Annotated in this window: 167 protein-coding genes, 1 tRNA gene, 4 pseudogenes and 1 riboswitch (1 of these 173 cut by a window edge); of the genes and pseudogenes, 69 read left to right on the forward strand and 103 right to left on the reverse strand. The window is 71.5% G+C overall.

Annotation, left to right across the window (positions count from 1 at the left end):
* The 5 genes from Q5762_RS15525 to Q5762_RS15545 form a co-directional block, all read right to left on the reverse strand.
* On the reverse strand, positions 1-62 hold the beginning of the coding sequence (locus Q5762_RS15525; protein WP_315892677.1) for an ABC transporter substrate-binding protein. Its footprint begins 1,702 nt before the window's first position; only the first 62 of its 1,764 coding nucleotides appear in the window; its start codon is at positions 60-62; its stop codon lies off the left edge, out of view.
* Between the two features lie 132 nt (positions 63-194).
* Positions 195-1,199, reverse strand: coding sequence for an ABC transporter permease (locus Q5762_RS15530; RefSeq protein ID WP_315892678.1), 1,005 nt, complete (start codon positions 1,197-1,199; stop codon positions 195-197).
* 310 nt (positions 1,200-1,509) lie between these two features.
* A complete protein-coding gene (locus Q5762_RS15535; protein ID WP_315892679.1) occupies positions 1,510-2,304 on the reverse strand; it encodes an enhanced serine sensitivity protein SseB C-terminal domain-containing protein in 795 nt (264 codons plus the stop codon).
* A 44-nt stretch (positions 2,305-2,348) separates the two neighbouring features.
* Positions 2,349-3,089, reverse strand: coding sequence for an enhanced serine sensitivity protein SseB (locus Q5762_RS15540; protein ID WP_315892680.1), 741 nt, complete (start codon positions 3,087-3,089; stop codon positions 2,349-2,351).
* A 126-nt stretch (positions 3,090-3,215) separates the two neighbouring features.
* Positions 3,216-3,887, reverse strand: coding sequence for an AAA family ATPase (locus Q5762_RS15545; RefSeq protein WP_315892681.1), 672 nt, complete (start codon positions 3,885-3,887; stop codon positions 3,216-3,218).
* A 141-nt stretch (positions 3,888-4,028) separates the two neighbouring features.
* Positions 4,029-4,132: riboswitch (glycine riboswitch) on the forward strand.
* A 162-nt stretch (positions 4,133-4,294) separates the two neighbouring features.
* On the opposite strand from Q5762_RS15545, the gene gcvT reads away from it, so the two are divergent.
* The 4 genes from gcvT (at position 4,295) to Q5762_RS15565 (ending at position 8,766) form a co-directional block, all read left to right on the forward strand.
* On the forward strand, positions 4,295-5,488 hold the full coding sequence (gene gcvT / locus Q5762_RS15550; protein ID WP_315892682.1) for a glycine cleavage system aminomethyltransferase GcvT: 1,194 nt from the start codon (positions 4,295-4,297) through the stop codon (positions 5,486-5,488).
* 88 nt (positions 5,489-5,576) lie between these two features.
* Positions 5,577-5,954 carry a glycine cleavage system protein GcvH gene (gcvH, locus tag Q5762_RS15555; protein WP_315892683.1) on the forward strand — a complete coding sequence of 126 codons (378 nt, stop codon included), beginning with the start codon at positions 5,577-5,579 and terminating at the stop codon, positions 5,952-5,954.
* 22 nt (positions 5,955-5,976) lie between these two features.
* Entirely contained in the window at positions 5,977-7,236 is a 1,260-nt protein-coding gene (glyA, locus tag Q5762_RS15560; protein WP_315892684.1) for a serine hydroxymethyltransferase, read from the forward strand.
* Between the two features lie 159 nt (positions 7,237-7,395).
* Complete coding sequence (locus Q5762_RS15565; protein ID WP_315892685.1) at positions 7,396-8,766, forward strand: L-serine ammonia-lyase; 1,371 nt, start codon at positions 7,396-7,398, stop codon at positions 8,764-8,766.
* Between the two features lie 14 nt (positions 8,767-8,780).
* Here Q5762_RS15565 and Q5762_RS15570 read toward each other — a convergent pair whose 3' ends face one another.
* From Q5762_RS15570 to Q5762_RS15585, 4 genes are all read right to left on the reverse strand, one after another.
* Positions 8,781-9,419, reverse strand: a complete 639-nt coding sequence (locus tag Q5762_RS15570; protein WP_315892686.1) for a hypothetical protein — start codon at positions 9,417-9,419, stop codon at positions 8,781-8,783.
* Positions 9,416-10,510: a hypothetical protein gene (locus Q5762_RS15575; RefSeq protein ID WP_315892687.1), complete on the reverse strand. Its 1,095-nt coding sequence runs from the start codon at positions 10,508-10,510 to the stop codon at positions 9,416-9,418. Before Q5762_RS15575 ends, Q5762_RS15570 begins: the two co-directional genes overlap by 4 nt.
* Before the next feature lie 158 nt (positions 10,511-10,668).
* The gene (locus tag Q5762_RS15580) at positions 10,669-11,595 is read right to left on the reverse strand and encodes a CopD family protein (protein WP_315892688.1); all 927 of its coding nucleotides are present in this window, start codon (positions 11,593-11,595) and stop codon (positions 10,669-10,671) included.
* A gap of 85 nt (positions 11,596-11,680) precedes the next feature.
* Positions 11,681-11,896 carry an EF-hand domain-containing protein gene (locus Q5762_RS15585; protein WP_315892689.1) on the reverse strand — a complete coding sequence of 72 codons (216 nt, stop codon included), beginning with the start codon at positions 11,894-11,896 and terminating at the stop codon, positions 11,681-11,683.
* A gap of 94 nt (positions 11,897-11,990) precedes the next feature.
* On the opposite strand from Q5762_RS15585, the gene Q5762_RS15590 reads away from it, so the two are divergent.
* Positions 11,991-12,629: a GNAT family N-acetyltransferase gene (locus Q5762_RS15590; protein ID WP_315892690.1), complete on the forward strand. Its 639-nt coding sequence runs from the start codon at positions 11,991-11,993 to the stop codon at positions 12,627-12,629.
* A 1-nt stretch (position 12,630) separates the two neighbouring features.
* Here Q5762_RS15590 and Q5762_RS15595 read toward each other — a convergent pair whose 3' ends face one another.
* From Q5762_RS15595 to Q5762_RS15620, 6 genes and pseudogenes are all read right to left on the reverse strand, one after another.
* Positions 12,631-13,854, reverse strand: a complete 1,224-nt coding sequence (locus Q5762_RS15595) for a beta-propeller fold lactonase family protein (RefSeq protein WP_315892691.1) — start codon at positions 13,852-13,854, stop codon at positions 12,631-12,633.
* Positions 13,854-14,629, reverse strand: a pseudogene (locus Q5762_RS15600) (polysaccharide deacetylase family protein). The gene Q5762_RS15595 and the pseudogene Q5762_RS15600 overlap by 1 nt, the downstream one beginning before the upstream one ends.
* Positions 14,630-14,994: 365 nt before the next feature.
* Complete coding sequence (locus tag Q5762_RS15605; protein ID WP_315892692.1) at positions 14,995-15,498, reverse strand: ATP-binding protein; 504 nt, start codon at positions 15,496-15,498, stop codon at positions 14,995-14,997.
* 171 nt (positions 15,499-15,669) lie between these two features.
* Entirely contained in the window at positions 15,670-16,437 is a 768-nt protein-coding gene (locus tag Q5762_RS15610) for an enoyl-CoA hydratase-related protein (RefSeq protein ID WP_315892693.1), read from the reverse strand.
* Positions 16,438-16,513: 76 nt separating this feature from the next.
* Positions 16,514-17,758, reverse strand: a complete 1,245-nt coding sequence (locus Q5762_RS15615) for an Ig-like domain-containing protein (protein ID WP_315892694.1) — start codon at positions 17,756-17,758, stop codon at positions 16,514-16,516.
* 177 nt (positions 17,759-17,935) lie between these two features.
* On the reverse strand, positions 17,936-19,162 hold the full coding sequence (locus tag Q5762_RS15620; RefSeq protein ID WP_315892695.1) for an Ig-like domain-containing protein: 1,227 nt from the start codon (positions 19,160-19,162) through the stop codon (positions 17,936-17,938).
* Positions 19,163-19,328: 166 nt separating this feature from the next.
* Between Q5762_RS15620 and glgX the strand changes: the two genes are divergently transcribed.
* Positions 19,329-21,560 (forward strand): glycogen debranching protein GlgX, encoded by a 2,232-nt coding sequence (gene glgX / locus Q5762_RS15625; RefSeq protein WP_399495171.1) that lies wholly within the window; start codon positions 19,329-19,331, stop codon positions 21,558-21,560.
* Positions 21,561-21,596: 36 nt separating this feature from the next.
* On the opposite strand, the gene Q5762_RS15630 is transcribed toward glgX, so the two are convergent.
* From Q5762_RS15630 to Q5762_RS15645, 4 genes are read right to left on the reverse strand one after another with little or no spacing between them, the layout of a single operon-like run.
* Positions 21,597-22,247, reverse strand: coding sequence for a response regulator transcription factor (locus Q5762_RS15630; RefSeq protein WP_315892696.1), 651 nt, complete (start codon positions 22,245-22,247; stop codon positions 21,597-21,599).
* Complete coding sequence (locus Q5762_RS15635; RefSeq protein ID WP_315892697.1) at positions 22,240-23,532, reverse strand: sensor histidine kinase; 1,293 nt, start codon at positions 23,530-23,532, stop codon at positions 22,240-22,242. The genes Q5762_RS15630 and Q5762_RS15635 overlap by 8 nt, the downstream gene beginning before the upstream one ends.
* A 19-nt stretch (positions 23,533-23,551) precedes the next feature.
* A complete protein-coding gene (locus tag Q5762_RS15640) occupies positions 23,552-24,295 on the reverse strand; it encodes an ABC transporter permease (RefSeq protein WP_315892698.1) in 744 nt (247 codons plus the stop codon).
* The gene (locus Q5762_RS15645) at positions 24,292-25,197 is read right to left on the reverse strand and encodes an ABC transporter ATP-binding protein (protein ID WP_315892699.1); all 906 of its coding nucleotides are present in this window, start codon (positions 25,195-25,197) and stop codon (positions 24,292-24,294) included. Before Q5762_RS15645 ends, Q5762_RS15640 begins: the two co-directional genes overlap by 4 nt.
* Positions 25,198-25,352: 155 nt before the next feature.
* Here Q5762_RS15645 and Q5762_RS15650 point away from each other — a divergent pair, with 155 nt between their 5' ends.
* From Q5762_RS15650 to Q5762_RS15675, 6 genes are all read left to right on the forward strand, one after another.
* A complete protein-coding gene (locus Q5762_RS15650) occupies positions 25,353-27,155 on the forward strand; it encodes an ABC transporter ATP-binding protein (protein WP_315892700.1) in 1,803 nt (600 codons plus the stop codon).
* Positions 27,152-29,032 (forward strand): ABC transporter ATP-binding protein, encoded by a 1,881-nt coding sequence (locus Q5762_RS15655; protein WP_315892701.1) that lies wholly within the window; start codon positions 27,152-27,154, stop codon positions 29,030-29,032. The genes Q5762_RS15650 and Q5762_RS15655 overlap by 4 nt, the downstream gene beginning before the upstream one ends.
* Positions 29,033-29,160: 128 nt before the next feature.
* A complete protein-coding gene (locus tag Q5762_RS15660; RefSeq protein ID WP_315892702.1) occupies positions 29,161-29,391 on the forward strand; it encodes a hypothetical protein in 231 nt (76 codons plus the stop codon).
* Between the two features lie 183 nt (positions 29,392-29,574).
* Entirely contained in the window at positions 29,575-31,608 is a 2,034-nt protein-coding gene (locus tag Q5762_RS15665) for a M4 family metallopeptidase (RefSeq protein ID WP_315892703.1), read from the forward strand.
* A gap of 77 nt (positions 31,609-31,685) precedes the next feature.
* A complete protein-coding gene (locus Q5762_RS15670; RefSeq protein ID WP_315892704.1) occupies positions 31,686-32,339 on the forward strand; it encodes a response regulator transcription factor in 654 nt (217 codons plus the stop codon).
* A 127-nt stretch (positions 32,340-32,466) separates the two neighbouring features.
* Complete coding sequence (locus tag Q5762_RS15675; RefSeq protein ID WP_315892705.1) at positions 32,467-34,065, forward strand: histidine kinase; 1,599 nt, start codon at positions 32,467-32,469, stop codon at positions 34,063-34,065.
* A 7-nt stretch (positions 34,066-34,072) separates the two neighbouring features.
* Here the strand turns inward: Q5762_RS15675 and Q5762_RS15680 are convergent, their stop codons facing one another.
* The 7 genes from Q5762_RS15680 to Q5762_RS15710 all read right to left on the reverse strand — a co-directional run bounded on the left by Q5762_RS15680 (position 34,073) and on the right by Q5762_RS15710 (position 45,066).
* Entirely contained in the window at positions 34,073-35,278 is a 1,206-nt protein-coding gene (locus Q5762_RS15680) for an alginate lyase family protein (RefSeq protein ID WP_315892706.1), read from the reverse strand.
* Between the two features lie 115 nt (positions 35,279-35,393).
* Positions 35,394-38,027: an alpha-glucan family phosphorylase gene (gene glgP / locus Q5762_RS15685; protein ID WP_315892707.1), complete on the reverse strand. Its 2,634-nt coding sequence runs from the start codon at positions 38,025-38,027 to the stop codon at positions 35,394-35,396.
* 237 nt (positions 38,028-38,264) lie between these two features.
* Entirely contained in the window at positions 38,265-39,599 is a 1,335-nt protein-coding gene (locus Q5762_RS15690; protein ID WP_315892708.1) for an FAD-dependent monooxygenase, read from the reverse strand.
* Positions 39,596-40,789, reverse strand: a complete 1,194-nt coding sequence (locus tag Q5762_RS15695; RefSeq protein ID WP_315892709.1) for a monodechloroaminopyrrolnitrin synthase PrnB family protein — start codon at positions 40,787-40,789, stop codon at positions 39,596-39,598. Before Q5762_RS15695 ends, Q5762_RS15690 begins: the two co-directional genes overlap by 4 nt.
* Before the next feature lie 170 nt (positions 40,790-40,959).
* On the reverse strand, positions 40,960-42,384 hold the full coding sequence (locus tag Q5762_RS15700) for an MFS transporter (protein WP_315892710.1): 1,425 nt from the start codon (positions 42,382-42,384) through the stop codon (positions 40,960-40,962).
* A 26-nt stretch (positions 42,385-42,410) separates the two neighbouring features.
* The gene (locus tag Q5762_RS15705) at positions 42,411-43,823 is read right to left on the reverse strand and encodes a 4-hydroxyphenylacetate 3-hydroxylase N-terminal domain-containing protein (protein ID WP_315892711.1); all 1,413 of its coding nucleotides are present in this window, start codon (positions 43,821-43,823) and stop codon (positions 42,411-42,413) included.
* Between the two features lie 262 nt (positions 43,824-44,085).
* A complete protein-coding gene (locus Q5762_RS15710; RefSeq protein ID WP_315892712.1) occupies positions 44,086-45,066 on the reverse strand; it encodes an AraC family transcriptional regulator in 981 nt (326 codons plus the stop codon).
* 116 nt (positions 45,067-45,182) lie between these two features.
* Here Q5762_RS15710 and Q5762_RS15715 point away from each other — a divergent pair, with 116 nt between their 5' ends.
* The 5 genes from Q5762_RS15715 to glgB all read left to right on the forward strand — a co-directional run bounded on the left by Q5762_RS15715 (position 45,183) and on the right by glgB (position 54,294).
* On the forward strand, positions 45,183-46,136 hold the full coding sequence (locus Q5762_RS15715) for an NmrA family NAD(P)-binding protein (RefSeq protein WP_315892713.1): 954 nt from the start codon (positions 45,183-45,185) through the stop codon (positions 46,134-46,136).
* A 379-nt stretch (positions 46,137-46,515) separates the two neighbouring features.
* Positions 46,516-48,501 (forward strand): alpha-1,4-glucan--maltose-1-phosphate maltosyltransferase, encoded by a 1,986-nt coding sequence (locus Q5762_RS15720; protein ID WP_315892714.1) that lies wholly within the window; start codon positions 46,516-46,518, stop codon positions 48,499-48,501.
* Positions 48,498-50,207, forward strand: coding sequence for a maltose alpha-D-glucosyltransferase (gene treS, locus Q5762_RS15725; protein ID WP_315892715.1), 1,710 nt, complete (start codon positions 48,498-48,500; stop codon positions 50,205-50,207). The genes Q5762_RS15720 and treS overlap by 4 nt, the downstream gene beginning before the upstream one ends.
* A gap of 241 nt (positions 50,208-50,448) precedes the next feature.
* The gene (locus Q5762_RS15730) at positions 50,449-51,792 is read left to right on the forward strand and encodes a maltokinase N-terminal cap-like domain-containing protein (protein ID WP_315892716.1); all 1,344 of its coding nucleotides are present in this window, start codon (positions 50,449-50,451) and stop codon (positions 51,790-51,792) included.
* Positions 51,793-52,023: 231 nt separating this feature from the next.
* Positions 52,024-54,294, forward strand: a complete 2,271-nt coding sequence (gene glgB / locus Q5762_RS15735; RefSeq protein WP_399495173.1) for a 1,4-alpha-glucan branching enzyme — start codon at positions 52,024-52,026, stop codon at positions 54,292-54,294.
* Here the strand turns inward: glgB and Q5762_RS15740 are convergent.
* Complete coding sequence (locus tag Q5762_RS15740; RefSeq protein ID WP_315892717.1) at positions 54,281-56,512, reverse strand: UvrD-helicase domain-containing protein; 2,232 nt, start codon at positions 56,510-56,512, stop codon at positions 54,281-54,283. The genes glgB and Q5762_RS15740 overlap by 14 nt on opposite strands.
* Positions 56,513-56,644: 132 nt before the next feature.
* Between Q5762_RS15740 and Q5762_RS15745 the strand changes: the two genes are divergently transcribed.
* Positions 56,645-57,688, forward strand: coding sequence for a DUF6817 domain-containing protein (locus tag Q5762_RS15745; RefSeq protein ID WP_399495174.1), 1,044 nt, complete (start codon positions 56,645-56,647; stop codon positions 57,686-57,688).
* Here the strand turns inward: Q5762_RS15745 and Q5762_RS15750 are convergent.
* Both Q5762_RS15750 and Q5762_RS15755 read right to left on the reverse strand, forming a co-directional pair.
* Positions 57,689-57,784: pseudogene (locus tag Q5762_RS15750) on the reverse strand (MerR family DNA-binding transcriptional regulator); the annotation flags it as partial.
* 29 nt (positions 57,785-57,813) lie between these two features.
* On the reverse strand, positions 57,814-58,377 hold the full coding sequence (locus Q5762_RS15755) for a GNAT family protein (RefSeq protein ID WP_315892834.1): 564 nt from the start codon (positions 58,375-58,377) through the stop codon (positions 57,814-57,816).
* 51 nt (positions 58,378-58,428) lie between these two features.
* Between Q5762_RS15755 and Q5762_RS15760 the strand changes: the two genes are divergently transcribed.
* Complete coding sequence (locus Q5762_RS15760) at positions 58,429-59,019, forward strand: TetR/AcrR family transcriptional regulator (RefSeq protein WP_315892719.1); 591 nt, start codon at positions 58,429-58,431, stop codon at positions 59,017-59,019.
* Between the two features lie 131 nt (positions 59,020-59,150).
* On the opposite strand, the gene Q5762_RS15765 is transcribed toward Q5762_RS15760, so the two are convergent.
* Positions 59,151-59,684, reverse strand: coding sequence for an Lrp/AsnC family transcriptional regulator (locus Q5762_RS15765; protein ID WP_315892720.1), 534 nt, complete (start codon positions 59,682-59,684; stop codon positions 59,151-59,153).
* Between the two features lie 44 nt (positions 59,685-59,728).
* Here Q5762_RS15765 and Q5762_RS15770 point away from each other — a divergent pair, with 44 nt between their 5' ends.
* From Q5762_RS15770 to Q5762_RS15780, 3 genes are all read left to right on the forward strand, one after another.
* Positions 59,729-60,622 (forward strand): NAD-dependent epimerase/dehydratase family protein, encoded by an 894-nt coding sequence (locus Q5762_RS15770; protein WP_315892721.1) that lies wholly within the window; start codon positions 59,729-59,731, stop codon positions 60,620-60,622.
* Complete coding sequence (locus tag Q5762_RS15775; RefSeq protein WP_315892722.1) at positions 60,622-61,521, forward strand: aldo/keto reductase; 900 nt, start codon at positions 60,622-60,624, stop codon at positions 61,519-61,521. Before Q5762_RS15770 ends, Q5762_RS15775 begins: the two co-directional genes overlap by 1 nt.
* Positions 61,522-61,686: 165 nt before the next feature.
* Entirely contained in the window at positions 61,687-63,147 is a 1,461-nt protein-coding gene (locus Q5762_RS15780; RefSeq protein ID WP_315892723.1) for a glycoside hydrolase family 16 protein, read from the forward strand.
* Between the two features lie 268 nt (positions 63,148-63,415).
* Here Q5762_RS15780 and Q5762_RS15785 read toward each other — a convergent pair whose 3' ends face one another.
* A complete protein-coding gene (locus Q5762_RS15785) occupies positions 63,416-64,789 on the reverse strand; it encodes a cation:dicarboxylate symporter family transporter (protein WP_315892724.1) in 1,374 nt (457 codons plus the stop codon).
* 124 nt (positions 64,790-64,913) lie between these two features.
* Here Q5762_RS15785 and Q5762_RS15790 point away from each other — a divergent pair, with 124 nt between their 5' ends.
* The 4 genes from Q5762_RS15790 to Q5762_RS15805 all read left to right on the forward strand — a co-directional run bounded on the left by Q5762_RS15790 (position 64,914) and on the right by Q5762_RS15805 (position 68,942).
* On the forward strand, positions 64,914-66,560 hold the full coding sequence (locus Q5762_RS15790) for a sensor histidine kinase (RefSeq protein WP_315892725.1): 1,647 nt from the start codon (positions 64,914-64,916) through the stop codon (positions 66,558-66,560).
* Entirely contained in the window at positions 66,557-67,261 is a 705-nt protein-coding gene (locus Q5762_RS15795) for a response regulator (protein WP_315892726.1), read from the forward strand. The genes Q5762_RS15790 and Q5762_RS15795 overlap by 4 nt, the downstream gene beginning before the upstream one ends.
* Positions 67,262-67,477: 216 nt before the next feature.
* The gene (locus Q5762_RS15800; protein WP_315892727.1) at positions 67,478-68,086 is read left to right on the forward strand and encodes a helix-turn-helix transcriptional regulator; all 609 of its coding nucleotides are present in this window, start codon (positions 67,478-67,480) and stop codon (positions 68,084-68,086) included.
* A 58-nt stretch (positions 68,087-68,144) separates the two neighbouring features.
* Complete coding sequence (locus Q5762_RS15805; RefSeq protein ID WP_315892835.1) at positions 68,145-68,942, forward strand: inositol monophosphatase family protein; 798 nt, start codon at positions 68,145-68,147, stop codon at positions 68,940-68,942.
* A gap of 12 nt (positions 68,943-68,954) precedes the next feature.
* Here the strand turns inward: Q5762_RS15805 and Q5762_RS15810 are convergent, their stop codons facing one another.
* Together Q5762_RS15810 and Q5762_RS15815 are read right to left on the reverse strand one after the other, a co-directional pair.
* Positions 68,955-70,085: a helix-turn-helix transcriptional regulator gene (locus Q5762_RS15810; RefSeq protein WP_315892728.1), complete on the reverse strand. Its 1,131-nt coding sequence runs from the start codon at positions 70,083-70,085 to the stop codon at positions 68,955-68,957.
* A gap of 314 nt (positions 70,086-70,399) precedes the next feature.
* Positions 70,400-71,425, reverse strand: coding sequence for an ATP-dependent 6-phosphofructokinase (locus Q5762_RS15815; RefSeq protein ID WP_315892729.1), 1,026 nt, complete (start codon positions 71,423-71,425; stop codon positions 70,400-70,402).
* A 268-nt stretch (positions 71,426-71,693) separates the two neighbouring features.
* Here Q5762_RS15815 and pta point away from each other — a divergent pair, with 268 nt between their 5' ends.
* From pta to pyk, 3 genes are all read left to right on the forward strand, one after another.
* A complete protein-coding gene (gene pta / locus Q5762_RS15820) occupies positions 71,694-73,793 on the forward strand; it encodes a phosphate acetyltransferase (protein ID WP_315892730.1) in 2,100 nt (699 codons plus the stop codon).
* A complete protein-coding gene (locus Q5762_RS15825; RefSeq protein ID WP_315892731.1) occupies positions 73,790-75,025 on the forward strand; it encodes an acetate kinase in 1,236 nt (411 codons plus the stop codon). The genes pta and Q5762_RS15825 overlap by 4 nt, the downstream gene beginning before the upstream one ends.
* Positions 75,026-75,099: 74 nt before the next feature.
* Positions 75,100-76,530 carry a pyruvate kinase gene (gene pyk, locus Q5762_RS15830; RefSeq protein ID WP_315892732.1) on the forward strand — a complete coding sequence of 477 codons (1,431 nt, stop codon included), beginning with the start codon at positions 75,100-75,102 and terminating at the stop codon, positions 76,528-76,530.
* A 143-nt stretch (positions 76,531-76,673) separates the two neighbouring features.
* Here the strand turns inward: pyk and Q5762_RS15835 are convergent, their stop codons facing one another.
* The 4 genes from Q5762_RS15835 to Q5762_RS15850 all read right to left on the reverse strand — a co-directional run bounded on the left by Q5762_RS15835 (position 76,674) and on the right by Q5762_RS15850 (position 80,984).
* Positions 76,674-77,966 (reverse strand): hypothetical protein, encoded by a 1,293-nt coding sequence (locus tag Q5762_RS15835; protein ID WP_315892733.1) that lies wholly within the window; start codon positions 77,964-77,966, stop codon positions 76,674-76,676.
* Complete coding sequence (locus tag Q5762_RS15840; RefSeq protein ID WP_315892734.1) at positions 77,956-78,612, reverse strand: DUF6114 domain-containing protein; 657 nt, start codon at positions 78,610-78,612, stop codon at positions 77,956-77,958. The genes Q5762_RS15835 and Q5762_RS15840 overlap by 11 nt, the downstream gene beginning before the upstream one ends.
* Positions 78,613-78,750: 138 nt before the next feature.
* Entirely contained in the window at positions 78,751-79,401 is a 651-nt protein-coding gene (locus tag Q5762_RS15845) for a DUF6230 family protein (protein WP_315892735.1), read from the reverse strand.
* 602 nt (positions 79,402-80,003) lie between these two features.
* On the reverse strand, positions 80,004-80,984 hold the full coding sequence (locus tag Q5762_RS15850; protein ID WP_315892736.1) for a tetratricopeptide repeat protein: 981 nt from the start codon (positions 80,982-80,984) through the stop codon (positions 80,004-80,006).
* Positions 80,985-81,246: 262 nt separating this feature from the next.
* Between Q5762_RS15850 and Q5762_RS15855 the strand changes: the two genes are divergently transcribed.
* On the forward strand, positions 81,247-81,876 hold the full coding sequence (locus Q5762_RS15855) for a TetR/AcrR family transcriptional regulator (protein ID WP_315892737.1): 630 nt from the start codon (positions 81,247-81,249) through the stop codon (positions 81,874-81,876).
* A gap of 41 nt (positions 81,877-81,917) precedes the next feature.
* On the forward strand, positions 81,918-82,331 hold the full coding sequence (locus Q5762_RS15860; protein WP_315892738.1) for a PPOX class F420-dependent oxidoreductase: 414 nt from the start codon (positions 81,918-81,920) through the stop codon (positions 82,329-82,331).
* 66 nt (positions 82,332-82,397) lie between these two features.
* On the opposite strand, the gene Q5762_RS15865 is transcribed toward Q5762_RS15860, so the two are convergent.
* From Q5762_RS15865 to Q5762_RS15880, 4 genes are all read right to left on the reverse strand, one after another.
* Positions 82,398-84,098, reverse strand: a complete 1,701-nt coding sequence (locus tag Q5762_RS15865) for a methylmalonyl-CoA mutase family protein (RefSeq protein ID WP_315892739.1) — start codon at positions 84,096-84,098, stop codon at positions 82,398-82,400.
* Between the two features lie 84 nt (positions 84,099-84,182).
* Positions 84,183-84,515: a DUF3817 domain-containing protein gene (locus Q5762_RS15870; protein WP_315892740.1), complete on the reverse strand. Its 333-nt coding sequence runs from the start codon at positions 84,513-84,515 to the stop codon at positions 84,183-84,185.
* A gap of 43 nt (positions 84,516-84,558) precedes the next feature.
* Entirely contained in the window at positions 84,559-85,068 is a 510-nt protein-coding gene (locus Q5762_RS15875) for a MarR family transcriptional regulator (protein WP_315892741.1), read from the reverse strand.
* Positions 85,069-85,077: 9 nt separating this feature from the next.
* The gene (locus tag Q5762_RS15880) at positions 85,078-86,496 is read right to left on the reverse strand and encodes an MFS transporter (RefSeq protein ID WP_399495178.1); all 1,419 of its coding nucleotides are present in this window, start codon (positions 86,494-86,496) and stop codon (positions 85,078-85,080) included.
* 188 nt (positions 86,497-86,684) lie between these two features.
* Between Q5762_RS15880 and Q5762_RS15885 the strand changes: the two genes are divergently transcribed.
* Positions 86,685-87,695 (forward strand): DUF5937 family protein, encoded by a 1,011-nt coding sequence (locus tag Q5762_RS15885; RefSeq protein WP_315892743.1) that lies wholly within the window; start codon positions 86,685-86,687, stop codon positions 87,693-87,695.
* 21 nt (positions 87,696-87,716) lie between these two features.
* On the forward strand, positions 87,717-88,736 hold the full coding sequence (locus tag Q5762_RS15890; protein ID WP_315892744.1) for a glycoside hydrolase family 6 protein: 1,020 nt from the start codon (positions 87,717-87,719) through the stop codon (positions 88,734-88,736).
* A gap of 10 nt (positions 88,737-88,746) precedes the next feature.
* Here Q5762_RS15890 and Q5762_RS15895 read toward each other — a convergent pair whose 3' ends face one another.
* The 4 genes and pseudogenes from Q5762_RS15895 to Q5762_RS15910 form a co-directional block, all read right to left on the reverse strand.
* The gene (locus Q5762_RS15895) at positions 88,747-90,702 is read right to left on the reverse strand and encodes a kelch motif-containing protein (protein WP_315892745.1); all 1,956 of its coding nucleotides are present in this window, start codon (positions 90,700-90,702) and stop codon (positions 88,747-88,749) included.
* 3 nt (positions 90,703-90,705) lie between these two features.
* Positions 90,706-92,526, reverse strand: a pseudogene (locus Q5762_RS15900) (glycosyltransferase family 2 protein).
* Between the two features lie 169 nt (positions 92,527-92,695).
* On the reverse strand, positions 92,696-92,989 hold the full coding sequence (locus Q5762_RS15905) for an MTH1187 family thiamine-binding protein (protein WP_315892747.1): 294 nt from the start codon (positions 92,987-92,989) through the stop codon (positions 92,696-92,698).
* Positions 92,986-93,327 carry a DUF3817 domain-containing protein gene (locus Q5762_RS15910; RefSeq protein ID WP_315892748.1) on the reverse strand — a complete coding sequence of 114 codons (342 nt, stop codon included), beginning with the start codon at positions 93,325-93,327 and terminating at the stop codon, positions 92,986-92,988. Before Q5762_RS15910 ends, Q5762_RS15905 begins: the two co-directional genes overlap by 4 nt.
* 150 nt (positions 93,328-93,477) lie before the next feature.
* Between Q5762_RS15910 and Q5762_RS15915 the strand changes: the two are divergent.
* From Q5762_RS15915 to Q5762_RS15935, 5 genes and pseudogenes are all read left to right on the forward strand, one after another.
* A pseudogene (locus Q5762_RS15915) lies at positions 93,478-94,683 on the forward strand (RNA-guided endonuclease InsQ/TnpB family protein); the annotation flags it as partial.
* Between the two features lie 106 nt (positions 94,684-94,789).
* Entirely contained in the window at positions 94,790-95,422 is a 633-nt protein-coding gene (locus tag Q5762_RS15920; RefSeq protein WP_315892836.1) for an AIM24 family protein, read from the forward strand.
* Positions 95,422-96,072: an AIM24 family protein gene (locus Q5762_RS15925; RefSeq protein ID WP_315892749.1), complete on the forward strand. Its 651-nt coding sequence runs from the start codon at positions 95,422-95,424 to the stop codon at positions 96,070-96,072. Before Q5762_RS15920 ends, Q5762_RS15925 begins: the two co-directional genes overlap by 1 nt.
* Complete coding sequence (locus tag Q5762_RS15930; protein WP_315892750.1) at positions 96,069-96,857, forward strand: AIM24 family protein; 789 nt, start codon at positions 96,069-96,071, stop codon at positions 96,855-96,857. Before Q5762_RS15925 ends, Q5762_RS15930 begins: the two co-directional genes overlap by 4 nt.
* 119 nt (positions 96,858-96,976) lie before the next feature.
* Positions 96,977-97,453 (forward strand): MarR family transcriptional regulator, encoded by a 477-nt coding sequence (locus Q5762_RS15935; RefSeq protein ID WP_315892751.1) that lies wholly within the window; start codon positions 96,977-96,979, stop codon positions 97,451-97,453.
* Between the two features lie 61 nt (positions 97,454-97,514).
* Here the strand turns inward: Q5762_RS15935 and meaB are convergent, their stop codons facing one another.
* Together meaB and Q5762_RS15945 are read right to left on the reverse strand one after the other, a co-directional pair.
* Positions 97,515-98,474 carry a methylmalonyl Co-A mutase-associated GTPase MeaB gene (gene meaB / locus Q5762_RS15940; protein ID WP_315892752.1) on the reverse strand — a complete coding sequence of 320 codons (960 nt, stop codon included), beginning with the start codon at positions 98,472-98,474 and terminating at the stop codon, positions 97,515-97,517.
* 46 nt (positions 98,475-98,520) lie between these two features.
* Positions 98,521-99,720: an acetyl-CoA C-acetyltransferase gene (locus Q5762_RS15945; RefSeq protein ID WP_315892753.1), complete on the reverse strand. Its 1,200-nt coding sequence runs from the start codon at positions 99,718-99,720 to the stop codon at positions 98,521-98,523.
* A gap of 137 nt (positions 99,721-99,857) precedes the next feature.
* On the opposite strand from Q5762_RS15945, the gene mce reads away from it, so the two are divergent.
* The 7 genes from mce (at position 99,858) to Q5762_RS15980 (ending at position 109,760) form a co-directional block, all read left to right on the forward strand.
* Positions 99,858-100,310 carry a methylmalonyl-CoA epimerase gene (gene mce / locus Q5762_RS15950; protein WP_315892754.1) on the forward strand — a complete coding sequence of 151 codons (453 nt, stop codon included), beginning with the start codon at positions 99,858-99,860 and terminating at the stop codon, positions 100,308-100,310.
* Positions 100,311-100,484: 174 nt separating this feature from the next.
* Positions 100,485-104,807 carry a polarized growth protein Scy gene (scy, locus tag Q5762_RS15955; protein ID WP_399495179.1) on the forward strand — a complete coding sequence of 1,441 codons (4,323 nt, stop codon included), beginning with the start codon at positions 100,485-100,487 and terminating at the stop codon, positions 104,805-104,807.
* A gap of 114 nt (positions 104,808-104,921) precedes the next feature.
* Complete coding sequence (locus tag Q5762_RS15960) at positions 104,922-105,860, forward strand: cellulose-binding protein (RefSeq protein ID WP_315892756.1); 939 nt, start codon at positions 104,922-104,924, stop codon at positions 105,858-105,860.
* An 88-nt stretch (positions 105,861-105,948) separates the two neighbouring features.
* On the forward strand, positions 105,949-106,914 hold the full coding sequence (locus tag Q5762_RS15965) for an ATP-binding cassette domain-containing protein (protein ID WP_315892757.1): 966 nt from the start codon (positions 105,949-105,951) through the stop codon (positions 106,912-106,914).
* Positions 106,915-106,917: 3 nt separating this feature from the next.
* Complete coding sequence (locus tag Q5762_RS15970) at positions 106,918-107,697, forward strand: ABC transporter permease (protein ID WP_315892758.1); 780 nt, start codon at positions 106,918-106,920, stop codon at positions 107,695-107,697.
* A gap of 123 nt (positions 107,698-107,820) precedes the next feature.
* Positions 107,821-108,906, forward strand: coding sequence for an ABC transporter ATP-binding protein (locus Q5762_RS15975; RefSeq protein WP_315892759.1), 1,086 nt, complete (start codon positions 107,821-107,823; stop codon positions 108,904-108,906).
* Positions 108,903-109,760 carry an ABC transporter permease gene (locus Q5762_RS15980; RefSeq protein WP_315892760.1) on the forward strand — a complete coding sequence of 286 codons (858 nt, stop codon included), beginning with the start codon at positions 108,903-108,905 and terminating at the stop codon, positions 109,758-109,760. Before Q5762_RS15975 ends, Q5762_RS15980 begins: the two co-directional genes overlap by 4 nt.
* Before the next feature lie 129 nt (positions 109,761-109,889).
* Here the strand turns inward: Q5762_RS15980 and Q5762_RS15985 are convergent, their stop codons facing one another.
* On the reverse strand, positions 109,890-110,216 hold the full coding sequence (locus Q5762_RS15985; protein WP_315892761.1) for an ATP/GTP-binding protein: 327 nt from the start codon (positions 110,214-110,216) through the stop codon (positions 109,890-109,892).
* A 196-nt stretch (positions 110,217-110,412) separates the two neighbouring features.
* On the opposite strand from Q5762_RS15985, the gene Q5762_RS15990 reads away from it, so the two are divergent.
* The gene (locus tag Q5762_RS15990; protein ID WP_315892762.1) at positions 110,413-111,447 is read left to right on the forward strand and encodes an LLM class flavin-dependent oxidoreductase; all 1,035 of its coding nucleotides are present in this window, start codon (positions 110,413-110,415) and stop codon (positions 111,445-111,447) included.
* A 113-nt stretch (positions 111,448-111,560) separates the two neighbouring features.
* Here the strand turns inward: Q5762_RS15990 and Q5762_RS15995 are convergent, their stop codons facing one another.
* Positions 111,561-111,953, reverse strand: coding sequence for an SCO5389 family protein (locus Q5762_RS15995; RefSeq protein ID WP_315892763.1), 393 nt, complete (start codon positions 111,951-111,953; stop codon positions 111,561-111,563).
* Positions 111,954-112,183: 230 nt separating this feature from the next.
* On the opposite strand from Q5762_RS15995, the gene nucS reads away from it, so the two are divergent.
* Complete coding sequence (nucS, locus tag Q5762_RS16000) at positions 112,184-112,855, forward strand: endonuclease NucS (protein ID WP_315892764.1); 672 nt, start codon at positions 112,184-112,186, stop codon at positions 112,853-112,855.
* A 67-nt stretch (positions 112,856-112,922) separates the two neighbouring features.
* Here the strand turns inward: nucS and Q5762_RS16005 are convergent, their stop codons facing one another.
* From Q5762_RS16005 to Q5762_RS16015, 3 genes are all read right to left on the reverse strand, one after another.
* Positions 112,923-115,502: an ATP-binding protein gene (locus Q5762_RS16005; protein WP_315892765.1), complete on the reverse strand. Its 2,580-nt coding sequence runs from the start codon at positions 115,500-115,502 to the stop codon at positions 112,923-112,925.
* A 324-nt stretch (positions 115,503-115,826) separates the two neighbouring features.
* The gene (locus Q5762_RS16010) at positions 115,827-116,150 is read right to left on the reverse strand and encodes an STAS domain-containing protein (RefSeq protein ID WP_030210572.1); all 324 of its coding nucleotides are present in this window, start codon (positions 116,148-116,150) and stop codon (positions 115,827-115,829) included.
* 126 nt (positions 116,151-116,276) lie between these two features.
* A complete protein-coding gene (locus Q5762_RS16015; RefSeq protein ID WP_315892766.1) occupies positions 116,277-117,125 on the reverse strand; it encodes a 3-hydroxyacyl-CoA dehydrogenase family protein in 849 nt (282 codons plus the stop codon).
* A gap of 620 nt (positions 117,126-117,745) precedes the next feature.
* On the opposite strand from Q5762_RS16015, the gene Q5762_RS16020 reads away from it, so the two are divergent.
* Positions 117,746-118,333: a thermonuclease family protein gene (locus Q5762_RS16020; RefSeq protein WP_315892767.1), complete on the forward strand. Its 588-nt coding sequence runs from the start codon at positions 117,746-117,748 to the stop codon at positions 118,331-118,333.
* Positions 118,334-118,758: 425 nt separating this feature from the next.
* Here the strand turns inward: Q5762_RS16020 and Q5762_RS16025 are convergent, their stop codons facing one another.
* The 3 genes from Q5762_RS16025 to Q5762_RS16035 all read right to left on the reverse strand — a co-directional run bounded on the left by Q5762_RS16025 (position 118,759) and on the right by Q5762_RS16035 (position 120,323).
* The gene (locus tag Q5762_RS16025; protein WP_315892768.1) at positions 118,759-119,142 is read right to left on the reverse strand and encodes a hypothetical protein; all 384 of its coding nucleotides are present in this window, start codon (positions 119,140-119,142) and stop codon (positions 118,759-118,761) included.
* Entirely contained in the window at positions 119,139-119,561 is a 423-nt protein-coding gene (locus Q5762_RS16030; RefSeq protein WP_315892769.1) for a transposase, read from the reverse strand. Before Q5762_RS16030 ends, Q5762_RS16025 begins: the two co-directional genes overlap by 4 nt.
* Before the next feature lie 264 nt (positions 119,562-119,825).
* Positions 119,826-120,323 (reverse strand): ATP-binding protein, encoded by a 498-nt coding sequence (locus Q5762_RS16035; protein WP_315892770.1) that lies wholly within the window; start codon positions 120,321-120,323, stop codon positions 119,826-119,828.
* A 180-nt stretch (positions 120,324-120,503) separates the two neighbouring features.
* Here Q5762_RS16035 and Q5762_RS16040 point away from each other — a divergent pair, with 180 nt between their 5' ends.
* The 3 genes from Q5762_RS16040 to Q5762_RS16050 all read left to right on the forward strand — a co-directional run bounded on the left by Q5762_RS16040 (position 120,504) and on the right by Q5762_RS16050 (position 122,356).
* Positions 120,504-121,382, forward strand: coding sequence for a helix-turn-helix transcriptional regulator (locus Q5762_RS16040; protein ID WP_315892837.1), 879 nt, complete (start codon positions 120,504-120,506; stop codon positions 121,380-121,382).
* Positions 121,379-121,564 (forward strand): DUF397 domain-containing protein, encoded by a 186-nt coding sequence (locus Q5762_RS16045; protein WP_315892771.1) that lies wholly within the window; start codon positions 121,379-121,381, stop codon positions 121,562-121,564. Before Q5762_RS16040 ends, Q5762_RS16045 begins: the two co-directional genes overlap by 4 nt.
* Before the next feature lie 219 nt (positions 121,565-121,783).
* Positions 121,784-122,356 carry a cob(I)yrinic acid a,c-diamide adenosyltransferase gene (locus Q5762_RS16050; protein ID WP_315892772.1) on the forward strand — a complete coding sequence of 191 codons (573 nt, stop codon included), beginning with the start codon at positions 121,784-121,786 and terminating at the stop codon, positions 122,354-122,356.
* Here the strand turns inward: Q5762_RS16050 and Q5762_RS16055 are convergent.
* The gene (locus Q5762_RS16055; protein WP_315892773.1) at positions 122,273-122,905 is read right to left on the reverse strand and encodes a hypothetical protein; all 633 of its coding nucleotides are present in this window, start codon (positions 122,903-122,905) and stop codon (positions 122,273-122,275) included. The genes Q5762_RS16050 and Q5762_RS16055 overlap by 84 nt on opposite strands.
* A 155-nt stretch (positions 122,906-123,060) precedes the next feature.
* Between Q5762_RS16055 and Q5762_RS16060 the strand changes: the two genes are divergently transcribed.
* The 3 genes from Q5762_RS16060 (at position 123,061) to Q5762_RS16070 (ending at position 126,888) form a co-directional block, all read left to right on the forward strand.
* The gene (locus Q5762_RS16060) at positions 123,061-124,278 is read left to right on the forward strand and encodes a histidine kinase (RefSeq protein WP_315892774.1); all 1,218 of its coding nucleotides are present in this window, start codon (positions 123,061-123,063) and stop codon (positions 124,276-124,278) included.
* Positions 124,266-124,916: a response regulator transcription factor gene (locus Q5762_RS16065; RefSeq protein ID WP_315892775.1), complete on the forward strand. Its 651-nt coding sequence runs from the start codon at positions 124,266-124,268 to the stop codon at positions 124,914-124,916. The genes Q5762_RS16060 and Q5762_RS16065 overlap by 13 nt, the downstream gene beginning before the upstream one ends.
* Before the next feature lie 211 nt (positions 124,917-125,127).
* Positions 125,128-126,888, forward strand: coding sequence for a glycoside hydrolase family 18 chitinase (locus tag Q5762_RS16070; RefSeq protein ID WP_315892838.1), 1,761 nt, complete (start codon positions 125,128-125,130; stop codon positions 126,886-126,888).
* Positions 126,889-127,028: 140 nt separating this feature from the next.
* On the opposite strand, the gene Q5762_RS16075 is transcribed toward Q5762_RS16070, so the two are convergent.
* From Q5762_RS16075 to Q5762_RS16195, 25 genes are all read right to left on the reverse strand, one after another.
* Positions 127,029-127,475 carry a DUF2550 domain-containing protein gene (locus Q5762_RS16075; RefSeq protein WP_315892776.1) on the reverse strand — a complete coding sequence of 149 codons (447 nt, stop codon included), beginning with the start codon at positions 127,473-127,475 and terminating at the stop codon, positions 127,029-127,031.
* Between the two features lie 144 nt (positions 127,476-127,619).
* Complete coding sequence (locus Q5762_RS16080; RefSeq protein ID WP_315892777.1) at positions 127,620-127,994, reverse strand: F0F1 ATP synthase subunit epsilon; 375 nt, start codon at positions 127,992-127,994, stop codon at positions 127,620-127,622.
* 123 nt (positions 127,995-128,117) lie between these two features.
* Entirely contained in the window at positions 128,118-129,560 is a 1,443-nt protein-coding gene (atpD, locus tag Q5762_RS16085) for a F0F1 ATP synthase subunit beta (RefSeq protein WP_315892778.1), read from the reverse strand.
* Positions 129,560-130,477 (reverse strand): F0F1 ATP synthase subunit gamma, encoded by a 918-nt coding sequence (locus tag Q5762_RS16090; protein WP_315892779.1) that lies wholly within the window; start codon positions 130,475-130,477, stop codon positions 129,560-129,562. The genes atpD and Q5762_RS16090 overlap by 1 nt, the downstream gene beginning before the upstream one ends.
* Positions 130,478-130,497: 20 nt before the next feature.
* Positions 130,498-132,096 (reverse strand): F0F1 ATP synthase subunit alpha, encoded by a 1,599-nt coding sequence (gene atpA, locus Q5762_RS16095; RefSeq protein ID WP_315892780.1) that lies wholly within the window; start codon positions 132,094-132,096, stop codon positions 130,498-130,500.
* A 132-nt stretch (positions 132,097-132,228) separates the two neighbouring features.
* The gene (locus tag Q5762_RS16100; RefSeq protein WP_315892781.1) at positions 132,229-133,044 is read right to left on the reverse strand and encodes a F0F1 ATP synthase subunit delta; all 816 of its coding nucleotides are present in this window, start codon (positions 133,042-133,044) and stop codon (positions 132,229-132,231) included.
* Entirely contained in the window at positions 133,041-133,583 is a 543-nt protein-coding gene (locus tag Q5762_RS16105; RefSeq protein ID WP_315892782.1) for a F0F1 ATP synthase subunit B, read from the reverse strand. Before Q5762_RS16105 ends, Q5762_RS16100 begins: the two co-directional genes overlap by 4 nt.
* A gap of 41 nt (positions 133,584-133,624) precedes the next feature.
* The gene (gene atpE, locus Q5762_RS16110) at positions 133,625-133,891 is read right to left on the reverse strand and encodes an ATP synthase F0 subunit C (RefSeq protein WP_024761915.1); all 267 of its coding nucleotides are present in this window, start codon (positions 133,889-133,891) and stop codon (positions 133,625-133,627) included.
* A 95-nt stretch (positions 133,892-133,986) separates the two neighbouring features.
* The gene (atpB, locus tag Q5762_RS16115; RefSeq protein WP_315892783.1) at positions 133,987-134,796 is read right to left on the reverse strand and encodes a F0F1 ATP synthase subunit A; all 810 of its coding nucleotides are present in this window, start codon (positions 134,794-134,796) and stop codon (positions 133,987-133,989) included.
* Positions 134,797-135,021: 225 nt separating this feature from the next.
* Positions 135,022-135,438 (reverse strand): hypothetical protein, encoded by a 417-nt coding sequence (locus Q5762_RS16120; protein ID WP_315892784.1) that lies wholly within the window; start codon positions 135,436-135,438, stop codon positions 135,022-135,024.
* A 265-nt stretch (positions 135,439-135,703) separates the two neighbouring features.
* Positions 135,704-136,999: an MraY family glycosyltransferase gene (locus Q5762_RS16125; protein ID WP_315892785.1), complete on the reverse strand. Its 1,296-nt coding sequence runs from the start codon at positions 136,997-136,999 to the stop codon at positions 135,704-135,706.
* A gap of 106 nt (positions 137,000-137,105) precedes the next feature.
* Complete coding sequence (glyA, locus tag Q5762_RS16130) at positions 137,106-138,353, reverse strand: serine hydroxymethyltransferase (protein ID WP_315892786.1); 1,248 nt, start codon at positions 138,351-138,353, stop codon at positions 137,106-137,108.
* 248 nt (positions 138,354-138,601) lie between these two features.
* Positions 138,602-139,246 (reverse strand): protein-tyrosine-phosphatase, encoded by a 645-nt coding sequence (locus Q5762_RS16135; protein WP_315892787.1) that lies wholly within the window; start codon positions 139,244-139,246, stop codon positions 138,602-138,604.
* Positions 139,243-139,890 carry an L-threonylcarbamoyladenylate synthase gene (locus Q5762_RS16140; protein WP_315892788.1) on the reverse strand — a complete coding sequence of 216 codons (648 nt, stop codon included), beginning with the start codon at positions 139,888-139,890 and terminating at the stop codon, positions 139,243-139,245. The genes Q5762_RS16135 and Q5762_RS16140 overlap by 4 nt, the downstream gene beginning before the upstream one ends.
* Before the next feature lie 44 nt (positions 139,891-139,934).
* Entirely contained in the window at positions 139,935-140,792 is an 858-nt protein-coding gene (gene prmC / locus Q5762_RS16145; protein ID WP_315892789.1) for a peptide chain release factor N(5)-glutamine methyltransferase, read from the reverse strand.
* Positions 140,793-140,829: 37 nt separating this feature from the next.
* The gene (gene prfA, locus Q5762_RS16150) at positions 140,830-141,906 is read right to left on the reverse strand and encodes a peptide chain release factor 1 (RefSeq protein ID WP_315892790.1); all 1,077 of its coding nucleotides are present in this window, start codon (positions 141,904-141,906) and stop codon (positions 140,830-140,832) included.
* Between the two features lie 99 nt (positions 141,907-142,005).
* Positions 142,006-142,224, reverse strand: a complete 219-nt coding sequence (rpmE, locus tag Q5762_RS16155) for a 50S ribosomal protein L31 (protein ID WP_315892791.1) — start codon at positions 142,222-142,224, stop codon at positions 142,006-142,008.
* A gap of 131 nt (positions 142,225-142,355) precedes the next feature.
* Entirely contained in the window at positions 142,356-143,447 is a 1,092-nt protein-coding gene (locus tag Q5762_RS16160; RefSeq protein ID WP_315892792.1) for an LCP family protein, read from the reverse strand.
* Between the two features lie 203 nt (positions 143,448-143,650).
* Positions 143,651-145,705: a transcription termination factor Rho gene (gene rho / locus Q5762_RS16165; RefSeq protein WP_315892793.1), complete on the reverse strand. Its 2,055-nt coding sequence runs from the start codon at positions 145,703-145,705 to the stop codon at positions 143,651-143,653.
* A gap of 383 nt (positions 145,706-146,088) precedes the next feature.
* On the reverse strand, positions 146,089-147,006 hold the full coding sequence (gene thrB / locus Q5762_RS16170; protein ID WP_315892794.1) for a homoserine kinase: 918 nt from the start codon (positions 147,004-147,006) through the stop codon (positions 146,089-146,091).
* A gap of 270 nt (positions 147,007-147,276) precedes the next feature.
* Entirely contained in the window at positions 147,277-148,347 is a 1,071-nt protein-coding gene (gene thrC / locus Q5762_RS16175) for a threonine synthase (protein ID WP_315892795.1), read from the reverse strand.
* Positions 148,348-148,353: 6 nt separating this feature from the next.
* Positions 148,354-149,652 carry a homoserine dehydrogenase gene (locus Q5762_RS16180; protein WP_315892839.1) on the reverse strand — a complete coding sequence of 433 codons (1,299 nt, stop codon included), beginning with the start codon at positions 149,650-149,652 and terminating at the stop codon, positions 148,354-148,356.
* A gap of 107 nt (positions 149,653-149,759) precedes the next feature.
* Entirely contained in the window at positions 149,760-151,151 is a 1,392-nt protein-coding gene (gene lysA / locus Q5762_RS16185) for a diaminopimelate decarboxylase (protein WP_315892796.1), read from the reverse strand.
* Positions 151,152-151,162: 11 nt separating this feature from the next.
* Positions 151,163-152,215 carry an ArgS-related anticodon-binding protein NrtL gene (gene nrtL / locus Q5762_RS16190; protein ID WP_315892797.1) on the reverse strand — a complete coding sequence of 351 codons (1,053 nt, stop codon included), beginning with the start codon at positions 152,213-152,215 and terminating at the stop codon, positions 151,163-151,165.
* A 67-nt stretch (positions 152,216-152,282) separates the two neighbouring features.
* Complete coding sequence (locus Q5762_RS16195) at positions 152,283-152,873, reverse strand: response regulator (protein WP_399495175.1); 591 nt, start codon at positions 152,871-152,873, stop codon at positions 152,283-152,285.
* A gap of 159 nt (positions 152,874-153,032) precedes the next feature.
* Here Q5762_RS16195 and Q5762_RS16200 point away from each other — a divergent pair.
* From Q5762_RS16200 to Q5762_RS16210, 3 genes are all read left to right on the forward strand, one after another.
* Positions 153,033-153,104, forward strand: a tRNA-Arg gene (locus tag Q5762_RS16200).
* Between the two features lie 109 nt (positions 153,105-153,213).
* Entirely contained in the window at positions 153,214-153,780 is a 567-nt protein-coding gene (locus Q5762_RS16205) for a GNAT family protein (RefSeq protein ID WP_315892798.1), read from the forward strand.
* A 108-nt stretch (positions 153,781-153,888) separates the two neighbouring features.
* Positions 153,889-154,965: a site-specific DNA-methyltransferase gene (locus Q5762_RS16210; RefSeq protein ID WP_315892799.1), complete on the forward strand. Its 1,077-nt coding sequence runs from the start codon at positions 153,889-153,891 to the stop codon at positions 154,963-154,965.
* Positions 154,966-155,023: 58 nt separating this feature from the next.
* On the opposite strand, the gene Q5762_RS16215 is transcribed toward Q5762_RS16210, so the two are convergent.
* The 18 genes from Q5762_RS16215 to Q5762_RS16300 all read right to left on the reverse strand — a co-directional run bounded on the left by Q5762_RS16215 (position 155,024) and on the right by Q5762_RS16300 (position 176,739).
* Positions 155,024-155,704, reverse strand: coding sequence for a hypothetical protein (locus Q5762_RS16215; RefSeq protein WP_315892800.1), 681 nt, complete (start codon positions 155,702-155,704; stop codon positions 155,024-155,026).
* Positions 155,705-155,765: 61 nt separating this feature from the next.
* Positions 155,766-157,130, reverse strand: coding sequence for an NADase-type glycan-binding domain-containing protein (locus Q5762_RS16220; RefSeq protein WP_315892801.1), 1,365 nt, complete (start codon positions 157,128-157,130; stop codon positions 155,766-155,768).
* A gap of 2 nt (positions 157,131-157,132) precedes the next feature.
* Positions 157,133-157,696 (reverse strand): phage tail protein I, encoded by a 564-nt coding sequence (locus Q5762_RS16225; protein ID WP_315892802.1) that lies wholly within the window; start codon positions 157,694-157,696, stop codon positions 157,133-157,135.
* Positions 157,693-159,657, reverse strand: coding sequence for a putative baseplate assembly protein (locus Q5762_RS16230; protein ID WP_315892803.1), 1,965 nt, complete (start codon positions 159,655-159,657; stop codon positions 157,693-157,695). The genes Q5762_RS16225 and Q5762_RS16230 overlap by 4 nt, the downstream gene beginning before the upstream one ends.
* Positions 159,657-160,079 (reverse strand): GPW/gp25 family protein, encoded by a 423-nt coding sequence (locus Q5762_RS16235; RefSeq protein ID WP_315892804.1) that lies wholly within the window; start codon positions 160,077-160,079, stop codon positions 159,657-159,659. The genes Q5762_RS16230 and Q5762_RS16235 overlap by 1 nt, the downstream gene beginning before the upstream one ends.
* Positions 160,076-160,390 (reverse strand): PAAR domain-containing protein, encoded by a 315-nt coding sequence (locus Q5762_RS16240; protein ID WP_315892805.1) that lies wholly within the window; start codon positions 160,388-160,390, stop codon positions 160,076-160,078. Before Q5762_RS16240 ends, Q5762_RS16235 begins: the two co-directional genes overlap by 4 nt.
* 62 nt (positions 160,391-160,452) lie before the next feature.
* A complete protein-coding gene (locus Q5762_RS16245) occupies positions 160,453-162,276 on the reverse strand; it encodes a VgrG-related protein (protein WP_315892806.1) in 1,824 nt (607 codons plus the stop codon).
* Entirely contained in the window at positions 162,273-162,992 is a 720-nt protein-coding gene (locus tag Q5762_RS16250) for a LysM peptidoglycan-binding domain-containing protein (RefSeq protein WP_315892807.1), read from the reverse strand. The genes Q5762_RS16245 and Q5762_RS16250 overlap by 4 nt, the downstream gene beginning before the upstream one ends.
* Before the next feature lie 39 nt (positions 162,993-163,031).
* Positions 163,032-163,457 carry a phage tail protein gene (locus Q5762_RS16255; protein WP_315892808.1) on the reverse strand — a complete coding sequence of 142 codons (426 nt, stop codon included), beginning with the start codon at positions 163,455-163,457 and terminating at the stop codon, positions 163,032-163,034.
* A gap of 52 nt (positions 163,458-163,509) precedes the next feature.
* The gene (locus tag Q5762_RS16260; protein WP_315892809.1) at positions 163,510-166,962 is read right to left on the reverse strand and encodes a hypothetical protein; all 3,453 of its coding nucleotides are present in this window, start codon (positions 166,960-166,962) and stop codon (positions 163,510-163,512) included.
* A 9-nt stretch (positions 166,963-166,971) separates the two neighbouring features.
* Positions 166,972-167,130 (reverse strand): DUF6760 family protein, encoded by a 159-nt coding sequence (locus Q5762_RS16265; protein WP_018492281.1) that lies wholly within the window; start codon positions 167,128-167,130, stop codon positions 166,972-166,974.
* The gene (locus tag Q5762_RS16270; RefSeq protein WP_315892810.1) at positions 167,127-167,633 is read right to left on the reverse strand and encodes a hypothetical protein; all 507 of its coding nucleotides are present in this window, start codon (positions 167,631-167,633) and stop codon (positions 167,127-167,129) included. The genes Q5762_RS16265 and Q5762_RS16270 overlap by 4 nt, the downstream gene beginning before the upstream one ends.
* Positions 167,630-168,070, reverse strand: a complete 441-nt coding sequence (locus tag Q5762_RS16275; RefSeq protein ID WP_315892811.1) for a phage tail protein — start codon at positions 168,068-168,070, stop codon at positions 167,630-167,632. The genes Q5762_RS16270 and Q5762_RS16275 overlap by 4 nt, the downstream gene beginning before the upstream one ends.
* Before the next feature lie 22 nt (positions 168,071-168,092).
* Entirely contained in the window at positions 168,093-169,649 is a 1,557-nt protein-coding gene (locus tag Q5762_RS16280) for a phage tail sheath family protein (RefSeq protein ID WP_315892812.1), read from the reverse strand.
* Positions 169,650-169,837: 188 nt separating this feature from the next.
* Positions 169,838-171,961, reverse strand: coding sequence for an ATP-binding protein (locus Q5762_RS16285; protein WP_315892841.1), 2,124 nt, complete (start codon positions 171,959-171,961; stop codon positions 169,838-169,840).
* A 32-nt stretch (positions 171,962-171,993) separates the two neighbouring features.
* Positions 171,994-172,746 (reverse strand): DUF4255 domain-containing protein, encoded by a 753-nt coding sequence (locus tag Q5762_RS16290; protein ID WP_315892813.1) that lies wholly within the window; start codon positions 172,744-172,746, stop codon positions 171,994-171,996.
* Positions 172,743-175,925 carry a hypothetical protein gene (locus tag Q5762_RS16295; RefSeq protein ID WP_399495176.1) on the reverse strand — a complete coding sequence of 1,061 codons (3,183 nt, stop codon included), beginning with the start codon at positions 175,923-175,925 and terminating at the stop codon, positions 172,743-172,745. The genes Q5762_RS16290 and Q5762_RS16295 overlap by 4 nt, the downstream gene beginning before the upstream one ends.
* A gap of 169 nt (positions 175,926-176,094) precedes the next feature.
* Positions 176,095-176,739 carry a LuxR C-terminal-related transcriptional regulator gene (locus Q5762_RS16300; protein WP_315892814.1) on the reverse strand — a complete coding sequence of 215 codons (645 nt, stop codon included), beginning with the start codon at positions 176,737-176,739 and terminating at the stop codon, positions 176,095-176,097.
* Between the two features lie 169 nt (positions 176,740-176,908).
* Between Q5762_RS16300 and Q5762_RS16305 the strand changes: the two genes are divergently transcribed.
* Positions 176,909-178,264, forward strand: a complete 1,356-nt coding sequence (locus Q5762_RS16305) for a hydrolytic protein (protein ID WP_315892815.1) — start codon at positions 176,909-176,911, stop codon at positions 178,262-178,264.
* Positions 178,265-178,551: 287 nt separating this feature from the next.
* On the opposite strand, the gene Q5762_RS16310 is transcribed toward Q5762_RS16305, so the two are convergent.
* The gene (locus tag Q5762_RS16310) at positions 178,552-181,542 is read right to left on the reverse strand and encodes a BTAD domain-containing putative transcriptional regulator (RefSeq protein ID WP_315892816.1); all 2,991 of its coding nucleotides are present in this window, start codon (positions 181,540-181,542) and stop codon (positions 178,552-178,554) included.
* A gap of 244 nt (positions 181,543-181,786) precedes the next feature.
* On the opposite strand from Q5762_RS16310, the gene Q5762_RS16315 reads away from it, so the two are divergent.
* Complete coding sequence (locus Q5762_RS16315; RefSeq protein WP_315892817.1) at positions 181,787-182,602, forward strand: hypothetical protein; 816 nt, start codon at positions 181,787-181,789, stop codon at positions 182,600-182,602.
* Positions 182,603-182,617: 15 nt separating this feature from the next.
* Here the strand turns inward: Q5762_RS16315 and Q5762_RS16320 are convergent, their stop codons facing one another.
* Positions 182,618-183,688: a Ku protein gene (locus Q5762_RS16320; protein ID WP_315892818.1), complete on the reverse strand. Its 1,071-nt coding sequence runs from the start codon at positions 183,686-183,688 to the stop codon at positions 182,618-182,620.
* Between the two features lie 49 nt (positions 183,689-183,737).
* Here Q5762_RS16320 and ligD point away from each other — a divergent pair, with 49 nt between their 5' ends.
* From ligD to Q5762_RS16365, 9 genes are all read left to right on the forward strand, one after another.
* Positions 183,738-184,622 (forward strand): non-homologous end-joining DNA ligase, encoded by an 885-nt coding sequence (ligD, locus tag Q5762_RS16325; protein ID WP_315892819.1) that lies wholly within the window; start codon positions 183,738-183,740, stop codon positions 184,620-184,622.
* Complete coding sequence (locus tag Q5762_RS16330; protein ID WP_315892820.1) at positions 184,619-185,545, forward strand: DNA ligase; 927 nt, start codon at positions 184,619-184,621, stop codon at positions 185,543-185,545. The genes ligD and Q5762_RS16330 overlap by 4 nt, the downstream gene beginning before the upstream one ends.
* A gap of 195 nt (positions 185,546-185,740) precedes the next feature.
* Positions 185,741-187,834, forward strand: coding sequence for a PBS lyase (locus Q5762_RS16335; RefSeq protein ID WP_315892821.1), 2,094 nt, complete (start codon positions 185,741-185,743; stop codon positions 187,832-187,834).
* Between the two features lie 174 nt (positions 187,835-188,008).
* Positions 188,009-188,215: a class F sortase gene (locus Q5762_RS16340; RefSeq protein ID WP_315892822.1), complete on the forward strand. Its 207-nt coding sequence runs from the start codon at positions 188,009-188,011 to the stop codon at positions 188,213-188,215.
* Positions 188,215-188,415 (forward strand): sortase domain-bontaining protein, encoded by a 201-nt coding sequence (locus Q5762_RS16345; protein ID WP_315892843.1) that lies wholly within the window; start codon positions 188,215-188,217, stop codon positions 188,413-188,415. The genes Q5762_RS16340 and Q5762_RS16345 overlap by 1 nt, the downstream gene beginning before the upstream one ends.
* 28 nt (positions 188,416-188,443) lie before the next feature.
* Positions 188,444-189,247: a hypothetical protein gene (locus Q5762_RS16350; protein ID WP_315892823.1), complete on the forward strand. Its 804-nt coding sequence runs from the start codon at positions 188,444-188,446 to the stop codon at positions 189,245-189,247.
* Positions 189,244-190,530 (forward strand): HAMP domain-containing sensor histidine kinase, encoded by a 1,287-nt coding sequence (locus Q5762_RS16355; protein ID WP_315892824.1) that lies wholly within the window; start codon positions 189,244-189,246, stop codon positions 190,528-190,530. Before Q5762_RS16350 ends, Q5762_RS16355 begins: the two co-directional genes overlap by 4 nt.
* Positions 190,531-190,650: 120 nt before the next feature.
* Positions 190,651-192,030 carry an FtsW/RodA/SpoVE family cell cycle protein gene (locus tag Q5762_RS16360; RefSeq protein WP_315892825.1) on the forward strand — a complete coding sequence of 460 codons (1,380 nt, stop codon included), beginning with the start codon at positions 190,651-190,653 and terminating at the stop codon, positions 192,028-192,030.
* Entirely contained in the window at positions 192,027-193,496 is a 1,470-nt protein-coding gene (locus tag Q5762_RS16365; protein ID WP_315892826.1) for a penicillin-binding transpeptidase domain-containing protein, read from the forward strand. The genes Q5762_RS16360 and Q5762_RS16365 overlap by 4 nt, the downstream gene beginning before the upstream one ends.
* Before the next feature lie 56 nt (positions 193,497-193,552).
* On the opposite strand, the gene Q5762_RS16370 is transcribed toward Q5762_RS16365, so the two are convergent.
* A complete protein-coding gene (locus Q5762_RS16370; protein ID WP_315892827.1) occupies positions 193,553-194,392 on the reverse strand; it encodes a hypothetical protein in 840 nt (279 codons plus the stop codon).
* A gap of 86 nt (positions 194,393-194,478) precedes the next feature.
* Positions 194,479-195,588, reverse strand: coding sequence for a ferritin-like domain-containing protein (locus tag Q5762_RS16375; protein ID WP_315892828.1), 1,110 nt, complete (start codon positions 195,586-195,588; stop codon positions 194,479-194,481).
* A 181-nt stretch (positions 195,589-195,769) separates the two neighbouring features.
* On the opposite strand from Q5762_RS16375, the gene Q5762_RS16380 reads away from it, so the two are divergent.
* Entirely contained in the window at positions 195,770-196,705 is a 936-nt protein-coding gene (locus tag Q5762_RS16380; protein WP_315892829.1) for a diiron oxygenase, read from the forward strand.
* Positions 196,706-196,845: the final 140 nt, after the last annotated feature.

The raw sequence follows: 196,845 nt of genomic DNA on the forward strand, positions 1-196,845 counted from the left end.
GTGGCCGCGGCGAGGAGAGCGCCGGCGGCGATTCTGCGCCGCGAAGAGCTGTTCAGAGTCATGGTCTCGCAACCTCCGGAATAGTGGCGGCCGCCGTTGTCACGGCGGTCCGCCGGTGTTGATTGCCTCCTGTCAACAGCGGCAGGGGCGGGTCTGTAGGGCGTGCGGGCGATCGGGGACGTGGCTGAGGGTGGTCAGCGAGCGGCCTTCGGGTCGAGCGCGTCACGCACGCCGTCGCCGAAGAGGTTGAACGCCAGAACGGTGATGAAGATCGCGAGGCCGGGGATCACCATGAACAGGGGGTCCGATTCATAGGTGGAGATGGCCGTCGACAGCATCTGGCCCCAGGAGGCGGTGGGCGGCTTCACACCCGCGCCGAGGAAGCTGAGGGCCGCTTCGGTGAGGATGTTGGTGGGGATCATGAGGGTCGCGTAGACCATGATCGGGGCGATCAGGTTGGGCAGCAGCTCCCGGCGCAGGATGTAGAGGCGGCCGGCGCCCAGGCTGCGGGCGGCGTCCACGTACTCGCGCTCGCGCAGCGAGAGGGTCTGGCCGCGGACGATCCGGCCGACGTAGGGCCAGCCGAAGAAGCCGATCACGACCACCAGCGCGCCGATGCGGACCCCGGAACCGGAGAAGCCGAGCAGCTCGTTGGGGAGCACGGAGACCAGGGCGATGGTGAAGAGCAGCTGCGGGAAGGCGAGCATGACGTCCATGACGCGGCTGAGCGCCGCGTCGACCCAGCCGCCGAAGTAGCCGGCGACGATGCCGAGGATCGTGCCGAGGACGACCGCGAACATCGCCGCGAGGAAGGCGACGAGCAGCGAGATCCGGGCCCCGTAGACGATGCGGCTGAAGACGTCGCGGCCGTTGACCGGCTCGACGCCGAGCAGGAAGTCGGAGCTGATGCCGCCGTAGGAGCCGATCGGCGTGCCGAAGAGCGGGTCGATCTGGTCCTCGTGGAACTCGTCCGGCGGGTGTCCGAGCAGGCCCACGATGACGGGCGCGAGGAGCGCGACGACGACCAGGAAGATCACGATCGCGCCGCCGGCCAGCGCGAGCTTGTCACGCTTGAGCCTGGTCCAGGCGATCTGCCAGGGGGAACGTCCCTCGATCGCCGTGCCCGGCGGCGCCGGGGGCACGGCATCGACGGCGGCGGTCGACTCGGCCGCACTCGTCTCGTGCAGTGGTGCCGTCATCGTGGTGAGGACCCCTCTCGGCCGCCGGTAGCCGGCCCTTGCCCGCCGCGGGTAGCGGCTCGGTGGAACAACTGCGGGGCACCGGCCAGGAGGCCGAACGCCCGGTGTTCCGGGGAGTCTTCAATGTGTTCGCGATCACCCGCCAGCCCTCACGGTGAATGTTTGCTCAACCGTGATGCGGTTCGTTGCCTTCCGTTATCCGGACTCTGTGATCCTTTCAGCGGACCATCTCACCCACTATTCGGCCAGAACGGACATCTCCCCCAACTCCTGCATGGCAGGAGTGAATTGGGGTGACGGAAGGGACGTATCAGTACGTCCGGGGCACGGCCGGCGGATAGCCGTAGCCGGAGGCGGGCGGGGCCGCGTGCGGGGCGGCGTGCGCGTCGCGGTCGTAGAAGGGCCGCGCGTTGGCCCGCAGCCACATCGCGACCGGGTCGTACGTGTCCGCCATCGCGACCGTCGAGACGGGCAGGCCGTCGGGGACGGCGGACACCGACTGGCGCATCATCGCGCGCACCGACTCGACCGAGGCGGCGGAGGTGTCGTACAGGTCGAGACCGATGGCGAGGTACGGGGAGCCGAGCGCGGGCTGCACCCAGGCCCGGCGCAGCGCCCGTACGGCCGGGGTGCGATGGGCGTTCTGGGTCAGCAGGGCGTAGAACTGGGGGATTTCCAGGGCCGGCTCGGAGAGCCGCAGGGGTCCGGCCGGCATCCGGTCGAGACCGGTGGCGATCCGGCGGAGGTCGGCCCAGGGGATGCCGACGCCACCGTTCGCGTCGTGCGGGTTGAGCCAGACGCCCACCCGGTCGGGGTAGAGCGAGCGGGCGATCTCACGGCCGGTGACCAGCTCGTGGGCGCGGTTCCAGCCGGATACGGCGAGCTCCTGGGCGGAGGTGACGCACGGGGCGTACCCGAAGCCGTCGATCTCCATGTGGCCGTACTGGGCGTCGGGCGATCCGGGCGTGCCCTGCCAGAGCAGCATCCAGAGGCTGCCGTCGCCGAGGGCGTGCAGCAGCTGCTCGTACGCGTCGTAGCGTCCGGGTGCCACCTGGCGCAGCATGTGCTCGACCTGTCCGGTCGCAGCGGTGCCTGACGCGCTCACCCTGGTTCCCGCCCCTCTTCCGTCCACCGACCGCACCAGCTTAGTTACAGGGAGGCCCGCTGAAAGAAGGGGCGCACCCGCTCCAGCATCCACTCGCCCACCGGGTCCTGTGCGACGTCGAGCAGGATGAGGTTGACCGGCCAGGCCACCTCGACCCGGCCGAGCGCGCGGCCGAGGGCGTCGAGCGGGGCGTTCCGGTCGACGCCGTCCCAGGCGACGAGCTCGACGCCGACGAACAGGGCGGGTTCGGTGCCCTCGACGCTGGCCAGGGCGCGCCGGGCGGAGCGGACGACGCCGGTGGCCTCGAACTCGGCGGAGGCGGCGGAGAGGAAGTCGACGGGGTCGTCCTGCCAGTCGGGCTCGAAGAGCCGGACCCGGCCGCCGGTCGCGGGGCCGTCCAGCGGAGTGCGGCCGACGCGGCAGAGCTCGGCGACGGCGGGCGGGGGCAGCGGGGCGCCGACGGTGCCGCCGGGGTTGACGGCGATGCCGAGCTGCGGCGGCAGGCCGCGGGCGAAGTCACGGGCGGGGGCCACGGTGAACGACATGTGGCTGCCGACGCAGGCCAGGAACTGCTGCTCGGAGCTGAAGACGGGGACGTACGGCAGGCCGTCGATCTCCATCGTCGGCAGATCGAGGTCCCGGCTCTCCGGGCTGCCGCCGTTGGGCAGCGGCACCCAGACGGGGCTGCGGCCGAGGACCTCGACGAGGCGGCCTCCGGCGGAGGGGTTGCCGAGCGAGGCCGCCAGGACCTCTTCGAGCTCGTTGCCCGGCCACGTAACGTCCACGGTTCCCGTTTCCCCTTCTCGCGCGCCCTGGTCACGACGCCCTCGGGGCAGAACCCTAACGCCGCCCTGGCACCCCCGTGGCCAAAAGGGCTCAGTGAAGGGCTCGTGAGGGGCTCGGTGAAGGGTTCAGTGAGCGGAGCGGAAGGCGATCGTCCGCAGGGCGCCGGCGGCGTCCCGGTCGAGCAGGGTCGCCGAGGCACAGCCTCGGGGCAGGCGGCCTGACTCGACCGAGCCGAGGAGCCGGCCGACGGCCCGGCGGTGGCGGGCGAAGGCGTACCCCGAGACGCCCCGGCCCCGCGCGTGCTGGCCCGCGCGGGCCGTGTCGGGCGTGACGTCGAGCAGGATCAGATGGAGCGCGCGGCCCCGGCGGCGGGCCTCGCGGGCCAGCCAGTTCCGCACCCAGGACTGCGTGCCGCAGTCGTGGACGACGACGCTCCGCCCGGCGCGCAGGGCGCGGCGCAGCCCGGCGTAGTGGGCGATCCGGGCCAGCGGGCGGTAGACGGCGTACGGCAGGAAGGCGGGCAGCCGGCCCTCCCAGCGCTCGCGGGCGTCCTGGGAGTCGATGCCGAGGCCGTCGGCGGCGCGGCGCATCAGCGTCGACTTGCCGCTTCCGGGCAGCCCGGAGACCACCACGAGGTCGCCCGCGGTGAAGGCGAGCGTCCGGGGGCCGCGGCCGCCGCGCTCGCGCAGGTCTCGGAGCAGGGGCACGGCCGAGCGACGCCTTCGGGTCCGGGCGCGGGCGCGCTGGGCCGGTATCCCCGCACCCGTGGCGTAGGCGCCGCTGTGCTGGAACGTCATCGTCTCTCCCCCTGTCGGGTCCCTGGGACCCCCCTGCCCACAAAGTGTAAAGAAGGGGTAATCAGTGACAAGCGATTTGCCGATCGGACACCGCATGCAATGATGTGCGCGCCAAGCGCACACAACCTCATACCGGCCGCTCGAATCCGCGCGGGAGAGTCCCGGAACCCACCACGGTGGGCCCCGGGCGCCGAAGGAGCAAGACCCTCCCTTGAATCTCTCAGGCCCCGTACCGCGTGGATGAGGCAGATCTGAAAAGCGGGACGCCTCCGTGGCGTTCCCACCCAAGGTGCAAGCCGACCTCTCGGTGACGAGATGCTCTCGGTGAACCTCTCAGGTTCCATGACAGATGGGGAGGACGTCCTCGCCCGTCATGTTTTCCGCCCTTGGGATCCGGGAGCCACACCATGAGCACGTCTGCCCCCCGTCCGACCGCCCACCCGTCGCCCGCCACCGCCCCAGACGAAGGCGCTGCGCGCCGCACTCCCCTCCTGGCCCTGCATCGTTCCCTGGGCGCGACCATGACCGACTTCGCCGGCTGGGACATGCCGCTGCGCTACGCCAGCGAGCGCGACGAGCACAACGCCGTCCGCACCAAGGCCGGCCTCTTCGACCTCTCCCACATGGGCGAGATCACCGTCACCGGGCCGCAGGCCGTCGAGCTGCTCGACTTCGCGCTGGTGGGCAACATCTCCACGGTGGGTGTGGGCCGCGCGCGCTACACGCACATCTGCCAGGAGGACGGCGGCATCCTCGACGACCTGATCGTGTACCGGCTCCAGGAGCGCGAGGCTGAGTCTTTTCACTACATGGTGGTCGCCAACGCCTCCAACGCGCAGATCGTCCTCGACGCGCTCGTGGCGCGCTCCGAGGGCTTCGACGCCGAGGTCCGCGACGACCGCGACGCGTACGCCCTGATCGCCGTCCAGGGACCGGAGTCCCCCGGCATCCTGAAGTCCCTCACCGACGCCGACCTGGACGGGCTGAAGTACTACGCCGGCCTCCCGGGCACGGTCGCCGGGGTGCCCGCGCTGATCGCCCGTACCGGCTACACCGGCGAGGACGGCTTCGAGCTGTTCCTGAAGCCCGAGCACGCCGAGGGCGTCTGGCGGGCGCTGACCGAGGCGGGCGCGCCGGTCGGTCTGATCCCCTGCGGCCTGTCCTGCCGTGACACGCTCCGCCTGGAGGCGGGCATGCCGCTGTACGGGCACGAGCTGACGACCTCGCTCACCCCGTTCGACGCGGGCCTCGGCCGGGTCGTGAAGTTCGAGAAGACGACGAACGAGGGCCGCTTCGTCGGGCGCGATGCCCTGGAGAAGGCCGCCGAGCGCGCCGAGACCGCCCCGCCGCGCAAGCTCGTCGGGCTGATCGCCGAGGGCCGCCGCGTCCCGCGCGCCGGCATGGCGGTCGTCGCCGGCGGCGAGGTCATCGGCGAGGTCACCTCGGGCGCCCCGTCGCCCACCCTCGGTAAGCCGATCGCGATGGCATACGTGGACGCGGCGCACGCCGAGCCCGGTACGCAGGGTGTAGGTGTGGACATCCGCGGCACCCACGAGCCGTACGAGGTCGTGGCGCTGCCGTTCTACAAGCGCCAGAAGTGACGTTTCCCACGCCGGAACGTCTCGCCCCGCGTCTCATCCCGTAAGACCCGCGTACACCAGCACTCCCTCGATCCAGGAGAATCACGACATGAGCACCCCCCAGCAGCTGCGCTACACCAAGGAGCACGAGTGGCTGTCGGTCGCCGAGGACGGCGTCGCGACGGTCGGCATCACGGAGTTCGCGGCCAACGCGCTCGGTGACGTCGTCTTCGCCCAGCTCCCCGCGGTCGGCGACACCATCACCGCGGGCGAGTCCTGCGGCGAGCTGGAGTCGACCAAGTCCGTGAGCGACCTGTACGCGCCGGTGACCGGCGAGGTCGTGGCCGCCAACCAGGACGTGGTGGACGACCCGTCGCTGGTGAACAGCGCTCCGTTCGAGGGCGGCTGGCTGTTCAAGGTGCGCGTCACCGGTGAGCCGGACGACCTGCTCACCGCGGACGAGTACTCCGCGTTCTCCGCCGGCTAACGAGACCCCAGGGATCCGATTCATGTCGCTTCTGAACACCCCTCTCCACGAGCTGGACCCGGACGTCGCCGCCGCCGTCGACGCCGAGCTCCACCGCCAGCAGTCCACCCTCGAGATGATCGCCTCGGAGAACTTCGCTCCGGTCGCGGTCATGGAGGCCCAGGGCTCGGTCCTCACCAACAAGTACGCCGAGGGCTACCCGGGCCGCCGCTACTACGGCGGCTGCGAGCACGTCGACGTGGCCGAGCAGATCGCCATCGACCGGATCAAGGACCTGTTCGGCGCCGAGTACGCCAACGTCCAGCCGCACTCCGGCGCCTCCGCGAACCAGGCCGCGCTCTTCGCGATCGCCCAGCCCGGCGACACGATCCTGGGCCTGGACCTGGCGCACGGCGGTCACCTGACCCACGGCATGCGCCTGAACTTCTCGGGCAAGCAGTTCAACGTGGTCGCGTACCACGTGGACGAGGCCGGTCTGGTCGACATGGCGGAGGTCGAGCGCCTCGCCAAGGAGCACCGCCCCAAGGTCATCATCGCGGGCTGGTCCGCCTACCCGCGTCAGCTGGACTTCGCCGAGTTCCGCCGGATCGCCGACGAGGTCGAGGCGTACCTGTGGGTCGACATGGCCCACTTCGCGGGTCTGGTCGCGGCCGGCCTGCACCCGAACCCGGTCGAGCACGCGGACGTGGTCACCTCGACCACGCACAAGACGCTCGGCGGCCCGCGCGGCGGCGTCATCCTCGCGAAGAAGGAGTTCGCGAAGAAGCTGAACTCCTCGGTCTTCCCCGGTTTCCAGGGTGGCCCGCTGGAGCACGTGATCGCGGCCAAGGCCGTCTCCTTCAAGATCGCGGCCTCGGAGGAGTTCAAGGAGCGCCAGCAGCGCACGCTGGACGGCGCCCGGATCCTCGCCGAGCGCCTGGTCCAGGACGACGTCACCGCGCACGGCGTCTCGGTCCTGTCCGGCGGCACGGACGTGCACCTGGTCCTGGTCGACCTGCGGAACTCCGAGCTGGACGGCCAGCAGGCCGAGGACCGGCTCCACGAGGTCGGCATCACGGTCAACCGGAACGCGATCCCGAACGACCCGCGGCCGCCGATGGTCACCTCGGGTCTGCGCATCGGTACGCCGGCGCTCGCCACCCGCGGTTTCGGCACCGAGGACTTCACCGAGGTCGCCGACATCATCGCGGAGACCCTGAAGCCCGGCTCCGACGTGGACGCCCTGAAGGCCCGGGTCGTCGCGCTGGCGGAGAAGCACCCGCTGTACCCCGGCCTGAAGTAATTTCGTACCCTTTTGTTCGTACGAAGCTCCGGGGCACCGCGCACACTGGACAGTGAGCGCGGTGCCCCACCCCTTTCCGCCCTTCCCGCTCTGTTTCCTGCTCCGTTCTGCACCACCCCGGCAGACAACGGCGTCAGCCACCCCCACAAGGAGTTCCCCGTGGCCATCTCGGTCTTCGACCTGTTCTCGATCGGCATCGGCCCGTCCAGCTCCCACACGGTGGGCCCGATGCGCGCGGCCCGGATGTTCGCCCGCCGGCTGAAGAACGAGGGACTCCTCGCGCACACGGCGTCGATACGGGCCGAGCTGTACGGCTCGCTCGGCGCGACGGGCCACGGCCACGGCACGCCGAAGGCGGTCCTGCTCGGCCTGGAGGGCAACTCTCCGCGCACGGTGAACGTGGAGACGGCGGACGAGGAGTTCGAGCGGATCAAGTCGAGTGCCCGGATCAATCTGCTCGGCGCGCACGAGATCCCGTTCGACTTCGACAAGGACCTGATCCTGCACCGCCGTAAGGCGCTGCCGTACCACGCCAACGGCATGACGGTCTTCGCGTACGACGCCGAGGGCGCGCTCGTCCTGGAGAAGACGTACTACTCGGTAGGCGGCGGCTTCGTGGTGGACGAGGACGCGGTGGCGGGCGAGAACCCGATCGTCCCGGACGACACGGTCCTGAAGTACCCCTTCCGCACGGGCGACGAGCTGCTGCGCCTGGCGAAGGAGACCGGCCTGTCGATCTCCGCGATGATGCTGGAGAACGAGAAGGCCTGGCGCACGGAGGAGGAGATCCGCGAGGGTCTCCTGGAAATCTGGCGCGTCATGCAGGCGTGCGTCTCGCGCGGCATGTCCCGCGAGGGCATCCTGCCCGGCGGCCTGAAGGTCCGCCGCCGCGCCGCGAACACGGCCCGCAAGCTGCGCTCCGAGGGTGAGCCGGCGGCGCTGGCGATGGAGTGGATCACGCTCTACGCGATGGCCGTGAACGAGGAGAACGCGGCGGGCGGCCGGGTGGTCACCGCCCCGACGAACGGCGCGGCGGGCATCATCCCGGCGGTCCTGCACTACTACATGAACTTTGTGCCGGGCGCGGACGACGAGGGCGTGGTCCGCTTCATGCTGGCGGCGGGCGCGGTCGGCATGCTCTTCAAGGAGAACGCCTCGATCTCCGGCGCCGAGGTCGGCTGCCAGGGCGAGGTCGGCTCGGCCTGCTCGATGGCGGCGGGCGCGCTGGCGGAGGTCATGGGCGGCTCCCCGGAGCAGGTCGAGAACGCGGCCGAGATCGGCATGGAGCACAACCTGGGCCTGACCTGCGACCCGGTCGGCGGCCTGGTCCAGATCCCGTGCATCGAGCGCAACGGCATGGCGGCGGTCAAGGCGGTCACGGCCGCGAAGATGGCCCTCCGCGGCGACGGCAGCCACCTGGTCTCCCTGGACAAGGTCATCAAGACGATGAAGGAGACCGGCGCGGACATGTCGGTCAAGTACAAGGAGACGGCGCGGGGCGGGCTCGCGGTGAACATCATCGAGTGCTGATCACCGCGGGCTGATCACCGCCTACTGGTTCCCGGGGCGGTCCGGGCCTCGTGCCGGTTCGGCTCGTCCCGCAGCAGCGGCACCGGGGCCCGCAGCGCGAATCCGCCGGGGAGGTCCAGCCGACCGCCCCGGCGCTCGGCGATCACCGCCCCCTGCGCCCCCAGGCTCACGTCGACCGCGCACTCCCCTGACCGCACGCCGGTCAGGTGGGCGTCGCGGACCACACAGACGAGCCCGGAGATCCAGAAGACCACGCTCAGCTGCACGTCCAGTGTGCCGATCTTCGCGCCGTCCACGTAGACGTCGACGTAGGGCCGGTGCGTGGAGGTGACCCGGTGGGTCGCGAGCGCGACGACCTCCTCGCTGCCGGGCAGGTCCCGGGTACGGCGCGCGGCGGACTGCAGGGCGGAGTGGCCGCGCCAGCCGGCGGCGGCCAGGTCGAGCACGTCGAGGCCGAGGAAGTCGTCCACGACGGTGGCCAGCTCGTGCTCGACCGCCCGGTCGGCGGCGGGCGTCCGGCCCCGTACGGGCGCAAGCAGCGGCCCGGCCGTGCCATGGGCGCGCAGCGGGCCCTCGAGGCCTTCACGGTCGCCGAGCAGGAACGAGCGGACGGGCGTCGGGGTCGTGGCCCTCAAGGGCGCGGTCGTGGTCATCGGTCCTCCTCGTCGAGGGTCTGCCGGCCGGGGTCCGGGTGCGGGTCGAGCCGGGTGGTGCGGGTGGGCGGCTCGCCGGGGGGCCGGTACTCGATCAGCGCCGTGTCGCCGGTGGCGGGCCGCAGGGTCGCCCGTACGTGGTTGCGCACCCAGCGGGGGCCCCGGTGCAGCCGCCCGAAGTAGACGGCCGCCGCGGCGGCGAGGGCGAGCGCGCCGCCGAGGGAGGCGGGGCCGACGACCCACACGACGGGGGTGGAGCCGCCGCCGTCGCCTCCGGTGGTGCCGGGCGGGGCGGTCGGATTCGGGTCCGTCTGGTTGGGGTCGGTCGGGTTCGGATCCGTCGGGTTGGGGTTCGTCGGGCCCGGCTCGTCCGTGACCTCGTACGAAGCCTCGCCGTACTGCTCCGGATAGTCCTGGCAGACCGCCCGCACCGTGTGCGCGCCCGGCTCCGCGTCGCTCGGTACGGGGATCTCCGTGGCGAAGGTGGCCTGCTCCGTGACGGGGGCGGTGGCCAGCGACGGCTCGGCGCCGTCCCACAGAAGGTCGACGTTCGAGCACCGGAAGCCCGTGCCCTCCGCCTGTACGGTGCTCCCCTTCGCGCCCTCCTCCTCGGCGAGGGTGAGGAGCGGGTCCCCCGGGCTTTCGACGACGAGGGCGGCGTCCGCGTAGAGGGACGGCTCATCGGTGCACTCGGCCCGGAAGGTGTACGTGTCCGGGTCCGTCTCGGCCGGGATGGGCTCCGTGTACGAGAAGTCGCCGTTCTCCGCCACGGGGATGCCGGACGCGATCTCGGGCCCGTCGACCACGTGGAGGTACACGGTGCCGGCGGAGCACACGTCGAAGCCCGTGCCCCGGACGTCGATCGGGTCCCCGACGGAGCCGTGGTCCGGGTCCAGTGTGAGGGAGGCCGCGGCAGTCGGCGGTTCCGACGTCGTCGGCGGTGGTTCCGAGGTCGTCGGCGGCGGTTCCGACGTCGTCGGCGGCGGTTCCGAGGTCGTCGGCGGCGGCGGTTCCGACGTGGCCGCCGGCGGTTCCGACGTCGTCGGAGGCGGCGGCAGTTCCGCCGGCGCCGGGATAGCGACGGGTCCCACGCTGATCGCTACGCTCAGAAGCACAGCCATCAGCAATCGACGCACCAACCGCGCGGCAGTCAACATAGGGGTGAGGGATTGGGGGAACACCCCTATATTCCCACCCGGTTCACACCCGCGCGCGTCGGGTCGGCCGAGTTCACCGCCCTCCCGGCGGCTCAGCCGCGGCTCCACTCCAGCCAGTGCGGGTCGGGCACCACGGTCAGCAGGGCCGAGATCACCATGACCGCCGCGAGGACGCCCAGCTCGATCCGGGCCGGCGCCTCGGCCTCCCCGCCCCTCAGCATCCGGTACCGGGCGGTCAGCGCGAGCAGGCTCGCCACCCCGACGAGGGCGAGCTTGGCCAGCAGGACCCTGCCGTACGCCGTGGTGAGGACGGCCTCCAGGGGGAGTCGGCGCAGGGTGGAACAGGTGCCCGTGACCACGAGCGCGGCGAAGATCCAGGCCGCCGTGCGGGCGTAGCGGACGAGGACGTCCCGCCCGCCGCCGCGCAGCCGCATGGTCCGCAGAACGTACAGCAGGGAGCCGAACCAGAGGGATGCCGCCGTCAGGTGGACGACGGTGAGGGTGACGCCGACCGCGGGGCTGTAGGTCTCCGGGTGCGCGCGCAGGGCCTCCGCGCCGACCACGACGGCCAGCGGGGCCAGGGCGAGCCCGGGACGGCGGCTCGCGGCGCACAGGGCGGCGAAGGCGAAGGCGTTCGCGGTGACGAGGAGCAGCTTGCCCTCGCGGGTGGCGTACACGGTGGTGAGGCCGAGGCCGCTGACGGCGGCGAAGAGCAGGATGAGGCCGGCGGTCGCGGCCGCTCCGGTGACGGAGGCGGGCGCCGACCAGGTGCGCGGGAGCGGGCCGTCCCGGGCGAGCCGGACGCCGGCGAGTTCGCCCAGATGGACGGCGAGCGCGACGAGGACGAGGAGCCTCAGGAGACTGGTGGTACCGGCGGCCGGGATACGGAGTTCCCCGGTGCCCGTCTGGGCGACGCCGACGCCTATCAGGGCGAGCAGGACGGCGGCCACGACGGCGATGACGGCGAGCGCGGCGGCCGTGGGACGTATCGGAGTACGTGCGGATCCGGGGGGCGTCACCGCTCGATCGTCACCGGCGCCCGGACGGGCGGCAACTCGCGTGCGTACGCACGGAGTACCTGCCGCCCGCCCTGCTCCGGAGGGGTCAGGCCTTGCTGAGGTGCGCCCAGAACTCGTCCCACGACAGCTTGCCGTCGTTGTTCGTGTCCCGCTGGTTGATGAGTGCCTCGGCGACCGTCTCGGTGACGTTGAAGTCACCCAGCTGGGCCATGACGCTCTTGTACTCGGCGGCGGTGATGAGGCCGTCCCCGTCCACGTCGAACCGCTCGAACGCCGTGCGTGCCGACTCGATGTCCGCCACTGTTTCCGCCCCTTCTCGATGCTGGAATGACGGGGGTCAGATTATCGGGCCGCCCGGCCGGGCCGGGCGCCGGGCCTTGATGGATCATGGAGGGATGAGCGACGACATGGCACGGATCCTGGCGGCGGCGGCACACGGCGAGTTCCCGCCGCCGGACGGTTCGACGACGATCGTCCCGCAACCGAGCCCACGGGACGCCGGGGTCCTCGCCTTCACCGCGCACTCGGTCGTCTTCACGGACGAGGATCCGGCCTGGGTACGGAAGCAACTGGCCGCCGTGGACAGCGATCCGCTGGCCGCCTCCATGAACCCGGAGTTCCTCATCGCCCTCATGCGCCGCACGGGCCTGCGGATGAACACCGTCGACCTGCTGACGGTCGCACCCGCCCTGCCCGGGGCCCCCGAGCTGACCCTGCGGGAGATCGAGGACCCGGACCATCCCCGGGTGGCGCGGGCGATGAAGTACCGCGACGACGTCCGGGTGTGGGCCGCCGCGGGCGGCGTGGTGATCCTCGGCCGCGGCGTCGCGGGCCGCTGGGAGGCCGCGATCGAGGTGGACGAGCGGGTCAGGCACCGCGGCATCGGCCGGGCCCTCGCCCTCGCCGCCCGGCATCTGACGCCGGGCGACGTGGTCTGGGCGCAGCAGTCCCCGGGCAACGCCCGCAGCGTCCGCGTCTTCCAGGCGGCCGGCTACCGGCCGATCGCCTCGGAGGCCCTGCTCGTGGCCGGCTGACTCAGCGGAAGATGCCCGTGTGGCCCAGCGAGTACCGGCCCGGCTGCGGGTAGACCGCCAGGCCGTGCGGGCCGCCGCCGACCGGGATGCGGGCCAGCTGCTTGCCGGTCGTGGTGTCGATCGCGTAGACCTCGGAGTCGTAACGTCCGGACAGCCACAGCACCTTGCCGTCGGCCGAGACGCCGCCCATGTCCGGTGAGCCGCCGTCCGGCAGCCACCACTTCTTCGTCAGCCGGTCCTGGGCGAAGTCGAAGACCGAGATCGAGCCCTCGCCGCGGTTGGGGACGTACATCTCCTTGGAGTCCCGGCTGATGTAGAGGCCGTGGCAGCCCTTGCCGGTGGGCAGCAGCTGCGGGGTGGTGAACTTCTCGCCGTCCAGGACCCACATGCCGTGGGCCATCATGTCGGCGATGTAGAAGGTCTTGCCGTCCGGCGAGATTTTCACGTCCTGCGGCATGGCGCCCTCGAAGGGCAGCCTCTGCTGCCCGATGACCTCCATCTTCTCCGTGTCGACCTTCAGGAGCTCCCCGGAGAACTCGCAGGAGACGACGAAGTACCGGCCGTCGGCGGAGAAGTCGGCGTGGTTGACGCCGTAGCAGGAGACCGGGACGGTCTTCTTCCGCTCCATGGTGTGCGGGTCGCGGAAGACCAGCTCGCGGTCGAGGGAGGCCATGACGACCGCGTACTTCCCGTTGGGCGTGAAGTAGAGGTTGTACGGGTCGTGGACCTCGACGGGCTTGCCTGCCACGCCGGTGGACGGGTCGATGGGGGTGAGCGTGTGGCCGCGGTTGTTGTTGACCCAGAGGGTCTTCATGTCCCAGGAGGGCACGACGTGCTGCGGCTGGATGCCGACCGGGATCGTCTCGATGACCTGGTACGTCGCCGGGTCGATGACCGAGACCGTGTTGGAGTTGGTGTTGGGGACGTAGACCCGGCTGGGGAAGCCCTTGACCACGGGTGAGAGCTTGTTCGGGCGGTCGGCCGCGTAGACGTCCTTCGGGTCGAGGACGGGCGGCATACCGGGCAGCCCGGCGGGGGCGGCCTTCTTCGGTACGGCGGGGAGCGCGGCGGCCTCCTTCTTGGCGCCGCCCCTGGGTTCGGGGGCCGGGTCGGCGATGCCGCACCCGGCGAGCGCGGCGAGCAGCGCGGCGGCGAGGAGGCTCTTCGTGCGCGTGGTGAGACGCGTGGTGCGAGTCGCGTCGAGACGCGTGGTGAGAGGCGGCATCAGGTCAGCAGCTCCGTGGTCGTCACCGCGCGCAGGCCGCGACGGTCGAGGTCGGCGAGGAGGGGCGGCAGCGCGGCGAGGGTGTCCGGGTAGCCGAGGTGGAGGCTCACCACGGATCCGCCCCGGACCTGCCCGGTGACGTTGCGGACGACGGCCGGGGCACCGGGCGAGGTGTGGTCGAGGGAGTCGACGTCGTACGAGAGGACGTGCGGGTACCCGACGCGGTGGGCGGCCCGCCGTACGGCCTCCGTCGCGTGCCGGGTCCTGGAGGGCCGGAACCAGGTGCCGATGGAGCCGGTGAGCCGGCGCAGCCGGGTGGCGCAGGCGGCGATCTCGGCGTGCGCCTCGTCCTCGGTCATGGCGTTGACGTCGAGGTGGCGCTGGGTGTGGTTGCCGAGGTCGTGGCCGCCGTCGAGGACCCGGCGGGCCAGCCCGGGGTACCGGTCGAGCCACTCCCCCACGGCGAGGACGGTGACCCGGGCCCCGCCCTTCTCGGCCGCGGCGAGCACGGCGCGGGCGAGGTCGGGGTCGCCCTGGCCGTGGAAGGTGAGGGCGACCCGGGGGCGGTCGGGCGGACCGCCGGCGATCTCGCCGGGGAGGCCGGGGAAGCGACGGGGCGCGGGGCGGCGGCGGGCCTCCGGGCGGGCGCGGGGCCCCGGGGCGGCGCGGGCCGGGTCTCGGTGTCGCAGCCGGTGGTGAGGGCTCCCGCGGCGGCTCCCGCGAGGGCGGCCGCCGCACCTGCCCGGAGTGCGCCACGACGGTCGGTGTGGGTCACGCGCCCATTAAAGGGGTGAGATGCCTGGAAAATAACGATTGAGCCAATTCAGGACGTTTACAGGTCCGGACCAAGCGTCCGCCATGCGGACATGACGAGCAAACAACCGGTGAACGCCATACTTATTCACCATTTACAAGGCTGGTGCTCTAGGTCACCAACGATTCATTGGCGACATGTGATGGTTTGATCGATTTTGACCCGATGGGGACTTTTGGCGGCAAGGCCACCTGTCTGCCATAGTCGGACCCACGACCCCCATTGACCCGGGCCAGGTCGTCTTCGGGCACCGTGGATACACCCCCCCGATCCACGGCGCTCCATACACAGAAGCCCCCCATGCGGGGGCTTTTGTGCATCCACGGTCAGCGGTCCGACACCCGCATCTCGAACCAGGTGGTCTTGCCGCGCGGCTGCAGATCCACGCCCCAGCGGTCGGAGAGCTTGTCGACGAGGAAGAGCCCGCGTCCGCTGATGTCCAGCTCCTGTACGGGCATCAGACAGGGCAGACCTCGGGACGGGTCACGGACCTCGATCCGGATCCAGCCCCGGCGGCGCAGCAGCCGTAGGGCGAAGACGCGCGCACCCGTATGCCGGACGGCGTTCCCGACGAGTTCCGAGACGAGTAAGACCGCGTGCTCCGCGATCTGCGGCGTCAGGGCCCACTGGCGCAGGACGACGCACTGGGTGAGCCGGCGGGCGACGGCGGCGGACTCGGGACGGGACGGCAGCCGGACGTCGTCCTCGGCCGGGTTCCCGTACAACTCCAGTGTTTTGAGGGCCTGTTCGTCCTCGGCGGTCGGTACCCACCGTGCGGCGGTCGCACCGCCGTGCTGCCGCGGTTGCTCCACACCCTCCAGGCCCGCCATGCCCCCATCATGGCCGCACGGACGGGGCCGCGTGGCCGTTCCGGAGGAATCCGTACCCCGGAATCGTCAATTCCGGGAGATTCCTCCGGCATATGCCAGCGGCGAGCGAGGGTACCGACGGGTACGGGGCGAAGGTACCGACGGGTACGGGTCGGGTCGGGTCGGGTCGGGTCAGACGAACTTCGCCTTGCCCGGGCCCTCCTCGACGAAGCTGCGCATCCCGCGCTCCCGGTCCTCGGTGGCGAACAGGCCCGCGAACCAGGTGCGTTCGATGGCGAGGCCGGTGTCGATGTCGGTCTCCAGACCCTGGTCGATCGCCTCCTTCGCGGCGCGCAGCGCGATGGCGGGTCCCTGGGCGAGCTTCGCGGCCCAGGCGTGCGCCTGCTCGTAGACCTCGGCGGCCGGGACGACCCGGTCCACCAGACCGAGCGACAGGGCCTCCTCCGCCTTGACCATCCGGCCGGTGAAGATGAGGTCCTTCGCCTTGGAGGGGCCCACCAGGCGGGAGAGCCGCTGGGTGCCGCCGGCGCCCGGGATGAGCCCGAGCAGGATCTCGGGCTGGCCGAGCTTGGCGTTGTCGGCGGCGATCCGGTAGTCGGCGCAGAGCGCGAGCTCGCAGCCGCCGCCGAGGGCGTAGCCGGTGACCGCGGCGACGACCGGCTTGGGGATCCGGGCGACGGCGGTGAAGGAGTCCTGGAGCGCGCGCGACCGCTTCACCATGGCCGCGTGGTCCATGGCCTGCATCTCCTTGATGTCCGCGCCGGCCGCGAAGACCTTCTCGCCGCCGTACAGGATCACCGCCCGCACGTCGTCGCGGTCGGTCGCCTCCTGGGCCAGCTCGCGCAGCCGGTCCTGGATGGCGATGTCGAGGGCGTTCATCGGGGGGCGGTCGAGGCGGATCGTGCCGACGCCTTCGGCGACTTCGAGGTTCACAGTCATGAGGGAAGGTTAGTAGGCGTTAACGACAAGGGGCCCGGTGCCGTTGGTCACAGCACCGGGCCCCTGTCGAGGAGTTCTACTTGATCCACTCCGACCAGGACATGTTCCAGCCGTTGAGGCCGTTGTCCGGCTGGATCTGCTTGTCCTTCGAGTTCTTCACGACGACCACGTCACCGATGAGCGAGCGGTCGTAGAACCACGCCGCCGGGGTGGAGGCGTCGCCCGCGCCGCGCATGTCCCGCAGGCCGACGCAGCCGTGACTGACGTTGGCGGAGCCGAAGGTCCCGGGCGGGGACCAGTAGTTGCCGTGGATGAAGGTGCCCGAGGTGGACAGACGCATCGCGTGCGGCACGTCCTTGATGTCGTACTCGCCACCGAAGCCGACCGTGGCGCCGTTCATCCGGGTCACCTTGTACTTCTCGCTGATGACCATCTGCCCGTTGTACGTGGTCGTGGCCGGCGCGCCCGCGCTGATCGGGATCGTCCTGATGATCTTGCCGTCGCGCTCGACCTTCATGGTCTTGGCGCTGGCGTCGACCGTGGAGACCTGGCGGCGGCCGATGGTGAAGGAGACCTTCTTCTTCTGCTTGCCGTAGACGCCGGGGCGGCCCTCGACGCCGTCGAGGTTCAGCTCGACGGTCACCTTGGTGCCGGCGGCCCAGTAGTTCTCCGGGCGGAAGTCGAGCCGGTCGTTGCCGAACCAGTGGCCCTCGACCTGCACGGCGGGCGTCGCGGTGACCTTGATGGCCTTCTCCACGGCCTCCGGGTCGGTGATGCCCCGGGTGAAGCGGATCGAGACCGGCATGCCGACGCCGACGGTCGAACCTTCCTCGGGCGTGTAGTGCCCGAGGAAGGTGTTCTTCGGGACCAGCGTGGTGAAGGTGGTGTCCCTGGCCGACTCACGGCCCTCGGAGTCCTTCGCGATCGCGTGGACCTTGTACTCCGTACCGGCGGCCAGGTGTCCGACGGGCTGCCAGCTGGCGCCGTCCGCCGCCATCTTGCCCTCGATCGCGGTGCCCTTGCTGTCGGCGACCGTGACCGTGGTCAGCTTGCCCTGCTCGGCCGTCACCTTCAGCGCGCCGCTGGTGGCGACCGAGACGGCGCCGTCCTTCGGGGCGATCGTGACGACCGCCTGCGACGCCGCGATCTCCTGCTTGCCCCCGCCGGTCCGCGCCGGATCGTCGCCGCCCTTGCCGCCGGCGGCGTCACCGCCGCCGCACGCGGTCAGTACGAGGAGCAGCGCTCCCGTCGCCAGCGCACCGAGGCGGGTGCCGCGGCGCCTTCGTCCGGTGGTCGTTCCGGATATCGGCTGCCTGTCCACTATGGTGTTCTCCCCTCGCACGACCCCGGCATCGCCTGGGCCCCACCCCCGTGCGCATCCTCTCGCGCACACGGCGTTAGATAATCACACCGGAAGACACGAAAGTTCCACGCGCATGTCACCGTTCAGTCCCAGTTCGCGCGGGGTTCGGGTCGCTGCCCAGGGTCGCTGCGCACGTCAGCGCAGGGCCGAACCCGCCTTCCACTCCTCCCATGCCATGTTCCAGCCTCCGAGGCCGTTGTCGGGAGCGACCTTTCGGTCAGGGGAGTTGACCACCTCGACCACGTCGCCGACGAGCGTACGGTCGAAGAACCAGCCCGCCGGGGAGTCGGAGCTGCCGCCCTTCTCGTCCCGCAGACCCACGCAGCCGTGGCTGACGTTGGCCGAGCCGAAGGTGGCGGGCGCGGCCCAGTAGTTGCCGTGCAGGAAGGTCCCGGACTCGGTCAGCCGGATCGCGTGCGGCACGTCCTTGATGTCGTACTCCCCGCCGAAGCCGACCGTGGCACCGTTCATCCGCGTCACGTCGTACAGCTCCGTGACGACCATCTTCCCGTTGTACGTCGTGGTCTTCGGCGCCCCGGCCGTGATCGGCAGCGTCGCGAGCAGCTCGCCGTCCCGGCGCACCTCCATGGTGTGCTCGGCCGCGTCGACCACGGAGACCTGGGAACGCCCGACGGTGAACCCGACCCGCTTGCTCTGGATCCCGTACACGCCCGGCGCGCCCTCGACGTCGCGCAGCGCCAGGTCGACGGTCACCTTGGTGCCGGGCCGCCAGTACTCGGCGGGGCGGAAGTCGAGCCGCTCCTTGCCGAACCAGTGGCCGACGACCTCGACCGGCGGGTCGGAGGTGACCTTGATGGCCCGTTGGACGGCCTCGCGGTTCTCGACGGCCCGGTTGAAGGCGAAGGAGACGATCATGCCGGTGCCGACCGTGGAACGGTTCTCCGGCTTGAAGTAGCCGATGAAGCGGTGCTCGGGCACGACGGTCGTGAACGTGGTGTGCCGGGCGGAGCGCCGGCCGTGCCCGTCGAGCGCCACCGCGTCCACGCTGTACTTGGCCGCGAGCGCGAGCCGGGAGCCCTCCTTCGGCCGCCAGCGCAGCCCGTCCTCGCTGATCTCGCCGGGCACCTCGGCCCGCTGGGCGTCCTCGACCTGGACGACGGTGACCCGTTCGAGCCGTCCGCTGTCGACCCGGACCTCGACCGGCCCCTCGGCCGGCACGCCCTTGCCGCCGTCGTCCGGGCTGACCCGGATGACGTCGCCCGGTGCCCGCGCCTTTCCGGGCAGCGAGAGGTCGATCCCGCCGCCACCCCGGCCGTCGCCCGTGCCGGTGCAGCCCGCAAGGCCCGCCATAAGTGCCGCCACCGCGAGGGCGTGGCCGGTCCGCTTCCATACGTGTCTCACGACCGGCCCAACGAGAGGCACCCTCCAGGGGAAACGTGCGTGCGGGTCATGTTGGGAGTACGGCGGTACGGGCAGAACAGGTGGGAGGACTACGCGCGGGGACTCGCGGCCGGGACGCCGCGGGTCCGTGCCGTGCGGGGCCCGACGAGCCGCGGGAGGCCGACAGGTGTCGAGCGCAGCCGAGCAGGAGGCGGAGGCGGTACGGGACGGAGGGGTGTTCCCCCCTGCCCCGGAACGGGCCCGGCCGGTGGTGTGGCCGGGTGCGCCCACGCCGTTGGGGGCGCGCTGCCGGGTCGGGCCGGACGGGGTGGCGGGCACGAACTTCGCGCTCTGGGCGGGCGGGGCGGAGGCCGTCGAGCTCTGCCTCTTCGACGCCGACGGGGCGGGCGGGGCCGAACGACGGCTTCCGCTGACCGAGCTGACCCACGAGATCTGGCACGGCTTCGTGCCCGGGGTGGGCGCCGGGCAGCGGTACGGATTCCGGGTGCACGGCCGCTGGGACCCGTGGACGGGCGCCCGCTGGAACCCGGCGAAACTGCTCCTGGACCCGTACGCGCGGGCGGTCGACGGCGACTTCGGGCTGCCGCCCGAGGTGTACGGGCACGTACGGGACTGGCCGCAGCAGCATGTGGCCGACACCGTACGGGACGACCGGGACTCGGCTCCGTACGTACCGAAGGGGGTCGTCGTCCTGGACGACGACGACTGGTCGGACGACCGCAGGCCGAAGACGCCCTGGCCGGACTCGGTCATCTACGAGCTGCACGTGAAGGGCTTCACCCGACGCCACCCGGGCATCCCCGAAGAGCTGCGCGGCACCTACGCGGGGCTCGCGCACCCGGCGGCGATCGACCATCTCGTACGGCTCGGGGTGACGGCGGTGGAGCTGCTGCCGGTGCACCAGTTCGCGCACGAGGACCACCTTCTGCGGCGGGGGCTGCGCAACTACTGGGGGTACAACTCCATCGGCTACTTCGCCCCGCACGCCGGCTACTCCTCCTCGGGGACCACCGGGCAGCAGGTCGGCGAGTTCAAGCGGATGGTGCGGGCGCTGCACGCGGCCGGGATCGAGGTCATCCTCGACGTCGTCTACAACCACACGGCGGAGGCGGGCGAGCTGGGCCCGACGCTGTCGCTGAAGGGCATCGACAACCGGGGCTATTACCGCCTGCAGTCCGACGCCCGCCGGTACGCCGACTACACCGGCTGCGGCAACACCCTGCACGTGGTCCAGCCGCAGGTGCTGCGGCTGATCACCGACTCGCTGCGGTACTGGGTGACGGAGATGGGGGTCGACGGCTTCCGGTTCGACCTGGCGGCGGCGCTCGCCCGCTCGATGCACGACGTCGACATGCTCTCCCCGTTCCTCGCGGTCATCGCCCAGGACCCGGTGCTGCGGCGGGTGAAGCTGATCGCCGAGCCGTGGGACGTCGGGAACGGCGGGTACCAGGTGGGCGCGTTCCCGCCGCTGTGGACGGAGTGGAACGACCGCTACCGGGACGCGGTACGGGACTTCTGGCGCGGCGCGCTGCCCGACGTACGGGATCTCGGCTACCGGCTCTCCGGTTCGAGCGACCTCTACGCGTGGGGCGGGCGGCGGCCGTACGCCTCGGTCAACTTCGTCACCGCGCACGACGGCTTCACGCTGCGGGACCTCGTCACGTACGAGCGGAAGCACAACGAGGCCAACGGGGAGGGCAATCGGGACGGCACGAACGACAACCGGGCCTGGAACTGCGGGGCGGAGGGCGAGAGCGAGGACCCGGCCGTCCAGGAGCTGCGGCTGCGGCAGCTGCGGAACCTGCTGACCACCCTGCTCCTTTCGACCGGGGTGCCGATGCTGGTCGCGGGCGACGAGATGGGGCGCACGCAGGGCGGCAACAACAACGCGTACTGCCAGGACAACGAGGTGAGCTGGCTGGACTGGTCGCTGCCCGAGGACCCGGGGCGGCGGGAGCTGCTCGCCCTGACCCGGCGGCTGCTCACGCTGCGCCACCGCCATCCGGTGCTGCGCCGCCGCGCGTTCTTCTCGGGCCGCCCGCAGGGGGCGGACGGGCTGCGGGACCTGGCGTGGTTCACGGCGGACGGCACGGAGATGACCGAGCCCGACTGGTACGCCCCGGCGGCCACGCTGGGCCTCTACCTCTCGGGCCGGGACATCCCGGGCCGGGACGAGCGGGGCGAGCAGGTCACCGACGACAGCTTCCTGGCGATCCTGCACGCGGGCCCGCGGCCGTTGGAGTACCGGCTGCCTGGACCGCCGTGGGCGGAGTCGTACGAACTGGTCCTGGACACGGCCCTGGAGGACCAGAGCCGGGCCCCGGGGACGCTGCACGCGGGCGGGTCGACGGTGACGGTGGGGGCCCGGTCGGTGTGGCTGCTGCGGGTCGGGGGGTGACGTTTCCGGGTCCGGGCGTCAGGTGCGGGCCCTCGGTCAGGTGCGGCCCAGGATGCCGCGCTCGTACGCCACCGCTACCGCCGCCGCCCGGTCCTTGACACCCAACTTGCCGTAGATATGGGTCAGATGGGTCTTCACGGTCGCCTCGCTGATGAACAGCTCGGCGGCGATGGCGCGGTTCGCGGTGCCCTTGGCGACGAGTTCGAGTACCTCGCGTTCGCGGGCGGAGAGCGACTCGTCCACCGGCGCGGCGGGGGCGCGGACCCGGGAGACGAGCCGGGAGGCGACGGCCGGGGACAGGACCGTACGGCCCTCGGCGGCGGCCCGGACCGCGGCGAACAGCTCCTCGCGGGGCGCGTCCTTGAGGAGGTAGCCGGTGGCGCCCGCCTCGATCGCGGGGAGGGTGTCCGTGTCGGTGTCGTACGTGGTGAGGACCAGGACCCGGGAGCGGGCGCCGCGCCGGGTCAGTTCGGCGATGGCGTCGACGCCGTTGCCGCCGGGCATCCGCAGGTCCATGAGGACGACGTCCGGGTCGAGGCGCTGGGCGAGTTCGACGCCCTCGACGCCGTCGGACGCCTCGCCGAGGACGGCGAAGCCGGGGTCGGCGGTGAACATGCCGCGCAGTCCGTCCCGTACGACGGGATGGTCGTCGACGATCAGCAGGGTGATGCTCGTACGGTCAGCCATGGTGGACCAACGGTACGCGGGCGGAGATCGCCGTGCCCTCGCCGGGGGCGGCCTCCACCGTGACGCAGCCGGCGAGGCGTTCGGCCCGCGCGCGCATGCCGTCGAGGCCGAACCCGCCGGTCGCGGCGGCGGGGCGGACGGGCGCGCCGTGCGGGTCGAAGCCCCGGCCGTCGTCGCGTACGTCGAGGGTGATCTCGTCGCCCATGTACGAGAGGGTGACGCCGGCCCGGGTCGCGCCGGAGTGCCGTTCGGCGTTGGCGAGCGCCTCCTGGGCGATCCGGAGCAGGGTGGCGGCGACCTCGTCGTGGAGGGGTTCCTCGGTGCCGGTGACGGTGAACCGGGCGGGGATGCGGGTCCGTTCGGACCAGGTGGCGACGGTCTTCTTCAGCGCCTCGGGGAGCGCGTCGTGCTCCAGGGCGACCGGGCTCAGGTTCTGCACGGAGCGGCGGGCCTCGCCGAGGCTGTGCCGGGCGAGTTCGGCGGCGCGCTGGACGTGGACGCCGGCGACGGCGGGGTCGGGGGTGGCCGTGACGACCTGGAGCTGGGCGATGATCCCGGTCAGCCCCTGGGCGATGGTGTCGTGGATCTCGGCGGCGAGCCTGCGGCGCTCGTCGGCGACGCCCGCCTCACGGGCCTGGAGCAGGAGTTGGGCCTGGAGGGCGGCGTTCTCGGCGAGGGCCTGCTCCAGGCGGGCGTTGGTGCGGGCGAGTTCGGCGATGGTGGCGGCGCGCTCGGCGGCCTTCTCGACCTCCTTCCCGCTGAGGTGGGCGAAGACGACGGCGAGGCCGGCGTTGAGGGCGAACAGGCCGCCGAAGGCGACCCAGGTGACGAGCGAGCGGGGCGGGAGTCCGCCGGCCTGGGCCCCGGCCATGATGACGGCGGTGACGAGGAGCCCGCCCCGGGCGAACCGGCGCGGCACCAGGTGGACGGCGTCGAAGTAGCCGATGGAGGCGAAGACGGAGAAGAACGGGTTGAGCCAGCTGAGCGCGAAGGCGAGGGCGGTACGGACGGTGAAGTAGACGGCGGACGCCGGGCCCGGGTCGCCGAGGACCGGGCCCGGCTCCCCGTCGGACGCCGGGAGCGGGATCACGCGGCGCCGGTAGGTGTTCCAGCCGATCTGGAGGGCGAGCGCGGCGACCGCGAGGGCCGCGGCGACCACCCTCTCCGTACCGTCCATGGCGACGGCGTCCGCCGCCGTCGCCGCCAGGACCGTCGCGATGGCCAGCAGGCCGTACGGACCCCAGCGGAAGAACTGGCGCCACCGCTCCTCGACCGTCGTCACCATCTCTCCCCCTGCACGTCCGTCACTCCCAGCGGAACCAGCGCGCCGCCGTGGCGGTCAGGACCACCGTCCACAGGGCCATCACACCCAGCGCGGCCCAGGCCGTCCCGGCGCCGGCCGTCGCGGTGTCGAGGGCCTGCGAGGCCGCGCCGGACGGCGTGAACTGCACGATGGTGCGCAGCGTATCCGGCATGGCCTGGACCGGGACCCAGACCCCGGCGGTGAACATCGTCGGGAAGAACACGGCCGTCCCGACGGCGGTGGCGATCTTCTGCGTACGGGAGACGGCGCAGACGGCGGTTCCGAGGGCGAGGCCGCCGGCGGCGGCGAGCAGCAGCGCGAGGGCGTAGCCGGCCAGGTGCGCCGGCAGCCGGACGCCGAAGGCGAGGCGGCCGACGGCGATGACGAGGGCGGCCGAGACGAGCGCGGCGGCCCCGTGCAGCACGATCTGGGCCGTGAGGAGGGCGGCCGGGCGGACCGGGGTGGTCGACAACCGGCGCAGGATGCCCCGTTCGCGATAGCCGGCCAGGACGGGCGGCATCGCCTGGAGGCCGGCCATGATCACGGCGAAGAGGACCGAGACGGGGACGTACAGGTCGATGACGCGGCGGCCGCCGAGGTCGGCGGAGGCCTCGCGGAAGGACGGGATCAGGCCGAGGATCACGAGCAGGACGGTCGGCGAGGCCATCACCCAGAACAGGGAGCCCGGTTCGCGGGTGAAGAGTCGGACCTCGGTCTTCAGGACCATGGTGGTGGCGGTGCTCATCGCTGGTCGGCTCCCGTCAGGTCGAGGAAGGCGTCGTCGAGGGTGGCGTCGGCGACGCGGAGTTGGTGGGCGGTGGCGCCGCGGCGGGCGAGGAGGGCGATGAAGGCGTCGACGGTCACGTCCGTGCCCTCGACCACGGTCCGTCCGTCCTTGGTCTGCACCGCGGCCGCCTGCGGCAGGGCGCGCAGTTCGGCCGGGTCCAGCGGGGTGGTGGCCGCGAAGGAGATGACCTTGGAGGCGGTGGCGCGGCCGATCAGCCCGGCGGGGGTGTCGAGCGCGGCGATCCGGCCCTTGTCGATGACGGCGATCCGGTCGCAGAGGCGCTGGGCCTCCTCCATGAAGTGGGTGACGAGCAGGACGGTCACGCCGGCGGCCCGGATGTCCTCGATGAGGTCCCAGGTGTCGCGCCGGGCGCGCGGGTCGAGCCCGGTGGTGAGCTCGTCGAGGACGACGGCGCGCGGGTCGCCGACGAGGGCGAGCGCGATGAAGAGCCGCTGCTTCTGCCCGCCGGACAGCTTCGCGAACCGGGTCCTCAGCTGCTCTTCGAGCCCGAGGCGTTCGACGAGTCCGCGCCAGTCGGCGGGCCGCTCGTAGAAGGAGGAGTACAGCTCCAGGGCCTCGCGGACGGTCAGTTTGGGCTGGAGCTCGCTCTCCTGGAGCTGGACGCCGAGGACGCGGGTGAGGTCGGCGTGCTGTGCGACGGGGTCGAGCCCGCCGACGCGCACGGTCCCGGCGTCCGGCGTCCGCAGCCCCTCGACGCATTCGACGGTGGTGGTCTTGCCGGCCCCGTTGGGCCCCAGGATGCCGAAAATCTCGCCTTCGGCGACCTCGAAGGAGAGCCCGTCGACGACGACCTTGTCTCCGTAGGCCTTGCGCAGGCCCTTCACCTCGATCATTGCCATGACTCAAGGCTGTCGCGAGCCGGCTCGGTGCGGCATCGGCCATCGCGCTCGACCTCCGGTCAACCGATCGGTTGACGGCGGGTACGACCCCGGGGTTCCCGGCGGCCGGAAAATCGCGTGAGCGGTGTCAGTGGTGAACCGTAGGCTCGGGCCTGATGCCCGGAGAAGATGCAGTCGCCAAGAAGTCCACCGTACGGAACCTGCTGCGCCTCTGGCCCTATGTGCGGCCGGTGCGGGGGCGGTTGGTCTCGGCCGCCGTCGTCGCGATCGTCGCCTCGTGCCTGTCGCTCGTCATCCCGCTCGTCCTGAAGTGGATGGTGGACGGGCCCGTCGCCGGGAGCGATCCGGGCGGCGTGTGGCTCGGGGCCCTGTACCTGATGCTGCTCGGGATCGCGGAGGCCGTGCTCTTCGGGCTCCGGCGTTGGCTGGTGGCGCGGCCGCTGGCCGGCGTCGAGGCGCGGATGCGGGCCGATCTGTTCGGGCGGCTGCAGCGGCTGCCGATCGCCTTCCACGACCGGTGGGCGTCGGGTCAGCTGCTCTCGCGCGGCACGACCGATCTGATGCTGGTCCGGCTCTTCCTCGCCTTCCCGTTGACGTTCCTGGTGGTCAACGGCGTGACGATCCTCGCCGGTTACGTCCTGCTGCTCGGCCAGGACTGGTCGCTCGGACTCGTGCTGCTCACGCCCGTGATCCCGCTGGTGGTCCTCTGCTCGCTCTTCGAGGCGAAGTACGCGATCGTCGCGCGCCGCGCCCAGGACCAGGTCGGCGATCTGACGACGGTGGTCGAGGAGAGTGTCCTCGGCATCCGGATCGTGAAGGGCTTCGGACGGCACCGCAGCCAGGCCCTCGCCTTCCGCGCGCTGGCCGAGCGGCTGCGCGGGACGGAGCTGGTCAAGGCGCGGCTGCTGGCCGGGATCTGGGCGTTCATCACGATCGTTCCCGAGCTGGCGATCGGCGCGGCGCTGGTGCTCGGCACCGTCGAGGTGGCCGACGGGCAGCTGTCGGCGGGCACGCTCGTCGCCTTTCTGTCGACGGCGCTCGCGCTGCGCTGGCCGGTGGAGTCGATCGGCTTTCTGCTCGCGATGAGCCAGGAGGCCGCGACGGCGACGGAACGCTACTTCGAGGTGATGGACGAGCCCGAGGAGACGCCCGGCCCGCGGGGGACGGCGGCGGGGGTTGGGGACGCCGGGGCCGCCCGGCCGGGGTCCCCGGACGGGGTGCGGTTCGAGAACGTCTCCTTCCGCTACCCGGACGGGCCCCCGGACACCCCGCCCGTGCTCGACCGCGTCGATCTGCACATCCGGCCCGGCGAGACCCTCGCCCTGGTCGGCGGGACCGGTTCCGGCAAGACGACGCTCACCGCCCTCGTACCCCGACTGCACGAGGCGACCGGCGGGCGGATCCTGCTCGACGGCGAGGACATCACGCTCATGGAGCGCGAACGGCTGCGCGGGCTCGTCGCGGTGGCCTTCGAGGAGCCCACCCTCTTCTCGGCGAGCGTCGGCGAGAACGTCCTGATGGGCGCTACGGAAGGGGCCGGCGAGCCCGAACTGTGGCGCGCGCTCGGGGTGGCCCAGGCGGACGGCTTCGTCGGGGCGCTGCCCGAGGGGGCGGCCACCCAGGTCGGCGAGCAGGGGCTGAGCCTCTCCGGCGGCCAGCGCCAGCGCCTCGCCCTGGCCCGCGCGGTCGTCGGCCGGCCGCGCTTCCTGGTCCTCGACGACCCGCTCTCCGCGCTCGACGTCCACACCGAGGCCCTGGTGGAGGCCGCCCTCCGCGAGGTCCTGCGCGACACGACGGCCCTGGTGGTGGCCCACCGGCCGTCGACGGTCCTGCTCGCGGACCGGGTGGCGCTCCTGTCGAACGGCCGGATCGCGGCGGTGGGCACCCACCACGAACTGCTCCGGAGCAACGCCGAGTACGCCTGGCTGATGTCGGGCGAGGGGGCTGAGGCACGATGACGGATCCGACGACTGATACGACGACTGACACGAAGAAGGCCGCTAAGGCTGTCGGCGGTGACCCGAGGACCGGCAGCCCCGGCGGCGACCCCTTCGACCAGGACGACCTGCCCACCGCCCCCGGGGCCACCGGTGCCCTGCTGCGGTCGCTGCTCGCCGCGCACCGGGCGCGCGTCGCCGTCGCCGCGCTCGTCCTGCTGCTCCAGCAAGGCGCCCTGCAGGCCGGTCCGTTGCTCGTCGCGTACGCCATCGACCGGGGCGTGCCGGCCGTCCGGGACGGCGACTACGGGCCGGTCGTGGCCGTCGCCGTCGGGTACCTGATCTGCGCCGGGGCCGGCGGGCTCCTCCAGTACGCCTTCCTGCGCGGCGCCGCCCGCGTCAACCAGGACGTGCTGCTCGATCTGCGGGGGCGGATCTTCCGTCACGGGCAGGTGCTCTCGATCGACTTCCACGAGCGGTACACGTCGGGCCGGCTCATCTCCCGGGCCACCACCGACGTGGAGTCACTGCGGGAACTGCTCTCCGAGGGGCTCCAGGAGCTGATCGGCGTCGTCCTCGCGTTCCTCTCCATCTCGGCGATGCTGCTCTGGCTGGACCTGGGCATCGGCGCGGTCGCGGTGGCCTCCTTCGTACCGCTGTATCTGCTCGTACGGCTCTACCAGCGGCGGGCGGCCGTCGTATTCGGCGAGCGGTCCACCGCCATCGCGGGCGTGATCGTGAAGTTCGCGGAGACGATGAACGGGATCCGGCCGGTACGGGCGTTCCGCCGGGAGCGGGCCAGCGACGCCGAGTTCGCCGAGCTCAACCGGCGGCACGAGCGCTCCAACGGCGACGCCCTGCTTGAGATGGCCCGGTATGTCGTCGGCTCCCGGCTCCTCGCGAACACGGCGGTGACCGGAATGTGTCTGTGGGGCGCGTACCGGGTGGCGGGCGGGACGCTGGCGCTCGGCGTGCTCGCGGCGGCGGTGCTGTACATGCGGCGGCTGTACGACCCGATCGACCGGCTCGGCATGTTCCTCAACTCGTACCAGTCCGCCGCCGCGTCCCTCGGCAAGATCGCGGGCCTCCTCGCGCAGGAGCCCGGGGTCCCGGAGGCCGCCGAGCCGAGGGAACTGCCGGCGCGCCGGGGCGGACAGCCCGGCCGGGAGGTCGTCTTCGAGGGTGTGCGGTTCGCGTACCGGACCGGTGGCGAGGTCCTGCCCCGCTTCGGTCTGACGATCCCGGCCGGGCAGACGGTCGCGGTGGTCGGCTCCACGGGCGCGGGCAAGTCGACGCTCGCGAAGCTCCTTGCCCGGTTCTACGACCCGACGGAGGGGCGGGTGCTGCTCGACGGCGTCGACGTCCGCGAGCTGGCGACGCCCGAACTGCGGCGGGGCGTGGTGATGGTGACGCAGGAGGCGTTCCTGTTCTCCGGGACCGTCGCGGAGAACATCGCCATCGGGCGGCCGGACGCGCCCCGGGAGGAGATCGAGCGGGCGGCGAAGGCGATCGGCGCGCACGACTTCATCGCGGCGCTGCCGGACGGGTACGACACGGACGTACGGAAGCGGGGCGGCCGGATCTCGGCGGGCCAGCGGCAGTTGGTGGCCTTCGCCCGCGCGCTGCTCGCGGACCCGGCGGTGCTTATCCTGGACGAGGCGACCAGCTCGCTGGACGTACCGGGGGAACGGGCGGTGCAGCGGGCGATGGACACGGTGCTCGCGGGCCGGACGGCGGTGGTGATCGCCCACCGCCTCTCGACGGTGGAGATCGCGGACCGGGTCCTGGTGATGGAGGGCGGCCGGATCGTCGAGGACGGCCTCCCGACGGACCTGATCCACGACGACGGCCGCTTCGCGACCCTCCACCGGGCGTGGCGGGACAGTCTGGTGGGCTGACCGCCGTTGTCCGTTGTGGGCAATCGTCCCGCAGGGCGGGACGATTGGGCACGACCCACGGAGGACGGCGCCCGTTCGAGAAGATCCACACGCGTCAGGTCGTCTTCGCCCATGTCCAAGGGGTGGCCATGGCCGACGACTTGGAGGAGCGGTCGGGAAGGACTCGGGATTTCGGACGGCGAGTGGATGGAACGGAACGAGCCACGCTACGGCGCGAACCAGGATGGGGCTCCTATCCCCTGCTCAGCCGTCCGGGCGAGGGCGGGGAGTTCGAGCTCGACCGGGAGACCCTCTTCGAATTCTGGCTCCGGAGAACGCTGGACGGCGTGGCCGTCGTGATCGACGAAACGTCCGGTTAACGAACCTCACCGTTCGGGCTCCGGACGATTTCCGGCCAACTTGTTGACGCGCTCCTGACAGATGACCGTCACGGCTGCCACTCTCTCCCCGACTCGTAAGAGAGTTCGTGCTCCACAGCTCTGTTTGCACTGCCCGGACGACCCACCCAGCCGTCCGGTACCCCCCTCGCAAAAGGAGTCTGCGTGAGATCCACGCCCAGCCGTCGCGCCACCGCGACCGGCGCTCTGATCGCCGCCGCCGCCATGATCGCGGTCGGCATCCAGTCCGGTTCCGCCGTCGCGGACGACCCCCGGACCGTCGCCCCGAAGTCCCAGGCCGCGGGCAAGGCCAACCCCGGCAAGCTGCCGGCCGACCTTTCCCCGGCCCAGCGCGCCGCGCTGATATCCGCGGCCGACGCGGACAAGGCGGCCACCGCCAAGTCCCTCGGCCTCGGCACCCAGGAGAAGCTCGTCGTCCGCGACGTGGTCCAGGACCGCGACGGCACGACCCACACGCGCTACGAGCGCACCTACGCCGGGCTGCCGGTCCTCGGCGGCGACCTGGTCGTCCAGGAGACCAAGGCCGGCGTGACGCAGGGCGTCACCAAGGCGTCCCGCGCGGAGCTGAAGAACGTCGACATGACCGCCGACGTCGCCCCGGCCGCCGCCGAGAGGCAGGCGCTCGGCGCCGCCGCCGCGGAGGGCTCGAAGAAGACCGCCGCCGAGCGCGCCCCGCGCAAGGTCCTCTGGATGGCGCAGGGTTCGCCCGTCCTCGCGTACGAGACCGTCGTGGGTGGCCTCCAGAAGGACGGCACGCCCAACGAACTGCATGTCGTCACCGACGCGAAGAGCGGCAAGAAGCTGTACGAGTGGCAGGCCGTCGCGACCGGCACCGGTAACACGATGTACAGCGGTCAGGTCACTCTCGGTACCAGCGGCACCGGCCCCTACACGCTGACCGACGCCGGCCGCGGTGGCCACAAGACGAACAACCTCAACGGCGGCACGTCCGGCACCGGGACCCTGTTCTCCGGCCCGGACGACGTCTGGGGCAACGGCACCCCGCAGAACGCCGAGACCGCGGGTGCGGACGCCGCCTACGGTGCCGGGGTCACCTGGGACTACTACAAGAACGTGCAGGGCCGCTCAGGCATCCGCGGTGACGGCGTCGGCGCGTCCTCCCGGGTCCACTACGGCAACGCGTACGTCAACGCCTTCTGGCAGGACTCCTGCTTCTGCATGACGTACGGGGACGGCGCCGGCAACACCAAGCCGCTGACGTCGATCGACGTGGCAGCGCACGAGATGACGCACGGCGTCACCTCGAACACCGCCGGCCTCATCTACAGCGGTGAGTCGGGCGGCCTGAACGAGGCCACCTCCGACATCTTCGCGGCGGCCGTCGAGTTCTACACCAACAACCCGCAGGACCCGGGCGACTACCTGGTCGGCGAGAAGATCGACATCCGCGGCAACGGCACTCCGCTGCGCTACATGGACAAGCCGAGCAAGGACGGCGCGTCCAAGGACGCGTGGTACTCCGGCATCGGATCGATCGGCGTCCACAACTCCTCGGGCGTGGCGAACCACTGGTTCTACCTGCTCTCCGAGGGCAGCGGCGCCAAGACCGTCAACGGCGTGAACTACGACTCGCCGACCTCCGACGGCCTGCCCGTCACCGGCATCGGCCGGGACAAGGCCGCGCTGATCTGGTTCAAGGCGCTCACCACCAAGTTCAACTCGAACACCAACTACGCCGGTGCCCGTACGGGTACGGTCGCGGTGGCCACCGAGCTGTACGGCGCCGGCAGCGCCGAGGTGAAGGCCGTCGAAAACGCCTGGGCCGGCGTCAACGTGGGTGCCCGTCCCGGTGGCGGCGACCCCGGTACCGGCAAGGTCTTCGAGAACACCGCGGACGTCTCCATCCCGGACAACGGCGCCGCGGTGACCTCCACGGTCAACGTCACCGGCGTCACCGGCAACGCGCCGGCCACGCTCAAGGTGGACGTGAACATCGTCCACACCTATCGCGGTGACCTCGTCGTCGACCTCGTCGCCCCCGACGGCTCGGTCTACAACCTGCACAACCGGTCCGGCGGCAGCGCCGACAACCTCGTCCAGACCTACACCGTGAACGCCTCCTCGGAGGTCGCCAACGGCGCCTGGAAGCTCCGCGTCCAGGACACGGCCGCGATCGACACCGGCTACATCAACAGCTTCAAGCTGACCTTCCCGTAAGACCGGCAGGTCATCACGGCGGCCCGGACGGACTCGTTCCGTCCGGGCCGCCGCACGTCGTGCTTAGGCTGGTGGGCATGATCAGGGTGCTGCTCGCGGACGACGAGACGATGATCCGGGCCGGGGTGAAGGCGATCCTCGCCGCCGATCCGGGGATCGAGGTGGTCGCCGAGGCGGGCGACGGGCGGGAGGCCGTCGAGCTGGCGCGGCGCCATCTGCCGGACGTGGTCCTGCTCGACATCCGGATGCCGCGCCTGGACGGGCTCGGGGCGGCGGAGGAGCTGCGGCGGGTGGTGCCGGACGCGGCGGTGGTGATGCTGACGACGTTCTCGGAGGACGCGTACATCGCCCAGGCGCTCGGTTCGGGCGCCGCGGGCTTCCTCCTCAAGTCCGGCGATCCGCGGGAGCTGCTCGCGGGGGTACGGGCGGTGGCGGGCGGCGCCGCGTTCCTCTCCCCCGAGGTCACCCGTCGGGTCATCGCCCACCTCCCCACCGGCCGGCTCTCCCGCGCGGCCGAGGCCCGCGAGCGGCTCGCCCCGCTGACGCTCCGCGAGCGCGAGGTCGTGGCACTGGTCGGCGCGGGCCTGTCGAACGCCGAGATCGCGACCCGGCTGTACGTCGTCGAGGGCACCGTGAAGGCCCACGTGAGCGCGGTCCTCTCCCGCCTCGGCCTGAAGAACCGGGTGCAGCTGGCGATCCTGGCGTACGAGGCGGGGCTGGTCGAGGACTGACGGCGCCGCCGGGCCTCTGCGGCTCGGGCTCCAGCGCCGGGTCGGAGGTCGACAGGGCGGGCGCGCGTGCCGCGGGGCATGACTTTCGTCGGGGGCCCGGCCCGCGCGCGTCCGGCAAGCTGGTCGGATGCGTCGTGAACGACTTCGGGATCTGCTGCTCGACCTGGGCCTCTGGGGGCTGCTCTGCACCCCCGTACTGCTGCGGCTCGACCCGAACGACGGCGGCTCGTGGGGGCAGGTCGCCGTCGGGATCGCCGTTCTCGGCGCGGCCGTCGCGTGCTGCCGGGTCCAGCCGCTGGTCTCGCTCGCCCTCGCCGTCGCGCTGAGCCTCGCCACCTCGCCCGAGCTGTTCACCCCGGCGTACGCGCTCTCGCTCGTCGCCTTCGGCTATCTCGCCGGGCGGCGGCAGCGGCACACCCGGGCCGCGCTTGCGCTCTTCGCCGCCGTCGCGGCGCTCGGCTTCGCGCTCGTCCCGCTCTCCGACGGGAACGTCTCCCAGGGCTTCACCGTCGTTCTCGTCCTCGCGCTGGCGATCGTCGCGCCCTGGCTGACGGGCCGGTACGTCCGCCAGTACGCCCGGCTCGTCCGGGCGGGCTGGGAGCTGGCCGCGCGCATGGAGCGCGAGCAGGCGGCGGTCGCGGACCGGGAGCGGCTGCGCGAACGGTCCCGGATCGCGGGCGACATGCACGACTCGCTCGGTCACGACCTCGCGCTGATCGCGCTGCGCGCCGCCGCGCTCGAAGTCGACCCGGGGCTCGGCGGCCGGCAGCAGGCCGCCGCCGGGGAGTTGCGGGTCGCGGCCGCCAACGCCACCGGCCGGCTGCGGGACATCATCGGCGTGCTGCGCACGGACGAGGACGCCGACGGGGAGCGGGACGCCCCCACGACCCCGGTCGGGGAGACGGTCGAGGAGGTCGTGGAGCGCGCCCGCGCGTCCGGGCTGAGCGTGGAGCTGACGGTACGGGGGCCGGCCGGGGAGACCCCGCCGATGGTCGACCGCGCGGTCCACCGGCTCGTGGTGGAGTCCCTCACCAACGCGGCCAAGCACGCCCCGGGAGCCCCGGTCCGGGTGGCGGTGGAACGGACGGCGGTGGACGGGACGGCGGTGGAACGGACGGCGGTGGAGGGGACGGCGGCCACGGTGTCGGCGGCCACCGTGACCGTGGCCGTCTCCAACGGCCCGGGGGAGCACCGCCCCGCCCCGCCCGCGTCCGGCGGCACCGGGCTCGTCGGGCTCGACGAGCGGGTGCGGCTCGCCGGGGGGCGGCTGACGCACGGGGCGCGGGCGGACGGCGGGTTCGCCGTGCGGGCGGTGCTGCCGCTGGAGCGGGGAGCCTCGCCGGTGCCGCCCGCGGCGCCCACCTCCGTACGGGAACGGGACCGGGCGCGGCGCGAGGTGCGGCGCGGGCTCGCGCAGGCGATCTGGATCCCGCTCGCGCTGGTCGCCGCGCTCGGGCTCGTCATGCTGGCGTTCGGGCTGTGGACCCAGTCCCGGTCGTTCCTGGACCGGGACGACTACGTCGAGCTCCGCGTCGGCGATCCGCTCTCCGCCGACGCCGAACGGCTCCCGCCGCACCCCCTGGACGGGCCGCCGGCCGACGTCCCGCCCGAGCCGCCCGGCATGGACGCCTGCCTGTACTACCGGGCGACGATGACGGCCTCGGTCCCCGTCTACCGCCTCTGCCTCGTCGACGGGCACCTCGCCGACAAGGCCGTCGTCGGGTGAACCGGCGTCAGTTCGGGTTGCCCGCGTGGGTCAGGGTCTCCCAGGAGACGAAGTAGTTGTCGGTGCCGGAGGGCCGGTGGCTCTCGGTGTAGATCCCGGTGTTGGTCATCGAGATCCCCATGCGGCCGTTGAGGGCGTTGTAGCCGACCTCCGTCACCCGCCCGAGGCCCTTCGTCACCGTGCCGCCGCAGAGCCAGGACGGGACCGCCGTGCCGTTCTCGTACTTGGTGTGGAAGCCCATGGCGTGCCGCAGCCGCTCGGAGACCTGCGGGTAGAGGTCCTGGCCCTGGATCCGGCTGGTCTCGGCCGTGTGGACGGCCGCCGCGAGGCCCCAGCCGGTGTGGCCGAAGTCCCGGCAGGTCTCCTGGGAGATGCCGTCGGCGAAGGTCGACTGTCCCTGCCAGTACTTCACGATCTCGTCGCGGGTGTCGATGCCGCTGTTCGGCGGCGGCTTCGGCGTGGCGCCGTCCGAGGCCAGGTAGATGTACGCGGGGACCCGGCCGAGGTAGGTCGTGACGGCCTTGTCGTAGGCCGCGCGGTCCTCCAGGTGGACCGCGATGCCGATCGCGGCCTCGGTCATGATGAGTTCCCAGTTGCCGTTCTTCGTCGCGGCCCCGTTGATGACCTCGGGCAGGTAGACGTTCCGCAACATGGTGGCGAAGCGGCCCGAGTTGGTCCAGCCGCCGGTGTACGTGTGCTTGATGATCTCGGCGGCCCGGGGCCAGGAGGAGCCCGCCCAGCCGGTCTGGAGCGGGGCGTTGGAGTTGGTGTGGTCCGTGATCACGGCCGACCAGGCGTCCATGATCTCGATCGCCTTCTGGGCGTGCCGGGTGTCCCGGGTGATGTACCAGGCGAGGGCCTGGGTGTACGCGGCGACCGCGTCCTGCCGCTCGTCCGTGCAGCCGTAGTTGGGGTTGGAGGACGAGCCGCACTCGACGATCGCGCGGGGCTTGGGCACACGGGTCAGAGAGGCGTAGGAGCTCGCCATCATCTGGTCGTACGCGGCCTTCCAGGGCTGCGCGCCCGCCTGCACCTTCCCCCGTACGAAGTCGAGTTGGGGCCGGGAGACGACGACGCCGGGATGGGTGAAGGTCGCCGGGGCCGCCACCTGGAGCGGGGCGGACCGCTCCGGAGCGGGCGCGGCGACCGTCGAGACCGGGACGGAGACGGCGACAGCCGCCGTGAGGGCGAGGACCAAGGCTCTGAGGCGCATGTGGGGGGTGCCTTTCGTTCCTGTATGTGAACGTCGGGCGGAGGATTGAACTCCGCGTCGAGCGAGGAACCTAGGGGCACCCCATGGACACGTCAACACCCTGGTCCAGACCACCTCACCTCAGGAGCACCCCGGCCCCCTCCCCCGTCGCCTCCGTCGGCAGCGTGACCAGGCCCGGTTCCGCCGCCGACGCGAGCAGCGGGTGGGTCGGCAGCACCCGGACCGTACAGCCGAACGGGCCCGTACGGTCCAGGACGAGGGAGCCCTCGTAGGGCAGCCTGCCCTCCAGGTCCGGGCCGGCCGCGGGCTTCAGCACGCAGACCCGGGTCTCCACCAGCGCGTCGTCCGGGGTGACCCGGCCCGCCACCGCCTGCACCTCCACGTCGTCCGGCCGCAGTTCGCCGAGCGCCACCCGGACCCGTACCGCCGTCGTCGCGCCCAGCTCCGCGTCGGCCAGGTCCTCGCCGAGCTCGCCCACCTCGATGTGGTCGATGACCAGCTTCGGCCAGGCCTCCCGTACCCGGGACTTCCACGCCGCCAGTTCCCGCGCGGCCGCCGGTCCCATCGCCCGGTGGGCCAGCGCCGCCGGGGCGTACAGCCCCTCGACGTACTCCCGCACCATGCGGTCGGCGAGCACCTTCGGGCCGAGCTCGGCGAGTGTCCTGCGGACCATCGCCGTCCAGCGGACCGGCACCCCGTCCGCGCCCCGGTCGTAGAAGCGGGGCGCGACCCGGCGCTCGATCAGCTCGTAGAGCGCGGCCGCCTCCAGGTCGTCGCGGCGGTCCTCGTCCGTCGCCGCAGCCCCGTCGGCCGTGGGGATGGCCCAGCCGAAGTCCGGCTCGAACCACTCGTCCCACCAGCCGTCCAGGACCGAGAGGTTGAGGCAGCCGTTGAGGGCGGCCTTCATCCCGCTCGTGCCGCAGGCCTCCAGCGGGCGCAGCGGGTTGTTCAGCCAGACGTCGCAGCCGGGGTAGAGCTTGCGCGCCATCGCCATCCCGTAGTCGGGCAGGAAGACGATCCGGTGCCGCACGCGCGGGTCGTCGGCGAACCGCACCAGCTCCTGCACGAGCCGCTTCCCGCCGTGGTCGGCCGGGTGCGCCTTGCCCGCCACGACGAGCTGCACGGGCCGCTCGGGGTGCAGCAGCAGCGCCCGCAGCCGGTCGGGGTCACGCAGCATCAGGGTGAGCCGCTTGTACGAGGGGACCCGGCGGGCGAACCCGATGGTGAGCACGTCCGGGTCCAGGACGGAGTCGGTCCAGCCGAGTTCGGCCGTCCCGGCGCCGCGCTGCCGCCAGGAGTCCCGGACCCGTTCCCGTACCTCGGTCACCAGCTGTTCGCGCAGGGTCCGGCGCAGCTCCCACAGCTCGCGGTCGTCGGTCTCGGCGGCGTACGGGCCGACCTCGGGCGCGGTCCAGGTCGGTGCGTGGACGCCGTTGGTGACGGAGGTGATCGGCACCTCCTCGGAGTCGAAGCCCGGCCAGAGTCCGCCGAACATCTCGCGGCTGACCTGGCCGTGGAGGGTGGAGACGCCGTTGGCGCGCTGGGCGAGGCGCAGGCCCATGGCGGCCATGTTGAAGAGCCCGGGCTCGCCGCCGAGCGGGGTCTCGTCGCCGAGGGCGAGGATCCGGCCGACCTCGACGCCGGGCAGCTCGCCGTCCTCGCCGAGGTGGCGGGCGACGAGGCTCCGCTCGAAGCGGTCGATGCCGGCGGGGACGGGCGTGTGGGTGGTGAACACGGTCCCGGCGCGGACGGTCTCCAGGGCGGCGTCGAAGTCGAGCCCCTCCCCGCGCGCGCCCTCCCCGCGCGCCGCCTCCTCGGCGAGTTCCCTGATCCGTTCGAGGCCGAGGAGGCCCGCGTGGCCCTCGTTGGTGTGGAAGACCTCGGGCGCGGGGGTGCCGGTGAGCCGGCAGTACGTGCGGACGGCGCGGACGCCGCCGATGCCGAGGAGCATCTCCTGGAGCAGCCGGTGCTCGCTGCCGCCGCCGTACAGCCGGTCGGTGACCTCGCGTTCGGCGGGCGCGTTCCCCTCGACGTCGGAGTCGAGCATCAGCAGCGGTACGCGGCCGACCTGGGCGGTCCAGATGTGGGCGTGCAGGCCGCGGCCGCCGGGCAGCGCGAGGGTGACCCGGGCGGGGGTGCCGTCGCTCTCGCGGAGCAGGGTGACGGGCAGCTCGCCTGGGTCGAGGACGGGGTAGTGCTCCTGCTGCCAGCCCTCGCGGGAGAGCGACTGGCGGAAGTAGCCGTGCCGGTAGAGCAGTCCGACGCCGACGAGCGGGACGCCGAGGTCGCTGGCGGCCTTCAGGTGGTCGCCGGCCAGGATGCCGAGGCCGCCGGAGTACTGCGGCAGGGCCGCGGCGACCCCGAACTCGGGCGAGAAGTACGCGATACGGGCGGGCAGCTTCGCGTTGCCGCCCCGCTGCTCCTGCTGCTCCTGCTGTTCCTGGTACCAGCGGGGGGCGTGCAGATAGTGGTCGAGGTCCGCGGCCGCGGCGCCGAGCCGGGCCAGGAAGGCCTGGTCGGCGGCGAGCGCGGTGAGCCGGGCGGCGGAGACGGAGCCGAGCAGCCGGACCGGGTCGAGGTCGTCGGAGCGGCGGCCCCCCGCGCGGCCTGCGTGGTCGGGGTCGACGGAGCGGAAGAGCTCACGGGTCGGGTCGTGCCAGGACCAGCGCAGGTTCCGCGCGAGGTCGGTGAGGGGTCGAAGGGTGTCGGGGAGGACGGGACGCACGGTGAATCGACGGATTGCCTTCACGTTGTCCACCTTCGCAGGCGAGTACGGAGCGGAGCCGACGCACCACGCTGTGCAGCCGGGCTGTGCATCCACCGACCGTAGGGCACTCCGCTCTTCCGGGCCACGGCGCGCGGGGGTGGTGCCGTGGCCCGGAAGGGGCGCCGACGCGGCGCGCCGACGGCCCGGAAGAGACGCCGACGCAGCACGCCGACGGCCCGGGGAGGCGTCAGCGCGGCGCGCGGAGGCCCGGGAGGAGCGTCAGCGCTGCGCGGCGACCGGCAGCTCCCCGGGCCGCACCTCGTACGGCGAGCCCAGGTTGACGGTGGTCGGGTCGGCGGCGCCGGTGGCGGCGTAGCGCGCGGCGACGGCGGCCAGTTCGGCGGCGGGGATCACCTGGTGGATGTCGGTGAAGCCGTGCGGAGCCCGCTGGTGCGCCAGGTTGATGACGACCTCGGGGCCGAACCGCCGGTTGGCGCACTGGAGTTCGGTGGTGACGGGCCTGCGGGCCGCTTCGTAGGCGGCGAGCGCTTCGGCCGGGTCGCGGTGGAGCGCGAGGGAGTGCGCGAGGGCGCGCGCGTCGAGGATGGACTGCGAGGCGCCGTTGGAGCCGATCGGGTACATGGCGTGGGCCGCGTCGCCGATGAGGGTGGTCCGGCCGTGGGTCCAGCGCGCCAGCGGCTCGCGGTCGACCATCGGGTACTCGTGGGCGGTGGGGGCGGCGCGGAGGATCTCGGGGACGCTGACGCCCGCGAACTCCCAGCCCTCGTAGTGGTGCAGGAACGTTTCGACAGGGACGGGCCGGTTCCAGTCGCCGAGGTACCGCTCGTCCGCCGTGTCGGCGGGCCGGGCGAGGGCCCAGTTGACCAGCACCTCGCGGAAGGGCCCGGAGGGCCGGCTCATCGGGTAGACGACGGCCTTCTGCCGGTCGTCGCCCGCGATGAGCATGAAGGTGCCGACGGACCGGGCCGGCATCCGGGAGACCCCGCGCCACACCAGGGTCCCGTTCCACGGCGGGGCGCCCTCGCCCGGGTTGAGCGCGGCCCGGACCGCCGAGCGGATGCCGTCGGCGCCGACGAGTACGTCCGGTTCGAGGGAGGCCCGGCCCCGGACGGCGCCGTCGCGGTGGACCAGCTGGATGCGGGGGCGGCCGTCGGGCAGCGGCTCCACGCCGGTCACCCGGACGCCGGTCACCAGGGCGGCGGCGCCGAGCCGTTCCCGTACCGCCTCGGCCAGGACCTGCTGGAGGTGGGCGCGGTGGATGGAGAGCTGGGGCCAGCGGTAGCCGGCGCCGAGGCCGCGGGGTTCGCGCGAGATCAGGCCCCCCGAGCGGTGGTAGTACCGCAGTTCGCGGGTGCGCAGCGCGCCGGCTTCGAGGCTCGGCAGCAGGCCGAGCGCGTCGAGTTCGCGGACCGCGGGCGGCATCAGGTTGAGGCCGGCGCCGACCGGACGGCTCTCCCGGGCGGACTCGACGACGGTGACCCGGTCGAACCCGGCGGCGTGCAGGGCGAGCGCGGCGGTGAGACCCGCGATGCCGCCGCCCGCGACGACGATGTGGAGCGGCCCGGCACCGGGGTACGGGAGTGGGTTCGTCATCGCGCTCCCCCTCGGGGCGCGGAGGCGGAGGCAACTGGTGCGGGGGCATGCGCCGGAGTGTGGAAGCCGGTACGAGCCGCTCCCGACACGCCCTGCGCCGCGCGCCGCACCAGCGTGTCGTTGTCCCTGGTCAGGTCCAGGATCGAGCGCAGCAGGGCGACGGGCGCGCCGCCGCTGCCCTCCTCGTAGAGCCGTACGTCGTCCGCGTAGGCCTTGCGCGCGATGCCGATGTGCCGGGCGCGGAAGGTCTTGAGGATCTTCAGGACCCGGCCGAGCGCGTGGGCGGAGGCGGCCAGTTGCGGGGGCAGCCGGTCGCCGCTCTCCCAGCTGACGGCGGCCGAGAGCTTGCTGACGGCGGAGACCCGGCCCGCGTACCGGGCGTGGAAGTCCCGCCAGGACGGCAGGCTGTACTGGACGGATTCGGCCAGGAACCCGTCGTAGGCCGGGTCGGAGCGGTCGCACTGCCAGAGCGTCAGGTCGACCAGCCAGAGCGGGACCTGCGCGGCGGCCGGGCCGAGGTAGTCGCGTCCGGCGACGTCGACCTCCTCGAAGTACGGGCGCAGGGTGAGCGCGAAGTACTCCGGGCTGACCTCGGCGACCGTGAGGTCGATGGCGTCGACCATCGACTGGACGTGGTGGGCGATCCGGTCGAGGGCGACCACGAAGCCGGGGTCGTACGGTTCGAGCGTGGCGAGCCGCCCGCAGCTGTCGAGGGCGGCGACGAGGCCGGGAAAGGCCATCCGTACGGCGTCCTGGAGCCGGGCCTCCATGGCGTCGCCGGTGTACATCCGCTGGCGCGGCCCGAGCGGGTTCCAGGTCGTGTAGTGGTGCACGGTGTCGCGGGGCACCATGTCGGTGCGGCGGCCGAGGAGTTCGAGGACCGGGAGGACCTCGGGGACGGCGGCCGTCGGCTGGATGCCGTGGCGTTTCAGCGAGCCGAGCAGGATGCCGAGGTCGCGCATCGCGGCGAGCGCGTCGACCACGCTCCACTCGGCGGCCAGCTCGCGTTCCGGGACGAGGGCCCGCAGGGCGACGGTCAGCGCGGCCGCGTCGCCGCGCTCGTTCATGCCCGGCACCGCCGCCAGCAGTGCGTCGGCGCCGAGCGGGTCGGCGGCGCGGATGTCGGCTATGCGGTAGCGCGGGTCGCCGCGCTCCTCCAGCCTTGGCGCGACAAGGTCGTACAGGGCCAACGGAATGCCCCCTCTGTTTTGGGGCTCGTTCACCTCCGGGCGCCTCGCGCGGGGCGTCGACGGTCGCTCGTGCTGGGGCCCCTACGTTCCTCGGGACCTGCGCGCGATCTTCCCGTACGACTCCCGCGACGCCCTTCGGCTCACTCGCCGGGTCTACGTGGTCACCGTGCTCACCGTGGTTCGGTCACGCGGCCCCGGCGTGGCGGCGCCGGGGTGGGCGTGGGCAGGCGCAAGCGTAGGGAGATCACCGCGGCGACGGCGGCGAAGGCCCCGCCGACGAGCAGAGCGGCCCGGAAGCCATCGGTCTGAGCGACCGCGGTGGCTGATTCGGTACGGGTGGTGGCGACGGCCACCAGGACCGCGAGGCCGAGTACCGAGCCGAACTGCTGGGCGGTGTTGACCAGTCCGGACGCGAGCCCGGTCTCCTCGGGAGCGGCGTCGGCGGTGGCGGCCACGTTGGTGGTGACCATGACCAGCGGCAGCGCGGCGCCGAGGAGCAGGCTGGGCGTGAGGACGGTGGTGGCGAAAGTGCCGTCGGAGCGGAGCGCGAGGGCGAGCCAGACCGTGCCCGCGCAGAGCAGCGCGAAGCCGAGGGTCATGGCCCGGGTCAGCCCGATCCGGAAGATGAGCCGGCCGGTCTGCGGGGCGACCGCGACGACGACCAGGGAGAGCGGCAGAAGCCCGAGGCCGCCGCCGAGGGGCGCGTACCCGAGCACGCTCTGCAGATAGAGGCTGACCAGGAAGAACATCGGGAACAGCGTCATCTGGGCCAGCGCGCTGAGGACGTTGGCGCGGCGGAGCGCGGGGCGGGCGAGGACGGCGGGCGGCACGAGGGGCCGCGCGGTACGGGTCTCGACGACGGCGAACACGGCGAGGAGGAGGAGTCCGGCGCAGCCCGTCCCGAGGGTGGGGGCGGACAGCCAGCCGTGTGCCTCCGCCCCGACGAGGGCGTACGCGACGAGGGCGAGGCCGGCGGTGACGGTGAGGGCGCCGACGAGGTCGAAGCGGTGCCTCTTGTCCGCCGGAAGGGTCTTCGTGCCGAGGACGCGCAGGGCGAGGGCGCCGAGCAGCAGCGCGGCGAGGACGTTGAGCCAGAGGGTGGAGCGCCAGCCGAGCAGGTCGGTGAGGACACCGCCGAGCACGGTGCCGAGGACACCGCCCAGGCCGCCCATCGCGGCGAACGCACCGAGCGCCCTGTGCCGCGCGGGCCCGTCGGGGAAGAGGACGAGCAGCAGGGCGAAGGCCGCGGCCGCGGCGAACGCGGCACCGACGCCCTGCGCGGCCCGGGCGGCGACCAGAACACCCGCGTCCGGCGCGAGCCCGCCGAGCGCGGAGGCGAGGGCGAGCAGTCCGAGCCCGCCGAGGAACACCCTGCGGTGCCCGAGCAGGTCGGCGGCGCGTCCGCCGAGCAGCAACAGCCCGCCGAAGGCGATCAGATACGCGTTGGCGACCCACGAAAGCCCGGCCGAGCCGGCCCCGAGGTCCGCCCCGATGGAGGGCAGGGCGACGTTGACGATCGCGGTGTCGAGGATGAGCAGCAACTGCGTGGCGGCGAGGAGCGGGAGAGCGCCACGGGGGCCGCGGGCACCGGTCACGGCCGCCTCCGCCTCCCCGGCCGCGGTCACTTCTTCGTACCCAGGTCGTAGCCGTCCAGGCAGGTCCGGGCGAGGGCCTCGCAGTCGTCCGCGGCGCCGGCCCAGGTCTGCATCGTGAGGTAGACGTGCGGGGCGCCCTGATAGAAGCGTTCGTACTGTTCGTGGCGGCCGGCGAACTCCGAACCGAGGGCGTCCCAGGCGAGTTTGAGCAGCTTGAGCCGGTCCTCGGCGGGGTGGCCAGGTGTGCGGAGGTACTTTCCGATCACCGGTCCCAGCTCGGGATGGAGCAGATCGCGGGCGCTGGCGGGGGTCTGCACGATGGCCCCACCGGCGAGCAGCTTGATGTCGGCCACCGCACGCGGATACAGCTCGCCGGCCATGATGCGCTGCGCGAAGGAGATGTCCTGCCCGGGCCGCACGCCGCCGCGTCCGCCCGCGACCGGCTCCCAGGACGCCTCGGCCCCGAGGACGAACGCCTTGGCCTGGGCGACCATCCCGAGCAGCCGTCCGATGGCCTGGGTGACGGCCGGCAGCGTGTCGGTTCCGTTGGACCGAACAAGGAGGATCGCAAGCCCGGTGAGAAACTCCAGCTTGGTCCAGAACCGGGTAGCCGACTGGTGGACGAAGTTCAGATAGGCCGGCGTCTCCCACCAGATCGCGCCCGTCGCGGCCACGTCCCGGTAGGTCAGCACCCGTTCCCACGGCACGAACACGTCCTCGCAGACGAGCAGCGCGTCGTTCTCGTCGTACCGCGAGGAGAGCGGCTGGTCGAAGACGGACCGGGCGTTGCCTTCGTACGAGGTCCGGGAGACGAGCTTGAGGCCGGGCGTGTCGACCCGTACGGAGAAGGTCACCGCGCGGTCCACGGCCTCCGGCGCGAGCGGCTCGATGGTCCCGACGAGGATCTCGTCGGCGAAGACGGCCCCGGTGCCGATGGTCTTGGCCCCGCGCACGAGGATCCCGCCGTCACGCTCCTCGACGACCCGCAGGCCCTCGCAGGCCGGGTCGGTGATGGTGAACGCGCCGTACAGCCCGCCCTCGGCGAGCCGCCGGTGGTAGGCGAGGGCGTTCTCGCCGCCCTTGAAGGCCCCGCTGTCGAACACCTCGGGAGCGGCGGCGAACCCGGCGGCCCCGGACGCCATGTAGTCGGGCGTCCGTCCGAGGAACCCGTAACTCGCCTCGGCCCACACCTTGTACGCCCGCCGCCGGGCGACCAGGTCCTCGTACGACCGGGGCACGGCGTACGCCCGGTGCACCCCGCCCGACATGAGCTCGGAGGTGTGCGGGGACTCATGGGCGAGGTCGAAGAGCCCGGCGAAGGAGGCCGCGGTGGCCCGGAAGGCGGGATGCGCGGAGACGTCCTTGACCCGCTCCCCGTCGAGCCAGACCTCGCGCCCGTCGCGCAGCGCCTCCAGATACTCCTGCCCGGACCTCGTCACGGTGATATCGCCTCTCCTCGCACGTCACGGCTGTCTGCCGGTCCCGAGCCTTCACGGCCCAGGACGCACGAGGCAATGAACGTCCGTCCACCGGTTCTTAAGAACCGGCCAGCCCCCGCCCGTTCACGCGGCTTTTGCGCAGATAGCGCACGGTGAGGAACCGATTACCGAACTACTCGGCACCAGGGCACCCCAGTTGGTCGAGGGGCGGAAGACCGCGCGCGTACCCCTCGACCTCGCGGGAGGGCGAGGCGCCGCGCCCTCACGCGGCGCTGCAGACCCCCGACCGGTACTCCCCCGGTGTCATCCCGAACCACTTGCGGAACGCGAGGTGGAAGCCGACCGCGCTCTGGTAGCCGACGCGGGAGGGGACGGCGGACTGGGGGAGGGTGGTCTCGGCGAGGAGGCGGGCGGCCTCCTGCATGCGGCGGGAGGTCAGGTGGCGGGCCGGGGACTCGCCGACCAGGTCGCGGAACGCGGCGGTGAACGCCGAGCGGGACATCCCGACCTCGCGGGCGAGGGAGTCGATGGTCCAGGGCTGCGCGAACCGGGTGGCGATCATCACCACCGCCTGGCTTATGCCGGGATGGCGCAGCAGCGGCAGCGAGGTCGGGTTGTCGGCGAGGTCGCGCAGCAGCGGTCGGAGCGCGAGGACCAGGGCCATCTCGAAGGCACGCAGGGTGATCAATCGGTCCCCGGGGCCCACCGGGCGGTCCGGCGAGGCGAGCAGCCGCAGGGTGTCGCGGAGCAGCGGCTCGCGGTCGACCTGGGCGCCGTCGAGGACGAGCGCCCAGGGCAGTGAGGTGTAGAGCCCACTGGCGGCGCTGGCGTCGTAGTGGAGTCCGGCGCACAGCAGCCGGCTCTCGGCGCCGGTGCCGTCGATACGGATCTCCCCCGACGTCCCGGGCCTGCGCTCGGGCAGCACCGCCCGGAGCGGTACGCCCTGCCGGTCGGGCCGGTCGGAGAGCCGGTGGGCGATGCCGGTGGGGAAGACGATGAGGTCGCCGGCGGCCAGCTCCAGGGGGGTCTGGCCGTCGCCGGTGATCCAGCAGCCGCCCTCGACGATGTAGTGGAGCACGGCGCAGCTCTGTTCGGCGTCGCCCTCGATGGCCCAGGGCGCGCGAACGTGCCAGCGGCTGTCGAAGACGCCGGTGAGACGGAGCGGTTTGAGCAGTTCGCTCAGGAGGTCCTCGGCCTCGTCTTCATCACGCCGGTCGTCACGGTCGGTTGCCACGGTGTCCATGGACGATCCTTCAACTTCCGCCCCGGTTTGTTAATTGAACGGTGTGAGCCGCCGCCGCCAGCCTGAGAACGACGTCACGGCAGCCACCACACCCTATCGAAGGGCCTCCACCACACATGTCCAGTCAGATTCCGATGCGGGTAGCGGTCGTGGGAGCGACCGGATTCCAGGGTGGCGCGATCGCGCGCCTGCTCGTCGAGCGGCACCACCGGGTGCGCACGCTCACCCGGCGCCCGGCGGGCGACCGGCCGCCGCTGCCCGGCGCGATGTTCGTCGCCGGTGACCTGGCCAGACCGGCCGACGTGCGGCGGCTGTTCGAGGGGACGACGCACGGGGTGGTGACGATGCCACTGGTGTACGACCCGGAGCGGATCCGCCGTTACGCGCGGAACGTGGCGCTCGCGGCGCTCGCGGCCGGAACCGTACGCCTGGTCCTCAACGCGAACACCCGGGTGCCGCAGGGTGCGACCTCGGTGGCGGCGTTCGAGACCCGGCGGATCGCCGAGGAGGAGCTGCGGAACTGCGGCGTCCCGCTGGTCGTCGTACGGCCGCCGGTCTATCTGGACAACCTGTTCTCGCCCTGGAACGGCCCGGCCCTGGTGAACGAGGGCGTCCTCGCCTATCCGCTGCCGGCGTCCACGCCGACGGCCTGGCTGTCGCACCGGGACCTGGCGGAGGCGGTGCACGCGGCGCTGACCGGGGAGGGCCTGGAGGGCCGGACCTTCGACATCGGCGGGGCGCGGTCGCTGACCGGCGAGGACCTCGCGGCCGCGTTCAGCCGCGGGCTCGGCCGTACGGTGCGGTATCTGCAGCTGCCGCCCGAGGTGTTCGAGCGGGGGCTCGCCCAGCTGCTCGGCCCGGAGACGGCGGCCGGTGTCGCCGGGATCTACCACTACATGGCGACCGGCGAGGACCCGCTGCTGCTCGCCGCCGACGACGGGGTGTCGGCGGAGGTGCTCGGGCTGCGGACGGCTCCGGTGGAGGAGTGGGTGACGCGTCAGCCGTGGCAGATGTGGTCCGGCGACACGTCCGGCGACACGGAGGAGCAGTCACCCTCCGCCCAGGGCTGACATTCCGCCAGAAGACGAGAACCGGTCTCGCCCCGAGAGGGACGGGGCCGGTTTCCTGTGTCCCGGCACCTGCCCGCGCGCGCCGGATTCCTGTGTCCCGGCGCTTGCCCGCGCGACTACGCCCGAGTAGTTAACAAAGCGCCGGATTGCCCACCCGGAACGAGTGGAAGGCTCCCCCGGTACAACCCCGTGTCACCCCCGTACGGATGTCCCGTACGACACCCGTAGACCCACCGTACGTACACCCGTAGACCCGCCATCCGAGTGAACGCGGACAGGAGCGGCCATGCCCGCAACCCGCCAGCCGTCGACGGAGCTACAAAGAGCGCACCACCACCCGCACCCCCGTACCCCCTCAGGTGATGCTGTGAATCCGCTCATGGGACGCATTCCCGTACTGGACGTCCGCCCCCTGGTCGACTGCGGTCGCCGCCCCGCGAAGGCGGTGGCCGGGGAGACCTTCGAGGTCACCGCCACCGTCTTCCGCGAAGGCCATGACGCCGTCGCCGCCAACGTCGTGCTGCGCGGCCCGTCCGGCCGCCCCGGCCCCTGGCTCCCGATGCGTGAACTCGCCCCCGGTACCGACCGGTGGGGCGCCGAGGTCACCCCGGACGCCGAGGGCCGGTGGACGTACACGGTCGAGGCCTGGAGCGACCCGCTGGCGACCTGGCGACATACCGCGAAGATCAAGATCCCGGCGGGGATCGACTCCGAGCTGGTCCTCGCCGAGGGCGCCGTGCTGCACGAGCGCGCCGCGAAGGGCGTCCCGAAGAAGGGCGGCGGCCGGGAGGCCGTGCTCGCGGCCGCCGACGCGCTGCGGAACGAGTCCCGGCCCGCCGCCGCAAGGCTCGCGGCGGCGCTCGCCCCGCAGGTGACCGAGGCCCTCGACCGGCACCCGCTGCGCGAACTGGTCAGCTCCTCCCCCACGTTGCCGCTCCAGGTGGAGCGGGAGCGGGCGCTGTTCGGCTCCTGGTACGAGTTCTTCCCGCGCTCGGAGGGCGTGAAGAAGGTACGGGGACGGACCAGGCCAGGCACGTTCCGTACCGCCGCCGAGCGGCTTCCGGCCATCGCCGCGATGGGCTTCGACGTCGTCTACCTCCCGCCGATCCACCCCATCGGCACCACGCACCGCAAGGGCCCCAACAACGCCCTGGCGGCGAGCCCGAACGACGTCGGTGTGCCGTGGGCGATCGGCTCCCCGGAGGGCGGCCACGACGCGGTCCACCCGGACCTGGGCACGATCGAGGACTTCGACGCCTTCGTGGCGCGGGCCCGCGAGCTGCGCCTGGAGGTCGCGCTCGACTTCGCGCTCCAGTGCTCGCCCGACCACCCGTGGGTGGAGAAGCACCCGGAGTGGTTCCACCACCGCCCGGACGGCTCGATCGCCTACGCCGAGAACCCGCCCAAGAAGTACCAGGACATCTATCCCGTAGCGTTCGACCAGGACATGAAGGGCATCGTCGCCGAGACGGTCCGGGTGCTGCGGCACTGGATGGACCACGGCGTACGGATCTTCCGGGTCGACAACCCGCACACCAAGCCGGTGGTGTTCTGGGAGCGGGTGATCGGCGAGATCAACGGCACCGACCCGGACGTGATCTTCCTGGCGGAGGCGTTCACCCGGCCCGCGATGATGCGCACCCTCGGCGCGATCGGCTTCCAGCAGTCGTACACGTACTTCACCTGGCGCAACACCAAGGACGAGCTGACGGAGTACGTCACCGAGCTGTCCGGGGACGCGGCGGCCTACATGCGGCCGAACTTCTTCGTGAACACCCCGGACATCCTGCACGCCTACCTCCAGCAGGGCGGCCGGCCCGCGTTCGAGGTGCGGGCGGTGCTCGCCGCGACGCTCTCGCCGACCTGGGGCATGTACGCCGGCTACGAGCTGTGCGAGGGCACCGCGCTACGGGACGGCAGCGAGGAGTACATCGACTCGGAGAAGTACCAACTCCGGCCCAGGGACTGGGAGTCGGCGGAGCGCACGGGCGCCTCGATCACGCCCCTGATCACCACGCTCAACCGGCTCAGGCGCCGCCACCCGGCCCTGCGCCGGCTGCGGAACGTGCGCTTCCACCCGACCGACAACGACGCGGTGATCGCGTACAGCAAGCGGTCCGGCTCGAACACCGTTCTCGTCGTCGCCAACCTCGATCCGCACCACACCCAGGAGGCCACGGTCTCGTTGGACATGCCGGAACTCGGCCTCGACTGGCACGAGACCGTACCGGTGCGCGACGAGCTCACCGGCGAGACCTATCACTGGGGCAAGGCCAACTACGTGCGCCTAGAGCCGGGCGTCACGCCCGCGCACGTCTTCGCCTTGCGACCGTCCCCGCCGATCGGAGGGTCACCCACATCATGACCGTCAACGAACCCGTCCCCGACACCTTCGAGGACACGCCCGCCAAGGACCGTGACCCGGACTGGTTCAAGAGGGCCGTCTTCTACGAAGTGCTCGTGCGCTCCTTCCAGGACAGCAACGGGGACGGCGTAGGCGACCTCAAGGGCATCACGTCCCGCCTGGACTACCTGCAGTGGCTGGGCGTCGACTGCCTCTGGCTGCCGCCGTTCTTCAAGTCCCCGCTGCGGGACGGCGGCTACGACGTCGCCGACTACACCTCCGTGCTGCCGGAGTTCGGCGATCTCGCCGACTTCGTGGAGTTCGTGGACGCGGCGCACCAGCGCGGGATGCGCGTGATCATCGACTTCGTCATGAACCACACGAGCGACGCGCACCCGTGGTTCCAGGACTCGCGCGCCAATCCGGACGGGCCGTACGGCGACTACTACGTCTGGGCCGACGACGACAAGCAGTTCCAGGACGCCCGGATCATCTTCGTCGACACGGAGACCTCGAACTGGACCTTCGACCCGGTGCGCAAGCAGTACTACTGGCACCGGTTCTTCTCGCACCAGCCGGACCTCAACTACGAGAACCCGGCCGTGCAGGAGGAGATCCTCTCGGCGCTGAAGTTCTGGCTGGACCTCGGCATCGACGGCTTCCGGCTCGACGCGGTGCCGTACCTGTACCAGACGGAGGGGACCAACTGCGAGAACCTCCCGGCCACCCACTCCTTCCTGAAGCGGGTCCGCAAGGAGATCGACGACCACTACCCGGACACGGTGCTGCTCGCCGAGGCGAACCAGTGGCCGGAGGACGTGGTCGACTACTTCGGGGACTTCGCCTCGGGCGGCGACGAGTGCCACATGGCGTTCCACTTCCCGGTGATGCCCCGGATCTTCATGGCCGTACGGCGCGAGTCGCGCACTCCGGTCTCCGAGATCCTGGCCAAGACCCCGGCGATCCCGGACGGCTGCCAGTGGGGCATCTTCCTGCGCAACCACGACGAGCTGACGCTCGAGATGGTCACGGACGAAGAGCGTGACTACATGTACGCGGAGTACGCCAAGGATCCCCGGATGCGGGCCAACATCGGCATCCGGCGGCGGCTCGCCCCGCTCCTGGACAACGACCGCAAGCAGATGGAGCTGTTCACCGCGCTGCTCTTCTCGCTGCCGGGCTCGCCGGTGCTGTACTACGGCGACGAGATCGGGATGGGCGACAACATCTGGCTCGGCGACCGGGACGGGGTACGGACCCCGATGCAGTGGACGCCGGACCGGAACGCGGGCTTCTCGTCCTGCGATCCGGGCCGGCTCACGCTGCCGGCCATCATGGACCCGGTCCACGGCTTCCAGGTGACCAACGTGGAGTCGGGGATGGCCTCGCCGTCGTCGCTGCTGCACTGGACGAAGCGGATGATCGAGATCCGTAAGCAGAACCGGGCCTTCGGGCTCGGCTCGTACACGGAACTCCCGTCCTCCAACCCGGCGGTGCTGGCCTTCCTCCGGGAGTCCGACGACGACCTGGTGCTCTGCGTGAACAACTTCTCGCGGTTCGCGCAGCCGACGGAGCTGGACCTGCGGCAGTTCGACGGGATGAGCCCGGTGGAGCTGATCGGCCAGGTGCGGTTCCCGGCGATCGGGCAGTGGCCGTACCTGCTGACCCTGGCCGGTCACGGCTTCTACTGGTTCCGCCTGAAGAAGAGCCGGTTGACGATTTCCTGACGGATCGTCAGTCAACTGCCCGGGGTGGGGCGGGTTTCCCCCGCGCCACCCTGGGCACTGTGTCCCACACACAGTCGATTCAGGTCCATACGGGCCTTCTTGTCGGGCCCATACGGATCTTCCCCATCCGACACGTCCCGCACATCCGGACAGCCGAAGCCGCCATCCGGGACACTCTGCGCATTTGAACTCGATTCCTGCGAACTCGAATGTGCGCCCCCCGGGGAAAGGACGCGTTGCCATGCCGGAGACCGCATCCACCACCCGGGCCCCGGCCGCCCTCCTCCCGTCACTCGCTCCCCTGCTCCATGAATGGCTGCCCCGGCAGCGCTGGTTCGCGGGCAAGGGCCGCCGGGTCATCGGATTCACGCTGGAAGCGGCCACCGAGCTGCTGCCGCTGGACGGCACGGGACCCGGGCTGCTGCACCTCCTGGTACGGGTGGAACAACCGGCCCGCCCGGCGGGCACGCCCGCCGACTGTTACCAACTCCTGCTGGGCGTACGCACCCAGCTGCCGCCGCGCCTCGCCCCGGCCCTGATCGGGCGGATCCGGCAGGGGCCGCTGGCCGGCCGGGCGGTCTACGAGGGGCTGCGGGACCCGCGGCTCGCCGGACTGCTCTACGAACGGCTGCGCACGCCGGGCCGGATCGGCGGCCTGACGTTCCACGGCGCGGCCTCGCTGCCCGCGTCGCTCGCGCCCCGGGTCCTGGACGCCGAGCAGTCCAACTCCTCCCTCGTGTACGGCGATACGTACATCCTGAAAATCTTCCGGCGGGTCAGCCCCGGGGTGAACCCGGACCTGGAGCTGCCGCTCGCGCTCGCCCGGGCCGGGTGCGCGCGGGTGCCGGCGCCGGTGGCCTGGTTCGAGTCCGGCGCGAGCACGCTGGGCGTCCTCCAGCCGTATCTGCGGGACTCGCGCGACGGGTGGCGGCTCGCGCTCGACGCGCTCGCGGCGGGCCGGGAGTTCACGGTCGAGGCGCACGCGCTCGGCCGGGCGACGGCCGAGGTGCACCTCGCGCTGGCGACGGCGCTGCCGACGGAGCGGCTGCGGCGGACGGAGACGGAGCACCTGGCCGCCGAGATGGACCAGCGGCTGCACGCGGCCGCGCAGGCGGTGCCGGCGCTGCTGCCGTACGTGCCGGGGCTGCGGGCGGTCTTCGCGGCGGCGGGGGCGGGCTCCGGGCACCTCCAGCGCATCCATGGGGACCTCCACCTCGGGCAGACGCTGCGGGCCGCGGACGGCGGCTGGGCGGTGATCGACTTCGAGGGCGAGCCCGCGAAGCCCCTCGCCGAACGGTGCCGAACGCAGCCGGCGGTCCGCGACGTGGCGGGCATGCTCCGCTCCTTCGACTACGCGGCCCGCACGCACCGGCCGTGGAACGCGGAGTGGGCGACGCGGTGCCGCGACGCGTACTGCCAGGGCTACGCGGAGGTGTCGGGCACGGACCCACGCTCGGACCCGGCACTGCTCCGCGCCTACGAAACGGACAAGGCGGTCTACGAGGTCCTCTACGAAGCCCGCCACCGCCCGGACTGGCTCCCGGTCCCCATGGCCGCAATCGAACGCCTGTCGGGCAAGACATGACCCCCGCCACCCCGTCGCGGGCGCCGCTTCCGCCGGGGCTGCCCCCGCCACCGGCGTTGTGGGCAATCGTTCCGCTGGGGCGATGGGGGACCCCCATCGCCCCCGCGGGACGATTGCCCACACGGGGCGCGCAGCCCGTTCGGCCGAGTGTCCTGTGCGGGGGCAGCCGCGTTGCGGTTGCGTGGGAACCGGCGCTTCTTCCCTCACCAACACCTTCCAGGAGGCATCCCCGTGACCGCCCGATCCGCTCGCAAGACGGCAGCGCCCAAGGCCAAGACGCCCGCCCCCCGCGCCGCCCAGGAGGCCGTACGGAAGGTGCCGCCGCTCGACCCCGGGGACCGGGCCCGGCTGCTCGCCGGCGAGCACCACGACCCGCACGCCCTCCTCGGCGCGCACCCGGTCCGCGGCGGCGTCGCGATCCGGGTCCTGCGCCCGTTCGCCCGTGAGGTCGCCGTCCTCGCCAAGGGCAAGCGCGTCGTCCTGCACGACGACGGCGACGGCTTCTTCTCCGGACTGCTGCCGCTGCTGCGCAAGATCCCCCCGTACGAGCTCCGCGTCCGCTACGACGCCGACGAGCTGCCCGTGGACGACCCGTACCGCTTCCTGCCCGCCCTCGGCGATCTCGACCTGCACCTCATCGGCGAGGGCCGGCACGAGGAGCTGTGGAAGGCGCTCGGCGCCCGGCCGATGGTCCACCAGGGCGTCGCGGGCACCCGGTTCACGGTCTGGGCCCCCAACGCCCGCGGCGTCCGCGTCACCGGCGACTTCACCCACTGGGACGGCACCGCGCTGCCGATGCGCTCCCTCGGCGCCACCGGCGTCTGGGAGCTGTTCGTGCCGGGCATCGGCGAGGGCGCGGTCTACAAGTTCGACATCACCCGCCCCGACGGCTCCCACACCCTGCGCGCCGACCCGATGGCCCGCCGCGCCGAGTGCCCGCCGAACACCGCCTCCGTCGTCACCGACTCGTACCACCAGTGGGACGACGAGACGTGGATGGCCGGCCGCGGCGCCCGCCCGCATCACGAGGCGCCCCTCTCCGTCTACGAGCTCCATCTCCCCTCCTGGCGGCCCGGCCTGACGTACCGCCAGCTCGCCGAGCAGCTCCCCGCCTACGTCCGCGATCTCGGCTTCACCCACGTGGAGTTCATGGCCGTCGCCGAGCACCCCTTCAGCGGCTCCTGGGGCTACCAGGTCACCGGCTACTACGCCCCGACCTCCCGCCTCGGCACCCCCGACGACTTCAAGCACCTCGTCGACGCCCTGCACCGGGCCGGGATCGGCGTCCTGATGGACTGGGTCCCCGCGCACTTCCCGCGGGACGACTGGGCCCTCGCGGAGTTCGACGGCCGGCCGCTGTACGAGCACGAGGACCCGCGCCGCTCCGCCCACCCCGACTGGGGCACGCTGGAGTTCGACTACGGCCGCAAGGAGGTGCGGAACTTCCTGGTCGCCAACGCGGTGTACTGGTGCGAGGAGTTCCACATCGACGGCCTGCGCGTGGACGCCGTCGCCTCGATGCTCTACCTCGACTACTCGCGCGAGCACGGCGAGTGGCTGCCGAACGAGTTCGGCGGCCGGGAGAACCTGGACGCGGTCGCCTTCCTCCAGGAGATGAACGCGACGGTCTACCGGCGCTGCCCCGGCGTCATCACCTTCGCCGAGGAGTCGACCGCCTGGGACGGCGTGACCCGGGCCACCGACCAGGTCGGCCCCGGCGGCTTCGGCGGGCTCGGCTTCGGCATGAAGTGGAACATGGGCTGGATGCACGACTCCCTCGGCTACGTCTCCAAGGAGCCCGTGCACCGCAAGTACCACCACAACGAGATGACGTTCTCCATGGTGTACGCCTACAGCGAGAACTACATCCTGCCGATCTCCCACGACGAGGTCGTCCACGGCAAGCAGGCGCTGGTCTCGAAGATGCCCGGCGACTGGTGGCAGCGGCGCGCCAACCACCGCGCGTACCTCGGCTTCATGTGGGCCCACCCGGGCAAGCAACTCCTCTTCATGGGGCAGGAGTTCGCCCAGGGCGCGGAGTGGTCCGCCGAGCACGGTCCCGAGTGGTGGCTGATGGACGAGACGTACCACTCGGCCGGTGACCACCGGGGCGTACGGGATCTGGTGCGCGACCTGAACACGGTGTACGGGGCGACCCCGGCGCTGTGGGAGCGGGACACCGCGCCCGAGGGCTTCCAGTGGGTGGTGGGCGACGCTGCCGAGGACAACGTCTTCGCCTTCCTCCGCTACGACGCCGAGGGCTCGCCGCTGCTCGCGGTCTGCAACTTCTCGCCCGTCGTCCGGCACGACTTCCGCCTCGGCGTACCGGACACGTGCGCGGCCTGGGCAGAGGTTCTGAACACGGACGCGGGCCGGTACGGCGGTGGTGACGTGGTGAACACCGACCCGGTGAAGACCGAGTCGGTGCCCTCCCACGGCCGTTCGGCGAGCGTACGGATGACGCTGCCGCCGCTGGCGACGGTCTGGCTCAGGCCTGCTTGATGATTCCGAGGCGCTGAGTAGCTCGGGTCAGCGCCACGTACAGGTCGTTGATGCCGTGCGTGGCGCCGGCCCGGATGCCGTCCGGGTCGACGACCAGGACCGTGTCGAACTCCAGGCCCTTGGCCTGCCGGGGGTCGAGCAGGACGACACGGCGGGTCAGATCGGGCGTCGGGCCGTACGAGGCCTCCGGCAGGGCCGCGATCAGCTCCTGGTGCAGGACGGGCGGGGCGATCACGGCGAGCCGGCCCTCCTCGCGCGCCTCGGCGGCGACCGCGTCCGCGGTCTCCTTCACCGGGTCCTCGACGGTCCGCTCCCAGGGCTCGACGCCCGTGGAGCGGACCGAGCGGGGCGGCTCGAAGCCCGGGTCGGCCGCGCGCCGGACGTCGGCGGCGACCGCCATGATCTCGGCGGGGGTGCGGTAGTTGACCCCGAGCCGTACGAGCTCCCAGCGGTCCGCCACGTACGGCGTGAGGATCTCGTCCCACGCGCCGACGCCCGCCGCGTCACCGGTCTGCGCGGGGTCGCCGACCAGGGTCATCGAGCGGGTCGGGCTGCGGCGCATCAGCAGTCGCCAGGTCATCGCCGAGAGCTCCTGCGCCTCGTCGACGATGATGTGGCCGAAGGCCCAGGTCCGGTCGGCGGCGGCGCGTTCGGCGGCGCTGCGGTGGTCGGCCTCCTCGTGCCGCTCGGCGAACCGCTCGGCGTCGATGATGTCGTGCGCGGCGAGGACCTCGGCGGCGTCCTTGTCCAGCTCCTCCTTGTCCTCGAACTCGTAGGTCCGCGAGGCGTACGAGACGTCGAGGACGCCCTGCGCGTACTGGATCTGCTTCTCCCGCTCGGCCTCCTCGGCGGCGCGGGCTGCCGAGTCGTCCACGCCGAGGAGTTCGGCGGCCTCGTCGAGCAGCGGTACGTCGGCGGGGGTCCAGGGGCCGTCCTCGCGCCGGATCGCGGCGGCGTCCTCGTCGCTGAGGTGGGTCGGCTCGGCGAGGTAGCCGGCGAGGAAGGACTCGGGGGTGAGCGCGGGCCAGAGCGTCTCGATGGCCGAGTACACGTCCGGGTTGCCGGCGATGCCCTTGGCGAGCAGGGCGATGTCGTCGGGCCCGAGGAAGTTGGGGCCGCCGTACGGGTCGGCGCCGATGCGGTCGGCGAGCTGGGCGGCGAGCGCGTCGAGGATGTTGAAGACGAAGTAGGGGCGGGCGAGGTTGTGCGGCAGGGCCGTCTCGCGGGCCTTGTGGCGGGCCTCCAGGGCCATGTCCCAGTCGATGATCAGGTCGCCGTCGTCGTGCGGGACGATCAGCGGCTCGCCGCGCTCGGGGACCTGCTGCCGGTCGCGCACGGCGTGGGCGAGCGCGTCGGCCATGGTGGCGGCGCCCTTGACTGCGGCGGCGCGCGGGGTGTCCGTACCGGTGGCGCGGACGCCGGGGAAGAGTTCGCCGGGGGTGGCGAGCAGGACGCCGGTCTCGCCGAGGGAGGGCAGGACGTTGCCGATGTAGCCGAGGAAGGCGGGGTTGGGGCCGACGATCAGGACGGCGCGCTTGGCGAGCTGCTCGCGGTGGGCGTAGAGGAGGTAGGCGGCGCGGTGCAGGGCCACGGCGGTCTTGCCGGTGCCGGGGCCGCCCTCGACGACGAGGACGCCGCGGTGCGGGGAGCGGATGATGCGGTCCTGCTCGGCCTGGATGGTCTGCACGATGTCGTGCATGCGGCCGGTGCGGGCGGCGTCGAGCGCGGCGAGGAGGACCTCGTCGGCGTCCCGGTTCTCGTGGCCGGTACGGGTCCGGTCCCGGAGGTCGAGCACCTCGTCGTGGAGGGCGGTCACCTCGCGGCCCTGGGTGGTGATGTGCCGGCGGCGGCTGAGGCCCATCGGCTCGTATCCGGTGGCGAGGTAGAAGGGGCGCGCGATCTCGGCGCGCCAGTCGACGACGAGCGGGGTGCGGTTCGGGTCGTCCTCACGGATGCCGATCCGGCCGATGTGGTGGTCTCGGCCGTCCCGGAAGACGAGCCGGCCGAAGCAGAGCCCGGTCTCCCCCGCGTCGAGCGCGGAGAGCAGCCCGGACTGCTCGGCCACCTGCACATCCCGCTCCAGGCGTCCCTGATTGCCGACCCAGGGCGCCTTGAGGGCCTCTCCCACGGCCGCCTCGGCCTGGCCCCTGAGGTCGTCGAGTCGTGCGTAGAGCTCTGTGATGAATTGCTGCTCTTTCCGAAATTCCTCGGTTGACAATTCGACTCCCGGCGCGATACAGTGCGTTTATTGAATTTCTCCGCGTCTTGTTTTGTACCCAGACACGGAATCCAAGAATATACGCGAGAAACAACCCCGGCTGCAATTCTAGTCGGGGTATTTTCATGTCTCATGGGGAGAGAGACAGCACGCGCAGCACACGATCTGCTGATCGCACAGGGCGCCGACAGGATGGACCACCCGGGGGGCAGCCTGCTCGCCCACCTGGACCGGGTCGAGGCCCGGCTGGCCGCCTGGGGTGCCCGGGACGCACTCCGCCTCGCCGGCCTGTGCCACGCCTTCTACGGTACGGACGGCTTCGCCGAACATCTGCTGCCGCTGGCGGGGCGGGACGTCCTGGCGGCGGCGATCGGCGAAGAGGCGGAGGAGCTCGTGTACTTCTACGCGAGCTGCGACCGCGATGTCTCGTACCCGGAGCTCGGGAACGAGAACGGCCTCTTCCGGGACCGGTTCACGGGCGGGACGTTCACGCCGACGGAACAGCAGCGGAGGGATTTCGCGGAGCTGACGGCGGCGAACGAGCTGGACGTGCTGCAGCACAACCGGGATCTGCTGTCCCGGCATGGTGGCGCGCTGCTGAAGCTGTTCACGCGATGGCGGTCGCTGCTGAGCGAGGCGGCCTTCGCGGCGGCCCTGGAGCTGCTGAGACTGAAGGGCGCGGAACGCGAGGCGTTCCTGACCGGGCTGGAGCGGGGCGACGTCGTCACCGGTGTCGTCTCGGTGATCGCGAGCTTCGGCGTGACCTTCGTGGAGCTGGGCGGGGTGGAGGCGATGATGAACATCCCGGAGGTGTCCTGGCACCACATCGGCACCCCCGCCGACGTCATCGCCGAGGGCGAGGAACACGTCTTCGAGGTGCTCGGTGTGGACATGACTCGGGAGCGGGTCTTCCTCTCGCACAAGGCCCTCGAACCCGACCCGCTGGCCGCGTTCGCCCGCGAGGGGTTCACCGGGATCCACGCCGGGAGGGTCACCAAGGTCGTGTCCATCGGGGTCTTCGTCAAGGTGGCGCCGGGCGTCGAGGGGCTGGTCCACGAGCAGGACCTCGCGGGCCTCGCACCGCGCGAGGGCGACGAGCTCACCGTCGAGGTCGCCTCCGTCAACCTCGTCACGCGCCGCGTGGGGCTGAGCCTCCGGGCGAAGCGCGGCGCATAGTCCCGTGCGCCGGGCGGCCAGGAGGCCACGGGACTCGTAGTAGCGCAGAGTCCGCGTGGTCGTTCCGGCCCGCTCGGCCAGCTCGCCGATTCGCATGGACCCGAACGTACGCCTTGACGCCGACGTCAAGGCAAGAGCGACCGTGACGCCGCCCGCCACTCGCGGGCCAGGACGGCCCAGCACTGCGTGTCGTGACGGACGCCTTCGTACGGCCAGGACTCCCGCTCCACGCCCTCCAGCGTCATGCCCAGCCGCTCGGCCACGGCGGCGCTGCGCGCGTTGTCGGCGCGGCAGTGCCAGGCGGCACGGTGCAGGCCGCGGGTGAGGAAGGCCCAGTCGAGCACGGCGCCGCACGCGGCGGTGACCAGCCCGTGCCCCTCGCCGGCCGGTTCCAGCCAGCAGCCGACCTCGCAGGCGCCCGAGGCCGCGTCGAAGGAGGTGAACATGACGCCGCCGACCAGCGTGCCGTCGTGCCAGATGCCATAGAGGCGGGCGCCGTCGGCGGCCGACCGGTCGGCGTAGCCGCGGAGGGTGGCGCGGGCCCCGTCGAGGCTGTCGGTGACGAAGGACTGCCCGACCCACGGCCTGATGTGGTCGCGCGCCCGGTCCATGTGGGCGGCGAACTCCTCGGCATGCCAGCTCTCCAGTGGGCGCAGCAGCGCGTTGTCCCGGAGGGGGAGGGAGAACATGGCGACGACCCCATTCACATAACAAGTGTTACGGCTATGTACAGTAACAGCATGCCGCGCGCCAAGGGGGACCACGAGGCCCGCCGACTCGAAGTCTCGGAGGCGGTCTGGCGAGTGCTGGCCACGCGTGGGTTCGGCGGGCTGACGCTGCGGGCCGTCGCCACCGAGCTCGGCGCGACCACCGGGCTGCTGACCCACTACTTCCCCGCCAAGAGCGACCTGGTCGCGTACGCTCTCGATCTGCTCGACCGGCGTACCGCCGCGCGCTCGCGGCGCACCGAGGGGACGGGCCTGGCGGCGGTACGGAACGCCCTGCTCGACATCCTGCCGCTGACCCCCGAGGCCACGGACTCCAACCGGATCCGGGTCTCCTCCTGGGACACGGCCCTCGCGGACCCGGCGCTGCGCGCGGAGTACGCCGGGAAGTACGCGCGCGGTCGCGATCGGCTCCGGGACGCGGTCGCCGCCGCGCAGGAGGGCGGCGCACTGCCGGCCGGCGATCCGGCGCGGATCGCGGCGGGCGCCCAGTCCTTCGCCCTCGGCCTGGTCGTCCAGGCCCTGCTCGACCCCGACTCGTTCCCGCCGGACCGCCAGGTCGAGCTGCTGGACGACTATGTGGCGGCGCTCGGGGGGCGGGGCTGAGGGTTGGGGGTGCGGGGCGGGGGCGAGCACCATCCCGTACTCGGAGGACGCCTTGCCCCACCAGCGCATCCGCACCCGCAGCGGAGGCGGTCGTGGATCTCGACCAGCCAGTCGGCGAGGGCGTCGAGATGTCAGGAGGCGTTTCCGGCGCCGGGCGGGAGGAGGGGTTTGCGCTCCACCGGGGAGGACAGGACGATCGACGTCGTCGTCCGGCCGAGCGCGGAGGTCTGTTCCAGGATCTCTTCGAGATGGATGGTGTCGGTGACGGCGACCTTGAGGATCCAGCAGTCCTCGCCGACGACGTGGTGGACCTCCAGGATCTCCGGGCGGGCGGTCAGCTCCAGGGTCCTGGGGTGCTTGAGGGTGTAGCCGCCGTGCGGGTTGACCCGGATGAAGGCCTGGATCCCGTACCCGAGCCGCGCCGGGGAGACATGGGCGCCGTAACCGGTGATCGCCCCGCAGGCCTCCAGCCTGCGCACCCGCTCGGTGACGGCGGCGGGACTCAGCCGGACGCGCCGACCGAGCTCGCTGAGCTTGATCCGGCCGTCCTCCTGGACGAGCTCCAGGATCTGCCGGTCGATGGGGTCGAAGGCCCCGACCGAGGTTTCGTTGGCGGCGGGACGCAGATGCCGAGGTTCCTTCGGTGCGGCGGCCTGGACTCCCATGTTTCCCCCTTCAGCTGGCGAGCGCCCAACGTAACACTTGTCGTATGAACATTCTGATCATCGGCGGAAACCGCTATTTCGGAAAGCGGTTGACGTCCCGTCTGCTGAATTCCGGGCATACGGTGGCGCTCCTCAACCGGGGTTCTTCCGGCACACCGGAGGGGACCATTCATCTCGTCGCCGACCGGAACGACGAGGCCTCTCTGGAAAGCTCGCTGGGCGACCGGACGTTCGACGTCGTCGTCGACCAGGTCTGCTACACCCCACGCCAGGCGGAAATCGCGCGGCGCGTTCTCGGACCGCGTACACGGCGTTATGTGATGACGTCGACGGTGGAGGTGTACGAGTACGAGAACACGGCCGTACCCGTACGGGAGGAGGCGGTCGATCCGCGTACCGTCGCCGTCGATCTCGATCTTCCCTGGGACGACGCGGAGTTCCTCGACGCGCACTACGGGGAGGGAAAGCGGCAGGCGGAGGCGGTCTTCGCGGCCGAGCCGGCGTTCCCGTACACGGCGGTGCGGGTGGCCCATGTGCTGGGCGGCGCGGACGACTTCACCGGCCGGGTCCAGCACTACGCGGACCGTATCCGGGCGGGCGAACCGATCGCCGTTCCCGCCGTGAACCATCCGGCCACCTACATATACGTCGAGGAGATCGCGGAATTCCTGGCGTGGGCGGCCGAGGCCGACTTCACCGGGCCGGTCAACGCGCATTCCCACGGCCCGCTCTCCACTGCCGAAATATGCGCGGAGATCGAACATCGGGTGGGCGGCCGGACCGTGTTGCGGGAGGTGGAGGTCGGCAAGGTGTCGCCGTTCTCCTTCGCCCGCTCGTACGCAATGGACAACTCCCGCGCGACGGGCCTCGGATTCCGGTTCCGGGATTCCGGGGAGTGGCTCACGCAGGCTCTTTCCGAGACGCTGGGGGCGCGCTGATGCGGTACCGCATGCTCGGAGACGTACGGGTCGGGGCGATCGGACTCGGCGCCATGCCGCTCTCCATCGAGGGGCACCCGGACGAGGCCCGCGCCCTGGCCACCGTCCACGCGGCGCTCGACGCGGGCGTGACGCTGCTCGACACGGCGGACTCCTACCACCCGCCCGGCGGTGCGCCGGGAGCCGGCGAGCTGCTGGTGGCGCGGGCGCTGGCCACGTACGGGGGTCGTGGCCGGACCGACGGCGTACTGGACGGCGTACTGGTGGCGACGAAGGGCGGGCGCGGACGGACGGCCGACGGCGGCTGGACGGTGGACGGGCGTCCGGAGCACCTGCGGCGGGCGGCCGAGGCGTCGGCGCGGCGGCTCGGCGTCGAGGCGATCGGGCTGTACCAGCTGCACAAGCCGGACCCGGCCGTGCCGTACGCCGAATCGCTGGGCGCGATACGGGAGTTGCTGGACGCGGGCACGATCCGGCTGGCCGGGATCTCGAACGTGGACGTGGACCAGATCCGGCTCGCCCGAGAGGTGCTGGGCGAGCGGCTCGTCTCCGTACAGAACCGTTACTCCCCCGCCGTGCGCACCGCCGAGCCCGAACTGCGACTCTGCGCCGAACTCGGCCTCGCGTTCATGCCGTGGAGCCCGCTCGGCGGCATCTCCCGAAGCTCGCTGGACGGGGCGTCGGATCTGACTGCGGACCCGGAGTTCGGGGCGTTCCACCGGGTGGCGCGGGCGCGCGGGGTCAGCCCGCAGCGGGTGGCGCTGGCATGGCTGCTCGCACGCTCGGAGACGGTGCTCCCGATCCCGGGAGCGAGTCGACCGGAGACGGTACGGGATTCGGCGGGCGCCGCCGAACTGGTGCTGGATACACAGGACTTGGCGGAACTGGGCGTTCGGTAGGCGTTCGGTACGCAAGGGGCGGGCGTTGGGCGGGCGCTGGGCGGGCGTTCCGTGAGGCGTTCGGTAGTCGAAGGCACCGAACCCATTGACGGGGTCGGTGTCTCCATCTACAAAAGCTTGCTGAGAGCGCTCTCAGGCGCTCGTCCCCCAGCGGAGGTGTTCTCCTTGAGCCGCGTCCGACGCACCCCTCTCCTCGCCTCACTCCTCGCCGCCGCCCTCGCCGCGGGCGCTCTGCTCGGCCTCGGCGGGGCCGGCACCGCCAGCGGCGCCGTACCGCCGGCGCCCGGCTGGTCGCTCCAGTGGAGCGACGACTTCAACGGCCCCGACCGCGCCCTGCCGAACGCAGCCGACTGGCAGATCGACACCGGCTACGGCTATCCGGGCGGCCCCGGCAACTGGGGCACCGGAGAGATACAGAACTACACGTCGAGCCCCGACAACCTGCGCCTCGACGGCACCGGGAACCTCCGCATCACCCCGCTCAAGGACGGCGCGGGCAACTGGACCTCGGCCCGCGTCGAGACCAAGCGCGCCGACTTCAAGGCCCCCGCGGGCGGCACGCTGCGCATCGAGGGCCGGATTCAGATGCCGAACGTGACCGGGGCCGAGGCCGCCGGCTACTGGCCCGCCTTCTGGGCGCTCGGCGCGCCCTACCGCGGCAACTACTGGAACTGGCCGGGCATCGGCGAGTTCGACATCATGGAGAACGTCAACGGCATCAACTCGGTCTGGGGCGTGCTGCACTGCGGCGTGAACCCGGGCGGGCCGTGCGGCGAGACCACCGGCATCGGCGCCAGCCGGACCTGCCCTGGCGCGAGCTGCCAGTCGGCCTTCCACACGTACCGCTTCGAGTGGGACCGCTCGACCTCCCCCAACGAGCTGCGCTGGTACGTGGACGGCCAGCTCTTCCACAGCGTGAACGAGACCCGGGTGGGCGCCCAGGCCTGGGCCGACATGACCAGCCACGCGGGCTACTTCCTGCTGCTCAACGTGGCGATGGGCGGCGCCTTCCCGGACGCCCTTGGCGGCCCGACGCCGACCGCCGCGACGGTGTCCGGCCGGCCGATGCTCGTCGACTACGTGGCGGTGTGGACGAAGGGCGGCGGCACGACGACGCCGCCGACGACTCCCCCGCCGACCACCCCGCCGCCTTCGGGCTCCTCGCAGCTGTACCTGCGGACCGGCGCCGGCGCGGGTGACGCCCAGGCGGCCGCCTCGACGGTCTCGCTCGCCTCGGCGGGCGGCGCCAACCACGACGGCGCCCCGTCGAACCCGCAGGTCTTCACCTCGGGCCCGATCACGCGGACGTACAACGGCGGCGCGACCCAGTTCGACCTGTTCGTGGACGCCGGATCGGTGATCGCCAACGGTCAGCAGGTGCGGGTGAGTTACGACCGTACGGGCGACGGGAGCTGGGAGCGCGTGGAGACGTACGCGTACTTCGCCACCGATCCGGTGCCGGGTTACGAGCACTACACGCAGGCACGCGGCCTGCAGTCGGCGACCGGCAGCCACGGGAACATGTCGAACGGCCGGGTCCGGGTCGAGGTGTGGAACGCGATCGGCAACGGGCCGAGCACGCTCGGCGTCGGCAACCAGTCGGTGGTCCGGATCCCGTTCTCCTGATCCCGCTCTCCTGATCCGTGTGCCGTGAAGAAGGGGTGCCCCCGCCGCGTGTGCGGCGGGGGCCACCCCCGTACCCCGGAGCCCGGATCCGGCTCAAGGCCCGGGAGCCGGGGCAGTCTTCGGATCCGATGCATTGGATCCAATATCCATGATCCAGGATCCAATACATCGGATCCCAGACCCAGTGCATAGGGCCCCGTACCTAAGACCCCGTATCCGAGATATCGGATCCACGATCATGGATCCGATATCCGAAATCCGATATGGCTCAGACGCCCGCGCGGGCCTTCTCCTCGCCGCCGTCCGACCGCTGGTCCGGTACGGACGACTCCTCGTCCGACGCGTCCAGCGGCGCGTGGTCGTCGACCAGGGTCTTCTCGTCGAAGGGGACCCGTCCGGCCAGCACCTCGGCGACCCGCTCCTTGTCGATCTCCTTGGTCCAGGTGCCGACGAGGACGGTGGCGACCGCGTTGCCCGCGAAGTTCGTCAGGGCGCGGGCCTCGCTCATGAAGCGGTCGATGCCGACGATCAGGCCGACGCCGTCGACCAGTTCGGGCCGGTGGGACTGCAGGCCGCCCGCGAGGGTCGCCAGGCCGGCGCCGGTGACACCGGCCGCACCCTTCGACGCGATGATCATGAAGACGAGAAGCGAAATCTGCTCGCCGACCGAGAGCGGGTTGCCCATCGCCTCGGCGACGAAGAGCGAGGCCATCGTCAGGTAGATCGCGGTGCCGTCGAGGTTGAAGGAGTAGCCGGTCGGGACGGTGATGCCGACGACGGGCTTGCTGACGCCCAGGTGCTCCATCTTCGCGATGAGCCGCGGCAGCGCGGACTCGGACGACGAGGTGGAGAGGATCAGCAGGAACTCACGGCCCAGGTACTTCAGCAGCGCGAGGATGTTGACGCCCGCGACCAGCCGCAGCAGCGCGCCGAGCACCACGAAGACGAACAGGGCACAGGTCACGTAGAAGCCGATCATGATGACCGCGAGCGACTTCAGCGCGTCGATGCCGGTCGCGCCGACGACCGCCGCCATGGCGCCGAACGCGCCCACCGGCGCCACCCACATGATCATGGCGAGGATCCGGAAGACGAGCCGCTGGATGTGCCCGATCCCACGCAGCACCGGCTCCCCGGCCCGGCCCATGGCCTGCAGCGCGAAGCCCGCGAGGAGGGCGACGAGCAGGGTCTGCAGGACCTCGCCCTCGGTGAACGCCGAGACCAGTGTCTTGGGGATGATCCCGAGCAGGAAGTCCGCCGTGGACTCGCTCGTCCCCTCGGCCTGCTGGGCGCCCGCCTCGGCGACCTCCTTGGTCAGGTGGAGGCTGGAGCCGGGCTCCAGGATGTTGCCGACGACCAGACCGATCGCGAGGGCGACGGTCGACATGACGAGGAAGTACCCGAGCGCGAGACCGCCGACCGCGCCGACCTTCGCCGCCTTGCGGACCGAACCGACGCCGAGAACGATCGTGCAGAAGATGATCGGCGAGATCATCATCTTGATCAGGTTCACGAAGCCGGTGCCCAGCGGCTTGAGCTCGACGGCGAAGTCCGGCGCCACGAAGCCGACCGTGACACCGAGGATCACGGCGCCGATGACGGCGATGTACAGATAATGGGTGCGGTCCCGCTGTGCGGCCACGGGGTCCTCCTCGTGCTGATGGGTGGTCCACGTCCCGGTGGATCCCCGCGACTATCCATCAGCCTGTGACCCGGGTCACGCTTACGTTCGTTTCGTTCACGACCGAACTGTCACACTTACCGGCATGCGCATACCCCTCCCCCGGCCCCGCAGCCTCGCCGGCCAGCTCTTCGCGATGCAGGTCGTGCTGGTGGCGGCGGTCGTGGCCGGGTGCGCGGTCTTCGCGTACGTCACGGACCGCGCGCAGACCGAGGAGACCGCGCGCCGCCAGTCCACCGCGACCGCGACGGCCGTCGCGGCCTCCCCCTCCGTCCCGCAGGCCCTGCACTCCCCGGACCCGACCGCGGCGCTCCAGCCGTACGCGGAATCGGTACGGCAGCGCACCGGCGTCGCCTTCGTGGTGATCATGTCCCCCGACGGCACCCGCTGGACACATCCGGAGCCGGCGGAGATCGGCCGCACGTACCGGGGCCACACCGAGCCGGCGCTCCAGGGGCGGACCTTCTCCGAGACGCACATGGGCGTGCTCGGGCGTTCGGTCCGTACGGTCGCGCCGGTGTACGAGAACGGCCAGGTCGTCGCCCTCGTCAGCTCGGGCATCACCATCGAGAAGATCAGCGAGCAGGTACGGGAGCAGGTCACGGCCCTGCTCGGGATGGCCGGGGCGGCGCTCGCGCTCGGCGGCGCCGGTACGTACGTCATCAACGCGCGGCTGCGGCGCCACACCCACGGGATGAACGCGACCGAGCTGAGCCGGATGCACGACTACCACGAGGCCGCGCTGCACGCGGTGAGCGAGGGTCTGGTGATGCTGGACGGGCAGCGGCGGATCGCGCTGATCAACGACGGGGCGCGCGAGCTGCTCGGTCTGGACGCGGAGGTCGTGGGCCGGTCGGCGGCCGATCTCGGTCTGCCGGTCTCGCTCACCAGCGCGCTCCTCGCCTCCGAGCCCCGGGTGGACGAGCTGCATCTGACGGCGGAGCGGGTGCTCGTGGTCAACACCCGGCCGGTGGTCGGCGGGGAGCGCCGGGGGACGGTCGTGACGCTCCGGGACCGTACGGAACTCCAGGCGCTGTCGGGCGAGTTGACCTCGGAACGAGGCTTCACACAGGCGCTCCGCTCGCAGGCGCACGAGGCGGCGAACCGGCTGCACACGGTCGTCTCGCTGATCGAGCTGGGCCGGGTGACGGAGGCGGTCGACTTCGCGACGGCGGAGCTGGAGCTGGCCCAGGCGCTCACCGACCGGGTCGTCGACGCGGTCGGCGAACCGGTGCTCGCGGCGCTGCTGCTCGGCAAGGCGGCGCAGGCCAACGAGCGGGGGGTGGAGCTGGTCCTGACCGAGGACAGCCGGATCGACGACGGGCTGCTGCCGCCCGAGATCCCGTCGCGGGACCTGGTGACGATCCTCGGCAACCTGATCGACAACGCGGTGGAGGCGGCGAGCGGCACCCCGCACGCGCGCGTGCGGGTCACCGCCCGCAGCGGCGACGGCGAACTCCTCCTCCGGGTCTCCGACACCGGACCCGGTGTCGAGGCGGGCGACCGGGACGCCGTGTTCGACCGCGGCTGGTCGACCCGCGGCCCGGCCCGCGGCCTCGGCCTGGCCCTGGTCCGCCAGGCGACCACCCGCGCGGCGGGCACGGTGACCCTGACGGACACCCCGGAGGGCGGCGCGGAGTTCACCGTACGACTGCCCCTGACTCCGCCGGCCGAGCCCGCCGCCCGGCCGCCCGCACCCCGCACCGCGCCCGCCCCGGAGGTGTCCGCATGAGTCAGACCCCAGGCCGCAGTCAGGACATCCGGGTGCTGGTGGTCGAGGACGACCCCGTCGCCGCCGACGCGCACGCGCTCTACGCCGGGCGCGTGCCCGGCTTCCGCGTCATCGGGGTCGCGCATTCGCGGGCCGCCGCCGTGCGCGTCCTCGACCGGACGCCCGTCGACCTCATCCTGCTCGACCTCTATCTGCCCGACGGGCACGGCCTCCAGCTGCTCCGCGCACTGCGCGCCGGCGGGCACTCCGCCGACGTGATCGCGGTGACGTCGGCCCGCGATCTGGCGATCGTGCGCGAGGGGGTGTCGCTGGGGGTCGTGCAGTACGTGCTGAAGCCGTTCACGTTCGCGACGCTGCGGGACCGGCTCTGCCGGTACGCCGAGTTCCGGGCCGCCGCCGGGGAGGCGTCCGGCCAGGACGAGGTGGACCGCGCCCTGGGCGCCCTGCGCGCCCCGCAGCCAGCATCGCTCCCCAAGGGTCTGAGCGCTCCGACCCTGGAGGCCGTCACCCGTACCCTCCGTGACGCCCCGGGCGGCCTGACGGCCACCGAGGCGGCGGCGGCCGTCGGCATCTCCCGGATCACGGCGCGCCGCTATCTGGAACACCTGGTCACCGACGGCCGGGCCGCGCGGGCGCCGCAGTATGGTCAGATCGGGCGGCCCGAGCTCCAGTACCGCTGGATCACGACGATCGTCCGCTGAGCGGACCGTGGCGTCCGGTTACCGATCTACGGGTGATCACTACGGATGGTTACCGCCGGGTTCCCACGTTTCTACGACATCTGGCCTTGGGTGAACGCACCGTAGCCAATTGTCACATTCCGCTTCTACGGTGTGGGCGTGCACCACACCCCGCCCTCCCCTCCTCCCCCTCCCTTCAACGCGGTCGCCGCACGCCGCCTCCGTGAGGGTCTCGGAATGGCTCCGGGCCATGTCGCCTACGGCCTCCGCGCGCAGTACGGTCTCGCCGTCACCCCCGAGACGGTCATCGCCTGGGAGCGCGGCCGCCTCGCTCCCAGCGCCCAGGAACTCACCGCGCTCGCGGGCGTCCTCTGGTGCGCCCCCGGCGAGCTGATCGCCGATGCCACCACCCTGCGCGAGCACCGGATGGCCCGCGGTCTCGCGGCCGACGAACTCGCCCGGCGGGTGGGACTCGACGCGCCCGGCTACCTGCGGATGGAGGAGTCGGGCCGCTGGCGCGGCACCGAGCGCCAGACCGCCGCCCTCGCCGAGACGTTCGGCCTCGGGCCCCGCGAGCTGATCCAGGTCACCGGCCGGACCGAGGAGCTGGCGGCGCTGCTGCGGGACGCGGCCACGACGCGCTGGCAGGCGTACGTACGTCCGGCGGTGAAGCTGCTCCCGCTGCCCAAGCGGGTCCTGGAGTCCGCGCTCCAGCGGCTGCACACCGACTACCACGCGAAGATGGCGGCCACGAGCAGCTGGGGCGCCTCGGGCGACAGCGGAGCCGCGGGCCGCGAGTACCTGGACGGCATCGTCGCCCACTTCTGGGACGCGGTCGGCCCGTAGGGCAGGGGGCGGGCAGCGGCTCGCGTCGGCTCGCATCGGTATTCTGCGCGCCATGGACATGATCAACTCCCCTGCGGGACCCGACGATACGGGTGTGGCGGTGGCAGCGGTGACCGCGGGCGCGGAGGTCGTACGCGCCCTGTACGGCCGGCGGCTGGCCCGTATCGACAAGGGCGCCGGGGACTTCGCCACCGCCGCCGACGTGGCGGCCGAGCAGGCGATCCTCGACGTCATCCGTGCCGCCCGGCCCGATGACGCGGTGCTCGGCGAGGAGGGCGGGCAGCGGGGCGCAGCCGATGCCGCGCGCCAGTGGCTGGTGGATCCCTTGTGCGGCACGCTGAACTACGCCACCGGCAGCATGCTGGTGGCCGTCAACGTGGCGCTGCGCACGGGGCCGGCCGCGGTCGCCGACCCGTTCGGCGGCGAGGTCTTCTTCACCGACGGTGCAGCCGCCTGGGCTCGGCAGGACGGCGCCGTGGCTCCGCTCGCGCCCACGTCCGCCGGCCGGCTGGTGGACGTCAACCTCGATCCGCCGTTCCCGGGCGCACCCGGATTCCGGGCGGTGGAGCTGCTGGCCCACCCCGGATTCGTCGAGCGGTTCCGGCCGCGGGTCGTGTCCACGACGCTGGCCCTCGCCTGGGTCGCGGCCGGCAGGCGGGCCGCCTACGTCACCGATGGCGGCGACCTGTCGGGGAGTGTGCATTTCGCCGCCGGTATCGCTCTGTGCCGGGCCGCCGGCTGTGTCGTCACCGGGATCGACGGGGCCCCGATCGGGCCGGCCGGCGGCGGCCGGGGGCTCGTCGCGGCCGCCGATGCCGAGACCCACGAGCAGCTGATGTCGATGATCCGGGGCTGACCCGGACACGACCTAGCGGCGGTCGAAGCTGAAGAGCTGGCCGCGGGCGTCCGCGCGACAGGGCGCCTGCGCCAGCCTCGCCCACTCGGCGGTCCGGTCGCCGACGACGCTCACGCAGGAGTCCGGGGTCGCCGAGTCCACGGGGACGATCCGGTAACCGGTGACCGGGGTGCCGAAGGGCTCAAGGCGGAACGTTTCGACGCGGGTCGGGTCCGCGCACTCCGAGTCCTCGAACGCGGCGTCCGGGATACGCCCGCCGGACGGGATGCCGGAGCAGCCGGGGCCGTAGTCCGGGTGGTCCGAAACGATCCGCCACCGGCCGGAGCCGAGGCCCTTGAGGGAGTAGCGGGGAACGCCCGCGCCCTCGCACGCGCGCTGGTAGATCTGACCGCTGCTACCGCCGCGCCGCTCGTTGAGGCAGAGGTCCGAGCCGATCACCCGGATCTGTACGTCACCGGCGGCGGGCGCGGTGAGCGCGACGCTCTTCGGGCGGGCGGCGCCGTCGTCCCGGACGAGTGCCATGACCACGCTGACGGCGGCGAGGACGAGCCCGGCGACGGCGACGAGGGCGACGAGCGTCCGGACCGCACGGGAGCGGGGGCCGGGGGCGGGCCCAGCAGAAGGGTCCGGGAATCCGGGTTCGGCCCCGAGCTCGGCCCCGAGCCCGCTTCCGGGTTCGACCCCGAGCCCGGTCCCGGGTTCGACCCCGAGCCCGGTCCCGGGTTCGGCCCCGAGCCAGGTCCCGGGTTCCGTTCCCGGTACGGAATCGCCTTGCGGCCCCGTCGGCCACGCGGTCTCCACGCCCGCGCCCGTCCCGGCCCCCGCTCCCGTCCCCGCGTACACCCCTCGTACCGCCAGCTCCTTGCGGACCGCCTGCCAGGTCTCCAGCTCCCCGGGGCTCACGCCGCAGGCGCGGACGAAGGAGGTCAGCAGCTCCTCGCGGGGGACGGTCGAGCGGGCGAGCATGTTCGCCACCGTCGAGCGGGGCAGGACGTCGCCGAGCGCCTCGGCGCGGGCCGACAGTTCGCGGTAGGTGAGTCCGGACCAGTCCTTGAGCTGCTGCAGCCGCGCGAGGAAGGAGGCGGCGTCGGTGGCCTCGCGTGGGTCGGGTGCGCCGCCCCCGTCGGCGTATCCCTCGGTCATGCGTACTCCCCGCCCCTCCCCCGGACGGGGTTGGGACATGTCCGGGACAGGCCCAAGCCTTGTTGATCTGGCTGTTCAACTCAAGAGTGGAATTCAGCAATTCCGGTCAGGGGCCGGAATCGTCACGGGGGAAGTATCGGGGGAAGTACGGGGGAATCCGGGGAAAGTACGGGGGAACCCCGGAGGCCGACGGCGGCCCACCGGGAACGAGAAGGCCCCGATCGTCCACGGGGGGACGATCGGGGCCTTCTCGCATTCGGGAATTCTTCAGGACCCTTGAGGACCCTTGAGGACCTCGGTCCCGCACCGCCAGGTCAGAAGACCGACTCCGCCTCCGACATCCGGCTCACCGGCACGGTCTTCAGCCGCGTCACGGCCTCCGCCAGCGGCACCATGTGGATGTCCGTGCCGCGCAGCGCCGTCATCCGCCCGAACTCGCCCCGGTGCGCGGCCTCCACCGCGTGCCAGCCGAAGCGGGTCGCGAGCACCCGGTCGTACGCCGTCGGCGTGCCGCCGCGCTGGACGTGACCGAGGATGACCGGCCGGGCCTCCTTGCCGAGGCGCCGCTCCAGTTCGACCGCGAGCCGGTTGCCGATGCCCTGGAAGCGCTCGTGACCGAACTGGTCGATCTCGCCCTTCTTGTACTCCATCGAGCCCTCGGCCGGGTGCGCGCCCTCGGCGACGCAGACGACGGCGAACTTCTTGCCGCGCGCGAAGCGCTCCTCGACCATCTTGACGAGGTCGTCGACCTGGAAGGGGCGTTCGGGCAGGCAGATGCCGTGGGCGCCGCCGGCCATGCCGGACTCCAGGGCGATCCAGCCGGCGTGCCGGCCCATCACCTCGACGACCATCACGCGCTGGTGGGACTCGGCGGTGGTCTTGAGGCGGTCTATGGCCTCCGTCGCGACGCCGACGGCGGTGTCGAAGCCGAAGGTGCGGTCGGTGGAGGAGATGTCGTTGTCGATCGTCTTCGGTACGCCGACCACGGGCATCCCGGCGTCGGCGAGCATCCGGGCGGCGGTCAGGGTGCCCTCGCCGCCGATCGGGATGAGGACGTCGATGCCGTACTTCTTCGCCAACTCCGGGGCGGACTCGGCGGCTTCGGAGAGCCGGTTGCGCTCCAGGCGGGCGGAGCCGAGGATGGTGCCGCCGCGGGCCAGGATGCCGCTGACCGCGTCGAGGTCGAGCGGCCGGTAGTGCCCGTCGAGGAGACCCTTGAACCCGTCCTCGAAGCCGATGACTTCGTCGTCGTGGCCGGTGAGCGCCCGGTGCACGACCGACCGGATCACTGCGTTCAGGCCAGGACAGTCGCCGCCTGCGGTGAGAACTCCGATGCGCATCGTGCTGTGTCTCCTGCTCGGTAGTGGTACATGTGAGCTCTGTCGATTCTCCCACGCCCGGCGCGGCCCCCGCGCTCCCGGCTACTCCGCCCGCCGCGCTTATGGGGCCTTTCGTCCCGCTATTTCGGGCCGTTCGTCCGCCCTGCGTCCTACCCACCCCCAGAGGTATTGTCAAGGGGGTATTCCCACCCCTGCGGGGTTTTTTGAACACACTCGGTTGACGTGACGAGCGCGGCCGGGGCGGACAGACTTGGACAGGAGCCACGGCGTGACGCGCAGCGTGTACGTGACCGGGATCGACCGCGGAGACGGCCGGCAGGTGGTCGAGCTGGGAGTCATGGAGCTCCTGACCCGCCAGGTGGACCGGGTGGGGGTGTTCCGGCCGCTCGTGCACCACCGCCCCGACCGTCTGTTCGATCTTCTGCGGGCCCGCTACCGGCTCTCCCAGGACCCGTCGACCGTCTACGGCATGGACTACCACGAGGCCTCCGCGCTCCAGGCCGAACAGGGCACCGACGAGCTGGTCTCCCGGCTCGTCGACCGTTTCCACGCGGTGGCCCGCGACTACGAGGTCGTCCTCGTCCTCGGTACGGACTTCGCCGCCACCCAGCTCCCCGACGAGCTGGCGCTCAACGCGCGGCTGGCCAACGAGTTCGGCGCCTCGGTCATACCGGTGGTCGGCGGCAAGAACCAGACCGCCGAGTCCGTACGCGCCGAGGCCCGCAACGCCTTCCGGGCGTACGAAGGGCTCGGCTGCGACGTCCTCGCGATGGTGGTCAACCGGGCGGCCGGCGAGGACCGGGCGATGATCGCCGAACGGCTCTCGGCCCGGCTCCCGGTGCCCTGCTACGTCCTCCCCGACGAGCCGGCGCTCGCCGCGCCGACGGTCGCCCAGATCACCCACCACCTCGGGGCGTCGGTGGTCCTCGGCGACGACGCGGGCCTGGCCCGGGACGCCCTGGGCTTCGTCTTCGGCGGCGCGATGCTGCCGAACTTCCTCAACGCGCTGACCCCCGGCTGTCTGGTGGTCACCCCCGGAGACCGCGCCGACCTCGTCGTGGGCGCGCTGGCGGCCCACTCGGCCGGCACCCCGCCCATCGCCGGCGTACTGCTCACCCTGAACGAGCGGCCGACCGACGAGATCCTGACCCTGGCCGCCCGCCTCGCGCCCGGCACGCCGGTCATCTCCGTCCCCGGGACCAGCTTCCCCACGGCCGCCGAACTCTTCTCCCTCGAGGGCAAGTTGAGCGCGGCCACGCCCCGCAAGGCGGAGACCGCCCTCGGCCTCTTCGAGCGGCACGTGGACACCGCCGATCTGCTGAAGCGGATGTCGGTGGCGCGCACCGGCCGGGTCACGCCGATGATGTTCGAGCACGATCTGCTGGAGCAGGCCCGCGCCGACCGCCGTCGCGTGGTCCTCCCGGAGGGCACCGAGGAGCGGGTGCTGCGCGCCGCCGACGTGTTGCTGCGCCGGGACGTCTGCGACCTGACGCTGCTCGGCGACGTCGAGATCATCCGTAAGAAGGCCGCCGACCTCGGCATCGACCTCTCCGCGCCGTCGACCCAGCTGATCGACCCGCAGACCTCCGAGCTGCGCGACGGCTTCGCCACGAAGTACGCCGAGCTGCGCGCCCACAAGGGCGTGACGGTGGAGCTGGCGTACGACGTCGTCTCGGACGTCAACTACTTCGGCACGCTGATGGTCGAGGAGGGGCTGGCCGACGGCATGGTCTCGGGCTCCGTGCACTCCACGGCCGCGACGATCCGCCCCGCCTTCGAGATCATCAAGACCAAGCCGGACGCGTCGATCGTCTCGTCCGTCTTCTTCATGTGCCTCGCCGACAAGGTGCTCGTCTACGGCGACTGCGCGGTCAACCCGGACCCGAACGCGGTGCAACTCGCGGACATAGCCGTGCAGTCGGCGTCCACCGCGGCCCGGTTCGGGGTCGAGCCGCGGATCGCGATGCTCTCGTACTCCACCGGCACCTCGGGTTCCGGCGCGGACGTCGACAAGGTCCGCGAGGCGACGAAGCGGGTACGGGAGTCCCACCCGGAGCTGCGGATCGAGGGGCCCATCCAGTACGACGCGGCGGTCGAGCCGTCCGTCGCCGCGACCAAGCTGCCGGGCTCCGAGGTGGCCGGCCAGGCGACCGTGCTGATCTTCCCGGACCTCAACACCGGCAACAACACCTACAAGGCCGTGCAGCGTTCGGCCGGCGCCGTGGCGGTCGGCCCGGTCCTGCAGGGCCTGCGCAAGCCGGTGAACGACCTCTCGCGCGGCGCGCTCGTCAGCGACATCGTCAACACGGTCGCCATCACGGCGATCCAGTCCCAGGTCCCGTCCCAGGGTCAGGAGCCCACCGCATGACCACCCCCACCCCCACGCGTGTCCTCGTCCTCAACTCCGGTTCCTCGTCGGTCAAGTACCAGCTCCTGGACATGAGGGACAGCTCCCGCCTGGCCCTCGGTCTGGTCGAGCGGATCGGCGAGGAGACCTCGCGTCTCGTCCACACCCCGCTCCAGGGCGGCGGCGAGAAGCGCGAGAAGAACGGGCCGATCTCCGACCACGCGGCGGCGCTGAAGGCGGTGGCCGAGGAGCTGGCGGCGGACGGCCTCGGCATGGACTCCCCCGAGCTGGCGGCGATCGGCCACCGGGTGGTGCACGGCGGGCTCCGCTTCACCGCGCCGACCGTGATCGACGAGGACGTACTCGCCGAGATCGAGCGGCTCGTACCGGTGGCGCCGCTGCACAACCCGGCGAACCTCACCGGCATCCGTACGGCGATGTCGCTCCGCCCCGACCTGCCGCAGGTCGCGGTCTTCGACACCGCCTTCCACACGACGATGCCGGAGTCCGCGGCCCGGTACGCGATCGACGTGGAGACCGCGGACGCGCACCGGATCCGCCGCTATGGCTTCCACGGCACCTCGCACGCCTATGTGTCGCGCGAGACGGCGAGGCTGCTCGGGAAGGAGCCCGCGGAGGTGAACGTGATCGTGCTGCACCTGGGCAACGGAGCCTCGGCCTCCGCCGTCCGGGGCGGCCGGTGCGTGGACACCTCGATGGGGCTCACGCCGCTGGAGGGCCTGGTCATGGGCACCCGCTCGGGCGACATCGATCCGGCGGTCACCTTCCACCTCAAGCGGGTGGCGGGGATGTCGGCGGACGAGATCGACACGCTGCTGAACAAGAGGTCGGGGCTCGTCGGGCTCTGCGGCGACAACGACATGCGGGAGATCCGGCGCCGGATCGACGAGGGCGACGAGCGGGCGGCGCTCGCCTTCGACATCTACATCCACCGGCTGAAGAAGTACATCGGGGCGTACTACGCGGTACTCGGGCGGGTGGACGCGGTCGCGTTCACGGCGGGTGTCGGGGAGAACGCGGCCCCGGTGCGGGAAGCTGCCATCGCGGGCCTGGAGGAGCTGGGCCTGGCGGTGGACGCCGACCTCAACGCCGTACGGTCCGACGAGGCCCGGATCATCTCGCCGGAGTACGCGCGGGTGGCGGTCGCCGTGGTGCCGACGGACGAGGAGCTGGAGATCGCGCGCCAGAGCTTCGCCCTCGTCGCGACGGCGCCTGGAGATGTGAACGCTTGAGCGACCCTGCGCCCATTTGTACTTTCCACCAGACGGAATATTCCGCAGTGAAACAAACCGATAGGATCCGCCTCATGCGCCGTTCCAAAATCGTCTGCACGCTGGGCCCCGCCGTCGACTCGTACGAGCAGCTGAAAGCGCTCATCGAGGCCGGTATGAACGTGGCCCGATTCAACATGAGCCACGGGACCCAGGCCGAGCACCAGGAGCGGTACGACCGTCTCCGCAGGGCGGTGGCGGACACCGGCCGCGCCGTCGGTGTGCTCGCCGACCTCCAGGGCCCCAAGATCCGTCTGGAGACCTTCGCCGAGGGTCCCGTCGAGCTGGTGCGCGGTGACGAGTTCACCATCACCACCGAGGACGTCCCGGGTGACAAGTCCATCTGCGGGACCACGTACAAGGGCCTGCCCGGGGACGTCTCCAAGGGCGACCAGGTCCTGATCAACGACGGCAACGTCGAGCTGCGGGTGGTCGAGGTCGAGGGCCAGCGGGTCAAGACCGTGGTCATCGAGGGCGGTGTCATCTCCGACCACAAGGGCATCAACCTGCCCGGCGCGGCGGTCAACGTCCCGGCCCTGTCCGGGAAGGACGTCGAGGACCTGCGGTTCGCGCTCCGGATGGGCTGCGACATGGTCGCGCTCTCCTTCGTCCGTAACGCCGACGACGTCAAGGACGTCCACAAGGTGATGGACGAGGAGGGCCGCCGGGTCCCCGTCATCGCCAAGGTGGAGAAGCCGCAGGCGGTCGAGAACATGGTGGACGTGGTCGCCGCCTTCGACGCCGTCATGGTGGCCCGTGGCGACCTCGCGGTGGAGTACCCGCTGGAGAAGGTCCCGATGGTGCAGAAGCGCCTCGTGGAGATGTGCCGCCGCAACGCCAAGCCGGTCATCGTCGCCACCCAGATGATGGAGTCGATGATCACCAACTCGCGGCCCACGCGCGCCGAGGCCTCCGACGTGGCCAACGCGATCCTGGACGGCGCGGACGCGGTCATGCTGTCGGCGGAGTCGTCCGTCGGCGCGTACCCGATCGAGACCGTGAAGACGATGTCGAAGATCGTCGCCGCGGCCGAGGAGGAGCTGCTCGCCAAGGGCCTGCAGCCGCTCGTGCCCGGCAAGAAGCCGCGTACGCAGGGCGGTTCGGTGGCCCGCGCGGCCTGCGAGATCGCGGACTTCCTGGGCGGCAAGGCGCTGATCGCCTTCACCCAGTCCGGCGACACCGCGCGCCGCCTGTCCCGCTACCGGACGATCCAGCCGATCCTGGCCTTCACCACGGACGAGTCCACCCGCAACCAGCTCACCCTGAGCTGGGGCGTGGAGTCCTTCCTGGTCCCGTTCGTGGAGACCACGGACGCGATGGTCGACATCGTCGACGCGGAGCTGGCGAAGCTCAAGCGCTACAACGCGGGCGACACCATGGTCATCACGGCCGGCTCACCCCCCGGCGTCCCCGGCACCACGAACATGGTCCGGGTCCACCACCTGGGCGGCACCGACAACGCCTGACGCGCACCGAAGCGAGAGCATGACGAGGGCCCCCGTCCGGATCGGACGGGGGCCCTCGTCACATTGAAGGGGGCCGGCGCGCAGCGCCGTCGTTGAGGGGCGGTGGTCGGGCGACGGGTGGGATCCGTCAAGGGCTACAGGGGTCAGTTGGGCTCGACCGTGTTGCGGAGGCCCGGGACCGTGAGTGTGCCGCCGAACTGGCCCGCCTGGATGACCTCGACGTTCGTGAAGAACGCGAAGGGTACGTCGAGCGGCGGCGGCGTCTCCGGGTTGAAGGTGATCGGGATCAGGCCGAAGAGGTTGCCCTTCAGCTGCTCCGTGTACATGGTCACCGTGCCGTTGGTCATGGTCGACGTCGAGCCCTTGTTCGAGCGGACGTGTCCCGTGAGGCCGTCGGAGTGGACGGTGCGCTGGTGCAGGTCCTTGATGTCCACGCCGTCCTTCGCGGTGAACTTCAGGACCTTCTTGATCTTCCCGCTGCCGGTCTTCACCTCGACGATGCCGTGGTACTTGAGCCCCTTCAGCGTGAGCAGCGTGCTGTTGAGGATCCACGGCTCGTCCGGCAGGAGCGGGAGGCCCGGCTCCAGGTCGGCCGCCGCGAGCGCCTCGGGGTCGGGCTCGGGGCACGGGAAGCGCGGCTTGGCGCCCTCGGGTATGTCCCCGTCCTTCTTGGCGTCGAGACCCTTGGCGCTCTCCGGCAGCTCCTCGACCTCGGCGCCGACCTTGCCGGCGGCCTTCTCGATCGCGGCCTTGGTCTTGTCGACCGGGCCGTCGGACGAGGTCCCGTCGCCCGGCTTGGGAGCCGTCGTCGCCGGCTTCTCCGCGGGCTTCTCGGGCGCCTTGGTGGGCGCCGTCGCGGTCGGCGTCGGGGTCGGCGTGGCCGTCGGCGTCGGGGTCGCGTTCGGACCGTCGAAGAAGTCCTTGATCTTGTCGCCGACGCCCAGCGGGTCGAGCGGGTTGACGCTCTTCGTCGCCGTCGGCGTGGGCGTGGGCGTCGGTGCCGGGGACTCCTGCGGGGTGCCCGCGCGCTGCTCCGTCGTGGCCGTCGCCGAGGGGCTGGCGGTCGGCTTGGGCGACTCCTGTCCCTCCGTCGGCTCCGGCTTGGGCGAGGCTGTCGCGCTCGCGCTCGCCGTCGGCTTCGGCGTCTCCGCGGGCTTCGTCGGCTCCTCGGTCACCGGCTCGTCCGAGCGGGTCACGCACGGACCGGGCGCGAAGGGGATGTCCTTCTCGTCGGCGACGGCGAGCCTGGGCGCCATGCCCATGCCCATCAGGACCGCGGTCGGCATGGCGGCCAGGGCCATCGCCTTGCCCGCCGGCCCCTGGATCTTGTTCAGCAGCGACTTGCGCGGGGCCGCGTGCCGCGGACCCCTGCGAGCCAGAGTGGCGTCGTCCGCAGCCGTCGCCGACTGCGCCGACTGTGTTTCGTCACCCCGCACTGTTCCTCCCGCCGTTGGCGTCGATCGTCGTTTCGGTCGCCTGCGCACCGGGACCCGCCTGCGGGTCCGGCTCCTCACCGGCGCGCTGCTCCGGGACCGGGGCCTTCGCGAAGTCGACCGCGTGGGTCTCCTCCACCGCCTCGGTGCCGTGCTGCTGACCGTCGTACTCGTGCTCGCCCGCTACGGCCTCCGTCTCGGCCTCCGCACGCTCGCCGACCGGCTCGGCCGACGGCTGCTTGGTCCCGTCCTCCGGCGTGCCCGGGGCCCACGCGACGGAGAGACCGCCGCCCACCAGGGCGAGCAGGAAGCCCATGAAGAAGCCGCCGAGGTTGGAGACCGGGATGGAGACGAGTGCAAGCACGATCGCCGCGACGCCCGCGAACACCCGGACGATGGGCTGGAACCACATCGTCAGTCCGAGCGTCACCAGGAGCACGCCGATGATCAGCGCTCCGGCGCCACCCGTCGTCGCCATGGCGATCGTCATGTTGCCGAGTCGCAGGTCGGCGTACGGGAAGTAGGCGATCGGTACGCCGCCGATCATGGTGAACAGACCGGCCCAGAAGGGCCGGCCGCCCCGCCAGTGATGGAAGCGGCGCTCGCGCTGGTTCGGGACTCCGCGGGAAGCAGTGGACTCGGCGCTCATGGAAAACAGCTCCCTGGAAGCGGTGTTGCGATGAGAAGTGGAGAAGGTGGCTCTGTGGCCGGGAACGGGCGGGGCCGTACGGAACGAACGACGGCCCGCGCCCGCCGGGCGGTTACTGCCGGATGCAGCACCGAGTGACTACTCGGTGAAGCACTCCTTGGTGCCCTTGTGCAGCTTCAGGCTCAGGTTGCTGAGCTTGAACGTTCCGGCAGTGGTCGCCCACGCCTTCTGCTCCACGTTGGTCAGCTTCGCCGTCTCGGCGCGCTGCGAGAAGCCGTACGGGTTGGCCTTCGTACCCGGCTGGATGCCCGGCTTGCCCTCGGACTTCGGGAGCGAACCCGCGGCCACACCGATGTCGATGTTGCCGAACTCGGCGTCGGCCTTCAGCGAGGAGATATCCAGGTAGATATCCTTCGCGTAGACCGGCTTGTTCTTCTCCGTACCGGCGCGCAGCTCCAGCGAGACGTTGCCGATGAACGGCACGTTGGGCGTCACCACGGACTGGCACATGTTGGTGATCCAGGCCTCGGAGAAGCCTGAGACACCGACCGGCTCCGCGAAGGGCTTGCCTTCGAGGTCCTTGCCGGACGCCACGCTGCCGTACTGGACGAAGTCCTTGCCGACAAGACTGTCGGCCTTCACCTTGAACTCCTGGCCGGAGATGCTGAAGGACGCGGCGAGCGCGCCCTGAGCCAGGCCGACACCGATCGCGGCCGTCGCGGCCACACTCGGCACCATGACGACGGCGAACCGCTTCCATCTGGTCCCGCCACGAACCTGGGACTTCATGAGAATCCTCCTTCTCGGACGTACATCTCCGGATGGGCCCAGGGCCCGTCCTGGGATGGGAGAAGTGCTACGTCCTCGGGAAGGAGCGCCGAACACCGGGCGCGGAGCGTCCGACTTCACCGGCGATCACCCCCGAGCGACAACCACTGGCCACGCCTTGCGCGCAACCTCTTGGACAGGCCCTGCCGATGAGCAGGAACCCCCCTGTCCACGGCCGGCGCCACTGTCGCCGGCCCGCTCGGTGGGGACCCTCGCCGCGGACCCGGTTGGTTGCCGGGGTGGTGCGGTGGAGGACCGAGCGTCGCCGATCGTGGTCCATTCCTGGCGCCCGCACAAGGGGGTTCGTTACTCGCTAGTAACGGCTGGATAACCTCGCCACGACAGCGCGATGCCGCGCGGCCACACAGGGTGCAGCCCGCGGCAGCGGCAAAGCAGGATGAGCGAGAAGAAACCCGGACACAATCACGGGTTCGATTTACTGCAAGTAACAGCGGCCGCGATTACCAAGTTTTGGTAAAGCGCGGCCGCGTTCTATCGCCGTGTCGCCAAATCGGCGCCGTTCCCGGCGAGCCGGGAACGGCGTCGGATCAGCACTCGTACGGTCAGAACAGCACCCGCGCGAGGGCCTGACGGGCCGCCACCACCCGCGGGTCCTCCGGCCCGATCACCTCGAACAGCTCCAGGAGCCGGAGCCGCGCCGCGTCCCGCTCCTCACCGACCGTCCGACGCACCGCGTCCACCAGCCGGCTGAAGGCGTCCTCGACATGGCCGCCCACCAGATCGAGATCGGCGGCGGCGATCTGCGCGCCGGCGTCGGCCGGGTTGTCGGCCGCGTTCTTCCGCACCGCCGCCGGGTCCATGTCCTGGACGCGGGCGAGCAGTTCCGCCTGGGCCAGACCGAGCTTCGCCTCCGGGTGACCGGGGTCGTCGGCCAGCACGTTCTTGTACGCCTGGACCGCGCCGGCCAGGTCACCGGCGTCCAGCGCCGACATGGCCGCTTCGAGCAGCGCGTCGTACGGGCCGGCCGGCACCGGGGCCTGGGCGGCGGCCGCACCGTCGGACGACTCGGCGTCCGGGTCGACGGCGATGCCCGTGAGGCCGAAGCGCTCCTCGCCGACCTGGATCAGCTGGTCCAGGGTCTGCCGGATCTGGGCCTCGGGCGCCGCGCCCTGGAAGAGCGGCAGCGCCTGGCCGGCGACCACCGCGAAAACGGCCGGAATTCCCTGGATGCCGAACTGCTGCATCAGCATCTGGTTGGCGTCGACGTCGACCTTGGCCAGCAGGAAGCGGCCGTCGTACTCGACGGCGAGCCGCTCGAGGAGGGGGCCGAGCTGCTTGCACGGCTCACACCACTCGGCCCAGAAGTCGATGACGACCGGAACCTCGGCGGAGCGCTGCAGGACATCGCGCTCGAAGCCGGCCTCGTCGACATCGATCACCAGGGCAGAGGGGGCGACGGCCGCCGCGCCACCCTGCCGGGCGGCCTCGGCACGCGCCTGCTCCGCCTTCGCCTTGGCCTCACCGGCCGCCTTCACCGCGGCGAGGTCGACGACGCCGCTCATGGACATGTTTCTGGGCTGCATGAGTACATCCTCCCCCTTCCGCGCGCGTAACCGGTACGTCATGGCTGAACCGTGCACCTCGGTGCACGGTTCTCGTTCTGTTCGTCTGCGTTCGCGCCGGGTCCCCACCTGGCGCATGTGGTTGTCGCTCAGGCCGGTCAGGCCTTTCGCTACGGGTCGTAGCGTAACTGTCTCCGTCGGCCCAGGGGAAGGGATCTTCGGTGAACTGGCTCACATCACGGGCCTCTGGCGCAATACCTACCGGCGGGTATGGTCGATCCCCATGTGTAGCCGCACCAGCCCCCGAAGCCGTACCGGACGCCCGCGCAGTGTCGAGGCCGATGCCGCGATCCTCGACGCCACCCGGGCCGCGCTGGTCGAACTGGGCTGGTCGAAGCTGACGATGGGCGATGTGGCGGGCCGCGCGGGGGTCGCCAAGACCACCCTGTACCGGCGCTGGGCGAGCAAGAACGAACTCGTCGTGGACGCCGTGGCCGTCCTCTTCGACGAACTCGAACTCCCCGACCTCGGTTCCCTCCAGGCCGACATCGAGAACGTGGTCCTCCAGTTCGCGGCGCTGCTCCAGCGGCCGGAGACCAAGACCGCGCTGATGGCGGTGGTCGCGGAGTCCACCCGGGACGAGCCGCTCCGTGAACGCATCCGCACCTCCATCGTCGACCGGCAGAAGCGGCTGGTCCTCGAAGGCCGCCAGCGCGCCCAGGAGCGCGGCGAACTCCCCGCGGACCGGGATCCGGCGTCCGTCGACCGCACCGACGACCTGATCTTCGACGTGATCGCCGGCGCGGTGGTCCACCGCGCCCTGGTGAGCGCCGAGCCCGTCGACGAGGCCTGGGTCAAGCGCTTCACGGCCCTGCTCCTCGGCGGGCTGAGCGCGGCGGCGGCCACGCCCTGAGGGCTGGGCGCGGCGGCGGCCACCCCCTAGGGTGACCGGTCGTGACGATCACTCTGAACAGCGCCGTGCGCGCGCTCCTGGACGACACCAACCCGGCGATCCTGGGCACCGTCCACCCCGACGGCTCTCCGCAGACCTCGGTGGTCTGGGTGGGCAGGGACGGCGACGACCTGCTGATCTCGTCCCAGGCCGGCCGCCGCAAGGTACGGAACATCGAGGCCGACCCCCGGGTCAGCCTGATCCTGTACGACCGTAAGGACCCGCAGCTGTACGCCGAGATACGGGGCACGGCCACGGTCACCGAGGACGTCGGCCGCGCGCTCGCGGTCGCGCTGGACGAGCACTACGAGGGCCCGGGCGCGGGCCAGGACTACCTCGAACTGCCGCCGGAGGTGGTGCGGGTGGTCATCCGCCTCACGCCGACGAAGGTGGCCGGGACGGCCGCGCAGCAGTAGCCCGAGCGGAAGGGGCGGTACGGGAGTTCCCGTACCGCCCCTTTCCCATCTGTGGAGACCGTAGGGCTAGAAGCCCGGGGGCTCCGTGTAGATGCCCCACTCCTCGCGGAGGACGTCGCAGATCTCGCCGAGCGTGGCCTCCGCCCGTACCGCGTCGAGCATCGGGCCGATCATGTTCGAGCCGTCCCGGGCCGCCGCCAGCATCGAGTCGAGCGCGGCGCGCACCCGGGCGTCGTCGCGGCGGCCCTTGCGCTCGCCGAGGACCCGGACCTGCTCCCACTCGACCTCGTGGCTGACCCGCAGGATCTCCAGGTCGCCGGTGACCGAGCCGTGGTGCACGTTGACGCCGACGACCCGCTTGTCGCCCTTCTCCAGGGACTGCTGGTACTGGAAGGCGGACTCGGCGATCTCGCCGGTGAACCAGCCGTCCTCGATGCCGCGCAGGATGCCGGAGGTGATCGGCCCGATCGGGTGCTGCCCGTCCGGGTGGGCCCGGCGCCCGCGCTCCCTGATCTGGTCGAAAATCTTCTCCGCGTCGGCCTCGATGCGGTCGGTGAGCTGCTCGATGAACCAGGAGCCGCCGAGCGGGTCGGCCACGTTGGCCACGCCCGTCTCCTCCATCAGCACCTGCTGCGTGCGCAGCGCGATCTCGGCGGCCTGCTCGCTGGGGAGCGCGAGGGTCTCGTCGAGGGCGTTGGTGTGCAGCGAGTTCGTGCCGCCGAGGACGGCCGCGAGCGCCTCGACCGCGGTCCGTACGACGTTGTTGTACGGCTGCTGGGCGGTGAGGGAGACACCGGCGGTCTGGGTGTGGAAGCGGAGCCACTGCGCCTTGTCGGTCTTGGCGCCGTACACCTCCTTCATCCAGCGCGCCCAGATCCGGCGGGCGGCGCGGAACTTGGCGATCTCCTCGAAGAAGTCGAGGTGCGCGTCGAAGAAGAAGGAGAGGCCGGGGGCGAAGACGTCGACGTCGAGCCCGCGGCTGAGCCCGAGTTCGACGTAGCCGAAGCCGTCGGCGAGGGTGTACGCGAGCTCCTGCGCGGCCGTCGCCCCGGCCTCGCGGATGTGGTAGCCGGAGACGGAGAGCGGCTTGTAGTCCGGGATGCCCTGGGCGCAGTGCTCCATCAGGTCGCCGATGAGGCGGAGGTGCGGCTCGGGCTGGAAGAGCCACTCCTTCTGCGCGATGTACTCCTTGAAGATGTCGGTCTGGAGCGTCCCGTTGAGGACGGCCGGGTCGACACCCTGGCGCTCGGCGGCGACCAGGTACATGCAGAAGACGGGCACGGCGGGCCCGGAGATGGTCATCGAGGTGGTGACGTCGCCGAGCGGGATGTCCTTGAAGAGGACCTCCATGTCGGCGGCGGAGTCGATGGCGACGCCGCAGTGGCCGACCTCGCCGAGCGCGCGCGGGTCGTCGGAGTCGCGGCCCATGAGGGTGGGCATGTCGAAGGCGACCGAGAGCCCGCCGCCGCCGGCGGCCAGGATCATCTTGTACCGCTCGTTGGTCTGCTCGGCGTTGCCGAAGCCGGCGAACTGGCGGATGGTCCAGGTCCGGCCACGGTAGCCGGTGGGGTGCAGGCCGCGGGTGAACGGGTACTCCCCGGGCCAGCCGATGCGCTCGAAGCCCGCGTAGGTGTCGCCGGGCCGGGGCCCGTAGACGGGCTCGACCGTGTCACCGGAGAGCGTGGTGAAGTCGGCGTCGCGCTTGCGGGCCTTGTCGTACCGGGCCTGCCAGCGGAGGCGGCCTTCTTCGATGGCGTCAGCGTCCATGCTTCGAATTTACTAGGACGTCCTAGTAAATGTCGATGGCAAACCCCCACGGGGATCCCGTGGGGGTGCGGGTCAGGCGTGGGGTCAGACGTTGACGGGAGCCGGCTGCGCGCCGCTGACCAGCGGAAGCGTCTCGCGGACGATCTTGCGCTCGACGAAGAAGGCGGCCAACGGAATCGTCCCGGACAGCAGCACCCAGAGGAGCTTGCCGAACGGCCACTTCGCCTTGGAGCCGAGATCGAAGGCGAAGATCAGGTAGATGATGTAGAGGACACCGTGGGCCTGGGAGACCGCGAAGGTCACGTCCTCGCCCATGTCGAACCCGTACTTGAAGACCATGCAGGTGCACAGCACGAGCAGCATGACGGCGGTCACGTACGCCATGACGCGGTAACGGGTCAGCACGCTGGATTTCATGCCGTCGAGCGTAACGGCACGTTCCGGGCGATCTTCGGGCGGGTCAGCTCTCGTCGAAGTCCTCGGCCGAGACCCGCAGCGGGCGGAGCATCGCGAAAATCTCGGCGCACTCCTCGGCGTCGTAGACCCCGAGCCCGAAGTCCATCGCCATCAGGTCCCGGGTGGCGGCCTCGACCACCTCGCGGCCCTTCTCGGTGATGGAGGCGAGGGTGCCGCGGCCGTCGTTGGGGTTCGGCCGCTTGTCGACGAGGCCGGACTTCACCAGCCGGTCGACGGTGTTGGTGACCGAGGTCGGGTGCACCATCAGCCGCTCGCCGATCTTGGACATCGGCAGCTCACCGGCCTTGGAGAAGGTGAGCAGCACCAGCGCCTCGTACCGCGCGAAGGTCAGTCCGTACGGCTTGACGACGGCGTCGACCTCCGCGAGGAGGATCTGGTGGGCGCGCATGATCGAGGTGATCGCGGCCATCGAGGGGACCGGGCCCCAGCGCTTCTGCCAGAGTTCGTCGGCGCGGGCGATGGGGTCGAAGGGGAGACTGAGCGGCTTCGGCACGCGTCGACCTTACCGACTGGTCACATGCCGGTCAGCCCCGTCTCGCACTTCGGTCGCCCGTACTTCCAGGACCACGGCCACCAGGCAGAGGGTGCCCAGGACTCCCGTGGCGGCGACCACGAGGTGGACCGGGAGGAACTCGGCGGCGAGGCCGGCGGCGGCCATGCCGACGCCCTGCGCGGTCATCATCCCGGCGGTCATCAGGGTCATGGCCCGGCCCCGCTGCTCCTCGGGGACGGCGGCGACGAACCAGGCGTCGAGTCCGAGGGTGTACGCGCCGGTGGCACCGGCCAGCAGGAGAGCGAGGCCCGCGAGGACGGCGGCGGGCTCGACGGCGTAGAGGAGATAGGGCAGGACGCCGGCCAGCACGAGCGGGTACACGATCCGGGAGCGGGTGGCGGCGCCGAGGGCGGACCCGGCGAACAGCTCGCCCGCGATGGTGCCGACGGGCAGGGCGCACATCAGCAGCCCGAGCGCGGCGGTGGAGACGCCGGCCTGGTCCGCGTAGGGGGCGGCGAGGGCCTCGGGGACGACGGCGAAGAGCGGCGGCACCCAGAAAAGCAGCATGAGGGCGCGGACGCGGCGGTCACGGAGGAGGGCGAGGTTGCCCCGCTGCCGCTCGGTGGCGCCCCGGGCGGGCCGCTTCCGCGTCCCGAGGCGGAGGAGGGCGGCGGAGGCGAGGAAGGTCACGGCGGTGATGGCGATGGCGCCGCGCGGCGGGACGGCGGTGAGGAGCAGGCCGCCGACGGCGAAGCCGGTGAGGAGGGCGCTCTGGGAGACGATCCGGAGGAGGGAGCGGCCGAGGACGAAGAGGTCGCCGTCGCCGAGGATGTCGGCGAGGGTCGCCATCCGGGTCCCGTTGAAGACCGGCGCGACGGCGGCGACGGCACACCGGAGCAGGAGCAGCCCGGCGACGGGGGTGGCGGGCACCACCATGAGCGCGACGCAGCCGGCGCAGACGAGATCGCAGACGACGAGCACCCGGCGGGGCGGGTACCGGTCGGCGACCCCGGCGAGGAGGGTGCCGCCGATGAGGTAGGGCAGGAAGCCGAGGGCGAAGGTGAGCGCGGAGAGCAGGGGCGAGCGCGTGAGGTCGTAGACGAGCACGGTGAGCGCGATCTCGCTGACGACGACGCCGAGCAGCGAGAGCAGATGCGCGACGAACACGACCCGGAACTCCGGCACGGCGAAGACGGCCCGGTAGCCCGGGCCGCCCGCGGCCACCGGGCACGGGTCGGCACCCGCGGGCACCTCGGACGGCAGGCCCGACCCGGGCCCGGCGGCGGGGTTCGCCACGGCCGACCCGGGCCCGGCGGCGGGGTCCGCCACGGCCGACGCGGGCCCGGCGGCGGGGCGGGGGGCCGCCGCGCCGACGCCCTGCTCGGGCCCCAGGCCCGCCCCCGGGCCGGCCGTCGCCGGGCCGGCCATCCCCGCGACGGAGTCGCCGCGCGGGCGCGGCTCGGGGGCGGTGGGGTCGCCGGGCTCTGGCGGGCGGACGGACGACCGGGGTCCGGGGGTGTGCTTCGGCATGGCGGGAAGACTGCCGGTCCCGGCCTCCGCCACCTAGACTTTCGGCTCCAGCCGAATCTTTCACCGAAGGCGCCGGAGGGCGACCCGTGCCGTACCACCTTCAGTTCGGCGAGGCCGATCCCCTTCGGATCCGGTTCGCGCTCTCGCCGCTCTGGGAGACGCACTCCGCCGTGCGGGTGCTCGCGCGGCCCCGGCAGCAGGGGTACCACCTGCCGTGGCTGCGGCGGATCCGGGGCGCTGCCGAGGGGCTCGAACTAGGGCCGCTGCACCTGCTGATGCCCCGGCGCGGGCACAGCCCCGACTTCCTCTATCCGCCGCCGCGGGGGCCCGCCGCCTCGTTCGACGAGGAGATCGCGGCCGTACGGGAGACCGATCCGGCCCTCGCCCACGACGACTTCGCGCGGGCCCTCGCCGAGACGCCCGGCGCCACCGCGAGCGACGAGGGTCAGCGGATGCTGGCCGATCCGGCGGGTGCCGTCCAGCGGCTCGCGGATCTGCTCCAGGCGGCCTGGGAGGCCCTCATCGCGCCCGACTGGCCCCGGCTGCGGGCCCTCCTGGAGGCCGATGTCGCCCACCACTCCCGCAGGCTCGCGGAAGGCGGGCTTGAGCGGCTGCTCGGTGAGATCCATCCCGGCTTCGGGTGGGGCGCCGACAGCGCCACGCTCACGGTCGCCTACCAGGGCGAGCACGTCCGCGCGCTCGACGGCCAAGGGCTGGTCCTGATGCCTTCCGTCTTCACCTGGCCCGACGTGATCAGCGGTTTCGACCCTCCCTGGCAGCCGACCATCGCGTACCCCGCGCGCGGGATCGGCGGCCTGTGGACCGAGGCCACCGCCGACCGGACGCCCGACGCCCTCGCCCGCCTCCTCGGCCGGGCCCGCGCGGACGTGCTGTGCGCGCTCGACGAGCCGGCCGGCACCACCGCACTCGCGCACCGCCTCGGCCTCGCCCCCTCCTCCGTCTCGGCTCACCTGTCCGTCCTGACGGAGGCCGGCCTGCTGACCTCCCGCCGCTACGGCCACCAGGTGCTCTACGAACGCACCCCGATCGGCATAGCCCTGACCGGCTCCCCGGTGTCGCATCCACGCCCCGAGTGACCGTTATGTCACGATGACGCCGTGTCCCGCCGCACCTCCACCACAGCCGTCCTGACCCTCGTCACCGCGCTGCTCCTGACCGGATGCGGCGGTACGGACGAGCCCGCCCGCACCCCCGTCGGCCCGCCCTCCGCACGCGGCGAGGCGGTGGCCCCCGCCAGCGGCTCCCCCTTCTGGGTCGACCCGGACAGCGACGCGGCCCGGCAGGTTCGGCAGTACGAGGCGGAGGGCCGCACCGAGGACGCGCGGCTGCTCAAGCGGATCGCGGAGCGGCCGGTCGCCGACTGGCCGGCCGGCGACGATCCCGTACCGGACATCAGCAAGGCCGTGCGCGGGGCCGCCGCCGACAAGCGGACCGTGGTCCTCGTCGCGTACAACATCCCGCACAGGGACTGCGGGATGTACTCGGCCGGCGGCTCGCAGGACGCGCAGGCGTACCGCACCTGGGTCGACTCCTTCGCCGCCGCCATCGGGGACGCGCCCGCGATCGTCGTCCTGGAGCCGGACGCCGTTCCGCACGCCGTGGACGGCTGCACGCCCGCCCAGTACCACGACGAGCGCTACCAGCTGCTCTCCGAGGCGGTCGACCGGCTGAAGCGCCAGCCGAACACCCGGGTCTATCTGGACGCGGGCAATCCGCGGTGGATCGACGATCCGGGCAAGCTGGTGGAGCCCTTGCGGCGCGCGGGCATCGCCCAGGCCGACGGCTTCTCGCTGAACGTCTCCAACTTCGAGACCAACGACCGCGTGAAGGGCTTCGGCGCCAAGCTCTCCGGGCTGCTCGGCGGCGCCCACTTCACCGTCGACACCAGCCGCAACGGCGACGGCCCCGCCCCGGGAAACGGCGAGGACGCCTGGTGCAATCCGCCGGGGCGGGCGCTCGGCGTGCCGCCGACCGACCGCACCGGCGACAAGCTGGTGGACGCCTATCTGTGGATCAAGCGGCCGGGCGAATCGGACGGCACGTGCCGGGGCGGGCCGTCCGCCGGCACCTGGTGGCCGGACTACGCCCTGGGGCTGGCCAGAAGGGCCAAAGCGTAGGGGCGCGCGCTCACCCCACCTGCACCCACTTCGCCTCCGACGAGATCCCGTCCTGGTCCGTGACGAAGAGCATGTACCAGCCCGGCGGGACGAGCGTCCGGTCGAGCGGTACGTCCACCGTCACCGAGTCCTTCGTCTTCGTCAGGCCCAGCTCCACCGACCGCTGTTCGACGTCCGTGGAGTGGGTGACGGCACTGGGCCGCATCAGCCGGGCCTTGGTGATCCGGGCCGCGTCCTTGGTCCGGAACGTGACCCGGCCGTTCTGGTCCAGTTCCTGCGGGCCCTCGCCCACGACCGGCCGGTTCCCGCCGGCCCGGTGCAGGGAGGGCGGGGTGAAGACCTCGATCCGCTGCTCGAAGCTGCCGAGCTTGGTGTTGCCCTTGTTGCCGTAGAGCGGGTCGGAGCCGAAGGTGGCGACCCGGCCGTCGGGCAGCAGCAGCGCCTCGGAGTGGTAGTTCCGGCCGACCGTCGGATCGGCGGCGGCCGAGAAGGCGTTGGCCCGGGGGTCGTAGAACTGCGCCTTCAGGATGTCGCTGCCGCTGCTGCCCCTGTACTGCTCCGAGCCGCCGGTGGTGAAGACGGTGTCATCGGGCATGAGCACGCTGTTGAGGTAGCGGGTGCCCTGCGGGAGCGCGGGCCCGTCCTGGAAGGCCGGGGTCTCCTTGGACAGGTCGATGATCGAGGTACGGGCGGTGGACTTCGGGGACTCGCCGACCCCACCGCCGCCGAGCACCATGACCTTCTGGTCCTGGACGGGCGGCAGCATCAGGGAGGAGGAGGTCTCCATCTGGTCGGTGTCGGTGAGCCCGCCCAGCTTGGTGAAGGCGTTCTTCTTCAGGTCCCAGAGCCCCGGCTCGCGGCCCTTGTCGGCGGGGCCGTACCCCGCGTTGGAGCCGGTGTAGAGCAGCTTGCCGCCCTTGGTCAGGAAGAGGGCCGGGTAGGTGGGGAAGTAGCGGAAGGGGCCCTTGGACCACTTCTTGGTCTTGGGGTCGTAGATCTCGTTGTCGCCGGGGACGACGTCGCCGACGTCGTTGAGCCCGGAGACGGCGAGGACCTTGCCGTCCTGGAGGGAGACGAGCGTCGGGTACCAGCGGGCGTCCTTCATCGGCGCGACGGGGATGTACTTCTCCGCCCTGGGGTCGAACTCGTACGCGCCCTTGATGCCCTGGAAGTCCTGCTTCTCGGTGGTGAGCCGCTGGGCGAGGCCGTACACGTTGGCGGCGTCGTCGCCCTTGAGCCCGACGACCTCGTACTGCGCGGCCTGGGTGGTGAGCGCCTGCGCGCCCTCCTTCCTCGCCTCCACGAATACCCGCGCCTCGGCGGCGGTGACCTTGGTCTTCCAGGGCTTCATCTGGCCGCTGTTGAAGTACGAGACCTCGAACTCGCGCTTGGCCTTGGGGACGGTGACGTCGACCTTCGACACGTACTCGACCCCGGACGGGGAGCGGAAGACCGTGCCCTTCTTGAGGGTGATCGCCCTGTCGGGGCTCTCGTTCTTGACCCGCATCCCGCCGCCGGCCCGCTTGACCTCGCCGTCGAGGATCTCGTAGCGGGCGGTGCCGCCGGCCACCAGCAGGCGGCCGTCGGCGAGTTGGGTGTGGCCGGAGCAGAAGAAGTCCTCGGGGGTGGGGATCTTCTTGAAGGTGTTCTTCTTCGGGTCCCACAGGATGGTGTCGAAGGTGCCGGCGTCGAACTTCTTCTGGTCGTTGCCGGAGCCGGCGATGAGCAGCACCTTGCCGGTGTGCAGCAGCGCCGCGTGGATGGCGTTGACGCGGTACGCGGAGGGGACGTCGACCCCCGACCAGGAGCCGAACCGCTTCATGTAGCCGGGCTGGGCGATCTTGTACGCGTGGTACTTCTCCCCGACGAAGGTGACCGCGGCGGGCGCGTTCAGCGCCGCGAGGACCACGACGGCGCCGCTGCCGAACAGCGTCTTCTTGAACTTCTTCGACGGCTGGTAGGCCATGGGTCAGTTCCCTCCTGTCGTCGTGGGCGCGGGGGTGGTGGCCGCGGGGGGATGCGGAGTTGCGGCGGCGCGGACCTCGACGCCCTCGCGAGCGTGGGTGAGGCCGCGGGCGCGGGTACGGGCCCTGGCGCGGGCCCGCAGCTGCCGGCTGCGCTGGTCGCGCAGGACGGTCCAGCTCCAGACGGCGACCGGGGAGAGGGCGATGACCAGGGCGAGTACGGCCCAGGTGCGCATGGCCGCGTGGGTGTGCCGGAAGTGGACGGAGGCGAGCAGCGAGGCGATCAGGACCGCCGCCCAGTAGAGGTGGATCCGGAAGGTGGCGATCCGGTCGGGGCTGGCCTGGCCGCCCTTGGGGGTGACGACGAAGCGGCCGCGGGTGCGGAGCACCGCGGACCCGAGCGACCGCAGGTAGATCGGCGCGGAGAGCGCGGACATCGCCATGCCGGCCAGGCCGCCGGAGCCCTCGGGTTCGTGCGGCGAGACGTTGTGGCGCCGGTTCCAGAGGTAGAGGCCGATCTGGAGGGCGGCGGCGTCGCTGTAGATCATCAGCCAGATCGAGGAGGAGACCTGGGTTCCGGACGCGCCGAGCCAGAGGAAGAGGACGCAGCTCAGGATGCCGAGGAACCAGTTGATCGCCGTCATCGGGTAGTAGACGAGCATCAGCGTGTAGTTGAGGAAGCGGCCCGGCGGGACCCGGAACGGGGTCTTCCAGTACTGCTTGATCAGCGTCTCGTACGTGCCCCGGGACCAGCGCAGCTGCTGGGTGAAGAAGTCGGTCCAGGAGGCCGGGCCCTCGCCGACGGCGAGCACGTCGGGGGTGTAGACGGAGCGCCAGAAGTGGCCGGTGCGCGGGTTCTTCTTCCGGTGCAGCTCGAAGCCGGTGGCCATGTCCTCGGTGATGGAGTCGTAGAGCCCGCCGACCTGCTTGACGGCGGAGATCCGTACGACGTTGTTGGTGCCGACGAACATGGGCGCGTGGTAGCGGTTGCCGGCCCGCTGGATCAGCGCGTGGAAGAGGAACTGCTGGGACTCGGCGGCCTTGGTGACGGGCGAGGTGTAGTTGCCGTAGACCTGCGGTCCGACGACGAAGGCGATGTCCGGGTCGCGGAAGAAGCCGAGCATCCGCTCCAGGAAGTTGGGGAGCGGTATGTGGTCGGTGTCGACGGAGGCGAAGAATTCGTACGCGTCCCCGTGCATCGCGAGCCAGGCGTTGTAGTTGCCGTGCTTGGTGCGGGCCTTGTGGACGCCCTTCTTACGGTTCCACTCGGGAACGCCGGCCCGGGTGAAGTGCTTGACTCCCAGTTCGGCGCAGAGCGCCTTGGCGCCTTCGTCGTCGCCCTCGTCGAGGAGCCAGACGTCGAGCGTGCCGTCGTGCCGGAGTCGCACGGCCCCTTCGAGGGTGCCGCGGACCATGGTGAGCGGTTCCTTGCCCGGGACGTACGTGGTGAGGAAGGCGACCCGGGTGCCCTTCTGCGGGTACACGGGTATGGGGTCGCGGGCGACCATCGTGGCGTGGGCGATCGAGGTGACGTTCACCAGCATGAAGAAGCAGATCAGCCCGATCGACACGAGCATCACGGCGTCGAACCTGATGAGCCATCGGTCGCCGCCCTCCCGGACGGTCCAGTGGCTGGGCCAGACGAGGTAGACGAGCAGCAGCGCGGAGAGTACCGGCGCGAGGCTCATGAGGAGGACGGCGCGTATTCGGTGCGGCTCCTTCGAGAGCAGACTTCGGTACCGCACCGTGTAGGCCGCCGTGTCCGGTTCCGTGAGCGGACCGGCGAGTCGGCTGTAGGTGTCGTAGTCGTAGCCTCTCGGCCGCACGGTGCCTCCAGCTGTCGTCGGACAGGTCGATACCCCCACAGAAGTGGACAAGCATCGGCGTGTCGACTGGAGTCGTCCGAGCGAGTTGTTCTCGCCGCGCGTACGGGTGAGCCCCCGGCCCAGAGGGGTCGGGGGCTCGATGACGCGGTAGGGCGCGACGGAGCGGCGTTCAGCCGTTCAAGTGACGCTCGACGGTGGCGACTTTCGCGGTCAGACCGTCGGTGACACCGGGCCGGACGTCGGCCTTCAGCACCAGCGACACCCGCGGGGCGCGCGCCTCCACGGCGGCGACGGCGCGCTTGACGACGTCCATGACCTCGTCCCAGTCACCCTCGATCGAGGTGAACATGGCGTCGGTACGGTTCGGGAGCCCGGACTCGCGGACGACCCGGACGGCGTCGGCGACGTACTCGCCGACCTCCTCCCCCACACCCAGCGGAGTCACCGAGAAGGCGACGATCACGCCTTCACGCCCTCGGCGCGGGCGCGGGAGGCGATGACGGCGTCGGCGGCCTCGCGCTTCAGCTTCCGCTCGGCGAAGAAGCCGCCGAACGGCAGCACCGAGAGGACGAAGTAGAGCGCGGCCGTGCCGAAGCTCCACTTGGTGCGGTTCCAGGCGTCCAGCCAGAAGAGGACGTAGAGGATGAACAGGATGCCGTGAATCGCGCCCATCACCGGCACCGCGTTGAAGTCCGTCGTCCGCTTGAGCACCGAGCAGACGAGCAGCAGCAGGAACGACACCGCCTCCGGCGCGGAGACGAGCCGAAGCCGGTGCAGGGAGGATGCAGTCTTGATGTCCACGACAGGGGTCACCTTCGTTCGATCTTGTGAACGGATACACAAGGGCCCGTCCATCATGACCCAGCCGGGCAACGACCAACGCTGGCGGGGTGGGGTTCACCTGGACACCCAGTGGACGCGCTCCCGACAGAAGAACCGGGAGGCGGGGGATTGATACGTGTCTACAAGTTCCGCCTTCGCCCCACCACCCGGCAGGCCCGGGCCCTGTACGAGATGCTGCGGGACCACTGCTCGCTCTACAACGGCGCGTTACAGGAGCGTCGGGACGCCTACCGGCACGCCTCGAAAGCGGGCATCAGGTACGCCGACCAGTCCGCCCAGCTCAAGGAGATCCGGGCGTTCGACCCGGATCGTCAGGGCCGATGGTCGTTCAGCTCCCAGCAGGCCACGCTGCGCCGCCTGGACAAGGCATTCGATGCGTTCTTCCGCCGGGTGAAGGCGGGTCTCACCCCCGGCTATCCCAGATTCAAGGGCGTGGGGCACTTCGACACCGTCCTGTTCCCGAAGGACGGGGACGGCTGCCGCTGGGACCCCACGCCGGATGACCGGCAGACCCGCGTGCGCTTGCAAGGCGTTGGGCACGTGCGGACGCACCAGCACCGGCCGGTACGCGGGCGGGTCAAGACGATCAGCGTGAAGCGTGAGGGCAAACACTGGTACGTGGTCCTCGCCTGCGATGAAGTGCCGACCGAGCCGCTTCCCGCCACCGGGTCGATCATCGGTATCGACATGGGCGTGACGCACTTTCTCACCACATCGAACGGCGAGCATTTCAAGAATCCGCGCTACCTCGAAGCATCCGCTGAAGCGTTGACCGTCGCGCAGCAGCACCTCTCGACGTTCCCCAAGCGCACCAGGCTGAGGTCGAAGAAGCACCGCGCCGCAGTCCGCAAGATCGCCAAGCTGCACGGCAAAATTCGGCGTCAGCGACGTGACCATCACCACAAGACCGCGAAGGGGCTGATCTGCGGCCACGATGTTATCGCTCACGAGCGGCTGAACATCGCGGGTATGACCCGCGCTCCAAAGGCCAAGCCCGATCCTGATCAGCCCGGCGCGTTCTTGCCGAACGGCGCCGCCGCGAAAGCGGGCTTGAACCGCAGCATCCTCGACGCGGGTTGGGGACAGTTCCTGTCGATCCTGGCGCAGAAGGCTGAGAGTGCCGCTCGCCGCGTGATCGCAGTGGACGCCCGCAACACCTCCCGTACCTGCCCACGCTGTGGGCAGGTCGCCATAGAGAACCGCGTCACCCAAGCGACGTTCGAGTGCGCGGCGTGCGGCTTCCTCGCGAACGCCGACCACGTCGGCGCGCTGAACGTGCTCAGCAGGGCCGGGCTGGTCCTCTGTGTGGAGGCACAGCCTCCACACAGGAAGCCCGCCGCCGTAGCGGCGGGTGGAGTCACTGTGCACGCCGACTTTGCAGTCTCTTTATCCGGGTCCCCAGTACCTTCTACCGGTGGCAATGTTCCGACTCCAAGGCAGCAAGGTGCTCGCCGTCTCCATGACGGGCGACGCCGTCAAGGCCAAGAACGGCTCGATGGTCGCGTACGACGGTCAGATGGCGTTCAAGAAGATGAGTGGCGGTGGTGAGGGCCTGCGGGGCATGGTCACCCGCCGGCTCACGGGTGAGCAGATGGAGGTGATGGAGGTGAAGGGCCAGGGGACCTGCTGGTTCGCCGACCGCGCCTCCGAGATCAACCTCGTCCAGTTGCACGGCGACAAGCTCTACGTCGAGTCGAGCAATCTGCTCTGCACGGACGCGGGGCTGCGCACCGGCACCAGCTTCACCGGTCTGCGCGGCGGCGCGACCGGCAACGGTCTCTTCACGACGACCGTCGAGGGCACCGGCCAGGCGGCGATCATGTCCGACGGCCCGGCGGTGGTGCTGCGCGTGACCCCGCAGTACCCGCTCTCCGTCGACCCCGGCGCGTACGTCGCCCACCAGGGCAACCTCCAGCAGAGCTTCCAGTCCGGTGTGACGTTCCGCACGTTCCTCGGCGAGGGCGGCGGCGAGGCGTTCCAGATCCGCTTCGAGGGCGACGGACTCGTGTACGTCCAGCCCAGCGAGCGGAACACGATCGGGGGCGACGTCTGATGCCGTTCCGTGAGGTCAACTCCAAGATGGTCGAGGCCCAGCTCGTCCCCGGACAGCGCATGTTCAGCCAGCGCGGCGCGATGCTGGCGTACCGCGGCGAGGTCACTTTCACGCCGAACATGGCCGGCGGCCAGGGCGGCGTGATGTCGATGATCGGCCGCCGGGTGGCCGGCGAGGCGACGCCGCTGATGACGGTCGAGGGCAACGGCACGGTGATGTTCGGGCACGGCGGCCACCACATCCAGGTGATCCAGCTGACCGGCGACACCCTGTACGTCGAGGCCGACAGGCTGCTCGCCTTCGACGGCACCCTGGAGCAGGGCACGATGTTCATGGGCTCGCAGGGCGGGGTCATGGGCATGGTGCGCGGCCAGGTGACCGGCCAGGGGCTCTTCACCACGACGCTCAAAGGTCACGGCGCGGTCGCCGTGATGGCGCACGGCGGCATGATCGAGCTGCCGATCGCCCCGGGCCGCGCGGTCCATGTGGACCCGCAGGCCTACGTCGCCCACCACGGCGACGTACGGAACAAGCTCTCGACCGCGCTCGGCTGGCGCGACATGGTGGGCCGCGGCTCGGGCGAGGCGTTCCAGCTGGAGCTGAGCGGCAGCGGTGCGGTGTACGTGCAGGCGTCGGAGGAGAAGCTGTGAGCGCGCCCGTGATCTACGACCCGATGACGCTGCCGTCGGACGACAACGTCAATCCGTACACCTTCTGCGTGGAGCTCAAGGGCTCCCAGTGGTTCCTGCAGAAGGGCAAGATGATCGCCTACTACGGGCGGATCGACTTCAACGGCATCGGCCACGGGCGCCTCGACCGGCTGGTCCGTACGTCCTTCCACTCGCCGCTGCACGCGAGCGACTGGGTGGTGGCGGAGGGCAGCGGCAAGATGCTGCTCGCCGACCGGGCCTTCGACGTGAACTCGTTCGACCTGGACCAGGGCAATCTGACGATCCGCTCGGGCAATCTGCTGGCGTACCAGCCGACGCTGGCGCTCAAGCAGTCGATCGTGCCGGGGTTCGTGACGCTGATCGGCACCGGCAAGTTCGTGGCGGCGTCGAACGGTCCGGTGGTCTTCATGGAGCCGCCGATGCGGGTGGACCCGCAGGCGCTGGTCGGCTGGGCGGACTGCCCGTCCCCGTGCCACCACTACGACCACGGCTACATGACGGGCGTGATGGGCGGTGTCCGGGCGCTGACGGGGATCGGCGGGGTCTCCGGCGAGGAGCACCAGTTCGAGTTCGTCGGAGCCGGTACGGTACTGCTCCAGTCGACGGAGATGCTGTTGCCCGAGCGGGCGACCGGTACGGCGGGCGCGGGGCCGGGCGTCCCGGGCGGGGTGCCTGGAGGACACGGTTCCGGCCAGGGCGGGCAGGGTTCCGCACCGCGCCTTCCCGGACAGCTGGGGGACCTCCAGCGTCGCTTCGGGCTGTAGCCGGTAGTCTGCGGAGTGTGACGCCTCGAACGTCTGCACCCCGCACGTCGGGCCCCCGGTGCACGGCGTCGCACTCCCCGACTTCGTCCAGTATTCAACTTCTTAGGTAGAATCCATATATGGAGACCGAGACGGCCACCCCCTGGCTCACCGACGCCGAACAGTGTGCGTGGCGCACATACCTGGACGTCAACCGGATGCTGACGTACCAGCTGGAGAAGGACCTCCAGCCCTTCGGCCTGACCATGAACGACTACGAGATCCTGGTGAACCTCTCGGAGTCGGCGGAACGGCGCCTGCGGATGAGCGACCTGGCGACGGCCACGCTGCAGTCCAAGAGCCGGCTCTCGCACCAGATCACCCGCATGGAGAACGCGGGGCTCGTGACCCGCACCAGCTGCGAGTCGGACCGGCGCGGGCTGTACGCGGTCCTGACGGAGCAGGGCATGGACACGATGCGCAAGGTGGCACCCCACCACGTCGAGTCCGTACGCAAGCACTTCATCGACCAGCTCACCCCGGAGGCCCTCGGCGACCTCCACGAGTCCCTGAAGCCGGTCGCGGCCGAACTCCGGGGCCGACGCGGCAAGCCATAGCAAGCCGTAAAGGAGAAGGCCCGGTGCGCCGTGCGCACCGGGCCTTCCTCCGCCTGACCGGCTAGTTGTTGTTCGTCAGGCTCGCGATGAGTTCGTCGCTCGCCGCGTACGGGTCCAGCTCGCCCGCGACGACGCGTTCCGCAAGGGCGTCCAGGTGGCGGTCGCCGTGCAGGTCGCCGATCCGCGCGCGCAGCGCGGTGACCGCGATCGTCTCGACCTCCCGCGCCGACCGCGCCCGGCGGCGGTCCGCCAGGACCCCGTGCTCCTCCATCCACGCGCGGTGCTTCTCAAGGGCTTCGACGACCTCGTCGATGCCCTCGCCCCGCGCCGCGACCGTCTTGACGATCGGCGGCCGCCAGTCGCCAGGACCGCGCGCCTCGCCCAGGCCCAGCATGTGGTTCAGCTCGCGGGCCGTCGCGTCCGCGCCGTCCCGGTCCGCCTTGTTCACCACGTACACGTCGCCGATCTCCAGGATGCCCGCCTTCGCGGCCTGGATCCCGTCGCCCATGCCCGGCGCGAGCAGCACCACCGACGTGTCGGCCTGGGAGGCGATCTCCACCTCCGACTGACCGACGCCGACGGTCTCCACGAGGATCACCTCGCAGCCCGCCGCGTCCAGCACCCGGATCGCCTGCGGCGCCGACCAGGCGAGCCCGCCGAGGTGCCCGCGGGTGGCCATCGAGCGGATGTAGACGCCCGGGTCCGAGGCGTGCTCCGACATCCGGACCCGGTCACCGAGCAGCGCTCCCCCGCTGAACGGGGACGAGGGGTCGACGGCCAGGACGCCGACCCGCTTCCCCGCCCTGCGGTACGCCGCGACCAGCCCCGACGTCGAGGTGGACTTGCCGACGCCGGGCGAACCCGTCAGACCCACCACGTACGCGCCACCGGTCAGCGGCGCCAGCGCCGCCATCACCTCGCGCAGCTGCGGGGACGCCCCCTCCACGAGGGAGATCAGCCGGGCCACGGCGCGCGGCCGGCCCTCCCGTGCCTGGGCGACGAGTTCGGGGACGTCCACCATGTGCAACCGCTCCTTGCTTGCCGGGATCTACTTGCCGGGGCTGCGTCTACTCAGGAACGCGAACGACGAGAGCGTCGCCCTGACCGCCGCCGCCGCACAGCGCCGCCACGCCGACCCCGCCGCCGCGCCGCTTCAGCTCCAGGGCCAGGTGCAGCACCACCCGCGCGCCGGACATGCCGATGGGGTGGCCCAGCGCGATCGCGCCACCGTTGACGTTCACCTTTTCCGGGGTGACGCCGAGGTCCTTCATTGACTGGACGGCGACCGCCGCGAAGGCCTCGTTGATCTCGATCAGGTCGACCTTCTCCAGGCCCAGGCCCTCCTTCTTCAGGGCGTGCCGGATCGCGTTCGACGGCTGCGACTGCAGCGAGTTGTCCGGGCCGGCCACGTTGCCGTGGGCGCCGATCTCGGCGAGCCACTCCAGGCCCAGCTCCTCGGCCTTCGCCTTGCTCATCACGACCACGGCCGCGGCGCCGTCGGAAATCTGCGAGGAGGTGCCGGCGGTGATCGTGCCGTCCTTGGCGAAGGCCGGACGCAGCCTGCCGAGCGACTCGACGGTGGTCTCCGCGCGGATGCCCTCGTCCTTGGCGAAGACGACCGGGTCGCCCTTGCGCTGCGGGATCTCGATCGGGGTGATCTCGGCCTCGAAGATGCCGTTCTTCTGCGCGGCGGCCGCGCGCTGGTGCGACAGCGCGGCGATCTCGTCCTGCTCGGGGCGCTGGATGCCCAGACGGGTGTTGTGCTTCTCCGTGGACTCGCCCATGGCGATCTTCTCGAAGGGGTCGGTCAGACCGTCGTACGCCATCGCGTCGAGCATCTCGATCGCGCCGTACTTGTAGCCCTCGCGGGACTTCGGCAGCAGGTGCGGGGCGTTGGTCATCGACTCCTGGCCGCCGGCCACGACGATGTCGAACTCGCCCGCGCGGATCAGCTGGTCGGCGAGCGCGATGGCGTCCAGACCGGACAGACACACCTTGTTGATGGTCAGGGCCGGCACGTTCATCGGGATGCCGGCCTTGACGGCGGCCTGGCGAGCGGGGATCTGCCCGGCGCCCGCCTGGAGCACCTGCCCCATGATCACGTACTGCACCTGGTCACCGGCGATGCCGGCCCGGTCGAGCGCGGCCTTGATGGCGAAACCGCCCAGGTCGGCTCCGGAGAAGGACGCGAGGGAGCCGAGCAGTCGGCCCATGGGCGTGCGGGCGCCCGCGACGATCACTGAGGTGGTACCGGTCGTTCCAGACATGAGGCACAGCCCCTTGGGATGAGGAGTGAACGAGGGTTTACCTTCAATGTACTGAGCGGTACCGCGCATGGTCACCGGCCAGTCGGTGTGACGGCGCGCACGTTGCGTAACCATCCTCCTGGCGCTGCACTGGATCCATGCTGACGCGAATCGACCACATCGGGATCGCCTGCTTCGACCTCGACAAGACGGTGGAGTTCTACCGCGCGACCTACGGTTTCGAGGTGTTCCACTCCGAGGTCAACGAGGAGCAGGGCGTCCGCGAGGCCATGCTCAAGATCAACGAGACCTCCGACGGCGGCGCCTCGTACCTCCAGCTCCTGGAGCCCACCCGGGAGGACTCCGCGGTGGGCAAGTGGCTGGCCAAGAACGGTGAGGGCGTCCACCACATCGCCTTCGGCACCGCCGACGTCGACGGCGACGCCGAGGCCATCCGCGGGAAGGGCGTCCGGGTCCTCTACGACGAGCCGAGGACCGGCTCCATGGGCTCTCGTATCACCTTCCTCCACCCCAAGGACTGCCACGGCGTACTGACCGAACTGGTCACGTCCGCCGAGCCGTCGGGCGACCACTCCTCGGCGGAGCACTGACCTCCGGATTCCTGGCCCGGTAGAGTGGGCGGCTCCGGGCCGGGGCCGGTCGGGGCCGCATGCCATGCGGCGTCGAAGTCGGGGTATCCGATCTGCCACGATTCCCGGGGGGGCCGTTCTCCGGGGAACGGTGCTCGTCGGAGTATTGCGACCAGGGGACGGATGGACCGCGCAGTGCGGGGCTACGAACGCCAGGAGAGCCACCGAGCTGAAGACGACCATCTTTCGCGGTTCGAAGCCGAGATGGACCGGCTGAAGACCGAGCGGGAGAAGGCCGTCCAGCACGCCGAGGACCTCGGTTACCAGGTCGAGGTGTTGCGCGCCAAGCTCCACGAGGCGCGCCGCACCATCGCGTCCCGTCCCGCGTACGACAGCGCGGACATCGGCTACCAGGCCGAGCAGATGCTGCGCAACGCGCAGACCCAGGCCGACCAGCTGCGCCAGGACGCCGAGCGCGAGCTGCGCGACGCCCGCGCCCAGACCCAGCGCATCCTGCAGGAGCACGCCGAGCACCAGGCCCGGCTCCAGGCCGAGCTGCACGCCGAGGCCGTCCAGCGCCGCCAGCGCCTGGACCAGGAGTTGTCGGAGCGCCGCCAGACCGTCGAGGCGCACGTCAACGAGAACGTGGCCTGGGCCGAGCAGCTGCGCGCCCGTACGGAGTCCCAGGCCCGCCGCCTCATGGAGGAGTCCCGCGCCGAGGCCGAGCAGTCGCTGGCCGGCGCCCGCGCGGAGGCCACCCGGCTCGCCGAGGAGACCCGTCAGCGGGTGGGCTCGGAGGCCGAAGCGGCCCGTGCCGAGGCGGAAGCGATTCTGCTGCGCGCCCGCAAGGACGCCGAGCGGCTCCTGAACGCTGCGTCCACGCAGGCGCACGAGGCCACCAGCCACGCCGAGCAGCTGCGTTCCTCCACCAGCGCCGAGACCGAGCAGGCCCGTCAGCAGGCCACCGAGCTGTCCCGTGCCGCCGAGCAGCGGATGCAGGAGGCCGAGGTCCGGCTCCGCGAGGCCCGCACGGAGGCCGAGAAGGCGCTCACCGAGGCCAAGGAGGCGGCGGCCAGGCAGCTGTCCTCCGCGGAGTCCGTCAACGAGCAGCGGACCCGTACCGCGAAGGCGGAGATCGCCCGGCTTGTCGCCGAGGCGACCAAGGAGGCCGAGACCCTCAAGGCGGAGGCCGACGAGAAGCTCCGCGAGGCCACCGCCGAGGCCGAGAAGCTGCTCTCGGAGGCCTCCGACAAGGCCCGTACGGTCGCGGCCGAGGACTCCGCCGCCGCGCTCGCCAAGGCGGCCCGTACCGCCGAGGAGGTCCTGACCAAGGCGTCCGAGGACGCCCAGGAGACCACCCGCAAGGCCTCCGAGGAGGCCGAGCGCATCCGGCGCGAGGCCGAGACCGAGGCCGACCGGCTGCGTACCCAGGCCGAGGAGCGGGCCGACGAGTTCCTGGGCACGGCGAAGAACGACACCAAGGAGTACCGCGCCAAGACCGTCGAGCTGCAGGAGGAGGCGCGCAGGCTGCGCGGCGAGGCCGAGCAGCTGCGGGCCGAGGCGATCGCCGAGGGCGAGAAGATCCGCGGCGAGGCCCGGCGCGAGGCCGTCGGCCAGATCGAGGAGGCGGCCAGCACCGCCGAGGAGCTGCTGACCAAGGCCCGTACCGACGCCGACGAGCTGCGCGCGAGCGCGGGCGCCGAGGGCGAGCGGGTCCGCTCGGAGGCCATGGAGCGCGCGCAGACGCTGCGTACGCAGGCCGAGGAGACGCTGGAGCGCACCCGCGCCGAGGCCGAGCGGATGCGGGCGGAGGCCGAGGAGCAGGCCGAGTCGGTCACGGCCGCGGCCGAGCGGGCCGCGGCCGAGCTGCGTGAGGACGCCGAGCGGGCCGCCGCCGCCCGTCGCGAGGAGGCGGCCGGCGAACTGACCCGGCTGCACACCGAGGCCGAGACGCGGGTCGAGAGCGCCGAGCAGGCGCTGACCGACGCCCGCGCCGAGAGCGAGCGGCTGCGGCGCGAGGCGGCCGAGGAGACCGAGCGGCTGCGCACGGAGGCCGCCGAGCGGATCCGAACGCTCCAGGCGCAGGCCGAGCAGGAGGCCGAGCGGCTGCGCACGGAGGCGTCGTCGGACGCGTCGACCGCGCGCGCCGAGGCGGAGGCGTCGGCCGTACGGCTGCGTACGGAGGCGTCGACGGAGGCCGAGCGACTGAAGTCGGAGGCCCAGGAGACCGCCGACCGGGTACGGGCCGAGGCCGCGGCCGCCGCCGAGCGGGTGGCCGCCGAGGCCGCCGAGGCGCTGGCCGCCGCCCAGGAGGAGGCCAACCGGCGGCGCCGGGAGGCCGAGGAGACGCTGGAGTCGGCCCGCTCCGAGGCGGACCGGGAGCGCGAGAACGCCCGCGAACAGTCCGAGGAGCTGCTCGCCTCCGCCCGTAAGCGGGTGGAGGAGGCGCAGACCGAGGCGCAGCGCCTGGTCGAGGAGGCGGACCGGCGGGCCACGGAGATGGTCTCCGCCGCCGAGCAGACCGCGCAGACCGTACGGGACTCGGTGGCCGGCCTCCAGGAGCAGGCCGAGGAGGAGATCGCCGGGCTGCGGAGCGCGGCCGAGCACGCGGCGGAGCGCACCCGTACCGAGGCGCAGGAGGAGGCGGACCGGGTCCGCGCCGACGCGTACGAGGAGCGGGAGCGGGCCACCGGGGACGCGAACCGGGTCCGGGCGCGCGCCCAGGAGGAGACCGAGGCCGCGAAGGCGCTGGCCGAGCGGACGGTCGCGGACGCGATCGCCGATGCGGAGAAGCTGCGCGCGGACACCGCCGAGTACGACCGGCGGGTGCGGACGGAGGCGACGGACGCGCTGGCGTCGGCCGAGCAGGACGCGGCCCGCACCCGTGCGGACGCCCGCGAGGACGCCAACCGGATCCGTTCCGAGGCGGCCGCGGAGTCCGAGCGGCTCACCACCGAGGCGGAGGAGCTGGTCACGCTCGCCCGCACGGAGGGCGACCAGATCCTGGACGAGGCCCGCAAGGCGGCCGACAAGCGGCGCTCCGACGCCGCCCAGCAGGCGGACACGCTCATCACGGAGGCCGCGGGCGAGGCCGAGCGGCTGACGGCCGAGGCGGAGACGCTGCGGGCCGAGGCCGCGCAGCTGAAGACGGACGGCGAGGCGCACGCGGAGGCGCTGCGGGCGGCCGCGCTCGCCGACGGCGAGCAGGTCCTGGACGAGGCCCGCAAGGCGGCCGACAAGCGGCGCTCCGACGCCGCCGAGCAGGCCGACGCGCTCATCGGCGAGGCGACCGGCGAGGCCGAGCGGATCACCGCCGAGGCGGCGGCGCTCCTGGAGTCGACCGAGCAGGACGCGCTGCGGCTGCGTACCGAGGCCGAGCAGGTCAAGGCGGACGGCGAGGCCCAGGCGGAGGCGCTGCGGGCCGCCGCCCGGGCGGACGGCGAGCGGGTCCTGGACGAGGCCCGCAAGGCCGCCGACAAGCGGCGTGCGGACGCCGCCGAGCAGGCGGACTCGCTCATCGGCGAGGCCCGGAGCGAGGCCGAGCGGGTCACCACCGAGGCGGCGGACGAGGCGGAGCGGCTGCGGGCCGAGGGCGCGGAGAACGTGGGGCAGGCCCAGCAGGCCGCCGAGCGGATCCGGGTGGAGGCCGAGCGGGTCAAGGCGGACGCCGAGGCCGCGGCGGAGCAGATGCGTTCCGAGGCGCGCGAGGAGGCGGACCGTACGCTCGACGAGGCGCGGGAGGCCGGCGCCAAGCGCCGTTCGGACGCGGCCGAGCAGGCCGACCAGTTGATGGCGAAGGCGCAGGAGGAGGCGCTGCGCGCCACCACCGAGGCCGAGTCGCAGGCGGACACGATGGTCGGCGCGGCCCGTCAGGAGGCCGAGCGGCTCGTGTCGGAGGCGACGGTCGAGGGCAACTCCCTGGTGGAGAAGGCCCGTACGGACGCGGACGAACTCCTGGTGGGCGCGCGCAGGGACGCGACGGCCATAAGGGAGCGGGCGGAGGAGCTGCGGGCCCGCGTCGAGGGCGAGATCGAGGAGCTGCACGAGCGGGCGCGGCGCGAGACGTCCGAGCAGATGAAGACGGCCGGCGAGCGGGTCGACAAGCTGGTGAAGGCGGCCGAGGAGCAGCGGGCCGAGGCCGAGGAGAAGGCCAAGGAGATGGTCTCCGAGGCGAGTTCGGAGGCGAGCAAGGTCCGGATCGCCGCGGTGCGGAAGGCGGAGGGGCTGCTCAAGGAGGCCGAGCAGAAGAAGGCCTCGCTCGTCGCGGAGGCGGAGAAGATCAAGGCGGAGGCCGAGCACGAGGCCGAGACGATGATCTCCGAGGGCAAGCGCGACCTGGATGTACTGGTGCGCCGCCGCGAGGACATCAATGCCGAGATCTCCCGTGTCCAGGACGTTCTGGAAGCGTTGGAGTCTTTCGAGGCGCCGACCGCCGGGACCAAGTCCGCCGGGGCGGACGCCAAGGCGGGTGTTCCCGCGGGGGTGACACGTTCGAGTGGCAAGTCCTCCGAGGGCTAGCCACTCAAAAGGCTGGACATTCTCCAGATCAAACCGGCATCCGCTCGATGACACGCCGCTTCGGCCCCTAGGATTCCCCCTAACACCTCACCGGTCTCATTCGACAGGAACCCCATGAGCGACACTTCCTCCCCCTTCGGCTTCGAGCTCGTGCGGCGTGGTTACGACCGCGGTCAGGTGGATGACCGCATTACCAAGCTCGTCGCCGACCGTGACAGTGCTCTAGGACGAATCACCTCTCTGGAAAAGCGCATCGAGGAACTCCACCTCGAGACGCAGAACGCCCAGGCCCAGGTCACCGACGCCGAGCCGTCGTACGCCGGGCTCGGTGCGCGCGTCGAGAAGATCCTCCGCCTCGCCGAGGAGGAGGCGAAGGACCTGCGCGAGGAGGCCCGTCGCGCCGCCGAGCAGCACCGCGAGCTGGCCGAGTCGGCCGCCCAGCAGGTGCGCAACGACGCCGAGTCCTTCGCCGCGGAGCGCAAGTCCAAGGCCGAGGACGAGGGCGTTCGGATCGTCGAGAAGGCGCAGGGCGAGGCCAACTCGCTGCGTGCCGAGGCGCAGAAGGACGCGCAGTCCAAGCGCGAGGAGGCGGACGCCCTCTTCGAGGAGACCCGCGCCAAGGCCGCCCAGGCCGCCGCGGACTTCGAGACCAACCTGGCCAAGCGCCGGGAGCAGTCGGAGCGCGACCTGGCCTCGCGTCAGGCCAAGGCCGAGAAGCGTCTCGCCGAGATCGAGCACCGCGCCGAGCAGCTCCGCCTGGAGGCCGAGAAGCTGCGTACGGACGCGGAGCGCCGGGCCCGTCAGACGGTGGAGACCGCGCAGCGCCAGGCCGAGGACATCGTGGCCGACGCGAACGCCAAGGCCGACCGGATCCGTTCGGAATCGGAGCGCGAGCTGGCGGCGCTGACGAACCGCCGCGACTCGATCAACGCCCAGCTGACCAACGTCCGCGAGATGCTGGCCACGCTGACCGGTGCGGCTGTCGCGGCCGCCGGTTCCCCGATCGACGACGAGCCGGCCACCCGCGGTGTCCCGGCCCAGCAGACCCGCTGAGCGTCTTCCTGTAACGAGTGGGCGAAGCGCCGCAGAACCCTCCGTCATTCAGGTGGCGGAGGGTTTTTCGCGCCCTTAGGTTGTACGCATGATCGAGCTCGAGGCCCTGACGAAACGGTTCGGATCGAAGACGGCCGTCGACCATCTCTCCTTCCAGGTGCGCCCTGGCATGATCACCGGCTTCCTGGGGCCGAACGGCGCGGGCAAGTCGACGACCATGCGGATGATGCTCGATCTGGACAATCCGACCAGCGGCACGGTCCGGATCGACGGCAAGCACTACCGCGAGCTCCAGGAGCCGCTGAAGTACATCGGTGCGCTCCTCGACGCCAAGGCGATGCACGGCGGCCGCTCCGCGTACAACAATCTGCTCTGCCTCGCCCAGTCGAACCGCATTCCGCAGAGCCGGGTCGGCGAGGTCCTGGATCTGGTCGGTCTGACGTCGGTCGCGCGGAAGAAGTCGAAGGGCTTCTCGCTCGGCATGGGCCAGCGGCTCGGAATCGCCTCGGCGCTGCTCGGTGATCCCGAGATCCTGATGTTCGACGAGCCCGTCAATGGTCTGGACCCCGAGGGAATTCACTGGATCCGCAATCTGATGAAGGCGCTCGCCGCCGAGGGCCGGACGATCTTCGTTTCCAGTCATCTGATGAGTGAAATGGCCCTGACGGCCGATCATCTCATCGTGATCGGACAGGGAAAGCTGCTGGCCGACACGTCGATGGCGGATTTCATCCACCAGAATTCGCGGAGCTACGTACGGCTGCGCTCGCCGCAGCAGGAGCGGCTGCGGGACGTCCTGCACGAGAGCGGCTTCACGCCCGTCGAGTCGGGCAACGGGACGATGGAGGTGGACGGCGCCACGACGGAGAAGATCGGTGAGCTGGCGGCCGAGCACCGGCTCGTGCTGCACGAGCTGAGTTCGCAGCGCGCCTCCCTCGAAGAAGCGTTCATGCAGATGACCGCGGGTGCGGTGGAGTACCACGCGCACGGCACGGACGTACACGGGGCGGTCGCGCCCGGCCCCCAGTGGGGCGACACCACCAAGGGAGCCTGAGCGATGGCAGCGGTATCGGCGGTCCTCCAGTCGGAGTGGACCAAGATCCGGACGGTCTCGTCGACGGTCTGGACCCTGGCGAGCGCGCTCCTGGTGACGGTGGCGATGGGCGCGGCGCTGAGCGCGCTGCTGAAGTCGACCTTCTCCGATCTCTCGGAGGCCGAGCAGGCGACGTTCGACCCGACGTTCGTCAGCTTCTCCGGGATGGTCCTCGGCCAGCTGGCGATGGTGGTCTTCGGGGTGCTCGTGGTCGGCACGGAGTACAGCTCGGGCATGATCCGCACCTCGCTCGCGGCCGTCCCACAGCGGGCGACCTTCATCTTCTCCAAGATCGCGGTGGCCGGGGCGCTGGCCCTGGGCGTCGGCCTGGTGACCAGCTTCCTGTCGTTCTTCCTGGGGCAGGCCCTGCTCGGTGAGCACCGGACGACGCTCGGCGCGGACAACGTGCTGCGGGCGGTGGTCGGCGGCGGGCTCTACATGGGGCTGATCGCGATCTTCTCGATGGGTGTGGCGACGATGCTGCGCTCCTCGATGCTGTCGCTGGGCATCCTGGTGCCGTTCTTCTTCCTGGTCTCGCAGATCCTCTCGGCGGTGCCGAAGGCCAAGGAGGTCGCGCTGTACTTCCCCGACCAGGCCGGATCCAAGATCATGCAGGTCCTGCCGGACGCGCTGAACACCGAGGAGGCGCCGTACGGGCCCTGGGGCGGTCTAGGGATCATGCTCGCCTGGGTGGCGGCCGCGTTGCTGGGCGGCTACCTGGTGATGAAGAAGCGGGACGCCTAGCACGTTGGTCACGTTTTCGGCTTGGTCGGAACCGTCAACGCCTCGATAAGCTCCTACCTCACACGGGGGTCTGCGGCCAACGGCCACGGCCCCGACGACCTGACCTGTCGATGGGGCTGGAGAATGATCGAGGCAGTCGGCCTGACGAAGCGCTACGGCGCCAAGACGGCCGTGTACAACCTTTCCTTCCAGGTGCGGCCGGGTGTGGTGACCGGCTTCCTCGGCCCCAACGGCTCCGGCAAGTCGACGACGATGCGCATGATCCTCGGGCTCGACCGGCCGACCTCCGGACATGTCACCATCGGCGGCCACCCCTTCCGGCAGCTGCCGAACGCGCCCCGCCAGGTGGGCGCGCTGCTCGACGCCAAGGCCGTGCACGGGGGGCGGAGCGCCCGGAGCCATCTGCTTTCGCTCGCCCAGCTGGCCGGGATCCCGGCGCAGCGGGTGGACGAGGTCCTCGGGGTCGTCGGCCTCCAGGACGTCGCCAAGCGCCGCTCCAAGGGCTTCTCGCTGGGCATGGGGCAGCGGCTGGGGATCGCCGCGGCACTGCTCGGCGACCCGCAGGTGCTGCTCTTCGACGAGCCGGTCAACGGTCTCGACCCCGAGGGCATCCTCTGGGTCCGCAATCTGATGAAGAAGCTCGCCTCCGAAGGCCGGACCGTCTTCGTCTCCAGCCACCTCATGAGCGAGATGGCGCTGACCGCCGACCACCTGATCGTGATCGGCCGGGGCCAGCTGCTCTCGGACATGAGCATCAAGGACTTCATCTCGGCGAACTCCGCGGACTTCGCCCGGGTCCGCACCCCGCAGGGGGAGCCGCAGCACCGGGAGAAGCTGACGGCGACGCTGATCGAGGCCGGCGGCCAGGTGCTGTCCGAGCCGGACGGCGCGCTGCGGGTGACCGGTCTGCCGCTGCCCCGGATCAGCGATCTGGCGCACGGCGCGGACGTACGGCTCTGGGAGCTGTCCCCGCACCAGGCCTCGCTGGAGGAGGCGTACATGCGGATGACGCAGGGCGCCGTGGACTACCGCTCCACCGACGACCAGCTGGCGCACCTCCAGGCGCCCCGGCCGGCCCACCTCAAGGAGACGGCCGAGCCGGTCGTGCAGGACGTACCGCAGCAGGGCTGGTACGCCCCGCCGCCGCCCGGAGAGAACCCGTACGCGACGCAGAGCGAGCCCGCCAAGAACGCCGAGGACGCCCGATGACCGCCCCCGCCCCGAACTCGTACGCCGCTCCGAACTCGTACGCCTCCCCGACGAACTCGTACGTCTCCCCGATCCCGGTGCGCCGCGCGCACCTCGGGGACGCGCTCGCCTCGGAGTGGACCAAGATCCGTTCCGTGCGCTCCACGATGTGGACGCTCGGTGTGATGGTGCTGCTGATGCTGGTCATCGGTATCGGCGTCGCCGCGATCGTGTCCAGGTCCGACGTGCCCACCGAGGAGGAGTCGGCGCTCGCGCTCGGCTTCTTCGGTGTGCTCCTCGGCTCGATCTGTGTGATCACGCTCGGCGTGCTGACGATCGCCTCCGAGTACGGCACGGGCATGATCCGCACCACGCTGACCGCCTGCCCGACCCGTGCCCGGGTGCTGACGGCCAAGGCGCTCGTCTTCTTCCTGCTCGTCTTCACGATCACGACGATCACGGCGACGGTGGTGGCCATGGCGCAGGTGGCGATGGTGACCACCGCGGCCGAGCCCACCTCGGGCGAGTGGCTGCGGGCGACGGTCGGTATCGGCCTGTTCATGGCGCTGCTCGGGCTGGTCTCGCTGGCCATCGGCGCGATCATCCGGCACTCGGCGGGCGCGATCACGATCATGATCGGCATCCTGCTGCTGCCCCTGGTGGCGGCCATGTTCATGTTCTCGGAGTCGCTGGCGAAGGTGCAGGAGTGGCTGCTCGACTACGCCATCCCGAGCCAGCTGATCGCGCTGTACGCGGGCAAGTCGGCGCTGGGTGAGTCCGGGCCGTCGGGCTGGGACCCGGTGTGGATCATGGCGGTCATCGTGGCGGCGGCGATGGGCGGCGCGTACGCCCTGCTGAACAGCCGCGACGTCTGACGGATCGCGGGCGGGTCGGACATCCGATACCGGATCCGGGATACCGGATCACGGATATTGGATCTTGGATATCGGATATCGGATATCGGATCCAAGATCCTGGACATTGGATCCAGGATCCGGCCCGGCTCAGTACTTCGGCGCGTTACGGGACCGCTGCACCCGCGTGGTGCGGCGGTCCTTCGCGTTCCAGCAGGCCTTGTGCCAGTGGCGGCGGTCGTCCACTCCCCCGTACTCGGGCCAGGCCACCACGTGCGGTGCGCCGCCCGGGATCTCCTGGTCGCAGCCGGGGCAGCGGTAGCGCTTGCCCGGGGTGCTCGCGCCGGCCACGTGCCGGACGAACCACTCTTCGCCCTGCCAGGTCTCGCTTCGCTGTGATCCGCCGTACCGGTCGCCCGACTCACCCTGAGGATCGGGCTTCTCGCCGCCATGGGGGCGGTTGCGACGCGGGGACACCTGATCACCTCACGGGGCCGGGGGCACGGAACATTCCGTCCAGCCTACGGGCCGCGACGGAGTGACCTTTCCACCCGCCGGGCCGAGTTAGCGGAAAATCGCAACAACTTCATGCCAGGCCGTGCCTTTGGCACGTGTCAGACGTTGTTGCCAGTACGAGGGGGAGATCCGCGTCGGCCGCAAGGAGGCAGAAGCGATGCGCGTGGGTACGTTTGTTCTGGCCGCCCAGTTCCCGGGACAGGGTCAGGGCGAGGCGCTGCACCGGGCGGTGCGGACGGCCGAGGTCACCGAGGAGTCGGGGCTCGACTCCGTCTGGCTGGCCGAGCACCACTTCGTCCCGTACGGAGTCTGTCCGTCGGCCGTGACGCTGGCGGCGCTGCTCCTCGGCCGGACGCGCCGGATCCGGGTCGGTACGGCGGTGAGTGTGCTGCCGACGGTCCATCCGGTGGCCCTCGGCGAGCAGGCCGCCCTGCTCCATCTGACCTCCGGCGGCCGGTTCACGCTCGGCGTGGGCAGGGGCGGGCCGTGGGTCGACCTGGAGGTGTTCGGCGCGGGTCTCAAGGCGTACGAGCAGGGCTTCCCCGAATCGCTCGACCTGCTGCTGCGCTGGCTGTCCGAGCCCCGGGTCGCCGCCGAGGGAGAACGATTCGCCTTCCGCGAGGTGGCCGTCGTCCCGCGTCCCGGCGAGCTGATCGGCGGGGACGCGTCGCCCGAGGTGGTGGTCGCCTGCACCTCCCCCAAGAGCGTCGAGCTGGCCGCCCGGCGGGGGCTGCCGATGCTGCTCGGGATGCACTGCGGCGACACGGAGAAGGCCGAGATGGTGGCCGCGTGGGAACGTTTCTCCAGAGACGCGGGCCGCACCCCGGACGAGATCGCCCGGATCGGCGCCGGCCATGTGTCGGCGGGCGTCGCCCAGCTCGCGGACCGTGCCGGCGACGCGGCCGAGGCGCTCGTGAAGGCGATGCCGGGCTGGCTGAAGCAGGGGCTCGACGCGCATGTGACCGTGGACGGCCGGTACCGCTCGATGCGGGACCCCGTCGCGTACACGGAGCTGCTCTGCTCGCTGCACCCCGTGGGCACACCCCGGCTCGCGGCGGATCGGCTCGCGGCGACCTCGGAGCGTACGGGCATCACGCGCTTCGCGCTGCTCGCCGAGGGCACGGGCGATCTCGCGGCCACCGAGGAGAACGTACGGCGCCTGGGGGCCGAGGTGCTCCCCCAGCTGGTCTGAGTCCATGGAATCGGGTCGGGTGCGTGCTCGGAGGCTGGTGCGGATGCCGCCGCTCCGGCACCTCTCGCATCGTTCGCGTCTCCCGCGATGCGGAGCGGCGGCACCACCGTGCCTCAGCAGTCGCGCAGTTCCGGCGACTGGTTGAGCAGCTGACCCCGTACGGAAGTGAAGCGGGCGAGCCGCTCGTCGACCGCGGAGTCCAGCGGGAACACCGCGACGCGGTGGCAGTTCTGGAAGGCCAGACGCACCCCGAAGTGCCGCTGCAGCGCACCACGGATGGCATCACTCGCGAGTGCACGCAACAGCTGACCACGTGCCTGCTCGTTCGGCGGCGGCGTCTGGTTGTCGGCGAACTCGCCGCCGTCGACCTTCAGCTGAGCCACCAGAGAACTGATCATCTCCCATGCGTAGGGCAGGGAGGTCCGGACGCAGTCGACGAAGTCGGCTTCGTCGACCTCGCCTCGCTCGGCCTGTTCCAACAGCGCCGGTGAGACGTCGAGCGACATGGGTTCTCCTCTCGCGACCCCGACGGGCGGGGTCTTACGGGCAGGGATGAAGGACCCCCCTGTGCGCCACGCTGTGTGCACGGACGGCGACCTCCTGCTTCCACGGTAAGCGCGCAGTCCGGAGCGCACCAGGAGATTGGGAACACAACCGGCCAATAAGTGACCCTCGTCCAGCGGGCGTTAAGAGCCGAATCGCGCGGAAGAGCGTGTGTCTTGTAGCGTTGCCGACCATGCGTCTCGTCATCGCCCGCTGCTCCGTGGACTACGCCGGCCGGCTCACCGCCCACCTGCCCTCCGCTCCCCGTCTCATCCTGGTCAAGGCAGACGGCAGCGTCTCCATCCACGCGGACGACCGGGCGTACAAACCGCTCAACTGGATGTCGCCGCCGTGCACCCTCAAGGAAGGTGTCGACGGGGAGGCCGGCATCTGGACGGTGGTGAACAAAGCGGGCGAGAAACTGATCATCACGATGGAGGAGGTCCTCCACGACTCCTCGCACGAGCTCGGTGTGGACCCGGGGCTCATCAAGGACGGCGTGGAAGCGCACCTCCAGGAGCTGCTCGCCGACCGCATCGAGACCCTCGGCGAGGGCCACACGCTGATCCGCCGCGAGTACCCGACCGCGATCGGCCCGGTGGACATCCTCTGCCGGAACGCCGACGGGGCGACGATCGCGGTGGAGATCAAGCGGCGCGGTGAGATCGACGGCGTGGAGCAGCTGACCCGCTATCTGGAGCTGCTGAACCGGGACCCGCATCTCGCGCCGGTGAAGGGCGTCTTCGCCGCCCAGGAGATCAAGCCGCAGGCGCGGGTGCTCGCGACGGACCGCGGCATCGACTGCGTGGTGCTCGACTACGACGCGCTGCGCGGCATCGAGGACGACAAGCTGCGGCTGTTCTGACCTCTCCTCCTACGTGTACGGCCCCGGGCGCGCTGAGCGCCCGGGGCCGTCGTACGTTCCGCGCCGGTCAGGCGGGGTTGCCGGTCGGGGTGGTGTCGCCCGAGGCGGAGTTGCTGGCGGGCGGGGTCGTCTCCGTCGGCGTAGGCGGCGGCGTGGTCGTCGGCGGGGTCGTCGGTGGTGTGGTCGACGGCGTCGGCTTGGGCGAGGTCGTCGGCGGCTTCGTCGTCCGCGTCGGGGTCGTCGTCGGGCGCGGCGGAGGCGTAGTCGTCGGGGAGCCCGTCGTGTGCGCCGTCGTCGTCGGGGAGCCGGACGGCGTCGTGGTCGGGGTGCCCGAGGTGGTGGGCGTGCCCGAGCTCGGCGAGCCGGTCGGTGTGGGCGAGGCGCTGTCCGTGGGGCGGTCGGTCGCGCCCTCGGTCGGCTCGTCGGCGTCCAGGACGGCGTCGCCGGTGTCCTCGTCGGCCGTGCGGTCGGAGGTGACGCGGCCGGTGCCGGGGTCCCCGGCGTCGCCCGAGGTGGCCCCGATGGTCACGACCGTACCGAGGACGGCGGCGAGGAGTGCTCCCGTACCGACGGCGACGATGTTGCGGCGAGCCCCGGCGACGAGGCCGGCGGCGCCGCGCCCCCGCTTCGTACCGTTCCCGCTCCCGCTCGCGTGGGTGTCGGGGCGGGTGATGAGCGTCGGGCCCTCGTCGGCGAAGTCCGGGAAGGCGGGGATCGGCGCGGCCGTGGCGGCGGCGGGCCGGGAGAGCGGTACGACGGCCTTCGGGATCCCGCGCGGCGGGGAGACGGGCTCCTCGGGGCGGGCGCCGGCAGCCGGCTCGTCGTCGGCGTGCGGCGGCACGCCGGCGCGGTCGGAGACCAGGGCGAGCGCCCGGCGGCCGGCGACGGTGCCGCGCTTGTCGGCGAGGACGCCGCGCATGCCGATCGACGCCTCCAGTTCGGCGCGGGCCCGCTCCAGGTTGCCGGCGCAGAGCGCGAGGACACCCAACTCGTGGTGGAAGTACGCCTCTTCGGCGACCTCGCCGGCCAGCCGGGCGGCCTCCTGGCCGCCGCGCAGGACCCGCTCCCAGGCGCCCCAGTGGAGCCCGGCGGCGAAGGCGGGGGCGGCGCTGCGGGCAAGTTGGACGGCGGTGGCGGGGTGTTCGGGGCTCGTGCCGGGCACGATCGCGGCCAGCGCGGCGAGTACGGCGTCGGCCTCGGCGACCGCCCGGGCCGGGGTGACGGAGGGGTGCCCGGCCCACCAGGCGTAGTGCTGGGCGACGGTGTGGGCGCGGGCGGCTGTGTCCTCGTCGGCCCCGCCGTATCCGTGGGCGAGGAGCTGGGTGAGGATGCCGGCGGCGAGGCGGTAGCGGGTGCCGACCGGGGAGAGCAGCCCGCAGGCCATGAGCTCGCCGAGGGCGGCGTCCGCGTGGGTGTCGCCGACGAGTGCGGGCAGATGCGCCTGGTGCGGCACCTCGCCGCCGAGGGCGACGGCGAACCGCAGGGTTTCCTGCGCGGAGCGGCTGAGCCGGGAGGCGAGCAGGGCGGCGGGGGCGGCGCCGTCGCCGAGGCTCGGGAGCGGTATCTCGCGCAGTTCGACATCGGCGTGGTCGGGCTGGGGCGCGGGGACCGCGGCGTTCGGGCCGAAGGCGTCGTCGAGGGCGCCGAAGGCGTCGAACTCGGCGGGGACGGTGTCCTCCTGGGCGGCCGCCCCGAACGCGTCGAACTCGGCCGGGGTGACCCGGAGCCGGTCGCGCTGTCGGAGCAGGGCGCCGGCCTGGACGAAGCGGAGCGGCAGGCCCTCGGACTCGAACCAGAGGTCGCCCGCCCAGTTCGCCTCGTCGTCGGTGAGCGGCCGATCGACGGCGCGCTCCAGAAGGTCGAGGGAGGCGGCGCGGCCGAGTCCGGCGAGCGCGACCTCGTCGAGGTGGGCGTCGGCCGAGGGGGCCGGGACGTCGGTGGTGGCGGCGAGCAGGAAGGCGCACTCGGGCGCCGCGGTGAGCAGCTCGTCCAGGGTCGGGCCGCCGAACTCCAGGTCGTCCACGACGACGACGGCGCCGATGTCGCGGACCTGGGCGAGCAGGCCGGGGCGGTCGGGCCGGTGGTCGGGGGCGTGCTGGACGGTGGCGAGGAGTTCGTACAGCAGCTCGGTGGGGGTGCGGTGGTGCCCGGAGAGGCGGACCACGCCGTCGGGCGCGAGGCCGGTGCAGTCGGCGGCGACCGCGTCGAGGAGGGCCGTGCGGCCGGATCCGGCCGGGCCGGTGACGCGGACGGAGCGGCCGCGCGCGAGGAGCTGGACGAGCCGCTCGTGCTCCTCCTGCCGTTCGAGCAGCGGGAGCCGGGGAGCGGCGGGTCCTGGCGGTACGGGCGGGGCGGCCGCGCGGGCCGCCTCGGCGCGCTCCTGGGGCGTGCGGCGGCCCCGCGGCGCGGGCTGCTCTCCCCCGAAGCCTTCGGCAGCGGCGGGGCCGCCGGGCGGGCAGGCCTCGATCTCGCTGCCGTCGACGGCGTTGACGGTGAGCAGGAGGTCGCCCGAGACGACGCGGGCGGTGCGGACGCGGGCGGCGGCGGCCGGTACGAGGTCGGCGGTGGGGCCGCCGCGTCCGTCGCGGACGTCGTCGCCGTCGGTGTCGTGGCCGAGTTCTTCCGGCCCCCGGTTCATCGGGTCCATGGTCAAAGCCCCCAAAAGCGGTGTGTGCGGAAGCCCCTCCGGCCGATCTGCACGCTCGCTGTCGCTTCTGGTCCGGTGCCCGCCGGGTGGGTTCGTCAATGGGCGGGCGACCGAACCCTAGACCTTCCGCGGGATTCCCGGAACAGCCGGGGTGCCGACCCGACCAAGACGTCACGGTCCGTCGAGGATTGGGGCGGGACGCCGGTTTCGCACAGCAGCTTCACAACCGGGACGACCGGGATTCATACGGCGGGATCCATTCGGCTGGTTTCCTACCACCGGCCGGTCGGGCGCGTCAGGAGTGCCGCGACCGTACGTCCGGGTTCACACCCGGGGCAGCGACTCCAGCGCCAGACCGCCCTCGATGGCGAGGATCCGGTGCAGCCGGGTCGCCACGAGCAGCCGCTGCATCTGCGGCGGCACCCCGCGCAGCACGAGCCGCCGTCCGCAGCGGCCCGCGCGCCGGTGTGCGCCCATGATGACCCCGAGCCCGGTGGCGTCCCAGGAGTCGAGACCGGTCAGGTCGAGCACGAGGTCGCCGACTCCGTCGTCGACGGCCGAGTGCAGGACCGTACGGGCGTCCGCCGCGCTCCGGACGTCGAGGCGGCCCCCGACGACCAGCTCGACATGGTCGCCCCTGATGTGCATATACGCTCCCCGGGAGTGCTCCGTCTTTTCAACAACTGACTGCCGTTGGCGCAGAAGCGTTGCGCCTTGTAAGCGAACTGATACCGAATTCACCCGGTGGGGTGATGGCCGAACGGCCGTCCGGAGTCAGTGCTTGTAGAAGCCCTGCCCGCTCTTGCGGCCGATGTCACCGGCGTCCACCATCCGGCGCATCAGCTCCGGCGGCGCGAACTTCTCGTCCTGGGACTCGGTGTAGATGTTGGAGGTGGCGTTCACCAGGATGTCGATGCCGGTGAGGTCGGCGGTGGCGAGCGGGCCCATGGCGTGGCCGAAGCCCAACTTGCAGGCCACGTCGATGTCCTCGGCGGTGGCGACGCCCGACTCGTAGAGCTTGGCGGCCTCGACGACCAGCGCGGAGATGAGCCGGGTGGTGACGAAGCCGGCCACGTCGCGGTTGACGACGATGCAGGTCTTGCCGACCGACTCGGCGAACTCCCGCGCGGCAGCGAGGGTGGCGTCGCTGGTCTTGTAGCCGCGGACGAGCTCGCAGAGCTGCATCATCGGGACCGGCGAGAAGAAGTGGGCGCCGACGACCGCCTCGGGGCGCTCCGTCACCGCGGCGATCTTGGTGATCGGGATGGCGGAGGTGTTGGAGGCGAGGACCGCGCCGTCCTTGGCGATCTTGTCGAGCGAGCGGAAGATCTCGTGCTTGACCTCCAGCTTCTCGAAGACCGCCTCGACCACGACGTCCGCGTCGGCGACCGCGTCGAGTTCGGTGGTGGCGGTGATCCGGCCGAGGGCGGCCTCGGCGTCGGCCGCGGCCAGCTTGCCCTTGGCGACGAAGCGGTCGTACGACGCCTTGATGCCGTCGGTGCCGCGGGTCAGTGCCGCGTCGGTGACGTCCCGCAGGACGACGTCCCAGCCCGCCTGGGCCGAGACCTGCGCGATGCCCGAACCCATGAGTCCGGCTCCGATGACGGCGAGCTTCCTGGCCACGTCTTCCACCCCTTAACGCCTGTTCACTACTGGCTCCTCGGCGGAGATTAGCGGTCGGGGAGCGCGAAGTGACCGTGAAGTAACGCGCGTCACGCCCGGTTTGACGGACGTCACACTGACGCCACCTCTTACCGACCTCTCGGAGTACGGGGCCGTATCCACGCGTGACCGACAGGGGGGCGTGATCCGGGCCACCCGCACCGACAGAAGGGGGCAGACACCTCGGTCCGGTAGTGCTGTACTGGAAGGACCCGCTGAGAGGGGGCGACATGTGCCCCTCCCCTTCACCCGATCCTGATGCCTGGCGCCGTCAGCCCCGGCAGGCACCCCCTCGGCGGCTCCGCCGCCCGAAGCATCCCTGGGTCGCGGCCGTACTTCTCTCGATTGCCGTTCTCCTCGGCCTTGGAGGGCTTGCAGCACTCCTGGGAGAAGACAACGAACCTGCCTCCCAGTCGCCACCGGCCGCCGTGGACACGACGGAGCCCCCGGCTGAACCCGAGCCCCCGGCCACGCCCACCACCGAGTCCCCCGCAGCGCCCACGACCGAGCCCCCGGCAAAGCCTCCCGCGGAGCGGACCGAACCCGCCCAGCCGACCGCACCCGCGCCCCGCGTCGTGGTCGTGACGCGGGTGATCGACGGCGACACGATCGAAGTACGTGGGGACGGCACGATCATCCCCGCCGGGACAACGGCCAGGGTTCGCCTGGTGGAGATCGACGCTCCGGAGAAGGGCGCCTGCTTCAGCAACGAGGCCACCGGGCAGACCCGGACACTGCTGCCCCCGGGGAGCAGCGTCCGGGTGGAGCGTGACGACGAGCTCAGGGACCAGTACCGCCGCTACCTGCTCTACGTCTGGAACGACGACGGCCTCTTCGTCAATGAGGCTCTGGTCCGCAGCGGGCACGCCAAGAGCGTGCTGTACCAGCCCAACGACAAATACTGGCCCAGGATCTCCGAGGCACAGCGTGATGCCAGAAACGACGGCGCCGGCCTGTGGTCTGCCTGCGACGCCACCCCTACACCTCGGCAAACGCCGGCACCCCCGCCCCCGCAGCCGGACAGCCCGCCCACGGGGCTGCCGCCAGGCCCCCCGGCAGGCATCCCCGATGTGGACTGCTCGGATCTCTCCGGTCCCGTCTGGGTCGGGTCCAGCGATCCGCATCGCCTCGACCGCGACGGCGACGGCATTGGCTGCGAAGCGTCCTGACCCCTGCTCGACGGACGGCGTCCAGGACAAGCGGCATCGCCACGGTGACGCGGAGGGCCGTCCAGGCGCAGGACGCCAGGCGGCGGAGCGCGCCGGCGGGACAACAGGAGCTGCCCCCCGAGTAGGGGCGGGCTAGGGGCGTCGCCTGTTCGCGGGCGTACGGGGATCACCGGAAGGGGATTCGTTCAGCCCGAGGAGCGCCCCCTCTACGTCTAGCCGCAATGCCGTTGATTTGCGGCGGTTGGATCACGATGGCCTTGTGCGGAGGCCGGGTCGGCTGGGACCAGTGGCGGTGGTGGCTGGTCCTGGCCCGGTAGCTGGACATCTTGCGTTTGACGACGCTGGGCTGGCTGCGTGGTCGTCTTGGAGGCAGGAGCCGTTCGAGGGCCTCGGTGCGGAAGTGCTGCCAGGCCCGTTCCAGCAGGTCAGGGGAGAAAATGTGCCGGGGGTGCAGGTGACGTGCGGCGGGCTGCCCGCAGGGCGGTGGTGAAGGACAGCCGGTCGCTGTCGACCGACGGTGCGGCGTCTGCCGCGGCCTGGGCCATCAGCGCGCGTAAGGCATGGTGGACCAGCAGGTCGGCGTATATCTCCTGGCGGATGCCGTCGGGGGTCTTGCTGGCCAGGACCACGCTCTTCGCGCCGCGCTGGTGGGTCTTGAGCTCGTCGAGGACGGTCTCGCGCTCCCACCGCTGGGGGTAGAGGGCGGCGAGTTCGGCGGCGGGGGCCCGGCCGGGGTCCAGGACAGTGGTGATCAGCCAGTAGTCGTCCCCACCGGGCCGGCCGGGGTCGTCCAGCCGGTAGCGGATCACCCGGACCACCACCGGCCCCAGCCCGTTCTTCTTGTCGTCGTCGGCCAGGAGCCGTCCGGCAGCATCCGGTCCACCGGCAGGCGCCGGTTGGCCTTGACCCTCAGACACACGTCGGCGCCGGTGGCCGTCCATGCGCGGACCAGGCGGGTGGAGGCGAAATCACGGTCCCCCAGGACGAGCATGCCCGGCGTGAGCGAGCGGTCCAGGCCCTCGGCCAGGCGGACCTCCGCGTCGTGCCAGCCGCCGAGTGCGGCGTCGATGACGGCATGGGTGCCGCACTCCACCAGAGCGACGACGTGGGCCTGCGGATAGCCACCGACGCCCTCGCCCCGGCCGCTGCCGGGACGGCCGAACGCATCCGCGTTGGCCTGGCTGTCGGCGACATCCAGCCGGTACCGTCGATGGCCATCAGCCGCCATCCCCGCCAGAACGCTCCCGGCGTGGCCGGCGTGGCCAGCGCGCGGGCGCACCGGGTGAACAGGGCGGCCATCGGCTCGGCCCCCAGCCTCCCGCGTCCAGCCGGCCAACGCCATCGCACAGCGGGTCGCCTCGGGCGCACTCGCCCCCGATCGCCCCATCCCCTCCGAGGCGCATTGCTGAGGAGTACGGCGTCGTCCCACTCCCGCCGGGTCGCGCAGGGACTGCGCGAGCGGACTGGTCGTGACGGTGCGGGGCAAGGGCTCCTACGTCATCCCGCCCATGGACGCGTCAGGCAAGGCGTAACCGGGCTTCGGTTGGGCACCCCGCAACCCGATCTCCGCCCAGACGGTCTTGCCGCTCGGCGGATACGGCTCCGCACCCCAGCGGTCGGCGAGGGCTGCGACCAGGAGAAGTCCGCGGCCCGACTCGCCGTCCGGCCGGGATGCTTCGGAGTCCGTCCGTACGACGGGGAGCCGTTCGCCGCGAGCATCCGTGACCGCGAGACGGAGGGCCCCGGTCACGGGAGTGAAGGAGACGGCGACCTGGAAGTCGCGGCCCTGGACGCGGCCGTGCAGGATGGCGTTGGCGGCGAGTTCGGCGACGATCTGCTCCGTCCGTTCGGCCACACCGGGTGACACCTCCCAGGCCGTCAGCCGCTCCGCGACGAGCAGGCGGGCCAGGCGGGCCCCGCGACGGGTGGAGGACAGCCGCTGGGTGAACGCGCGTACGGCGGTGAGCTGGTGGGGCGTGGTCGTGTGCATGGGGCCACCGTGACGGGCGCGCGGGGGCGCGTTCCAGGGGTGAGGCCCGTACGGTGCGTCAGCGTACGGGCACATTCGGTGGACGGTACGGGGTCGTACGCGTCACGCTGAGTGCTGTCGACCGTGGGAGCAGCGGTCGGCGTAGTACGCGTCGGGAGGTGGCCGCGTATGGCGGATGACATGAAGGTCCATGCGGACGGGGTGGCGGGCGAGGCGGACGCACCGGAGGCGGTGCCCGAGCAGGAACGGGAACCCGATCCCTCGGACAGTCTGCGGACCTTCGGGGCCGTCGTCCAGGCACTGCGGGAGCACGCGGGGCTCAGCAGGGCCGACCTCGGGGATCTGGTCGGTTTCTCCAAGCACACCGTGGAGTCGGTGGAGTTGGGGCGGCGGATGCCGGACGAGGTGTTCGTCGACCGGGCGGACCCGGCCCTGGGGAACACGGGGGCGCTGCGGAGGTCGGCCCCGTTCCTCTCCAGGGCCGAGGCGGGTCTGGCGGTCTGGTTCCGGCGATGGGCACGCCTGGAGAAGGTGGCGGTGAGCCTGTGTACGTACGAGTGCCGGCTGGTGCCGGGGCTGTTGCAGTCGGAGGCGTACGCGAGGGCGGTGTTCGACAACAGCATCCCGCTGCTGACAGAGCGGCAGTTGGAGACCCAGCTCGCCGCGCGGCTGAAGCGGCAGAAGATGCTCTACGAGCGGCCGACGGTCCCCTTCGGCTTCATCGTGGAGGAGCACGTCTTCCGGCGCAGGCTGGGCGGCGCGGAGGTGCAGCGGAGCATGCTGGACCTGGTGCTGGAGCTGAGCACCCCGCGCAACGTGACGCTTCAAGTGGTGCCGATGGAGGCCGAGTTCCACGGGTGCCTGGACGGGCCGGTGCGGCTCCTTGAGACCCCAGACCGGAGGCGGCTCGGATACTCCGAGGGGCAGCAGAACGGACGGTTGATCTCCGACCCGAAAGAGGTGAGCCTCCTCCACCAACGCTATGACACACTGCGCTCACAGGCCCTGAACCCCAAGGAGTCGCGGGGCCTGCTGGAGCGACTGCGAGGAGAGCTATGAGCACGACCGAACTCGCCTGGTTCAAGTCCAGCTACAGCGGAACCCAGGGCGACGACTGCGTGGAGGTGGCCGTCACCGCGCAGGCCGTCCACGTCCGGGACTCCAAGGACGTGGAGCGCCTGCCCTTCGCGGTCGGGCGCGAGGGCTGGTCCCGGTTCCTGTCCTTCGCGGCGGACGCCTGAGCGGTACACGTACGCGGGTCGGCGGCGGTGCGGCGATGACGTCCGCCGCCGACGGCATCGGCCGCCCCCGGAGAGCATGACGACGGCTACGCCTGTGTGCCTGTGTGGCTGTACGCCTCGAAAAGAAGCGCATGCTCGCGCTTCACCGCCTGACGACGCTCGCCGTGACGGTGGGCACACGGTCGTTCCTGAAGGCCGGTGCGTAGCTACGCTGGACCCATGGTCAATCTGACGCGCATCTACACCCGTACCGGCGACCAGGGCACCACCTCGCTGGGCGACATGAGCCGGACCGCCAAGACCGATCTGCGGATCTCGGCGTACGCCGACACGAACGAGGCCAACGCCGTCATCGGTACGGCCATCGCCCTCGGGCAGCTCGACGAGGAGGTCGTGTCGGTCCTCGTCCGGGTCCAGAACGACCTGTTCGACGTGGGCGCCGACCTCTCCACCCCCGTCGTCGAGGACCCGAAGTACCCGCCGCTGCGGGTCGAGCAGAACTACGTCGACAAGCTGGAGGCGGACTGCGACCGCTTCCTGGAGGAGCTGGAGAAGCTGCGCTCCTTCATCCTGCCCGGCGGCACGCCCGGTGCGGCCCTGCTGCACCAGGCGTGCACGGTGGTCCGTCGTGCGGAGCGCTCCACGTGGGCGGCCCTGGAGGTCCACGGCGAGACCATGAACCCGCTGACGGCGACGTACCTCAACCGGCTATCGGATCTGCTCTTCATCCTTGCGCGGTCGGCGAACAAGGACGTCGGCGACGTGCTCTGGGTTCCGGGCGGCGAGCGCTGAGTCCTTGCCCTCGCCCTCCGGGGCCTTCTTCGGCCAGATCGTGTAGCTGAGCGCGATCAGGCCGTGGATGCCGACGCCCCGCCAGGCGATGTAGATCCAGCTCCGCAGCGAGTCGGTGTTCCCGTCGTCGCCGACGTACCAGGTCGCGAGGAGCAGCAGCCCGGAGGCCACGGCCGCCGCCGTCACCGAGCCCAGCCAGACCGTGCCCTCGTGGCGGGCGCGCGCCATGCCGTAGCGCGGCGGCTTCACCGGCGGCGGCCCGCCGCCGAGGCGGTGGGCGGCGTGGCCGTCGAGCCACTTCACGGTGCGGTGACCGTGGCCGACGGTGTAGCCGATGTACACCGCGGCGAGCCCGTGCCGCCAGCTCGGTTCGGCGCCGTTCTTGAGGTCGATGGCGCTGACGACGAGCAGCAGGACCTCCAGGAGCGGCTCGCAGAGCAGCAGGGCGAGGCCCGCCCTGGGCATCTTCAGCAGATAGCGGGTGGCGAGACCGGCGGCCAGCAACACCCAGAAGCCGACTTCGCAGATCACGATCAGGGTGACGATCACGGCGGTACTCCCTTTCGTACGTCCCTCTCAGCGTCGCGCGGGGCCGGGCGCGGATCGTCGTCGCCAGTGACGAAGTACGACTACATCCTTCGACGGAGGGGCGGATCGGCCCGGACGTCGAGGCCCGGGGGCCGGGCTGCGTGTTGGATGGACACGTGACACTCCCCCGCCCCCACCGTGACGACCTGCTGATCGCCGCCGGTGGCCTCGCCATAGGCCTGCTGATGTGGTCCTTCGGTCTGCACATCCAGACCGGCCGCCTGATCGAGGCGCGGTGGGCGACGCTGATCCCGCTCTTCGTCATGGCGGCCATGGCGACCCTGCGCCGCTCGATGCCGCAGACCGCGCTGACGGTCGGCACGCTCGCGCTGATCGCGGACCAGTTCACGTACGGCAGTCTCGTCACCGCGCTGATGTTCACGGACCTTGTCTACGCGGGGGTGGTCTACGGCTCACCCGCCGCCGCGCGGCGCATCCCGTACACGACCGGGCTCATCACCATCGGCGTGACGATCGGCTTCCTCGTCTGGTGGCAGAACGCGATCGCGCTGCTCGTCGGCGTGATCACGGGCATGGTGTCGTTCCTGCCCGCGATGACCGGCGCGGTCGTACGCAACCACCGGCAGGCCGCCGACGCCGCGCGGCTGCGCGCCGAACAGACCGCGCTGCTCGCCGAGATGGACCGTACGCACGCGGTGGTGGCCGAGCGCGCCCGGATGGCTCGGGAGCTGCACGACATGGTCGCCAACCACCTCTCCGCCATCGCGATCCACTCCACGGCCGCGCTCTCCCTGGACGACGCGGCCACCACCCGGCAGGCGCTGACGGTGATCCGGGAGAACAGCGTGGCGGGCCTCGCGGAGATGCGGCGGCTGATCGGGCTGCTCCGGGACAGCAGCGGGGATGCCGAGCCGGCCGCGGCGCCGACCCTCGACGGCCTGGACGCGCTGGTCGGCCAGGCCCGGGCGAGCGGGGAGCGGAGCGGTCTTACGTTCACCCTGGCGGACGCCAGGCCGCCGGAGGGCGGGCCGCTGCCGGCTCCGGTGGAGCTCGCCGCGTACCGGATCGTGCAGGAGTCGCTGACCAACGCCCTCAAGCACGCGGGCCCCGGTGAGGTACGGGTGGAGCTGGGCCGGCGGGCGGACGGCGCCCTCACGGTCGGGGTGACCAGCGCGCTCGGCGGGGAGCAGCCCGGGCCGCGCGCACCCGGCTCGGGGGCGGGTCTGGTGGGGATGAAGGAGCGGGTGGCGCTGCTCGACGGGGAGTTCGAGGCCGGTCCGGTGACCGCGGAGGACGGTCGGAAACAATGGCGGGTGCGGGCGGTCCTGCCCGTGGGGACGAGCGACAAGGAGCCACCCGCATGGTTCGGGTGATCGTGGCGGAGGACCAGAGCGCGGTACGGGCGGGGCTCGTCCTGATCCTGGGCAGCGCGCCGGACATCGAGGTGGTCGGGGAGGCCGCGGACGGCGAGCGCGCGGTGGAACTGGCCCGGGAGCTGCGCCCGGACCTGGTCCTGATGGACATCCAGATGCCGCGGATGGACGGCGTGACGGCGACCCGGCACGTGGTGTCCGAGGGCCTCGCGGATGTGCTCGTACTGACCACCTTCGATCTGGACGAGTATGTCTTCGGCGCGCTGCGGGCGGGCGCCGCGGGGTTCCTGCTGAAGAACACCGACGCGAAGGACCTGATCGAGGCGGTACGGACGGTGGCGCGCGGCGAGGGCCTGATCGCGCCGGCGGTGACCCGGCGGCTGATCGCCGAGTTCGCGTCCCCGCGCGGCCCGGTGCGCACAGCGAGCGGCGCGGACCCGTCCGTACTGGACGCGTTGACGCGCCGGGAGCGGGAGGTGCTCGGGGCGTTGGCGCAGGGTCTGTCGAACGCGGAGATCGCGTCCCGGCTCGACATGGCCGAGGCGACGGTCAAGACGCATGTCAGCAAGGTGCTGGGGAAGCTGAACGTTCGGAGCAGGGCTCAAGCGGCCGTACTCGCACGGGAGTTGGGTGTCTGATCCACCCGTATCGACGTTGGTCTGGACCTCTTGACGGCTGGTCCAGACCTTTCTACTCTCTCGGGGCGCGCGCATGTTCACGGACCACCCCCGCCTTGTCCGTTCGCCCCCTTGAGGAGCATCGTTGAGCACTCAAGCACAGACGCGCAGAACCGGGTTCAGACGCCGGTTCGCCGCCGGTCTGACCGCCCTGATCCTGCCCCTGGCCGCCATGGTCGGGCTCGCCGCCCCCGCCGAAGCCGCCACCGCCGCCACCGCCACGTACACCAAGGTGCAGGACTGGGGCACCGGCTTCGAGGGCAAGTGGACGGTGAAGAACACCGGCACCACCACGCTCTCCTCCTGGACCGTCGAGTGGGACTACCCCGCCGGCACCGCCGTCACCTCGGCCTGGGACGCCACCGTCACCAGCTCCGGTACCCACTGGACCGCCAAGAACGTCGGCTGGAACGGCACCCTCGCCCCGGGCGCCACCGTCTCCTTCGGCTTCAACGGCACCGGCTCGGGCGCCCCGAGCGGCTGCAAGATCAACGGCGGCTCCTGCGACGGCGGCTCCGTGCCCGGCGACAACGCGCCGTCCGCTCCCGGCACGCCCGTCGGCTCCGACATCACCAACACCTCGGTCAAGCTGACCTGGACCGCCGCGACCGACGACAAGGGCATCAAGAACTACGACGTCAAGCGCGACGGCACCACCATCGCCACGGTCACCGGGCTCACGTACACCAACACCGGGCTGACCGCCGGCACCGACTACAGCTACACGGTCGTCGCCCGCGACACCATCGACCAGACCGGTCCCGCCAGCGGCTCCGCGAGCGTCCGCACCACGGGCGGCGGGACCAACCCGCCCGTCGGCAACACCGTGAAGCTCGGCTACTTCACCAACTGGGGCGTCTACGGCCGGAACTACCACGTCAAGAACCTGGTGACGTCGGGCTCCGCGGCCAAGATCACGCACATCAACTACGCCTTCGGCAACGTCCAGGGCGGCAAGTGCACCATCGGTGACGCCTACGCCGACTACGACAAGGCCTACACCGCCGACCAGTCCGTCGACGGCAAGGCCGACACCTGGGACCAGCCGCTGCGCGGCAACTTCAACCAGCTGCGCAAGCTCAAGGCCCAGTACCCGAACATCAAGGTGCTGTGGTCGTTCGGCGGCTGGACCTGGTCCGGCGGCTTCGGCCAGGCCGTGCAGAACCCGACCGCCTTCGCGCAGTCCTGCTACGACCTGGTGGAGGACCCCCGCTGGGCCGATGTCTTCGACGGCATCGACCTGGACTGGGAGTACCCGAACGCCTGCGGTCTGTCCTGTGACACCAGCGGCCCGGCATCCTTCAAGAACATGATGCAGGCCATGCGTGCCAAGTTCGGCAGCGGCAACCTGGTCACGGCGGCCGTCACGGCCGACGCCTCCTCCGGCGGAAAGATCGACGCCGCCGACTACGCGGGCGCCGCGCAGTACATGAACTGGTTCAACGTGATGACGTACGACTTCTTCGGCGCCTGGGCGGCGCAGGGCCCGACGGCCCCGCACTCCCCGCTCACCTCGTACCCGGGCATCCCGCAGGCGGGCTTCAACTCCGCCGAGGCGATCGCCAAGTTCAAGGCGAAGGGCGTCCCGGCGAGCAAGCTGCTGCTCGGCATCGGCTTCTACGGGCGCGGCTGGACCGGCGTCACCCAGTCCGCCCCCGGCGGCACGGCGACGGGCCCGGCGGCGGGCACGTACGAGCAGGGCATCGAGGACTACAAGGTCCTGAAGAACTCCTGCCCGGCCACCGGCACGGTCGCGGGTACGGCGTACGCGCACTGCGGCTCGAACTGGTGGAGCTACGACACCCCGGCCACGGTCACGTCCAAGATGAGCTGGGCGAAGAACCAGGGCCTGGGCGGCGCGTTCTTCTGGGAGTTCAGCGGTGACAGCAGCAACGGAGAGCTGGTCGGAGCCATCAACAGCGGCCTGAACTAGCAGCGGGCTGAGCCAGCCCTACGGAAAACGGCGGCGGGGACGGTGCAGCACACCGTCCCCGCCGTCGTATGTCCGTATCAGGCCACGTTTACCCTCCCCCAGACTTCGTCCGGGGGGACCCCCATCCAGCGGGGGGCCAATCAGGCCACGTTTACCCGCTGGCCAGGAGGCGCCGCCTCCAGCCAGGCGAGGAAGCCGGTCAGCGCGTCCTCGCTCATGGCCAGCTCAAGCCGGGTCCCCCGGTGCATACAGCCCTGGATCACGGCGTCGGAGAGCAGCGCGAGCTCCTCCTCGCCCTCGGGCATCCGGCGCTCCAGGACCTCGATGGCCGAGCGCTCCAGGACCCGGCGGGGCCGCGGGGCGTACGAGAAGACCCGGAACCACGCGATCTCGTCACCGCTGTAGCGGGCGACGCCGTACACCCAGCCCTTGCCGGCGGTGTCCGGCTCCTCGGGCACGTTCCACCGCAGGGAGCAGTCGAAGGTGCCGCCGGCGCGCTGGATCAGCCTCCGGCGCAAGCCGAAGACGAAGAGCCCGATCACCACCAGTGCGACGACCAGGCCGCTCAGGAGCAGAGCGAGGAACATCTTCACCGACCTCCTCGCTGCGTCCCGTGACCGGCTTCGCCGGCGTAACCGAATACGACCTGCATATGCATCGCCTCAGCCGCGACACGGTCTGGATAATTCCAGCCGTGCCGCGGCTGAGGGCACAACTCTCGGCGCGGTCCGCTAGTGGACCGCTACCGCGCGCAACCGGACATCGGCGCGACGCTCGGCGGCGGCGTCCGACTCCGACTTCGCGCGCTCCAGCGCACGCTCGGCGCGCTGGGCGTCGATCTCGTCCGCCAGCTCGGCGATCTCCGCGAGCAGAGACAGCTTGTCGTCGGCGAACGAGATGAATCCACCGTGGACGGCGGCGACGACGGTCGCGCCCTCACTCGTACGGATGGTCACCGGGCCCGACTCCAGCACACCGAGCAGCGGCTGGTGGCCGGGCATGACGCCGATGTCGCCGGAGGTGGTACGCGCGATGACCAGGGTGGCCTCGCCGGACCAGACACTCCGGTCCGCGGCGACCAGCTCGACGTGCAGCTCAGCAGCCAAGGGTGGCTCCTCGGGTCACCACCCGGCGGTACTGCCGGGTGTTGGGGTCAATTCTAATGGGCGTGAAGAGAGGGGCGGGACCGGCCCGCGCGGGACGGCCCGCCCCTCTCATGAGCACGGGGCTCAGGAGACGCCGAGCTCCTTGGCGTTCTTCTTGAGGTCCTCGAGCCCACCACACATGAAGAAGGCCTGCTCGGGGAAGTGGTCGTACTCACCGTCGCAGATCGCGTTGAACGCGGCGATCGACTCGTCGAGCGGAACGTCCGAACCGTCCACACCGGTGAACTGCTTCGCCGCGTGGGTGTTCTGGGACAGGAAGCGCTCGACACGGCGGGCGCGGTGGACAACGAGCTTGTCCTCCTCGCTCAGCTCGTCGATACCGAGAATCGCGATGATGTCCTGGAGGTCCTTGTACTTCTGCAGGATTCCCTTGACGCGCGTGGCGGCGTCGTAGTGCTCCTGCGCGATGTAGCGCGGGTCCAGGATCCGGGACGTGGAGTCCAGCGGGTCCACGGCCGGGTAGATGCCCTTCTCGGAGATCGGACGGGAGAGAACCGTCGTCGCGTCGAGGTGGGCGAAGGTGGTGGCCGGGGCCGGGTCGGTCAGGTCGTCCGCGGGGACGTAGATCGCCTGCATCGAGGTGATCGAGTGACCACGGGTCGACGTGATGCGCTCCTGGAGGAGACCCATCTCGTCGGCCAGGTTCGGCTGGTAACCCACCGCGGAGGGCATGCGGCCGAGCAGCGTGGAGACCTCGGAACCGGCCTGGGTGAAGCGGAAGATGTTGTCGATGAAGAACAGCACGTCCTGCTTCTGCACATCGCGGAAGTACTCCGCCATGGTCAGACCGGCGAGGGCCACGCGGAGACGGGTGCCCGGGGGCTCGTCCATCTGGCCGAAGACCAGCGCGGTCTTGTCCAGAACGCCGGCCTCCTCCATCTCCACCATGAGGTCGTTGCCCTCACGGGTGCGCTCGCCGACGCCCGCGAAGACCGACACACCGTCGTGCAGCTTGGCCACACGGACGATCATTTCCTGGATAAGAACGGTCTTGCCGACACCGGCACCACCGAACAGACCGATCTTTCCACCCTTGACGTACGGGGTGAGAAGGTCGACGACCTTCAGGCCGGTCTCGAACATCTCGGTCTTCGACTCGAGCTGGTCGAACGCCGGGGCCTTGCGGTGGATCGTCCAGCGCGGCGCGTCGGCCACGGTGGACTCGTCGTCGTTCAGCACCTGACCGAGCGTGTTGAACACGCGGCCCTTGGTGACGTCACCGACGGGCACCGTGATGCCCGTGCCGGTGTTGGTCACCGCGGCCTGGCGGACCAGACCGTCGGTGGGCTGCATGGAGATGGTGCGGACAATGCCGTCACCGAGGTGCTGGGCGACCTCGAGGGTCAGCGTCTTGGTCGCGCCCTCCTCGGCCGGGTCCGGAACCTCGACGTTCAGCGCGTTGTAGATCTCCGGCATCGCGTCGACGGGGAACTCCACGTCGACGACCGGGCCGATGACCCGGGCGACGCGGCCCGTGGCGGCGGCCGTCTCAACAGTGGTCGTCATTACTTGTCACTCCCCGCGGTCGCGTCGGCCAGGGCTGCGGTGCCACCGACGATCTCGCTGATTTCCTGGGTGATTTCGGCCTGGCGGGCCGCGTTGGCAAGTCGGGAGAGGTTGTTGATCAAGTCTCCCGCGTTGTCGGTAGCCGACTTCATCGCGCGGCGCGTGGCGGCGTGCTTGGAGGCAGCCGACTGGAGCAGCGCGTTGTAGATCCGGCTCTCGACGTAGCGCGGCAGGAGGGCGTCGAGGACGTCCTCCGCCGACGGCTCGAAGTCGTACAGCGGACGGAGTGTGTCCTGCTCGCCCGCCTCCTTCGCCACCTCATCGAGGCTGAGGGGCAGCAGCCGGGCCTCGACCGCCGTCTGCGTCATCATCGAGACGAACTCGGTGTAGACGATGTGGAGCTCGTCCACTCCGCCCTCGGCCGTGTCCTGCTCGATCGCCTCGATCAGCGGAGCCGCGATCGTCTTGGCGTCCGCGTACTCAGGCTGGTCCGTGAAACCGGTCCACGAATCGGCCAGCTTGCGCTCACGGAAGTTGTAGTGCGCGATGCCACGACGGCCGACGACATAGATGTCGACCTCGCGTCCCTCGCCCTCCAGCTTCCTCGTCAGCGCCTCCGCCGTCTTGATGGCGTTGGAGTTGAAGGCGCCGGCCAGACCGCGGTCGCTCGACAGGAGCAGGACCGCGGCGCGGGTCGGGTTCTCCACCTCGGTGGTCAGCGAGTGCTTGTCGTTCGCACCCGTGGCGACCGCGGTGACCGCGCGGGTCAGCTCGGTCGCGTACGGGGTCGACGCCTGCACCTTGCGCTGCGCCTTGACGACGCGCGAGGCGGCGATCATCTCCATCGCCTTGGTGATCTTCTTCGTCGCGGTGACGGATTTGATGCGACGCTTGTAGACCCGGAGCTGCGCTCCCATGAGTCAGGTCCCTTCCGTCGTCACTTCGAGACGTTGACGGCAGCGGAAGCGTCGTCGCCCAGCAGCTTCCCGTCAGAGGTCTCGAACTGCTTCTTGAACTCCGCGATGGCGTCGGCCACGGACTGCAGGGTGTCGTCCGACATCTTGCCGCCCTCACGGATGGAGCTCATGAGACCGGAGTGGCTCTGGCGCAGGTACGCCAGCATCTCGGCCTCGAAGCGGCGGATGTCGTTGACCGGAACGTCGTCCATCTTGCCGGTGGTGCCGGCCCAGACGGAGACGACCTGGTTCTCGGTGGGCATCGGCTGGTACTGAGCCTGCTTGAGCAGCTCGACCATGCGCTGTCCACGCTCCAGCTGCGCCTTCGACGCGGCGTCCAGGTCGGAACCGAAGGCGGCGAACGCCTCCAGCTCACGGAACTGGGCCAGGTCGACACGGAGGCGACCGGAAATCTGCTTCATCGCCTTGTGCTGGGCGGAGCCACCGACACGGGAGACCGAGATACCGACGTTCAGGGCCGGACGCTGGCCGGCGTTGAACAGGTCGGACTCCAGGAAGCACTGGCCGTCGGTGATGGAGATGACGTTGGTCGGGATGAACGCCGACACGTCGTTCGCCTTGGTCTCGACGATCGGCAGACCGGTCATCGAACCGGCACCCAGCTCGTCCGAGAGCTTCGCGCAGCGCTCGAGGAGACGCGAGTGCAGGTAGAAGACGTCACCCGGGTAGGCCTCACGGCCCGGCGGGCGGCGCAGCAGCAGCGACACGGCGCGGTAGGCGTCGGCCTGCTTCGACAGGTCGTCGAAGACGATCAGGACGTGCTTGCCCTGGTACATCCAGTGCTGACCGATGGCGGAGCCGGTGTACGGCGCCAGGTACTTGAAGCCGGCCGGGTCGGACGCCGGGGCGGCGACGATCGTCGTGTACTCGAGCGCGCCGGCCTCTTCCAGGGCGCCGCGAACGGACGCGATGGTCGAGCCCTTCTGGCCCACGGCGACGTAGATGCAGCGGACCTGCTTGTTCACGTCGCCCGAGCGCCAGTTGTCACGCTGGTTGATGATCGTGTCGACGCACAGCGCGGTCTTACCGGTCTGACGGTCGCCGATGATCAGCTGACGCTGGCCACGGCCGACCGGCGTCATGGCGTCGACGGCCTTGTAACCGGTCTCCATCGGCTCGTGCACCGACTTACGGGCCATAACGCCCGGGGCCTGCAGCTCGAGGGCGCGGCGGCCCTCGGTCGCGATCTCGCCGAGGCCGTCGATCGGGTTGCCGAGCGGGTCGACGACGCGGCCGAGGTAGCCCTCGCCGACACCTACGGAGAGAACCTCACCGGTGCGCTGCACCGGCTGGCCCTCCTCGATACCGCTGAACTCGCCGAGGACGATCGCACCGATCTCGCGCTCCTCGAGGTTGAGGGCGAGACCGAGGGTGCCGTCCTCGAACTTCAGCAGCTCGTTCGCCATGGCCGAGGGAAGACCCTCCACCTTGGCGATGCCGTCGCCGGCCAGGCTGACCGTTCCGACCTCCTCGCGCGAGGCCGCGTCCGGCTGGTACGACTGGACGAAGTTCTCCAGCGCGTCCCGGATCTCCTCCGGCCGGATCGTGAGCTCCGCCATCTGGGTTCCCTGCTCTCCTTGATTGGGCCCGAAGTTTTCTTGGGGGTCTGGGGGCCGACCCCCAGGAATCTTCTGCGATGTGCACGGCCCAACCGGGCCGCTGGTGATGCTTTTGAGTTGGTGGCGCTGTCGTCAGCCGGCCAGTCGCCGGGACGCCTCACCGAGGCGCTCCGCGATGGTCCCGTTGATGACCTCGTCGCCGACCTGCACCGAGATCCCGCCGAGGACCGCCGGGTCCACGTCCAGGTTCAGGTGCATCTGGCGGCCGTACAGCTTGGCCAGGACGGCACCGAGACGCTGCTTCTGCTGGTCGGTCAGCGGCACCGCCGTGGTGACGACCGCGACCATCCGGTCCCGACGCGCCGCGGCGAGCTTGGAGAGGGACTCGAGTCCCGATTCCAGGCTACGTCCCCGGGGCTGGGTCACGAGGCGGATGATCAGGCGCTCGGTGACCGCGTTGGCCTTGCCGCCGAGCAGGCTGCGCAGCAGCTCGCTCTTGGCGGTCGCCGTGGCGGCCTTGTCCGTCAGCGCCGAGCGGAGCTCGGTGCTGGAGGAGACGATCCGACCGAACCGGAACAGCTCGTCCTCGACGTCGTCCAGCGCGCCGGCCTTCTGCGCCGCGGTGAGGTCGGCGGTGTTCGCCAGCTCCTCGACCGAGTCGACCAGGTCACGCGACTGCGACCAGCGGGACCGCACCAGGCCGGAGACCAGGTCGACGGTCTCGCCGCCCACCTGGCCGCCGAGCAGTCGCTGGGCGAGCTCGGCCTTGGCCTCGCCACCCTGCGCCGGGTCGGTCAGGACCCGACGCAGCGACACCTCGCGGTGCAGCAACGCGGTAACGGAGGCCAGCTCACCCGCGAGCTTCGCCGCGTCGACCGAGGTGTTGTCGGTCAGCGCGTCGAGGGACTCACGTCCGGCGGCCAGTGCCTCACGGCTCGCTCCGTTCATCGGACGGCCTCGGCCTTCTCCTCGAGCTCATCGAGGAAGCGGTCGATCGTGCGGCTCTGGCGGGCGTGGTCCTCGAGGGACTCGCCGACCAGCTTGCCGGCCAGGTCGGTGGCGAGCTTGCCCACGTCCTGACGCAGCGAGGTCGCCGCGGACTTGCGGTCGGCCTCGATCTGCGTGTGACCGGCCGCGATGATCTCCTCGCGCTGGCGCTGGCCTTCCGCCTTCATCTCCTGGATGATCGCGGTGCCCTGCTCCGTCGCCTCCTGGCGAAGACGCGCGGCCTCATGGCGAGCCTCGGCGAGCTGGGCCTTGTACTGCTCCAGCACACTCTGGGCCTCGATCTGGGCCGACTCGGCCTTCTCGATGCCACCCTCGATGGCCGCCCGACGCTCGTCCAGAACCTTGTTGATGTTCGGGAGGAGCTTCTTGGCGAGGAAGCCGAAGACGATGACGAAGGCGATCAGGCCGATGACGAGCTCGTCTAGATACGGGATCAGAGGAGGCTGGGGCTCCTCCGCCGCAAGAAGCAGAGCGTTCACATCAGTGCCTTCCGTAAAAAGGTGTGGGCTGTCGGTCCGATTTACTGGTAGACGAAGCCCATGACGATGCCGATGAGGGCGAGCGCCTCACAGAAGGCGAAGCCCATGATCTGGTTGGTGCGGATCAGACCGGCGGCCTCGGGCTGGCGGGCGAGGGCCTGCGTACCGTTACCGAAGATGATGCCGACGCCGACGCCGGGGCCGATCGCGGCAAGGCCGTAACCGATCGAGGCGACGTTGCCGACGACGTTGGTCTTGGCGCTGCCACCTTCGGCGGCGAGGTTGATCATGTCGAGAGCAGCGGACATGCCGTTACTTCCTTCTCTTTCAATGACCCGATGGGGGTTGGCCACCGGACGACTGTTGGATTGGGGGTGCAGCTGAATCCCCGGGCGGGAGTGGCTCAGTGGTGCTCGGCGAGCGCGCCCTGGACGTAGCTGCAGGCCAGGAGGACGAAGACGTACGCCTGGACGGCCTGGATGAAGAGCTCGAAGGCGGTCATCACGAGGACCATCACGAACGAGGCGCCGGCGTAGACGAAGCCCAGGCCGTTCATGAGGTAATAGGTGGCCAGCGTGAACATCACGATCAGCAGGTGACCGGCGAACATGTTCGCGAACAGTCGGACCGCGTGCGTGAAGGGCCGGATGATCAGGTTCGAGAAGAACTCGAGGACGACGACCATCGGGAGGATCGCACCGAGGGACTTGTCGTAACCGACGATGTTCTTCCAGCCGCCGACGAAGCCGTGCTTCTTGAAGGTCAGCGAGATCCACATGACGTACACGATCAGCGCGAGACCGGCCGGGAAGGCGATCAGCGACGTGACCGGGAACTGGGCGAGCGGAATGATCGACCAGAGGTTCATGATCCAGACGAAGAAGAACAACGACACCATGAAGGGGACGTACTTCTCGCCGTCCTTCTTGCCGATGATCTCGTAGACGATGCCGCGGCGGACGAAGTCGTAACCGGCCTCGCCGACCATCTGCATCTTGCCGGGGATCAGCTTGGGCTTGTTGAAGGCGGCCCAAAAGAACCCGACGACCACGATGGAGCCGAGGACGGCAAGCAGCATCGGCTTGGTGATCTCGATGCCTCCCACCGTGGCGATGGGCTCGTACATGAACGTTTGCAGGCCCGGCGCCGGGAAGCCGCATCCGGTGAAGATCTGGCAATCGGGGTCGAAGGCAAGCGTCTGGTCAGCACTCACCGCGGGCTCCTTCAGCGTGGCGCATAGGTACGGCAACCTCGTTGTGTCGGCGCGGCACGCAGCCGCGGGTCGGCACTGGACTGGTGTTACGGATAAGGGGGCGGCGGTTCGGCGTCGAGCCTCGCGCTGGGACAGGCGTCAGCTCGGATGCCCGCGCCCGCAGTGCCGCAGTTGGCACCGGACGATAGCAGGAAGCCGAACGCGCCTTTATCCCGGCCCTACCCCTCACTTCGACGACCCCGTGTTCTTGGGGTCGTCGATGTACATGATCTTGGCCTTCATGTAGGCACGCGCCTGCGCGGCGATCCAGACGAGGGTCGACGCGAGCAGGGTGAAGGCGAAGGCCTTGAAGTCGAAGAACGTGGTGTTCTTGAGCATCAGCATCAACACGAAGAGCAGCAGCAGCTGGGTCGTGTAGAGCAGAAGACCCATCGCCTGGAACAGGTGCGGGTACGACTTGGCCGTCCGCTGGAGCACCACGAGCCCGATCCCCATGAAGGCGATCACGACAGCGCAGCCGATGACGGCGCCGATCGCGCCCTTGCCGCCGGCGACCACGCCGCTGATGACCGTGGCGATGGCGCCGGTGGCCGCAGCGGGAATGGCGGCTGACAGAAGGATGCGTGCGTCGTTGGACGGCATGGCGGTGTCTCCGCTTGTTGCTGGTGGGGGCGATGGTGTCGTCAGGGACGAGCGTAAGCCCGGTCCGAGGTGTGTCTCGGGGCCAACGGACCGTCGCACTACGGTCTTTCGGCTCTGTCGCCGGGTCTCGTGAACGGTATCACAAACTATTTGAGTAGTTCTTTACCCGGGAAGTGTGCTGACTGTCACACATGAGTGTGACAGTGCGCGTGTGTGCAGCACGCCGGGTCGACTTGTCTGGTAATGCCGCCCGATGCGGCATTCGTCAACTTGGCGTTCCGGCCTTCCGCCGGTCGGTGAAGTGCGAACGGTGGCCGATGGCGGTGGCTCCGTTGACCCCGGCAGGCACCGGAACGCGCTCCTCCGCGTGCTCCGCCGCCGCGAGGACGGCCTTACGGCGCCGGTAGCGCGGCGGCACGAAGGACTCGGCCCAGTGCGGGGCCCGCGGTGTGAAGCGCGGCAGCAGGAGCAGCACCAGACCGATCGTGCTGAGGAAGACCACCACGAGCACGATCCACATCGACGTCGAGTGCACCGAGTACCCGAGCGTCCCGAACGCGATCAGCGCCGACCAGAAGTACATGATCAGGACGGCCCGGCTGTGCGAGTGCCCGATCTCCAGGAGCCGGTGGTGCAGGTGCCCGCGGTCCGCCGCGAACGGCGACTGGCCGTTCCAGGTGCGGCGCACGATGGCCAGGATCAGGTCCGCCATGGGGATCGCGATGATCGTCAGCGGCAGCAGCAGCGGGATGAAGACCGGCAGGGCGGCGTGGGTCGCCTCACGCGTCGACCCCTCGAAGATCTTCAGCACGTCCGCGTCGACCTGACCGGTGATCGAGATCGCCGAGGCGGCCAGGATCAGACCGATCAGCATCGAGCCGGAGTCGCCCATGAAGATTCTGGCCGGATGCATGTTGTGCGGCAGGAAGCCGAGGCACATGCCCATGAGGATCGCGGTGAAGAGCGTCGCGGGGGCCGCCGCCTCGATCGTGTAGCCGTACCAGAGCCGGTACGCGTAGAGGAAGAAGGCCGCGGCCGCGATGCAGACCATGCCGGCGGCGAGGCCGTCCAGGCCGTCCACGAAGTTCACCGCGTTGATGGTGAGGACCACCAGGGCCACGGTCAGCAGCGTGCCCTGCCCCTTGGTGAGCGCGACCACGCCGACACCGGGGATCGGCAGCCACAGGATCGTCAGACCCTGGATCACCATCACACCGGCGGAGATCATCTGCGCGCCCAGCTTGATCAGCGCGTCCAGCTCGAACTTGTCGTCGAGGACGCCGATCAGCCAGATCAGGGCGGCACCCGACAGCAGCGCGCGCGGCTCGTTGGAGAGCTCGAAGACGCTGTTCAGGTTCTGCAGACGGTCCGCGACGAGCAGACCGGTGCAGAGGCCGAAGAACATGGCGATGCCACCGAGCCGCGGAGTCGGTTCTCGGTGTACGTCTCGGGCACGGATCTCCGGCATCGCCCCGGTCGCGATGGCGAACTTCCGCACCGGACCGGTGAGCAGATAGGTCACCGCAGCCGTGACACAGAGCGTCAGCAGGTAATCACGCACGGGCTGCCCCACAGGAATCGCTGGCCATCTCAGCCCCACACCCTAGCCGTGCTGTCCATGTGCTTGAGGACATACGGGCCGCCCGGATGGTTGCGGTCCGGCTTCCTCACGGGCCGTACGGGGGGAATCGCCCGGCGAGATCGCGTACTTCCGTGCGTACCCGGGCGGTCTCCCTGGCGTCATCCCGTAGCGCGATCGTGAACAACGCGGCGATGCGCGCCATCTCCGCGGCGCCCATCCCCTGGGTGGTGACGGCGGCGGTGCCGAGCCGGATGCCGCGCCCGTCCCCGTACGGCAGGGCGCAGGTGTCGAGCACCAGGCCGGCGGCGGCGAGCCGGGTCCGCGCGGTGCGGCCGTCGACCCCGAGAGGAGTCGGATCGGCCGTGATGAGGTGGGTGTCGGTGCCGCCCGTGGTGACGGCGAAGCCCTCGGCGGCGAGCGCCTCGGCGAGGATCCGGGCGTGCGCGACCACCTGATGGGCGTACGTGGTGAAGGCCGGCGTCGCCGCCTCGCCGAACGCGACGGCCTTGGCGGCGATGGTGTGCATCTGGGCGCCGCCCTGGGTGAACGGGAAGACCGCCCGGTCGACGCGGCCCGCGAGCTCCCCGCCGCAGAGGATCATCCCGCCGCGCGGCCCGCGCAGCACCTTGTGGGTGGTGGCGCAGACCACATCGGCGTACGGGACGGGGTTCGGGGCCGCTCCCCCGGCGACGAGGCCGATGGGGTGGGCGGCGTCGGCGATCAGATAGGCGCCTGCCTCATCGGCGATCTCGCGGAAGATCGCGTAGTCGAGGTGGCGGGGATACGAGATCGAGCCGCAGACGATCGCCTTGGGGCGGTGGTGCCGGGCGAGGGCGGCGACCTGCTCGTAGTCGACGAGCCCGGTCTCGGCGTCGACGCCGTACGGCACGAAGTCGAACCAGCGGCCGGAGAAGTTGGCCGGCGAACCGTGGGTGAGGTGGCCGCCGTGGGCGAGGCCCATGGCCAGCACGGTGTCCCCGGGCCTCAGGAGGGCCGCGTACGCCGCCAGGACGGCCGAGGAGCCCGAGTGGGCCTGGACGTTCGCGTGCTCGGCTCCGAAGAGCGCGGTGGCCCGTTCCACGGCGATCCGCTCGGCGGCGTCGGCGAACTCGCAGCCCCCGTGGTGGCGGGCGCCGGGATAGCCCTCGGCGTACTTGTTGGCGAGCGGGGAGCCGAGGACGGCGAGGACGGCGGGCGAGGTGAAGTTCTCGGCGGCGATCAGCTGGAGGCTGTCGCTCTGCCGGCGCGCCTCGCCGAGCAGCACGTCGGCGATCTCCGGGTCCTGTCGGCGCAGGACGTCGAGATCCTCTTCGGGGGGAGCGGTGACCGGCATCTGTGGCTCCAGGCGCGTGGGCTGGCCTTCAGCTCCAATGTAGGCGCGCGGGAAGCGGTTTGCCTGATGTTCACCGTCACTCTGAGCCGTCTGGCCCTACCGCGCCGAGAAGACCTCAACGCCGCGCGGACACTCCCGTCAGCGCCGTCACGAGAGGATCCAGCGCGGTGCTGAGTCGCCTTTCCCGACGCGCCCCTCGCACTGCTCGGCCCTCCGGCCGACGGGCGTGGGCAGCTCACACGCACACGTCAACGGCGCGCGGACACTCCGGTCAGCGCCGTCACCACGGGATCGAGCGCCGTGTTGATCTCCTCGCCGATGGAGCGGAAGAACGTGATCGGGGCGCCGTACGGGTCGTTGACCTCGTCCGCCTCCACGTTCGGGGCCAGGAGCCACCCGCGTAGAGCCGCCGCTGCGCGGACCAGGGCACGCGCGCGTTCGACCATGCCTTCGCCCAGCGGGTCCGGCAGCGTCGCGGGGTCTATGGCCCGGACGAGCCGGGTGAACTCCTTCAGGGTGAAGGTGCGAAGGCCCGCCGAGTGGCCCATCGAGATGACCTGCGCCCGGTGGTCGCGGGTCGCCGTCAGGACCAGGTCGGCGCGGATGACGTGCTCGTCGAGGAGCTCGCGGCCGACGAAGCCGCTGTAGTCCGCGCCGAAGTCGGCGAGGACCAGCTCCGCGTTGGCCTCCATCGGGGCGCCCTCGTGGCCCCAGGTGCCCGCGCTCTCCACGATCAGGCCGCCGCCCCGGGGGTCGCCCAGGCGGTCGCTCAGGGCATGGCGGGTCAGCCGCTCGGTGATGGGCGAGCGGCAGACGTTGCCGGTGCTGACGTGGAGGATGCGGAAGGAACTGCTCTCGTGCCCCGCTATGCCACGCCCCTCAGGGGCGGTCAATTGGCCACCTCGAGGTCGGGGACGACCTTCCGGAGCTCCTCCGGGGAGAGCGCGCCCTCACGCAGCAGGACCGGCACCTTGCCCGTGACGTCCACGATCGAGGACGGCACGATGCCGGGCGTCGGGCCGCCGTCCAGGTACACGGAGACGGAGTCGCCCAGCATGCCCTGCGCCGCGTCGCAGTCCTCCGGCGCCGGGTGACCCGTCAGGTTCGCCGAGGAGACCGCCATCGGGCCGACCTCGGTCAGCAGCTCGATCGCGACCGGGTGCAGCGGCATCCGGATCGCCACCGTGCCCCGGGTGTCGCCGAGGTCCCACTGCAGCGACGGCTGGTGCTTGGCGACCAGCGTGAGCGCGCCCGGCCAGAACGCGTCGACGAGCTCCCAGGCCTGCTCGGAGAAGTCCGTGACGAGCCCGTGCAGCGTGTTCGGGGAGCCGATGAGGACGGGCGTGGGCATGTTGCGGCCCCGGCCCTTGGCGTCCAGCAGGTCCGCGACCGCCTCCGCGCTGAAGGCGTCCGCACCGATCCCGTACACGGTGTCGGTGGGCAGCACGACCAGCTCGCCACGGCGAACGGCGGACGCGGCCTCGCGCAGACCGGTCACACGGTCGGTCGCCTCGTTGCAGTCGTATCGCCGAGCCATTTAGCGGGCCTCCTCGTACACAGGGTGGGTCAGGGCTGCGCGGATCACGGCATCGCCTTGCGGGCGGTCGCGAAGCGCGGGCGGTTGTTCAGGTCGGGGTGGTCGGCGGCGTCCGCCCAGCCGGCCTCCTCGCTGAAGATCCACGGCACCTGGCCGCCCTGGGTGTCCGCGTGCTCGATCACGACGAGGCCCCCCGGGCGCAGCAGCCGGTGCGCGGTGCGCTCGATGCCGCGGATGGTGTCGAGGCCGTCCTCGCCGGAGAACAGCGCCATCTCCGGGTCGTGGTCGCGGGCCTCGGGCGCGACGTACTCCCACTCGGTGAGCGGGATGTACGGCGGGTTGGAGATGACCAGGTCGACCTGGCCGTCGAGCTCGGGAAGCGCGGACAGCGCGTCGCCCTGGTGGACGGTGACCCGCGTGCCGTCCGCGTTCTTACGGGTCCACACCAGCGCGTCGTCGGAGAGCTCGACCGCGTGCACGCGCGAGCGCGGCACCTCCTGCGCCATGGCCAGCGCGATGGCGCCCGAGCCGGTGCACAGGTCGACGATCAGCGGCTCGACGACGTCCATGGCCCGTACGGCGTCTATGGCCCAGCCGACGACCGACTCGGTCTCGGGCCTGGGCACGAAGACGCCCGGCCCGACCTGGAGCTCCAGGTAGCGGAAGAACGCCCGGCCGGTGATGTGCTGGAGCGGCTCGCGGGCCTCCCGGCGGGCCACCGCCTCCCAGTAGCGGGCGTCGAAGTCCGCGTCCCTGACGTTGTGCAGCTCACCCCGCTTGACGCCGTGCACGAAGGCGGCGAGCTCCTCCGCGTCGAAACGCGGCGAGGGAACGCCGGCGTCGGCCAGCCGCTGGGTGGCCTGGGCCACCTCGGCAAGCAGCAGACTGCGGGGTGACTGCACGCTGGTCCTCCGTGGTGCGGGGTGGGGCTTACGGAACTTACGCGGCGGCCAGTTTGGCGGCGGAGTCGGCGTCGACGCAGGCCTGGATCATCGCGTCCAGATCGCCGTCGAGCACCTGGTCCAAGTTGTACGCCTTGAAGCCGACCCGGTGGTCCGAGATCCGGTTTTCCGGGAAGTTGTACGTCCGGATCTTCTCGGACCTGTCGACGGTACGGACCTGGCTGCGACGGGCGTCGGCGGCCTTGGACTCGGCCTCCTCCTGCGCGGCGGCGAGCAGCCGGGACCGCAGGATACGCATGGCCTGCTCCTTGTTCTGGAGCTGGCTCTTCTCGTTCTGGCAGGAGGCGACGATGCCGGTCGGCAGGTGCGTGATGCGGACCGCGGAGTCGGTCGTGTTGACGGACTGGCCGCCGGGACCGGAGGAGCGGTACACGTCGATGCGCAGGTCGTTGGCGTGGATCTCGACGTCGACCTCCTCGGCCTCGGGGGTCACGAGGACACCCGCGGCGGAGGTGTGGATCCGGCCGGCCGACTCGGTGGCGGGCACGCGCTGGACGCGGTGCACTCCGCCCTCGTACTTCAGCCGCGCCCAGACGCCCTGGCCGGGCTCGGTCGCGCCGTTGCCGCCCTTGGTCTTCACGGCGACCTGGACGTCCTTGTAGCCGCCGAGCTCGGACTCGGTGGAGTCGATGATCTCGGTCTTCCAGCCGACGCGCTCGGCGTAGCGCAGGTACATCCGCAGCAGGTCGCCGGCGAACAGGGCGGACTCGTCGCCGCCCGCGCCCGCCTTGATCTCCAGGAGGACGTCCTTGTCGTCGCTGGGGTCGCGCGGGACGAGCAGCAGCCGCAGCTTGTCGGTCAGCTCCTCGCGCGCCTTCTCCAGCTCCTTGACCTCGGCCGCGAAGTCGGGGTCGTCGTGCATCAGCTCGCGGGCGGTCTCGATGTCGTCACCGGTCTGCTTCCAGGAACGGTAGGTGGCGACGATCGGGGTCAGCTCGGCGTAACGCTTGTTCAGCTTGCGCGCGTTGGCCTGGTCCGCGTGGACCGAAGGGTCAGCGAGCTTCGTCTCGAGATCGGCGTGCTCGCCGATCAGTTCCTCGACCGCCTCGAACATCGGGGGCTCCTGGTTTTCGTACGAACGGACTGCGGGGACGGCAAAGCGCCGGTCCAGTAGCCCCCTGCGGGAGCGACCAAGGACCGGCGCAGTGACGTGCTACTTCGTGGCCGCAGCCTTGCCGAAGCGGGCCTCGAAGCGGGCAACGCGGCCGCCGGTGTCGAGGATCTTCTGCTTGCCCGTGTAGAACGGGTGGCACTCGGAGCAGACCTCGGCACGGATGGTGCCCTCGGTCAGGGTGCTACGGGTGGTGAACGACGCGCCACAGGTGCAGCTGACCTGGGTATCGACGTACTGGGGGTGGATCTCGCGCTTCAAGGTGTCTCCTAGTTTCGGGAGGGCTCCGGGTCGCCGTGCGGATTGCACCTGCGTGAACCGGGGCCGACGTACCAGTCTGCCAGGACCGGCCGTATCTCCCAAAACCGGGTCCTCGGTGAAACTATTCCGGGCTATTTCACCAGGCCCTCGGCCTTGCCCATGGCGGTGCCCTTCGTCGCGGAGGCCGGGATGGGCCTGTCGCCCTTGAGCGCCTGCCAGACCTGCCTGGCCTGGGCTTCCAGCGGTATGACGCGGTTCGGGTCGGCGGGGTCGTACTCGACCGGCATCGTGATCATGTGGACGTCGTCGGCGCCGAGCCCGGCGAGCCCCTGGGCGAAGCCCATCAGCTCGTTGACCGAGTCGAGCTCGGAGTCCGGGGTGACGGCCTTGGTGGCCGTGTCGGCGATGTCGAGGAGCTTCCTCGGGTTCGAGAAGACGCCGACGTCCTTGACCTGGTCGATGAAGGCCTTCATGAACGCCTGCTGGAGCTGGATCCGGCCGAGGTCGCTGCCGTCGCCGACGCTCTTGCGGGTGCGGACCAGGCCGAGGGACTGCTCGCCGTCGAGGGTGTGCGTGCCCGGGGCGAGGTTCAGGTGGCTCTTGGAGTCCTTGATGGCCTCGGTGGTGGTGATCTCCACACCGCCGAGTTTGTCGATCAGCTTCTTGAAGCCGGTGAAGTCGACCTCGATGTAGTGGTCCATGCGGATCCCGGACATCGACTCGACGGTCTTCACGGCGCAGGCCGGCCCGCCGACCTCGTACGCGGTGTTGAACATCGCCCGCTTGTCGGCGGGGACGGCGGTGCCGCGCTCGTCGGTGCACGCGGGACGGTCGACGAGGGTGTCGCGCGGGATGGAGACCACGCTGGCCTTCTTGTGGCCCTCGTAGACGTGGACGACCATCGCGGTGTCGGAGCGGGCGCCGCCCTCGTCCTTGCCGTAGGTGTCGTTGGCACCGGAGCGCGAGTCGGAGCCGAGCACCAGGATGTCCATCGAGCCGTTGTCGACGTTCTTCGGGCGGTCGGTGCCGAGCTGCGCGTTGATGTCGACGCCCTGGAGGTTGCCGTTGAGCTTGAAGTAGACGTATCCGAGCCCGGAGCCGCCGACCACGACGAGCGCGGCCGCGCTCCAGGCGGCGACGGTCACCGCGCGGCGGCCCTTGGCGGGCTGTTTGCGACGGCGGCCATTACCCCGTATTCGGCCGCTCTGGCTGTGCTCGGTCATCTGCACCTCAGGTCTATGGTTCACCTTCTGTGACGGCGAAGCACCCGAAAGGGTTGCAGAGGAACCTGTGAGGTTTCACAGAGCGACGGACCGCAACGCACCGCGCCCACCGTGCGGGGCACGGTGGGCGCGATGGTTTGTCCAGGTCACGGCGGGGTTACGGCTCCGAGGCCGGCTCCCCGCCGTGTGACCGAGGTCTCGCCTCAGTCGTTGTTCCCGCCAGGAGTCGTCTTCTGGATCTGGAGCAGGAACTCGCCGTTCGACTTCGTCTGCTTCATCTTGTCGAGCAGCAGCTCGATCGCCTGCTGCTGGTCGAGCGCGTGCAGCACGCGACGCAGCTTCCAGGTGACCGCGAGCTCGTCGGCGCCGAGCAGGATCTCTTCCTTACGCGTACCCGAGGCGTCGACGTCGACGGCCGGGAAGATGCGCTTGTCGGCGAGCTTCCGGTCGAGCTTGAGCTCCATGTTGCCAGTGCCCTTGAACTCCTCGAAGATCACCTCGTCCATGCGCGAGCCGGTGTCGACCAGCGCGGTGGCCAGGATGGTCAGCGAGCCGCCGTCCTCGATGTTCCGCGCGGCACCGAAGAAGCGCTTCGGCGGGTAGAGCGCGGTCGAGTCGACACCACCGGACAGGATGCGGCCGGAGGCCGGGGCGGCGAGGTTGTACGCGCGGCCCAGGCGGGTGATCGAGTCGAGCAGGACGACCACGTCGTGACCCAGCTCCACGAGGCGCTTGGCGCGCTCGATGGCCAGCTCGGCGACCGTGGTGTGGTCCTCGGCCGGGCGGTCGAAGGTCGAGGAGATGACCTCGCCCTTGACCGACCGCTGCATGTCGGTGACCTCTTCCGGACGCTCGTCGACCAGGACGACCATCAGGTGGCACTCGGGGTTGTTCGTGGTGATCGCGTTGGCGACCGCCTGCATGATCATGGTCTTGCCGGTCTTCGGCGGGGCCACGATCAGGCCTCGCTGGCCCTTGCCGATCGGCGACACGAGGTCGATGATCCGCGTGGTCAGCACGCTCGGGTCGGTCTCCAGACGGAGCCGGTCCTGCGGGTAGAGCGGGGTCAGCTTGTTGAACTCGGGGCGACCGCGACCGGAGTCGGCGGCCATGCCGTTCGAGGAGTCCAGGCGGACCAGCGCGTTGAACTTCTCGCGGCGCTCGCCGTCCTTCGGCTGACGCACGGCGCCGGTGACGTGGTCACCCTTGCGCAGACCGTTCTTGCGGACCTGGGCGAGGGAGACGTACACGTCGTTCGGGCCGGGCAGGTAGCCGGAGGTCCGGATGAACGCGTAGTTGTCGAGGATGTCGAGGATGCCCGCGACGGGGATCAGGACGTCGTCGTCGGCGACCTGCGGCTCGTTCGGCGCGAACTCGTCGCGGCCGCGACGGCCACGGCGGTCGCGGTAGCGGCCACGACGGCCACGACGGCCGCCCTCGTCGTCGAAGTCGTCCTGCGGGCCGGTCTGCTGACCCTGCTGGCCACCCTGACGCTGCTGGCGCTGGCCGCCCTGGCCACCGCTCTGCTGGTCGTCGCCCTTGCCGCGGTCACGGCGGTCGCGCTGACGCTCGCCACGCTCACCGCGCTCGCCGCGGTCACGCTGACGCTCGCCACGCTCGCCGCGGTCACGGCGGCCGCGGCCCTCGGCGGTGTCGACGGCACCCTCGGCCTTGGCCTCGGCGGACGCGTCCGTACGGGACTCGGTTCGGGAGTCCGTCCGGGTGTCGGCCTTGGTCTCGGTCTTGACGGCCTGGGCGGACTCGGCCTTGACCTCGCCCTCCGGGCTGCCGGCGGGCGCGGTGGCCCGACGACGGCGGCGCTCACCGGCCGGCTGGTCGTCGGAGGCAGGCTGGCCCGGGATGTCGATCTGCTGCTGGGCGACGGCCTTCTCGGCCTTCTCCGCCTTGGGGGCAGCGGTCTCGGCGTCGGCGGCCTCGGCCGTACGGGCCTTGGAGGTGGCGCGGCGCTTCGGCTTGGTCTCAGCCGTGTCGGCGGCGGCCTTGGCGGGGGCGGACGCCCCTCCGCCGGCCTGCGCCTCCTTGATGACCTCGATCAGCTGGCTCTTGCGCATCCGCGCGGTGCCCCTGATGCCGAGGCCGGACGCGACCTGCTGCAGCTCGGCCAGGACCATGCCCTCGAGGCCGGTGCCGGAGCGGCGGCGCCGTGCGGTGGTGCCAGTGGCAGCACCTGCGGCGGGCGCGGAAGTGTCGACCGTGTTGTCGGCAGTCACGCCCATCAGATCGGTGGTGTCGCTCACGAAGGGTCCTTCCCTGGAGCGGACGTCGGCCATCTGGCTCGGCGACCGGTTGTGCTGTCCGACAACGGTCCTGGCTTGTGGACCGTGTCGGGGCGGTGGTCCCGCCGGGTACGGCGGAAGAGAAAAAACGTGCTTGGGTCCGGCCCGAGGCCCCCTGCTCGGCCCTCACACAGGATGAGCGAGGGGTGTCGTGCCGGTTCCGGAGCGTGCTCGAAACTGCTCAGGCAGGCTGCTCAGGCAGTTGGGGAGGCTCCCGGAAGAATCGGTGGTCCCGGATGGGGACACTCAACACCGCGCCACAAAGGCGCCGGGTGCTGACTTGAGGTTAACACTACCGGCTCCAACAAACATTCCCCCTCTCCCTCACCGGCAATCACGTGTCCCTAGGGCGCGAGCGGCAGAACACTCGCTCCGGACACATCGAGATCGAGCCGGTTCGCGGCCCATCCCTCGCCCGCCAGTCGGGCGACCTTGTCGGCCGTCCCGTGTTCGGCCAGCGCGAGCACCGTGGGGCCCGCGCCGGAGATGACCGCGGGGACGCCGTCCGCCCGCAGCCGGTTCACAAGGGCGATGCTCTCCGGCATCGCGGGGGCCCGGTACTCCTGGTGCAGCCGGTCCTCGGTGGCCGAGAGCAGCAGCTCGGGGCGGCGGGTGAGCGCCTCGACGAGGAGCGCGGCGCGGCCGGCGTTGGCCGCGGCGTCGACGTGCGGGACGGTGCGCGGCAGCAGACCGCGGGCGGTCTCGGTCAGTACGGGCTTTCCGGGGACGAAAACCACCGGAACGATGGAATCGGAGGGATCCATCCTGATCGCCCGCGCGGCGCCGGACTCGGTCCAGGCGAGCGTGAAGCCGCCGAGCAGACAGGCGGCGACGTTGTCGGGGTGTCCCTCGATCTCGGTGGCGAGTTCGAGGAGGGCCGCCTCGTCGAGGCGGGTGTCGCCGCCTATGGTCACGGCGCGGGCGGCGACGATGCCGGCGCAGATGGCGGCGGAGGAGGAGCCGAGGCCGCGGCCGTGCGGGATGCGGTTGGCGCAGACGACCTCAAGCCCGCGCGGCTGTCCGCCGAGCAGGTCGAAGGCGGTACGCAGGGAGCGTACGAGCAGGTGGCTCTCGTCGCGCGGGAGCGTGTCGGCGCCCTCACCGGCGATGTCGATGTGCAGCCCGGAGTCGGCGACCCGGACGACGACGTCGTCGTAGAGACCCAGCGACAGGCCGAAGGCGTCGAAGCCCGGGCCGAGGTTGGCGCTGGTGGCGGGAACGCGCACCCGTACGGCGGCGGCGCGGAACGCGGGACCGGCCATCGCTCGATGACTCTCCTTGACTTGCGACTACGGGTTTTCAAGAGAAGTACACGGAAACCCGGGGGCCGCGTCTGCCTCGGGGGGCGACAACGGCAACGACACCGCGCATATGCGACGGGGCGGGTTCGGTACAGCCTATCGAAGGAAGGTTCTGTGGCGACATAGGGCGCACAGGAGGCGCACGATGCGTGTCGCAAGCCTTCCTGTGCGCCTATGTACGTTCCTGATCGGGTTTCACACCGACCGGAACCCCCGGGCGAGGGGGTCGGATCAGGCCAGACCGAGACGCTCGGCCGCGGCGGCGGCGTCGACCGGGACGGTGACCGGCTGGGGTGCGCCGGCGACGGCCCAGTCGGGGTCCTTCAGGCCGTTGCCGGTGACGGTGCAGACGATCCGCTGGCCGGGGTCGACCTTGCCCTGCTCGGCGGCCTTCAGCAGACCGGCGACGGATGCGGCGGAGGCGGGCTCGACAAAGACGCCCTCCTGGGCGGCCAACAGGCGGTAGGCGCGCAGGATCTCACGGTCCGTCACCTCGTCGATGAAGCCGCCCGACTCGTCGCGCGCGGCGATCGCGTAGTCCCACGAGGCCGGGTTGCCGATGCGGATCGCGGTGGCGATGGTCGACGGGTCCTTGACGACCTCGCCGCGCACGAGCGGCGCGGAGCCGGAGGCCTGGAAGCCCCACATGCGCGGGCGGTGGGTGGCGAGGCCGTCGGCCGCGTACTCCCGGTACCCCTTCCAGTACGCCGTGATGTTGCCGGCGTTGCCCACGGGCAGGACGTGGATGTCGGGGGCGTCGCCCAGCATGTCCACGATCTCGAAGGCGGCGGTCTTCTGGCCCTCGATCCGTACCGGGTTGACGGAATTGACCAGCGCGACGGGGTAGTTGTCCGACAGCGCGCGGGCCAGGTCGAGGCAGTCGTCGAAGTTGCCGTCGACCTGGAGGATCTTCGCGCCGTGCACGAGGGCCTGGCCCATCTTGCCGAGCGCGATCTTGCCCTGCGGCACGAGGACGGCGGACACCATGCCGGCGCGGACCGCGTAAGCCGCCGCGGACGCCGAGGTGTTGCCGGTGGAGGCGCAGATGACGGCCTGCGCGCCCTCCTCCTTGGCCTTGGAGATGGCCATGGTCATGCCGCGGTCCTTGAAGGAGCCGGTGGGGTTGGCGCCCTCGACCTTGAGGTGCACCTCGCAGCCCGTGCGCTCGGAGAGGACCTGAGCGGGAACGAGCGGCGTGCCGCCCTCACGGAGCGTGACGACCGGCGTCGCGTCCGTGACCGGAAGGCGGTCCCGGTACTCCTCGATGATGCCGCGCCACTGGTGGGTGCCCTTGCTGGTCATGGGTCCTTACTCCCCTTCAACACGCATGATGCTGGCGACACCGCGCACGGTGTCGAGCTTGCGCAGCGCTTCGACGATCCCGGAGAGGGCGGCGTCGGGCGCGCGGTGGGTGACGACGACGAGGGAGGCCTCGCCGCCTCCGTCCTGTCGTCCTTGCTGACGGACGGTGTCGATCGACACGCCGTGCTCGGCGAAGACCGTCGCTACCTGGGCGAGGACGCCAGGCTTGTCGGTCACGTCGAGGCTGATGTGGTACCGCGTCACCACGTCGCCCATGGGGCTCACGGGCAGCTGGGTGTACGCGGACTCCCCGGGGCCGGTGGCCCCGTCGAGCTTGTTGCGGCACACGGCGACCAGGTCGCCGAGGACGGCGGAGGCGGTCGGAGCGCCGCCGGCGCCGGGGCCGTAGAACATGAGCCGGCCGGCCGCCTCGGACTCGACGAAGACGGCGTTGTAGGCCTCGCGGACGGAGGCGAGCGGGTGGCTCAGCGGGATCATCGCCGGGTGCACGCGCGCGGTGACGGACTCGCCGTCGGCGGCCCGCTCACAGATCGCGAGCAGCTTGATGGTGCAGCCCATCTGCTTGGCGGAGGCGAAGTCGGCGGCGGTGACCTCGGTCATGCCCTCGCGGTAGACGTCGTCGAGACGTACGCGGGTGTGGAAGGCGATCCCGGCGAGGATGGCGGCCTTGGCGGCGGCGTCGAAGCCCTCGACGTCGGCGGTCGGGTCGGCCTCGGCGTACCCGAGGGCGGTGGCCTCGTCGAGCGCCTCGCTGTACCCGGCGCCGTTGGTGTCCATCGAGTCGAGGATGAAGTTCGTCGTCCCGTTGACGATGCCCATCACGCGGTTGATCTTGTCGCCGGCGAGGGACTCGCGCAGCGGCCGGATCAGCGGGATGGCGCCGGCGACGGCGGCCTCGTAGTAGAGGTCCTCGCCGTGCTCCTCTGCGACGGCGTGCAGGTTCGCGCCGTCCTGGGCGAGGAGCGCCTTGTTCGCGGAGACGACGGAGGCACCGTGCTCGAAGGCGGTGGTGATCAGCGTGCGGGCGGGCTCGACACCGCCGATGACCTCGACGACCACGTCGATGTCGCCCCGTTTGACCAGGGCGGTGGCGTCGGTGGTGATCAGCTCGGCGGGGATGCCGGCCCGGACCTTGTCGGGGCGGCGGACCGCGACGCCGGCGAGCTCGACCGGGGCGCCGATGCGCGCGGCGAGGTCGTCGGCGTGCGTCGTCATGATGCGCGCCACCTCTGAGCCGACCACACCACAGCCCAGCAGCGCCACCTTCAGCGGACGCGTACGCATCATCCGACCTCTTTCTCGTACTTCTTCGTATCTCTACGGTGTGGACCAGTCTCACTCACCGGACGGAGGTTTCTGTCCTCCGTCCGGATCCTGAGACATCTATTTCATTAGCCGACATCGAGACGCAGGAGATCTTCCTCCGTCTCGCGCCGGACGATCACACGCGCCTCGCCGTCGCGGACGGCGACGACGGGCGGGCGGAGTGCGTGGTTGTAGTTGCTGGCCATGGAGCGGCAGTAGGCGCCGGTGGCCGGTACGGCGACGAGGTCGCCGGGGGCGATGTCGGCGGGCAGGAACGCGTCCCGTACGACGATGTCGCCGCTCTCGCAGTGCTTGCCGACGACGCGGACGAGCATGGGCGCGGCGTCGCTGGTCCGCGAGACGAGGGAGACGCTGTACTCGGCGTCGTACAGCGCGGTGCGGATGTTGTCCGACATGCCGCCGTCGACGGAGACGTAGGTCCGGAGGCCTTCGAGGGGCTTGACGGTGCCGACCTCGTACAGCGTGAAGGCGGTGGGTCCGACGATGGCGCGGCCCGGCTCGACGGAGATGCGGGGCGTACGGAGCCCGGCGGACTCGCACTCCCGCGTCACGATCTCGTTGAGCGCCTTGGCGATGTCGTGCGGCTCGCGGGGGTCGTCCTCGGAGGTGTAGGCGATGCCGAGGCCGCCGCCGAGGTCGATCTCGGGGAGCTCGACGCCGTGCTCGTCGCGTACCTCGGCGAGGAGCTGGACGACACGGCGGGCGGAGACCTCGAAGCCGGCCATGTCGAAAATCTGCGAGCCGATGTGGGAGTGGATCCCGATGAGCTCGAGCCCGTCGAGGCTCAGCGCGCGGCGCACGGCCTCGGCGGCCTGGCCGCCGGCCAGGGCGATGCCGAACTTCTGGTCCTCGTGGGCGGTGGCGATGAACTCGTGGGTGTGCGCCTCGACGCCGACGGTCACACGGATCTGGACGCGCTGGCGCTTGCCGAGGGACTGGGCGATGTGCGCGACGCGGACGATCTCCTGGAAGGAGTCGAGGACGATGCGGCCCACGCCGGCCTCGACGGCCCGGCGGATCTCTTCCTCGCTCTTGTTGTTGCCGTGGTAGGCGATGCGCTCGGCGGGCATGCCGGCGGAGAGTGCGGTGCTGAGCTCGCCGGCGGAGCAGACGTCGAGGTTGAGCCCCTCTTCCGTGAGCCAGCGGACGACGGCGCGGGAGAGGAAGGCCTTGCCCGCGTAGAAGACGTCGGCGTCGGCGCCGAAGGCCTCGGCCCAGGCGCGGCAGCGGGCGCGGAAGTCGGTCTCGTCGAGGAAGTAGGCGGGGGTCCCGAACTCCTCGGCGAGCTGGGTGACACCGAGCCCGCCGACGGTGGCCTGTCCCTGGTCGTCACGGCTGACGGTCCGCGCCCAGACCTTGGGGTCGAGGACGTTGAGGTCGGCGGGCGGGGCCGTGTAGTGGCCCTCGGGGAAGACGTCGGCGTGGCGGGGCCCGGCGGGATGGGCGGATCGGCTCATGTCTGCATCTTTCAAATCTCGTGGGGTGCGCGGATGCCGAGCAGGGTCAGGCCACCGGCGAGCACCACCCCGGCGGCTTCGGCGAGCGCGAGCCGGGAGCGGTGGGCGGCCGAGGGTTTCTCGTCGCCGAGGGGCAGGACGGTGTGCTGGAAGTCGAGCAGCGCGTCGGCGACGACTTCGAGATGCCGGGCGACCCGGTCGGGGGCGCGATGGCGGGCGGCGGCCGCGAGGACGGCGGGGTGGTCGCCGAGGGCGCGGAGGAGGTCGGGGTTCTCGACGGGCTCGGAGGCGTCGCCGCGGAACCCGGTCTGTGCGGCGTTCCTCGTCAGGGCGTGGGTACGGGAGTGGGCGTACCGGACGCGGAAGAGGGGGTTGTCGTCGTGCTGGCGGAGGAGCTCGTGACCGACCCTGGCCTGATCGTGCGCGGCTGAGGCGAGCAGCCCCCAGCGGGCGGCGTCGAGCCCGAGGCTGTCGAGGAGCCCGGCGGCCGTGTACGGGACGGGAAGGGGGGCGATGTCGGTGGCCAGGCGGCCCCGGGCGCCCTGCGCCTCGATCCGTACGCCGAGCTCGGTCCAGTCGGGGTCGGCGGTGTCCTCGCAGTACGTGCGGACGGCGTACCCCTGGGAGACGAGGATGCGCCGTACCGCGTCGGCGGTGACGGCGGCCCGGACGTCGGCGCGGTAGGTGGGCTGGGCGACCGCGCCGGTGGGCTCGCGCCATCCGTACCGGGGGCCGCGCTCAAGGATCTCGCGTACGAGATCCTGCTGGGCGCCGGTGTGCAGGGTGAAGTTGAGGAACCCGGGCCCGGTGATGTCGACGGCGGCGAGCCCGGGGCTCCGGTCGAGCCGGTCACGGAGGATGGCGGCGACGTCGAGGGGCGGGCGGCGAGCGGCTCGGGCGAGGGTGAGGGCGACGTTGCTGGCGTAGTCGCCGCGGCCGCCGGGCCGGGGTCGCTCGACCTTGATGCGCTCGGGAACGTCGTGGGCCGCGACCTGGAGCGCACCGTCGTCGACCGCACGGCGCACGGCGTGCAGCACGGTGAGGGAGAGGTCCGCGGGGGTCACGGGACAAGCGTATGGGAGAAGGGGGGTCGGAACGCCAACCGGTTTCGCGATGCGGTCACCGCGGCCACTAGGGCCGGGTACCGGCGCGCCCGACCCCGTGTCTGCCGTCGTGACTTCCGTCGTGACTTCCGTCGTGTCTGGCGTCGCGTCTGGCGTCGAGACTTCCGTCATGTCTTTCGTCGTGCCGGCCGTCGCGTCTTTCGTCGCGTCCGCTGCCGTCGTGTCTTCCGTCGATCGCCGACGGCCCCTCCTGTCCGCCACGGCGCTCCCCGGGCTCCCGCCCGTCGCGGTGCATGAGCTTGCGTACGACGCGTACGAGCTCGGCGGGTTCGAAGGGCTTGGCGAGGAAGGCGTCGACGCCGAGGGCGACACCGCTGTCCATCTCGTACTGCGTGCAGGCACTGACGATGGCGACGGGCAGATGACTGGTGAGCGGATCGGACCGCAGCCGCTCGGCGGTGCGCAACCCGTCCAGCCGGGGCATGACGACGTCGAGCGTGACGACATCGGGCTGTACCTGATGCACGACATCCAGACACTCGGCACCGTCGGCCGCGGTCACGACCTCGAAGCCCTCAAGCTCGAGATTGACCCTGATCAACTGCCGGATCACCCGGTTGTCATCGACAACGAGCACCCGACCGGACATGCCTGACACACGACGAGAGTAGGTCGCAGGAAGTGGCTGCGTCCGGGTTTTGCCCACTTCCGACCCGTGAGGGGGAACGCGGGGTCGGTGACTCGACGGAAATACCTGTTCACAGCCACGGCTCGGATGCTGGTAGGGTTCTACCCGTCGCCGCCGAACGCGGCGGACGCCCCCGTAGCTCAGGGGATAGAGCAACGGCCTCCGGAGCCGTGTGCGCAGGTTCGAATCCTGCCGGGGGCACTTCGCAGGAAGTGCCCGAAGAGACCCCGCCGTCAGCGTAAAGCTGAGGACGGGGTCTTCTTGCGTGGTCAGCCGTGCGTGCGTACGGGTCGAGGCATCGGGGGGCGTCGTGGGTGACATGTGGGTGGGCGAGAAGGTGCGCCTGCGGGGTGTCGAGCCGGAGGACTGGGAGGGGTTCCGGGCGCTCGCCGAGCACAGCGTCGACGTACGCAAGGCGGATCTCGTCGAGCTGCCGCGCTCGGCGGAGGGCTTCCGGTCCTGGACCGCGGAGCGGGCCGGGCGTGAGCCGGGCGGTGACGCTTTCCGGCTGGTCGTCGAGACGCTGGGCGACCGGGCGTTCGCGGGGTCCGTGACGGTCGGGGAGACCGACGCCCGTGCGGGACGGTTCAAGGTGGGGATCGAGATCGTCCGCGATCGGCGCGGCAACGGTTACGCCAGGGAAGCCACGGAGCTGATCCTCACGTTCATGTTCGCCGAGCGGCGGTTCAACAAGTGCGAGGTCGAGGTCTACGCGTTCAACGAGGCGTCGCTCGCTCTGTACCGACGGCTCGGTTTCGTGGCGGAAGGACGGCTCCGGCAGCACGAGTTCTTCGCCGGCGGCTACCACGACGTCGTACTGATGGGCATGACCGCGGACGAACACTGGGCCACTCACCCACGTCCGTCACTGCACTGACGAGGGTGCTCCACCGGCTGTCGTCGGAGTCGATGGAACGGTCCCGGCGCGCCGCCATCGCCTACACTCGAAGACTCCTGCGTCCGCTGGTGGGCAAGGGTGATCTTCGTGGAGGGTAGGAAGTTGTCGCAGCTCAACGAGATCCACTCGGGCGACTGCCTCGCGTGGCTGACGAAGCTCCCGGACGACAGCGTCGACACCATCATCTCCTCCCCTCCCTACAACATCGGGAAGTCCTACGAATCGCGCACTCAGCTCGCTGAGTACATGGATCTGCAGGCGCGGGTTCTCCGTGAATGCCACCGGGTTCTCAAGGACACGGGCTCCATTTTCTGGCAGGTCGGGGTGTACGCCGACAAGGGCGTGCACATCCCGCTGGACGTGAAGTTCTTTCCCGTACTCGAAGAGTTGGGGATGGTCCCCAGGAATCGCATCGTGTGGGTGCGGCCGCACGGCCTGCACGCCAAGAACAAGTTCTCCGCTCGCCATGAGGCGATCCTCTGGTTCTCCAAGGGAGAGGAGTACAAGTTCTTTCTCGACGAGATTCGGGTTCCGCAGAAGTACCAGAACAAGAAGTCCTGGCGGGGCGACAACAAGGGCGAGCTGACCTGCAACCCGCTCGGGAAGAACCCCGGCGACATCTGGCTCTTCCAGAACGTCAAGCACAACCACGAAGAGCAGACCGTGCACCCCGCGCAGTTCCCGGAGGACATGGTGGCGAGGATGCTCCTCGCGACCACCAAGCCGGGGGACGTCGTGCTGGACCCCTACATGGGGACGGGGACCGTCGCCGTGGTGGCCCGCGACCACGGGCGGAACTTCCTCGGGGCGGAGCTGGACCCGACGTACCACGAGATCGCCATGCAGCGGCTCTCGGGAGAACCGGACGCGGATGGCGTCTTTCCGAACCTGAAGACGCTGCGCGACTACGTCGCGCGGACCGGTGAGTCGATCGACAAGTACCGGTTCCAGGTCCAGGTGGGGAACAAGGCGACCGAGCGAAGCAAGTCGAAGCGCTTTGACGAGGCGCACCACCTGGTGGAGCTCGAAAAGCGGCTGACCACCGAGGAAGAGGCGTTCGGCGGCCGACTCCGCGGCGACTCGGACGGCCTGCCGAACCTCCCGAGCGTGCCGAACCAGGACGCCCGGGAGACGGAGACCGAAGAACCGATCGTCCTGTTCTAGACGAAGGGGGTCGACCCGTTTCGGGCCGACCCCACGACGCGACGTCAGCCGTCGTACGTCAGAGCTGAGCGGTCAGGTTCGCCGATCGCCGGCCGGCCTTGGCGGGCTTCCAGGCGACGTCGAATTCCCGGTATTCACCGGCGACCACGCTCCTGGACGTCCTTCCGGCGTAGTTGTTCCACGAGGCCGACACCGTCGTGGCGTTCGGCTCTATGGTCAAGCCGACCAGACGAATGGCCAGATCCAGGTCGAGGGTGGCCCGAGCCTTCTCGAGCTGCGCCTTCCCCTGCTCGAAGTAGAGCGTGCTCTGCGACGCGGGCAGGCAGCCGCTCTTGGTGACGACCAGCAGGGCCTTCGGAGAATCCATCATCCCCGCCAACAGCCAGCCGTTCCGGGCGACGACCTGGCTGCGAACGATGTTGTTCCAGAGGAACGGATAGTTCGAGAACTGCCACTCCGCGAGCACCGCGTTCTTTCCGGCATCCCAGTCGGTGCCGAATGCCGTCAGGTCCGGAGGCAGCGAGATCTTCCCCCACCCGAACGCGGCGGCCCCTTCGGTGAGCGCCTTGTTCGTCCCCTTCGGATCGAAGATGGCCTTACCGTCGAGACCGGCCTGACCACTCGGCTGCAGCTGAAGCGTCAGGCCGTCCAGCACCGACTGGATCTCCGACCACTCCTCGGCACCCTCGGTGCTGAAGTAGTCGTCGGCCCCGAAGAAATCCGCAATCTCATACAGCACGCAAGCGCCCTTCCCCCAGCGATCGTTGGCGATGATCTTACAAGGGGCGACGAGGAGCGGATCAGCTTCGTTTGAAGAACTCGACTTCTGCCACGGCCAGGTGGCGGCCCTCGGAGAGGCCTGTTGCTTCGTGGAGGGTCAGTTGGACGGAGACGACGTCGCTGTAGCCCGTCTGGATCGTCTGGGGGCCTGGTTTGTCGGCCAGGGTGATGGTCTTCTTGTGGGTCTTGCCGTCCTCCGCCGTCACCAGCAGGTCCGCGCGGATCGGGCGGGCCTGGCTGCGGAAGGTCTCCGCCTTCTTCGAGGTGCCGGTGTGGACGACCACGTCCACCAGGCGGAACGGGGAGCGGAAGGTGAAGTTGAGGGAGTCGCCCACCTTCGGGGCGCCCCAGTAGGTGTTGCTCAGGCCGTCCGTCGCCAGCGCCGCCCCGTGCTTCGGGACCGATGCGCTCGCCTCGACCGACTGCGCCGTGATCGGGGTCGCCTTGCCCAGCTTGTCCCGCACGTCCTCGTAGAGCCAACGGCCCGCCGGGATCAGGAAGTAGCCGCCCACCACCAGGCCCAGCAGCACCAGGACGATGATCAGGCGGCGCAGGAACTGGCCCGAGCCCGAGCGCACCCTGCGTCGGAACGGCCACACCGTGCGCCACCACGGCAGCGGTGCCGCCGGGGCCGCCTGGCTGAGCGGGGTCGCACAGCGGCGGCAGAAGCGGCGGCCCCGGGCGTTCCGCGTGCCGCAGGCCGGGCACGGCAGGCCGTCCTGCGGCTCGTCCTCCGCCCCCCGACGTACCTTCGGGCGCTGCGCGATCGGCTTCGCCGGCTTCACCGCCCCTACCGCCCCCACCGGGGGTTCCTCCGGCTGTGGTCTCGGCGTGGGGATCGGCGTGGGAGTGCGGGGCGGGACGGGGCTGGGCGTGGGCCCGTTCGTGGGGCTGTGCGTGGGCTTGGGTGGGGCGATGGGAGCCGGCGGGGGCGGCGAGGCCGGCCGACGCCTGGACGTCTGCTGCGGCTCCGAATCGGGCTCGTTCGTGGCATCGGGCTCGTTCGTGGGAGCGGCGATGTCGATGGAGATGTCCGGTGTGAGTTCCGGCGGGAGTTCCGACTGGAATCCCCTCAGGATTCCCCTCAGGAATCCCGTCTGGGGTTCCGCCGGGATGTCCACCGGAAGGTCCGGCAGGAGTTGCGACGGGATCTGCGTCGGGAGCTCCGGGGCGGCCGCCAGTGGCGAGGGGAACTGGAGTCCCGGGGTCTCCTCCGCCGGCTCCTCCTCCGCCCTCCGGCGTTCCCTGTCCCTGTCCCTGTCCTGTTCCCGATGCTTCTCCTTCGCCGTCTCCTCTTCCTGTGCCCAGCCCACGTACGCGCCGCAGTTGCCGCAGAAGTCGTCCGTGTCGCCGTTCGCCGTGCCGCAGTCCTGGCAGGTGCGCATGGTCAGTTACCTTCCTCGGCCGGTGGGCCGGTGAGGATCTCCACTCGGCACGTCAGGTGAACCGGGCAGGATGACATGACTACGTCCAGGACCTCGCGGGCCGTCACCGGCCGGGGGCCCGTCGGCCAGGCTCGTACCAGGAGTTCGCCTGTCGGAGCAGGTGGCAGTGCCGCGTTCGGGGTGCTCGACCACGTGGCTCCGCCGCCGTCGATGATCTGGGCCTCCACGCCCAGGCACAGGCGCAGGCGTTCCTCCAGGCCGCGGCGTGTGCCGCGCCAGCGGTGGAGTTCCATCGCTCGGGCCACGACCGTCCTGGCCAGTTCCTCCGGCCACTCCTCGTCCAGGTCCACGCCGAGCCAGGTCGAGAGCCAGCGCAGGAAGTCCGGGGGCGTGAGCGCCGGGTCGAAGTACGCGGGGAGGTTGTCCAGGGTGGAGAAGACCGGGGCCAGGACGGTGTCCAGGCCCGCGGTGAAGCGTTGCGCCAGGTCGTCGTCCGCGTACAGGGCCGGCAGCAGGCCGCCGATCGGGACGCGGCTCGGCAGACCGGGGACGGATGCTCTGGTCACGCGCCGCCGCCCAGGTCACCCGGAGCGACGACCACCTGGTGCTGGTACGAGAAGACCAGGGCGTTGCGCGCCACGTCGATCCGCTCGACCGGGGCGCCCCGGCGGCCGGTCACCGGGTCCGCGGGGAACAGCTTGACCTCCTCCACCAGGGCGTTCCGCGCCGCCCGTTGGAGCACCGCGAAGACCTCTCCGTACTGGACGGGCCGGCCGAACGACCAGCCCGTGCCGTCGGCGCCGCCGTGCAGCGGGTTCAGGTGCCGGAACAGCGCGGCCAGCGCGTCCTCGCGCACCCGGTCCACGTCCTGCGGCTCGGCGATCAGCCGGGCCACCACCGTGACGCCCTGGTACGCCGGGGGTTCCACCACGAGGCGCGTGCCGACCAGGCGGCGCTCGTCAAGGCGTGCCGTGATCGCCGACAGGGCCTGCTCCGAGGGGATCAGCTGCTCGAAGCGCAGCCGGTCGTCGCCCTCGTCCGCCACCGCGTCCGGCACGATCAGGACCCGTACCGCGCCGCCCTCCCCCGCCACGGCGGGCAGACAGCGCACCCGCCGTACCGAGGGGGCCGCCTCGCGGGCGATGAACTCGTAGTCCTGGGCGGTGACCGCACGGTCCCGGATCCGCAGGACGTGCGGGGCCCGCACCTTCGCGTTGTCGACGGTCTCGCCGTCGACCCCGCCGCGCGCCGCCTCACGGTTCTCGACCCGGGCGACGTACGGGACGGAGCTGCGCAGGACCGAGATCGCGCCGCGCGCCACGTTGCCGCCGGCGCCGCCGCCGGTGCGGTAGCGCGTGACCCGCACCTGGGCGCCCTGGTCGGGCACGGCGCCGTAGGTGCGCACCGTGCCGTCCGGCTCGCGCAGTTCGGGCGGGAAGGTGAACTCGCCCGTCGTGGCGTCCACGACGACGTGCCGGTCGGTGGGTGAGGAGGCGCCGAAGTGGTCCACCTGCGTCCAGGTCTCCCAGCCTTCCCCGGCCGACACCTCGACCAGCGGCGGTTCGCCGTCGAGCAGGATCGGCGGACGGTGCAGCCGGAACCGCTGGCCCGCCACCCCGTCGGAGGCGCCCAGCATGGTGTCGTGGACCGTCTCCGCGTGCTCAACCGTCATCGTGCCGCCGACGGTGAACACCTCCGCCTCGCGGACGGTCGGCGACACGGAGTAGAACGGCTGGCCCGCCTCGGGGGCGGTGACGCGGCAGCGCAGCCAGCCGGCCCGGGTGCCCGCGACCACGGAGGCCGTGTGACCCGCCGGTACGAAGACGATGACCTCGCCGGGCCGGTTGAGGCCGCCCGTGGTGTCCGAGTCGGTCTCGCACAGCGCCCATCGCGCGCCGTCCCAGGCCTCCCACACCAAGGGCGGCTGCCTCGGGTCGACACCGACGCCCTCGACGCGGCTGTCCAGCTGGACGGCGACGATGCAGCGCGGGACCGCGGTCGGCAGGCCGAACAGCACGGCGTCCCCCGGGGCCGGAGCGGCCTGGAAGCAGGGGATGTCCCGGCCCTCGGCGAGGGCGGCCGTGCGGTCGGTCTGCTCGCCGCCCGCGTGGGCGGTGACCAGACGGGTCAGGGAGCTGGGCACGATCGGCAGGTCGGCGATGGTGCCGAAGGCCACCCCCTCCTCCGTCTCCCCGCGTTCGGTCGCCACCTCGACGCCCGCCCGCAGCATCACCGTGTCGGGCTGGGGCGCGGACAGCCAGAAGTCGACCTCCGCCGTCGCCGCCGTCGGTGGGAAGAGCCTGACGCCCAACAGGTCCAGGAAGGCCATGTAGTTCTTGTCCGGGACGCGGTTCAGCCGGTAGAGCAGCTGGTCGACCATGTACGCGAAGGTCTCGATCAGCGTGACTCCGGGGTCCGACACGTTGTGGTCGGTCCACTCCGGCGTCCGCTGCTGCACGTACCGCTTCGCCTCGTCGACCAGCTGCTGGAACCGCCGGTCGTCCAGGTTGGGTGAGGGCAGCGCCATCAGCGCACTCCCGTCTCGTCGGAGCCCTCGGTGGAGGGGATGGAGTAGAACGGGAAGACCAGGTTCCGCAGGTCGTTGGTGGACCGGATCGTGTACCGGACGTCGATGTAGAGGACGCCCTCGTCCACGGCGTCGAACGCGACCACCACGTCGTCGACCTCGATCCGCGGCTCCCACCGCTCCAGCGCCGTCCGCACCTCGTGGCCGATCCGGCCGGCCGTCTCGTCGTCACCCGGCGCGAACACGTACTCGTGGATCCCGCAGCCGAACTCGGGGCGCATCGGGCGCTCGCCCGGAGCCGTACCCAGGACGAGGCGGATGGCCTCCTCGATCTCCCGGTCGCGCTCCACCATCCCGATTCCGCCGGTGGGGCTCACCCGGAGCGGGAAGCCCCAACCGCGGCCTATGAACCGCTCGCTCACAGCGGCCCCCCGATGAGGACGTTCGGCGCACCCGCCATGATCTTCGATCCGCACACCGTGTCGTCCGTCGCGCAGGCGGCCGGCAGCCCACCGATCAGTACGCGGCGGGTGGCGGCCTGCGGGCTCGGCTTGACCAGGTTGGTGAGGGCGAGGTACGCGTGCGGCCCGCAGACGTTCACGCTTCCGGTCACCGCGGCCGGCTTGCCGCCGATGAGCACGGTGGCGACCCTGGCGGTGAAGGGCCCGGGCGGCGGGGTGCCGAGGGCACCGCCGTGGGCCGTGGGGTCTCCTACGCGCGCTGCGGGAGGCATTCACATACTCCTTGCTGATGACGAGGTCGAAGCGGTACGGGGTGGGAGGCCCGGTGGGCGGATCAGTTGAGGTTGATGACCGCCGCCTTGACCGTCGCCGCCGTCCCGCCGGTGACGGTGACCCCGGTCTTGGCGCTGATGTTCATCGTGGTCCTGGCGTCGATGTTCATCGCGGTCTTGCTGTTGATGTTCACCGTCCGGCCGTTCAGGTTGAGGGTGCCCATCCCCGCGTCCAGCGTGATCTCCGTCGGGGTCAGCGTCATCGACGTCAGCGGGCTTCTGCCGCCCGGTCGGTAGACGGTGACGTCGATCTGGTTGAGGCGCTCGTCGAGCTTCACCTCCAGCCGCTTGTTGCCGCTGGCCAGCCGTATCCCGGACACACCGGTCCTGGTGTCGAGCAGTTCGAGGCGGTGGCCCGAGCGGGACACCAGGGAGCGGCGCTGGATCTTGCCGCTGGTCTTGTCGACGAGCGGCACGTCGTGCTTCGACGGCTTGTCGACGCCGTTGTAGAGGCCGCCGATCACGTACGGGCTGTCCAGCAGCCCCTGTTCGAAGCCGACGAGGACCTCGTCGTTGACCTCGGGGCTGAAGACCCCGCCGCCGCCCTTGCCGCCCCACTGGACGGTCCGTACCCAGTCCGTCTCGTACTGCTCGTCGAGCCACGGGAACTTCAGCTGCACCCAGCCACGCTGCTGCCCGCCCACCTCACGAACGTTGGTGACCACGCCGATGGCGAGACCCGGCATCCGCGCGGGGCGCGCGGGCGCGCCGCCGCCCGAGGCGAGGCCGAGGAGGGAGCGGTCGGGCGAGGCGCTGACCACGACCGTCGTACGGTAGCCGCCCACCGGCTCCAGGACGTGGTGGACGGCGGTGGCTGTGTACCTGCCGGAGAAGTCGGCGCCCACGTTGCCGAGGGTGACCGGCTTGCCCGCGCGAAGCCCGGGGTTCCCCTCGACGACCGCCTCGAACTCGCCGAACCCGGCGCTCACCGACGCGGCCACGGAACCGGCCACGTGCCTCGTCTCGGCCTGCGTACGGTACGGGGTGTCGGCGACGGTGATCTGCGCGGTCTTGCCGAACATGGACGCCTTCGACGGGGAGAGCCCCGGGACGAAGGTGTCGCTGCGGACGGAGGGCTTGCTCGCGACCAGCGGGGCCTTGGTGTTCACGTTCCAGCCCCGCACCTCCACCTTGCTCGCCCCGTCGGCGCCCGTCAGGACGGCACGGAGGGCGAGCAGGTTGGCCCCGTACTCCAGGACCATCGGGTTCGCGCTCGCCCGGGTGGACGGGGCCGGCGCGGACGAGGCGGGCTTCGGCTTCACGAACTGGAGCATGCCCTTCTCGTCGACCCGCACATGGGCGCCGCTCTCCCCCGCCAGGTACTGGAGGAACTCCCAGTCGGAGACGTTGGGTTGGGAGATCTGCTTGTGCGTGACCGGCGCGGCCTCGACCTTGCCGACGGGCAGACCGGCCCCGGCGGCGATCTTCTTGACGATGGCCGCCGTCGTCAAGTTGCGGAACGCGACGACCTTGCGGCCACGCTGGAGGCGGTGCACCTTGGAGTGCGCGCGGATCACCGTGAACGAGCCCGTGTTGTCGTGGTCCAGCTCCAGCGCCGTCACCTCGCCCGTGAACAGCCGCACCTTGGACGGCCCGGCCTGGGCGGTCGCGACCGAGATCTTCAGTGGTGTGCCGATGCTGATCCCGGTGGCGGTGAGCAGTTGGTGGTCCGGGTCGCGGTACGTCACCAGGGCGGTGTCCGGCAGTCCCACGTTCTCGTCGACCACGCAGCTGACCAACTGCTTGACCCAGGCGTCCGGCAGTGGGGCCGGGGCCTCGACGATCGGGTCGGCCGCGAACGACCGGCCGCGTCGGTCCGGGCTCATCGTTCCTCCTCCGGGGTCTCGTCCTCGGTGCTCGGCACGATCAGTTCCGTACCGGGCACGAGCACCATGGGGTCGTCGACGCCGTTGGCCTCGGCGATGACGCGCCAGGCGGTGGCGTCGCCGTACTCGCGCCAGGCGAGCAACGGCAGGCTGTCGCCCGCGACGACGCGGTGCGTACGGCGTGCCTCGCGCGAGCCGGACGTCGGGTTCTGGCCCGCCGGGTCGACGCTCGCCTCCTCGATGGAGAGCGAGCAGGTGGCGCGCAGCGGCTTCCCGTCGACGTCGAAGAGGCTGTAGTTGACGGAGAAGTTGGAGAGCACGCCGTCGAACGAGGTCGTCTTCGACGTACCCCATTCGAACCGCACCCAGGGGCTGGCCGGCGTCTTGCGGGCCAGGCTGGCCTTGGTGGGCACGAGGGCGATCATGATCTGCTGGACGGCCTTCTCGACGGAGTTGTCGTGCTTGGCGGTCGCGTCGAGGAAGACCTCCAGCGAGAGCGACCGCGGTCCGCTGCCGACGAACTCGGGCAGGGCCGACTGGCCGGCCATCCGGGAGGGCGTGCGCCGCCACTCGGTGGTCTTGCTCATCGACAGGGTCGACGGGTTGAACTGGAGCTTGACGCGGGCGAGAGTGCCGCCGGGCTTGGCGCCGACCTTCGTGGGCGGTTCCATGATCGTCAGTTGGGCTTGGGTGCGGTTGGCTCGGCCGCGTGCCATCGGGTACGTACCTCCTCTCGTCGGGTGGGGTGCCGGCTGTCAGGACGGGCGCAGGCCCTCGTGGGCGATCTCCAGGGTCTCCGTCGCGACCTGGGAGCTGGCCGGGTCGAAGGACGGGCCCTGCCAGCGGACCGGGACGATGCCGAGCACCTGCCAGCTGACGATGCGGCTGAGGTCGGGCCGGAGCGCGACGATCTCGCCGTCCTTGGGCTCGACCCGCCTGACGATCTCGTCCAGCCAGCGGGCGATCTTGGCGGTGTCCTTGGTGACCGGGCGGGTCAGGGTGATGTTGGACCAGGTGATCCGGCCGGGGAGCTGCCAGGCGAACCCGTTGTTGCCACCCTCCGCGTACTGCTCCATCTCCACCTCGGCGCCGAGACCGGAGCAGCTGTGGAAGGCGCCCAGGTCGTTGCCGCCGATCGCGAGCCGGAAGAACACGCTCGTCGCGACGATGCTGTCCGTCATCTCTCTCCTTGCCCGGGGGGCGCGTTCTGTGGTGCGGGGGTGGTGGCTTGGTTCAGCGGCGGTTGTCGTGCGGGCGGCCGGTGCGTTCGCGTCCGCGGCGCATCTCGGCCCGGAGCAGGCGGGCCACCGGGTCGATCAACTGGCGGGCCAGTTCGTCGAGTTCGCGGCCGCTCTTGGGGTTGGTGCTGGGGCTTGCGTCCGGGGTGGAGCCCTTGGCGGTGGTGGCTTTGCTGTCGGTGGTGGTCGTGGAGGGCGTGCGGGCCACCGGGGTCACCGGGACGCCGCTGAGGCCCGCCTCGGCCATCCGCTGGACGGCCTTGGCCTGGAGCTGCGGGCTTGCGGTCCGGCCCGTGACCACGGGCGGCGGGGGCGGCTCGGCCACGGCCCCGGGCCCTGCGCCCCTCGTGTACGTCATCGGCTGGGCGGCCAGGCGCTGCACGGGGGCGGCGGTGGGACCGGTGTGCGGCCGGGTGGACGAGGGGCTCGGGTCGAGACGTACGACGGGTACGGCGCGGGCGGTTGGGGCAGCGGGGGCGGTTGGGGTCCTCTGGGCTACGGGAGCCGCCGGTGCTGATGGTGCCAGTGGTGCTGCCGGCTGCGGAAGGGCGGCGCGTTGGACCGGGGGCAGGGTCGGAGGGCTCACCGGCTTGGTGGCGCCGGGGACGACCCCCGAAACCGGGTGGTCCGCCGGGCCGTTCGGGGAGCCGCCGTTCGTCGCCGGACGCCGCCGGGCGAGCAGGCCACGCCGGGGCGGTGCCGGCTCGTCGGCGGACCCGGCCTGGCGCGGGGGCCGGCCGGCGCGCTGGGCCCGGGGCGCGGACGCGGGTGCGCCGGGCTTGCCGGCGGCGCGCTGCACGGATGACGGGCGCGCGGGAGAGGGGGCCGGCGCGGGAGCGGCTGAGTTCGCCGACGGTTCGGGTGCGGGCTCCCGGCGCCAGTTGGCCACGACCACGGGGCGGGCGGTCGCGGCCGCCGAAGGCGCGGGCGCCGACGTGGAGAAGCCTTCGGTGGCGCGCGTACTGACGGCCAGCGGCCGGTCGGCGAGCAGTCGCCGCGAGCGCTGGACGGCGGGGACGACGCGGACGACGGGGGCCGTCCGTCCGGCACCGGAAGGTGTCGACGCGCGAGTGCCGGCCGGAGTACGCGACGTGGAGTCGGCCCGGTGCGCGGGGGCGGGGGTTCGCGCGACAGTCGGTCCCGACGAGGAGCCTCCCGCCGACGGGCCTCCCGACGACGGCGGCGTGGATCCGCCGCCGGTGGTCGGGGCTCCGCCCGGGCCGCCGGTCGTCTTCTCGACCGCCCGGGACACCGGGATCAGCGGCTCGGGACGCGGCTCGGCCGGGCTCGCGAGCGGGACAGCCGGGGTGGAACCCGACGACGAGACCTCCGCCGGGCCCGTCGCCCGCTGCACCGCGGGGGGCGACGGGACGGCCGGGGTCGACCCGGCCGAACGACCTGCCGACTCCCCGGTGTTCGTCGGGCCGGTCGTCTTCTCCACGGCTCGCGACACGGGAATCAGCGGCTCCGGGCGCGCGTCCGCCGGACGCGTGACCGGGACCACCGGAGTGGGTCCGGCCGTACGGCCCTCCGATGCCGGGGTGTTCGGAGTGCTCGGGGTGTTCGGGGTGCTCGGGGCGTCGCCGGTCGGACCGGTCGTCTTCTCGACGGCTCGGGACACCGGGACCAGCCGGTCCGGATGCGACTCGGCCGGACCCGCGAGCGGGACCGCCGGTGTGGAACCCGACGACGAGTCGTCGGCCGGGCCCGTCGCCCGCTGCACCACAGGCCCGGTCGAGGGAGTGTCCTGCGCTCCAGGGGTAGGTCCCGAGGGCTTGTCCACCGCACGGAACACCGGAACCACCGGAGTCGACCCGGTCGCGGAGGCGGGGGCCGACGGGGTGGCCGGGGTGCCCGAGTGGGGGCGTGCCGGCGTCGGGGTGTCCGTGGGCGCGCTCCCCCGGTCCACCGGGAGCGTGCGGCGCTGGACCGGCGCGTTGCCGCCCAGCAGGGGCGCCGCCGGCGTGGCCGTCGGAGGGAGTGAACGGAGCGGGGCCCCGAGACCGGAGCGACTCGGGCGGGGCGGGGTGGGTTCCGGCGTGGGTCCCGACGTGCCCTCGGGCTCGGCCATCCGACGCATGACGGGCATCGCCGGCCCGTCGCCCGGCGAGGCGGCGGTCGGCGGAGCGGCGGTCGGGGCCGGTGACGCCGGGCCGTCGATCCGCCGCGCCGTGGCGGGCAGTTCGCCGAGCGGGGCGCCGAGGCCGGGGCGGGACGCGGTGCGCGGGGCCGGGTCCGCGGTGGCGGCCGGTCCGGGCTCCGGGCGTACGGGACTGTCCTCGGGAGAGGGCTTGGTCGCCCGGTCGGCGATCGTGGCCGGGGTACGCGGCGGAACCGCGGCGAGGACACGCGGTGTCATCGCCGGGCGCCTGGCCACGACCAACGGGGTGCCGACCGGGCGCGGCCGGACGGGGGCGGCCGGCCGCGTCCGCCGGGGGGCGGCGGACGATTCGGGGGTCGTGGCTGCCGGGCCCGGGGTGCCGGGTCCGTTCGTGCCGGGTCCGTTCGTGCCGGGTCCGTTCGTGTCAGGTCGCGCGGCCCGGGTCGGAGTGGCGGGGCTGCCTGAACCGCCGGCCGCCGTGGATCCGCGCGACGATCCCGACGATCCCGACGATCCCGACGGCACGGCGTTCCCCGGTGTCTCGGAGCCCGTACGCCGGGACACGACCAGCGGGTCGGACGCCTCGGGACGGCCCGGTGCCGGCGCGGGCACCGCGGAGGGCCCGCTCGCGTCCGTCGTACGGCGCTGCACCGTCGGCGAGTCGGGGGCTCCCGGGCCCGCGCCCAGTACGGGCGCGACACTCGCCGGGCCGGTCTTCTCGGACCGCTCGGGGGCCTGCGTCGTGGGTCCCGGCACGGCGTCGGATTCGGAAGTCGTACGGCGGGACACGACCAGCGGGTCGGAGGCCTGGGGCCGGGAGCTCGCCCCCGGTGCGGCCGCCCGCTGGACCGGGCGCTCGGGCCCCGTGGTGCCCAGGCCCGCGCCCGTACCCAGGCCCGCGCCCGTACCCGCGCCCGTACCCGCCTCCGGCTCCGCGTCCCCGCCCACCGCGCGCAGCAGCAACGGGCCGCCGCCCGCGATCGGGGTCGTACGCGGGGCGGTGGCCGGGCGGGCGACGCCGTGGATCAGGCCGACGGGCGCCGACGGCATGAGGCCGTGGCCGAGCTCCTCCGTGAGCGTGGGGTTCTGCCACGCGGCGAGCCCGGAACGGAACCTGAGCCCGTCGCTGACGCCCAGGGCCGAGCGCGCGATGGTGACCGGCGCCGGGGCGACCTCGCGCCAGCCGCCGTCCCAGTCCGGCGGCCCGGCCGGGGCGGCCGAGGGTGAGGTGGCCTGAGCGGGCTCGCTTACAGCCGCGTCCCGCGACGCGGCCGCGGGCGACTCGGAGGACGTGGCCGACGCCGATGCGCCGCCGCCGTCCCGCCGGAACCTGTCCCAGAAGCCCATGCCCTCACCTCACCCGCCTTCGTTCACCCGTGTGTTGATCCGCGCTATCTCCCTCACCCACTGCTGCCGTTCGGCGTGGGTGAGGTCGAGGATGTCCTCGCGCTGCCAGTGGAAGTGGTAGGCGACGTACGCGATCTCCTCCCGCAACCGGGGAAGGGCGTACGTCACGATTCCCCCAGGCGCCCGCCCGAGAGGTCCACCTCGAAGGGGTTGTGGCAGTGCGGGCAGGTCACCGCGGCGTGCGTGTGCCCCTCGCTGTTGATCCGCCGGTAGAAGTCCTGGAGGAAGGCGACGTCGGTGGCGTACATGCGCTCGACGACTCCGGCGTGCACATCGGAGACCGTGCCCAGGCTGGTGATCACCTGGCTGAGCAGCACCACGCTCAGGTACGCCGGGTTCTCCTTCACCCGCAGGTCGATCTGCGGACGCAGCTCGTCCCGGGCCGTCGCGAGGCGCATGGTGCCCGTGCGATGGACCGTGCCCTCGTCGTCGACGTACCCGCGCGGCAGCTCGAAGGTGAACTCCGTGCGAAGTTCCTCGCGTTGCCGCGAAGGCGCCGAGGCGGGAGCCGGGGCCGCGGCGGCCGCCGGAGCGGCTGCCGCGCGTTCCGCGGACGCGGCGGCTTCGAGGAGTTCCTCCAAGCCGCCGGAGGTGACCGTCCTGCGCCTCATTCGATCACGATCTCCTCGAACGTGATGGTCACCGTCTCGGTGGCGGCGCTGGACTCGCCGGCCTTGAGCGACGGGCCCTCCCACTTGCTGGCCCAGCCCTGCATCAGCTGGATGCGGCGGACGGTCTCGCCGGCGGCGTCCTTGACCTCGATCGTGAGGTTCTGCCGGGCCGAGTCGACCTGGCCGTTCTCCAGCGTCTCCTTGACCCACTTGGTGAACTCGGTGCTCTTGTCCATGCCGCGGGTGATCGTCACCTCACCGGCCTGGCGCGCACCCGGCTGCTTGCGGATGAGCAGCTTGCCGTCCGGGGTCACCTGCTTGACCTCGACGACATCCTCCTCCATGGTCAGCCCGCTGACCTCCTGGATCGACTCCACCATGTAGCCGCCCAGCTGGATGCCGAAGATATGAGTGGAAAGAGCGTCGCCCTCTGCCATGACTGCTTGTCACCTTTTCCTGTTACTCGTTGACGAGGCTGGTGCTGTCGGAGAACTGCGAGAGCCGGAAGATCACGAACTCGGCGGGCTTGACCGGCGCGACACCGATCTCGCAGATCACCTGGCCGAGGTCGACCGACTCCTGCGGGTTGTTGTCGCGGTCACACTTGACGTAGAACGCCTCCGACGGCGTGCTGCCGAAGAGCGCGCCCCGGCGCCACTCCTCGCTGAGGAAGGCGGTGACATTCCGCCGGATGCTGGACCAGAGCCGGTCGTCGTTCGGCTCGAAGACCACCCACTGGGTGCCGAGGAGGATGGACTCCTCCAGGTAGTTGAAGAGCCGGCGGACGTTGAGATAGCGCCAGGCCGGGTCGGACGACAGGGTGCGGGCACCCCAGATGCGGATACCGCGGCCCGGGAAGGCGCGCACACAGTTCACGCCGATCGGGTTGAGCAGGTCCTGCTCGCCCTTGCTGAGCTTGATCTCCAGGTCGACCGCGCCGCGGATGACCTCGTTGGCGGGGGCCTTGTGCACGCCGCGCTCGCCGTCGCTGCGCGCCCAGACGCCCGCGACGTGGCCGCTCGGCGGGACGGTCTTGTTGCGGCCGGTGGCCGGGTCGAAGACCGAGATCCAGGGGTAGTACAGGGTGGCGTAGCGGGAGTCGTAGCCGGCCTCGTCCTGGCGCCAGGTACGGATCTTCTGCGCGTTCATCTGCGGCGGGGAGTCCAGGACCGCGACGCGGTCGCCCATCTGCTCGCAGTGCGAGATGACGGCGAGCTGGACGGTCCGCAGGCCCTCGTCGTCGATCTCGCCGCGCTGGTACGCGCTCATCAGGTCCGGTACGGCGACCATGGTGATCTCGTCGATGGCCTCGAGGCCGCCGAAGCCGGTACGGGCGGCGGAGTCGCCGACGTACTCGTTCGGGTCGAGCCGCGCGACGCCGCCGCCGGGGCCCTTGGCCGCGGGGGTCGCCGCCGGGGCGGCGGCCGCCAGCGCGTGCGTCTGCTTCTCGGGCTTGGTCTGGGCCGTGCCGGGCTGCTCGGCGACCACGACGAACTTCGACTGGCGGACCTGGTTGAGCAGGTAGCCCTTGACGTTCTTACGGATGGAGGCGTCGTACGTCTCCACCACCTCGCCGGCCTGGCGGACGATCAGCTTGAAGCGGTCCTCCGGCGGGTTGTCGCCGTCGGCGTCGGCGATCTCCACGGAGACCTCGGCGCCGGCGCCGGCCTTGGCCGACACCAGGAAGCCGCCGATCGCGACGGGCGCGGGCGCCTGGATCGGGGCGGGCTTGCCGCCGTCGACCTGGTCGGACGGGCCGCCGACGCGGACGACGTAGGCCGTGCCGCCGCCGTTGGCGAAGTAGCCGTAGACGGAGTGGGCGAGGTAGGTGCCCTCGGTGAATCCGCCGAAGTTCTGGACGTACTGGTCCCAGTTGGTCACCAGGGTCGGGCTGTGGAACGGCCCCTGCTCCGCGAACCCGACGAAGGCGGCAACCGCGGTGCCCACACCTTCGATCGGCCGCGCACCGGACTGCACCTCCTCCACATACACGCCCGGGGTCAGGTACGACGGCATACTCGCTCCTTCAAGTGGCCACTGGGTCACCACCGAGTCTCACTGCCGTGATGTGCCTGGTCATAGGCCCGGGAGTCCCCGCCGAAGGGCAACGGTGCTGCCTGAACGGGCAGGTGGGGTGAGGCAACCCGGCACCCCGGTCCGCCGTCCGGCGGTCCGCGCCGCCGCCTCAGCCGGCCGCCGGGGCCTCAGCCGGCCGCCGGGGCCTGCACCCGCCGCGCCCAGTGGCCGAACTCGCTCTCCAGGACCAGCCGGCCGAGCTTGCGGTACTCCTGCAGCACGGCCGAGACGACCTGCGCCATCCCCAGCGGCCCGCCCGCCTCGGCGGCGAGGTAGGCCGCGGTCACCGCGCAGGCGCGGATCGAGCCGCCCGCGAGCTCGAAGCGGTCCGCGCAGAACGCCAGGTCGAGGTCGTCGTCCCGGGGCATCTCGGGGCCGAGGCAGCGGTCCCACAGCGCGAGCCGCTGCCGGGCGTCGGGGATCGGGAAGTCGGCGATGACGTCGATGCGGCGGGTGAACGCCTCGTCCAGGTTGGCCCGGAGGTTGGTGGTGAGGACGGCGATCCCGTCGAAGGACTCCATCCGCTGGAGCAGGTACGCCGACTCGATGTTGGCGTTGCGGTCGTGCGCGTCCTTCACCTCGGAGCGCTTGCCGAAGATCGCGTCCGCCTCGTCGAAGAGCAGGACGCCGTTGACCTCGGACGCCTCGACGAAGATGCGCTCCAGGTTCTTCTCGGTCTCGCCGATGTACTTGTCGACGACGGTGGAGAGGTCCACCACGTAGAGCTCCATGCCGAGTTCGGCGGCCACGACCTCCGCCGACATCGTCTTGCCCGTACCGGACTCGCCGGCGAACAGGGCGATCACCCCGCGTCCGCGTCCGCCGCCGGGGCGCATCCGCCACCGGCCGAGGACCTGGTCGCGGTGGCGGGCGCGCAGGGCGAGTTCGCCGAGCTGGGCGCGGGTGGGCGGGGGCAGCACGAGGTCGTCCCAGCCGACGGCGGGTTCGATGCGGCGGGCCAGGCGTTCGAGGCCGGCGCCGTTCTGTCCGCGTACGGCGGCCCGCAGGTCCTGCGGGCCGAGGGGGCGGCGGGCGGCCGCCGCCGCGCGGACGGCGACCGTGGCGGCCTTGCGCACCTGCTCGGCGTCGAGGCGGTACGAGACGACGGCCGGGCCGAGTTCGTCGTCGCCGGGGACGGCGACGGGCGCGCGGACCGCCTCCGTGGCCTCCGTCAGGGCCTGGCGCCACTGGGCGACCGTCCGGCTGCCGGTGGGCGGGCCGACCGTGAACGGGACCGGGCTCTGGCGGGACCACAGGGGGTCCCAGTTCTTCGTCCCGTAGGTGATCAGCGGGACGCCGGCCGCGGTGCCGCACAGCTCGCGCAACCACCGGGCGCGTTCCGGGCGTTCGGGTTCGAGCGCCTCGATCGGGCCGACGACTATGCCGCCGCCGCTCAGCCGGGCCTCGGTCGCCAGGAGGTGCGGGACCCGGGCGACCTCGGGGTCGGTGGCGAGGGCCGCGACGTCGAGGACCAGGGGCCGGCGGCCGGCGGCGGTGAGCGCGTCCACGGCGACCCGGCCGGCGTCGCCGCCGCGGGCCCGTACGTGGACCGGGCCGCTGCCGGTGGCGGCGGCCTCCGCGACCCGCAGCACCGTGTCCTCGTACGGCCCCGGGCCGCCGGATCCCGTGTCGACGAGGCCGGCGAGCCGGGCGTCGGGCTCGTCGTCCCCGAGCAGATGGGCGGCGACCCGGTCGGGGACCCGGAGGGTCCGGGAGAGGAACGGACGGTCGGGTTCCACGATCTCCAGGAGCCCGCCCCTGACCAGGGGCGCGGTGCCGGCGAAGCGGAACCGTCCCGGGCCCGCGGCGGGCAGCCCGCACAGGTCGAGGGCGAGCCCGATCGTCGGGCGGCGCCGGGTGAGGTCGTCGTTGAGGTAGCCGTAGAGCGGCTCGAAGCGGGCGTCGATGTCGGGGGCGAGGGCCACGAGGAGCAGCTCCTCGTCCGGCGGGAGGAGTCCGAAGGCCTCGGCGAGGCGGTGCAGCCGGGACCCGGGGGCGGCCTCGGCGCCGTCCGTCAGGCCGCCGGCAGGACCGCCCGTACCGGGGTGGTACGCCGCCGGGGCCGCGAGGATCCGCTCCGCCCCCTCCGGGGTGAGGTACTGGCCCCGGTAGGGGTCGTCCGGGGCCGGGTCGGTCGCGTGGCGCGCGGCGACCGCCTCGCGCACCCGCAGCTCGACGCGGGCGAGCCGCTCCCAGAGGTGGGTGAGCCCGGCCGGGTCCCCGTCGCGTTCCACGTCCACGTCCACATTCATGTCGTTCACGTACGTCCGTACGTCGTCCTTGATCACCGGATGGGTCCCCGGCGGCGGCGATGCGGATCGGGCCGGTCGCCGCGCTCGGTGGTGTCGCCCCGCTCGGGCCGCTCGGCCGGATCGGGCCGCTCGCGGCGGCCCGCGAAGCCGCCCGCACCGGGGTCGGTGACACCCTGATAGCGCAGCTGCCGGTCCGGTTCCGGCGTGGTGCCGTCCGCCGGTCCGGGGGTCCGTACGACCAGGCCGTCGGTGACCGGCCGTGCGGCGGCGACGCGCTCGCCGGCCATCGGCGCGAGCACCCTCAGGTCGATCGAGGCCTTGAGCTCACCGCCGAGGGCCGACCACACGTCGCCGGGCGAGCGGCCCTGCTGGGCGCCGCCGGCCACCTCGATGGGCACGGCGAGGCCCATCTCGACGAGGGTCCCGGTGTGAAACCGGCGGGGCAGCACGTCCGTGCGGGCCAGGCAGCGGAGCACCTCGGAGAGCAGCCGGTGTTCGTCCTGCGGCCGGTTGGTCCACGCGGTGACCAGGTAGGTGAGGTCGAACCAGCGGGGCGGGGTGCGGCGGGCCACGGTCATGCCGTGCTCGTCGTACTCCTCCACCGTGCCGGTCCGCCGCCTCTCGACGTCCTCCCTGATGTCGTAGAGGAAGACGCTGATCGTCGGGGCGTTGCGGCGCGCCGCCCATTCCCGGGTGGGCGGGTCGAAGACCAGGTCGACGCCGCTCTCCGTGAGGCCCGACTCGGTGAGCAGGAGCCGGACCCCCTCGTCGATCTCGTGGATCACCGGCGGGCCACCTCGTCGGGCGGGGCGACGTTGCCGGTGACCACCAGGAAGGGCGTGGTGACCGGGGAGAACCCGGCGCCCTTGGCGGTGATGACGCGCGGGCCGGTCTGGTCCTTGTGGAGGATCAGGAGCTGGGCGATGAACGTCCCGTCGGCCTTGGGGATGGTGGGTACGGCCGCCGCGGTGATGCCGGGCTTCCAGGTGAGCGTCACCGGGGTGCCGGGCGGGAAGTCCTTGCCGCGTACGGAGGTCACGAAGCCGGGCTTGCCGATGGCCGGTACGGCGATGATCTTCGGCTGGAGGATCCGGATCCGCTGCCGGTCGGTGTTGTCCTTCGGGTCGGCGTCGGTGCCGGAGGTGGTGATCCGCCCGGTGGCGGTGGTCGTCAGCGCCTTGTTCGGGGACAGGACGATGGTGACGACGGTGGAGGCGCCGGGGGCGAGGTCACCGAGGGCGCACACGTTCTTGACGCACCCCGCGGGGGCCTTCCCGGCCGGGATGCCCTTCGGCAGGCCGAGCCGCAGGTTCAGGCCCGTGGCCAGCGCCTCACGGCCGTTGCGGACGGTGTACGTGAGGACCACACGGCCGCCGACGTACCCCGGTTCGGGCCGGGCGGTGATGGTCAGCGCGGGGCCGGCCTTCGGCGCGGGCGGCGGCGGGGTGGGCTTCGGCGGGGTCGGGGTCGGCGTGGTGGGGGTCGGCGTCGGGGTCGTCGGGGTCGGCGTCGGGGGCTCCGGCGCGTTCTCGACAGGGACGAGGGTCCGGGTCGCGTTGTCGGCGGGGGCGCGGTCGATCACGGCTCCGGTGACGGACCAGTCGATTGCCGTCTCGCCGGGGGTCACGCCGGTCAGCCGGACGGTGACGGTGACGCTCTCCCGGGGTTCGAGGACCCCGAGCTCGCACTGCGGCGACCCGGCCTCGCACACGCCCTTCGACGGGGTCATCCCGTCGAGGCGCACGCCGGGCGGCACGGCCGCGGTGAAGGTGGTGCCGGGGGCGGCGGACGGGCCCTGGTTGGTGACGGTCACGGTGACCGTGCCGGTCTCGCCCTCGGTCACCGGCTCCGCGGTGGGCGGCGCGGTGACCGTCAGGTTCACCGACTGCTGGTACGCGGGCTCCTTCTGACGGCCCGGCAGGGCACCGGTCAGCGTCGTGACGGCACCGGTGGCGACCTCGACGGTGGACAGGGCCTCCGGCGAGTTGGCCGCGAGGGCCCGGCGGGAGCTGAACACGAGCCGGGTCGCGTCCGGCGACCAGGCCACGTCACGCGGCTGGAAGGGGCCGGTGGCGGAGGTGTCGGGGACCTCCTGGCGGCAGCCGTCCGGGTCGCCGGCGCGGCCGGTCGGCAGGAGCACCTGGCAGCGGCCGTCGGCGAGGTCGGTCATGAGCACGCTGTTGCGCTCGTTGAGCCGGCCGCCGCCGTCCTTGCGGTTGAAGGCGAGGCGCTTGCCGTCCGGCGAGAAGGCGGGGCTGTCGTCGATCACCTGGCAGCTGCCCGGGCAGAGTTCGGCGCTCAGGTCCCGCTGCTGGCCGAGCGACTTCACGGGCACGGTCCAGATGTGCTTGTTGCCGCCCACTCCGCCGATGACGTGGTTACGGGTGAAGGCGAGGGTCGTGCCGTCCGAGGACCAGGTCGGCTGGGCATCCCCGCCGGTCTGGCCGGCGGGCGGGCGCACCTCGTCGACGAGCGCGCCGGTCGTGGCGTCGGCGATGAGGATGCGGCCGGGGCCGGAGGCCGAGCCGACGCCGCCGGGCGAGGTGCGGGTGAAGGCGATGAGCTTGCCGTCGGGCGAGAAGGTGGGGTCGGTGTCCCAGTCCTTGGCGCCACCGCCCGCGAGCGGCAGGGGAGCCGCTTTCGAGCCGTCGGCGTCGGTCAGGTAGATATCCTCGATGCGGCTCTTGGGGTCACCGTGGAAGCGGGTGACGACGATCCGCCGGCCGTCGGGGGTGTAGTTCTGCCGCTCGGTCCACGGGTCGTAGTCCGCGGACGGGTTGAAGAGCGGGTCGGCCGCCGGGTCGGTGTTGGTCAGGGCCTTGGGGTCCTCCCAGAGGACCTTGAACCCGAGGTCGCGCGGGTCGGAGCCGTCCGGCTTCACGTCCATGAGGTGCGCGTGGTTCTTGGCCTCGGGGGTGGTGCGGGTGACGAGGACGGAGCCGCCGTCCTGCGGGCCGAGCCAGGTCGGGGAGTCCACCCTGCGGTCCTCGTAGAGGACGACCGACGCCGTGACCGTGGAGTGGGCGACGGCGCGGTAGACGGTGTCGTACGGGTTGGTGCAGCCGCAGGGCCCGTTGATGCTGAGGAAGAGGATGGTGTCGCCGTCGGGCTGCCAGGCGGCGGCCCGGGTCTGCCAGGTCGCCTGCTCGCCCGAGAGGAGCGGGCCGTCGGCGCCCTGTCCCTGGGTCACCCGCAGCCGGGGGCCGCTCTCCGCGCCGCCGGGCGCCAGGGTGAGGGTGTAGGCGACGAGGTCGCGGTTGACGGCGTCGTCGACGGGGTTCCAGGCGGGGTCGTCGGCGTCACCGGCCGGGCCGTCGCTGATCCGGACGGGCGTGCCGCCGCCGAGCTGCCGGGCGTATATCTGGCGGCCGCGCAGCGGGTCGGCGTCACTGGCGTACGCGACCCTGGCGCCCTCCGGGGAGACGGTGGGCGCGGTCTCGTTCTGGGGAGTCTCGGTGAGACGGCGCTCCCCGGTCCCGTCGGTGCCCACGATCCACAGGTCGCGCTGGGTGCCACCGAGGAGTCGCGGTTCGGCGGAGTCGAACACCACGAACCGGCCGTCCGGGGTGAGTTCGGGGTTGGCCGCGTCGCGGTCGGAGGTCAGCTTGCGGATGCCGCCGGCCCCGTCCCGCAGGTACACCTGGGGACGCGTGCCGTCGCGCAGACTGGTGAAGACGACCTGGTCGCCGCGGGCGTAGGCCTCGGTGTCGTAGTGCGCCGGGCCGGGGCCGAGCAGCGGTTCGGCGGTGGCCGGCGTCCCGGTGACCCGCCCGATGGAGCGGTGCTCGGTGCCCGCGAAGGCGATGCGGCCGATGTCCTCCGCGGCCGCCGCCGCGCGGACGGGCGCGGCGGCGGGGGTCGCGGCCTGCGGTGAACTCACCGCGAGCAGAGGCACCATCACCGCCACGGCGACGGCCAGTCGGACCAGCCGGACAGGGCCTGCCGGGCTTGGGGTGCCGGTCACGTCCACCTCACAGTCTGAGAACAGTTCACCGTGGTCGAGCGTCACAGGCCGGGGCGCGGGGCGACAGGCCGCGAGTACCCGCGCCGGGGGAAGCGTCCGCTGCTCTTTCGGGCACTCGCGTGCGTCCGAGCACTCGTGGGCGTCTCGGCGCTCCTACAAGTCCCGGCGTTCATATGAGGCCGTGCCGCATCGCGTACCCCACCGCGTGGGCACGGTTGCGCAGTTGCAGCCGGGTGGTGACCTCGTGCAGCACGTTCTTGACGGTGCGTTCGGAGTACGAGGTCTTCTGCGCGATCTCGACGGTGTCGAAACCTTCGGAAACCAGCCGCAGCATGTCGGCCTCGCGCGTGGTCAGGGTGGAGAGGGTCAGTCCCCGCGGGTCGAGCACCGTCCGCTGCAGGCTGCTGACATGGGCCAGGAGCTTGCCGAGGAGGTCGCCGGGGAGCACCCCCTCGCCCTTGGCCAGCGCGGTGACCAGGTGCACAAGCCGGTCCTGGTCGGCTTCGGCGCGGCGCAGTACGGCGGCGACCGAGCACTCGATCATCGTCTGCAGGGCACCGGCTTCGAACCGTCCCACGACGAGCCCCGTGCTCGTGTTGGTGTTGCGCTGGAGCCGGCGCAGCAGTTGCACGGTGGAGTCGTCGACGGTGTCTACCACCACCAGGGTGGCCCTCGCCTTGTCCGCGTCCGCCTCGGACAGCAGCTCCACCTCGGGCCGCCGCCGCAGTTGCTCGACGATTCCCGCCTGCAGGATCAGGTCCTCGGCGTATACCGAGACCGACACCCTGGCGTTGCACTGATCACTGTTCGTCATGGGTTCCACCCGTTTCTTCGTCGTCCGCCGGCCGGAAGGGGTTCGGCCGGCAAGTGGTTCAGGTTCGGCGCGCGTCCGTGCGCCATTGGTCCGTGGGGGCACCCGGGCTGCCCGTTACATGGCCCTCCCGCCCCTCGTGCGCGACAGAAGGGCCAACTAGGTTCACGGCGTGACCACTTCTGCCGAACTCGAACTGCCGACCGTGACGGTCTCGCCCGGCGGCGAGGCGACGACCACCCTGACCGTCCGCAACGACAGCGACATCGTCGAGGCGTACACGCTCACGGTGGTCGGTGAATGCGCCGCGTGGAGCACCGTCGAACCGGCCCGCGTATCGCTGTATCCCGGCACTTCCGAGACGGTGACGGTACGACTCGCTCCGCCCCGCTCCCACGAGGTCCGCGCCGGGGACAAGCCGCTCGGTGTGCGCGTCCTGCCCGTGGAGCACCCGGAGAACGTGGTGGTCCCGGAGACCACGGTGCACGTGGAGGCGTTCCACGAGGTGCGCCAGGTCCTCGACCCCCGCCGGCGCCGCGGCTGGATGGGGGCGCGCTACCGGATCGCCCTGAAGAACCAGTCGAACATCCCGGTCTCGCTCGCGCTCGCCGGCCGGCAGGCCGGGGAGGAGCTGAGCCTCACGGTCACCCCGCAGCGGCAGCGCCTCGAACCGGGCGAGACCGCCGAGCTCGGGCTGAAGGCGCGGGTCCGTTCGCTGATCTGGTTCGGCGAGCCGGTGAGCTGGCCCTTCGAGATCGAGGTCGCCGACGCCGTCGAGGAGGGCGCGGGCGGCGGTGCCGACGCCGACTCGGACTCGCCGAAGAGCGACCGGCCCCCGGCCGCGGCGGTGCCGCAGGTGCGCTCCGCCGGACCGGGTGTCGTCGACGGCGAGTTCGTCCAGCTGCCGATCCTGCCGAAGTGGCTGCTGATCCTGCTCGCGATCCTCATCGCGCTGCTGGTCGCCTGGTTCGCGCTGGTCCGGCCCGCGGTGAAGTCCGCCGCGAAGGAGGCCGCGACCACCGCGCAGAAGGAGGAGGCCGCGAAGCAGGAGAAGGCCAAGGCGGAGGAGCAGGCCAAGGCCAAGCCCACGCCCAAGCCCGGCGGGCAGGAGGAGGGCTCCGGCGACGGCGGGTCCGGTACGGGTCCGGGCAGGACCGGGACCGGGGGCGGCCAGCAGAGCTCGGCCACCATCGACATCAAGACCGGCGCCGGTGGCAAGAAGGTGGGGACCTACCAGGTGCCCGAGGGCAAGGTCTTCGGGATCACCGACATGGTCGTGGCCAACTTCCAGGGCGACGAGGGCATCATCACGATCTCGTTCGGCGAGCGGAAGATCACCACGATCGCGCTGGAGACGTTCCGCAACCAGGACTACCACTGGGTCACCCCCATCGACATCCCCGAGAACTCGACCGTCACCGCGGAGGTGACCTGCTCGAAGCCGGGTACGCCGGCCACCGGAAAGCAGGCCTCCGGCTGCAACGAGGTGCTGAACGTCAGCGGTGTGCTCCGCGACCTCCGACCGTAGAACCGGAATCCCTGGCAGTTTTGTTCGAGATTTCGGCGAACGGAAGTCCGGAATCATGGAGTCGACCGGAAAGGATCGTCCAAGACGGTCCTCCGGTAAGCGCGACGGAGAGGGCCGTGGCGCGAAGTCATCTGTGGCCACGGCACGTTCCTCCTGCTTCCCTGATCTGTTCGAGGGAGCAGGATAGGCAGAGCCAAGTGCCGAAAAAGTGACGCCCCGTCGACGCTTCGGCTGATGTGCCGGTCTGAGTATCGGCCGATGTGCCGGTCGAAGTGCCGGTCGACGCGTCATCGGTGGCCGCCGGACTCGTCGGCGGCCGCCGCGGGGGATCCCAGGCGCGCGAGCCGTTCCCGTACCTGCCGGGCGTCGGGATGCCCCAAGTGCTCGAAGAGCTCGGCGGCTTCGCGCCACGCCACGGCGGCGGCCTCCGGGTCGCCCGTGCCCTCGTGGCTGTCGCCGATGTGGCTGAGGGTGTCGGCCTGCAGGCTGAGGTCGCCGATGTCGCGGTAGAGGGCGATGGCCTTCCCGTACCCGGCGAGGGCCTCGCGGTACTCGCCGCGGTGGTGCCGGGCGTAGCCGACGCTGTCCCAGGCCGCCGCCTCGCCGTTCCGGTTCCCGTTCTCCTGGTGCAGCACGACCGCCTTCCCGCAGTCGTTCAGGGCCTGTTCGTAGGCGCCGGTGAGGATATGGGTCCAGCCGATCTCGTTGAGTACGGCCGCCGCTCCCGTGCGATGGCCCGACACGTCGTAGAGCGCGGACGCAAGGCGGTAGTGCTCCAGCGCCTGTTCGTGGTCTCCCATGGAGTTGCTGAGGAACGCGAGATTCCGGTGGGCGGTCGCCTGCCCGTCCGGGTCGCCCGCCTCGGTGAAGCGGTCCAGCGCCCGCGACAGCGTCTCGTGGGACTCCCCGTACCGGCCCAGCCTGCAGTACGCGAATCCCAGCGCGCGCAGGGCGTACGCCTGGCCCGTGGCGTCGCCGTCCAAGCGGGCGGCGCGCAGCGCCAGTTCCTGGATGCCCCGCTGTTCGTCCCAGCGACCCGCCCGGTCGAGGAACAGTTCGAGCGCCGCGGCCAGCCGCCAGCAGAGCCCGTCCCCGCCGCCACCGTCCGCCGCGGCCCTCTCGACGGCGGAGAGCAGCACCTGGCGCTGCCGGTGCAGCCACTGGGCCGCCTGCCGCATTCCGGTCAGCTCCTCCGGTACGACACCCTCGCCCGGCGGCGGCAGCGGGACGCGGTCGCGGTACGGGGCGAGCAGGGCATCGGCCGCCTGGGCGCTGTGCAGATAGTGCTCGACCAGGCGACGCCCGGCCTCGGCCCGGTCCGCCTCGTCGTCCCGGCTCGCGCTCAGCTCCTTGGCGTACGCCCGGAGCAGCTCGTGGCAGGAGAAGCGGCCCGGGGCGTCCTCCGTCAGCAGGTGGCTGTCGACGAGTTCGGCGATGTGTCTACGCGCGTCACGTACGGCTACGCCCGACAGGCTCGCGGCCGCGGGCACCGACAGCTCCGGCCCCGGGTGCGCCCCGCCGAGCAGCCGGAACAGGCGCGCGGCGGCCGGGCCGAGGGCCTGGTACGACCAGGAGAAGACGCTCCGCGCGTCGGCGCTCGCGTCGCTGCTGGTGAAGGCGTCCAGGCTGCCCCGGGTGGCACGCAGCTCCTCGGCGACGGCCGCCAGGGCGAACCGGGGGTTGAGCAGCGCACGGGCGCCGACGATGGCGAGGGCGAGCGGCAGATGGCCGCACAGCTCGATGATGTCCTCGGCCGCCGCGGGCTCGGCCGCGATCCGCTCCACGCCGAGGCGCCGGGTCAGGAACTCGACGCCCTCCGCGCGGGAGAGCACCTCCAGGCCGATGAACCGCACGGTGTGGGTGACGACGAGGCCGTCGAGGCGGTGCCGGCTGGTGATGAGCGTCAGACAGCCGGGGGCGCCGGGGAGCAGCGGCCGTACCTGTTCGGAGTCGCGCGCGTTGTCGAGCAGGATCAGGAGCCGTCGGGGGGCGAGGAGGCTGCGGTAGAAGGCAGGGAGGGCCTCGGGTTTGTCGGGGACCCGCTGCGGCGGGACGCCGAGGGCGGAGATCACCTCGCGCATGACGTCGGGTGGGTCGAGCGGCGCCATGGTGGGGTGGAAGCCGCGGAGGTTGACGTAGAGCTGGCCGTCGGGGAAGCGGTGCGTGACCTGGTGGGCCCAGTGGACGGCGAGCGTGGTCTTGCCGACGCCGGCCATGCCGCTGATCGCGGCGATGACGGCGGTGGTGGAGGTCGACGGGGCGGCGTCCGTGGCGGGCAGTGTCCGGGAGAGGTCGAGTTCGCTCTCCCGGCCGGCGAAGGTGGCGATGTCGGCGGGCAGTTGGGCGGGCAGGAGCTGGGGAGGGGCGGACGGCCGGGCCACCGTCGCCGCGCCATCCCCGCTGTCACCGTCGCTCCCGCCGTCGCCGCCGTCCCTGTCCTCGCCATCAGCTGCCGGCACGGGGGCGGTGATGGGCGCTGCCACGGGGACAGCCACCGGAACGGCCGCCGGGACGGTCACCGGCACGGTCTGGCGCAGGACCCGCTCGTGGGCCGCGCGCAGCTCGGGCCCGGGGTCGACGCCGAGCTCGTCCACGAGCCGGGAGCGGACCGACGCGTGGACGGCGAGGGCCTCGGCCTGGCGGCCGAGCGCGGCGAGCGCGGTGACGAGCCGGGCGTACAGGGCCTCGTCGAAGGGGTAGTGGTGGCCCGCCTGTTGGAGCAGGGAGAGGACCAGCTCGCCGTGCGTGTGGTCCGTGGTCAGGGCGGCGTCGGCGGCCTCCTTGACGGTGGCCAGGTACTCCTGGTTGAGCGCGGTGAAGAGCGGGTGCGCGGCGACCCGCGGCGGCAGGCCCGTACCGGCGAGCCCGCCCCACATACCGAGCGCGTCGACGAGCAGACCCACGCCCTTGGCCGCGTCGCCGCCCGCGATCGCCCGCCGGGCCTCCTCGCGCAGGGACCGGAAGTGCAGCAGGTCCAGCTCGCCCGCGTCGACCCGCAGCCGGTATCCACCCGCTTGCCGAAGCAGCCGCTGGGCGTCCGCCCGGCTGGGCAACTCGGGCTCCAGGAGCCTGCGGAGCGCCCCCACGTGGCGGTGGACCACGTTGACCGCGCTGCCGGGCGGCTCCTCCCAGAGGGCGTCGATCACCTCCTGGGGCGTCAGGAGCTGACCGGCCCGGGCCAACAGGAGTGCCAGCAACGCCTGTTGTTTCGGCGGCCCCGAGGTCAGCTCGGTGTGCCCCCGCCATACGCGCACCGGCCCCAGGATCCGGTAATGCATGCTCCCGCCCCACCTCTCAGCAATGCCGGGGCCCGCCTCGGGACCCGCCGTACACCGGTCGCGCCGCGCTCTCCGCGCCAGCCGCTGTAAACGCTCTCAGAAACCGCCGTTCGCACCGGTGTTCGCCTACGCTATGCGGCGGGGCCGGGGCGTCTGCAAGGGGGCACCACCACGGCGTTTCCGTCACGTAACCTTTGGCGATCCGGCCACACCGGGCGCGGACCGGAACCGGAGGAACGCACACATGGGAACGCTTCTCTACGTCACCGACCTGGGCTATCAGGCGCGCGGACGGCGGTACTGCGACGAGGACATCTGGCTCTCGGGCCGGCTGCGCGAGGAGTTCGGGCTCGCGCTCTGCCATCCGCTCGACGCGGCCGCGCTGATGGACCGCTTCGACGCCGTCGTCGTCCGCAACAGCGGGCCGGTCCTCCACTACCAGAAGGCGTACGACGCGTTCACGCGCGCGGCCCGCGAGGGCGGGGTGCGGGTATTCAACTCCCTGACCGGAAAGGGAGACATGGCCGGGAAGGACTATCTACTCCAGCTGTCGAGGGAGGGATTTCCGGTCATTCCGACGGCCGGCCGCCGCGAGGAGTTCGCGCTGCTGCCGGAGGCGGCCGAGTACGTCGTGAAGCCGCTGCTCGGAGCGGACTCGGTCGGTCTGCGGTTCGTGGAGCGGGCGCGGCTCGGGGAGGTGGACCCGGCCGGCATGCTCGTACAGCCGCGTATCCCGTTCGCGTACGAGGTCTCGTTCTACTTCGTCGGGCGCACCTTCCAGTACGCGCTGTACGCACCGGACCCGGAGGCCCGCTGGGTCCTTGAGCGGTACGAACCGACAGCCGCCGACCTGGAGTTCGCGCAGCGGTTCGTGGACTGGAACGGCCTTGCGCACGGCATCCAGCGAGTGGACGCCTGCCGGGCGCCGGGCGGGGAGCTGCTGCTCGTGGAGCTGGAGGACCTCAACCCGTACCTCTCGCTCGACCTGGTCGGGGAGGCCGAGCGGGAGGCCTTCGTCGCGGCGATGAAGGCGTCGCTGAGGGACTTGCTCAGCAGCTGAGGCCGAACGCGGGGCTTACGCGGACCGCTTGCGCGGGGTCGCCTTCTTCGCGGTCGCCTTCTTCGCCGTCGTCTTCGCCGTGGACTTCTTCGCGGTCGACTTCGCGGTCGACTTCGCGGTCGTCTTCTTCGCGGCCGTCCCCTTCTCCGCCGTTTTCGCCGTCTTCGAGGTCGACTTGCGGGCGGGGGCGGCCGTCTTCTTCGCCGCCGTCTTCGCCGTGGACTTCCGCGCGCCCGTCTCCTTCGGCGTGCGCGACGAGGCCTTCCGGCCCGCGAGTTCGGTGACCTCGGCGTCGCCGCCCTCCCCGCGCGCCTCCTTCGCCGCGCGGACGCTGCTCTCCAGGGCCGCCATCAGGTCGATGACCTGGCCGCCGCCCTCCGCCTCGGGCTCCGGGGGCGCCACTGCCGCGCCGCCCTCCGCCTTGGTGGCGATCATCTGCTCGACCGCCTCCCGGTAGTCGTCGTGCAGGGTGTTGATGTCGACCTCGCCGAGGGTGGCCATCAGGGCGTCCGCCAGGTCGAGTTCGGCGTCCCGCACCGAGACCGGGGTCTCCGGGGCCACCCCTTCCGGCGCCCTGATCTCGTCCGGCCAGAGCAGCCCGTGCATCGCGATCACGTCGTCCACGACCCGGAGCATCCCGAGCCGCTCCCGCCCGCGCAGCGCGTACTTCGCGACCGCCACCTTGTCGCTCCGCTTGAGCGCCTCCCGCAGCAGCGTGTACGGCTTGGCGGCCGGCACCCCGCTGGCCGAGAGGTAGTACGCGGCGTCCATCTGGAGCGGGTCGATCTCCCCGGCCGGCACGAAGGCCACGATCTCGATCGTCTTCGCCGTCGGCAGCGGCAGCGCCGCCAGGTCCTCGTCCGTGATCGGGATCATGGTCCCGTCGGACTCCTCGTACGCCTTGCCGATCTCCGCCTGGGAGACCTCCTCGCCGTCCAGCTCGCACACCTTGCGGTAGCGGATGCGGCCGCCGTCGGCCTGGTGGATCTGACGGAAGGAGACGGACCGGCTCTCGGTGGCGTTGACGAGCTTGATCGGGATGCTGACCAGACCGAAGGAAATGGCACCGTTCCATATGGATCGCACGTTTCATCCCTTTCGCACGATGCTTCCGGATTCGTGGGATTCTCATGGTATGACGCCGATCACGGAGGTGGAGGGGCGGCGCCTCCCGCTCAGCAACCTGGCCAAGGTCCTCCACCCGGCCACCGGCACGACCAAGGGCGAGCTGCTGCACTACTACGCCACCGTCGGCGCCGCGATCCTGCCCCATCTGCGCGACCGGCCGGTGTCCTTCCTGCGCTATCCGGACGGCCCGGAAGGGCAGCTCTTCTTCACCAAGAACCCCCCGCCCGGCACGCCCGCCTGGGTGAAGACCACCCCGGTCCCCCGCTCCGACGACCCGCGGGCCCGGCAGGTGATGATCCAGGACCTGCCCTCGCTGATGTGGGCGGCGAACCTGGTCGTGGAGTTCCACACCCCGCAGTGGCGGGCCGGCTCCCAGGCCGTCGCCGACCGGCTCGTCCTCGACCTCGACCCCGGGCCGCCCGCGACCGTCGTGGAGTGCTGCCGGGTCGCCCTCCGGCTCCGCGAGCGGCTCGCGGCGGACGGCCTGGAGGCCTTCGCCAAGACCTCCGGCGCCAAGGGCCTGCACCTGCTCGTCCCGCTGGAGCCGACCCCGTCCGACCAGGTCTCGGCGTACGCGAAGGAGCTGGCCGTCCAGGCCGAGGCGGACGACCCGCGACTGGTCGTCCACCGGATGACGAAGTCCCTGCGCCCCGGCAAGGTCTTCGTCGACTTCAGCCAGAACGCCGCCGCCAAGACCACCGCGACCCCCTACACCCTGCGCGCCCGCCCGTCACCCACCGTCTCCGCACCCGTGACCTGGGAGGAGATCGAGGCGTGCGACGCGCCCGAACGGCTGGTGCTTCTGATGGACGACATCGCGCCACGTCTGGAGCGGTACGGAGAGCTGCTCGCCCCGCTCTTCGACCCCGGCCCGGCCGGGTCGCTGCCATGACCCAGGCGCCCGCGTCCGGCCCCGGCGATCCCGCCACGGGTCCCGTCCTGCGGCCGCCCGTCGATGTGATGCGCCCCCGGTCGGCCGACGAGATCCCGGCGCAGGGCAGCACGCCCGGAGGGTTCCAGTACACCCTCAAGCTGGACGGATTCCGCGCCCTCGCCTTCGTCCTGGAGGGGCGGCGGGTCTTCCTCCAGTCGCGCTCGCACCGGGACCTCGCCCCGGAGTTCCCCGAGATCGCGGCGCATCTGGGCGCCCATCTGCAGGCCGGGACCGTGCTGGACGGGGAGCTGTGCGCGTACCGGGACGGGCGGCTGAGCTTCACCGATCTGCTCCGCTCGCCCGGCGACCGCAGGCGGGAGGGCGTCCCCGTCTCGTACATCGCCTTCGACATCCTCGCCGTCCCCGGCCGGGACGTCCGGCCCCGGCCGCTGGTCGAGCGCTGGCAGCTGCTCGGCGCGGTCCTGGAGGAGATCGGGCCGCCGGTGCAGCGGGTCCTCGCGACGCTGGAGGAGGAGACCGCGCGCGGCTGGTTCCGCGATCTGCGGGCGGTGGGCGTCGAGGGGATCGTGGCGAAGGCGCTGCGTTCGCCGTACCGGGCGGGCGAGACCTGGGCCTGGCGGAAGGTGCGGCACGCGGACACCCTCGACGGCACGCTCCTCGCCCTGGTCGGGCCGGTGGACCGGCCCCGGGCGGTGGTCGTCCGGCTCCCCGACGACCGTACGGTGACGACCTCGCCCAAGCTCACTCCCGCGCAGGCCCGCGAGGTCGGGGCGCTGGCGGCGGGGCGGCTCGGGGAGGCCGTGGACGACCCGGACCACGGGCCCGTGAGGCTGCTCGCCGAGCCGCTGCCGGTGGAGCTGCGGCAGCTCTCCGGGCGGCAGGAGACCGCTCGGTTCGTACGCGTACGGTCCGACGGCTAGGGCGCCTCCGGCCCTCCGGAAGGGGCGGCTCCGGGGCGCCGCGCCGGGCAACTCCGCGTGTCCGTCGCGGGGATGGCGCAAAGCGAGCGGCCCGAGGGCTCTTCCGAGACCGCGTCCGCTCAGCGGGTCCTGGTTCACGGTGTGGTGGTGCACACTTGCTCCCTGGTACAGCGCTCACGGGGAAGGCGGCGCCGCATGCTGACGGGGATCGAGGAGGTCGACTGGGCCTCGCTGGGGCATGCCTACGGCCCCGCCGACGATGTACCGGGGATGCTGCGCGGACTGGCCTCGTCCGATCCCGCCGAGCGGGAACTCGCCCTCGACGGCATGTACGGAGCGGTCCACCACCAGGGCGACGTGTACGACTCGACGCTCGCCTGCATCCCGTTCCTGCTCGAACTCGTCGCCGACCCGGAGGTCCAGGACCGGGGCGGCATCGTGGAGTTGCTGACCAGCGTCGGCGGGATCGATCTGAGCGGCGAGGACGAGCTGGACGAACTCGACGCGGACGACGAGGAGTTCATCCCCGCCGCGAACTACGCGATGGCCGCCGCCGCGGTCGCGGCCGGCGCCGACGTCTTCCTCGGCCTGGTCGGCGACCCGGACCCCGAGGTCCGGCTCGCCGCCCCGTGCGCGCTCGCCTCGCTCCACCCCGACCCCGCCCGCGTGCTGACCCTGCTGCGGGAGCGGCTGACCGTCGAGCGCGCCACGGAGGTGCGGCTCGCCCTGGTGGAGGCGGTGGGGCGGATCGCGCGGCGGCACGAGTCGCTGCGGGACGAGACCGTCGACTGGCTGGGCTGGCTGACCCGCGCGGCGCAGGCGCCCGGGCTTCGGCTCGCGGCGCTCGCGCAGCTGGCCCGGTGCGCGCCGGGCGAGGTCCCGGACGACGTGGTGGAGCGGGTGACGCGGCTGCTCGACGAGGTGCGGACCGCGCCGCCCGAGCCGGATTCCCGGTCCGCCACGCCCCCGTTCGCCGGACAGGTGCGCGAGCTCTTCGAGGAGCGGTCGGCCGGGCGCCCGACGCCGTGGTCCGACGAGCTGATGCGGACCCTGCACACCGCGCTCGACGACCGGGTCGAGGACCGGACCGCGCTGATCCTCGCCCAGCTGCGCAGCCCCGACCGGTGCCAGCGGCTGGACGCGATCTGGCTCTGTGGCGGTCTGATACGAGTCTGGCGCGGCCGGTACGAGGAGGTGGTGCGGCTGGTCGGGGCGCAGCTCGCCGACCCCGAGCCGAGGCTGCGCGAGGCCGCCACCTCGTTCCTCGAAGGCCTCTTCGAGCTGACCGGCCCGGCGACCGACTCGCTCGCGGCGCGGCTCGCCCGCCGCCCCGGCAGACCGGAGCGCCCCGAGTGGGCCGAACGGCCCGAGGGTCCGCCCGGGGCGCCGGACGGGCGCGCCCGGGCGCTGCTCGCCCTGGCCCGCTCCGGTGACGCCCGGGCCGTACCGATGCTCGCGCGCGCCCTGGTGGAACCGGACGTACGACGGGATCTGCTGTACGCCGTGCCCACCCTGGGCCCGGCCGCCGCGCCGCTCGCGCCGCTGCTGCGCCGCCGCCTCGGCCGGGTCGAGCTGGACGACCGGCTGTACGAGCACGCCTCGCCGCTGCTCTTCGCCCTGGCCTCGGTCCGGGGCGCGCAGGCCATGCCGGAGGTGCTGCGGGTGCTGCGCGGGGCGCCGCCGAACCGGCGGGACTGGGTGCAGGAGGCCGCGCTGACGGCCCTCGCGGCCTTCGGGCCCGCCGCGCGGGAGGCGATCCCGGACGCGCGGGCGCTCCTGGAGAGCGAGGCGGCGGCGGTCTCCGCACAGGCGGCGCTGACGCTGTGGTCGGTCGAGGGCGACCGGGAGGCCGTCCTGCCGACACTGACGGGCTGGCTGGGGCCGGACGCCACGGCGCCGGACCGGTGCGCCGCCGCCCGGGCGCTGGGCACGATCGGCCCGGCGGCGGCGCGCAGCGCGCCGGCCCTGCTTCCCGGGCTCGGCTGCCGAGACCTGTGGGTACGGGTGCGCAGCGCGGCGGCCCTGTGGCGGGTGTCGGGAGCCGCGGAGGCGGCGCTTCCGGTGCTGCTCGCGGCCTGGGAGGAGAACCGGCACGCGCGCGTGGAGATCGCGGAGTGCCTGGCGGAGATGGGACCCGCGGCGACGGAGGCGCGCGGGGTGATCCGCGGGGAGCTCTCGCAGCGCCGCCGGCACAACGTGCGGGAGAGCGGCTACAGCAGCCATGACATCCACGAGGACGAGAAGCTGCTCACCTTCTGCCGGGCCGCGCTCGACCGGATGGAGCGGTAGGAGCGGTAGGAGCTGGAAGAGAGCCGCCCCGGGGTTGTGACGGCTTCGTCGAGGCGCCTACGGGCCACTGCCAGCCACCAGGCCGCAAATAGCGGACATTTAGCCTCGAATCCATCAGCCTGTGCGCCGAGGATCCGGAGCCGTCCGTGAGCACCGCCACCACCGGCGGCCGGGGTGGACACCTCCCCGGTGCTGCGGCTCGGCCTGGACGCCGACGGCGGCCTCCAGGTGCCCTCCGCCGACCAGGCCGGGCAGGCCGGGTGGTACACAGGTGGCGTGACGCCCGGCGGGAAGGGGCCCGCCGTCCTGGTCGCGCAGTACGACACCGCGAAGGGCCCGGCGCTCCTGCGTGACGCGGCCAAGGTGCGGATGGGGACCTGATCGAGGTCGGCCGGGCGGACGGCTCCACGGCCACCTTCGAGGTCCGCGCGATCCAGCAGGTCGACAAAAAGGACTTCCCTACGAATAAGGTCTACGGGAAGACCGACCGTCCCGAGCTGCGGCTGATCACCTGCGGCGGCTCCGTCGAGGACGGTCACCGCACCGACAACATCATCCTCTTCGCCGACCTCGTGCAGTAGCGGGGAGCGAGAGGACCCGAGGAGCAGAGTGAGAGCACGCGGACTGCCGTTCGCCGCCGCCGTGGCCCTGGCCGTGGCGGCGCCGTTCGTGCTGTCCGGCTGCGGCGCCGAGGGCGGGCTCGAGAGCGCGGGCGCCACGCCCACCGCCATCGGGCCCGTCCGCCTCTGGCCCGATCTGCCGCCCGCGACCGCGCCGCCGCTCGACTACGGCGAGACCGACACCCAGTCCGTCCCCGGGATCAGCGTCCCCGAGAACGACGTCCGCCGGGTCGACCCCATCTCCGTGGTCCGGGCCGAGGTGAAGGCCCGCCCGGACACGTACTCCGGCGCGGACGGCATGTACGAGGAGACGGCCCGGCAGATCGGCCGATGCGTCCAGGAGCCCGCGAAGTGCCCGGTCATGCGGGCGTACTACCGGGATCTGACCGGCAACGGCCGCGACGAGCTGATCGTCGGCATCCGGATGCCCGAGCAGCAGGTGGGCGTGCGGGTCTACCTCGCCGAGCACGGCGGGCTGACCCGGATCATGTCCACCATCGACCAGGTCATCAGCGTGGAGCTGGCGGGCCGGGACGTGATCGTGCGGGCGTCCTCGGCCGGCATCCCGGGGTACGAGTACCGCACCGCCTGGTCCTGGGACGAGCAGCAGCGCGCGATGCTCCCGACCCGGGACGAGATCGTCCGGGTCAAGCCCCCCGGCCCGTCGGTCCCGCCCGCCCCCGAGCCCCGGCTGGTCGAGCCCTCGGCCAGCCCGGCGCCGCCCGGCTCCTCGCCCACGCCCTCCGCTCCGGCGCCCTCCGCCTCGGACGACCTCTTCGCGGAGGGCCCGTGACGGCGCGACGGCGGCGCCGGCCCCGGCTGCCGGCCTGGACCGCGACGCTCACCTGGAAGTCCGCGGTCTTCATCACCGTCATGTGCTGCGCCCTGGCGGCGCTGCTCGGCGCCCTCGTCCATGTCTCGGTGTCCAACCAGACCGTCGACGACTTCCGGGACCGGGCGCTGACCCGGCTCTCCACCGCGTCCCGGGCGTATGAGGCGGGCGAGCCGCTCCCCCGGTCCGCCGGGATCGACCCGGTGGGCCTCCCCGACGAGCTGCGCACGCTGGCCCTGCGGGGTGAGCGCGGCACGGTGGTCGACAAGTACGAGGGCCGGCCGACCATGTGGGCGGCGGGTCCCGCCGACGGCCACGCCCTCGCCGTACGGGTCGACTACTCCACGGGCGCGGAGATCATCGACGGCCTCGACCGGTCGATCCTGGGCTCCTCTGTGCTCGCGATCGGGGCGACGCTGCTCGTGGGCGCGTTCGCGGTCACCCGGGTCACCCGGCGGCTGCACCTGACCGCCCAGGTGGCCCGGCGGATCAGCGCGGGCGACCTCGACGCGCGCGTCGACGACCCCCGTACGAAGGACCCCGCCCGCCCGCAGGACGAGGTGGCCACGGTCTCCGGGGCGCTCGACACGATGGCCTCCTCGCTCCAGCGCAAGCTCCAGACCGAGCAGCGGTTCACCGCGGACGTGGCACACGAGCTGCGCACCCCGCTGACCGGTCTGTCGGCCGCCGCCGAACTGCTGCCGGAGGGGCGGCCGTCGGAGCTCGTACGGGACCGGGTGCGGGCGATGCGATCGCTGACGGAGGACCTCCTCGAAATCTCACGGCTCGACGCCCGCAACGAGACGGTGGACCTGGCCGTGCACGACCTCGGCCCGATCGCCCGCCGGGTGGTGGCCGCGTCCGGGACCGGGACGGAGGTGCGGATCGGCCGGAACGCCACGGTCGAGACGGACAAGCGGCGCCTGGAACGGGTACTCGGCAACCTGGTCTCCAACGCGCACCGGCACGGCGCCCCGCCGGTCGTGCTGACCGTGGACGGCGCCGTGGTGACGGTACGGGACCACGGCCCGGGGTACCCGGAGTATCTGCTCGCGTCCGGGCCCCAGCGGTTCCGTACCGAGAGCGGCGGCAAGGGCCATGGGCTCGGTCTGACGATCGCGGTCGGACAGGCCGAAGTGATCGGCGCGGAGCTGGTCTTCGGCGAGGCACCGGGCGGCGGCGCCGAGGCGCGGCTGACGCTGCCGGAGTACGTACGGCTGACGGACGAGCCGCTCGACCCCTGACGGCACACCGTCACGAGCCGCCCGACCTCTGACGGCACACCCTCACGAGCCGCCCGACCTCTGACGGCACACCCTCACACATAAGGGATATAAGCCATATCGCTTGCTACGTTGCGGACCATGACCGCAACGACGGCGGACCCTCCCCCGCCCGCGCTACGCATCCCGAAGCGCCGCGGCGTGGAACTCTCCCTCCTCGTCTGCGCCGTCCTCATCTCCGTCCTCGGCTACGCCGGCGTCGGCCTGGCCCGGAGCGGTGCCGTACCGCCGGACGCGCTGCGCCACGGAGCGGGTCTCGGCGGTCTCGCGCTCCTGGCCCACCTCGCCGTACGGTTCCGGGCGCCGTACGCCGATCCGCTGCTGCTGCCGATCGCGGTCCTGCTCAACGGCCTGGGCCTGGTGCTGATCCACCGGCTCGACCTGGAGACGCCGAAGGACCAGGCGGCCTTCACCCAGCTGGTGTGGTCGGCGCTCGGGGTGGCGCTCTTCGGCGCGGTCGTCGTGCTGCTGCGCGACCACCGGGTTCTCCAGCGGTACGCGTACCTGTCGATGGCCACCGCGCTGCTCCTGATGCTCGTGCCGATCTTCTTCCCGGCGGTGAACGGGGCGAAGATCTGGATCCGGATCGGCGGACTCTCGTTCCAGCCGGGCGAGTTCGCCAAGATCATGCTCGCGGTCTTCTTCGCCGCGTACCTGGCGGCCAACCGCAATGCGCTCGCGTACACCGGCCGCCGGATCTGGCGGCTCCAACTGCCCACCGGCCGGGTACTCGGCCCGATCGCGGCGATCTGGGTGCTGAGCGTGGGCGTGCTGGTCCTGGAGCGGGACCTCGGCACCTCGCTGCTCTTCTTCGGCCTCTTCGTGATCATGCTGTACGTGGCCACGGGGCGGACCGGCTGGATCGCGGTCGGGCTGCTCCTGGCGGGCGTCGGGGCGTTCGCGGTCGGGTCGGTCGAACCGCACGTCCACAGCCGGGTGGAGGACTGGCTGAATCCATACGCCTCCATCGAGGCGGGCGACGGACCGAGCCAGCTCGCGCAGTCGCTCTTCGCCTTCGCGGCGGGCGGGATGCTCGGCACCGGCCTCGGGCTCGGCCACTCGATCCTGATCGGCTTCGCCGCCAAGTCCGACTTCATCCTGGCGACGGCGGGCGAGGAGCTGGGCCTGGTCGGGCTGACCGCCCTGTTCCTGCTGTACGCGCTGCTCGTCGCACGCGGCTACCGGGCGGGACTCGCCCTACGCGACCCCTTCGGGCGACTCCTTGCGATCGGCCTGGCCTCGATCCTGGCGCTCCAGGTCTTCGTGATCGCCGGCGGGGTGATGGGCCTGATCCCGCTGACCGGCATGGCGATGCCGTTCCTGGCGCAGGGCGGCTCGTCCGTCGTCACCAACTGGATCATCGTGGCGCTGCTGATCCGGGTCAGCGACTCGGCCCGCGCGCCGCGCCCGGAGCTGGTCGAGACCGGGGTCATCGCGCCGATCGTGGAGGACGCCCGGTGATCCCGTACATCCGGCGCGCGGCGGCGCTCTGCCTGGTGCTCCTCGTGGCGCTGCTGGTCAACGCGGCGCGGGTGATGGTCTTCCAGGCCGAGTCGCTGGACGAGAACCCGGCCAACCGGCGGGTGGCGATCACCCGTTGGAGCGAGCCGCGCGGCGAGATCACGGTCGAGGGGCGGCCGGTGACCGGCTCGCGGGACAGCGGCCAGCAGCTGCGCTACGAACGGACGTACAAGCAGGGCCCGTTGTACGCGCCGGTGACCGGCTTCGCCTCACAGACGTACGGCACGACGTTCGTGGAGCACGCCGAGGACGGCGTGCTGGCGGGTACGGATCCGATGCTGGCGCCGTTTCCGTTCTGGGACGACCTCAGCCGGGGCCGGCTCGCGGGCGGGGACGTGGTGACGACGATCCGGGCGTCGATGCAGGAGGCGGCGTACCGGGGGCTGGGCGGGAAGCGGGGCGCGGTGGCGGCGGTGGAGCCGTCGAGCGGGCGGATCCTGGCGCTGGTCTCCTCGCCCTCGTACGACCCGGCGGAACTGTCGGGGACGGGCCCGGGGGTCAAGGGGGCGTGGGCGAGGCTGAACACCTCACCGAACCAGCCGATGCTGAACCGGGCGATCCGGCAGACCTATCCGCCCGGCTCCACCTTCAAGATCGTGACAGCGGCGGCCGCGCTGGACGCGGGCGTGGTGACGGACGTCGAGGCACCGACGAAGACCCCGGACCCCTTCGTGCTGCCGGGAACGCGGCAGGTGCTGCCGAACGCGGCCAAGGGGTGCGAGGACGCGTCGCTGGCGTACGCACTCCAGTGGTCGTGCAACACGGTGATGGCGGGGCTGGGGGTGGAGGTGGGGCTCACGGGAATGGTGGACGCGGTCGAGAAATTCGGCTTCAACGACAGAGGCCTGACGGTCCCGTCCTGGGTGGCGAAGTCGAACTTCGACCGGAGGATGAGCGACGACCAGCTGGCGCTGTCGTCGATCGGCCAGTTCGACACGACGGCCACGCCCCTGCAGATGGCGCTGGTGGCGGCGGCGGTCGCCAACAACGGGGAGATCGCCCACCCGTACCTGGTCGAGCGGACGACGACGGCGGGCGGCACGACGGTCGACACGACGGGCCGGCGCAGCTACCGGCAGGCGATGCGCCCCTCGACCGCGACGCAGCTCCAGCGGCTGATGGTCAGGGCGGTCGAGGAGGGCACCGGCACCAACGCGACGATCCCGGGCGCGACGGTCGGCGGCAAGACGGGCACGGCCCAACACGGCCTGGGCAACGCCGGCACCCCGTACGCCTGGTTCATCGCCTGGGCCCAGGCGACGGACGCGGCCCAGCCCGCGGTGGCGGTCGCGGTCGTGGTCGAGGACGCCGAAGCCAGCCGCACGGAAATCAGCGGCGGCGGCAGCGCGGCCCCCATCGCCCGGTCGGTGATGGAGGAGGCCCTCCGCCCGAGGAAGACCCCCTGACGGACCGCCAGCCACCGCCCCCGGGGGCTCGTCGGAGTTTCGGGGTGGGGGCCCCGTTAGTTGATCGGCTTGCGCATTTCCGCGCGGACCTTGGCCGTCTTGTCCGCGAGTTCGGACAGGTCGACGTCGTACGGGTCGGCGGTGGCCGACTCGGTGGTGACGACGGCGACGAAGGAGGCCGTGTTCTCGTCGCTCCAGGCGCACATGGGGAGCGTCGCGGTCCCGGTGGCGTCCTTGGTGGTGGTGACCTGGCAGGTGACCGTGACGTCGTGGCCGGCCGGCTTGAAGTCCTTCGGCTGGATGACGAGCGTGGTGCCCTTGTCCTTCGCCGCGCCCGAGAGGATGGAGGCGCGGGTGAGGGTGGGGTTCTTGATCCGGCCGTGGAAGCCGGAGACCACGAGGACCGAGCTCTCCTTGCCGCCGTACTGGGCGATGGCCGCCTTGGCGTCCTTGACCGTCGGGTCGTAGGTGTCCTCGACCTCCTTGCCCTCGGTCTCCGACGCGTCGTTGGTCAGCGTGAAAGAGCCGTCCAGGAGGGTCTTCGGGACCACGAGCTTGTGCGTCGCCTCCGGGAAGTCGCCGGTGACGCCCGCCCCGTCGAGCACGAGCTTCCCGGCGTAGCCGAGGCCGCCGACGACCGCGAGGGAGCCGACGACGATCCCGACGATCAGCCCGGTCCGCTTCTTCTTCGGCGGCTGACCCATCGGCGGCTGACCCCAGCCACCGGCGCCGGGGCCCGGGTACTGCTGGGGGACGCCGGGCTGCTGCGGGTGGCCCAGGGGCGGCTGACCGTACGGCCCGGGCTGCTGCCCGTAGGGCCCCGGCTGCTGCGGGGGCGGGACGGGACCGCCGTACGGGTTGTGCGGCGGCTGGTGCGGCGGTGGCGGCATGCTCATGTCGCGCACGGTACGTCACACGTATGACAGCAGGGAGTCCCGGGGCCACACCGGGGGCACCCCAGGGCTCACCCCAGGACCCGGCGCTACCCCTCCCCCGCCCCCTGCTCGATCGCCTCCGCCACCTCCGCCACCCGCTCCCGCTCCTCCACCGCGAACCGCTCCCGGTCCAACGCCTCCGCGATCTCCTCGTCCTGAGTCATCAGCAGGTCCAGGTTCGAGTCGCCGAGGTCGAAGACGCCCATGTCCAGATAGGCCTTCTGGAGCCGCTCGCCCCAGAGCCCGATGTCCTTCACGCACGGGACGATCCGGCTGAACAGCAGCTTGCGGAAGAGGTGCAGGAACTCGCTCTGTTCGCTGTACTCCTCCGCCTCCTTCCGCCCGATGCCGAAGTTCTCCAGGACCTCCACGCCGCGCAGCCGGTCCCGCATCAGATAGCAGCCCTCGATCACGAACTCCTCGCGTTCGCGCAGTTCCGCGTCCGACAGCTGCTTGTAGTAGTCGCGCAGCGCCATCCGCCCGAAGGCCACGTGCCGGGCCTCGTCCTGCATCACGTACGCCAGGATCTGCTTGGGCAGCGGCTTGTCCGTGGTGTCGCGGATCATCCCGAACGCGGCGAGCGCGAGGCCCTCGATCAGGACCTGCATACCGAGGTACGGCATGTCCCAGCGGGAGTCGCGCAGGGTGTCGCCGAGCAGGCCCTGCAGGTTGTCGTTGATCGGGTACAGCATCCCGATCTTCTGGTGCAGGAAGCGGCCGTAGACCTCCGCGTGCCGCGCCTCGTCCATGGTCTGGGTCGCCGAGTAGAACTTGGCGTCGAGGTCGGGGACGGACTCGACGATCCGCGCGGCGCAGACCATCGCGCCCTGCTCGCCGTGGAGGAACTGGCTGAACTGCCAGGAGGCGTAGTGCCTGCGCAGCTCGCCCTTGTCCTTCTCGGTCATCTTCGCCCAGTGGCGCGTGCCGTAGAGGGTGAGGACGTCGTCCGGGGTGCCGAGCGGGTCGTACGGGTCGACCTCCAGCTCCCAGTCGATGCGCTTGGCGCCGTCCCACTGCTTGTCCTTGCCCTTCTGGTACAGGGCGAGGAGCCGCTCGCGGCCGTCCTCGTACTCCCAGCTGAAGCGCGCCGAACCGGTGGCCGGGACCTGCCAGATGGGGTCTCCCGGGGCTTTCGTGTAGAGGTCGTGCGTCGACACTGACGACTCCTTACTCTCACGGGTCGTGCTCCTCCGGGCAGGCTGACACCTTGGTAGACATCGGGTCAACAAGTCACGCAGAAGGGATTGACGCGGTTACTGACGAGCAGTCTCATAAGTGTCGACCGCCCGTCCGACCGCTGGTAACCCGACCGCGAGCACAGCGAGGTGTCGCACCGTCATGACCACCCGTACCGAGCAGGACTTCACTCTCCTCCGGGACGCCCTCGGCCCGCTCCGCGACCGGGAACAGGTCGCCGCGCGGCTCCTGGAGTCCTCCCTCAAGCACTCCTTCGACCCCGAGACCGAACTCGACTGGGCCGCGCCGCTCGAAGACGGCAAGTGGTTCTGGCCGCCGGAGCTGGTGTCGCTCTACGACACCCCGATGTGGCGGCGGATGTCCGAGGAGCAGCGGATGGACCTCGCCCGGCACGAGGCCGCCTCGCTCGCCTCGCTCGGCATCTGGTTCGAGATCATCCTGATGCAGCTGCTCGTCCGGCACATCTACGACAAGTCCCTGACCAGCGACCACGTCCGCTACGCGCTCACCGAGATCGCCGACGAGTGCCGGCACTCGATGATGTTCGCCCGCATGATCCAGAAGGGCGGCGCGCCCGCCTACCCGGTGCCGCGGGTCTACCACAACCTCGCCCGCGTCCTGAAGACCGTCTCCACCACCCCCGGCTCCTTCTCCGCCACCCTGCTCGGTGAGGAGATCCTCGACTGGATGCAGCGGCTGACCTTCCCGGACGAGCGGGTCCAGACCATCGTCCGCGGGGTCACCCGTATCCATGTCGTGGAGGAGGCGCGGCACGTGCGGTACGCCCGCGAGGAGCTGCGGCGCCAGATGGTGACCGCGCCGCGCTGGGAGCAGGAGTTCACCCGCATCAGCTGCGGCGAGGCCGCCCGGGTCTTCTCGGTCTGCTTCGTCAACCCGAAGGTGTACGACAACGTGGGCCTGGACCGCCGCGAGGCCGTGGCCCAGGTCAGGGCGAGCGGGCACCGCCGGGAGGTCATGCAGTCCGGCGCCCGGCGGCTGACCGACTTCCTGGACGACATCGGCGTACTCCGGGGGCCGGGGCGGCGGCTCTGGAAGTCCTCCGGACTGTTGGCGTGAGCGCCTGCCAGCCGCCTGGGGCGGCGGCTCTGGCCACGCGGCGGAGCCGCACATCAGGCACAGCCTCCGGACTGTTGGCGTGAGCGCCTGCCAGCCGCCTGGGGCGGCGGCTCTGGCCACGCGGCGGAGCCGCACATCAG

Origin of the sequence: Streptomyces sp. P9(2023) (genome assembly GCF_032436795.1) — a bacterium.
GTDB lineage: Bacteria > Actinomycetota > Actinomycetes > Streptomycetales > Streptomycetaceae > Streptomyces.

What these genes read in the sequence shown, in the direction of transcription:
- Q5762_RS15530 (WP_315892678.1), bottom strand. Translation starts at nt 1,199, where the DNA reads ATGACGGCACCACTGCACGAGACGAGTGCGGCCGAGTCGACCGCCGCC.
- Q5762_RS15545 (WP_315892681.1), bottom strand. Translation starts at nt 3,887, where the DNA reads ATGACGTTCCAGCACAGCGGCGCCTACGCCACGGGTGCGGGGATACCG.
- gcvT (WP_315892682.1), top strand. Translation starts at nt 4,295, where the DNA reads ATGAGCACGTCTGCCCCCCGTCCGACCGCCCACCCGTCGCCCGCCACC.
- gcvH (WP_315892683.1), top strand. Translation starts at nt 5,577, where the DNA reads ATGAGCACCCCCCAGCAGCTGCGCTACACCAAGGAGCACGAGTGGCTG.
- glyA (WP_315892684.1), top strand. Translation starts at nt 5,977, where the DNA reads ATGTCGCTTCTGAACACCCCTCTCCACGAGCTGGACCCGGACGTCGCC.
- Q5762_RS15570 (WP_315892686.1), bottom strand. Translation starts at nt 9,419, where the DNA reads ATGACCACGACCGCGCCCTTGAGGGCCACGACCCCGACGCCCGTCCGC.
- Q5762_RS15590 (WP_315892690.1), top strand. Translation starts at nt 11,991, where the DNA reads ATGAGCGACGACATGGCACGGATCCTGGCGGCGGCGGCACACGGCGAG.
- Q5762_RS15595 (WP_315892691.1), bottom strand. Translation starts at nt 13,854, where the DNA reads ATGCCGCCTCTCACCACGCGTCTCGACGCGACTCGCACCACGCGTCTC.
- Q5762_RS15605 (WP_315892692.1), bottom strand. Translation starts at nt 15,498, where the DNA reads ATGGCGGGCCTGGAGGGTGTGGAGCAACCGCGGCAGCACGGCGGTGCG.
- Q5762_RS15610 (WP_315892693.1), bottom strand. Translation starts at nt 16,437, where the DNA reads ATGACTGTGAACCTCGAAGTCGCCGAAGGCGTCGGCACGATCCGCCTC.
- Q5762_RS15630 (WP_315892696.1), bottom strand. Translation starts at nt 22,247, where the DNA reads ATGGCTGACCGTACGAGCATCACCCTGCTGATCGTCGACGACCATCCC.
- Q5762_RS15635 (WP_315892697.1), bottom strand. Translation starts at nt 23,532, where the DNA reads ATGGTGACGACGGTCGAGGAGCGGTGGCGCCAGTTCTTCCGCTGGGGT.
- Q5762_RS15640 (WP_315892698.1), bottom strand. Translation starts at nt 24,295, where the DNA reads ATGAGCACCGCCACCACCATGGTCCTGAAGACCGAGGTCCGACTCTTC.
- Q5762_RS15645 (WP_315892699.1), bottom strand. Translation starts at nt 25,197, where the DNA reads ATGGCAATGATCGAGGTGAAGGGCCTGCGCAAGGCCTACGGAGACAAG.
- Q5762_RS15650 (WP_315892700.1), top strand. Translation starts at nt 25,353, where the DNA reads ATGCCCGGAGAAGATGCAGTCGCCAAGAAGTCCACCGTACGGAACCTG.
- Q5762_RS15655 (WP_315892701.1), top strand. Translation starts at nt 27,152, where the DNA reads ATGACGGATCCGACGACTGATACGACGACTGACACGAAGAAGGCCGCT.
- Q5762_RS15660 (WP_315892702.1), top strand. Translation starts at nt 29,161, where the DNA reads ATGGCCGACGACTTGGAGGAGCGGTCGGGAAGGACTCGGGATTTCGGA.
- Q5762_RS15670 (WP_315892704.1), top strand. Translation starts at nt 31,686, where the DNA reads ATGATCAGGGTGCTGCTCGCGGACGACGAGACGATGATCCGGGCCGGG.
- Q5762_RS15675 (WP_315892705.1), top strand. Translation starts at nt 32,467, where the DNA reads ATGCGTCGTGAACGACTTCGGGATCTGCTGCTCGACCTGGGCCTCTGG.
- Q5762_RS15680 (WP_315892706.1), bottom strand. Translation starts at nt 35,278, where the DNA reads ATGCGCCTCAGAGCCTTGGTCCTCGCCCTCACGGCGGCTGTCGCCGTC.
- Q5762_RS15690 (WP_315892708.1), bottom strand. Translation starts at nt 39,599, where the DNA reads ATGACGAACCCACTCCCGTACCCCGGTGCCGGGCCGCTCCACATCGTC.
- Q5762_RS15710 (WP_315892712.1), bottom strand. Translation starts at nt 45,066, where the DNA reads ATGGACACCGTGGCAACCGACCGTGACGACCGGCGTGATGAAGACGAG.
- Q5762_RS15715 (WP_315892713.1), top strand. Translation starts at nt 45,183, where the DNA reads ATGTCCAGTCAGATTCCGATGCGGGTAGCGGTCGTGGGAGCGACCGGA.
- Q5762_RS15720 (WP_315892714.1), top strand. Translation starts at nt 46,516, where the DNA reads ATGGGACGCATTCCCGTACTGGACGTCCGCCCCCTGGTCGACTGCGGT.
- treS (WP_315892715.1), top strand. Translation starts at nt 48,498, where the DNA reads ATGACCGTCAACGAACCCGTCCCCGACACCTTCGAGGACACGCCCGCC.
- Q5762_RS15730 (WP_315892716.1), top strand. Translation starts at nt 50,449, where the DNA reads ATGCCGGAGACCGCATCCACCACCCGGGCCCCGGCCGCCCTCCTCCCG.
- Q5762_RS15745 (WP_399495174.1), top strand. Translation starts at nt 56,645, where the DNA reads ATGGGGAGAGAGACAGCACGCGCAGCACACGATCTGCTGATCGCACAG.
- Q5762_RS15755 (WP_315892834.1), bottom strand. Translation starts at nt 58,377, where the DNA reads ATGTTCTCCCTCCCCCTCCGGGACAACGCGCTGCTGCGCCCACTGGAG.
- Q5762_RS15760 (WP_315892719.1), top strand. Translation starts at nt 58,429, where the DNA reads ATGCCGCGCGCCAAGGGGGACCACGAGGCCCGCCGACTCGAAGTCTCG.
- Q5762_RS15765 (WP_315892720.1), bottom strand. Translation starts at nt 59,684, where the DNA reads ATGGGAGTCCAGGCCGCCGCACCGAAGGAACCTCGGCATCTGCGTCCC.
- Q5762_RS15770 (WP_315892721.1), top strand. Translation starts at nt 59,729, where the DNA reads ATGAACATTCTGATCATCGGCGGAAACCGCTATTTCGGAAAGCGGTTG.
- Q5762_RS15775 (WP_315892722.1), top strand. Translation starts at nt 60,622, where the DNA reads ATGCGGTACCGCATGCTCGGAGACGTACGGGTCGGGGCGATCGGACTC.
- Q5762_RS15790 (WP_315892725.1), top strand. Translation starts at nt 64,914, where the DNA reads ATGCGCATACCCCTCCCCCGGCCCCGCAGCCTCGCCGGCCAGCTCTTC.
- Q5762_RS15795 (WP_315892726.1), top strand. Translation starts at nt 66,557, where the DNA reads ATGAGTCAGACCCCAGGCCGCAGTCAGGACATCCGGGTGCTGGTGGTC.
- Q5762_RS15800 (WP_315892727.1), top strand. Translation starts at nt 67,478, where the DNA reads ATGGCTCCGGGCCATGTCGCCTACGGCCTCCGCGCGCAGTACGGTCTC.
- Q5762_RS15805 (WP_315892835.1), top strand. Translation starts at nt 68,145, where the DNA reads ATGATCAACTCCCCTGCGGGACCCGACGATACGGGTGTGGCGGTGGCA.
- Q5762_RS15810 (WP_315892728.1), bottom strand. Translation starts at nt 70,085, where the DNA reads ATGACCGAGGGATACGCCGACGGGGGCGGCGCACCCGACCCACGCGAG.
- Q5762_RS15815 (WP_315892729.1), bottom strand. Translation starts at nt 71,425, where the DNA reads ATGCGCATCGGAGTTCTCACCGCAGGCGGCGACTGTCCTGGCCTGAAC.
- Q5762_RS15825 (WP_315892731.1), top strand. Translation starts at nt 73,790, where the DNA reads ATGACCACCCCCACCCCCACGCGTGTCCTCGTCCTCAACTCCGGTTCC.
- pyk (WP_315892732.1), top strand. Translation starts at nt 75,100, where the DNA reads ATGCGCCGTTCCAAAATCGTCTGCACGCTGGGCCCCGCCGTCGACTCG.
- Q5762_RS15840 (WP_315892734.1), bottom strand. Translation starts at nt 78,612, where the DNA reads ATGAGCGCCGAGTCCACTGCTTCCCGCGGAGTCCCGAACCAGCGCGAG.
- Q5762_RS15845 (WP_315892735.1), bottom strand. Translation starts at nt 79,401, where the DNA reads ATGAAGTCCCAGGTTCGTGGCGGGACCAGATGGAAGCGGTTCGCCGTC.
- Q5762_RS15850 (WP_315892736.1), bottom strand. Translation starts at nt 80,984, where the DNA reads ATGCAGCCCAGAAACATGTCCATGAGCGGCGTCGTCGACCTCGCCGCG.
- Q5762_RS15855 (WP_315892737.1), top strand. Translation starts at nt 81,247, where the DNA reads ATGTGTAGCCGCACCAGCCCCCGAAGCCGTACCGGACGCCCGCGCAGT.
- Q5762_RS15865 (WP_315892739.1), bottom strand. Translation starts at nt 84,098, where the DNA reads ATGGACGCTGACGCCATCGAAGAAGGCCGCCTCCGCTGGCAGGCCCGG.
- Q5762_RS15870 (WP_315892740.1), bottom strand. Translation starts at nt 84,515, where the DNA reads ATGAAATCCAGCGTGCTGACCCGTTACCGCGTCATGGCGTACGTGACC.
- Q5762_RS15880 (WP_399495178.1), bottom strand. Translation starts at nt 86,496, where the DNA reads ATGGCCGGCCCGGCGACGGCCGGCCCGGGGGCGGGCCTGGGGCCCGAG.
- Q5762_RS15895 (WP_315892745.1), bottom strand. Translation starts at nt 90,702, where the DNA reads ATGGCCTACCAGCCGTCGAAGAAGTTCAAGAAGACGCTGTTCGGCAGC.
- Q5762_RS15920 (WP_315892836.1), top strand. Translation starts at nt 94,790, where the DNA reads ATGTTCCGACTCCAAGGCAGCAAGGTGCTCGCCGTCTCCATGACGGGC.
- Q5762_RS15925 (WP_315892749.1), top strand. Translation starts at nt 95,422, where the DNA reads ATGCCGTTCCGTGAGGTCAACTCCAAGATGGTCGAGGCCCAGCTCGTC.
- Q5762_RS15935 (WP_315892751.1), top strand. Translation starts at nt 96,977, where the DNA reads ATGGAGACCGAGACGGCCACCCCCTGGCTCACCGACGCCGAACAGTGT.
- meaB (WP_315892752.1), bottom strand. Translation starts at nt 98,474, where the DNA reads ATGGTGGACGTCCCCGAACTCGTCGCCCAGGCACGGGAGGGCCGGCCG.
- Q5762_RS15945 (WP_315892753.1), bottom strand. Translation starts at nt 99,720, where the DNA reads ATGTCTGGAACGACCGGTACCACCTCAGTGATCGTCGCGGGCGCCCGC.
- mce (WP_315892754.1), top strand. Translation starts at nt 99,858, where the DNA reads ATGCTGACGCGAATCGACCACATCGGGATCGCCTGCTTCGACCTCGAC.
- Q5762_RS15960 (WP_315892756.1), top strand. Translation starts at nt 104,922, where the DNA reads ATGAGCGACACTTCCTCCCCCTTCGGCTTCGAGCTCGTGCGGCGTGGT.
- Q5762_RS15965 (WP_315892757.1), top strand. Translation starts at nt 105,949, where the DNA reads ATGATCGAGCTCGAGGCCCTGACGAAACGGTTCGGATCGAAGACGGCC.
- Q5762_RS15970 (WP_315892758.1), top strand. Translation starts at nt 106,918, where the DNA reads ATGGCAGCGGTATCGGCGGTCCTCCAGTCGGAGTGGACCAAGATCCGG.
- Q5762_RS15975 (WP_315892759.1), top strand. Translation starts at nt 107,821, where the DNA reads ATGATCGAGGCAGTCGGCCTGACGAAGCGCTACGGCGCCAAGACGGCC.
- Q5762_RS15980 (WP_315892760.1), top strand. Translation starts at nt 108,903, where the DNA reads ATGACCGCCCCCGCCCCGAACTCGTACGCCGCTCCGAACTCGTACGCC.
- Q5762_RS15990 (WP_315892762.1), top strand. Translation starts at nt 110,413, where the DNA reads ATGCGCGTGGGTACGTTTGTTCTGGCCGCCCAGTTCCCGGGACAGGGT.
- Q5762_RS15995 (WP_315892763.1), bottom strand. Translation starts at nt 111,953, where the DNA reads ATGTCGCTCGACGTCTCACCGGCGCTGTTGGAACAGGCCGAGCGAGGC.
- nucS (WP_315892764.1), top strand. Translation starts at nt 112,184, where the DNA reads ATGCGTCTCGTCATCGCCCGCTGCTCCGTGGACTACGCCGGCCGGCTC.
- Q5762_RS16005 (WP_315892765.1), bottom strand. Translation starts at nt 115,502, where the DNA reads ATGGACCCGATGAACCGGGGGCCGGAAGAACTCGGCCACGACACCGAC.
- Q5762_RS16010 (WP_030210572.1), bottom strand. Translation starts at nt 116,150, where the DNA reads ATGCACATCAGGGGCGACCATGTCGAGCTGGTCGTCGGGGGCCGCCTC.
- Q5762_RS16030 (WP_315892769.1), bottom strand. Translation starts at nt 119,561, where the DNA reads ATGGCGGCTGATGGCCATCGACGGTACCGGCTGGATGTCGCCGACAGC.
- Q5762_RS16035 (WP_315892770.1), bottom strand. Translation starts at nt 120,323, where the DNA reads ATGCACACGACCACGCCCCACCAGCTCACCGCCGTACGCGCGTTCACC.
- Q5762_RS16040 (WP_315892837.1), top strand. Translation starts at nt 120,504, where the DNA reads ATGAAGGTCCATGCGGACGGGGTGGCGGGCGAGGCGGACGCACCGGAG.
- Q5762_RS16045 (WP_315892771.1), top strand. Translation starts at nt 121,379, where the DNA reads ATGAGCACGACCGAACTCGCCTGGTTCAAGTCCAGCTACAGCGGAACC.
- Q5762_RS16050 (WP_315892772.1), top strand. Translation starts at nt 121,784, where the DNA reads ATGGTCAATCTGACGCGCATCTACACCCGTACCGGCGACCAGGGCACC.
- Q5762_RS16065 (WP_315892775.1), top strand. Translation starts at nt 124,266, where the DNA reads ATGGTTCGGGTGATCGTGGCGGAGGACCAGAGCGCGGTACGGGCGGGG.
- Q5762_RS16070 (WP_315892838.1), top strand. Translation starts at nt 125,128, where the DNA reads ATGGTCGGGCTCGCCGCCCCCGCCGAAGCCGCCACCGCCGCCACCGCC.
- Q5762_RS16075 (WP_315892776.1), bottom strand. Translation starts at nt 127,475, where the DNA reads ATGTTCCTCGCTCTGCTCCTGAGCGGCCTGGTCGTCGCACTGGTGGTG.
- atpD (WP_315892778.1), bottom strand. Translation starts at nt 129,560, where the DNA reads ATGACGACCACTGTTGAGACGGCCGCCGCCACGGGCCGCGTCGCCCGG.
- Q5762_RS16090 (WP_315892779.1), bottom strand. Translation starts at nt 130,477, where the DNA reads ATGGGAGCGCAGCTCCGGGTCTACAAGCGTCGCATCAAATCCGTCACC.
- atpA (WP_315892780.1), bottom strand. Translation starts at nt 132,096, where the DNA reads ATGGCGGAGCTCACGATCCGGCCGGAGGAGATCCGGGACGCGCTGGAG.
- Q5762_RS16100 (WP_315892781.1), bottom strand. Translation starts at nt 133,044, where the DNA reads ATGAACGGAGCGAGCCGTGAGGCACTGGCCGCCGGACGTGAGTCCCTC.
- atpE (WP_024761915.1), bottom strand. Translation starts at nt 133,891, where the DNA reads ATGTCCGCTGCTCTCGACATGATCAACCTCGCCGCCGAAGGTGGCAGC.
- Q5762_RS16120 (WP_315892784.1), bottom strand. Translation starts at nt 135,438, where the DNA reads ATGCCGTCCAACGACGCACGCATCCTTCTGTCAGCCGCCATTCCCGCT.
- glyA (WP_315892786.1), bottom strand. Translation starts at nt 138,353, where the DNA reads ATGCCGGTCACCGCTCCCCCCGAAGAGGATCTCGACGTCCTGCGCCGA.
- Q5762_RS16140 (WP_315892788.1), bottom strand. Translation starts at nt 139,890, where the DNA reads ATGGCTCGGCGATACGACTGCAACGAGGCGACCGACCGTGTGACCGGT.
- prfA (WP_315892790.1), bottom strand. Translation starts at nt 141,906, where the DNA reads ATGTTCGAGGCGGTCGAGGAACTGATCGGCGAGCACGCCGATCTCGAG.
- Q5762_RS16160 (WP_315892792.1), bottom strand. Translation starts at nt 143,447, where the DNA reads ATGACCGAGCACAGCCAGAGCGGCCGAATACGGGGTAATGGCCGCCGT.
- thrB (WP_315892794.1), bottom strand. Translation starts at nt 147,006, where the DNA reads ATGGCCGGTCCCGCGTTCCGCGCCGCCGCCGTACGGGTGCGCGTTCCC.
- thrC (WP_315892795.1), bottom strand. Translation starts at nt 148,347, where the DNA reads ATGACCAGCAAGGGCACCCACCAGTGGCGCGGCATCATCGAGGAGTAC.
- Q5762_RS16180 (WP_315892839.1), bottom strand. Translation starts at nt 149,652, where the DNA reads ATGCGTACGCGTCCGCTGAAGGTGGCGCTGCTGGGCTGTGGTGTGGTC.
- lysA (WP_315892796.1), bottom strand. Translation starts at nt 151,151, where the DNA reads ATGAGCCGATCCGCCCATCCCGCCGGGCCCCGCCACGCCGACGTCTTC.
- Q5762_RS16220 (WP_315892801.1), bottom strand. Translation starts at nt 157,130, where the DNA reads ATGCGCACCTGCCAGGACTGCGGCACGGCGAACGGCGACACGGACGAC.
- Q5762_RS16230 (WP_315892803.1), bottom strand. Translation starts at nt 159,657, where the DNA reads ATGGCGCTGCCCTCACCCAACCTGGACGACCGGCGGTTCCAGCAGCTG.
- Q5762_RS16240 (WP_315892805.1), bottom strand. Translation starts at nt 160,390, where the DNA reads ATGCCTCCCGCAGCGCGCGTAGGAGACCCCACGGCCCACGGCGGTGCC.
- Q5762_RS16245 (WP_315892806.1), bottom strand. Translation starts at nt 162,276, where the DNA reads ATGAGCCCGGACCGACGCGGCCGGTCGTTCGCGGCCGACCCGATCGTC.
- Q5762_RS16250 (WP_315892807.1), bottom strand. Translation starts at nt 162,992, where the DNA reads ATGGCACGCGGCCGAGCCAACCGCACCCAAGCCCAACTGACGATCATG.
- Q5762_RS16255 (WP_315892808.1), bottom strand. Translation starts at nt 163,457, where the DNA reads ATGACGGACAGCATCGTCGCGACGAGCGTGTTCTTCCGGCTCGCGATC.
- Q5762_RS16260 (WP_315892809.1), bottom strand. Translation starts at nt 166,962, where the DNA reads ATGGGCTTCTGGGACAGGTTCCGGCGGGACGGCGGCGGCGCATCGGCG.
- Q5762_RS16270 (WP_315892810.1), bottom strand. Translation starts at nt 167,633, where the DNA reads ATGAGGCGCAGGACGGTCACCTCCGGCGGCTTGGAGGAACTCCTCGAA.
- Q5762_RS16275 (WP_315892811.1), bottom strand. Translation starts at nt 168,070, where the DNA reads ATGGCAGAGGGCGACGCTCTTTCCACTCATATCTTCGGCATCCAGCTG.
- Q5762_RS16280 (WP_315892812.1), bottom strand. Translation starts at nt 169,649, where the DNA reads ATGCCGTCGTACCTGACCCCGGGCGTGTATGTGGAGGAGGTGCAGTCC.
- Q5762_RS16285 (WP_315892841.1), bottom strand. Translation starts at nt 171,961, where the DNA reads ATGAATGTGGACGTGGACGTGGAACGCGACGGGGACCCGGCCGGGCTC.
- Q5762_RS16300 (WP_315892814.1), bottom strand. Translation starts at nt 176,739, where the DNA reads ATGACGAACAGTGATCAGTGCAACGCCAGGGTGTCGGTCTCGGTATAC.
- Q5762_RS16310 (WP_315892816.1), bottom strand. Translation starts at nt 181,542, where the DNA reads ATGCATTACCGGATCCTGGGGCCGGTGCGCGTATGGCGGGGGCACACC.
- Q5762_RS16315 (WP_315892817.1), top strand. Translation starts at nt 181,787, where the DNA reads ATGGGAACGCTTCTCTACGTCACCGACCTGGGCTATCAGGCGCGCGGA.
- ligD (WP_315892819.1), top strand. Translation starts at nt 183,738, where the DNA reads ATGACGCCGATCACGGAGGTGGAGGGGCGGCGCCTCCCGCTCAGCAAC.
- Q5762_RS16330 (WP_315892820.1), top strand. Translation starts at nt 184,619, where the DNA reads ATGACCCAGGCGCCCGCGTCCGGCCCCGGCGATCCCGCCACGGGTCCC.
- Q5762_RS16335 (WP_315892821.1), top strand. Translation starts at nt 185,741, where the DNA reads ATGCTGACGGGGATCGAGGAGGTCGACTGGGCCTCGCTGGGGCATGCC.
- Q5762_RS16360 (WP_315892825.1), top strand. Translation starts at nt 190,651, where the DNA reads ATGACCGCAACGACGGCGGACCCTCCCCCGCCCGCGCTACGCATCCCG.
- Q5762_RS16370 (WP_315892827.1), bottom strand. Translation starts at nt 194,392, where the DNA reads ATGAGCATGCCGCCACCGCCGCACCAGCCGCCGCACAACCCGTACGGC.
- Q5762_RS16380 (WP_315892829.1), top strand. Translation starts at nt 195,770, where the DNA reads ATGACCACCCGTACCGAGCAGGACTTCACTCTCCTCCGGGACGCCCTC.